The organism is Modestobacter sp. VKM Ac-2985 (assembly GCF_026967925.1).
Lineage (GTDB): Bacteria > Actinomycetota > Actinomycetes > Mycobacteriales > Geodermatophilaceae > Modestobacter.
This window is the reverse complement of the sequence record NZ_JAPVBI010000002.1, coordinates 283,242-513,927: the sequence shown is the minus strand read 5'-3', so window position 1 is coordinate 513,927 and position 230,686 is coordinate 283,242. Positions and strand designations below refer to the sequence as shown.

214 protein-coding genes (2 of these 214 only partly in view) are annotated in these 230,686 nt (G+C 74.0%); 98 read left to right on the top strand and 116 right to left on the bottom strand.

All coding sequences use genetic code 11. The annotated features are described in order from the left end of the window. Positions 1-979, top strand: partial view of a glutathionylspermidine synthase family protein gene (locus tag O2V61_RS11630; RefSeq protein ID WP_269183471.1) — the 3' portion only. It extends 284 nt beyond the left edge of the window; only the last 979 of its 1,263 coding nucleotides appear in the window; the start codon falls outside the window, past its left edge; the stop codon is at positions 977-979. A gap of 63 nt (positions 980-1,042) precedes the next feature. On the opposite strand, the gene O2V61_RS11625 is transcribed toward O2V61_RS11630, so the two are convergent. Beyond that, positions 1,043-2,044: a DUF2332 domain-containing protein gene (locus O2V61_RS11625; RefSeq protein ID WP_269183470.1), complete on the bottom strand. Its 1,002-nt coding sequence runs from the start codon at positions 2,042-2,044 to the stop codon at positions 1,043-1,045. Beyond that, positions 2,041-4,695, bottom strand: coding sequence for a Na+/H+ antiporter NhaA (gene nhaA, locus O2V61_RS11620; RefSeq protein WP_269183469.1), 2,655 nt, complete (start codon positions 4,693-4,695; stop codon positions 2,041-2,043). The genes O2V61_RS11625 and nhaA overlap by 4 nt, the downstream gene beginning before the upstream one ends. Before the next feature lie 108 nt (positions 4,696-4,803). On the opposite strand from nhaA, the gene O2V61_RS11615 reads away from it, so the two are divergent. Further along, on the top strand, positions 4,804-5,568 hold the full coding sequence (locus tag O2V61_RS11615; protein ID WP_269183468.1) for an SDR family NAD(P)-dependent oxidoreductase: 765 nt from the start codon (positions 4,804-4,806) through the stop codon (positions 5,566-5,568). Between the two features lie 140 nt (positions 5,569-5,708). Here the strand turns inward: O2V61_RS11615 and O2V61_RS11610 are convergent, their stop codons facing one another. Beyond that, a complete protein-coding gene (locus O2V61_RS11610) occupies positions 5,709-9,083 on the bottom strand; it encodes a pyruvate carboxylase (protein WP_269183467.1) in 3,375 nt (1,124 codons plus the stop codon). Positions 9,084-9,216: 133 nt separating this feature from the next. On the opposite strand from O2V61_RS11610, the gene O2V61_RS11605 reads away from it, so the two are divergent. Continuing rightward, positions 9,217-10,137, top strand: coding sequence for an SDR family NAD(P)-dependent oxidoreductase (locus O2V61_RS11605; protein WP_269183466.1), 921 nt, complete (start codon positions 9,217-9,219; stop codon positions 10,135-10,137). 102 nt (positions 10,138-10,239) lie between these two features. Further along, on the top strand, positions 10,240-11,499 hold the full coding sequence (gene ilvA / locus O2V61_RS11600) for a threonine ammonia-lyase IlvA (protein ID WP_269183465.1): 1,260 nt from the start codon (positions 10,240-10,242) through the stop codon (positions 11,497-11,499). A gap of 31 nt (positions 11,500-11,530) precedes the next feature. Here the strand turns inward: ilvA and O2V61_RS11595 are convergent, their stop codons facing one another. After that, a complete protein-coding gene (locus tag O2V61_RS11595) occupies positions 11,531-12,589 on the bottom strand; it encodes a zinc-dependent dehydrogenase (RefSeq protein WP_269183464.1) in 1,059 nt (352 codons plus the stop codon). Positions 12,590-12,869: 280 nt separating this feature from the next. On the opposite strand from O2V61_RS11595, the gene O2V61_RS11590 reads away from it, so the two are divergent. Further along, positions 12,870-14,942, top strand: a complete 2,073-nt coding sequence (locus O2V61_RS11590; RefSeq protein ID WP_269183463.1) for a PTS mannitol transporter subunit IICBA — start codon at positions 12,870-12,872, stop codon at positions 14,940-14,942. Between the two features lie 80 nt (positions 14,943-15,022). Here the strand turns inward: O2V61_RS11590 and O2V61_RS11585 are convergent, their stop codons facing one another. Continuing rightward, positions 15,023-15,292 (bottom strand): DUF2277 domain-containing protein, encoded by a 270-nt coding sequence (locus tag O2V61_RS11585; protein WP_269183462.1) that lies wholly within the window; start codon positions 15,290-15,292, stop codon positions 15,023-15,025. A 124-nt stretch (positions 15,293-15,416) separates the two neighbouring features. Beyond that, a complete protein-coding gene (locus O2V61_RS11580; RefSeq protein WP_269183461.1) occupies positions 15,417-16,607 on the bottom strand; it encodes an acyl-CoA dehydrogenase family protein in 1,191 nt (396 codons plus the stop codon). 260 nt (positions 16,608-16,867) lie between these two features. Here O2V61_RS11580 and O2V61_RS11575 point away from each other — a divergent pair, with 260 nt between their 5' ends. Genes O2V61_RS11575 through O2V61_RS11565 form a run of 3 tightly spaced genes read left to right on the top strand, consistent with a single transcriptional unit; the run spans position 16,868 to position 19,865 of the window. Continuing rightward, complete coding sequence (locus O2V61_RS11575; RefSeq protein ID WP_269183460.1) at positions 16,868-17,938, top strand: FecCD family ABC transporter permease; 1,071 nt, start codon at positions 16,868-16,870, stop codon at positions 17,936-17,938. Then, positions 17,935-19,029: a FecCD family ABC transporter permease gene (locus O2V61_RS11570; RefSeq protein ID WP_269183459.1), complete on the top strand. Its 1,095-nt coding sequence runs from the start codon at positions 17,935-17,937 to the stop codon at positions 19,027-19,029. Before O2V61_RS11575 ends, O2V61_RS11570 begins: the two co-directional genes overlap by 4 nt. A 2-nt stretch (positions 19,030-19,031) precedes the next feature. Continuing rightward, complete coding sequence (locus O2V61_RS11565; protein WP_269183458.1) at positions 19,032-19,865, top strand: ABC transporter ATP-binding protein; 834 nt, start codon at positions 19,032-19,034, stop codon at positions 19,863-19,865. Positions 19,866-19,977: 112 nt separating this feature from the next. On the opposite strand, the gene O2V61_RS11560 is transcribed toward O2V61_RS11565, so the two are convergent. Both O2V61_RS11560 and O2V61_RS11555 read right to left on the bottom strand, forming a co-directional pair. Further along, positions 19,978-20,193 (bottom strand): hypothetical protein, encoded by a 216-nt coding sequence (locus O2V61_RS11560; protein ID WP_269183457.1) that lies wholly within the window; start codon positions 20,191-20,193, stop codon positions 19,978-19,980. Between the two features lie 830 nt (positions 20,194-21,023). Continuing rightward, on the bottom strand, positions 21,024-22,964 hold the full coding sequence (locus tag O2V61_RS11555) for a BCCT family transporter (protein ID WP_269183456.1): 1,941 nt from the start codon (positions 22,962-22,964) through the stop codon (positions 21,024-21,026). Between the two features lie 147 nt (positions 22,965-23,111). Here O2V61_RS11555 and O2V61_RS11550 point away from each other — a divergent pair, with 147 nt between their 5' ends. Next, entirely contained in the window at positions 23,112-24,041 is a 930-nt protein-coding gene (locus tag O2V61_RS11550; protein WP_269183455.1) for a mechanosensitive ion channel family protein, read from the top strand. Further along, positions 24,038-24,571 (top strand): hypothetical protein, encoded by a 534-nt coding sequence (locus O2V61_RS11545; RefSeq protein WP_269183454.1) that lies wholly within the window; start codon positions 24,038-24,040, stop codon positions 24,569-24,571. The genes O2V61_RS11550 and O2V61_RS11545 overlap by 4 nt, the downstream gene beginning before the upstream one ends. A gap of 2 nt (positions 24,572-24,573) precedes the next feature. On the opposite strand, the gene O2V61_RS11540 is transcribed toward O2V61_RS11545, so the two are convergent. Then, positions 24,574-25,602 carry a zinc-dependent alcohol dehydrogenase family protein gene (locus tag O2V61_RS11540; RefSeq protein ID WP_269183453.1) on the bottom strand — a complete coding sequence of 343 codons (1,029 nt, stop codon included), beginning with the start codon at positions 25,600-25,602 and terminating at the stop codon, positions 24,574-24,576. Positions 25,603-25,656: 54 nt separating this feature from the next. Continuing rightward, positions 25,657-25,914 (bottom strand): DUF167 domain-containing protein, encoded by a 258-nt coding sequence (locus O2V61_RS11535; RefSeq protein ID WP_269183452.1) that lies wholly within the window; start codon positions 25,912-25,914, stop codon positions 25,657-25,659. 197 nt (positions 25,915-26,111) lie between these two features. Between O2V61_RS11535 and O2V61_RS11530 the strand changes: the two genes are divergently transcribed. Then, a complete protein-coding gene (locus O2V61_RS11530; RefSeq protein WP_269183451.1) occupies positions 26,112-27,218 on the top strand; it encodes a fatty acid desaturase family protein in 1,107 nt (368 codons plus the stop codon). Between the two features lie 36 nt (positions 27,219-27,254). Here the strand turns inward: O2V61_RS11530 and O2V61_RS11525 are convergent, their stop codons facing one another. From O2V61_RS11525 to O2V61_RS11505, 5 genes are all read right to left on the bottom strand, one after another. After that, complete coding sequence (locus O2V61_RS11525) at positions 27,255-27,923, bottom strand: sigma factor-like helix-turn-helix DNA-binding protein (RefSeq protein ID WP_269183450.1); 669 nt, start codon at positions 27,921-27,923, stop codon at positions 27,255-27,257. Continuing rightward, on the bottom strand, positions 27,920-28,417 hold the full coding sequence (locus O2V61_RS11520; RefSeq protein WP_269183449.1) for a hypothetical protein: 498 nt from the start codon (positions 28,415-28,417) through the stop codon (positions 27,920-27,922). Before O2V61_RS11520 ends, O2V61_RS11525 begins: the two co-directional genes overlap by 4 nt. A 4-nt stretch (positions 28,418-28,421) precedes the next feature. Next, a complete protein-coding gene (locus O2V61_RS11515; RefSeq protein ID WP_269183448.1) occupies positions 28,422-28,961 on the bottom strand; it encodes a gamma carbonic anhydrase family protein in 540 nt (179 codons plus the stop codon). Between the two features lie 111 nt (positions 28,962-29,072). After that, positions 29,073-29,963 carry an NAD(P)H-hydrate dehydratase gene (locus O2V61_RS11510; protein WP_269183447.1) on the bottom strand — a complete coding sequence of 297 codons (891 nt, stop codon included), beginning with the start codon at positions 29,961-29,963 and terminating at the stop codon, positions 29,073-29,075. Next, positions 29,944-30,699 (bottom strand): histidine phosphatase family protein, encoded by a 756-nt coding sequence (locus O2V61_RS11505; protein WP_269183446.1) that lies wholly within the window; start codon positions 30,697-30,699, stop codon positions 29,944-29,946. The genes O2V61_RS11510 and O2V61_RS11505 overlap by 20 nt, the downstream gene beginning before the upstream one ends. A gap of 130 nt (positions 30,700-30,829) precedes the next feature. Between O2V61_RS11505 and O2V61_RS11500 the strand changes: the two genes are divergently transcribed. After that, positions 30,830-31,411 (top strand): YdeI/OmpD-associated family protein, encoded by a 582-nt coding sequence (locus O2V61_RS11500; protein ID WP_269183445.1) that lies wholly within the window; start codon positions 30,830-30,832, stop codon positions 31,409-31,411. A gap of 18 nt (positions 31,412-31,429) precedes the next feature. Here O2V61_RS11500 and O2V61_RS11495 read toward each other — a convergent pair whose 3' ends face one another. After that, on the bottom strand, positions 31,430-32,434 hold the full coding sequence (locus O2V61_RS11495) for a C40 family peptidase (protein WP_269183444.1): 1,005 nt from the start codon (positions 32,432-32,434) through the stop codon (positions 31,430-31,432). Between the two features lie 328 nt (positions 32,435-32,762). Then, on the bottom strand, positions 32,763-33,068 hold the full coding sequence (locus O2V61_RS11490) for a hypothetical protein (protein ID WP_269183443.1): 306 nt from the start codon (positions 33,066-33,068) through the stop codon (positions 32,763-32,765). A gap of 323 nt (positions 33,069-33,391) precedes the next feature. Here O2V61_RS11490 and O2V61_RS11485 point away from each other — a divergent pair, with 323 nt between their 5' ends. From O2V61_RS11485 to O2V61_RS11475, 3 genes are all read left to right on the top strand, one after another. Then, positions 33,392-34,399: an ABC transporter substrate-binding protein gene (locus O2V61_RS11485; RefSeq protein WP_269183442.1), complete on the top strand. Its 1,008-nt coding sequence runs from the start codon at positions 33,392-33,394 to the stop codon at positions 34,397-34,399. 61 nt (positions 34,400-34,460) lie between these two features. Then, the gene (locus O2V61_RS11480; protein WP_269183441.1) at positions 34,461-34,685 is read left to right on the top strand and encodes a hypothetical protein; all 225 of its coding nucleotides are present in this window, start codon (positions 34,461-34,463) and stop codon (positions 34,683-34,685) included. A gap of 37 nt (positions 34,686-34,722) precedes the next feature. Next, entirely contained in the window at positions 34,723-34,878 is a 156-nt protein-coding gene (locus tag O2V61_RS11475) for a hypothetical protein (protein ID WP_269183440.1), read from the top strand. 42 nt (positions 34,879-34,920) lie between these two features. Here the strand turns inward: O2V61_RS11475 and O2V61_RS11470 are convergent, their stop codons facing one another. Together O2V61_RS11470 and O2V61_RS11465 are read right to left on the bottom strand one after the other, a co-directional pair. After that, on the bottom strand, positions 34,921-36,309 hold the full coding sequence (locus tag O2V61_RS11470) for a metallopeptidase TldD-related protein (protein WP_269183439.1): 1,389 nt from the start codon (positions 36,307-36,309) through the stop codon (positions 34,921-34,923). Further along, positions 36,306-37,817, bottom strand: a complete 1,512-nt coding sequence (locus tag O2V61_RS11465; RefSeq protein ID WP_269183438.1) for a TldD/PmbA family protein — start codon at positions 37,815-37,817, stop codon at positions 36,306-36,308. Before O2V61_RS11465 ends, O2V61_RS11470 begins: the two co-directional genes overlap by 4 nt. Positions 37,818-37,968: 151 nt before the next feature. Between O2V61_RS11465 and O2V61_RS11460 the strand changes: the two genes are divergently transcribed. Further along, positions 37,969-38,772 (top strand): MBL fold metallo-hydrolase, encoded by an 804-nt coding sequence (locus O2V61_RS11460; RefSeq protein WP_269183437.1) that lies wholly within the window; start codon positions 37,969-37,971, stop codon positions 38,770-38,772. A gap of 12 nt (positions 38,773-38,784) precedes the next feature. Here the strand turns inward: O2V61_RS11460 and O2V61_RS11455 are convergent, their stop codons facing one another. The 3 genes from O2V61_RS11455 to O2V61_RS11445 all read right to left on the bottom strand — a co-directional run bounded on the left by O2V61_RS11455 (position 38,785) and on the right by O2V61_RS11445 (position 41,600). Further along, complete coding sequence (locus O2V61_RS11455) at positions 38,785-39,609, bottom strand: sulfite exporter TauE/SafE family protein (protein ID WP_269183436.1); 825 nt, start codon at positions 39,607-39,609, stop codon at positions 38,785-38,787. Between the two features lie 13 nt (positions 39,610-39,622). Further along, positions 39,623-40,723 carry a flavin-containing monooxygenase gene (locus tag O2V61_RS11450; RefSeq protein WP_269183435.1) on the bottom strand — a complete coding sequence of 367 codons (1,101 nt, stop codon included), beginning with the start codon at positions 40,721-40,723 and terminating at the stop codon, positions 39,623-39,625. A 79-nt stretch (positions 40,724-40,802) separates the two neighbouring features. After that, positions 40,803-41,600: an SDR family NAD(P)-dependent oxidoreductase gene (locus O2V61_RS11445; protein ID WP_269183434.1), complete on the bottom strand. Its 798-nt coding sequence runs from the start codon at positions 41,598-41,600 to the stop codon at positions 40,803-40,805. Positions 41,601-41,702: 102 nt separating this feature from the next. Here O2V61_RS11445 and O2V61_RS11440 point away from each other — a divergent pair, with 102 nt between their 5' ends. Continuing rightward, positions 41,703-42,305: a TetR/AcrR family transcriptional regulator gene (locus tag O2V61_RS11440; RefSeq protein ID WP_269183433.1), complete on the top strand. Its 603-nt coding sequence runs from the start codon at positions 41,703-41,705 to the stop codon at positions 42,303-42,305. 289 nt (positions 42,306-42,594) lie between these two features. Next, complete coding sequence (locus O2V61_RS11435) at positions 42,595-44,037, top strand: dihydrolipoyl dehydrogenase family protein (protein WP_269183432.1); 1,443 nt, start codon at positions 42,595-42,597, stop codon at positions 44,035-44,037. Here the strand turns inward: O2V61_RS11435 and O2V61_RS11430 are convergent. Continuing rightward, entirely contained in the window at positions 44,019-44,642 is a 624-nt protein-coding gene (locus O2V61_RS11430) for a CDP-alcohol phosphatidyltransferase family protein (RefSeq protein ID WP_269183431.1), read from the bottom strand. The two genes, O2V61_RS11435 and O2V61_RS11430, sit on opposite strands and share 19 nt — an antisense overlap. Positions 44,643-44,774: 132 nt before the next feature. Here O2V61_RS11430 and O2V61_RS11425 point away from each other — a divergent pair, with 132 nt between their 5' ends. Genes O2V61_RS11425 through O2V61_RS11410 form a run of 4 tightly spaced genes read left to right on the top strand, consistent with a single transcriptional unit; the run spans position 44,775 to position 48,737 of the window. After that, positions 44,775-46,016, top strand: coding sequence for an ABC transporter substrate-binding protein (locus O2V61_RS11425; protein WP_269183430.1), 1,242 nt, complete (start codon positions 44,775-44,777; stop codon positions 46,014-46,016). Next, positions 46,013-46,867 (top strand): ABC transporter permease subunit, encoded by an 855-nt coding sequence (locus tag O2V61_RS11420; RefSeq protein WP_269183429.1) that lies wholly within the window; start codon positions 46,013-46,015, stop codon positions 46,865-46,867. The genes O2V61_RS11425 and O2V61_RS11420 overlap by 4 nt, the downstream gene beginning before the upstream one ends. Further along, the gene (locus tag O2V61_RS11415) at positions 46,864-47,655 is read left to right on the top strand and encodes an ABC transporter permease (RefSeq protein WP_269183428.1); all 792 of its coding nucleotides are present in this window, start codon (positions 46,864-46,866) and stop codon (positions 47,653-47,655) included. Before O2V61_RS11420 ends, O2V61_RS11415 begins: the two co-directional genes overlap by 4 nt. Beyond that, positions 47,652-48,737, top strand: coding sequence for an ABC transporter ATP-binding protein (locus O2V61_RS11410; RefSeq protein ID WP_269183427.1), 1,086 nt, complete (start codon positions 47,652-47,654; stop codon positions 48,735-48,737). The genes O2V61_RS11415 and O2V61_RS11410 overlap by 4 nt, the downstream gene beginning before the upstream one ends. Here the strand turns inward: O2V61_RS11410 and O2V61_RS11405 are convergent. The 3 genes from O2V61_RS11405 to O2V61_RS11395 form a co-directional block, all read right to left on the bottom strand. After that, positions 48,714-50,114, bottom strand: a complete 1,401-nt coding sequence (locus O2V61_RS11405) for a radical SAM protein (RefSeq protein WP_269183426.1) — start codon at positions 50,112-50,114, stop codon at positions 48,714-48,716. The genes O2V61_RS11410 and O2V61_RS11405 overlap by 24 nt on opposite strands. Positions 50,115-50,311: 197 nt before the next feature. Then, positions 50,312-51,229 (bottom strand): DUF559 domain-containing protein, encoded by a 918-nt coding sequence (locus tag O2V61_RS11400; RefSeq protein ID WP_269183425.1) that lies wholly within the window; start codon positions 51,227-51,229, stop codon positions 50,312-50,314. A gap of 123 nt (positions 51,230-51,352) precedes the next feature. Then, on the bottom strand, positions 51,353-52,645 hold the full coding sequence (locus O2V61_RS11395; RefSeq protein WP_269183424.1) for an amidohydrolase family protein: 1,293 nt from the start codon (positions 52,643-52,645) through the stop codon (positions 51,353-51,355). Between the two features lie 71 nt (positions 52,646-52,716). On the opposite strand from O2V61_RS11395, the gene O2V61_RS11390 reads away from it, so the two are divergent. Genes O2V61_RS11390 through O2V61_RS11380 form a run of 3 tightly spaced genes read left to right on the top strand, consistent with a single transcriptional unit; the run spans position 52,717 to position 54,748 of the window. Next, a complete protein-coding gene (locus O2V61_RS11390) occupies positions 52,717-53,394 on the top strand; it encodes a DedA family protein (protein WP_269183423.1) in 678 nt (225 codons plus the stop codon). After that, on the top strand, positions 53,391-54,071 hold the full coding sequence (locus tag O2V61_RS11385; RefSeq protein ID WP_269183422.1) for an HAD family hydrolase: 681 nt from the start codon (positions 53,391-53,393) through the stop codon (positions 54,069-54,071). Before O2V61_RS11390 ends, O2V61_RS11385 begins: the two co-directional genes overlap by 4 nt. Beyond that, positions 54,068-54,748 (top strand): alpha/beta hydrolase family protein, encoded by a 681-nt coding sequence (locus O2V61_RS11380; RefSeq protein WP_269183421.1) that lies wholly within the window; start codon positions 54,068-54,070, stop codon positions 54,746-54,748. Before O2V61_RS11385 ends, O2V61_RS11380 begins: the two co-directional genes overlap by 4 nt. Positions 54,749-54,862: 114 nt before the next feature. On the opposite strand, the gene O2V61_RS11375 is transcribed toward O2V61_RS11380, so the two are convergent. From O2V61_RS11375 to O2V61_RS11350, 6 genes are all read right to left on the bottom strand, one after another. Then, positions 54,863-56,062, bottom strand: coding sequence for an SRPBCC domain-containing protein (locus tag O2V61_RS11375; protein WP_269183420.1), 1,200 nt, complete (start codon positions 56,060-56,062; stop codon positions 54,863-54,865). A 215-nt stretch (positions 56,063-56,277) separates the two neighbouring features. Further along, positions 56,278-57,135, bottom strand: a complete 858-nt coding sequence (locus O2V61_RS11370; protein WP_269183419.1) for an FAD binding domain-containing protein — start codon at positions 57,133-57,135, stop codon at positions 56,278-56,280. Beyond that, positions 57,132-59,612 (bottom strand): xanthine dehydrogenase family protein molybdopterin-binding subunit, encoded by a 2,481-nt coding sequence (locus tag O2V61_RS11365; protein ID WP_269183418.1) that lies wholly within the window; start codon positions 59,610-59,612, stop codon positions 57,132-57,134. The genes O2V61_RS11370 and O2V61_RS11365 overlap by 4 nt, the downstream gene beginning before the upstream one ends. Next, complete coding sequence (locus O2V61_RS11360; RefSeq protein WP_269183417.1) at positions 59,609-60,163, bottom strand: (2Fe-2S)-binding protein; 555 nt, start codon at positions 60,161-60,163, stop codon at positions 59,609-59,611. Before O2V61_RS11360 ends, O2V61_RS11365 begins: the two co-directional genes overlap by 4 nt. A gap of 220 nt (positions 60,164-60,383) precedes the next feature. Continuing rightward, the gene (locus tag O2V61_RS11355) at positions 60,384-61,727 is read right to left on the bottom strand and encodes a GAF domain-containing protein (RefSeq protein WP_269183416.1); all 1,344 of its coding nucleotides are present in this window, start codon (positions 61,725-61,727) and stop codon (positions 60,384-60,386) included. A 63-nt stretch (positions 61,728-61,790) separates the two neighbouring features. Next, positions 61,791-63,008, bottom strand: a complete 1,218-nt coding sequence (locus O2V61_RS11350) for an MFS transporter (protein WP_269183415.1) — start codon at positions 63,006-63,008, stop codon at positions 61,791-61,793. Positions 63,009-63,131: 123 nt separating this feature from the next. Between O2V61_RS11350 and O2V61_RS11345 the strand changes: the two genes are divergently transcribed. Next, on the top strand, positions 63,132-63,893 hold the full coding sequence (locus O2V61_RS11345) for a hypothetical protein (RefSeq protein ID WP_269183414.1): 762 nt from the start codon (positions 63,132-63,134) through the stop codon (positions 63,891-63,893). A gap of 12 nt (positions 63,894-63,905) precedes the next feature. Here O2V61_RS11345 and O2V61_RS11340 read toward each other — a convergent pair whose 3' ends face one another. From O2V61_RS11340 to O2V61_RS11330, 3 genes are all read right to left on the bottom strand, one after another. Beyond that, positions 63,906-65,255, bottom strand: coding sequence for a multidrug effflux MFS transporter (locus O2V61_RS11340; protein WP_269183413.1), 1,350 nt, complete (start codon positions 65,253-65,255; stop codon positions 63,906-63,908). Positions 65,256-65,387: 132 nt separating this feature from the next. Then, on the bottom strand, positions 65,388-66,839 hold the full coding sequence (mftF, locus tag O2V61_RS11335) for a mycofactocin biosynthesis glycosyltransferase MftF (protein WP_269183412.1): 1,452 nt from the start codon (positions 66,837-66,839) through the stop codon (positions 65,388-65,390). 122 nt (positions 66,840-66,961) lie between these two features. Continuing rightward, positions 66,962-67,213 (bottom strand): type B 50S ribosomal protein L31, encoded by a 252-nt coding sequence (locus O2V61_RS11330; protein WP_269183411.1) that lies wholly within the window; start codon positions 67,211-67,213, stop codon positions 66,962-66,964. A 201-nt stretch (positions 67,214-67,414) separates the two neighbouring features. On the opposite strand from O2V61_RS11330, the gene O2V61_RS11325 reads away from it, so the two are divergent. Continuing rightward, positions 67,415-68,410, top strand: a complete 996-nt coding sequence (locus O2V61_RS11325; RefSeq protein WP_269183410.1) for an iron-siderophore ABC transporter substrate-binding protein — start codon at positions 67,415-67,417, stop codon at positions 68,408-68,410. A gap of 60 nt (positions 68,411-68,470) precedes the next feature. On the opposite strand, the gene mftE is transcribed toward O2V61_RS11325, so the two are convergent. After that, positions 68,471-69,175: a mycofactocin biosynthesis peptidyl-dipeptidase MftE gene (gene mftE / locus O2V61_RS11320; protein ID WP_269183409.1), complete on the bottom strand. Its 705-nt coding sequence runs from the start codon at positions 69,173-69,175 to the stop codon at positions 68,471-68,473. Positions 69,176-69,235: 60 nt separating this feature from the next. On the opposite strand from mftE, the gene O2V61_RS11315 reads away from it, so the two are divergent. Next, positions 69,236-69,745 carry a pyridoxamine 5'-phosphate oxidase family protein gene (locus O2V61_RS11315; RefSeq protein ID WP_269183408.1) on the top strand — a complete coding sequence of 170 codons (510 nt, stop codon included), beginning with the start codon at positions 69,236-69,238 and terminating at the stop codon, positions 69,743-69,745. 207 nt (positions 69,746-69,952) lie between these two features. Here the strand turns inward: O2V61_RS11315 and O2V61_RS11310 are convergent, their stop codons facing one another. From O2V61_RS11310 to mftA, 6 genes are all read right to left on the bottom strand, one after another. Then, positions 69,953-70,714, bottom strand: a complete 762-nt coding sequence (locus O2V61_RS11310) for a vWA domain-containing protein (RefSeq protein ID WP_269183407.1) — start codon at positions 70,712-70,714, stop codon at positions 69,953-69,955. 246 nt (positions 70,715-70,960) lie between these two features. Beyond that, complete coding sequence (locus tag O2V61_RS11305) at positions 70,961-71,947, bottom strand: AAA family ATPase (protein WP_269183406.1); 987 nt, start codon at positions 71,945-71,947, stop codon at positions 70,961-70,963. Between the two features lie 97 nt (positions 71,948-72,044). Beyond that, entirely contained in the window at positions 72,045-72,860 is an 816-nt protein-coding gene (locus O2V61_RS11300; protein ID WP_269183405.1) for a mycofactocin-coupled SDR family oxidoreductase, read from the bottom strand. A gap of 124 nt (positions 72,861-72,984) precedes the next feature. Next, positions 72,985-74,211: a mycofactocin radical SAM maturase gene (mftC, locus tag O2V61_RS11295; protein ID WP_269183404.1), complete on the bottom strand. Its 1,227-nt coding sequence runs from the start codon at positions 74,209-74,211 to the stop codon at positions 72,985-72,987. After that, positions 74,211-74,492: a mycofactocin biosynthesis chaperone MftB gene (gene mftB / locus O2V61_RS11290; protein WP_269183403.1), complete on the bottom strand. Its 282-nt coding sequence runs from the start codon at positions 74,490-74,492 to the stop codon at positions 74,211-74,213. The genes mftC and mftB overlap by 1 nt, the downstream gene beginning before the upstream one ends. A gap of 37 nt (positions 74,493-74,529) precedes the next feature. Next, on the bottom strand, positions 74,530-74,649 hold the full coding sequence (gene mftA, locus O2V61_RS11285; protein WP_269157864.1) for a mycofactocin precursor MftA: 120 nt from the start codon (positions 74,647-74,649) through the stop codon (positions 74,530-74,532). Positions 74,650-74,784: 135 nt separating this feature from the next. Here mftA and mftR point away from each other — a divergent pair, with 135 nt between their 5' ends. After that, positions 74,785-75,387: a mycofactocin system transcriptional regulator gene (gene mftR, locus O2V61_RS11280; protein WP_442929174.1), complete on the top strand. Its 603-nt coding sequence runs from the start codon at positions 74,785-74,787 to the stop codon at positions 75,385-75,387. A 52-nt stretch (positions 75,388-75,439) separates the two neighbouring features. Here mftR and O2V61_RS11275 read toward each other — a convergent pair whose 3' ends face one another. Continuing rightward, on the bottom strand, positions 75,440-75,991 hold the full coding sequence (locus tag O2V61_RS11275) for a hypothetical protein (RefSeq protein ID WP_269183401.1): 552 nt from the start codon (positions 75,989-75,991) through the stop codon (positions 75,440-75,442). A 183-nt stretch (positions 75,992-76,174) separates the two neighbouring features. Between O2V61_RS11275 and O2V61_RS11270 the strand changes: the two genes are divergently transcribed. After that, complete coding sequence (locus O2V61_RS11270; RefSeq protein ID WP_269183400.1) at positions 76,175-76,639, top strand: SRPBCC family protein; 465 nt, start codon at positions 76,175-76,177, stop codon at positions 76,637-76,639. Positions 76,640-76,645: 6 nt separating this feature from the next. On the opposite strand, the gene O2V61_RS11265 is transcribed toward O2V61_RS11270, so the two are convergent. Continuing rightward, positions 76,646-77,848 carry a cysteine desulfurase-like protein gene (locus O2V61_RS11265; protein WP_269183399.1) on the bottom strand — a complete coding sequence of 401 codons (1,203 nt, stop codon included), beginning with the start codon at positions 77,846-77,848 and terminating at the stop codon, positions 76,646-76,648. A 9-nt stretch (positions 77,849-77,857) separates the two neighbouring features. Continuing rightward, positions 77,858-79,261, bottom strand: a complete 1,404-nt coding sequence (locus tag O2V61_RS11260; protein ID WP_269183398.1) for a bifunctional 3-(3-hydroxy-phenyl)propionate/3-hydroxycinnamic acid hydroxylase — start codon at positions 79,259-79,261, stop codon at positions 77,858-77,860. Positions 79,262-79,326: 65 nt separating this feature from the next. Between O2V61_RS11260 and O2V61_RS11255 the strand changes: the two genes are divergently transcribed. After that, on the top strand, positions 79,327-79,722 hold the full coding sequence (locus tag O2V61_RS11255) for a DUF3224 domain-containing protein (RefSeq protein ID WP_269183397.1): 396 nt from the start codon (positions 79,327-79,329) through the stop codon (positions 79,720-79,722). A gap of 34 nt (positions 79,723-79,756) precedes the next feature. On the opposite strand, the gene O2V61_RS11250 is transcribed toward O2V61_RS11255, so the two are convergent. Next, positions 79,757-81,655: an L-lactate permease gene (locus O2V61_RS11250; protein WP_269183396.1), complete on the bottom strand. Its 1,899-nt coding sequence runs from the start codon at positions 81,653-81,655 to the stop codon at positions 79,757-79,759. 499 nt (positions 81,656-82,154) lie between these two features. Between O2V61_RS11250 and O2V61_RS11245 the strand changes: the two genes are divergently transcribed. From O2V61_RS11245 to O2V61_RS11235, 3 genes are all read left to right on the top strand, one after another. Beyond that, positions 82,155-83,285, top strand: a complete 1,131-nt coding sequence (locus O2V61_RS11245) for an NDMA-dependent alcohol dehydrogenase (protein WP_269183395.1) — start codon at positions 82,155-82,157, stop codon at positions 83,283-83,285. Between the two features lie 118 nt (positions 83,286-83,403). After that, on the top strand, positions 83,404-84,255 hold the full coding sequence (locus O2V61_RS11240; RefSeq protein ID WP_269183394.1) for an AAA family ATPase: 852 nt from the start codon (positions 83,404-83,406) through the stop codon (positions 84,253-84,255). 101 nt (positions 84,256-84,356) lie between these two features. Beyond that, a complete protein-coding gene (locus O2V61_RS11235) occupies positions 84,357-85,292 on the top strand; it encodes a vWA domain-containing protein (RefSeq protein WP_269183393.1) in 936 nt (311 codons plus the stop codon). A 124-nt stretch (positions 85,293-85,416) separates the two neighbouring features. Here O2V61_RS11235 and O2V61_RS11230 read toward each other — a convergent pair whose 3' ends face one another. Continuing rightward, positions 85,417-86,007, bottom strand: coding sequence for an MOSC domain-containing protein (locus O2V61_RS11230; RefSeq protein WP_269183392.1), 591 nt, complete (start codon positions 86,005-86,007; stop codon positions 85,417-85,419). Positions 86,008-86,063: 56 nt separating this feature from the next. On the opposite strand from O2V61_RS11230, the gene O2V61_RS11225 reads away from it, so the two are divergent. Next, positions 86,064-87,464 (top strand): M20 family metallopeptidase, encoded by a 1,401-nt coding sequence (locus tag O2V61_RS11225; protein ID WP_269183391.1) that lies wholly within the window; start codon positions 86,064-86,066, stop codon positions 87,462-87,464. Positions 87,465-87,506: 42 nt separating this feature from the next. Here the strand turns inward: O2V61_RS11225 and O2V61_RS11220 are convergent, their stop codons facing one another. The 5 genes from O2V61_RS11220 to O2V61_RS11200 form a co-directional block, all read right to left on the bottom strand. Further along, positions 87,507-88,628 (bottom strand): XdhC family protein, encoded by a 1,122-nt coding sequence (locus O2V61_RS11220; protein WP_269183390.1) that lies wholly within the window; start codon positions 88,626-88,628, stop codon positions 87,507-87,509. Positions 88,629-88,651: 23 nt separating this feature from the next. Continuing rightward, positions 88,652-89,761, bottom strand: coding sequence for a vWA domain-containing protein (locus O2V61_RS11215; RefSeq protein WP_269183389.1), 1,110 nt, complete (start codon positions 89,759-89,761; stop codon positions 88,652-88,654). A 70-nt stretch (positions 89,762-89,831) separates the two neighbouring features. Beyond that, positions 89,832-90,722 (bottom strand): AAA family ATPase, encoded by an 891-nt coding sequence (locus O2V61_RS11210; RefSeq protein ID WP_269183388.1) that lies wholly within the window; start codon positions 90,720-90,722, stop codon positions 89,832-89,834. 34 nt (positions 90,723-90,756) lie between these two features. Then, positions 90,757-91,023 (bottom strand): hypothetical protein, encoded by a 267-nt coding sequence (locus tag O2V61_RS11205; protein ID WP_269183387.1) that lies wholly within the window; start codon positions 91,021-91,023, stop codon positions 90,757-90,759. A gap of 102 nt (positions 91,024-91,125) precedes the next feature. Then, the gene (locus O2V61_RS11200; protein ID WP_269183386.1) at positions 91,126-92,682 is read right to left on the bottom strand and encodes an HNH endonuclease signature motif containing protein; all 1,557 of its coding nucleotides are present in this window, start codon (positions 92,680-92,682) and stop codon (positions 91,126-91,128) included. Positions 92,683-92,845: 163 nt separating this feature from the next. Between O2V61_RS11200 and O2V61_RS11195 the strand changes: the two genes are divergently transcribed. Then, positions 92,846-94,117: a M18 family aminopeptidase gene (locus tag O2V61_RS11195; RefSeq protein ID WP_269183385.1), complete on the top strand. Its 1,272-nt coding sequence runs from the start codon at positions 92,846-92,848 to the stop codon at positions 94,115-94,117. A 16-nt stretch (positions 94,118-94,133) separates the two neighbouring features. Here O2V61_RS11195 and O2V61_RS11190 read toward each other — a convergent pair whose 3' ends face one another. After that, complete coding sequence (locus O2V61_RS11190; RefSeq protein WP_269183384.1) at positions 94,134-94,523, bottom strand: hypothetical protein; 390 nt, start codon at positions 94,521-94,523, stop codon at positions 94,134-94,136. A gap of 30 nt (positions 94,524-94,553) precedes the next feature. Then, complete coding sequence (locus O2V61_RS11185) at positions 94,554-96,179, bottom strand: acyl-CoA dehydrogenase family protein (RefSeq protein ID WP_269183383.1); 1,626 nt, start codon at positions 96,177-96,179, stop codon at positions 94,554-94,556. A 186-nt stretch (positions 96,180-96,365) separates the two neighbouring features. Here O2V61_RS11185 and O2V61_RS11180 point away from each other — a divergent pair, with 186 nt between their 5' ends. After that, entirely contained in the window at positions 96,366-97,724 is a 1,359-nt protein-coding gene (locus O2V61_RS11180; protein ID WP_269183382.1) for a glucose-6-phosphate dehydrogenase, read from the top strand. Positions 97,725-97,730: 6 nt separating this feature from the next. On the opposite strand, the gene O2V61_RS11175 is transcribed toward O2V61_RS11180, so the two are convergent. Further along, positions 97,731-97,922 (bottom strand): hypothetical protein, encoded by a 192-nt coding sequence (locus O2V61_RS11175; RefSeq protein WP_269157842.1) that lies wholly within the window; start codon positions 97,920-97,922, stop codon positions 97,731-97,733. Between the two features lie 150 nt (positions 97,923-98,072). On the opposite strand from O2V61_RS11175, the gene O2V61_RS11170 reads away from it, so the two are divergent. Next, on the top strand, positions 98,073-99,758 hold the full coding sequence (locus O2V61_RS11170) for a ribonuclease J (RefSeq protein ID WP_269183381.1): 1,686 nt from the start codon (positions 98,073-98,075) through the stop codon (positions 99,756-99,758). A gap of 45 nt (positions 99,759-99,803) precedes the next feature. Here the strand turns inward: O2V61_RS11170 and O2V61_RS11165 are convergent, their stop codons facing one another. The 4 genes from O2V61_RS11165 to O2V61_RS11150 form a co-directional block, all read right to left on the bottom strand. Next, entirely contained in the window at positions 99,804-100,547 is a 744-nt protein-coding gene (locus O2V61_RS11165; RefSeq protein ID WP_269183380.1) for a GGDEF domain-containing protein, read from the bottom strand. A gap of 553 nt (positions 100,548-101,100) precedes the next feature. Beyond that, positions 101,101-101,307: a DUF2795 domain-containing protein gene (locus tag O2V61_RS11160; protein WP_269183379.1), complete on the bottom strand. Its 207-nt coding sequence runs from the start codon at positions 101,305-101,307 to the stop codon at positions 101,101-101,103. Positions 101,308-101,338: 31 nt separating this feature from the next. Next, a complete protein-coding gene (locus O2V61_RS11155) occupies positions 101,339-101,677 on the bottom strand; it encodes a hypothetical protein (protein ID WP_269183378.1) in 339 nt (112 codons plus the stop codon). 77 nt (positions 101,678-101,754) lie between these two features. Then, positions 101,755-102,042: a hypothetical protein gene (locus O2V61_RS11150; protein ID WP_269183377.1), complete on the bottom strand. Its 288-nt coding sequence runs from the start codon at positions 102,040-102,042 to the stop codon at positions 101,755-101,757. Between the two features lie 442 nt (positions 102,043-102,484). Between O2V61_RS11150 and O2V61_RS11145 the strand changes: the two genes are divergently transcribed. From O2V61_RS11145 to ppk2, 12 genes are all read left to right on the top strand, one after another. Further along, the gene (locus O2V61_RS11145; protein ID WP_269183376.1) at positions 102,485-103,975 is read left to right on the top strand and encodes a SulP family inorganic anion transporter; all 1,491 of its coding nucleotides are present in this window, start codon (positions 102,485-102,487) and stop codon (positions 103,973-103,975) included. Between the two features lie 244 nt (positions 103,976-104,219). Beyond that, a complete protein-coding gene (locus O2V61_RS11140; RefSeq protein WP_269183375.1) occupies positions 104,220-104,642 on the top strand; it encodes a MerR family transcriptional regulator in 423 nt (140 codons plus the stop codon). Beyond that, on the top strand, positions 104,639-106,282 hold the full coding sequence (locus O2V61_RS11135) for a peptide chain release factor 3 (protein WP_269183374.1): 1,644 nt from the start codon (positions 104,639-104,641) through the stop codon (positions 106,280-106,282). Before O2V61_RS11140 ends, O2V61_RS11135 begins: the two co-directional genes overlap by 4 nt. Positions 106,283-106,474: 192 nt before the next feature. Continuing rightward, entirely contained in the window at positions 106,475-107,821 is a 1,347-nt protein-coding gene (locus tag O2V61_RS11130; RefSeq protein ID WP_269183373.1) for an MFS transporter, read from the top strand. A gap of 251 nt (positions 107,822-108,072) precedes the next feature. After that, complete coding sequence (locus tag O2V61_RS11125) at positions 108,073-109,554, top strand: SulP family inorganic anion transporter (protein ID WP_269183372.1); 1,482 nt, start codon at positions 108,073-108,075, stop codon at positions 109,552-109,554. Between the two features lie 19 nt (positions 109,555-109,573). Further along, positions 109,574-109,945 carry a MerR family transcriptional regulator gene (locus O2V61_RS11120; protein WP_269183371.1) on the top strand — a complete coding sequence of 124 codons (372 nt, stop codon included), beginning with the start codon at positions 109,574-109,576 and terminating at the stop codon, positions 109,943-109,945. Positions 109,946-110,009: 64 nt separating this feature from the next. Continuing rightward, entirely contained in the window at positions 110,010-111,458 is a 1,449-nt protein-coding gene (argG, locus tag O2V61_RS11115) for an argininosuccinate synthase (RefSeq protein ID WP_269183370.1), read from the top strand. Between the two features lie 29 nt (positions 111,459-111,487). After that, positions 111,488-111,874: a YchJ family protein gene (locus O2V61_RS11110; RefSeq protein WP_269183369.1), complete on the top strand. Its 387-nt coding sequence runs from the start codon at positions 111,488-111,490 to the stop codon at positions 111,872-111,874. Between the two features lie 109 nt (positions 111,875-111,983). After that, positions 111,984-112,631 carry an FMN-dependent NADH-azoreductase gene (locus O2V61_RS11105; protein WP_269183368.1) on the top strand — a complete coding sequence of 216 codons (648 nt, stop codon included), beginning with the start codon at positions 111,984-111,986 and terminating at the stop codon, positions 112,629-112,631. A gap of 256 nt (positions 112,632-112,887) precedes the next feature. Then, positions 112,888-113,814 (top strand): lysophospholipid acyltransferase family protein, encoded by a 927-nt coding sequence (locus O2V61_RS11100; protein WP_269183367.1) that lies wholly within the window; start codon positions 112,888-112,890, stop codon positions 113,812-113,814. Then, a complete protein-coding gene (locus O2V61_RS11095) occupies positions 113,804-115,030 on the top strand; it encodes a glycosyltransferase family 4 protein (protein WP_269183366.1) in 1,227 nt (408 codons plus the stop codon). The genes O2V61_RS11100 and O2V61_RS11095 overlap by 11 nt, the downstream gene beginning before the upstream one ends. 92 nt (positions 115,031-115,122) lie before the next feature. Then, a complete protein-coding gene (gene ppk2, locus O2V61_RS11090; protein ID WP_269183365.1) occupies positions 115,123-116,112 on the top strand; it encodes a polyphosphate kinase 2 in 990 nt (329 codons plus the stop codon). 67 nt (positions 116,113-116,179) lie between these two features. Here the strand turns inward: ppk2 and O2V61_RS11085 are convergent, their stop codons facing one another. Continuing rightward, positions 116,180-116,998, bottom strand: coding sequence for a PRC and DUF2382 domain-containing protein (locus O2V61_RS11085; RefSeq protein ID WP_269183364.1), 819 nt, complete (start codon positions 116,996-116,998; stop codon positions 116,180-116,182). A 268-nt stretch (positions 116,999-117,266) separates the two neighbouring features. Here O2V61_RS11085 and O2V61_RS11080 point away from each other — a divergent pair, with 268 nt between their 5' ends. The 3 genes from O2V61_RS11080 to O2V61_RS11070 all read left to right on the top strand — a co-directional run bounded on the left by O2V61_RS11080 (position 117,267) and on the right by O2V61_RS11070 (position 119,505). Beyond that, a complete protein-coding gene (locus tag O2V61_RS11080; RefSeq protein ID WP_269183363.1) occupies positions 117,267-118,076 on the top strand; it encodes a DUF3097 domain-containing protein in 810 nt (269 codons plus the stop codon). A gap of 155 nt (positions 118,077-118,231) precedes the next feature. Next, positions 118,232-119,116 (top strand): hypothetical protein, encoded by an 885-nt coding sequence (locus tag O2V61_RS11075; RefSeq protein WP_269183362.1) that lies wholly within the window; start codon positions 118,232-118,234, stop codon positions 119,114-119,116. Then, positions 119,062-119,505, top strand: a complete 444-nt coding sequence (locus O2V61_RS11070) for a GntR family transcriptional regulator (RefSeq protein ID WP_269183361.1) — start codon at positions 119,062-119,064, stop codon at positions 119,503-119,505. The genes O2V61_RS11075 and O2V61_RS11070 overlap by 55 nt, the downstream gene beginning before the upstream one ends. 208 nt (positions 119,506-119,713) lie before the next feature. On the opposite strand, the gene O2V61_RS11065 is transcribed toward O2V61_RS11070, so the two are convergent. The 4 genes from O2V61_RS11065 to O2V61_RS11050 all read right to left on the bottom strand — a co-directional run bounded on the left by O2V61_RS11065 (position 119,714) and on the right by O2V61_RS11050 (position 124,547). Then, positions 119,714-120,556, bottom strand: coding sequence for an aldo/keto reductase (locus O2V61_RS11065; protein WP_269183360.1), 843 nt, complete (start codon positions 120,554-120,556; stop codon positions 119,714-119,716). Positions 120,557-120,689: 133 nt separating this feature from the next. Then, positions 120,690-121,577 carry a tryptophan 2,3-dioxygenase gene (locus tag O2V61_RS11060; RefSeq protein ID WP_269183359.1) on the bottom strand — a complete coding sequence of 296 codons (888 nt, stop codon included), beginning with the start codon at positions 121,575-121,577 and terminating at the stop codon, positions 120,690-120,692. 33 nt (positions 121,578-121,610) lie between these two features. After that, positions 121,611-123,233 (bottom strand): peptide chain release factor 3, encoded by a 1,623-nt coding sequence (locus O2V61_RS11055; protein ID WP_269183358.1) that lies wholly within the window; start codon positions 123,231-123,233, stop codon positions 121,611-121,613. 72 nt (positions 123,234-123,305) lie between these two features. Then, complete coding sequence (locus O2V61_RS11050) at positions 123,306-124,547, bottom strand: MFS transporter (protein WP_269183357.1); 1,242 nt, start codon at positions 124,545-124,547, stop codon at positions 123,306-123,308. Between the two features lie 146 nt (positions 124,548-124,693). Here O2V61_RS11050 and moaA point away from each other — a divergent pair, with 146 nt between their 5' ends. The 3 genes from moaA to O2V61_RS11035 are packed head-to-tail and all read left to right on the top strand — an operon-like array spanning position 124,694 to position 126,204. After that, the gene (moaA, locus tag O2V61_RS11045) at positions 124,694-125,743 is read left to right on the top strand and encodes a GTP 3',8-cyclase MoaA (protein WP_269183356.1); all 1,050 of its coding nucleotides are present in this window, start codon (positions 124,694-124,696) and stop codon (positions 125,741-125,743) included. A gap of 1 nt (position 125,744) precedes the next feature. Next, positions 125,745-125,996, top strand: a complete 252-nt coding sequence (locus tag O2V61_RS11040) for a MoaD/ThiS family protein (RefSeq protein ID WP_269162445.1) — start codon at positions 125,745-125,747, stop codon at positions 125,994-125,996. 10 nt (positions 125,997-126,006) lie between these two features. Further along, complete coding sequence (locus O2V61_RS11035; RefSeq protein WP_269183355.1) at positions 126,007-126,204, top strand: hypothetical protein; 198 nt, start codon at positions 126,007-126,009, stop codon at positions 126,202-126,204. A gap of 19 nt (positions 126,205-126,223) precedes the next feature. Here O2V61_RS11035 and O2V61_RS11030 read toward each other — a convergent pair whose 3' ends face one another. The 4 genes from O2V61_RS11030 to O2V61_RS11015 all read right to left on the bottom strand — a co-directional run bounded on the left by O2V61_RS11030 (position 126,224) and on the right by O2V61_RS11015 (position 129,524). Next, positions 126,224-127,831, bottom strand: coding sequence for a SpoIIE family protein phosphatase (locus O2V61_RS11030; RefSeq protein ID WP_269183354.1), 1,608 nt, complete (start codon positions 127,829-127,831; stop codon positions 126,224-126,226). Between the two features lie 115 nt (positions 127,832-127,946). Further along, positions 127,947-128,366 (bottom strand): molybdenum cofactor biosynthesis protein MoaE, encoded by a 420-nt coding sequence (locus O2V61_RS11025; RefSeq protein ID WP_269183353.1) that lies wholly within the window; start codon positions 128,364-128,366, stop codon positions 127,947-127,949. A gap of 85 nt (positions 128,367-128,451) precedes the next feature. After that, positions 128,452-129,030, bottom strand: coding sequence for a nucleotidyltransferase family protein (locus O2V61_RS11020; protein WP_269183352.1), 579 nt, complete (start codon positions 129,028-129,030; stop codon positions 128,452-128,454). Next, the gene (locus O2V61_RS11015) at positions 129,027-129,524 is read right to left on the bottom strand and encodes a MarR family winged helix-turn-helix transcriptional regulator (RefSeq protein WP_269183351.1); all 498 of its coding nucleotides are present in this window, start codon (positions 129,522-129,524) and stop codon (positions 129,027-129,029) included. The genes O2V61_RS11020 and O2V61_RS11015 overlap by 4 nt, the downstream gene beginning before the upstream one ends. A gap of 91 nt (positions 129,525-129,615) precedes the next feature. On the opposite strand from O2V61_RS11015, the gene O2V61_RS11010 reads away from it, so the two are divergent. Beyond that, the gene (locus tag O2V61_RS11010) at positions 129,616-130,815 is read left to right on the top strand and encodes an epoxide hydrolase family protein (protein WP_269183350.1); all 1,200 of its coding nucleotides are present in this window, start codon (positions 129,616-129,618) and stop codon (positions 130,813-130,815) included. A gap of 4 nt (positions 130,816-130,819) precedes the next feature. On the opposite strand, the gene O2V61_RS11005 is transcribed toward O2V61_RS11010, so the two are convergent. The 5 genes from O2V61_RS11005 to O2V61_RS10985 form a co-directional block, all read right to left on the bottom strand. After that, positions 130,820-131,869, bottom strand: coding sequence for an ABC transporter ATP-binding protein (locus O2V61_RS11005; protein WP_269183349.1), 1,050 nt, complete (start codon positions 131,867-131,869; stop codon positions 130,820-130,822). Further along, the gene (locus O2V61_RS11000) at positions 131,866-132,645 is read right to left on the bottom strand and encodes an ABC transporter permease (protein ID WP_269183348.1); all 780 of its coding nucleotides are present in this window, start codon (positions 132,643-132,645) and stop codon (positions 131,866-131,868) included. Before O2V61_RS11000 ends, O2V61_RS11005 begins: the two co-directional genes overlap by 4 nt. 62 nt (positions 132,646-132,707) lie before the next feature. After that, positions 132,708-133,466, bottom strand: coding sequence for a molybdate ABC transporter substrate-binding protein (gene modA, locus O2V61_RS10995; protein ID WP_269183347.1), 759 nt, complete (start codon positions 133,464-133,466; stop codon positions 132,708-132,710). A 68-nt stretch (positions 133,467-133,534) separates the two neighbouring features. Further along, the gene (locus tag O2V61_RS10990; protein ID WP_269183346.1) at positions 133,535-133,927 is read right to left on the bottom strand and encodes a TOBE domain-containing protein; all 393 of its coding nucleotides are present in this window, start codon (positions 133,925-133,927) and stop codon (positions 133,535-133,537) included. 66 nt (positions 133,928-133,993) lie between these two features. Continuing rightward, complete coding sequence (locus O2V61_RS10985; RefSeq protein ID WP_269183345.1) at positions 133,994-134,758, bottom strand: polyprenol monophosphomannose synthase; 765 nt, start codon at positions 134,756-134,758, stop codon at positions 133,994-133,996. Positions 134,759-134,983: 225 nt separating this feature from the next. Between O2V61_RS10985 and O2V61_RS10980 the strand changes: the two genes are divergently transcribed. The 3 genes from O2V61_RS10980 to O2V61_RS10970 all read left to right on the top strand — a co-directional run bounded on the left by O2V61_RS10980 (position 134,984) and on the right by O2V61_RS10970 (position 138,564). After that, complete coding sequence (locus tag O2V61_RS10980) at positions 134,984-135,268, top strand: hypothetical protein (protein ID WP_269183344.1); 285 nt, start codon at positions 134,984-134,986, stop codon at positions 135,266-135,268. Positions 135,269-135,404: 136 nt separating this feature from the next. Beyond that, positions 135,405-136,751 carry a phospholipid carrier-dependent glycosyltransferase gene (locus O2V61_RS10975; RefSeq protein ID WP_269183343.1) on the top strand — a complete coding sequence of 449 codons (1,347 nt, stop codon included), beginning with the start codon at positions 135,405-135,407 and terminating at the stop codon, positions 136,749-136,751. A gap of 103 nt (positions 136,752-136,854) precedes the next feature. Further along, entirely contained in the window at positions 136,855-138,564 is a 1,710-nt protein-coding gene (locus O2V61_RS10970) for a RecQ family ATP-dependent DNA helicase (protein ID WP_269183342.1), read from the top strand. Here O2V61_RS10970 and O2V61_RS10965 read toward each other — a convergent pair. After that, a complete protein-coding gene (locus O2V61_RS10965) occupies positions 138,561-141,425 on the bottom strand; it encodes a PAS domain S-box protein (protein WP_269183341.1) in 2,865 nt (954 codons plus the stop codon). The genes O2V61_RS10970 and O2V61_RS10965 overlap by 4 nt on opposite strands. A gap of 63 nt (positions 141,426-141,488) precedes the next feature. Further along, a complete protein-coding gene (locus tag O2V61_RS10960; protein WP_269183340.1) occupies positions 141,489-142,139 on the bottom strand; it encodes a flagellar brake protein in 651 nt (216 codons plus the stop codon). 180 nt (positions 142,140-142,319) lie between these two features. Here O2V61_RS10960 and O2V61_RS10955 point away from each other — a divergent pair, with 180 nt between their 5' ends. The 3 genes from O2V61_RS10955 (at position 142,320) to O2V61_RS10945 (ending at position 145,897) form a co-directional block, all read left to right on the top strand. Beyond that, the gene (locus O2V61_RS10955) at positions 142,320-143,969 is read left to right on the top strand and encodes a carbamoyltransferase family protein (RefSeq protein WP_269183339.1); all 1,650 of its coding nucleotides are present in this window, start codon (positions 142,320-142,322) and stop codon (positions 143,967-143,969) included. A 123-nt stretch (positions 143,970-144,092) separates the two neighbouring features. Further along, positions 144,093-144,554, top strand: a complete 462-nt coding sequence (locus O2V61_RS10950) for a DUF4383 domain-containing protein (protein WP_269183338.1) — start codon at positions 144,093-144,095, stop codon at positions 144,552-144,554. Between the two features lie 131 nt (positions 144,555-144,685). Further along, complete coding sequence (locus O2V61_RS10945) at positions 144,686-145,897, top strand: acyl-CoA dehydrogenase family protein (RefSeq protein ID WP_269183337.1); 1,212 nt, start codon at positions 144,686-144,688, stop codon at positions 145,895-145,897. Between the two features lie 37 nt (positions 145,898-145,934). Here O2V61_RS10945 and O2V61_RS10940 read toward each other — a convergent pair whose 3' ends face one another. The 3 genes from O2V61_RS10940 to O2V61_RS10930 all read right to left on the bottom strand — a co-directional run bounded on the left by O2V61_RS10940 (position 145,935) and on the right by O2V61_RS10930 (position 148,032). Then, on the bottom strand, positions 145,935-146,141 hold the full coding sequence (locus O2V61_RS10940) for a hypothetical protein (protein WP_269183336.1): 207 nt from the start codon (positions 146,139-146,141) through the stop codon (positions 145,935-145,937). Positions 146,142-146,223: 82 nt separating this feature from the next. Then, positions 146,224-146,421 carry a hypothetical protein gene (locus O2V61_RS10935; protein WP_269183335.1) on the bottom strand — a complete coding sequence of 66 codons (198 nt, stop codon included), beginning with the start codon at positions 146,419-146,421 and terminating at the stop codon, positions 146,224-146,226. Between the two features lie 45 nt (positions 146,422-146,466). Beyond that, the gene (locus O2V61_RS10930; RefSeq protein ID WP_269183334.1) at positions 146,467-148,032 is read right to left on the bottom strand and encodes an aldehyde dehydrogenase family protein; all 1,566 of its coding nucleotides are present in this window, start codon (positions 148,030-148,032) and stop codon (positions 146,467-146,469) included. A 172-nt stretch (positions 148,033-148,204) separates the two neighbouring features. On the opposite strand from O2V61_RS10930, the gene O2V61_RS10925 reads away from it, so the two are divergent. After that, entirely contained in the window at positions 148,205-149,209 is a 1,005-nt protein-coding gene (locus tag O2V61_RS10925; RefSeq protein WP_269183333.1) for a tripartite tricarboxylate transporter substrate binding protein, read from the top strand. Between the two features lie 42 nt (positions 149,210-149,251). Here O2V61_RS10925 and O2V61_RS10920 read toward each other — a convergent pair whose 3' ends face one another. Continuing rightward, on the bottom strand, positions 149,252-150,160 hold the full coding sequence (locus tag O2V61_RS10920) for a LysR family transcriptional regulator (protein WP_269183332.1): 909 nt from the start codon (positions 150,158-150,160) through the stop codon (positions 149,252-149,254). A 124-nt stretch (positions 150,161-150,284) separates the two neighbouring features. On the opposite strand from O2V61_RS10920, the gene O2V61_RS10915 reads away from it, so the two are divergent. From O2V61_RS10915 to rhaD, 17 genes are all read left to right on the top strand, one after another. Next, positions 150,285-150,794 (top strand): tripartite tricarboxylate transporter TctB family protein, encoded by a 510-nt coding sequence (locus tag O2V61_RS10915; protein WP_269183331.1) that lies wholly within the window; start codon positions 150,285-150,287, stop codon positions 150,792-150,794. Between the two features lies 1 nt (position 150,795). Then, a complete protein-coding gene (locus O2V61_RS10910) occupies positions 150,796-152,427 on the top strand; it encodes a tripartite tricarboxylate transporter permease (protein WP_269183330.1) in 1,632 nt (543 codons plus the stop codon). After that, positions 152,424-153,407: a Bug family tripartite tricarboxylate transporter substrate binding protein gene (locus O2V61_RS10905; protein ID WP_269183329.1), complete on the top strand. Its 984-nt coding sequence runs from the start codon at positions 152,424-152,426 to the stop codon at positions 153,405-153,407. The genes O2V61_RS10910 and O2V61_RS10905 overlap by 4 nt, the downstream gene beginning before the upstream one ends. Next, positions 153,391-155,076 (top strand): thiamine pyrophosphate-binding protein, encoded by a 1,686-nt coding sequence (locus tag O2V61_RS10900; protein ID WP_269183328.1) that lies wholly within the window; start codon positions 153,391-153,393, stop codon positions 155,074-155,076. The genes O2V61_RS10905 and O2V61_RS10900 overlap by 17 nt, the downstream gene beginning before the upstream one ends. After that, positions 155,073-155,741, top strand: coding sequence for a 3-oxoacid CoA-transferase subunit A (locus O2V61_RS10895; protein WP_269183327.1), 669 nt, complete (start codon positions 155,073-155,075; stop codon positions 155,739-155,741). Before O2V61_RS10900 ends, O2V61_RS10895 begins: the two co-directional genes overlap by 4 nt. Further along, positions 155,738-156,406 (top strand): 3-oxoacid CoA-transferase subunit B, encoded by a 669-nt coding sequence (locus O2V61_RS10890; protein ID WP_269183326.1) that lies wholly within the window; start codon positions 155,738-155,740, stop codon positions 156,404-156,406. Before O2V61_RS10895 ends, O2V61_RS10890 begins: the two co-directional genes overlap by 4 nt. Before the next feature lie 28 nt (positions 156,407-156,434). Further along, positions 156,435-157,427: a Bug family tripartite tricarboxylate transporter substrate binding protein gene (locus O2V61_RS10885; protein ID WP_269183325.1), complete on the top strand. Its 993-nt coding sequence runs from the start codon at positions 156,435-156,437 to the stop codon at positions 157,425-157,427. Between the two features lie 200 nt (positions 157,428-157,627). Then, entirely contained in the window at positions 157,628-158,413 is a 786-nt protein-coding gene (locus O2V61_RS10880) for a DeoR/GlpR family DNA-binding transcription regulator (RefSeq protein WP_269183324.1), read from the top strand. Continuing rightward, positions 158,410-159,921, top strand: coding sequence for a rhamnulokinase (locus tag O2V61_RS10875; protein ID WP_269183323.1), 1,512 nt, complete (start codon positions 158,410-158,412; stop codon positions 159,919-159,921). The genes O2V61_RS10880 and O2V61_RS10875 overlap by 4 nt, the downstream gene beginning before the upstream one ends. Before the next feature lie 107 nt (positions 159,922-160,028). Next, complete coding sequence (locus tag O2V61_RS10870; protein ID WP_269183322.1) at positions 160,029-161,069, top strand: autoinducer 2 ABC transporter substrate-binding protein; 1,041 nt, start codon at positions 160,029-160,031, stop codon at positions 161,067-161,069. An 87-nt stretch (positions 161,070-161,156) separates the two neighbouring features. Further along, positions 161,157-162,707: a sugar ABC transporter ATP-binding protein gene (locus O2V61_RS10865; RefSeq protein ID WP_269183321.1), complete on the top strand. Its 1,551-nt coding sequence runs from the start codon at positions 161,157-161,159 to the stop codon at positions 162,705-162,707. After that, entirely contained in the window at positions 162,704-163,747 is a 1,044-nt protein-coding gene (locus tag O2V61_RS10860) for an ABC transporter permease (RefSeq protein ID WP_269170035.1), read from the top strand. The genes O2V61_RS10865 and O2V61_RS10860 overlap by 4 nt, the downstream gene beginning before the upstream one ends. Then, a complete protein-coding gene (locus tag O2V61_RS10855) occupies positions 163,744-164,859 on the top strand; it encodes an ABC transporter permease (RefSeq protein WP_269183320.1) in 1,116 nt (371 codons plus the stop codon). The genes O2V61_RS10860 and O2V61_RS10855 overlap by 4 nt, the downstream gene beginning before the upstream one ends. Further along, positions 164,856-165,632 carry a class II aldolase/adducin family protein gene (locus O2V61_RS10850; RefSeq protein ID WP_269183319.1) on the top strand — a complete coding sequence of 259 codons (777 nt, stop codon included), beginning with the start codon at positions 164,856-164,858 and terminating at the stop codon, positions 165,630-165,632. The genes O2V61_RS10855 and O2V61_RS10850 overlap by 4 nt, the downstream gene beginning before the upstream one ends. Next, positions 165,629-166,324 carry an HAD family hydrolase gene (locus tag O2V61_RS10845; protein ID WP_269183318.1) on the top strand — a complete coding sequence of 232 codons (696 nt, stop codon included), beginning with the start codon at positions 165,629-165,631 and terminating at the stop codon, positions 166,322-166,324. The genes O2V61_RS10850 and O2V61_RS10845 overlap by 4 nt, the downstream gene beginning before the upstream one ends. 2 nt (positions 166,325-166,326) lie before the next feature. Next, positions 166,327-167,802, top strand: coding sequence for an FGGY-family carbohydrate kinase (locus O2V61_RS10840; protein ID WP_269183317.1), 1,476 nt, complete (start codon positions 166,327-166,329; stop codon positions 167,800-167,802). 55 nt (positions 167,803-167,857) lie between these two features. Continuing rightward, positions 167,858-169,903 (top strand): bifunctional rhamnulose-1-phosphate aldolase/short-chain dehydrogenase, encoded by a 2,046-nt coding sequence (gene rhaD, locus O2V61_RS10835; RefSeq protein WP_269183316.1) that lies wholly within the window; start codon positions 167,858-167,860, stop codon positions 169,901-169,903. Between the two features lie 40 nt (positions 169,904-169,943). On the opposite strand, the gene O2V61_RS10830 is transcribed toward rhaD, so the two are convergent. From O2V61_RS10830 to O2V61_RS10815, 4 genes are read right to left on the bottom strand one after another with little or no spacing between them, the layout of a single operon-like run. Beyond that, the gene (locus O2V61_RS10830; RefSeq protein ID WP_269183315.1) at positions 169,944-171,461 is read right to left on the bottom strand and encodes a rhamnulokinase; all 1,518 of its coding nucleotides are present in this window, start codon (positions 171,459-171,461) and stop codon (positions 169,944-169,946) included. Then, the gene (locus tag O2V61_RS10825; RefSeq protein ID WP_269183314.1) at positions 171,458-173,494 is read right to left on the bottom strand and encodes a bifunctional aldolase/short-chain dehydrogenase; all 2,037 of its coding nucleotides are present in this window, start codon (positions 173,492-173,494) and stop codon (positions 171,458-171,460) included. The genes O2V61_RS10830 and O2V61_RS10825 overlap by 4 nt, the downstream gene beginning before the upstream one ends. A gap of 19 nt (positions 173,495-173,513) precedes the next feature. Continuing rightward, the gene (gene rhaI, locus O2V61_RS10820) at positions 173,514-174,686 is read right to left on the bottom strand and encodes an L-rhamnose isomerase (protein ID WP_269183313.1); all 1,173 of its coding nucleotides are present in this window, start codon (positions 174,684-174,686) and stop codon (positions 173,514-173,516) included. After that, on the bottom strand, positions 174,683-175,042 hold the full coding sequence (locus O2V61_RS10815) for an L-rhamnose mutarotase (RefSeq protein ID WP_269183312.1): 360 nt from the start codon (positions 175,040-175,042) through the stop codon (positions 174,683-174,685). Before O2V61_RS10815 ends, rhaI begins: the two co-directional genes overlap by 4 nt. Positions 175,043-175,141: 99 nt before the next feature. On the opposite strand from O2V61_RS10815, the gene O2V61_RS10810 reads away from it, so the two are divergent. Genes O2V61_RS10810 through O2V61_RS10795 form a run of 4 tightly spaced genes read left to right on the top strand, consistent with a single transcriptional unit; the run spans position 175,142 to position 179,131 of the window. Next, positions 175,142-176,176 (top strand): LacI family DNA-binding transcriptional regulator, encoded by a 1,035-nt coding sequence (locus tag O2V61_RS10810; protein ID WP_269184264.1) that lies wholly within the window; start codon positions 175,142-175,144, stop codon positions 176,174-176,176. A 15-nt stretch (positions 176,177-176,191) separates the two neighbouring features. Further along, complete coding sequence (locus O2V61_RS10805; RefSeq protein ID WP_269183311.1) at positions 176,192-176,965, top strand: (Fe-S)-binding protein; 774 nt, start codon at positions 176,192-176,194, stop codon at positions 176,963-176,965. Beyond that, positions 176,962-178,443: a LutB/LldF family L-lactate oxidation iron-sulfur protein gene (locus tag O2V61_RS10800; protein ID WP_269183310.1), complete on the top strand. Its 1,482-nt coding sequence runs from the start codon at positions 176,962-176,964 to the stop codon at positions 178,441-178,443. Before O2V61_RS10805 ends, O2V61_RS10800 begins: the two co-directional genes overlap by 4 nt. 55 nt (positions 178,444-178,498) lie before the next feature. Beyond that, a complete protein-coding gene (locus O2V61_RS10795) occupies positions 178,499-179,131 on the top strand; it encodes a LutC/YkgG family protein (protein WP_269183309.1) in 633 nt (210 codons plus the stop codon). 5 nt (positions 179,132-179,136) lie between these two features. Here O2V61_RS10795 and O2V61_RS10790 read toward each other — a convergent pair whose 3' ends face one another. Continuing rightward, a complete protein-coding gene (locus O2V61_RS10790; protein WP_269183308.1) occupies positions 179,137-180,726 on the bottom strand; it encodes an LCP family protein in 1,590 nt (529 codons plus the stop codon). A 245-nt stretch (positions 180,727-180,971) separates the two neighbouring features. Between O2V61_RS10790 and O2V61_RS10785 the strand changes: the two genes are divergently transcribed. Together O2V61_RS10785 and O2V61_RS10780 are read left to right on the top strand one after the other, a co-directional pair. Beyond that, positions 180,972-181,934: an acyl-ACP desaturase gene (locus tag O2V61_RS10785; RefSeq protein WP_269183307.1), complete on the top strand. Its 963-nt coding sequence runs from the start codon at positions 180,972-180,974 to the stop codon at positions 181,932-181,934. A gap of 32 nt (positions 181,935-181,966) precedes the next feature. Further along, a complete protein-coding gene (locus O2V61_RS10780; protein WP_269183306.1) occupies positions 181,967-182,770 on the top strand; it encodes an exodeoxyribonuclease III in 804 nt (267 codons plus the stop codon). 6 nt (positions 182,771-182,776) lie between these two features. Here the strand turns inward: O2V61_RS10780 and O2V61_RS10775 are convergent, their stop codons facing one another. After that, complete coding sequence (locus O2V61_RS10775; RefSeq protein ID WP_269183305.1) at positions 182,777-183,160, bottom strand: hypothetical protein; 384 nt, start codon at positions 183,158-183,160, stop codon at positions 182,777-182,779. 150 nt (positions 183,161-183,310) lie between these two features. Between O2V61_RS10775 and O2V61_RS10770 the strand changes: the two genes are divergently transcribed. Further along, entirely contained in the window at positions 183,311-184,771 is a 1,461-nt protein-coding gene (locus tag O2V61_RS10770) for an HNH endonuclease signature motif containing protein (protein ID WP_269183304.1), read from the top strand. 38 nt (positions 184,772-184,809) lie between these two features. Next, positions 184,810-185,955 (top strand): SPL family radical SAM protein, encoded by a 1,146-nt coding sequence (locus tag O2V61_RS10765; protein WP_269183303.1) that lies wholly within the window; start codon positions 184,810-184,812, stop codon positions 185,953-185,955. 16 nt (positions 185,956-185,971) lie between these two features. Here O2V61_RS10765 and O2V61_RS10760 read toward each other — a convergent pair whose 3' ends face one another. Then, the gene (locus O2V61_RS10760; protein ID WP_269183302.1) at positions 185,972-186,823 is read right to left on the bottom strand and encodes a PP2C family protein-serine/threonine phosphatase; all 852 of its coding nucleotides are present in this window, start codon (positions 186,821-186,823) and stop codon (positions 185,972-185,974) included. 123 nt (positions 186,824-186,946) lie between these two features. On the opposite strand from O2V61_RS10760, the gene yaaA reads away from it, so the two are divergent. Together yaaA and O2V61_RS10750 are read left to right on the top strand one after the other, a co-directional pair. Beyond that, positions 186,947-187,711, top strand: coding sequence for a peroxide stress protein YaaA (gene yaaA, locus O2V61_RS10755; protein ID WP_269183301.1), 765 nt, complete (start codon positions 186,947-186,949; stop codon positions 187,709-187,711). A gap of 42 nt (positions 187,712-187,753) precedes the next feature. Continuing rightward, on the top strand, positions 187,754-189,172 hold the full coding sequence (locus O2V61_RS10750) for an amidase (protein ID WP_269183300.1): 1,419 nt from the start codon (positions 187,754-187,756) through the stop codon (positions 189,170-189,172). Between the two features lie 21 nt (positions 189,173-189,193). Here O2V61_RS10750 and O2V61_RS10745 read toward each other — a convergent pair whose 3' ends face one another. From O2V61_RS10745 to O2V61_RS10735, 3 genes are all read right to left on the bottom strand, one after another. Then, positions 189,194-189,646 (bottom strand): PGPGW domain-containing protein, encoded by a 453-nt coding sequence (locus tag O2V61_RS10745; RefSeq protein WP_269183299.1) that lies wholly within the window; start codon positions 189,644-189,646, stop codon positions 189,194-189,196. 71 nt (positions 189,647-189,717) lie between these two features. Then, the gene (locus O2V61_RS10740; RefSeq protein ID WP_269183298.1) at positions 189,718-194,676 is read right to left on the bottom strand and encodes an NAD-glutamate dehydrogenase; all 4,959 of its coding nucleotides are present in this window, start codon (positions 194,674-194,676) and stop codon (positions 189,718-189,720) included. A gap of 11 nt (positions 194,677-194,687) precedes the next feature. Further along, the gene (locus O2V61_RS10735) at positions 194,688-195,077 is read right to left on the bottom strand and encodes a phage holin family protein (protein ID WP_269157770.1); all 390 of its coding nucleotides are present in this window, start codon (positions 195,075-195,077) and stop codon (positions 194,688-194,690) included. Positions 195,078-195,376: 299 nt separating this feature from the next. Between O2V61_RS10735 and O2V61_RS10730 the strand changes: the two genes are divergently transcribed. The 3 genes from O2V61_RS10730 (at position 195,377) to O2V61_RS10720 (ending at position 198,492) form a co-directional block, all read left to right on the top strand. Then, entirely contained in the window at positions 195,377-196,108 is a 732-nt protein-coding gene (locus tag O2V61_RS10730; RefSeq protein ID WP_269183297.1) for a TVP38/TMEM64 family protein, read from the top strand. A gap of 193 nt (positions 196,109-196,301) precedes the next feature. Then, a complete protein-coding gene (locus tag O2V61_RS10725) occupies positions 196,302-197,492 on the top strand; it encodes an ATP-binding protein (RefSeq protein ID WP_269183296.1) in 1,191 nt (396 codons plus the stop codon). A 64-nt stretch (positions 197,493-197,556) separates the two neighbouring features. Beyond that, the gene (locus O2V61_RS10720) at positions 197,557-198,492 is read left to right on the top strand and encodes an alpha/beta fold hydrolase (RefSeq protein WP_269183295.1); all 936 of its coding nucleotides are present in this window, start codon (positions 197,557-197,559) and stop codon (positions 198,490-198,492) included. Between the two features lie 91 nt (positions 198,493-198,583). Here O2V61_RS10720 and O2V61_RS10715 read toward each other — a convergent pair whose 3' ends face one another. From O2V61_RS10715 to ngg, 18 genes are all read right to left on the bottom strand, one after another. After that, complete coding sequence (locus tag O2V61_RS10715) at positions 198,584-199,069, bottom strand: hypothetical protein (protein ID WP_269183294.1); 486 nt, start codon at positions 199,067-199,069, stop codon at positions 198,584-198,586. Beyond that, positions 199,066-199,428, bottom strand: coding sequence for a response regulator (locus O2V61_RS10710; protein WP_269183293.1), 363 nt, complete (start codon positions 199,426-199,428; stop codon positions 199,066-199,068). The genes O2V61_RS10715 and O2V61_RS10710 overlap by 4 nt, the downstream gene beginning before the upstream one ends. Next, on the bottom strand, positions 199,425-199,925 hold the full coding sequence (locus O2V61_RS10705) for a chemotaxis protein CheX (RefSeq protein WP_269183292.1): 501 nt from the start codon (positions 199,923-199,925) through the stop codon (positions 199,425-199,427). Before O2V61_RS10705 ends, O2V61_RS10710 begins: the two co-directional genes overlap by 4 nt. After that, complete coding sequence (locus O2V61_RS10700) at positions 199,922-200,305, bottom strand: response regulator (RefSeq protein ID WP_269183291.1); 384 nt, start codon at positions 200,303-200,305, stop codon at positions 199,922-199,924. Before O2V61_RS10700 ends, O2V61_RS10705 begins: the two co-directional genes overlap by 4 nt. 14 nt (positions 200,306-200,319) lie before the next feature. Continuing rightward, positions 200,320-201,144 (bottom strand): CheR family methyltransferase, encoded by an 825-nt coding sequence (locus tag O2V61_RS10695; RefSeq protein WP_269183290.1) that lies wholly within the window; start codon positions 201,142-201,144, stop codon positions 200,320-200,322. After that, entirely contained in the window at positions 201,141-202,280 is a 1,140-nt protein-coding gene (locus O2V61_RS10690) for a protein-glutamate methylesterase/protein-glutamine glutaminase (protein ID WP_269183289.1), read from the bottom strand. The genes O2V61_RS10695 and O2V61_RS10690 overlap by 4 nt, the downstream gene beginning before the upstream one ends. Positions 202,281-202,389: 109 nt before the next feature. Next, positions 202,390-203,298 (bottom strand): hypothetical protein, encoded by a 909-nt coding sequence (locus O2V61_RS10685; RefSeq protein ID WP_269183288.1) that lies wholly within the window; start codon positions 203,296-203,298, stop codon positions 202,390-202,392. A 153-nt stretch (positions 203,299-203,451) separates the two neighbouring features. After that, positions 203,452-205,011: a HAMP domain-containing methyl-accepting chemotaxis protein gene (locus tag O2V61_RS10680; protein ID WP_269184263.1), complete on the bottom strand. Its 1,560-nt coding sequence runs from the start codon at positions 205,009-205,011 to the stop codon at positions 203,452-203,454. A gap of 341 nt (positions 205,012-205,352) precedes the next feature. After that, on the bottom strand, positions 205,353-206,960 hold the full coding sequence (locus O2V61_RS10675; RefSeq protein WP_269183287.1) for a methyl-accepting chemotaxis protein: 1,608 nt from the start codon (positions 206,958-206,960) through the stop codon (positions 205,353-205,355). Between the two features lie 268 nt (positions 206,961-207,228). Then, the gene (locus O2V61_RS10670; protein WP_269183286.1) at positions 207,229-208,824 is read right to left on the bottom strand and encodes a methyl-accepting chemotaxis protein; all 1,596 of its coding nucleotides are present in this window, start codon (positions 208,822-208,824) and stop codon (positions 207,229-207,231) included. Between the two features lie 485 nt (positions 208,825-209,309). After that, positions 209,310-210,917, bottom strand: coding sequence for a methyl-accepting chemotaxis protein (locus O2V61_RS10665; protein ID WP_269183285.1), 1,608 nt, complete (start codon positions 210,915-210,917; stop codon positions 209,310-209,312). A 64-nt stretch (positions 210,918-210,981) separates the two neighbouring features. Then, a complete protein-coding gene (locus tag O2V61_RS10660; RefSeq protein WP_052090872.1) occupies positions 210,982-211,434 on the bottom strand; it encodes a chemotaxis protein CheW in 453 nt (150 codons plus the stop codon). 1 nt (position 211,435) lies between these two features. After that, the gene (locus tag O2V61_RS10655; RefSeq protein WP_269183284.1) at positions 211,436-213,943 is read right to left on the bottom strand and encodes a chemotaxis protein CheA; all 2,508 of its coding nucleotides are present in this window, start codon (positions 213,941-213,943) and stop codon (positions 211,436-211,438) included. Between the two features lie 326 nt (positions 213,944-214,269). Then, on the bottom strand, positions 214,270-215,025 hold the full coding sequence (gene otsB, locus O2V61_RS10650; RefSeq protein ID WP_269183283.1) for a trehalose-phosphatase: 756 nt from the start codon (positions 215,023-215,025) through the stop codon (positions 214,270-214,272). Then, entirely contained in the window at positions 215,022-216,413 is a 1,392-nt protein-coding gene (locus O2V61_RS10645) for an alpha,alpha-trehalose-phosphate synthase (UDP-forming) (RefSeq protein WP_269183282.1), read from the bottom strand. The genes otsB and O2V61_RS10645 overlap by 4 nt, the downstream gene beginning before the upstream one ends. A 79-nt stretch (positions 216,414-216,492) precedes the next feature. Continuing rightward, complete coding sequence (locus O2V61_RS10640; RefSeq protein ID WP_269183281.1) at positions 216,493-216,846, bottom strand: fluoride efflux transporter FluC; 354 nt, start codon at positions 216,844-216,846, stop codon at positions 216,493-216,495. Further along, positions 216,843-217,226, bottom strand: a complete 384-nt coding sequence (gene crcB / locus O2V61_RS10635; protein ID WP_269184262.1) for a fluoride efflux transporter CrcB — start codon at positions 217,224-217,226, stop codon at positions 216,843-216,845. The genes O2V61_RS10640 and crcB overlap by 4 nt, the downstream gene beginning before the upstream one ends. Next, on the bottom strand, positions 217,223-218,989 hold the full coding sequence (gene ngg / locus O2V61_RS10630; protein ID WP_269183280.1) for an N-acetylglutaminylglutamine synthetase: 1,767 nt from the start codon (positions 218,987-218,989) through the stop codon (positions 217,223-217,225). Before ngg ends, crcB begins: the two co-directional genes overlap by 4 nt. A gap of 107 nt (positions 218,990-219,096) precedes the next feature. Between ngg and O2V61_RS10625 the strand changes: the two genes are divergently transcribed. From O2V61_RS10625 to O2V61_RS10610, 4 genes are all read left to right on the top strand, one after another. Next, positions 219,097-220,089: an aldo/keto reductase gene (locus O2V61_RS10625; protein WP_269183279.1), complete on the top strand. Its 993-nt coding sequence runs from the start codon at positions 219,097-219,099 to the stop codon at positions 220,087-220,089. 54 nt (positions 220,090-220,143) lie between these two features. Then, the gene (locus tag O2V61_RS10620) at positions 220,144-220,509 is read left to right on the top strand and encodes a hypothetical protein (RefSeq protein ID WP_269183278.1); all 366 of its coding nucleotides are present in this window, start codon (positions 220,144-220,146) and stop codon (positions 220,507-220,509) included. Then, a complete protein-coding gene (locus tag O2V61_RS10615) occupies positions 220,502-220,984 on the top strand; it encodes a hypothetical protein (RefSeq protein ID WP_269183277.1) in 483 nt (160 codons plus the stop codon). The genes O2V61_RS10620 and O2V61_RS10615 overlap by 8 nt, the downstream gene beginning before the upstream one ends. A gap of 76 nt (positions 220,985-221,060) precedes the next feature. After that, positions 221,061-223,418: a SpoIIE family protein phosphatase gene (locus tag O2V61_RS10610; RefSeq protein WP_269183276.1), complete on the top strand. Its 2,358-nt coding sequence runs from the start codon at positions 221,061-221,063 to the stop codon at positions 223,416-223,418. Between the two features lie 22 nt (positions 223,419-223,440). Here O2V61_RS10610 and O2V61_RS10605 read toward each other — a convergent pair whose 3' ends face one another. The 9 genes from O2V61_RS10605 to O2V61_RS10565 all read right to left on the bottom strand — a co-directional run. Next, positions 223,441-223,965, bottom strand: a complete 525-nt coding sequence (locus tag O2V61_RS10605; RefSeq protein ID WP_269183275.1) for a flavin reductase family protein — start codon at positions 223,963-223,965, stop codon at positions 223,441-223,443. Positions 223,966-224,022: 57 nt separating this feature from the next. Further along, positions 224,023-224,961, bottom strand: a complete 939-nt coding sequence (locus tag O2V61_RS10600) for a hydroxymethylglutaryl-CoA lyase (RefSeq protein WP_269183274.1) — start codon at positions 224,959-224,961, stop codon at positions 224,023-224,025. A gap of 69 nt (positions 224,962-225,030) precedes the next feature. Then, positions 225,031-225,666, bottom strand: a complete 636-nt coding sequence (locus O2V61_RS10595) for a TenA family protein (RefSeq protein WP_269183273.1) — start codon at positions 225,664-225,666, stop codon at positions 225,031-225,033. After that, positions 225,663-226,412 (bottom strand): glutamine amidotransferase, encoded by a 750-nt coding sequence (locus tag O2V61_RS10590; RefSeq protein ID WP_269183272.1) that lies wholly within the window; start codon positions 226,410-226,412, stop codon positions 225,663-225,665. Before O2V61_RS10590 ends, O2V61_RS10595 begins: the two co-directional genes overlap by 4 nt. A gap of 3 nt (positions 226,413-226,415) precedes the next feature. Further along, entirely contained in the window at positions 226,416-227,453 is a 1,038-nt protein-coding gene (locus O2V61_RS10585; RefSeq protein ID WP_269183271.1) for a phosphotriesterase family protein, read from the bottom strand. Continuing rightward, positions 227,450-228,481 (bottom strand): ABC transporter permease, encoded by a 1,032-nt coding sequence (locus tag O2V61_RS10580; protein WP_269183270.1) that lies wholly within the window; start codon positions 228,479-228,481, stop codon positions 227,450-227,452. Before O2V61_RS10580 ends, O2V61_RS10585 begins: the two co-directional genes overlap by 4 nt. Further along, entirely contained in the window at positions 228,478-229,239 is a 762-nt protein-coding gene (locus tag O2V61_RS10575) for an ATP-binding cassette domain-containing protein (RefSeq protein ID WP_269183269.1), read from the bottom strand. Before O2V61_RS10575 ends, O2V61_RS10580 begins: the two co-directional genes overlap by 4 nt. Before the next feature lie 3 nt (positions 229,240-229,242). Beyond that, the gene (locus O2V61_RS10570; protein WP_269183268.1) at positions 229,243-230,259 is read right to left on the bottom strand and encodes a substrate-binding domain-containing protein; all 1,017 of its coding nucleotides are present in this window, start codon (positions 230,257-230,259) and stop codon (positions 229,243-229,245) included. Positions 230,260-230,329: 70 nt separating this feature from the next. Continuing rightward, on the bottom strand, positions 230,330-230,686 hold the 3' end of the coding sequence (locus O2V61_RS10565) for a carbohydrate kinase family protein (RefSeq protein ID WP_269183267.1). 591 nt of this gene lie beyond the right edge of the window; the window shows 357 of its 948 coding nt (coding positions 592-948); the start codon falls outside the window, past its right edge; its stop codon occupies positions 230,330-230,332.

Below are 230,686 nucleotides of genomic sequence, written 5' to 3'. Positions count from 1 at the left end.
GGAGTCCGAGCCGCCCAGCGTCTACGGCCGCTTCGACCTGTGGTGGGACGGCGAGGGCGCCGTCCGGCTGCTGGAGTTCAACGCCGACACCCCGACCTCGCTGGTCGAGGCCGCGGTCGTGCAGTGGGCCTGGCACCTGGAGACCGGCCAGGGCCGCGACCAGTGGAACCAGCTGGACGACCGGCTGGTCGAGGCCTGGCGGCGCAACCTGTCCCGCTGGGAGGCCGAGCACGGCCGCCGTCCCCGGGTCCACCTCGCCTGGACCAACGGCGACCGCAGCGGTGAGGACTGGATGACGGTGGCCTACCTGGCCGACACCGTGCAGCGGGCCGGCTACGAGACGGTGGTGCTCACCACCGAGGAGCTCGCCCTGGACACCGGTGACGCCCGGTTCTACGACCCCAAGGGCAACCTGATCGACGTCCTCTTCAAGCTCTACCCCTGGGAGTGGCTGCTCGAGGACGCGTACGGCCCCTCGGTGATCGCCGACCTGTGGACCCCCGACGGCACCACCTGGATCGAGCCGATCTGGAAGATGCTGTGGTCGAACAAGGGCCTGCTGCCGGTGTTGTGGCAGCGCTACGCCGACGACCCGGTGATCGGCAAGCACCTGCTCCGCGCCTACTTCGCCGACGACCCCCGGGCGGCGGAGCTGGAGCAGACCGGCTACGCCCGCAAGCCGCTGTTCGGCCGGGAGGGCAACAACGTCGAGCTGTTCGCCCCCGGCGGCGAGCCGCTGGCCTCGCTCGGCGGGAAGTACGGCGCGGAGGGCTGGGTCGTGCAGCAGCTCTGCGCGCTCCCGGACTTCGCCGGCCCCGACGGCCCGCACCACCCGGTGCTCGGCACCTGGGTCGTCGACGGCGAGGCCGCCGGCCTGGGCATCCGGGAGTCCGACGGGCTGATCACCGACGACCTGTCCTTCTTCGTGCCCCACACCATCGACCACCGCCGCCCCGCGAACACCACCTGGTCGGCCTGATCACCGTTGATCATCGGCGATCGGTGGGGCCGACCGGCGTGTCGGACCGCCAGGTGCCGATGATCAACGCCTGAGGGCGGCGGTGGGTAGCCAGTCGATGCGGCCGCCGTGGGCGGCGGTCCAGGCCAGCGGCTCGCCGTCCAGGGCCAGCAGGAACCGGGCCTCGTCGGCCGCCGGTGGCTCGGGCAGCCGGTCGCGGACGGCGGGCAGCACGCCTGCCCCCTCCTGGGAGACCCAGCGCACCGGGAGCCCGGCGACCAGCTCGGTGAACGCCTCCTTCGCCGCCGCCGGCAGGTAGGCCAGCACCGCGGTGTGGAAGACGACGACGGTGGCCTCGGCCGGCATCGCGGCGACCAGGCCGGGCAGTTCGGCCACCAGATCACCGCGGACGATCGACACGGGTTCCCGGGCGGCGATGGCGGCCGCGGCGGTGAGCCGGTCGCGCCGCTCCTCCATCCCCGGCCAGATCAACGCCCGCAGCCAGGCGACGTCGTCGGGGGCCGCGGGATCGAGCGGGTTCAGGTCGATGCCCGCCCGCCGCACCACCTGCGGCACCCCGCTCGGCACCGGCCCCCGGCCGGTCACCTCGCACCGCAGCTGCACCGGACTCGACGCGGGCCCGACCCGTACTCCGTCGTCGTACTCGTAGCCGTACCGGTCCGGGTACAGGCACAGCCCGGCCGACGCGCCCACCTCGATCAGCGCCAGCGGCCCCGGCAGGCCGGCCAGCACCGGCAGCAGAGCCGCGCAGCGGGCGGCCTCGTTGGTCTGGGTGGCCCGGGTGAGCATCGTCGCCCGCAGCCGCTCGGCGTCGCCCAGCACCCGGTCGCGCAGCTCCGCACCGTCCGCCGGCGGGCCGCCGTGCAGGTACTGGAGCGCGCCCAGCAGCAGGTTGGCCTGCCGCTTCGGGGGCGGCAGGGTGCCGAGGAAGGCCAGCACGTCGGCGTCCTCCGCCACCGCGGCGGCCAGCTCGGCGTACCGCGGCGAGAGCGGCGCGGCCTCCACCTGGGCGAACCACCGGTAGTGGTCGGCCAGGTCGTCGAGCTCCTCGTCGAGTGACCTCATGTGGTCGTCAGGTCGCGCGAGGCGCCGGCTGCGCGGGCCAGCTCCTCGCGGGTCGGCTCGACCAGCACCCGACCGTCGGGGGTGAGCACGACCGGCGAGGTCGCCTCCTCGCCGCCGATCTCGGCGAGCAGCCGGGCGGCCGCGGCGTCCTCGGCCGGGTCCAGCCAGGTGTGCGGCACGCCGTCCTCGGCCAGCTGAGCGCGCAGCTCGGCGCTGGCCGGCCAGCGCCGGTCGCCGACCACCCGCAGCCCGCTCGCCTGCCCGATGAGCATCGCCCGGCGCAGCAGGAACGACCGGGTGATGACGTCGGCCAGCCCGCGGTCGCGGGTGAACACGGCGCGCAGCTGCTCCAGGCTGAGCACCAGCACCTCGCCGTCCTCGGCCGCCACCAGCGAACGCACCGGCCGCTGCCCGGCCAGCATGTTCAGCCCGCCCAGGAACCGGCCCGGCCCGTGGACGGCCACGACCCGCTTGCCGCCGTCCGGCCCGCCGTCCAGCGGCCCCTCGACCACCGCCACGGTGCCGGAGAGGACGGCGAAGAAGTCGAACTCCGCCTGCCCCGAGCGCAGCAGCACCTGCCCGCGGACGGTGCGCTGCCGGCGCCCCACCCGCCGCAGCACGGCGACGTGCTCCTCGGACAGCCGCGGGGAGGAGCCGTCGTCCGGGGTCTCGGCGAGGCGTTCGCCGGGCAGCACGCTGATCGCCGGCAGCTCGGCGGCCGGGGAGAGGGCGACCGACGACCGTGCCGGCGCGACCAGCTCGGCCGCCGGCAGCAGGCTGCCGTGGCCCGGACCGCGCGGGTCGGAGGCGACCAGGGCGGCGGCGAGCGACTCGGTGGTGGTCGGGCCGTCGTGGCCGACGCCGTTGACGAAGAACGTCGGGGTGCCCCGCGCGCCGCTGGCCTCGGCGCCGACGACGTCGGCGCGCACCCGGGCCGCGTGCGCGCCGCTGCCCAGCTCCGCGGCGAACCGGCCGAGGTCCAGCCCGAGCGCGGCGGCGTGGTCGAGCAGCTGGTCGGCCTCCAGCTGGTCCTGGTGGGCGAACAGCCGGTCGTGCATCGTCCAGAAGGCGCCCTGCGCGCCGGCGGCCTCGGTGGCCTCGGCGGCGAGCTCGGCGTGCGGGTGGACGTCGGGCAGCGGCAGGTGCCGGAAGACGTAGCGCAGGTCGTCGCCGAACCGGTGCCGCAGCTCCTCGACCACCCCGGTCGCCCGGCCGCAGAACGGGCACTCGACGTCGCCGTACTCCACCAGGGTCAGCGGTGCGTCGACCCGGCCGCGCAGGTGGTCGAGCGCCGGGTCGACCGGCGGGTCCAGCTGCCGGGGGCCGGTCCGGGCCACCTGGGGCGAGCGCCGTCCGAGCGCCCAGAACCAGACCGCGCCCAGCACCGCGGCGACGACGCCGGCAGCCAGGACGCCGACCATCGCCTCCTCGCGCAGCGCCGGGTCGTCGAAGGCCAGGTCGGCGACGAACAGCGAGACGGTGAAGCCCAGGCCGGACAGCGCCGCCCCGCCCCACACGGCGGCCAGCGTCACCCCGGGCGGCAGCGACCCCATCCCGAAGCGGACGGCGAGGGTCGAGGCCAGCCCGATGCCGAGGAACTTGCCGACGACCAGGCCGACGAAGACGCCGACGGTGATCGGGGAGGTGAGCGCCCGGTCCAGCAGCTCGGTGTCGAACTGGACGCCCGCGTTGGCCAGCGCGAACACCGGGACGACGACGTACCCGCTCCACGGCACCAGCAGCGCGCCGATCCGCTCGTTCGGCGAGATGGCCCGCTCCACCGACAGCTTCGCCCGCCGGGCCAGCGCGACGTCGGGGGCCTGCCGGAAGGCGCGGGCCAGCGTGCCCGCGGACTCCACCTCCTGCCGCCGCGGCGTGTAGGCGCTGACCAGCAGGCCCAGCACCACTCCGCCGATGGTGGCGTGCACCCCGGACGCGTGCATCGCCAGCCACATCACTACGCCGACGGCGAAGTAGGCCGGCCCGCGCCACACCTGCAGCCGGGTGAGCAGTGCGAAGGCGACCACGCACAGCACCGCGACGCCGAGGGCGAGGAGGTCGATGTCGTCGGAGTAGAAGACCGCGATCACGGTGAGCGCGCCGATGTCGTCGACGACCGACAGCGACAACAGGAAGACCCGCAGCTGGGTGGGGCACCGGGAGCCCACGATCGCGAGCGCGCCGAGGACGAAGGCGGTGTCGGTGGCCATCGGGATGCCCCAGCCGTGCGCACCCGGGCCGCCGGCGTTGATCGCGAGGTAGAGGCCGGCGGGCACCGCCAGCCCGGCGATCGCGGCGAGGGCCGGCACCGAGAGCCGGCTGCGCTCGGTCAGCTCCCCCATCGACAGCTCGCGGCGCACCTCCATGCCGATGAGGAAGAAGAAGAACACCATGAGGCCGTCGTTGACCCAGTGCCGCAGGTCCATGGCGACGCCGGCCGAGCCGACCTCGAAGGAGAGCTCGGTGTGCCAGAAGGCCTCGTAGCTGTCGCCCCACGGCGAGTTCGCCCAGACCAGCGCCAGCGCCGTCGCCGCGACGAGCAGGCCGGCGCTGGCCGACTCGGTCTGCAGCATGCGCCGGGCCTGCGCCGACAGCTGGGCGAGGAGGTGACCGGACCCCGACCGTGCGGTGGTCCGTGCCGGTGCGCTCACCCGGTCTTCCTACCCTGCCCGTGTGACGCCGCGGAATCCGTCAGACGACTGCATGCGGCGCCGTCCTCCAGGTGACCGCCTGGTGGACGACCGACCGGGAGGACGACGATGACGGACAGCAGTGCCCTCGCGGGTCAGGTCGCGGTGGTCACCGGGGCGGCGCGCGGCCTCGGCCGGGCGATCGCCCTGGAGCTCGCGGCCGCCGGCGCCGACATCGGTCTGGGCCTCCGGGACGTCACCTCCGACGGCGGGCTCACCGGGGAGATCGCCGCGCTCGGACGCCGGGTGGTCGCCGTCCCGATGGACGTCACCGACCTGGCCCAGAGCCGGGCGGCGATCGACCGGGTGGCCGACGAGCTCGGGTCGGTCGACGTGCTGGTCAACAACGCGGGCGGCGGGGTGATGGCCTCGGCGCTGGAGCTGACCGAGGCGGACTTCGACGCCGTGTGGTCGCGCAACACCCGCTCGACGTTCTTCCTCGCCCAGCACGCCGCCCGGCACATGGCCCGGACCGGTGGCGGGGCGATCGTCAACGTCGCCTCCCAGGCCGGGCTGGTCGCACTGCCCGGCGAGTCCGCCTACTGCACCGCCAAGGCCGCGGTCATCCACCTGACCCGGTGCCTGGCCGTCGAGTGGGGAGAGCTGGGCATCCGGGTCAACGCGGTGGCGCCCACCTTCATCGAGACGCCGGGCACCGAGCCGGCGCTGTCGGACCCGGCCTTCCGGGCCGACGTCGTCGACCGGATCGCCGCGCTGCACCGGATCGGCCGGCCGGCGGAGGTCGCCACCGCGGTCGCCTTCCTCGCCTCCCCGGCCGCCAGCCTGGTCACCGGCCACACCCTGACCGTGGACGGCGGCTGGACCGCCCGCTGACCCCGCACTCCCCCGCCGCCGCCGCCGCCGCCACCACGACGATCATGGAGCTGCAGTGGCGACACCCCGGCCGTGCTCGGCGTGCCGCCACCGCCAGCCCATGATCGTCGGCGAGCGCTGGGTGGGAAGGCGGCTGGGGCCTAGCCCAGGACGACGAGCAGGTCGCCGCCCTCGACCTGCTGGACGGCGCTGATCGCCACCCTGGAGACGGTGCCGGCCCGGGGCGCGGTGATCGCGGCCTCCATCTTCATCGCCTCGATGGTGGCCAGCTGCGCGCCCGCTTCCACCGTGTCGCCCTCGGTGACCGACAGGCTGACCACCCCGGCGAACGGCGCGGCCACCTGGCCAGGGTCGCTGCGGTCGGCCTTCTCGGTGGGCTGGACGTCGGACGTGACGGACCGGTCCCGCACCGACACCGGGCGGAGCTGGCCGTTCATCGTGCACATCACCGTGCGCATCCCCCGCTCGTCGGCGTCGGAGATCGCCTCGATCGCGATGAGCAGCCGCACCCCGGGCTCCAGGTCGACCGAGTGCTCCACCCCCTGCCGCAGCCCGTAGAGGAACTCCTTGCTGGGCAGCACCGAGGTGTCCCCGTACGCCTCCCGGTGGGCCTGGAACTCCTTCGTCGGGCCGGGGAACAGCAGCCGGTTCAGCGTCGACCGCGGCTCCTTCGCCAGGCCGGCCAGGTCCTCCTCCGCCAGCTCCGCCGGCGGCTCGGCCGGGCGCCGGCCCTCCAGGGCACGCGAGCGGAACGGCTCCGGCCAGCCGCCGGGCGGGTCACCCAGCTCGCCGCGGAGGAACCCGACCACCGAGTCGGGCAGGTCGTGCTTCCCGGGGTCGGCGGCGAAGTCCTCGACGTCCACCCCGGCGCCCACCAGCTGCAGCGCCAGGTCCCCGACCACCTTCGACGACGGCGTGACCTTGACCAGCCGGCCGAGCAGCCGGTCGGCCGCGGCGTACATCGCCTCGACCTCCTCGAACCGCTGCCCCAGCCCCAGGGCGATCGCCTGCTGGCGCAGGTTGGACAGCTGCCCGCCGGGGATCTCGTGGGTGTAGACCCGCCCGGTCGGGGCCGGCAGCCCGGACTCGAAGGGCGCGTAGACCCGGCGGACGGACTCCCAGTAGGGCTCCAGGTCGTTGACCCGCGTCAGGTCCAGGCCGGTGGCCCGCTCGGTGTGGTCGGTGGCGGCGACGATGCTGCTCAGCGCCGGCTGCGACGTCGTCCCGGCCAGTGCCGCGCTGGCGCCGTCCACGGCGTCGACCCCGGCCTGCCAGGCCGCCATCAGGGTGGCCAGCTGCCCGCCGGGGGTGTCGTGGGTGTGCAGGTGCACCGGCAGGTCGAACCGCTCGCGCAGCGCGGTGACCAGGGTGGCCGCCGCCGGTGGGCGGAGCAGCCCGGCCATGTCCTTGATCGCCAGCACGTGTGCCCCGGCCTCGACGATCTGCTCGGCCAGCCGGAGGTAGTAGTCGAGGTCGTACAGCTGCTCGGCCGGGTCGGAGAGGTCGGCGGTGTAGCAGAGGGCGACCTCGGCGACCGCCGTCCCGGTCTCCCGGACGGCGTCGATCGCCGGGCGCATCTGGCCGACGTCGTTGAGCGCGTCGAACACCCGGAAGACGTCGATCCCGGTGCGCACGGCCTCGGCGACGAACGCCGTCGTCACCTGCTCCGGGTAGGGGGTGTAGCCCACCGTGTTGCGCCCGCGCAGCAGCATCTGCAGGCAGATGTTGGGCACCGCCTCGCGCAGCGCGGCCAGCCGCTCCCACGGGTCCTCGTGCAGGAACCGCAGCGCGACGTCGTAGGTCGCCCCGCCCCAGGCCTCGATGCTGAGCAGCTGCGGGGTCGCCCGCGCCACGTGCCCGGCCACGGCCAGCAGGTCCTTGGTGCGCACCCGGGTGGCCAGCAGCGACTGGTGCGCGTCCCGGAAGGTGGTGTCGGTGACCGCAAGGGCCTTCTGCGCGCGCAGGTCGGCGGCGAACCGCTCCGGCCCCAGCTCGCGCAGCCGGTCCCGGGAGCCGTCGAGCGGGTGCAGCGCGAGGTCCAGCCGCGGGAGCTTCTCGACCGGGTCGACCAGGTGCGGGCGCTCACCGTGCGGGGCGTTGACCGTGACGTCGGCCAGGTAGGTGAGCATCTTGGTGCCGCGGTCGGCGGAGCTGCGGGCGGTGAGCAGCTCGGGGCGCTCCTCGATGAACGACGTCGTCACCCGGCCGGCCCGGAAGTCCGGGTCGTCCAGCACCGCCTGCAGGAACGGGATGTTCGTCGACACCCCGCGGATCCGGAACTCGGCCACCGCCCGGCGGGCCCGGGCCACCGCGATGTCCCAGGTGCGGCCGCGGCAGGTGAGCTTGACCAGCATCGAGTCGAAGTGCGCGCCCACCTCGGCGCCCAGCGTGGCCGCGCCGTCCAGCCGCACCCCGGCGCCGCCGGGCGAGCGGTAGGCGGTGATCCGGCCGGTGTCCGGGCGGAAGCCGTTGGCCGGGTCCTCGGTGGTGATCCGGGTCTGCAGCGCCGCCCCGCGGAGCACGATCGACTCCTGGGTCAACCCCAGGTCGGCCAGCGTCTCCCCCGCCGCGATCCGCAGCTGGCTGCCCACCAGGTCGACGTCGGTGACCTCCTCGGTCACCGTGTGCTCCACCTGGATCCGCGGGTTCATCTCGATGAAGACGTGCCGGCCCTCGCGGTCGACCAGGAACTCCACCGTGCCCGCGCAGCTGTAGCCGATCTGCCGGGCGAAGGCGACGGCGTCGGCGCAGATCCGCTCGCGCAGGGCCGGGTCCAGGTTCGGCGCCGGGGCGATCTCGATGACCTTCTGGTGCCGGCGCTGCACCGAGCAGTCCCGCTCGTAGAGGTGGATGACGTCGCCGGTGCTGTCGGCCAGGATCTGCACCTCGATGTGCCGGGGGTCGATCACCGCCTGCTCGAGGAAGACCGTCGCGTCCCCGAACGCCGACTCCGCCTCCCGCATCGCCGCCTCGATCGCGCCGCGCAGCTGGTCGCGCTGCTCGACCCGGCGCATGCCCCGCCCGCCACCCCCGGCGACCGCCTTGACGAAGACCGGGCCCGCGATCGCGTCCGCCGCGGCCAGCAGGGTGTCGACGTCGTCGCTCGGCTCGGTGCCCTGGAGCACCGGCAGGCCGGCCTCGCGGGCCGCGGCGATCGCCCGGGACTTGTCCCCGGTCAGCGTCAGGACCTCCGCCGACGGGCCGACGAAGGTGATCCCGGCCTGCGCGCAGGCCTCGGCGAGGTCGGGGTTCTCCGACAGGAAGCCGTAGCCGGGGTACACCGCGTCGGCACCGGCGCGCTGGGCGGCCCGGACGATCTCGGCGACGTCCAGGTAGGCCCGCACCGGGTGGCCGGGTTCGCCGATCTCGTAGCTCTCGTCGGCCTTCAGGCGGTGCACGGAGTTGCGGTCCTCGTGCGGGAAGACGGCGACCGTCCCGGCACCCAGCTCGTAGGCCGCGCGGAAGGCGCGGACGGCGATCTCACCGCGGTTGGCGACCAGGACCTTCTCGAACACGGGTGCCCCTCTCGTGACGGGGGGCGCCGGCACGCACGCCCTCGGGGGCCGACGCTAGCGGCGCACCCGGCTGCCCGGTGTTCCTGTTGCGCACAACGTGCGTGCCGGACGCTGCCCCGGGTAGAGCCGGGAGGTGACCGCCCAGACCACGGCTGACGACGTCTCCTCCGCCCGCGCGCTGAAGGAGGTCGTGCTCGTCACCGGCGCGTCCAGCGGCATCGGCCGGGCCAGCGCCATCGGGTTCGCCCGGCGCGGCGCCGCCCTCGTGCTGGTGTCCCGCAGCGCCACCGCGCTCGCCGACGCCGCCGCCGACTGCCGGGCCGCCGGTGCCGCGGCGGTCGAGTGCGTGCCGGCCGACGTCCTGGACGCCGCGGCCGTGCAGTCCGCCGTCGACCGCGCGACCGGCATCTTCGGCCGGCTGGACGTCGTCGTCCACTCCGCCACCGTGATGGCCTACGGCCGGGTCGAGGACCTCGACGCCGCCGTCTTCCAGCGGGTCGTCGACACCGCCGTCCAGGGCACCTTCCACGTCTTCCAGGCCGCCCTGCCGGTGCTGCGGGCCCAGCGGCGCGGGCACGTCGTCGTCGTCAGCTCGCTGCTCGCCTCGATCACCGCACCGACGATGGGCGCCTACGTGGCCGCCAAGTGGGGCCAGCTCGGGCTGATCCGCACCCTGCAGCAGGAGCTGCGCGAGCTGCCCGACGTGCACGTCTCCGCTGTCGCCCCAGGCGGGACGACGACGCCGATCTACGGCCAGGCCGCCACCGTGCTGGGCAACACCGGGCACCCGCCACCGCCGGTCTACACCCCCGAGCGGGTCGCCCGGGCGGTGCTGGCACAGGTGTCGAAGCCGCGCCGGCTCCAGCAGTCCGGGATCGCCAACCCGGTGATCATCGCCGGGTTCCGGCTCTTCCCGCCGGTGTTCGACGCGCTGGTCGGCCCGCTGCTCAAGGTCTTCGGCATGGCCCGCGACCAGGTGGGGCCGACGACCGGCAACGTGTTCGAGCCGGTGCCGGAGAAGGAGTCGACCCGAGGCCGCTTCCGCGGCATCTGAGTCAGGCACAGGAGGCTTTCCACCCGGTCTGACGCCCAGGAGTGGGTGAAGAGCCTCCTGTGCCTGAGTGGGTGGGCCCGCTGGGTCGGGGAGGATGGGGCGGTGACCGCACTCCGCACCTCCTTCTCCGCCGAGGTCACCGCCGCCGCCGCCCGGCTGGCCGGCGTCGCCGAACGGACGCCGCTGCAGCGCAACGCCCGGCTGTCGGAGCTGACCGGCGCCGCCGTCTGGGTCAAGCGCGAGGACCTGCAGGTCGGCCGGTCGTACAAGGTGCGCGGCGCCTACAACACGATCAGCCAGCTGGACGCCGCCGGGCGGGCCGCCGGCGCGGTGACCGCCAGCGCCGGCAACCACGGCCAGGGCGTCGCCTACGCCTGCCGGGTGCTCGGCGTCCGGGGCCGGGTGTTCGTCCCCGGGACGACGCCGCGGCAGAAGCGGCAGCGGATCGCCGCGCTCGGCGGGGACATGGTCGAGCTCGTCGTCCACGGCGACACCTACGACGACGCGGCCGCCGCAGCTGCCGAGCACGCCACGATGACCGGGGCCACGCTGGTGCCCGCCTTCGACGCACGGTCGACGGTCGCCGGTCAGGCCACCGTGGCGATGGAGCTGCTCAGCCAGCTGGACACCCCGCCGGACGTCGTCGTCCTGCCGGTCGGTGGCGGCGGGCTGCTGGCCGGCTGCGGCACCTGGCTGCGCGAGCAGGTCCCCGGCGTCCGGCTGGTGGGGGTGGAGCCGGCGGGTGCGGCGAACATGGCCGCGGCGCTGGCTGCGGGCCGACCGGTGGAGCTGGCCGAGATCGACACCTTCGTCGACGGCGCGTCGGTGCGCCGGGCCGGCGACGTGACCTTCCCACTGGTCCGCGACTCGGGCGCAGAGCTGGTGACCGTGCCCGAGGGGCAGGTCTGCACCGAGATGCTCGACCTCTACCAGGTCGACGGGGTGATCGCCGAGCCCGCCGGCGCCCTGGCCAGCGCCGCGCTCACCGGCGGCTCGGTCCTCGTCGAGCCCGGCCAGACCGTCGTCACCCTGCTGTCGGGCGGCAACAACGACGTCAGCCGGTACGCCGAGGTCGTCGAGCGCTCCCTGGTGCACCAGGGCCTCAAGCACTACTTCCTGGTCGAGTTCCCCCAGGAGCCCGGGGCGCTGCGCCGGTTCCTGGACGAGGTGCTCGGCCCGGACGACGACATCGTGCTGTTCGAGTACGTCAAGCGGGACAACCGGGAGACCGGGGCGGCGCTGACCGGCATCGAGCTGGGCAGCGTCGACGGCCTGGCACCGCTGCTGGCCCGGATCGAGGCGGGCCCGCTGAAGATCCAGCTCCTCGCCCCGGGCACGACCGCCTACCGCTTCCTGGTGTAGCGCAGCCCCCGGCGGGGGCTGCGCCGCCAGGTCACGGCTCGACGGTGACCTTGATCGCCTCGCCCTTCTGCACGATGGAGAAGGCGTCGAGGACGCGGTCCAGCGGCAGGTGCTCGGTGATCAGGTCCTTGACCGGCACCTGACCGGTGGAGATGTACTCCAGCGCCCGCTTGTTGTGCTCGGGCGCGGACCCGTTGGCGCCGTGGATGTGCAGCTGCCGGTAGTGCACGACGTTGGAGTCGCAGGTGATCGTGGGGTTGGTCTTGGGCAGGCCGCCGAAGAAGGAGATCCGGCCGTTGCGGGCCGCCATGGCGATCGCCTGCTCCTGGGTGACGTTCGCCGCCGTCGCCGTGATGATGACGTCGGCGCCGCGGCCCTCGGTGAGCTCCATGACCCGGGTGACGACGTCGACCTCGGCGCCGTTGATGACCTCGTCGGGCTGGACGGCCTTCGCCGACATCTCCAGCCGGTCGGCGTTGACGTCGACCAGGATGACCTTCCCGACCTTGTGCACGCCGCGGGCGATGCGGATGTGCATGCAGCCGATCGGCCCGGCGCCGAACACGACGAGGGTGTCGCCCTCCTCGATGCCGAGCAGCTCCTGGGCGTTGATCGCGCAGGCGAACGGCTCGGCGGCCGAGGCCTCGTCGTAGCCGACGTTGTCCGGGATCCGGTTCAGCCCGTCGACCTTCAGCACCTGCTGCGGGACGATCATGTACTCGGCGAACCCGCCGTCGTACTGGTAGCCCACCGAGGTCTGGTTCTGGCACACCGCCATCCAGCCCTTGCGGCACTCGTGGCAGTGCCCGCACGGCACCGCGGCGATCACCTGCGCGCGGTCGCCCGGGGCCCAGCTGCTGCCGTAGGTCGCGTTGACGTTCGCGCCGACCTCGACGACCTCACCGGCGACCTCGTGCCCGATGGTGCGCGGCGGGGAGAGGTTCTGGTGGCCGTTGTGGAAGATCTTGACGTCGGTGCCGCAGGTCGAGGTGTTCTTGACCTTGATCTTGATCTCGTCCGGACCGCACTCGGGCTCCGGGACGTCCTCGAGCCGCACGTCCTCAGGGGCGTAGAACCGCAGGGCCTTCATGTCGTCCTCCGAGTGCTGTGTCGACGGTGACGCCGTCCGGCGCCGCGGGGCTGGCCACTGACCGGGTGTCGCCGATCACTGTAGGACGGAAGCGTCACACCCGGATGAGTGGGTCTCTCTGCGTTCATGTGGGTTTGTCCGCGCTTGACCCACGTCACAAGGCCCTATATACAGACATACACAGATTCGGGTGATAGCCGTCACACGATCGACCGCTCAGTCCGACGCCCGAACGACCCCTGTCGATCGCGGTTGCAGATCCAGCTCAGGAGGGTCCTTCATGGCCACGACCACCCAGCCCGAAGCGCGTTCGGGAGGGATGCGGCTGCACGTCCAGCGGTTCGGCACCTTCCTGTCGAACATGGTGCTGCCCAACATCGGCGCGTTCATCGCCTGGGGCCTGATCACCGCCCTGTTCATCGAGACCGGCTGGATCACCCTGATCGGCGACGCGCTCGGCTACGAGGGCGGCTACGGCTTCGTCGAGGACCTCGGCGCCTGGGGATCCGGGGCCGAGGGCACCGGGATCGTCGGCCCGATGATCACGTACCTCCTGCCGCTGCTGATCGGCTACACCGGCGGCCGGATGATGTACGACGACAACCTGCGCGGCGGCGTCGTCGGCGCCATCGCCACCATCGGCGCCATCACCGGCTCCACGGTGCCGATGTTCCTGGGCGCCATGGTGATGGGCCCGCTCGCCGGCTGGTCGATGAAGAAGCTCGACGCGCTGTGGGCGCACAAGATCCGCCCCGGCTTCGAGATGCTGATCAACAACTTCTCCGCCGGCATCTGGGGCGGGTTCCTGGCCGTCGTCGGCTTCGTGGTCGCCGGCCCGTTCGTGCAGGCCTTCAGCGACCTGGCCTCCAACCTCGTCGACGTCCTGGTCGAGAACGGCCTGCTGCCGCTGACCTCGATCTTCATCGAGCCGGCCAAGATCCTGTTCCTGAACAACGCGATCAACCAGGGCATCCTCACCCCGCTGGGCACCACCGAGGCGGCCCAGGCCGGCCAGTCCATCCTGTTCCTGCTCGAGGCCAACCCCGGCCCGGGCCTGGGCCTGCTGCTCGCCTTCGCCCTGTTCGGCCGCGGCGTGGCCAAGGCCTCGGCACCCGGCGCGATCCTCATCCAGTTCGTCGGCGGCATCCACGAGATCTACTTCCCCTACGTGCTGGCCAAGCCGAAGCTGATCGTCGCGGTCATCCTCGGCGGCATGGCCGGCGTGGCCACGAACGTGCTCTTCGGCTCGGGCCTGCGCTCGCCGGCGTCCCCCGGCTCGATCATCGCGGTCTGGGCGGCCTCCCCGCCCAGCAGCCTGCTCGGCGTCACCGCCTCGGTGGTGATCGCGGCCGGTGTCACGTTCGTGGTCGCCGCCTTCCTGCTGAAGCTGGACAAGGACGACGACGGCGACCTGACCGCGGCCACCGCGGCGATGGAGGCGAACAAGGGCAAGAAGTCCTCGGTCTCCTCGGCCCTGAGCGGTGCCCGCACCGGCCGCAGCGAGGGCCCGATCCGCTCCATCGTGTTCGCCTGCGACGCGGGCATGGGCTCCTCCGCCATGGGCGCCTCGGTGCTCCGCAAGAAGGTGCACGGCGCCGGCTTCGACGACGTGACCGTGGTCAACAAGGCCATCTCCAACCTGACCGACGACTACGACCTCGTCGTCACCCACGAGGACCTGACGGACCGGGCCGAGAAGAAGACCGGGTCGGCGGTGCACGTGTCGGTGTCGGACTTCATGTCCAGTCCGCGCTACGACGAGATCGTCGAGATGCTGAAGCGGACCAACGCCGCGCCCTCGGCCGAGGAGGCCACCGCGGCCGCAGCGCCCGACGGCGCCGCCGTCCCCGGCCGCGAGGCCACCGCCCCCGCCGCGGCCGGCGGCCTCTCCCGGCTGACCGACGACGGCGACGACGGCACCGACGTGCTGGCCGCGGAGAGCATCGTCCTGGGCGGCTCGGCCACCACCCGCGACGAGGCGATCACCGAGGCCGGCCAGCTGCTGGTCGCTGCCGACGCCGTCGACGCCTCCTACGTGCAGGCCATGCACGAGCGGGAGACCTCGGTGTCGACCTACATGGGCAACCGGCTGGCGCTGCCGCACGGCACGAACGAGGCCAAGCCCGCCATCCGGCGGACCGCGATCTCCTTCGTCCGCTACGCCGACGGCATCGACTGGAACGGCAAGGAGGTCTCCTTCGTCATCGGCATCGCCGGCGCGGGCGACGACCACCTGAAGCTGCTCGGCCGGATCGCGGAGGTCTTCGTCGACCCGGCGCAGGTCGCCCGGCTGGAGACGGCGCAGAGCCCGGCCGACGTCCTGGCCGTGCTCGGTTCGCTGCAGCCCGCGTAGGCCAGGCGTCCACGACGGCCCCGGCCGACCCACCCGGGTCGGCCGGGGCCGTCGTGCGTCAGCGGGAGCAGTCGTGCGTCTCAGCCGGCGTAGCGGACGGCGGCGCGGGCGCGGGCCTGGGCCGCCAGCACCTCGCGGTCCTTGGGCGGCGCGGTGGTGACCAGGTCGGCGAGCAGGTGCTCGGTGGCGTGCGCGATCTCCTCGACCGCCCGGTCGAACGCCGCCTGGTTCGCCTGCGACGGCTTGGTCGACCCGCTCACCTTGCGCACGTACTGCAGCGCCGCCGCGCGCACCTCATCGGAGGTGGTGGCCGGCTCCAGGTTGTGCAGGACGTGGATGTTCCGACACATGCCGCGCAGCCTAGGCCCGCCCCCCGACCACCGAAATGGCCATTTCGGTGGTCCCTCAAGGGCCCCGCTCGACGGCGAGTGGCAGCTGAGCCGGCTTCCCGGCGGGCCGATGCCCGCTGGACTGTCACTCGACGAGGCGAGGCCCCTGGGGGACGACGGTGGTGGTGGGGGTGCCGCCGCGGGCCAGGGCGCGGCTGATCACCAGGCGCTGGATCTGGTTGGTGCCCTCGAAGATCTGCATGACCTTCGCCTCGCGCATGTACCGCTCGACGGGGAAGTCTCGGGTGTAGCCGTACCCGCCGAGCACCTGGACGGCGTCGGTGGTCACCTTCATCGCGTTGTCGGTGGCCACCAGCTTGGCGATCGAGGCCTGCTGGCCGTAGGGCTGGCCGGCGTCGCGCAGCCGGGCCGCGGACAGGTAGGTCGCCCGGGCGGTCTCGACGGCCGCGGCCATGTCGGCGAGCAGGAAGCCCAGCCCCTGGTGCTCGATGATCGGCTTGCCGAAGGTCTCCCGCTCACTTGCGTAGGCGACCGCGTCGTCCAGCGCGCCCTGGGCCAGGCCGGTGGCGACGGCGGCGATCCCGAGCCGCCCGGCGTCCAGCCCGGCGAGGGCGATCGACAGCCCCTCGCCCTCCTCGCCCAGCCGCCGGTCGGCGTCGATCCGCACGCCGTCGAACCGCATGGTCGCGGTGGTCGAGCCGGTCAGCCCCATCTTGCGCTCGGCGGTGTCGGCGGACAGCCCCGCGCTGTCGGCGGGCACGAGGAAGCAGGAGATGCCGCGGGCGCCGTCGTCGGAGGTGCGGGCCATGACCTTGTAGAAGTCCGCGTGCCCGCCGTGGGTGGTCCAGGCCTTCTCCCCGGTGAGGACGTACGAGTCGCCGTCCCGCACGGCCCGGGTGCGCATCGCCGCCGGGTCGGAGCCGGCGTGCGGCTCGGAGAGGCAGTAGGCGCCCAGCTGCTCACCGCCGAGCATCTCCGGCAGCCACTGCTGTTGCGCGGGCGTGCCCCGGGTGGCGAGCCCGAAGCAGGACAGCCCGTGCACGCTCACCCCGACAGCGACGCTGGCCCACGCAGCGGCGATCTCCTCGAGCACCTGCAGGTACACCTCGTAGGGCTGCCCGCCGCCGCCCAGCTCCTCGGCGTACGGCAGCCCCAGCAGCCCGGCCCGGCCCAGGGTGCGGAAGACGTCACACGGGAACTCCTCGGCCGCCTCCGCCGCGGCGGCCCGGGGCGCGAGCTCGTCCCGGGCCAGCTGCCGGGTGAGGTCGAGCAGGTCGGCGGCCTCCTGCGTGGGGACCAGGCGACGGACGGGCACGGTGCACCTCCAGGGGAGTCGAGACGGCGCCGTCCCGACCGGGTTGCGGTACTCAGGGACGGTACGCAGTGCTCCCGCCCGTCCGCCCGCGACGAGCTGGCCGCGAGCGACGCCGCCGCCGCACCGGGAGCTCGCCCCGCACCCTCGGGCAGAAATGGCCATTTCTGCCCCGGGACGGGGGTCGGAGCGGGACAGCTGGGTAAGGTGAGCCTCACCTGCCGGCCGGGGACCCGGCCCGACCCCGTCCCCAGGAGCCGCTCGTGGCGCAACGCACGGCCACCCGGCCCGCTCCGGAGGCGACCCCGCAGCCACCGCGCCGAGGACTGCTCCAGGGCATGGCCCCGCGGGTGCTGGGGCTGTGGCTGCTGCTGGCCGTCGTCGTGGCGGTGTGCGTGCTCAGCATCGCCGTCGGGACGAGGCCGATCGGCCTCGGCACCGTGTGGCAGGCCCTGCTCGACCCGAGCACCCCTGGGGACGAGACGGTCATCATCCGCGAACTGCGGGTGCCCCGGACCCTGCTGGGCGTCCTGGCCGGCTCCGCACTCGCCGTCTCCGGGGCGCTGATGCAGGGCCACACCCGCAACCCGCTGGGCGATCCCGGCCTCCTCGGCGTCACCGCGGGTGCGTCGTTCGCCGTCGTCCTCTCGATCTGGCTGCTCGGCATCACCACGGCCGGCGGGTACGTCTGGTTCGCCTTCGCCGGCGCGATGCTGGGCAGCGTGGCGGTCTTCCTGATCGCCTCGGCGGGCCGCGGAGCGCCCAGCCCGGTGAGCCTGGCGCTCGCGGGGGCGGCCATCAGCTACCTGCTCTACGCCCTGGTGCAGGCGGTCACGATCCGCGAGACGACCGCGCTGGACGCCTACCGGTTCTGGGTGGTGGGTGCGCTGGCCGGGCGGGACGCCGAGGTCCTCACCCAGATCGCCCCCTTCATCGTGGTGGGCCTGCTGCTCGCCATGGTGAACGCGCCGGCGCTGAACCTGCTGGGCCTCGGGGAGGACGTCGCCCGGGGCCTGGGCCAGCGGATCTGGCTGGCCCGCGTGGTCGGGCTGGGCGCGATCACGCTGCTCACCGGGGCCGCCACCGCCGCCTGCGGGCCGATCGCCTTCGTCGGGCTGGTGGTGCCGCACGTCGCCCGGGCGATCACCGGCCCCGACCACCGCTGGCTGGTCCCGTACTCCGCGCTGCTCGGCGTGGTGTTCCTGCTGCTGGCCGACGTGCTGGGCCGGGTCCTGGCCCGGCCGGGTGAGCTGCAGGTCGGGATCGTGCTGGCCGTCGTCGGTGCCCCCTTCTTCATCGCGCTGATCCGCCGCCGCCGGCTGGTGCAGCTGTGAGCACCACGGCGCCCGCCCGGGCCACCGCGCCCCCGTCCCGGCCCCGCCGGGCGCTGCGGATCGGCCGCGTCTCCACCACCTACCGGGTGCGCGACGTGCTGGTGCCGATCGCGGTCCTCCTGGTCCTGGTGCTGGCCGCCGCGGCCAGTCTCGGTCGCGGCGACTACCCGATCGGCGTGCCCGACGTGCTCGGCACCCTGGTCGGGCTGGGCGACGAGACCCAGCGGCTGATCGTGCTGGAGCTGCGCGCGCCCCGGATCGCGGTGGCCGTGCTCGTCGGGGTGGCCCTCGGCCTGTCCGGCGCGCTCATCCAGACCTTCGCCCGCAACCCGCTCGCCAGCCCGGACATCCTGGGCGTCACCGGCGGGGCCGCGATCGGCGCGGTGAGCGTGATCGTGCTGGGCGGCACCGGCACCACCGCCGCCGGCGTGCTGGGCGGGATCGGCGTCCCCGCCGCGGCCCTGCTCGGCGGCATGGTGGTGGCCTTCCTGGTCTTCGGGCTGGCCTGGCGGCAGGGGGTCGACGGCTACCGGCTGGTCCTCATCGGCATCGCGCTGTCCGCGATGGCCCACGCGATCGTCAACTACCTGCTCACCCGCAGCGCCATCTGGGACGCCGCCGCCGCCAACGTGTGGATCACCGGGTCGCTGAACGGCCGTGGCTGGGACCAGGCGCTGCCCCTGGCCCTGGCGCTCCTGGTGCTCCTCCCGGCAGCCCTCGCGCTCAGCCGGGTGCTCGGCGTCCTGCAGTACGGGGACGAGACGGCGCGGGCGCTCGGCGTGCGCGTCCCGCTGGCCCAGGGCGTCGTCGTGGTGGTCGCGGTCTGCCTGGCCGCCTTCGCCGTCTCGGCGGCCGGGCCGATCCAGTTCGTCGCCCTCGTCGTCCCGCAGATCGCCGTCCGGCTGACCGCCGGCTCACGCCCGCCGCTGATCACCTCCGCCCTGCTGGGCGCACTGTTGCTGGTCAGCAGCGACCTGGTCGCCCGCACCGTGCTGCCCGAGTCCTTCCCCGTCGGCGTGATCACCGCGATCGTCGGCGCCCCGTACCTGCTCTGGCTCCTCGTCCGCGGAAGGCGGCGATCGACCCTGTGACCGTGACCGACTCCCGCACCCACTCCCCCGCCGGCCTCGGCCAGCCCCCGGCCGTCCGGCTGGCCGCCGAGGGCGTCCGGCTCGCCTACGGCGACAACGTGGTCGTCGACGACCTGGACCTCCAGCTCCTCGACGGGTCGTTCACCGCGATCATCGGCCCCAACGGCTGCGGCAAGTCCACGCTGCTGAAGGCGCTGGGGAGGCTGCTGCGCCCCACCTCGGGCACCGTGCTGCTCGACGGCCGGGCGATCACCGCCACGCCGACCCGCGAGGTCGCCAAGGTGCTGGGCCTGCTGCCGCAGACGCCGTTGGCGCCGGAGGGGCTCACCGTCGCCGACCTGGTCGCCCGGGGGCGGCACCCGCACCAGAGCTGGCTGCGGCAGTGGTCCTCCGACGACGAGGCCGTGGTCACCGAGGCGCTGAGCTGGACCGACATGGCCGAGCTCGCCGACTCCCCGGTCGACGCGCTGTCGGGCGGGCAACGACAGCGGGCCTGGATCTCCATGGCGCTGGCCCAGGGCACCGACCTGCTGCTGCTCGACGAGCCGACGACCTACCTCGACCTCGCCCACCAGGTCGACGTGCTGGAGCTGGTGAGCCGGCTGCACGGGGAGAAGGGCCGGACGGTCGTCGTCGTGCTGCACGACCTGAACCTGGCCGCCCGGTACGCCGAGCGGCTGGTCGCGATGAAGGACGGCGTCCTGGTCGCCTCGGGCACCCCGCAGGAGGTGCTCACCGAGCAGCTGCTGGCCGACGTCTTCGAGCTGGAGGCCCGGGTGGTCCCCGACCCGGTGACCGGCACCCCGATGGTGGTCCCGATCCGCCGCCTCCGCTAGCTCCCCACCCCTCCCAACCCCCCACCTCCCGCCCCGGGCGGGAACGATCATGGAGCTGGCGGGGCGACACACCGTCGGCGATCGGAGTGTCGCCCCGCTGGCCCCATGATCGTCACCGGTGGTGCAGCCCGAAGGCCCGCGTCACGGTGATCACCATCTCGGCGGGACGGCGGTAGACGTCGTGGTCGGTGACGTGCAGCAGGGTCCACCGGGTCCCGGTGAGCTGGTTGGCGCGGCGGCGGTCGGAGCGGAGCTGCTCCCGGCTGCCGTGGGCGATGAGGCCGTCGTACTCGGCGCCCACCCGCCACTGCCGCCACCCGGTGTCCACCGAGGCGGCGCATCCCGTCGACCGGCACCTCGATCTGCAGCTCCGGGGCGGGCAGCCCAGCGTCGATGAACCGCCACCGCATCCGGGACTCCATCGGCGACTCGGCCCGGGGGTCGGCCAGCGGCACGAGGTCACGCAGTCGCGCCACCCCGCGGAGTCCGGCCTGCACTGCGCCGGCGGGGGCCAGCTCCTCGCGGGTGCAGGCCCCGGCGCGCAGCGCTGCGTCGAGGGTCGCCAGCCCGTGGACCGGCGCGGTCAGCCGGACGACGTCGCAGGCCGTGCGCGCCGCCGGGGTCACCCAGACGCCGTCCAGGAGCACCGCGTCGTCCGTGCCGAGGCGGGAGGGGTGGACCCGGATGCCCGGCCGGCTGCGGTTCGCCAGGTCCGGCGGGCCGAGGAAGTGCAGCGTCGCCGGACCGAGGACGTCGAACCCCCACAGTGCGGCCGCGGTGCTGTGGCAGGCGACCAGGTCGGGTCCGACCGCCAGCGCCGCAGCCCGGAGGTGCAGCGCCGGGGAGTCGGGCAGGTCGCCGTCCACCAGCACGCCCCGCCACGGCGACCGCCGCCATCGCCCCGCAGCCACCAGCCCCCGGATCTCCCACTCGGAGTGGCTCTCCCGGGCCTGGGCGGTGGTGAAGACGCCCTGTTGCGCGGCGATCGTGCGGTAGAGCGCGAAGTCCATCCCCGCAGCGTCCGAGCCGAGACCCCGCCACCGAGACCGCAGAGGAGATCTGTGGACAGACCCTCAGCCGGTGGATGCGCGAACGATCATGGAACTGCGGTGGCGACCCGCCGGAGTGCACCGGCGGGTCGCCACGCCAGCTCCATGATCACCGCTGAGTGGGACCCGGGGGCTGGGTGGGGCCAGGGGGCTGGGTGGGCTCGGGGTGTGCTTCGGGGTGGCCGTTGGGGGTGTGGCGGACGACCAGCTCGAAGTCGTCGCCGTGCCGGGTGATCCCGTCGACGACCGCGGCCTCGACGGCGTCGCTGGCGTAGGCCCGGCGCAGGACCATCGGGTCCGAGCGCAGGTCCTTGGTCAGCGCGATCGCCAGCCCGATCATCACGACCGCGAAGGGCAGCGCGGCGATGATCGTCAGGTTCCGCAGCCCCTGCAGCGCCTCGTCACCGCCGACGAGCAGCATCACGGCGGCCACGCCACCGGTCAGCAGCCCCCAGAAGACGACCATCTTCGAGGTCGGTTCGCGGGTGCCGCGCTCGGACAGCGAGGCCATCACGATCGAGGCGGAGTCCGCGCCGGTGACGAAGAAGATCCCGACCAGCAGCATCACGATCACGCTGGTGACCGTGGCGATCGGCAGCTCCTGCAGCAGCCCGAACAGCTGGCCCTCGGCCGTCGCCTGCCCGGCGAGGTCCTGCCCCTCCCGCTGGGCGTCGATGCCGGCACCGCCGAAGACGGCGAACCAGAACAGCGTCACGACACTGGGCACCAGGAGCACGCCGGTGATGAACTCCCGGATGGTGCGGCCCCGGCTGATCCGGGCGAGGAAGACGCCGACGAACGGCGTCCAGGAGATCCACCAGGCCCAGTAGAAGACCGTCCAGCCGGACAGCCACTCGGCCACTGCGTCCCCGCCCGAGGCGTTCGTGCGGGCGGCGAGCTCGGGGAGGTCGGCCAGGTACGAGCCCAGCGCGGTCGGCACCAGGTTGAGGATGAACACCGTCGGACCGACCACGAAGACGAACAGCGCCAGCACGAACGCCAGGACGACGTTGATGTTGGACAGCCACTGGATGCCGCGGGCGACGCCGGAGAAGGCGGAGGCGACGAACGCCGCGGTCAGCACCGCGATGATGCCGACGGTGGCCGCGTTCCCGACCGGGCCGAGCCAGCCGAGGATCTCCAGCCCGCTGCCGATCTGCAGGGCGCCGAGCCCGAGGGAGGCGGCCGTGCCGAAGAGCGTGGCGAAGATGGCCAGGACGTCGATCACCTTGCCGGCCGGGCCCTCGACGACGCCACGGCCGAACAGTGAGGTGAACGCGGAGGAGAGCAGCTGGCCACGGCCCCGGCGGTAGGTGCCGTACGCGACCGCCAGCCCGACCAGGGCGTACAGCGCCCACGGGTGCAGCGTCCAGTGGAACAGCGTGGTGGCCATCGCCGTCGTGACGGCTTCATCGGTCTCACCGGCGACGGTGCCCGGCGGCGGGGCGACGAAGTGCGACAGCGGCTCGGCGACACCGAAGAACATCAGCCCGATGCCCATCCCGGCGCTGAACATCATCGCGATCCAGCTGATCGTCCGGAACTCCGGCCGTTCGTCGTCCCCGCCGAGCGGGATGCGGCCGTAGGCGCTCGCGGCGATCCACAGGATGAAGATCACCACGGCGGAGGCCAGCAGCACGAAGAACCAGCCGAGGTTCCCCTCGATCCAGCCGAGGGCGCTGCCGCTGGCCGAGCCGAGGCCGGTGGGGCTGAGGAAGCCCCAGGCGAGGAAGGCCAGCGAGAGGACGGCCGCGACCCCGAAGACCGTCCGGTCCAGCTGCGGACGGCGGTCGTGCTCCTGGGTCGGCGGCTGGGCGATCGCCGGGTGGGTGTCGCTGGCGACGTCGGGGTCGAGCACGTCGTCGATCGTCTGCCCGGACGGCGTGGCGTCGGGGTCCGCGGTCTCGTCGTGACCTTGGGTCACAGCGGCGCTGGTCGAGCCGGGAAGCGGCTGACCGGGCGGGTCGTTCGGTGGCTTCGTCACGTGGTGCGGCGCCTGCTCGGCGCCCCTCCCCTCCAGGTCGGTGCGCAGGTCCAGCGCGGTTCTCACGGCGTGGACAGCTGGTTGCAGAGATCCACGTTCGGCGCAGTCGGGCCAGGATGCAAATCCTGCACCCTCGTGCTCTGCTGTCCCACCCGGCCCGCACGCACCACCCAGGCGGTCGACGCACAGCTCGACCGGCCACACTGGACGTCGATGAACGTGCTCGCCGCAGGACCGGTCACCGACTTCTTCTACTGGCTGCGCGGACCCGCCCTCGATGCGCTCCTGATCGTGCTGGGCGCCCTGCTGCTCGCCCGGCTGATCAGCTGGGCGGGCACCACGATCACCGACCGGATCGACGCCGCCGCGACCGACTCCGACGCCCTGGTGCGCTCCGAGGCGGCCAAGCACCGGCACTCGCTGACCCAGGTGCTGACCTGGGCGGCGATCGTGCTGATCTGGTCGATCGCGGTCATCTTCGCCCTCGACCGGCTGGGGCTGCCGGTCACCGGCCTGGTCGCCCCGGCCACCGTGCTCGGCGTCGGGCTGGGCTTCGGCGCCCAGCGGGTCGTCGGCGACGTGCTGGCCGGCTTCTTCCTGATCACCGAGCGGCAGTACGGCTTCGGCGACGTCGTCTCCATCCAGGTGGTCGGCGGCATGGAGCCCGCCGAGGGCACCGTCGAGGACGTCACCCTGCGGATCACCCGGGTGCGCTCGGTCGACGGCGAGGTGGTGATCGTGCCCAACGGTCAGATCGTCAAGGTCACCAACCTCTCCCGCGACTGGGCCCGGGCCGTCGTCGACGTGCCGGTGCCCGCGACCGCGGACGTCACCCGGGTGCAGGAGGTGCTGCGGGAGGTCGGTCAGCGGGCCTTCGCCGACCCGCGACTGCACAAGCTGCTGCTCGACGAGCCCAGCGTGATGGGCGTGGAGAGCCTCTCCCTGGACGAGGTCAACCTCCGGGTCGTCGCCCGCACCCTGCCGGGCAAGCAGTTCGACGTGGGCCGCGACCTGCGGGCCCGGGTGGCGCTGGCGCTGTCCCGGGAGGGCGTGTCGGTGCGGGCCACCACCGTGCAGGACGGCGTGAGCATCCAGGACGAGGCGCTGGCCGAGGACCGGGCACGGAGTGGGAGCACCGCATGAGCACCTCATCGGACGACCAGCCCACGAAGGTGCTGCCGCAGTCGAACGAGCCGCCGGCGCACGCCGCGCCGGCCACCCGGCGCACGCCGGGCTGGCCGAGCTCGGTGCCCGCGCACATCGGGCGGTTCCGCACCTCGAGCGTGGTGCTCGGGGTCCTGTTCGTGGTGCTGTTCCTGCTGAACCTCCTCCTGCCCCAGCCGGACAGCGGGACCACGGACGTCGTCCTCCCCAGCGGGGAGACGGTCCAGGTGCCCAACTCGCTGCTGCCCAGCGACGTCCGGACCACGACGACCCCGACGCCGACGAGCACCCCGACGGCGCCGAGCAGCGAGGTGCCCACGGACGACGAGGAGCCGGTGACCACACCGTCCCGCGCCACCACCCGCGCACCGGCGTCGACCCCGACGCCGACCCGGGCGCCGACGCCCACCACCGCGACGACCGAGGACGAGCAGACCGACGACGAGACGACGGAGGCCGAGCCGACCCCCACCACCGCGGACGAGACGACGGCCGACCCGACCGACTGAGCTCAGAACGAGGTGACGACGGCGATCCCCGGGTCCCGCCCCACGGCGACCAGCGCCGCCCCGGCGTCGTCCAGCCCGAGCTCGCGCGTGACCAGCAGCTCCGGGCGCAGCCGGCCGGCCGTGATGAGCGAGAGCATCGCCGGGTAGTCGGCCGCGGCCATGCCGTGGCTGCCCAGCAGGGCCAGCTCACCGGCGATCACCCGGTCCATCGGGATCTCCGGGCGGCCGAGCGCGGGCGGCAGCAGCCCGACCTGGACGTGCCGGCCCCGCGGGCGCAGGCTGCGGATCGAGTTGAGGCAGGTCACCGCGGCGCCGAGGGCGTCCAGCGAGACGTGCGCACCGCCACCGGTCAGCTGGGCGACCGCGGCCGGCACGTCGCCGGCGCCGTCCACCGTGTGCTCGGCGCCGCAGGCGCGGGCCAGCTCGAGTGCCCCGGGTGCGACGTCGACGGCCACCACCCGGGCCCCGGCGGCCACCGCCACCTGCACCGCGGACAGCCCGACACCGCCGCAGCCGTGCACCGCCACCCACTCGCCGGGCCGCACCCGCCCGACGCCGGTGACGGCCCGGAACGCGGTGGCGAACCGGCAGCCCAGCCCGGCCGCGGTGGCGAACGGCATGTCGTCGGGCAGTGCGACCAGGTTGACGTCGGCGGCGTCCAGGGCGACCAACTCGGCGAGTGAGCCCCAGTGCGTGAACCCGGGCTGGGTCTGGTTCTCACACACCTGCCCGGCGCCGTCCCGGCACGGCCCGCAGTGCCCGCACGCGCAGACGAACGGCACGGTCACCCGGTCGCCCACCGACCAGGTCTGCACCCGGCTCCCCACCGCGGCCACGGTGCCGGCCAGTTCGTGGCCGGGCACGTGCGGCAGGACGACGTCGGGGTCGTGGCCGGACCAGCCGTGCCAGTCGCTGCGGCAGATCCCGCTGGCGCCCACCCGGACGACGACGCCGTCCCGACCGGGCGCCGGGTCGGGCAGCGTCCGGACCGTCAGGGGACCACCGAACTCCTTGAACACCAGCGCGCGCACCCCGACAGCCTCCCCCGCCGGGCCGGGGGCGCGACATCGGCCCCGGGGGAGGGGTCAGCGGGCCAGCAGCCCTTGGAGTGCGTCGTCGGTCCCGCCGTCGACGTCGACCACCTTCGAACGGGCGGTCGCGCCGGTGACCAGGGTGACCGCGGACCGGCGGACGCCGAAGGCGTCGGCGACCGCGGCCAGCGCCGCCTCGGTGGCCTTGCCGTCCACGGCGCGCGCCGACACCCGGACGACGAGGGCGCCGTCGTGCTCCCCGCCCACCGCGGTCCGCCCCGCGCCCGGCCGCACCCTGATCGCCACCCGCACGCCGGCGAGTCTGCCCGTCGCCCGGCGTGTCCGGGCTCCCCTCGCGTAGCACCTCGCACGACCGGCGTGGCGGGGGCCTGCTCCGTCGCCTACCGTCGGCGGCACGCGGTGCTCCATCCAGACGTAGCGCGGTCCCCTGTCGTCGCCGGTCGCCCGGCACCACCCGGAGCAGCCCGGGACCCACTCTGAGAGAGCAGATGACCGCAACCACCCTGGAGGGCTCCACGCCTCCCCCCGCTCGGCAGCCCCGCTCCGAGCGCCCCCGCGACCGCCAGGTCAGCGTCTACGCCGCGCTCTCCCAGCAGGTGAAGGACGCCGGGCTGCTGAACCGCCGCCGCCCGTACTACGTGGTCGCCATCGCGCTGACCGTGGCCGCCTTCGCCGGGGTCTGGGTCGCGATCGTGGCGCTGGGCGACTCCTGGTGGCAGCTGGGCCTGGCCGTCGTCCTCTCGCTGGTGTGCACCCAGTTCGGCTTCCTGGGCCACGACACCGCACACCGGCAGGCCTTCGGCTCGCACCGGGCCAACGAGTGGAGCTCCCGGGTGCTCTCCTGCGGCTTCGCCGGCATCGGCTACGGCTGGTGGATGCAGAAGCACAACCGGCACCACAACGCCCCGAACCAGATGGGCAAGGACCCCGACATCGAGTCCGCGGTCCTGGCCTTCACGCCGGACGACGCCGAGGACCGGATGACCGGCCTGCGCGGCTGGTGGACCCGGCACCAGGGCTGGGCGTTCTTCCCGCTGCTCTGCTTCGAGGGCGCGGCCCTGCACGCCAACAGCGTCGCGACGCTGGCCCGGGAGAAGACGATGCCGCACCGCCGGCTGGAGATCGCGATCATCGCGGCCCGGCTCGGGCTCTTCGTCGCCGCGGTCTTCCTGATCATGCCGCCGCTGCTGGCCGTCGCCTTCATCCTGGTCCAGCAGGCGGTGTTCGGTCTGCTCCTGGGCGGTTCGTTCGCGCCCAACCACAAGGGCATGCCGATCGTCCCGAAGAACGCCAAGGTCGACTTCCTGCGCCGCCAGGTGCTCATGTCGCGCAACATCAAGGGCGGCCGGGTCACCGACTTCATGATGGGCGGCCTGAACTACCAGATCGAGCACCACCTGTTCCCGAGCATGCCGCGGCCGAACCTCAAGAAGGTCCAGCCGATGGTGCGCGCGCACTGCGCCGAGCACGGGATCAGCTACACCGAGACGTCGCTGGTGGGCTCCTACCGGATCGTCGTCCAGTACCTCAACCGCGTCGGGCTCGGCGAGCGTGACCCGTTCGTCTGCCCGCTGACGGCGTCGACCCGCAACTGACGCCGGGCCCCGCTGCTCTCCAGCAGCGGGGCCCGATCACACGGTGAGCAGCACCAGCACGGCGACGAGGACCAGGAACCCCGCCAGGGCGATCAGCCCGGCCCGGTGACGCTGCTGCGACCGCTCACCGTCCAGCACCCGGGTGTGGACGCCGTCGGGGTCGGCGGGCGTCCGAGCGGCCAGCTCGCGCACCCGTGCCGCGGCCTGGACGCCGTCCACCCCGAGCACCTCGCCGAGCCGGCCCAGCGCCCGCTCGGTCAGCACCCGGACGTCGTCCACCGGGGCACCGAGCGCGTCAGCGGCCTGCTCCTCCAGGAGCCCCGTGCCGTGCCGGAGCGCGACGGCCGCCCGCTCCACCGGGGGCAGCTGCGCCAACGCGGCGGCGGTCTCGTCCTGCGGGACGGGCGCCGGTCTCGCCGCGCCGAAGCCGGGGACACCGCCGGCGCCGGCGACCAGCGGGGAGTGGGCGAACGACTCCCCCACCCGGCTCCACCGCCAGTCCACGTGCGCGGCCACCAGCTCCCGCCGGACGGCGGCCAGCGCCTCCGTCCGGTCGGCGAACCGGTCCCAGCGGCGGTGGACGGCGATCAACGCCTCCTGCTGCAGGTCCTCGGCGGCCCGGCGGTCACCGGTGAGCAGATGGGCCGTGTGGAAGGACGCCGCCGACACCGCGGCGACGAACTCCTCGAACGACCCGGCGCTCATCCGTGGCCGGGGGACGCCACCGGCTCGGACCAGCCGGCCAGGTGCCCGATCCAGGCGAGGGCGAGCCAGGCACCGGTCAGCTGACCCCGGTCCGACCCGTCGCTCAGGACCAGCCGCCACTCCGCCTCCGGGTGGCGGGGCGAGCGCGAGCCGGTGCCCGGCACCGCCGCCACCACCCGCCACGCCTCCACCGGCAGCCGTCGCGCCAGCCTCCCCGCCGGGGTCGCCCAGACCCCGGTCCGGGTCGCCTGCACCGGCTCGGACGGGCCGGACTCGGGCAGCCGCAGGGTCAGCGGACCGAGGTCCAGGTAGTCGTCCGGGTCGGCCGGCACGGTCCACCCGGGTCGACGAGCCCCGATCCCGGCGTCCGCGCCCAGGGTCGCCAGCGCGGAGACCAGGTGGACGACCCCGCCGAGGAACCGGCCGGCCCGGAGGGCCGCTGAGGTGTCATCGACGGTCCAGGAGACCTGACGGCGCAGCTCCTCGGCGCTCACCGGCTCAGCCCGCCTCGTGCACCCGCCGGACGGCGCGGTGCTGGTCGAGCCGGTCGGTGTAGCTCTTGGCGTTGAGCGCGATCGCCGTCCGGTCGTCCTCGGTGGTCTCCCGCCGCACCTTCGCCGGCACCCCGGCCACCAGGGAGTTCGGCGGGATCTGCGCGCCCTGCATGACCACCGCGCCGGCGGCCACGATCGACCCGGAGCCGATGTGCGCACCGTTGAGCACGGTGCTGCCCATGCCCACCAGCACGTCGTCGTCGACCCGGGCGCCGTGCAGCACCACGTTGTGGCCGACGGTCACGCCACGGCCGATCACCAGCGGGTGCCCGGGGTCGCTGTGCAGGGTGGAACCGTCCTGCACGTTGGAGTCCGCACCGATCTCGATGACCTCCGAGTCGGCGCGGGCGATGGCGCCGTACCAGATGCTGGCGCGCGGGCCCATGATCACCTTGCCGACGACGACGGCCGTGGGAGCGATGAACGCCTGCTCGTCGATCTCCGGGGCACCGAAGTCGAGGGCTCCGATGTAGCTGTCAGCCACGTTGCTGCACTCCTCACCGAGGTCGCGGGCGGTTCCCGCTGCTGGGCGCAGCAGATCACACCGGGTCGTCGGCGCCCCACTCGGCGAGGAAGGCCGCCGGGGAGAGCCCGGTCAGAGGTCGACCTCGGCCATCACCCGCGGGATCTCCGGCGGCAGCTCCCGGGCCAGGAAGCCCAACCGCCCGACCGTCGCGGCCAGCCGCTCACCGGCCCGGCCGTGCACGTGCGCGGCCCACACGGCGGCCTGGGCGGGCTCCGCACCGCGGGCCAGCAGCCCGGCGACCACCCCGGCGCGCACGTCCCCGGAGCCGGAGACGCCGAGCCCGGCGCCGCCGTTCTCGTCCGCCCAGAGCCGGCCGTCCGGTGTGGCGATCCAGCTGGTCGCCCCGCCCAGCCCGACCACGGCCTCGGCCTGCTCGGCCAGCCGCCGGGCAGCTCCGGCCAGGTCGTCCTCGACCTCGTCCTGTCCCACGTGCAACGCGATCGCCAGCTCGGTGGGGTTCGGGGTGAGCACCACGTTGCCGCCCAGGTGGTGCACGCACGCCGGGTCGGCGGTGACGGCGGCCAGCCCCAGCGCGTCCAGGGCGACCGGCCCCGGCAGCTCGGGCAGCAGCTCCTCGACGAGGCGCCGGGTCTCCGGCTCGTCGGCCATGCCCGGCCCGATCAGCACCGCGGACGCCTCCGCGGCCAGGTCGAGGAGGAACTGGGCCGAGGAGCCCCGGATGGCACCGGCATCGGTCGACGGCACGCCGCGGACCAGCGCCTCGGGCAGTGAGATCGACACGTGGGGGGCGACCTTCGAGGGCACGACGACCTGGAGCTTGCCGGCGCCGGAGCGCAGCGCGGCCTCGGCCGCCAGCAGCACCGCGCCCACGGTCTCGGTGCTCCCGCCGACGACCAGGATCGAGCCGCGGGCCTCCTTGCCGCCGGTCGGCTCGGGCAGCCGCCAGTCGCGGAGCACCTGGGGGCTGACCAGGGTGTGGTCAGGCCGGGGTCGGGACATCGGTCTCCTCGGTGACGGGCGCGCCGTCCGCCGGGTCGGCGTCGGCCAGGTGGTCGACGTCGTTGAACCCGGCCAGCCGGAACTGCCCGCCGTCGGCGGACTCGTAGCGGGTCACGGAGGTGTTGGCGACCTGCTCGGCCCCGTCGATGTCCAGCAGCTCCTGCTCGGAGAGCTCCTCCAGCACGTACCGGAACACCATGATCACGGCCTGGTGCGAGACGCAGAGCAGCCGCTCGCCGTCGTGCCGCAGCGCCTCGGTGGCCAGCAGGCTGCGCACCCGCAGGGCGACGTCGGCCCAGCTCTCCCCGCCCGGGGGCCGGTAGTAGAACTTGCCGAGCAGCTCACGGCGGCCGGCCTCGTCGGGGTGCTCCTCGCGGATCCCGTGCCGGGTCATCCCGTCGAAGACGCCGAAGTCCCGTTCCCGCAACCGCTCGTCGTACCGGACGGTCAGGTCCAGTCCGCTGGCGGCCACCGCCCGCCGGGCGGTCTCGGCCGCGCGGGTGAACGGCGAGCTGAGCACCGTGGTCGGGCGCTCGTCCGCCGGCAGTCCGGCCAGCCACGCACCGAGGGCGTCGGCCTGGCGCTCGCCGGTGTCCGACAGCGGGACGTCGGGGTCGCGGACGTCGAGCTCCAGCCGGCCCGACCCGGTCTCGTGTGCCTGCGCGTCGGCGAGGTTGCCCACGCTCTCGCCGTGCCGCACCAGCCACAGGGCGGTGGGACCAGGTGCCCGTGCCATCGGTCGTCCCGTCGTCGTCGCGGCGCCCCTGCTGAGCGCCGTCCGCCCTGCGGTAGCCGACCGGCCGCCCGGACAAACCGCACGCCCGATCCCCTGGACGACGCCGGCGCGGCTGCGGACGATGACCGGCGTGGCCGACGAGAGCACGTTCCAGAGCCGGGCGTTCGCCACCGCCGCCGACTTCGACGCCTGGCTGGCCGCCGAGCACGACCGGGCCCCGGGGCTGTTCCTCAGGATCGCCAAGAAGTCGGCGGGCATCCCGTCGCTGACCGCGGCCGAGGCGGTCGAGGTGGCGCTGTGCCACGGCTGGATCGACGGCCGGGCCAACCGGGTGGACGACGACTGGTTCACCGTCCGGTACACGCCGCGGCGGGCGAAGAGCGTCTGGTCGCAGAAGAACGTGGCGACCGTGGCCCGGCTGGTCGCCGAGGGCCGGATGCGCCCGGCGGGGCTGGCCGCGGTGGAGGCCGCGCAGGCCGACGGCCGCTGGGACCGCGCCTACGCCGGCCCCGCCACGATCACCGTGCCCGAGGACCTGACCGCGGCGCTGGCCGCCGCGCCCGGGGCCGCCGAGGCGTTCGCCGGGCTCGACGGGGCGAACCGGTACGCCGTGCTGTGGCGGGTGCACACCGCCGCGACCCCGCAGACCCGGGCGAAGCGGATCGCGGCCTGCGTCCAGCTGCTCGCCGAGGGCCGCCTCCTCCACGAGTGAGCCCAGCGCGGTCCTTCCTCAGCCGGTGACGCGGCGGGCGCTGACGTAGCCGCCCTTGTCCACGCTGGTGACCGCGACCGGCCGGCCGGAGACGCTGGCGTGCACCATCTGGCCGTTGCCGATGTACATGCCGACGTGGCTGATCGGCGAGTAGAAGAAGACCAGGTCGCCGGGCTGCAGGTCCGCCCGCGAGACGGCGACGCCCAGCTGTGACTGGGCGCGGCTGGAGTGCGGCAGCGAGATGCCTGCCGCGGCGTAGGCGTACTGGGTGAGTCCGGAGCAGTCGAAGGAGTCCGGGCCCTCGGCGCCGATGCCGTACATGTCGCCGATCTGGGCGAGCGCGGTCTGCACGGCGACCCCGGCGGCCGCGGTGGGGGCCGGTGCGGGGGCGGGGGCGGCGACCTCGGGACCGGAGATGACGTTGTGCACCCGCACCTGGTCGGCGGCCGACAGCCGGGCGAGGTCGGCCTGGTAGCCGGCGAGCTCGCCCTCCAGCTGCTCCATCTGCGCCCGCAGCTCCGCCTCCGCCGCCGTCGCGGCCGCCGCGGCCGCGGTGGCCTGCTGCTGCGCCTGCTCGGCGGCCGACCGGGCGGTGGCGGCCGTGGCGACGATGGCGTCCGCGTGCGTGGCCAGCTGGTCCAGGGTGTTCATCTGCTGGATCAGGTCGTCGGCCGAGCCGCTGGTCAGGAAGGCGGCGAGCCGGCCGCGGGTGGTGCCGACGTAGCCGGTCTGGGCGATCGCCCGCAGCTGCGGCTCCAGCGCCACGAGCTGCTCCTGCGCCTGGGCGGCCGTCGCAGCGGCGGCGTCCGCGGTGGCCTGGTGCTCCTCCGCGGCGGCCTCGGCCTCGTGCACCTGCTCGTCCAGGGCGGTGATCGCCAGCCCGGCGTCGGTGACGGCCTTCCGGGCCTCGCCCGCGGTGCTCGGGGCGGCGGCGCCGACCGACGGGGTCAGGACGACGGCCGCGCCGACGGTCAGCGCGAGAGCGGCAGCGCGCGTCCACCGCCGGTTGGTCGATCGGTTCACTGGACCTCCGTCTGCGCACGTTCCGCCCGGGGAGGGGCGAGGGACTCCGTGCACGTCTCGACGGACGGTAGGGAGATCGCGTTCTTGTCAAGAGGCGCGGCGCGCCGGGACCGATCGGTCCACAGTGGCCCCCTGTCCCACCAGCCTCGCGCGCCCCTCCTGTCCCCGGGTGGGCGGCACGAGGCGATCAGCGACGGCGCCGCACAGCGCGCCGACGGCCACGCAGGTCCCCCGTCCACGACATGGGCGACCCGGGCCGTGGGCCGGAGAACGACGACGAGCCGCCCACCGGTTTCCCGGTGGGCGGCTCGGTCGGAGCAGGTGGAGCTCAGCCGGCGGCCGGCTCCGAGGCGTCCAGGGCCTCGACCGCGGCCACGTCGCGCAGGATCGCGGCCAGCTCTGCCGACGTCCACGCCTCGCAGCAGTCGCAGTCGCCGGTCTCGGTGAAGCTGCGCAGGCCGAGGCTGCCGCCGGCCTGGTCCTCGGCGAGGGAGAGCTGACCGTCCTCCGGGTTGCGGTGGCATCGGCACGACGAGGCGCACATGCCCAGGCCCCAGCCGGACACGATCACGGCCGGGCCGTTGTCGTGGACCTTGCCCACCTGGAAGATCGAGGGCTTCTGGCGGTACGTCATGTCGGGCTCCCCTCGCCGTCCTGCCGGGAGGCAGGGGGTAGTCGTCGGCGTTCGTGGGGAAGTAGACACGAGCTGCGTTTCATGTCCGTGACAACGGGGCATGAAACGCGGTTTGTCGGTCGAGTTCAGCTCAGCTGCCACAACCGACGCGCCGACCCCAGCCGTCCCGCTGGTCCGCTGGCGTCCCGGGCGCCCCTGGGGTCAGCGCCACGGTCGGGCGCCCACCGCACTGACCTGGAGAGACGTACGGCAGCCGAGTGGGCTCGTCCAGGTCAGGTAAGGCTAACCTGTGTCGATCCTGCCGACCGACCGAGGAGCCCCTCGTGACCCGCCGTCCCGCCCCGTTCGCCGCCCTCACCGCCGGCCTCGTCCTCCTCACACTGTCCGGGTGCGGGAGCGAGGACACCGCCGCAGCCCCCAGCGAGGCCGGTACGGCAGCCGCCGACGCGTTCCCGGTGACCATCGACCACCTCTGGGGCAGCACGACGATCGAGGAGGAGCCGGAGCGGGTCGTCGTCCTCGGGGTGACCGACTCCGACCCGGTGCTCGCGCTGGGCACCGTCCCGGTGGCCGTCCAGCCCTACACCTTCTACAGCGAGACCGGCGTCGGCCCGTGGGCCGAGGAGCTCCTCCAGGGGCAGGAGCTGGAGGTCATCCCGTCGACCGGCGACGTGAACGTCGAGCAGATCGCCGCCTACGCCCCCGACCTGATCGTGGGTGTCTCGGCCGGGTTCGACGAGGTCGTCTACGACCAGCTGTCCCAGATCGCCCCGACCCTGGTCCGGCCGGCCGGGACCCGCGCCTACGGCGTCCCGCGCGACGAGGCGACGCGGATGATCGCCCGGGCACTCGGCCAGAAGGAGCGGGCCGAGGAGCTCATCGCCGAGGCCGACGCGGCCTTCGCCGACGCGGTCGCCGAGAACCCGCAGTTCCAGGGCGCCACCGCCACGGTCATGCTGCCGTTCAGCGGCGTGTACGGCGCCTATCTCCCCGCCGACGCCCGCGGTCAGGTGATGGACGAGCTCGGGTTCGAGGTGCCGGCCCCCATCCTGGCCGAGGACACCGGGGAGAGCTTCTACGTGGAGCTGTCCCAGGAGCGGCTCGACCTCGCCGACGGTGACGTGCTCGTCGTCCTCACCGACGACGCCAGCCGGGCGGTGGTCGAGGGCGACGCCGTCCTGCAGGACCTGCCGGTCGTGCGGGAGGGCGGACTCGTCCTGCCGGACCTGGACCTGCGGGGCGCGATGACCTACAACACGGTGCTCTCCGCCCCCTACGCCGTCGCGGAGCTCACCCCGCTGCTGCAGGAAGCGCTCGCCGCCACCCGGTGAGCCGCGCGTGGTCGCCGGTGCATCCGCCGGCGACCGGCGGGGTAGGGGCCCGGCCATGTCGATGAGCACACCGTTCGAGCCGAACCTGCCCGACCGCGACGACGGGATCCCGGCGGCCGATCCCGGAGCCGGTGCTCCCCCGCCGGCCGCGGGCTTCGGCATCGAGGGCGAGGAGCCGGCCGCCCCCGAGGAGGGATCGGACGACGCCGAGGCGACGCCGCCGACCGAGACGGCCTTCCCCACCCCGGACCCGGACGACGTCGGCCGCGGACCCGTCACCCCCTGACCGTTCCGGCCGGCCCGCACGGGGGTACCGGGCGGGCATGACCGAACCCGCCGGCTCCGACCCGGCCACCGAACCCACCTCCACGGACGCCGCCGCGCAGGGCCCCGAGCCGACCGGCGGACCCGTCGACCCGGCGGTCGCCACCTCGAGCCCGGACCCCGGCCAGACCGGCCGCGACCGCCGCGAGGACTGACCCCGTCCGGGCGGCACACCGGCCGCCCGGACGGGTCGCCCGTCAGCTGGCCGGGCTGACCGAGCTCATGTTGAAGTCGGGGACCCGGAGCATCGGCATCGAGGCCCGGGTGAACCAGTCGTTCCACTCCCGCGGCAGGGTCCGCACGCTGCGGCTGGCCTCGGTGGCCCGGCCCAGCAGGTCGACCGGCGACTCGTTGAACCGGAAGTTGTTCACCGCACCGGTCACCTCGCCGTCCTCCACGAGGAAGACGCCGTCCCGGGTCAGGCCGGTGACCAGCAGCGTCTGCGGGTCGACCTCCCGGATGTACCAGAGCGTGGTCAGCAACAGCCCGCGCTCGGTGCGGGCGATCATCTCCGCCTGCGTGGCGGTGGCCTCGGGGTCCTCCAGGACCAGGTTGTCCACCGCCGCGGTCGCCGGTGCCGTCGTCGTCAGCGCCCAGGCCCGGGGCCGGATCAGGTTGGTCAGCACGCCACCCGCGATCCAGTCGACGGCCGGCGTCGCCATGCCGTTGTCGAAGACCGAGGCGCTGCCCGACGAGCCGCCGACCACCTGGAACGGTGCGGTCTCCAGCCCGGGCGCGGACGGGTCGCTGCGCAGGGTCAGCGGGAGCTGCGCCAGCCGGTCGCCGATGCGGTTGCCGCCCCCGGTGCGGGCGTACACGCTGCGACCCTCGTCGGCGTCCCGGGCCTCCATCGCCCAGTAGGTCGGGATCATCAGGTCGCTGACCGTGGACGGCGGCAGCAGCGTCTCGTACCGCCCGGCCGGCAGCTCGACCCGCCGCTGCGACCAGGCCATCTTCTGCTGGACCTCGGCGGCGAGGTCGGCCACCGAGACGTCGGTGAAGTCGCGGGTGCCGACGCCGGCCCACACCGACCGGCCGAAGTCGGTGCTCTTCCCGTTCAGCTCGACCCGCCCGGTCGGCTGGTCGTGCCGCAGGCGCAGGCCGGTGGAGGAGCCCAGGTAGGTGGTGGACAGCTGGTGCTCGGCGAACCCGAAGAGCAGCTCCTCGCGGCCGCGCGCGGCACCGAAGGCCTCGCCCAGCGCCGGGGCGAACTCGGCGAAGACGTCGATCGAGGTCGTGGCGGCCTCGGCGTCCCAGTCGCCGGCGCCCGGGGGCGCCTCGCTGATCAGCGGCATCGCGTCCTCGGCAGGCCCGGCGTCCCGCGCGGCCTGCTCGCTCATCCGCACCAGCTCGGCGACGTCCGGCGTGCCGGTGCGGGCCACCGTGCCGGTGGCCATGCCGGCGCCGCCGTCGACGAAGGAGATGACGACGACCTGCCGGGAGCGCATCGCGCCGTTGGTGGTCAGGCTGTTGCTCGCCCAGCGGAGGTTGGCCTCCGAGCTGTCGGTGACGTAGGTGACCTGCCCGTCCGCGGTCGAGGCGGCCAGCGCCCGCTCGACGAGCTCCTGCGGTGAGACGGCGCTCATCGCCCACCCTCCTGCTTCGTGTTGAGGATGGTCGTGTTCTCGAACAGCGCGGTCGGGCAGCCGTGGCTGACCGGGGCGACCTGGCCGGGCTGGGCCTTGCCGCAGTTGAAGGCGCCGCCGAGCACGTGGGTCTGCGGCCCGCCGACCGCCGTCATCGAGCCCCAGAACTCCGTCGTCGTCGCCTGGTAGGCGACGTCCCGGAGCTGGCCGGCCAGCCGGCCGCCCTCGATCTTGTAGAACCGCTGGCCGGTGAACTGGAAGTTGTACCGCTGCATGTCGATCGACCAGCTGTTGTCCCCGACGACGTAGACGCCGCGCTCGACCCCGCCGATGATCTCCTCGGTGGAGGGGCCGTCCGGGGCGGGCTGCAGCGACACGTTCGCCATCCGCTGCACCGGCACGTGGGCGGCGGAGTCGGCGAAGGCGCAGCCGTTGGAGCGCTCCATCCCGCGCAGCCGTGCCATGTTGCGGTCGACCTGGTAGCCGACGAGCACGCCGTCGCGGACCAGGTCCCACTGCTGCCCGGCGACGCCCTCGTCGTCCCACCCGACGGTGGACAGGCCGTGCTCGGTGGTGCGGTCGCCGGTGACGTGCATCAGCGGCGAGCCGTACTGCAGGCTGCCGAGCTTGTCGACGGTCGCGAAGGACGTGCCGGCGTAGGCGGCCTCGTAGCCGAGCGCGCGGTCCAGCTCGGTGGCGTGGCCGATCGACTCGTGGATGGTCAGCCACAGGTTGGACGGGTCGACGACCAGGTCGTAGCGGCCCGGGTCGACCGAGGGCGCCTTGACCTTCTCCCGGAGCAGCTCGGGGAGCTCGGCCAGCTCACCGCGCCAGTCCCAGCCGGTGCCGGTGAGGTACTCCCAGCCGCGCCCCACCGGCGGGGCCAGCGTGCGCATCGACTCGAAGGTGCCGGTCGCGCGGTCGACGGTGAGCGCGGTGAACTCCGGGTTCACCCGGACCCGCTGCTGGTGGGTGCGCGTGCCGGCCGTGTCGGCGTAGAACTTCTGCTCCTTGACCTGCGAGACGCTGCTCTGCACGTGCTCGACGCCGTCGGCGGCCAGCAGCCCCTCGGAGAGCTCGACCAGCAGGGCGGTCTTCTCCGCGTCCGGGACGGCGAACGGGTCGACGTCGTAGGCCGACACCCACTCCCCGTCGTAGCTGGGCTCGGGGGCCAGCTCGACGCGGTCGGTGTTCATCGCCGCGGAGACCTGGGCGACCGCGACGGCCTCCTCGGCCAGCCGGACCGCCTCGGCGGCGGTGAGCACGACGCCGGCGGCGAAGCCCCAGGTGCCCTCGTGCACGACGCGCACCGCCAGGCCGAGGTCCTCGCCGTCGGCGAGCGCCTCCAGCCGGGCGTCGCGCAGCCGGACGGCCTGGGTGCGGATCCGCTCGACCCGCAGGTCGGCGTGCTCGCAGCCCAGGTCGACCGCGCGGGTCAGCGCCGCATCGGCCAGCGCGGACAAGGGGAGGGCGAGGAAGGACTCGTCGACGGAACGGGGCTGTGCCACGCCCCGTGTCTACCAGCCAGGAGGCGAGTTGGTGAGCCCCGCTACCGATCCGGCCGACGCCGTTGGTCATCCACCGCACCCACTCAGGGCGGGAGAGAGCATCCGGCGACCAACGGCGCATCCTCGGCGGGGGGCGGGGTACCCGCCCGCCATGACCGCACCCGGGGATGACGTCACGCTCACCTTCGGTGGCACGGCCACGACGCTGCTGCGGATCGGGCCGTTCACGCTGCTGACCGACCCGAACTTCCTGCACCGGGGCCAGTGGGCGCACCTGGGCTACGGCCTGCGCAGCCGGCGGCTGACCGACCCGGCGCTCGTCCCCGCCCAGCTGCCGGCGCTGGACGCCGTCCTGCTCAGCCACATGCACGGCGACCACTGGGACCGGGTGGCCACCCGGTCGCTGCCCAGGGAGACCCCGGTGGTGACCACCCCGGAGGCGGCCGACTGCCTGGCGAAGCGGGGCTTCACCCAGACCTCCGACCTGCGGCCCTGGCAGACCCACGAGCTCACCCGCGGGGACGCCGTCCTGCGGGTCACCAGCGTGCCCGGCGTGCACGGCCCCGGGCCGCTCGCCCGGCTGCTGCCGCAGGTGATGGGCAGCGTGCTCGAGCTGGTCCGCGACGGTGCCGTCAGCTGGCGTGGCTACGTCAGCGGCGACACCCTGTACCGGCCGTTCCTCGGCGAGGTGCTGCAGCGGTGCGGCCCGCTGGACGCGATGGTCCCGCACCTGGGCGGCACCAAGGTCGCCGGCATCACGGTGACGATGGACGCCCGCCAGGGTGCGGACCTGGTCGAGCTGCTCACGCCCCCGGTCACCGTGCCGGTGCACTACGACGACTACGGCCTGTTCAAGGACCCGCTGGGGAACTTCGTCGCCGAGGTGGCCGCCCGCCGGGCACCGGGCGAGATCCGCACCGTGGGCCGCGGTCAGACGGTCTCGCTGCGCGCCTGACCGCCCAGGGCCTCAGCCCAGGATCGGGCGCACGTTCTCCGTCCAGACGTCCCAGCCGACCCGGCCGATCAACGCGGTGACGACGACCAGGAAGACGACCCGGATGAAGCGGCTGCCCCGGGCGGTCGCCGTCCGCGCGCCGAGGTAGGCCCCGAGCGTGTTGGCCGCGCCGAGCAGCAGCCCCAGGCCCCAGAAGACCGCGCCGTAGGGGACGAAGAAGAGCAACGCCCCCAGGTTGGTGGCGACGTTGACGATCTTCGCCTTCGCGCTGGCGTGGAGGAAGTCGTACCCCAGCAGCGACACCAGGGCGAACACGAGGAACGACCCGGTGCCCGGTCCCAGGATGCCGTCGTAGAAGCCGATCGCGGCGCCCGTCGCCGCGGCGACGCCGTGGTGGCGACGTCCGCTGTGCCGCAGCGCGGTCACCTCACCCAGGGCGGGGCGCAGCACGGTGAACGCCGCGATCGCGACGAGCGCGACCACGATGACCGGTTTGAACACACTGGCGGGCAACGCCGCGGCCACCGAGGCCCCCGCGAAGCTGCACGCCAGGGCGATCCCCGCCATCGGGAGGGCGGTCCGCAGGTCCGGGTGCACGCGGCGGTGGTAGGTGACGGCGCTCGTCGTGGTGCCGAAGATCGACGCCAGCTTGTTCGTCGCGAGGGCCTGGACCGGGCTGATCCCCGGGACCAGCAGCAGCGCGGGCAGCTGGAGGAGGCCGCCGCCACCGACGACGGCGTCGATCCACCCGGCGGCCAGCGCGGCGAGCAGCACGAGCGCGAGCACCTCGGGGGTCAGGCCCTCGGGGAGCAGACCGCCCGGGACCACGTCGATCATCCCGGGCAGGATCTCATCCCCCCGGCCGGTCTCCGTCCCGCTGCCGGGACCGGCCGCTGCTCCGGGCGATCCGGCGGGCGGTGCGCCGGGCGTCCCGGTCGACGCCGTCGATGATCGAGGAGTTGACCCGGGTCTGCCACGGCAGCCCCATCCAGTGCAGCCCGGCCACCGGCGAGGCCCCGCGGTCGTGCACCGGCTGCCCATCGGCGTCCAGGGCGCCCGGCACGTCGATCCAGCCGGTCTCCGGCAGGAAGCCGGTGCACCACAGCACGGCGGACACCTGCTCGGTCCGCCCGTCGTCCAGGTGCACCCGGTCGCCTCCCGCGCCGACCACCCGCCCGGTCCGCCAGCCGATGACGCCGTCGTCCCGGAGCCGGCGCAGCTCCCGGCCGATGATCGCGTCGCCGCGCCGGCGGATGCCCCGGGCGACCCAGCTGTCGCCGCCGGCGTTGAGCACCCCGGACAGCAGCAGCCACCAGTAGACGCTCACGCCGAGCACCCGCTCCGGCAGGAACCGGGGTTCCCGCGGGCTGAGCACGGTCACCTCGTGGGTGGCCGACAGCTCGACGGCCAGCTGCGCGGCGGAGTTGCCGCCGCCGACGACGAGCACCGGACCCGCGGGGAGGTCGGCGGGCCGGCAGTAGTCCGCGGAGTGCAGCTGGGCGACCGCCGGGTCCAGCTCCTGGGCCGCGGCCGGCACCCGCGGCCGGGCGAACGGGCCGGTGGCCAGCACCACGTGCCGGGCCAGCACCGGCCCCTCCCGGGTCTCGGCGCAGAAGCCCACCGGGTGCGGCGTCAGCCGGGTCACCGGGGTCCAGGACCGCACGGGGACGTCGAGTCGGCGGGCGTAGCGCTGCAGGTGGTCCGCCATCTCGACCCGGTCCGGCGTCGGCGTCGGCCCGGCCGGGAACGCCATCCCCGGCAGGCTGCTGAACCGGCGGGGCGTGAACAGCTGCAGGCTCTCCCAGCGGCGCAACCAGCTGCCCCCGACCTCGGCGGCGTCGACCACCACCACATCGCGGACGCCCTTCCGGGCCAGCCACCAGGCCGTGCCCAGCCCGGCCTGGCCCGCACCGACCACCAGCACGTCGTACACGGACGCCGGAGAGATCACCTGCTGGATCATCCCCGCCCGGTCCGCACCCCACTCCAGGAGGGGAGAGGGCGACCGACCCGACGGCCGCGTGCGTCGCTCACGGGACGGGAGCCGCGGAGACCCTGTCGGCGAAGCGGGGACCGAGCACGCGCAAGAACGGTCCTCTGGGGGTGAGGTGGGCTGCGGCGGCGAGGACTTCGTTGCGTCGGCCGTCCACGACGACGGGACGGTCGGCGTCCAGGGTGTCGAAGAAGGTGGCGACCACCTGGTCCACGCTGCGCCGGCGCAGCCCTGCACCTGCGCTCTCCCCGGCGACGTCGAAGAAGCCGGTGTCGGTCACCGTCGGGGACAGGGCTGCCACCCGGACCCCGGTGCCACGGGTCTCGGCCCACAGCGCCTGCGTCAGGGACAGGACGAACGCCTTGGATGCGGCGTAGGCGGCGAAGCCGGGCGCAGGCATGTACGCGGCCATGCTGGCGATGTTGACCACGGCTCCGTGACCCCGCTCGATCATGGCGGGCAGGAAGCGGGCGGTGAGGTCGGTCAGCGTGGTGCAGTTCAGGGTGATCATGGCGCTCAGCCGGGACAGGTCCTCGGTCTCGGCCAGTCGGCCGCTGAGCCCGAAACCGGCGTTGTTGACCAGGATGTCGACGTGCCGCGCAGCCAACGCCTCCTGTACCCGGGGGCCGGCGTCAGGGGTGGAGAGGTCGACCGGGACGACGAGGACGTCACGACCGCGGTGGGCTCGGATGTCGCCCGCCAGGGCTTCGAGCTTGTCCGCGCTGCGGGCGACGAGCACGACGTCGGCGCCACGGGCGGCCAGGGCCTTCGCGATGCCGGCGCCGATGCCGCCGGAGGCGCCGGTGATCAGTGCGGTGGAACCGGTGACGTCCATGGGGAGCTCCTGTCGGGTCGGGTTTCAGTCCCAATGTGACTAGTTGGCACGATGTGTCATCTTGACCGAGATTGTCAAGGTGCCGTGTGCTGCAATGGGGTCGTGGAGCGACTCACCCCCCGCGAACGGCGGCAGGCCGCCACCCGGCGTTCGCTGGCCGAGCACGCCCTGCGGTTGTTCGCCGCGCGCGGATACGAGGCGACGACGGTCGCCGACATCGCTGATGCCGCGGACATGTCCACGCGCACCTTCTTCCGCCACGTGCGCGACAAGGACGAGGCGATGTTCGCCGCCGACGAAGACGTGTTCGCCGACGTCGTGGAGGCGGCCGCCACCGCCGACCCCGACGTCCCACCCCTGGCCCAGCTCCTGCAAGGGGTACGCGCCCTGGCCGGGTCGGCGGAGAAGGACCCTGAGGTCAAGTGCGCCCGAGAGCGGGTCCTGGACGACAACCCTGCTCTGCGGGCCCGCGACCTCGCTCAGCAGTTGCGTTGGCAGCAGCAGGTCCAGCGCTTCCTGCAGGAGCGAGGTGTCACTGCCGACGAGGCGAGCCTGGCGGCAGGGCTGGTGCTGACGATCTGGCGGGAGTCCTACCGGCGCTGGATCGCGGCCTCGGCCGAGCCCGGGTCGCTGGGGACGTTCCTCGACGCCGTCGTCGCCGAACTCCCTGACCACATCCTGACGTCGGCTGTTCCCGACCGGTAGGTCATCGAGCCATTGCCATGTGATCGCTGACGGGTGGCCGAGCATCAGGCCAGGTCATCTCCTCGCCCTGATCCAGGTCAGGGCGCGGCGCAGCTGAGCAGGCACTCGCTGGATCGCGACGGCCAGTGCGGGGTGGACCTGCTCGGCCTTCCTGCCCGCGGACGACGCCAGCAGCGCCACCAAGCGGCTGGTCCGCTCGACCAGGGTGGTGGCCGCGGCGGGCCCGGACGCGCCTAGCGTTGTCCGACGTGAGCACACCTGCGAAGCCGTTGTCGGCTCCGAGCGCCCGATGAACCGGGAGCCCGCGGTCTGGGACCTGCTCGTCGTCGGTGGCGGCACCGCCGGCATCGTCGCCTCGACCACTGCAGCCTCGCTGGGCGCCCGGGTGCTGCTGGTCGAGCGGGAGCGCACCGGGGGCGACTGCCTGTACACCGGCTGCGTGCCGTCGAAGGCGCTGTTGGCCTCGGCGACGGCGGCGGCCGACGCCCGGGGCGCCGCCCGGCTGGGGGTGGACGTCTCCGGTGTGGAGGTCGACTTCGGCCAGGTCATGATCCACGTGAAACAGGCCATCGCCACGATCGAGCCGGTCGACTCCCCGGCGACCCTGCGCCGCAAGGGCGTGACCGTGCTGACCGGCGACGCCGTGCTCACCGGGCCCGGCCGGGCCACCGTCGACGGCCGGGAGACCAGGTTCCGGGCCGCGGTCATCGCCACCGGCTCCAGTCCGGCGCTCCCGCCCGTCCCCGGCCTCGCCGGCGTCGACCCGCTCACCAACGAGACGGTGTGGGGCCTGACGACGCTGCCGTCCCGGCTGGCGGTGCTCGGTGGCGGGCCGATCGGCTGCGAGCTCGGGCAGGCGTTCGCCCGGCTCGGCGCGCAGGTCACGGTGGTCAACTCCGCCGACCGGCTGCTGGCCGTGGAGAGCGAGGAGGCCTCCGAGCTGGTCACCGCCGCGCTGGTCCGTGACGGCGTCGACGTGCGCAACGGCGCCCGGGCGGTCGCGGTCACCGGTGACCGGGACGGCGGTGCGCTCCAGCTGGCCGACGGCGGCACCGTGCCCTTCGACCGACTGCTGGTGGCCGTGGGGCGCCGGGCCCGCACTGAGAACCTGGGCTGCGCCGCGGCCGGGGTGGAGCTGGCCGAGGACGGCAGCGTGGTCGTCGACGACGCCCTGCGCACCAGCAACCCGCGGGTCTGGGCGGCCGGCGACGTCACCGGTGGCCCGCGGTTCACCCACGTCGCCGGCGTGCGCGGCAGCCTGGCCGCGAGCAACGCGGTGCTCGGACTGCGCCGCCGGGTCGACCCCGTCGTCCCCCGGGTCACCTACACCTCCCCCGAGGTCGCCTCGGTCGGCCTGAGCCCGGCCGAGGGAGCGGCCGCCGGGCTGACCGTGCGGCGCCTCCCGCACACCGAGATCGACCGGGCCATCGCCGAGGACCTCACCGCCGGCTCCGCGACGCTGGTGCACGACCGGCGCGGGCGACTGCGCGGGGCGACCCTGATCGGTCCGCGGGCCGGGGAGAGCCTCGGCGAGCTGACCCTCGCCGTCCGGCAGGGGCTGCGGGTGCAGGACCTCGCCGGCACCACGCACCCCTACCCGACCTACAACGACGCGGCGTGGAACGCCGCCCTCGCCGACGTGCGCGCCCGGCTGCGCGCCCCGGCGGTCCGGCTGGCGCTGCGCGGCCTGGTCCGGTTGCGCGCGGGGCTGGATCAGCGCAGCGCGCGGTGACCCGCCCACATCCGGTGGACGGCGCTGATGCCGACCACCCCGGCCCAGACCCAGGCCAGCTGCCAGGCGAACGCCGGCAGCAGCAGCCACAGCGCGTGCACCACGATCGTCTCGGTGCCCTCGGCCAGGCCGCCGAGGAAGGACAGCGAACGGCCGTCGTCCAGCTGCCGGCCGGCCCGCTCGGCGAGCGAGGAGAAGGCCAGGAACGCCGCGCCGTTGACGTAGTAGGCCAGCAGCACGGCGGCGAACGGCTCCCACGGGTCACCACTGGCAGCCACGCCGAGCGCGACGCCCAGCACGCCGGCGCCGTAGACACCGAAGTCCGCGGTGATGTCGAAGAACCCGCCCGCGCCGGCGTCCCCGGGGGCACCCGCCGCGTGCCGCCGCCGGGCCAGCGGGCCGTCCAGCCCGTCGGCCAGCCGGGACACCAGCCAGAGGGCCAGCGCCGGCCACCACAGGGTCGCCGCCGCGGCGGCGGCGCTGCCCAGGCCCAGCACCAGGCCGGCGGCGGTCAGCCGGTCCGGGCTCACCCAGGAGCGGTCCAGCACGCCGGCGACCCGGGCGAGCGGCCGGTCGAGCACCCGCCGCGCGGCAGCGTCGAGCACCCGGTCTCCGATCCTCGCCCAGCACGTGGACCCGGTGGCGGGGCACCATCGGGTAGGGCACGATCTTGGCGCAGCCCCGGGGCCGCGGCCACCCCGCCGGCCGGGCGGACCGACGCCAGGGAGGCACCACCCGTGACCGTGCTCCACCGCTGGTACGGCCGTGCGCTGGTCGCAGCGTGCGCCCCGGTCGTCGTCCTGACCGGGTGCGCCGCGCCGGACGCGGCGGCGCCGGTGGCGGAGGACCGCTCCTGGGACGACGTCCTCGCCGAGGCCGACGGGCAGACGGTCGACCTGTGGATGTACGGCGGCGACGTGCAGGGCAACGCCTACGTCGACGACGTGCTGGCTCCCGCGGCGGTCGAGCTGGGCGTGACCCTGCGCCGGGTGCCGATCGCCGACACCGGCGATGCGGTCAACCGCGTCCTCTCCGAGCGGCAGGCCGGCGTCACCGAGGGCGAGGTGGACCTGGTCTGGGTGAACGGCGACAACTTCGCCACCGGGCGCCAGGCGGGCGCCTGGCTGTGCGACTGGACGTCGATGCTGCCCGCCATGGCCGGCACCGACCCCGACGACCCGCTGCTGACCAGCGACTTCGGCACCCCGGTCGACGGCTGCGAGGCGCCCTGGCACAAGGCCCAGTTCAGCCTGGTGTACGACGCCGCACGGGTGCCCGACCCGCCGACGACGCTGGCCGGGGTGCTCGACTGGGCGGAGGCCAACCCGGGCCGGTTCACCTACCCGGCCCCGCCGGACTTCACCGGCTCGGCGTTCCTGCGCCAGGTGCTCTACAGCGTGTCCGGCGGCGTCGACGAGGTGCCGCTGGAGCACTCGGCCGAGGCCTACGACGAGCTGAGCCCGGCGCTCTACGACCGGCTGGCCGAGCTGGCGCCCGCGCTGTGGCGCGGCGGGGACACCTACCCGCAGACCCAGCAGGAGCTCGACCGGTTGTTCGCCGACGGCCAGGTGGACATGACCATGACCTACGGCCCGGCGACGCTGGACGACCTGGTCGCCGACGGCACCTTCCCGGAGACGACCCGGGTGCTCACGCTGGAGGAGGGCACGCTGGGCAACGCCAGCTTCCTGGCGATCCCGTCCACCTCCGGCGACCAGGCCGGCGCGATGGTCGTCGCCGACCTGGCGCTCTCACCGGAGCAGCAGCTGGCCAAGGCCCGCCCGGAGGTCTGGGGGCAGTTCACCGTGCTGGACCTGGACCGGCTCGACGACGACGCGCGGGCCGGGTTCGAGGCGTTGCCCGAGTCACCGGTGGTGCCCAGCTACGAGGAGCTCTCCGCCGGCGCGGACCCGGAGCTCTCGGCCGACTGGGTGACGCCGCTGGACGACGGCTGGCGGCGCGAGGTCGCGGCCGGGTGACCGCAGCCGGCCGGTCCGGCGCCGGGTCCCGCCGCGCGACCCTGCTGGTGCTGCCCGCTGTGGTGCCGGTGGTGGTCGTCGTCGGTGCCGCCCTGACCTCCGCCGTCCTGCTGAGCCTGGGCCTGACCCCGCTGGTCGGCCGGCCGGAGCTGTCCCTGGACGCCTGGCGGGCCACGGAGCTGGGCACCTCGATCCGGCTGTCGCTGGCGATCGCGGCCGGGGCGACGGCGGTGGCCACCGTGGTCGGGCTCTGCCTGGCGCTGGCCGTGACCGCCGGGGCGCGGCGGAGCCGGCTGCTGGCCACGCTCAGCTCGCTGACCATCCCCGTCCCGCACCTCGTGGGCGCAGCGGCGATGGGGCTGCTGCTGGCCGACGCCGGGTTCCTGCCCCGACTGCTGGGCATCGCCCCCGCGGACTGGCCGGCGCTGGTGGGCGGCCGCTGGTGGATCGCGGTCGGTGCCGAGTACGCCTGGAAGGAGTCGGCGTTCATCGCCCTGGTGGTCGCCGGGGCGCTCAGCAGCCGGGTGGCCTCCTACACCGAGACCGCCGCGCTGCTGGGCGCCGGCCGGTGGGCCCGCTTCCGGCACGTCACCCTCCCGCTGGCCGCCCCGGCGCTGGCCGCCTCCGCGGCGGTGAGCTTCGTCTACACGCTGGGCTCCTACGAGGTCGCCGCCCTGCTGGGCCGCCCCGCACCGGAGCCGCTGCCGGTGCTCGCCGTCCGGCTGTTCACCTCCATCGACCTCGCCGCCCGGCCCCAGGCCGCCGCGGTCGCGGTCACCACGTCGGCGCTGGGGCTGGTGGCCGTGCTGGTCGCGCTCCGGTCGCTGCGCCGGCTGGCGGCCGAGCAGTGAGCGCACCGGTGCTCGTCTCCCGGCTCGGCTCCCGACTGGGGCGCGGCGCGCTCGCCGTCTGGCTGGTGCTCCCGTTGGTACCGCTGCTGCTGTGGGCCGCCGCCGACCGCTGGTCGGCGCCGGCCCTGCTGCCCCAGGCCTGGGGGACGACCGGGCTGGCCGAGGCCCGGGCCGCCGGCGCCGGTCCCGCCGCCGTCCGGTCGGCGGTGCTCGGGACGGCGGTGGCCCTGCTGGCCACCCCGCTGGGCGCGCTGGCCGGCCGGGCGCTGACCTCGGGCGCCCTGCGCGCGCCCGGGCTGGTGTTCGGGGTGCTGCTCTCCCCGCTGGTGCTGCCGCCCTTCGCCGTCGCGCTCGGGCTGGACGTGCTGCTGCTGCGGCTCCGGGTGCCTGCCGAGGTCGGGCTGGTGCTGCTGCTGACCGTGGCGGCGATCCCGTACACGACCGTGGTGATGCGGGCCGCGTACGCCGCCCACGACCGGCACCACGACGAGGAGGCCCGGCTGCTCGGCGCCTCCGCCTGGCGGGTGGTGCGCTCGGTGCAGCTGCCGCTGCTGGCCCCGGCGATCGCGGGCGCGGCGTTCCTGGCGTTCCTGGTCGGGTGGAGCGACTACGTCGTGACCCTGCTCGTCGGCGGTGGCCGGCTGGTCACCCTGCCGCTGCTGGTCGGCGCCGCCGCCTCGGCCACCGGCAACGACGCCCAGGTGGCGGTGCTGGCGCTGTCGGCGGTGCTGCCCCCGGTCGCACTGCTCGTCGTGATCGGCTCGATCGGCCGGCGGGCCCGGCGGTGAGCGGCTCGCTGCAGCTGACCGGGCTCACCCGGGTGCACACCGCCGGGGCCGCACCGGCCCTGGACGACCTGACCCTCGCCGTCCCGGCCGGGTCGTGCGTGGCGGTGCTGGGCCCGTCCGGTTCGGGGAAGAGCACGGTGCTGCGGCTGACCGCCGGGCTGGACACCCCGACCCGGGGCAGCGTGCACCTCGACGGCCGGGACCTGGCCGGCGTCGTCCCGGAGCGGCGCGGGATGGCGATGGTCTTCCAGCGCCCGCTGCTGTTCCCCCACCTGTCGGTGCGGGACAACGTCGGCTTCGCCGACCGGGTGCGCGGCCTGCCCCGGCGGCAGGTGCGGGAGAGCGCCGAGCGGTACCTCGAGCTGGTCCAGCTGGGCGGGTTCGGCCACCGGCCGGCGCGGGCGCTGTCCGGCGGCCAGGCGCAGCGGGTGGCGCTGGCCCGGGCGCTCGCGGCCGAGCCTCGGGTGCTGCTGCTGGACGAGCCGTTCAGCGCGCTGGACACCGGGCTGCGCCAGGAGATGCACGAGCTGCTGGCCGACCTCCGGCTGCGGCTCGCCCCCACGGTGCTGCTGGTCACCCACGACCCGGCGGAGGCCGACGCGCTGGCCGACACCGTCGCGGTGCTCGACGCCGGCCGGCTGCAGCAGCTGGGGCCGATGCGGGAGCTGTACACGCGGCCCCGGTCGCTGGCGGTCAGCCGCCTGCTCGGCGGGCGCACCGAGGTGCCCGGGACCGTCGCCGGCGGCCGGCACCGCTCCGCACTCGGCGACCTCGAGCTCCCGGCACCTGCCGCGGAGGGCCGGGGGGTGCTCGTCGTCCGCCCGGAGGCGGTCACCCTCGTCGCCGCCGCGGACGCCGACGCCCGCGGCACCGTGGTGCAGGTCCGCCGGCGGGGGCTGCGGTCCCTGGTCACCGTCGAGGTGGCCGGAGCCGAGCCGGCCGCCGTGGACGCCGAGCTGCCGCCGGGCCAGGAGGCCGTCGTCGGCGCGGAGGTCGGGCTGCGGATCCCGCTCGGTGCCCGCTGCGTCGTCCCCCTGGCCGACCCGCGGGAGGTCGCCTCAGCCCACGACGGTCAGCGGTAGCAGCGTGCGCAGCTGCGCGTTCTCCGCCAGGTCGAGCACCGAGTGCTGCGCGCAGGCCGGCACCAGCTCGCCGGTCTCCGGGTGGGCCATCGAGTAGGTGCAGGCGGCGAGCCGCTCCTGGGTGGCGCGCAGCTGCGGGTCGGTGGCCTGCTCCCCGCGCTGCATCAGCTCCCAGGCCGGGCCGACCTGCGCGGCGTCCATGAAGCTGTGCACCTCGAACGTCATGAGGCCCAGGGCACCGCTCCGGGCGGCCCGCACCAGCGCGCGGGCCCCACCGGCCCGGCGCGCCGTGCGCCGCGCCCAGCCCAGCGCGACCGGCAGGTCGGCGGGGTGCCGGCGCAGCACCCGGAGCAGCTTGCCGACCAGCGGCAGCGGGGCCGTGCCGCCGAAGGCCACGCCGCCGAAGTGCGCGAAGAAGCGGTCGCGGGCCGCGCGGTCGTGGGCGTCGTCCGGGTCGATCACCCCGTGCCAGCGACCGGCGACCAGGAAGCCGAACGCGACCCGGTTGCAGCGCGGGTCGCCGAACTCGATCCCCTCGTGCGGCACCCGGTGGCCCAGCGCCTGCTCCAGCTGCGCCCAGACCGCGTCGACGTCGACCGCGGTGTAGGACTCCTTCCACCGACGGTCGTCCCCGACGTGCGCGGCCGGCTGGAAGCTCATCATCGAGAAGCCCATCGGCAGCACCGCGCGCACCGTCTCGGCCACCTGGTCCAGGTTGGCCGGGGTGACCGTCATGTTGTGCGCCAGGTAGTACTGCAGGCCCGTCTCGGCGCGCAGGTCGCGGAACATCTGCACGAACCGCTCGCGGAACGGGTGCAGCTCGGCCTCCGACCGGGGCTTGACCGCGCCGCGGCGGCCGCGCATCAGCATGTCGAAGTGCGCCGCGAAGCTCACCCGGTCGAACCGCAGCCGCCCGTCGCCGTCGGTGACCAGCGCGCGCAGGTACTCGGGGTCGAAGTCACCGTGGGTCATCGACATCGGCGACCGCCCGTGCGCCCGCATGGCCTGCAGCGCCGCGGCGTGGTCGTCCGGCGGCAGCAGGCTCACCTCGCCGCCGATCAGCTGGGCGTGGGCGTAGGGGCCGCGCCGCTGCTTCAGGTAGGCCATCTGCTGCTCGACCTGGTCGACGGTGTGCTGCCCGTCGACCCGCACCTTGTTGGCGTCGGCGGAGTGGTAGCAGGGCGTGCAGGTCAGGTTGCACTTCGGGAACACGCCGTGGGTGCCCTCGCAGCCGACCGCGTGCCGGCCCAGGCTCTGCGCCGGCGTCTGCACGTGCGCCGGCAGCGCCGCCCAGCGTTCGGCCAGCGCCCGCGCCGTCTCCGGGTGCACCGGCCGGGTGCGGGCGGCGATGCCCCGCAGTCGTCCGAGCAGCGTCATCGCAGCCTCCCCTCACGCGCGCCGTCGGCGCCTCGCCGGCCAACGGTAGCCGGGACACGACGGGCCCACCGGCCGCTCCACCGGCCGCTCCGGGCGGCCGCTACGGGCGGCCGCTACGGGCGGGCACTGTGCGGCTGCTGCCCGGTTCGGCACCCGACCGGGCACGGGGCGCACAGTGCTCCCGGGCACGTCTCGGGTCAGCGGCGGAACAGGTCTCGGCGGCACGCGTGGGCGGCGGCGATCTCCCGTTGGCAGGCAGCCGGCTCGCGGGTCAGCCGCGCGTAGCTGAAGCGCAGCACCAGCCAGCCGAGCGCGGCCAGTGCCGCGTCCCGCCGCAGGTCGCGTTCCCGCGCCTCCCGGCTGCCGTGGAACGCCGCACCGTCGAGCTCCACCGCGAGCATCAGCTCCGGCCAGGCGGCGTCCAGGAACACCACGCCCCGGGGCAGCTGCACGCGGTGCTGCTGCACGCACGGTGGGAGTCCGGGGACGTCGAGCACGTGGGCCATGCCCCAGATCTCCAGCTCGCTGTGCGACCCGCCGGCCACCTGCCCGACCAGCTCGACCAGCGCCGCCCGACCGGGCAGCTGCGGCCGACGGGCCAGCTGCCCGTGCAGCACCGGCGCCGTGACCCGCCGCTCACGGACCGCGGTGATCACCCCCGCCCGGGCGACGTCCCGGTCCCGTGCGCCTCGCCGTCCGCCGTGTGCCTGACCCCAGGCGTCCACCAGCGCCCGGGCCAGGGGGCTGACCGGCAGCCCGTCGACCCGGAGGGCGGACAGCCCGGTCACCCGGTGCACCGTCAGCAGGCGCGTCCGGGCGGGGGCCCGGCGCCGCGCGTCGATCGACACGTGCACCCGGTCGACCTCCGGCGCCAGCCCGTGCGCCGTCAGCGCTGACGCGTGGCTGAGCACCCCGCCGGTGGACAGGGTCGCGGCCAGCGCCCGGGTGCGCCAGCGCCCCGCGCACTCCGGCAGGACGACGACGTGCGGCAGCGGCCGCAGCAGCCGTCCGCCGGCGATCCACCGGGAGACGCTGGTCGAGCCGCTGCGCCCGGCCAGGTCGGCGATGCACGCGACGCCGTCGGGTCCGAGGAGCGCACGCAGGTCGACCACCACGGAGCGTGAGCGTGCCGCGGCCACGCCGGCGCCGCCGACGCCCTGTGGACGGCGCCGGGCACTGTGCGCTCCGTGCCCGTTCCGCCGCTGGAACGGGCAGTCAGCGCACAGTGCCCCGCGGCATCAGCGCCCCGCGAGGCGCATCGCGCGGGTCTGGACGTCGGCGCGCAGCTCGGCTTCGTCGACCGTCGTGGACACGCCGTCGGCCAGCACCTGGCGGCCGGCGACCCAGGTGTCGCGCACGTGCCGGGAGCCCACCGACCAGACCAGGTGGGTCAGCAGGTCGGTGATCTCGCCGACCGGCACGAAGGCGATGTCCTCGGTGTCCACGTGCACCAGGTCCGCGCGCCGTCCGGCGGTCAGCTGGCCGAGGTCGTCGCGGCCGATCGCCGCGGCCGCCCCACCGGTGGCCAGCCAGAACGCCTCCGGGGCGGTGAGCGCGGTGGCGTCCCCCTCGCGCAGCCGGGCCAGCTGGGCAGCGAGCCGGAGGTCCTCGAACAGGTCGAGGTTGTCGTTGGACGCCGGGCCGTCGGTGCCCATGCCCACCCGGATGCCGAGATCGAGCATGTCCCGCAGCCGGGCGGTGCCGCTGGCCAGCTTGGTGTTGCTGCTCGGGCAGTGCGCGACGGCGACGTCGTACTCCCGCCAGAGCTCCAGGTCGCCGTCGTCCATGTGCACGCAGTGGGCGGCCAGCACCCGGCCACCGAGCACGTCGTGCGCGGCGAGCAGCTGCGGCACGCTCAGGCCGTGCTGGGCCAGCAGGCCCGCGCCCTCGGTGGCGGTCTCGGCGACGTGGGTGGTCAGCAGCAGGCCGTGCTCGCGTGCCACCTCGGCCGCCTGGGTGAGCACCGGCAGCGGCACCGTGTAGGCCGAGTGCGGGCCGATGCCCCACTCGACCTGCTCGTCCCCGGTGCCGGCGGAGTCCGTGGCGCGGGCGAGCTGCGCGTCGAACGTGCCGAACCCGGGCAGCCCGATCAGCGGGTGGGTGATGACGCCACGGGCGCCGGTGCGCCGCACCGCCGCGGCCATCCGGTCGGGGTGGAAGTACATCTCCACGCTGGTGGTCACCCCGTGCCGCAGCATCTCCGCCGACGCGGCGGTCATCGCCACCTCGACGTCCTCGGGGGTGAGCCGGGCCTCGCGCGGCCACATCACCTCGTTCAGCCACCGGTCCAGCGGCAGCCCCTCGCCCTGGCCGCGGAACAGCACCATCGGCGCGTGCGAGTGGGTGTTGACCATGCCGGGCGTGAGCACGCCGCGCAGCGCGGTGACCTCGGCGTCCCCGGCCGGCGGGGCCTCGGCCGCCGGCCCGACCCAGCTGATCAGACCGTCCTCGACGTCCAGCACGGCATCCGGGACGACGGTGCCGGCGCGGTCCCCGACCACGACGGCGCGAGCGGTGAAGCGGTGCACCATGAGCGCAGACCCTACGGTCGCCCCGGCCCGGCAGCAGGGCGGCGCACAGGCGCCGCCGATACCGTGGAGCCATGTCCGTCCTCGCCGCCGCTGCATCCGACGAAGGCGGTATCACCGGCTTCCTGCTCGACCTCATCGACCGGCTCGGGGCGGTGGGCGTCGGCCTGACCATCCTGATCGAGACGGTCGTCCCGCCGATCCCCAGCGAGGTCGTGCTCGGGGCCGCGGGGGTGCTGATCAACGACGGGCGGATGTCCCTCGTGCCGGTCATCATCTGGGCCACCGTCGGCTCGGTGCTCGGGGCGCTGGTCCTCTACTGGGTGGGCCGGCTGTTCGGTCCCCGCCGGTCGCACGCCTTCCTCGACCGGCTGCCGCTGGTCGAGACCGCCGACGTGGACCGGTCCTTCGAGTGGTTCGCCCGGCACGGCCGCGCCGCGGTCTTCTTCGGCCGGATGGTGCCGATCGTGCGCAGCTTCGTCTCGGTCCCGGCCGGCGTCGTCAAGATGCCGATGCCGCAGTTCCTGCTCTTCACCGCCGCCGGCAGCCTGCTGTGGAACAGCCTGCTCATCGGCCTGGGCGTCGCCGCGGGCGACTTCGTGCAGGCCAACCTCCAGTACCTGGACTACGTCGTGGTCGTGGCGGTCGTCGCCGCAGTGGCCTGGTTCGTCTACAAGAAGGTGACCGGGCAGTTCCGGCGACCACCCACGGCCGGTGCCGACCTGCCCGTCGACGAGCGGGACCAGGCGTGAGCACCCCGCGCACCCGGCCGGACGTCGTCGCCTTCGACGTCAACGAGACCCTGCTCGACATCAGCCCCCTCGGGGCGGCCCTGGCCGAACAGGGCCAGTCGGCCGACCTGCTCTCCGCCGTCTTCTCCCGCGCCCTGCTGACCGGGTTCGCCGCCACCACAGCCGGCACCTGGTTCCCCTTCCGGGCCGCCTTCGAGACCTCGGTCGCCCAGGTGACCGGGTTGCCGGCCGACGCCTGCGCCGCGGTGGCCGGCTCCTTCATGGAGCTGTCCCCCCACCCGGACGTCGAACCCGCTCTCCGCCTGCTCACCGCGGCCGGGGTCCGGGTGGTGACGCTGAGCCACGGGTCGCCCGGGGTGGCCGAGGCGGGCCTGACCCGCGGCGGGGTGTCCGCGCTGGTCGAACGGACACTGACCTCGGAGTCGATCCGCGCGTGGAAGCCCAACCGGGAGGCCTACCTGTGGGCGGCCGGCGTCTGCGGCGTGGCACCGGAACGGATGGCGCTCGTCGCGGCGCACTCCTGGGACGTGCTCGGCGCCGGGCGGGCCGGGCTCACCACCGGCTTCACCTCCGGCCGGTCGGAGAAGGTGTTCGCCGACGTCTACGCGCCGCCGCACGTGCAGGGCGGGTCGCTGGTCGAGGTGGTCGAGGGGCTGCTCGCCCTGCCCCCGGCGTGACCACCGGGGAGGTCCCCACCCCGTTCGGCCCGGCCCATGTGCACCGCGCGGAGCCCGCGGGCGACGCTCGCGGCACCCTGGTGCTGGGTCACGGCGCCGGCGGCGGGTCCGGCTCCACCGACCTGCTGGCCGTCACCGCCGCCGCCGGTGCGGCCGGCTGGCGGGTGCTCCGCGTCGACCAGCCCTGGGTGGTGGCCGGCAAGCGGATCGCCCCGGCCCCGGCCCGGCTGGACGAGGGCTGGACGGCGGTGCTCGGCACCCTGCGCGCCGACGGCCTGCTGACCGGCCCGCTGGTGCTGGGCGGACGCAGCGCCGGCGCCCGGGTGGCCTGCCGGACGGCGACGGCGCAGGGGGCCGCCGCCGTGCTGGCCCTGGCCTTCCCGCTGCACCCGCCGGGCAGGCCGGAGAAGAGCCGCGCGGCGGAGCTGCACCAGGTCGCCGTCCCGCTGCTGGTGGTGCAGGGCGCCACCGACGCGTTCGGCCGCCCCGCGGAGGTGGTCACGGCGCTGGCCGGCCACCCGGGGGAGGTCCGGGCCGTTCCGGGCGACCACGCGCTGAGGAAGGACCCTGACCTGGTCGCTGCTGCCGTCGCGGACTGGCTGACCGGGCAGCCGTGGGACCACTCCCGCCAGACGCCCTCTCCACACGGTCCCGTCAGCTCGGACCCGGTCAGCTGACGCCTGCCCGGCCGGGAGGGAAGCACCCCGAGCGCTTGTGCTCTGCTCACCAGGAGTGAGCAGAGCACAAGCGGCCGCAGCGTGCTCCCCGTCCGGGCTCACGCCCGGGTGCGGTCAGCGCCGGCGGCGGCGCACCAGCAGGGCGATCAGCAGCGCCAGGACCGTCACCCCGGCCGCCGGTGCGGCGTACCGGGTGAACGCCGCGCCACCGGCCACCTCGAGCAGGTCGATCGGCTCCGGCTCGGCCGGGGTCAGCGTCCGCTGCGGTGCGCTCGGGGTGCTGCGCGCGGGGCCCCCGCCGGCCGGGCGGTTCGGCGGGGCGGTGGTGCCGGCCGGGGGCTTGCTCGGCGCCTTGCGCGGGCCACCGACGGCGGCGTCGGACGCCGTAGTCGAGGCGGGCTCGGCGTCGGGCGCCTGGTCCTCGACCGTCCCGGTACCGGAGAACGGCGCTGCGTCTCCGGTGGCCGGGGTGGTGTCGCCGGCAGCCGGGGCCGAGTCACCGGCCGCTGGGGCGGTGTCGGCAGCAGTCGGGGTGCTCTTCGCCGGCGGGGCCAGCGGGTCGGGCACCGGCGCCTTGGCCGGCGCGCTCGCGGCGGGAGCGGCCTTCTTCGCCGGCGTGGCTGACTGCTCTGCAGAGGCTGCCTTGTCCGCCGCCGCGGCGGCGGTCTTCTTCGCCGCGGCGCCGGCCTTCTTGGCCGCGCCGGCCGCCGGGGTGTCGCCGGCGACGCCCTCGACGCTCGCCGCGGCCTCCTCCACCACGCCCGCGGTGGTCGCAGCACCCTTGGCCGCAGCGGCGGTGGCCTTCCCCGCGACGGTCGGCTCCTGCGAGCCCACGGCGGCCGCGGCCCGGGTGGCGTCGCCCTCGGCGTCGCCACTGGCCAGCTGGGCCGAGAGCTTGTCGGCGAACTGGCCGAGCAGCTTGTTGCCGACGTCGGTCATGACACCGCGGCCAAACTGGGCGGGCCGGCCGGTGATGTTCAGGTCGGTCAGGACGTCGACGCGGGTGGTGTCGCCCTCGGCCGCGAGGGTGGCGGTGATGACGGCCGCCGCGGTGCCGTTGCCGCGCTGGTCCTTGCCGCGGGCGTCGATGACCGCACGGTGGGCCTCGTCGTCCTTCTCCACGAAGGACGCCTTGCCCTGGTAGGTGAGGTTGATCGGCCCGAGCTTGACCTTGACCCGGCCGGTGAAGTCGTCACCGGTCACCGAGTCCAGGGCGGCGCCCGGCATGCAGGGGGCGATGCGCTCGATGTCCAGCAGCACCCGCCACGCTTCGTCGATCGGCACCGGCACGGTGAACGCGTTCTCGAGCTGCACTGCAGGACCTCCGGGTGTGGGCAGCCCGGGCGGGAGGCGACGAGTCGGCGACAGCCCGTCCGGGTCGTGCGGTGATCGAGGCGAGACGGCGACGCTACCGCGCCCCCGCTGCCCCCTGACATCCGATCACGATGGCGACGTCCCCGCAGGTGGGACGCCGACGGCGCGCCGGACCAGCTCCGCCAGCGATGTGACGGAGCGGTCCGGCACCACCGTCAGAGGCCGACCGCGGCCGCCACCGCCCGCCGGGTGAGCACCTGGGCCAGGTGCTGCCGGTAGTCGGCCTGGGCGTTGAGGTCGTTGCTGGGGCTGGTGCCCTCGGCGGCCTGCGCCGCCGCTGCGGTCACCGTCTCCATGCTCACGTCCACCCCGACCAGCGCCGCCTCGGTGGCCGACGCCCGTAGCGGGGTCGGCCCCATGTTGGTCAGCCCGATCCGGGCCTCGGCGATCCGGCCGTCCTCCCGCCGGACGGCCGCGGCCACCGCGACGATCGACCAGGCCTGGGCCACCCGGTTGAACTTCTCGTACCGCACGCCCCAGCCCTCGCCGAGCTTCGGCACCCGGATCTCGACCAGCAGCTCCCCCTCCTCGAGGGTGGTGGTGAGGTAGTCGACGAAGAACTCCGCCGCGGGCACGGTGCGCCGCCCGCCCGGCCCGGCGAGGACGAACTCCGCGTCCAGGGCGAGCGCCACCGCCGGGAGGTCCCCGGCCGGGTCGGCGTGCGCGAGCGCGCCGCCGAACGTGCCGCGCCGGCGCACCTGCCGGTCGGCCACGGTCTCGGTGGCCTGCACGATCAGCTGGCCGTACTGCGCCAGCAGCGGGTCGGTGAGGACGTCGGCGTGCGTGGTCATCGCCCCGATGACCAGTTCGTCGCCCTCCTCGCGGACGCCGCGCAGCTCGGCCACCCGGGTCAGGTCGACGAGCGTCTCCGGTGCGGCTAGCCGCAGCCGCATGACCGGGATCAGCGACTGCCCACCGGCCAGGACCTTGACGTCCTCCCCGCCGTCGGCGATCGCCTGCAGGGCCTCCTCGACCGTCGTCGGGCGGGCGTAGGCAAAAGGTGCGGGTATCACTGCGCTGCCTCCTGGATGCCGGACTCGGTCGTGCGGGCACCGCCGTAGGCGTTGCTGCCCTGCGCGGCGCGGTCGCCGCCGTCCCCACCGGCGTGGATCGCCCGCCACACCCGTTCCGGGGTGAGCGGCATCCGGATGTCGGTGACGCCGAGGTGCCGGACGGCGTCCAGCGCGGCGTTGACCACCGCCGGGGTGCTCGCGATGCAGCCGGCCTCCCCGACGCCCTTGGCGCCCAGCGGGTTGCTGGTCGCCACGTGCACGGTGTTGCCGGTGTCGAAGTGCGGGAGGTCCGAGGCGGCCGGCACCAGGTAGTCCACGAAGCTGCCGGTGGTCAGGTTGCCCTCCGCGTCGTAGATCGCCTCCTCGTACATCGCCTGGGCGATCCCCTGGGCCAGGCCGCCGTGCACCTGTCCCTCCACGATGAGCGGGTTGACGATCGTGCCGACGTCGTCGACGCAGGCGTACTTGCGGATCTTGGCGAACCCGGTCTCGGTGTCGATCTCCATCGCGCAGATGTGCGTGCCGTGCGGGAAGGAGAAGTTCTCCGGGTCGAAGGTGGCCTCGGCGTCGATGGAGGGCTCGATGCCCTCCGGGTAGTCGTGCGCGGCGAAGATCGCCAGGGCGACCTCCTGGATGCCGACCCCGGCGCCCGGCGTCCCCCGGACGGTGAACTTCCCGCCGGTGAACTCCAGGTCGTCGGCGTTGGCCTCCAGCAGGTGGGCGGCGATCACCCGGGCCTTCTCCACCACCTTCTCCGCGGCCTTCACCACCGCGGTGCCCCCGACGACCAGCGACCGCGAGCCGTAGGTGTCCAGGCCGCGGGAGGAGATCGCGGTGTCGCCGTGCAGCACCTCGACGTCCTCGAACGGCACGCCCAGCTCGTCGGCGACGATCTGGCTCCACGCCGTCTCGTGCCCCTGGCCGTGCGGTGTGGAGCCGGTGACCACCTCGACCTTGCCGGTGGGCAGCATCCGGATCGACGCCTGCTCCCAGCCACCCGCACCGAAGGCGAGCGAGCCGAGCACCCGGGAGGGGGCCAGGCCGCACATCTCGGTGAAGGTGGAGAAGCCGATGCCCAGCTGGACCGGGTCGTTCGACTCCCGGCGGCGCTTCTGCTCGGCCCGCAGCTCGTCGTAGCCGAGCAGCTCCAGCGCCTGCTCGGTGGCCTGGTGGTAGTCACCGGAGTCGTACTCCAGGCCGGCGACGGTGGTGAACGGGAACTCCTCGGTGTTGATCCAGTTCTTCCGGCGCAGCTCCAGCGGGTCCATGCCGAGCTCGACGGCGAGCTCGTCCATGATCCGCTCGATCGCGAACGTCGCCTCGGGCCGGCCGGCGCCGCGGTAGGCGTCGGTGGGCACCTTGTTGGTGAAGACGCCGTCGCACTCGAACCGGTAGGCCGGGAACTTGTAGATGCCCGGGAACATGAACGCGCCCAGCGCCGGGACGCCGGGGGTGATCAGCCGCAGGTAGGCGCCCATGTCGGCCAGCAGCCGCACCCGCAGGCCGCGCACCGTGCCGTCGCGGTCCGCGGCGACGTCGATGAACTGCACCTGGTCACGGCCGTGGTGGGCGGTCATCAGCGACTCACCGCGGGTCTCGGTCCACTTCACCGGCTTGCCCAGCCGCCGCGCGATCAGCAGGCAGAGGATCTCTTCCGGGTTGACCTGCAGCTTGCCGCCGAACCCGCCCCCGACGTCGGGGGCGATCACCCGCAGCTTGTGCTCCGGGATGCCGGTGACCATCGCGGCCATCACCCGCAGGATGTGCGGGATCTGGGTGGCCGACCACATCGTGTAGCTGTCGCCGGAGGGCTGGACGACGACCGAGCGGGGCTCCATGAACGCCGGGATGAGCCGCTGCTGGACGAACCGGCGGCTCACCGTGACCTCGGCGTCGGCGAACGCCTGCTCGGTGTCCCCGCCGGTGCCGGCGTCCCCGGCGTCGAAGACGAAGTGGTAGCTGGTGTTCGACGTGGTGTGGTCGTGCACCAGGGGCGAGCCGTCCTGCACGGCCTGCTCCATGTCCAGCACGACCGGCAGCGGCTCGTAGTCGACGTCGATCGCCTCGAGGGCGTCGGCGGCGGCGGTGCGGCTGCGGGCCACCACGATCGCGACCGCCTCGCCCACGTGGTTGACCTGCTCGACCGCGATCGACGGGTGCCCCGGGTTGACCATCTCCGGGGTGACCGGCCAGGCGCAGGGCAGCGAGCCCTGCTCCTCGGCGAAGTCTGCCCCGGTGTAGACGGCGACGACGTTCGGCCGCTCCTTGGCGGCGCTGACGTCCAGGTGGGTGATCCGGCCGTGCGCCACCGGGCTGCGCAGCACCGCCAGGTGCAGCATCCCGGGCAGCACCATGTTGTCGGTCCAGGTGGTCTTGCCGGTGATCAGCCGGGCGTCCTCCTTGCGGCGACGCGCCTGGCCGACCTCCTTCGCCGCCGGCAGGTCGACCGCGGAGGTCGGGTCCTCGACGGCGGTCATGCCTGGGCCGCCACGTGCTCGGTGGCGGCCGTGTCCACGGCGGCCGGCTGGGCCTGCGGGTCGTCAGCGGCCGTGCCCGACATCTCGGCCGCCGCCTGCCGGACCGCCCGGACGATGTTCTGGTAGCCCGTGCAGCGGCAGAGGTTGCCCTCGATGCCCTCCCGGACCTCCTCGTCGCTGGGGTCGGGGTTCTCCTTCAGCAGGTCGATCGAGGCCATGATCATCCCCGGCGTGCAGAAGCCGCACTGGAGGCCGTGCATCTCGTGGAAGGCCCGCTGCACCGGGTGCAGGGTCGCGCTCTCACCCTCGCCGGTCGCGACGCCCTCGATCGTGGTGACCTGGCAGCCGTCGGCCTGCACGGCGAACACCGTGCAGGACTTCACCGCCTGCCCGTCCAGGTGCACGGTGCAGGCGCCGCAGTTGCTGGTGTCGCACCCGACGACCGTGCCGACCTTGCCGAGCTGTTCCCTCAGGTAGTGGACCAACAGGGTCCGTGGCTCGACGTCGTCCGTGTAGGACGCCCCGTCGACCCGCACGTTGATCTGGGTCACGTGTCCTCCGCATCGTTGCTTCGGCTGTGCACCGCGGTCGTCCCGCGGGTCCGTCGGCAGTGTGACAACCGACACGTGAGTTAGGCCACACTCACTTCGCCGCACGGGACCCGCCGGGACGCGGTCGGCGGCGCCAGAGCGCCAGCACAGGCGGATGTGGGGCCACCGGCCGCCGTCCGGCAACGTTGCACCTCGTTGCAGCCGCCGACGCCGCGGGGGCTCAGCGGCGGGCGGCGCTGCGCACGCCCGCGCGCAGCCGCTGCACCTGGACGGCGGCAGCGCTCCGCCGTCCCCCGGGCGGCAGGAGCGCCAGGCAGGCCTGCCAGACCGCCAGGTCCTCGGCTGCCTCGGGCCGTTCGCTGTACCGCAGGAGGAGGTCCGGTCGGCCGGCGGCCAGCACGGCGCCCCGCAGGTCGTCGGCCAACCGGGCGCGGGCCACCTGCACGCCCGGAGCCCGGGAACCGGGGAGCAGCGGGCCGCGGTACCGGTCCAGCGCGGCGGCCGGAGCGCCGAGGGCGAGCTGGGTGCGCACCTCCTCGACGTCGGTGCGCACCGGTCCGAGCAGCCGGTACGGCCGGGACCCGACCACGTCACCGCCCACGAGCCGGCGCAGCCGGGAGAGCTCGGCCCGCACGGTGACCGTCGCCGCGGCACCGTCGTGGCACTCCGCGGCCAGCTGCTCGGCCGTCCGCCCCTCGCCCCGGGCGGCCGCCTCGGCGAGCAGCACCAGGAGCTCCGAGTGCCGCAGCGACAGCTCCTGCGCGGTCGTCGACGTGGTCAACCGGGCCCGGTCCCGGCCCAGCACCTCCAGCCGCACGGTCGCGGGCCGGGGGCCGGCCGCCGCGGGGTGGTGCCGGGCCAGCCACCGGAGCTCGGCCTCGGCCGCCGCCGCGGTGGCCCGGACGAGGGTGAGCACGTGCGGGCTCGCCACGTGGTCGCCACCGGTGACGTCGATGGCCCCGAGCAGGGCGCCGGTGTTCGGGTCGTGCACCGGCGCCGCCGAGCAGCTCCAGGGCTGGACCGGTCGTCGGAAGTGCTCGCCCCCGTAGATCTGCACGGCGTGGTCCAGCGCCAGCGCCGTGCCCGGGGCGTTGGTGCCGGCGACGTCCTCGCCCCACGAGGCACCCTCGACGAAGTGCATGCCGGCGGCCCGGTCCCGCAGCCGCGCGTCGCCCTCGACCCACAGCATCCGGCCGGCGGCATCGGTGACCGCCACGATCATCCGGTCGACCTCGGCGTCGGCCACCAGCAGCCGGCGGATCACCGGCATGACCGCCGCCAGCGGGTGGGCGGCCCGGTAGGAGAGCAGGTCGTCGTCCAGCAGGTCGACCGGCGGGGCCGCCCCGTCGGGGTCGACGCCGCTGTCCTGTGACCGTCGCCAGGAGTCCCACACCACCGAGCGCACGTGGCCGGCGGTCGGCGCGTCGCCGGGGACCTGGCTGACCAGCGACTCGTGCGCGGCCCGCAGTCGCCGGGCCAGCACCGGGCTGGGCCCTCCGTCGGGGAGCGCCAGCCACGGGTTCTCCGGCCGGCACGGCTCGGGGTCCCCGGGGCTGAGGGTCATGGTCACCCCATCGTGACCGCTGTCACGGGATGGCGCCAGCAGGTCGGCCACGGCTCGGCCGGATCAGGGTGCGCGCAGCTCCCGGCGCCGCAGCAGGGCCGACGCGGCCAGGAAGCCCAGCCCCAGGACGGCGAGGCCGGCACCGACCACGCTCGGTGCCCGGTAGCCCAGGCCGGCGGCGATGACCAGACCACCCAGCCAGGCGCCCAGGGCGTTGGCGGCGTTGAGCGCCGAGTGGTTCAGCGCGGCGCCGAGCATCTGCGCCTCACCGGCTACCTCCATCAGCCGCAGCTGGAGGAGCACGACCATCGTGGAGGCGGCCGCGGCGATGGTGAACACCGTGACGATCAGCGCCAGGGCGTTGCCTGCGGCCACGGCCATGACGCCGAGCAGCACGCCGGTGGCGACCGTCGCCCCGACCAGCGAGCGGAACAGCGCCCGGTCGGCGAGCCGCCCGCCCAGCACCGTCCCGAGGACGCCCCCCACCCCGAAGGCCAGCAGCACGACCGGCACGAAGCCGGCCGACCTCCCGGCCACCTCGGTGACGATCGGCGCGATGTAGCTGTACATGGCGAACATGCCGCCGAACCCGACGGTGGCGACCAGCAGGGTCAGGATCACCTGGGGACGGCGCAGGGCACCCAGCTCGGTGCGGATCGTCGCCTCCGAGCGCCCAGGCACCGAGGGGACGACGGTGAGCACGGCCAGCAACGTCAGCGCGCCGATGACCACGACCGCCCAGTAGGCCGAGCGCCAGCCCAGCTGCTGGCCCAGCCAGGTCGCGGCGGGCACCCCGGCGACGTTGGCGGCCGCCAGCCCGAGCATCACCGAGCTGACCGCGCGGCCGCGCAGGTGGGCCGGCACCAAGGACGCGGCGATCAGCGAGGCGACGCCGAAGTAGGCGCCGTGCGGCAGGCCGGCGACGAAGCGGGAGAGCACCAGGGAGCCGTAGCCGGGGGCCAGCGCGCTGAGGGTGTTGCCGACGACGAACGCCACCATCAGCCCCATCGCCAGGCGCCGGCGTGGCAGCCGGGCACCCAGCGCGGCGAGCACCGGGGCGCCGACGACGACCCCGAGGGCGTAGGCGGAGATGACGTGCCCGGCCTCGGGGATGGTCGCGTCCACGCCGCGGGCGATCTCCGGGAGCAGCCCCATGGTCACGAACTCGGTGGTGCCGATGGCGAACCCGCCGAGCGCGAGGGCGACGATCGCCAGCACCGCCGTGCGGGTGGAGGGTGCGGTGGGGGCCGGCGTCGTCGAGACGGCGGGGGGTGCGCTCACAGCTGCCCCAAGACGTCGCCCACCGCCACCATTCCCGCCGTCGTCGCGACCCGTTCGGGTGGTTCGGCGCGAGCCGGGGCCCCTCCGTGCCGATGCTCCCCTGAGCACCGGGAGGGAGCTGTCATGGCCGAGCAGAGACGACGCACCACGGGCAGCCGTCCCGTGGCCCGGCGGCGCGCCCCTGTCCGGCGGCGCCGGGACCACACCCGCTGGCTGGTCCCGCTGTTGGCGGTGACCGTCGGCGCGGTCGTGCTCGCCCCGCAGCTCACCCCGGTGGTGGTCGACCTCACCGCGACGGACTCACGAGTGGTCCAGGTGCCCGCCGCCGTCCCTGCCCCAGCGCCCGTGGAGGCGCCGGTCCTCGCGGAGGCGCAGGGCGTGGGCACCCTCGCCGACGTCGCCGCCACCCGCGCCGAGGCCGCCTCCCGCGCCGGCGTCGCGACCGACGGCGGGCTGGTGGTCCCCCAGCCGCCGCGGCCGGGGCGGATCTCGATCATGCCGAACGCGTCGATCGGCAGAGCGCCGGTGTACAAGTTGCAGCCCGACGGTTGCGGTGGCGCCGGCACCACGCCCCGCCGGATCGTGCCCGGCGTCGTCCCCGGGCCCGGGTCGGCGACGCTGGACTGGATGTCGGACGACCGGCCCGAGGTGGTCGGCTACCGGGTGCAGGCGGTCAGCCAGCGCATGGTCGGTGGGCAGCAGCCCCCGCCGGTGGTGCAGGCCGTCGCCCAGGTCGAGGGCTGCCAGCCGATGACCGTCACGGTCGACGGGCTGACCCCCGGCGAGCCCTACGTCTTCTGGTTCGAGGAGCAGGTGACCAGCGCCAGCACCGGGGTGACCCGACTGGTGCAGGTGGGCACGACCGGCGCCGTCGTCATCGGCTGACCGGGTCGCCGCTCAGTGCGCGGCGACGGCGGCCAGCTCGGGGTCGGGCTCCTCGAGCTCCCACGGCCGGACGACGACCACCAGGACGACGATCGCCAGCGACAGCGACCCCACGATCACCGCGCCCATCGCCACCGCGTCGTTGCCCAGCAGGCCGACCAGCGGCGAGACCGCGGCACCGACGCCGAACTGCACGGCACCGAGCAGCGCGGCTGCGGTGCCCGCTGCCTCGCCGTGCCGGGAGAGGGCGAGCGCCGGGGCGTTGGGCAACGCTAGACCGCAGGCGAACAGCACTCCCCAGAGCGGGATCGCGACGGCGAACAGACCACCGGTCTCGGTGGCCGCGAGCACCGTGAGGGTCAGCCCGGAGACCGCGCCCGCGATGGTGCCGGCGACCAGCACCTGCGCCGGGGAGAACCAGCGCAGCAGCAGCGGGTTGAGCTGGGTGGCGGCGATCAGCCAGACCGCGCCGGCACCGAAGAGCAGCCCGAACTGCTGCTCGTCGAGGCCGAACTGGCGCTGGTAGACGAAGGAGGAGCCGGAGACGTAGGCGAACAGGCCCGCCATGGTCAGGCCGGCGACCAGCACCAGGCCGACGTAGGCGCGGTCACCGAACAGCGACCGGTAGCCGCGCAGGGTGCCGCCGACCCCCTCGGTGCTGCGCCGCTCGGGCGGCAGGGTCTCCCGGATGAGGAACCAGCCGATGGCCAGCAGCGCCACGCCGTAGAGGGCGAGGATCAGGAAGACCCCGCGCCAGGAGGTGAAGCGCAGCACCTCCCCACCGATGGTGGGCGCCAGCACCGGCGCAGCCCCGAGCACCAGGAACAGCCGGGACAGCATGGTCGCCGCCGCCCGGCCGACGAACAGGTCGCGGACGACGGCGATCGCGATCACCGCCCCCGCCGCGGTGCCCATGCCCTGCAGCACCCGCAAGGCACCCAGGACGGCGATGTTCGGCGCGAGCAGCACGAGCAGCGAGGCGACCACGTGCACCGCGGTGCCGGCCAGCAGCGGACGGCGACGGCCGAACCGGTCGGACAGCGGGCCGAGCACGAGCTGGCCGAGCGCGAGGCCGATCAGCGTGCCGGTGAGCGTGAGCTGCACGGCCGCGGACGTGGTCTCCAGGTCGGTGGCGATCGTCGGCAGGGCCGGCAGGTACATGTCGATGGTCAGCGGGCCGAGGGCGACGAACGCGCCCAGGGTCAGCGCGAGCCGGGCGGTCTTCGGCTTCTCCACCCGCGGGTCGGGCTGCCCGGGGACGTCGACCGGGGCGCCGGCGGCCCGGTCGGGCGCGGCCCGGTCGGGCGCGGTCCGGTCGGGCGCGGTGAGGCCCGCTGGTGCGGAGTGCTGTGTGGCGGTCATGGGGTCCCCCCGGTCGGTGCTGTGCTCCCGCGGGACCGACGCTGGCCACGTTCGCAGTTCCTCGGCGACAAGGCTGCACGATGCAACTGCATTCCTTCCGGAGGCAGTGTTCAGTCGCACGTCACCCCGCTGTCACCCCCGCGGGGGGACCGGCGCCGGCGCGGCCGGCAGCAGCGCACGGACGTCGCGGGCCCGCAGCACCCCCCACCAGAGCCCGGCCCCGTAGGCCAGGTCCTCCAGCCGGCGGCCGGCCGCGAAGGCGGGCAGGTCGATCTCCCGGCGGCGCGGCCACCAGCCGACCACCGCGTCGGCGACCGCGACCGCGGCGACCGTCCGCCGGGCCCGGCGGGAGACGACCGCCGCGGCCACGGTCAGCGGCCAGTGGTGCCGGGTCACGGTGCGGGCCAGCGCCCGGCCGGAGGACGCCGTCCCGCGCAGCACCAGGCCGGCCGCCCAGCCGATCGGCGGCGGCTGGCCGGGTGCGGCCACCCGCCGGGCGAGCAGCACGCTGGCCCGGCCCAGCACGCCGACGCTGCCCAGCAGCCCCAGCCGGCCACCGAGCACCGGGAGCACCCAGGCCGCCAGTGACCAGGGCGAGATCACCAGCGGGGCGACCGCGGCGCCGTGCCGCTGGGCGAGCAGCGCCGCGCCGGTGCCGTAGAAGGCCCGGCGCCGCAGCCAGTCGCGCAGCTCGACCCGGTGGTCGTGGGCGACCCGGGCGGCCGGCTCGTAGCGCACCCGCCAGCCCGCCCCGGTCAGCCGCCACACCAGGTCGACGTCCTCGGCGACCGGCATCGCCTCGTCGAAGCCCGCGCCCAGCGCCGTCCGCCGGGCCAGCAGCGCCGCGCTGGGCACGTAGGAGACCCCGGCGCCCGGGGCGACCGCGGCCGCGGCCGGGCCCATGTCCAGTGCGCTGGCCAGCTCCTCGTACCGGGCCACCCAGCCGGGCTGCGCGGGGTCCAGCGCGGTGATCCGCGGCGCGACCAGGGCCAGCCGCGGATCGGCCAGGTGCCCGGCGAGCGTGCCCAGCCAGCCGGGCTCGGGCACGCAGTCGGAGTCGACGAACGCCACCGCCTCCGTGCCGGCCACCCGCAGGCCGGCGTTGCGGGCGGCGGCCGGGCCGCGGGGGCGCTCGTGCCGGATCAGCCGCGTCCCGGCGACCGCCGCGGCCACCGCAGCGGGGTCGGCCGAGCCGTCGTCCACGACGACCACCGGGCACCCCGCCGTGCCGGGGTCGGCGCGCAGGGCGGCCAGCAACCGGGCCAGCCCCCCGGTCCGGTCCTTGACCGGGACGACCACCGTGACGTCGGGCAGCGGCACCGCCGGCACCTCGAGCGCGGCCACCACCTCGGGCGCCGCGATGCCCGCGTCGAGCAGCCGGGCCGCCAGTGCGGCGCTGCGGGCGTCGGTGACCTCCAGCCGGTCGCCGGTCAGCAGCGCCCGCGCGGCGGGGGCCAGCCGGAGCAGCCGGGCCGGGGAACCGCCGAGCAGCGCCGCCCCACCCTCCCGTCGCTCGACGCCCGGGCCGAGCACGACGGTGAAGCCGTCGGGCAACCGGGCCGGGGGCGGCGGGGGCAGGTTCATCGGCCGGACCCTAACGGCGGGCACCGACACCCTGGCCCCGTTGCCGGCGCTCCTGGCCCGATGACACGACGACGCCCCCGCCGGCCCGGGTGGGCCGACGAGGGCGTCGGGGGAGCGGTGCGTCAGCTGCGGGCGCGCGCGCCGTACCGCTGGTTGAACTTCTCGACCCGGCCGGCGGTGTCCAGCACCCGCTGGTTGCCGGTCCAGAACGGGTGCGAGGAGGCGCTGATCTCGACCGGGACGACCGGCAGCGTCTCGCCGTCCAGCTCGATGGTCCGGCTGGTCTGCACGGTGCTGCGGGTGCGGAAGGTGGCCCCGGTCGCGGTGTCCTGGAAGACGACGGTGCGGTACTCGGGGTGGATGCCGTGCTGCATGGCTGGTCCTCTCGGTCTGCGCGGGACGTCCACCCCCGGTGGGGCGGGCTGATCGCGACTGTCCTGGTCAACCACCTCCGGGTGCCGGGTGTTCCAGGGTCAGCACGTCCCGATGACCCGCCGCGGTCTCGGCCAACGGTGACCGGACCGTGACCTCGATGTGCTTAGGTCAGCCTCACCTGACCCACCGAAGGAGCTCGCATGTCCCGTTCCACCCTCCGCGGCACCGCCCTGCTGGCCGCCGCGCTCGTCATCACCAGCTGCGGCTCCGACTCCGGCGATGACACCACCGCCGAGGGCACGGCACCTGCGACCGGTTCGTCGGACGCCTTCCCCGTCACCGTCGAGACCGCCTTCGGCGACGTGACCGTCGAGGAGGAGCCGACCCGGGTCGTCGCCCTCGGTTGGGGCGACGCCGAGACGGCGCTGGCGCTCGGCGTCCAGCCGGTCGGCGCGAGCGACTGGCTCGGCTTCGGCGGCGAGGGCGTGGGCCCGTGGGCCGAGGGGCTGTACGACGAGGCCCCGGAGATCATCGAGACGCTGGAGCCCAGCATCGAGGCGATCGCCGCGCTGGACCCCGACCTGATCCTGGACACCCGGTCCGACGCCACGCAGGAGCGCTACGACGCGCTCAGCCAGATCGCGCCGACCATCGGCCAGCCCGAGGGCGTCGAGCAGTACCAGACCTCCTGGCAGCAGCAGCTCGAGCTGGTCGGCCAGGCGCTGGGCCGGGAGGAGGAGGCCGACGAGCTCGAGGCCGAGGTCGACCAGGCCTTCACCGACGCCGCCGCCGCGAACCCCGAGTTCGACGGCACCGAGGTGGCCGTGGCCGCCTACACCTCCGAGGGCTTCGGCGCCTACGTCCGCGGCGACTCGCGGGTCGACTTCATGGAGCAGCTCGGCTTCGTGAACAAGCCGGCCATCGAGGAGCTGGCCACCGACAGCTTCTACGTGCCGGTCAGCGACGAGCAGCTCCCGCTGCTGGACGCCGGCCTCACCGTCGCGTTCCCGATCTTCGTCGAGGCCAGCGAGATCACCGACAACCCGCTGTGGCAGGCGATCCCGTCCGTGCAGGCCGGCAACGCCGTGGTGCTCGACGACGAGACGCTGACCAGCGCCTTCTCCAGCGGCACGGCCCCGGGCATCCAGTACGCCCTGGAGAACGCCGTCCCGCAGTTCGCCGACGCACTCGGCTGATCCCGCACCACCCGACCGCAGCACCACCTGATCGCACCGGCGCCGCCGGGCGGCCCTGGCTCAGCCCAGGAGCCGCCCGGCGGCGTCGGCGTCCCAGGCCCGGACGGCGGTCACCAGCCGCCCGGCGAGCGAGCGCACCAGCTCCGCCCCCTCGGCCGCCGACGCACCGGCGGGGTCGCCGAGGACGCCGTCCGGGCTCACCGCGCGCACGCCCTCCGCCCGCAGCCGGGGCAGCAGCTCCGCGATCGGCGCGGTCTCCCCCGCGGCGGCGAGCTCCACCCGGACCCCGGCAGGTTCCACGTGCAACATCAGTGACGTCTCGGTGCGCCCGGCGTGGGCATCGCCCCCGGCCACGCCGCACGGGAACCAGACGACGTCCCGGCCCTCGGCCCGCAGCTGCGGCACCGCCGCCCGCAGGGCGTCGAGGTTGCCGCCGTGCCCGTTGACCACGAGCAGCCGACCCGCCCAGCGGCCGGCCGAACGGCCGTACTCCACCAGCACGGTGGTCAGCGCCGCGGTGCCGATCGAGATCGTGCCGGGGAACCCCTCGTGCTCACCGCTGGCGCCGTAGGCGAGGGGAGGAGCAAGCACCGCGCCGTCCAGCTCCGCGACGGCGGCCTCCGCCACCGCCTGCGCGACCGCGGTGTCGGTGGTGAGCGGCAGGTGCCGGCCGTGCTGCTCGACCGACCCGAGCGGGACCACGAGCAGGGGGTGACCCTCCAGGTCGGGCCAGGTCGCCTCGGTCAGCCGCACGCCGTCGCCCACGGCTGGGCACCCTGCCAGACCGCAGGTGTCACCGGCCGCCCCAGCGGGCAGGGCAGCCGCATGACCACTGAGGACACCCGCGCTGAGGACACGCGCGCTGCCGACACCCGCAAGGTCGCGGAGCTGCTGAAGGACGAGCGGATCGCCGTGTTCACCACGATCACCCCCGACGGCACGCTGATGAGCCGGCCGATGTCCATGCAGCAGGTCGAGTTCGACGGCGACCTGTGGTTCTTCGCCAGCCGGAGCTCCCGCAAGGTCGCCCAGGTCACCGCCAACCCGCAGGTCAACGTGGCCACCTCCGGCAGCGACAGCTGGGTCTCGCTGACCGGGCACGCCGTGGTGTTCGACGACCTGGCGAGGAAGCAGCAGCTGTGGAACCCCGTGGTCGAGGCCTGGTTCCCGAACGGCCCCGAGGACCCCGACGTGGTGCTGCTCCGGGTGGACGCCGCCTCCGCCGAGTACTGGGACTCCCCCGGCGGCCGGCTGGCCAGCGTCTTCAGCTTCGCCAAGGCCAAGGTCACCGGGCAGCCCTACTCCGGCGGGGAGAACGAGACCGTCGCGCTCTGACCGGGCCTGCCAGCAGGCGCACAGCGAGCGCACCGCCGGCGTCCAGGGGCCGGGCGGACCGTGGAGGTCCGCCCACCCCTGGAGGTCCTGATGCTCACCGTCGCCGTCCTCGCCGCGTTCTTCGCCCTGCTCACCGTCGCCGACCTGCTGCCGTACCAGGCCGACGCCCCGGGCCTGGTCGCCCCGGTCCGCTGAACCCGGCGCCGCTCAGTCCCGGAAGAAGGCGCTGAGCGCGGCCGCCGCGTCGCGGTGGTCGCGGACCAGCCGCAGCCGGCCCCGACCGGCTCGGACCAGGTCACGGCCGAGCTCCACGTCGACCTCTCCGGAGGTGTCCAGCAGGACGTCCAGCCGGGGCAGCCGGGCGGCGACGAGCCGCGGGTCGGGGCCGGCGTTGTGCACGCAGTCGCTGAGCAGCAGGACCCGCGCATCCCGCTGCGGCACCCCGGCCAGTTGCCGCGCCGCCGTCTCCAGCGCGAAGGTCACGTTGGTCAGCCCCTGGGTGGGCACCCGCAACAACAGGTCGAGGACGGCGAGCGGTGCGACCGGCTCACCCCGCCGCACCAGGACGGCCGCATCGGACCAGAAGGCGACCACGGCCAGGGCGTCCCGGGACAGCTCCCCGGCCAGGGCGCCGACCGTGGCCGCGGCCGTCCGGACCCGTTCACCCCGCATCGACCCGGACACGTCGACCACCAGCACCACCGAGCGTCGCTGCCGGACCCGCTCCCGGACGACGATGTCGGTCGCCTCCGGGTACGGGTCCCCGGCGATCGCCTCGAGCGTGCGCTCGAGGTCCAGCTCGTCGGACCCGGCGCGCCACGGGGTGCTGGCCAGCTCCCCGGCCCCACGTCTCGTCCGGCGGTCCCGCGGCGGGAGCGGCACGGCCAGGCGCCGGGCGATCTGCCGCGCGCGCCGGCGGGTCAGCTGGTCGATGCCCCCCGCGGTCCCCTCGGCAGCCAGGTCCGCCAACGCGATCAGCTCGGCCGGCTCGTCGGTGGTGCCCGACGCCGTGCCCCCCGCCCCGGACGGACCGGTCCGGTACCGCCGCCGGTCGCCGGAGGAGAGCGCCAGCCCTCCCCCGCCGCGCGCCGGCTCGTACAGCGACGGCTGCTCGATGAGCTGCTTGGGCTTGCGGCGCAGCGGCTGCGCGGCTCGCCGGCCGCCCGCTCCCGGACGGTCCCGACGGGTGACCGGCGAGTCGGCCTCGACGGCTCTTCAACCCGGGTCGGCGGCGGCCGGCTGCAGCAGGAAGTGGTCCTCCCAGATCTCCCGGAGCACCGCCTCGGGGGTGGTCTCCAGCGTCTCGTCGAGGAAGATCCGCCCGGACAGCGCCAGCAGGACCGCGTCCAGGACGACGGCGGTGTACTCCTCCGACAGCCACCGGGGCGGCGCGACCGACGGCTCGTCGGGCAGCGGCACCCCGCGCATCGCGGCCAGCTGCGCGGCGACCAGTGCGGTGTCGATGGCACCGCGGACGCTGCTGCCCTGGCGCACGTCCTCCCGTTCGCGCGTCGACCGGGTCAGCGCCACCGCGTCGGCGACCAGTCGCGGGGACTCGAGCCCGGTACGCCGGCCGACGATCCCGCGCTCGGCCTCGGCGTCCTGGTAGTCCACCGCGAGTCGGCACAGCCGGTCGTGCACCGACGTCGACAGCCGGGTCGTGCCCACGTTGTCGTAGGGGTTCATCGAGGCGATCACCCGGAAGCTGGGCAGCGCCTCGATGACACCCACCCGCGGGACGGCGAGGCGGCGCTCGGCCATGGCGGTGAGCAGGGTGTTGAGGGTGTCCTCGGGGGCGCGGTTGAACTCCTCCAGGTAGAGGAAGCCGCCGGTCCGCATGGCATCGACCAGCGGGCCGGGGACGAAGTTGTCGGGGGAGTAGTCCTCCCGCAGCACCCGGGCCGGGTCGTGGTGCCCGACCAGCCGCGTGGGTGTCAGGTCGGCGTTGCCCTCGACGAAGACGAGCGGGATGCCCCACTCCGCCGTGATCGCGCGCAACAGCGTGGACTTCGAGGTGCCGGGTGGCCCCTCGAGCAGGACGTCACGCCCGGCGGCCACCGCGGCCAGCAGCAGGTCCAGCTCGCGCGCCCGGCCGACCAGGTGCCGGGCGACCCGCGCCCGCACCGCCCGGACCGAGGCGCCGTCGTCCCCGGTGACCCGGCGGCCGGTGACGAACCGGTCGTCGTCCTCGTGCGTGGCCATGCGCCCTCCCGTTCCGGGGTCGCCGGGCGGCGGTGCCGCCGCCCGGCGACGACTCACTCGACGGTGCAGCCGGCGTCGCCCGGTCCCTCGTCGCCGGTCACTTGGCGAGGATCCCGGCATCGACGGGCAGGGTCACCCCGGTGACGTAGCGGCCGTCGTCGGACACCAGGAACAGGATCGCGTTGGAGATGTCGACCGCCTCGATCATCTCCACCGGCAGCAGGTTGGAGAGGGCGCCGGCGATCGAGGGGTCCTCGGCCAGCCACTTCTCCATCACCGGGTTGACGACCATCGGGGTGTTGACCCCGGTCGGGTGCACGGTGTTCACCCGGATCCGGTGCTGGGCCAGGGTGTTGGCGAAGGTGCGCATCAGCCCGACCACGCCGTGCTTGGCCGCCGTGTAGCCCTGCCCACCCGGGCTGTCCCCGCCGATCCCCTTGAGCCCCGCGGTGGAGCTGGTGATCACGATCGCCCCGCCGTCCCCCTGCTCGATCATCGTCGGGACGGCCGCCTGCACGGTGTTCCAGACCCCGGTGAGGTTGACGTCGATGACGTCCTGCCAGGCCTGGGGAGTCTCGCTGCCCTCGCCCATCGGCGCGATGCCCGCGTTCGCCAGCACGATGTCCACCCGCCCCAGCTGGGCGACCCCGTCACGGACCGCCGCGTCCAGCGCACCCCGGTCGCGGACGTCGGCTCGGCTGGCGACGATCCGCCGGTCGAGCGCCTCCACCTCCTTGACCGTCTGCTGGAGGTCCTCCGGCGTCGCCATGTCGTAGGCCACCGAGTCGATCTGCTCGCACAGGTCGACGGCGATCACGTCAGCGCCCTCCTGCGCCAGCCGGATGGCGTGGCTGCGGCCCTGGCCGCGCGCCGCACCGGTGATGAAGGCGACCTTTCCCTCGAGCTTTCCCATCGTCCTTCTCCTCAGACGTCGTCGTCTCGGATCCGGTCTCTCGCCGCATCGGGCGGGGGATCGATCCCCGGCCCCGGAACGGGGTCGAGTTCGTGGGGCCCGGCGCGGTCGCCGGATCGTGCGGTCAGCCGAGCTGCAGCCCGGCCAGCGGGGACTCGTCGCAGATCTTGGCGGGCGGGATCGCGGGCATGCCCAGCAGCGTGGGCTGACCGCGCACCGGGCCGGTGTGGGAGTGGTCGAGGTGGCTCCTGGGCGTGACCAGCTCGGTGTCGCGGGCGGCCAGCGCGCTCTCCCCGTAGCCCTGCACGCACTCGGGGTCGGGCCCGTCCAGCGGCAGGCCGGTGAAGAACTTCGCCGCCATGCAGCCGCCGCGGCAGGAGTCGAAGTGCTGGCACTTGGTGCAGGCGCCGCCGGTCTGCGGGCTGCGCAGGTCGGCGAAGAGCTCCGACTGCTGCCAGACCTGCTGGAACCCGCCGGGGGAGCGCACGTTGCCGGCCAGGAAGTCCTCGTGGATGGCGAACGGGCAGGCGTAGACGTCACCGACCGGGTCGATCAGGCAGACGACCCGGCCCGCGCCGCACAGGTTCAGCCCCGGCAGGGCCTCACCGAACGCGGACAGGTGGAAGAACGAGTCGCCGGTGAGCACGTTGTCGCCGTTGGCCAGGAGCCAGGAGTACAGGTCCTTCTGCTGGGCCATCGTGGGGTGCAGCTGCTCCCAGACGTCGGCCCCGCGGCCTGAGGGCCGCAGCCGGGTGATCCGCAGCTGGGCGCCGAAGGAGTCGGTGAGCGCCTTGAACTCGTCCAGCTGCCCGGCGTTCTCCCGGGTGACGACGACGGAGACCTTGAAGTCCTTCATCCCCGCCTCGGCCAGGTTCTCCAGCGCCTTCGTGGCGGTGGCGAACGAGCCGGCGCCGCGGACCCGGTCGTTGACCTCCGCGGTGGCGCCGTCCAGGGAGATCTGCACGTCGACGTAGTCGGTGCGGGCCAGCTGCGCGGCCCGGGCCTTGTCCAGCTTCACGCCGTTGGTGGAGAACTTCACCCCGACGTCGTGCCCGATCGCGTAGTCCAGCAGGTGCCAGAAGTCCGGCCGCACCGTGGGCTCGCCGCCGCCGACGTTGACGTAGAAGACCTGCATCCGCTGCAGCTCGTCGATCACCGCCTCCGCCTCGGCGGTGGACAGCTCCCGGGGGTCCCGGCGCCCGGAGGAGGACAGGCAGTGCACGCACGCCAGGTTGCAGGCGTAGGTGAGCTCCCAGGTCAGGCAGATCGGGGCGTCCAGGCCGTACTCGAACTGGTCGATCAACCGCCCACCGGTCGGGCGGGCCGGGCGCTCGGGCAGGACGGCGGTCATCAGGTCCTCGTCTCGATCATCTGCGACCGGGCCAGGTCGCCCAGCGCCTTCACGTAGCTGGCGCGCTGGGACTCCGGCACCTCGCAGGCGAGGAGCGCGGCCGTGGCGGTGGGGTGGTCGGCGAGGGTCTCCACGACCCGGACCAGCGTCTTCGACTTCAGGAAGGACAGCTTCCGGGTGCCGAAGTGGTACACCAGCGCCCCGAAGGGCTCCGGCCGCAGCGCCACCGACCGGGCACGCTGCCAGGGCAGCTCCGGGTCGAACACCACTGGGTCGGTCACGGCGGGGACCGGAGCCGGCGAGGTCATCGGGCGGGGATCAGTAGACGCCGCACATGCCGTCGATGGAGACCTCTTCCACGAGGGACTCCTCGACGAGCACCTCCTCGGCGGCCGCGGGGGTCTCGACGGTGAGCTCGTCCTGCGTCGTCTCGGGCACGGTTCCTCCGGGTGAGCTGGGTCACGGACCTGACTCGGCAGACCGTAGGTGACACCCAGTGCCACCGGCAAGGGCTGCGGCCGGCGAGCGCGGCGCCGGGCGGTCACCGCGCCGCAGAGGGGCAGGATGGAGGCCGTGACCGAGACGATGGTCGCGGCCGACGCCCGCGAGGAGACCCGCGCCCGGATCGAACAGGCCGCCCTCGACCTGTTCACCGCCCAGGGGTTCGAGGCGGTCACCATCGACGAGGTGGCCGACGCCGCCGGCATCAGCCGGCGCACCTTCTTCCGGTACTGCAGCACCAAGGCCGACGCGGTCTGGGGCCAGTTCGACGGCCACGTCGTCCGGCTGGAGGGGATGCTCGCCGCCGCTGCGGCCGACCAGCCGGTGCTCGCCTCCGTCTACGCCGCGTACGTCGAGGTCAACGACTACGCCGCGGCCGACCTGCCGATGCTCCGCCAGCGGATGCGGCTGATCCTGACCGAGCCGGCGCTGCTGGCGCACTCGCAGCTGCGCTACGCCGACGTCGACCGGGTCGTCGCCGCCCACGTGGCGCGACGGACCGGGGTCGCGCCGGACACGCTGGTGCCGCGGCTCGTCGCGACCAGCACCCGGGCCGCGGCGACGACGGCGTTCGAGCTGTGGCTGGCCGACGGCGAGATCACCCTGGGCGCCGCGCTGCACCAGGCCTTCGACGAGCTGGCCGCCGGCTTCCCGTCCCTGCGCCTGCCCGGCTGACCGGGCGGCCGGGGGCGTGGGGCAGCCGAGCTGCTCCCGCCCCCGGCTCGACTCAGACGGTCGCGGGCTCCACGGTGACGCCGCGCAGCACCTCGGACGGGCGCTGCTGCTCCCCCGCGTAGGAGCTGACGACGACGAGCGCCCCGGTGATGGCCGGGATCACCCACTGCAGCTGGTCCAGTCGCAGCTGCGCGGCCGCGACCTCGCCGCGGGCCCGCTTGGAGGGCCTGGTGGCGCGCTTGGACGGGGTGGCGCCACCCTGGTCGACGATCTTGCCGAGCAGCCGGCTGTAGGCGGTGACGCCGAGCGCAGCCGCCGTCAGCGCCGTCTTGGCCGCCGACATGGCCTTCACACCCTGCTGCTGGGCGACGCGCTGCTTGTTCGCCTGCAGCTGGCCGATGCTGCCGATCAGGTGCGCCCCGATGGCCGCGGCGTTGACCGGCGTCCACCGGTCCCAGCCGGCGTTGGCGACGGCGCCGGTGCCGCGGGCGCTGCCCGCCTCGCCGGAGGCCGGGTTCAGCGCGACGGCGTTGGCCAGCGTGCCGCCGAACCAGGCGGCGAGGCCGACGTCGTGCAGGGAACGGGACAGGGTGTTGCGGGCCATCGTGGGGCTCCTCGGATCGGCAGCGTGCGGACGCGGTCGGTGACCGAGGAGGGCGACCACCCCGGTCTGCGTGGTCCCCCGGTACCCGCCGGTTCCGGATGCACCCGTCCGTTCGCCGACGGGTCTGTGTCCCCTCGGCCGACCGGCGTCGTCCCGCCGGCCGCCCGCTGCGAGGATGCCCGGATGGACAGCCTCACCCACGCCGGCTCCGTCGTCGTCCGCTCGTCCCCGGAGGCGCTCTACGACCTCGTGTCCGACGTGACCCGGACCGGCGAGTGGAGCCCCATCTGCACCTCCTGCTGGTGGGACGAGGGGCATTCCGCGGAGGTGGGCGCCTGGTTCACCGGGCACAACGAGGTGCCCGGGCGCACCTGGGAGACCCGCAGCCAGGTGGTGGCCGCCGAGCCGGGCCGGGAGTTCGCGTTCCTGGTCGGCGGGAAGCTGGTGCGGTGGGGCTTCACCATGGAGCCGGTCGAGGGTGGCACCCGGCTGACCGAGTCCTGGGAGTTCCTCCCCGCCGGGCAGCAGTTCTTCGCCGAGCGGTACGGCGCCGACGCGCAGGCGCAGATCGAGGACCGCACCCGGTCCGCGCACGAGAGCATCCCGGCGACCTTGGCCGCGATCAAGCGGATCGCCGAGGCCCGCTGACGCGACTCAGCCCGCGGTGAACTCCCGCAGCCCGGCGAGCAGCCGGTCGACGTCGGCGTCGTCGCTGTAGGGGGCGAGCCCGACCCGCAGACCACCGGTGTCGCCCAGCCCCAGGTGACGGCTCGCCTCGAGCGCGTAGAACGAGCCGGCCGGGGCGTTGACACCGCGCTCGGCCAGGAAGCGGTACGCCTCGGCTGCCTCGCGGTCGGCGAAGGTCAGCAGCAGGGTGGGGGTGCGCCGGGCCGCCCGGGACCACAGCGTCACCCCGGGCAGCGCCCGGACGCCGTCCTCGATCCGGTCCCGCAGCCGGTCCTCGTGCTGCTCGACAGCGGCCATCGCGGCCACCAGCCGGCTGCGGCGGTCGCCCTCGGGGCCGGCCTGGGCGGCGAGCAGGTCGATCGCCGCCGTGGTGCCGGCGAGCAGCTCGTAGGGGAGCGTGCCCAGCTCGAACCGCTCCGGGACGGCGTTGCTGGAGGGCAGCAGCTTGTCCGGGTGCAGCGTCTCCAGCAGCTCCGGTGCGGCGACCAGGCAGCCGCAGTGCGGGCCGAGGAACTTGTACGGCGAGCAGACGAGGAAGTCCGCCCCCAGCGCGGTGACGTCGACCGGCGCGTGCGCGGTCAGGTGCACGCCGTCCACCCAGGTCAGCGCGCCGATCTCGTGCGCCAGCGCGGCGATCGCGGCGACGTCGGGCCGGGTGCCGATCAGGTTGGAGGCGCCGGTGACGGCGATCAGCCGGGTGCGGTCGGACAGCAGGGCCCCGACGGTCGCGGGGTCGAGCTCGCCGGTGGCCGGGTCGAAGTCAGCCCAGCGCACGGTGGCGCCCCGGGCCTCGGCGGCCTGCACCCAGGGGCGGATGTTGGCGTCGTGGTCCAGCCGGGTCACCACGACCTCGTCGCCGGGCACCCAGCCGGCGGACAGCACCCGGGACAGGTCGTAGGTCAGCGCGGTGGCGCTGCGCCCGAAGACCACGCCGCCCGGATCGCCGCCGGTCAGGTCGGCGACCGCCTGCCGAGCCTCCCGCACCACCGCGTCGGCGTTGCGCTCCGCCTGGGTGACCGAGCCGCGGTTGGCCATCGGCTGGGTCATCGTGGCGGCGACCGCCTGCGCGACGACGTCGGGGGTCTGCGAGCCGCCGGGGCCGTCGAAGTGCGCGGCGCCGTCGGTCAGGGCGGGGAAGTGGGCGCGGAGTGCTGCGACGTCGAAGCTCACCCGGCCACGCTAGCCGCGGGAGGCGGCAGCCACGATCCGGTCCGGGCGCACCAGGACCGACCGCCCACCGAGCCAGCGGACCAGCTCCGGCGAGCCGAGCCGGTCGGCCCGCAGCACGGGGCCCGGCCAGTCCATGGGCACCGGACCGCCGGCGCTGAGCACCGCCCAGCCGGGGCCGAACAGGTCGTCCAGCCGCTGGGCGCCCGCGACCGGGGGCTGCGGTAGGAGCGATCCGACCGGCGAGCCCGGCGCGAGAAGCGGCCGGCGCACCAGCGGGCCACGACGCAGCGGCGGCGTCCGGCTGGCGGCGGCGAAGGCGGCCAGCCGCGGCAGCCGGCGCACCCCGGTCAGCACCGCCCGGCGCACCAGTGCCGCCCGGTCGCCCCCGCCGGTCATCAGCCGGCCGAGCAGCACCGCGACCCGGATCAGCGCCCGCGCGTGCGGTGCCCGCTCGGCCTGGTGGGTGTCCAGCAGCGCGTCGTCCGCGCCGTCCAGCACCGCCGCCAGCTTCCAGGTCAGCTGGTGCACGTCTCGCAGCCCCAGCCCGAGGCCTTGGCCGATGAACGGCGGGGTCAGGTGGGCGGCGTCGCCGCAGAGCAGCACCCGGCGGTCCCGCCAGCGGTCGGCCACCTGCGCGGCATAGGTGTACTCCGCGGTGCGGACGACGGCGCACCCCTGCGCGCCGAAGCGGGCGAGCAGCGCCGGCAGGTCGAGGTCGGCAGCCGACTCCCCCGCGGCGAGCCGGAACTCCGCGCGGTAGCGATCACCGGCGATCGGCATGAACGTGGCCGGGCGGACCGGGTCGCAGACCTGGTGCACGCCGGGCCAGACGTCCAGCGGGGCGTCGGCGGCCAGGTCGACCACCAGCCAGCGCTCGGCAGGGCCGAGGTCGTGCATCCACGCCCCGATCAGCCGGCGCACCGCGCTGTTCGCCCCGTCGCAGCCCAGCACGGCGTCGGCGACCAGCTCCTCCTCGACACCGGTGGCCCGGTCGCGGACGGTGAGACGGACCGGTCCGGGTTGTTCCACGTGCAACACCTCGACCCCGCCGCGCAGCTGGGCCCGGGGCTCGGCGGCCAGGGCGTCGCGCAGCACCGCCTCCAGGTCGGGCTGGCTGAACATCGACGCCTGCGGCCAGCCGTGCTCGCCGTTCCCGCGCCCGAACTCCACGAGCGTGCGGTGCTCGCCGTCCAGCAGGCGCAGCCCGGCCATCGGCCGGCTGACCGCGGCGAACGCCTCGGCGACGCCGGCCGCCTGCAGCACCCGCAGCGACTCGTCGTCCAAGTGCACCGCCCGCGGCTGCGGGTAGGCGGCCGAGTGCCGGTCCAGCACCAGGACGTCGACGCCCCGGCGGGCCAGCAGCAGCGCCGCCGTCACCCCGACCGGCCCGGCACCGACCACCACGACCGTCACGGGGATGAGTCTGCCCGTGGCCCGATCCTGGGACAGCCGGCGGGCCGCGGGCCAGGATGCACGGCATGGACCTGCACCTGACCGCGCCGTTCACCATCGACACCTGGGACGCGGTCGGTGACCCGGAGCCCGCCGAGCCCGGTGCGCCGGCCACCGGGAGGGTCGTGCTCGCGAAGACCTATGAGGGCGAGGACCTCACCGGCTCGGCCACCGGCCACGTGCTCACCACCCAGGGCGAGCGCGGCGCCTCCTACGTCGCGCAGGAGCGGATCACCGGCGCGCTGGCCGGCCGGCGGGGCAGCTTCGTGCTCGAGCACGGCGCCGAGATGGGCGAAGGCGTGGCCACCACCCCGTGGGCCCGGGTGGTCGCCGGTTCCGGCACCGCCGCGCTGGCCGGGCTCAGCGGCACGGGCACGGTCGCCCACGAGCTGCTCACCCTGGACGTCGTCCTGCCCGACTGACACCCCGCCCCGGCGAGGGCGGGGTGTCCGTCGATCAGCGGTCGTCGCGGGTGGCGTTGGGGTCCGGGACCATGTCCGTCTGGTCCCGGCCGTCGCCGGGCGCCCCACCGGTCGTGGGACTGTCCGCGGGCGACCCGGCCGTGTCGACGAGCTCGTTGTTCGGCTTCCCGGGCGACCGCCGCATCGCGATGATCAGCGCCGCGAGCGCGACCAGCAGCACGGCGAGCCACAGCGTGCTCAGGTTGGCCCCGAACCCGTAGATCAGCACCAGCGAGATCCCACCGGCCATCAGGCAGTAGTAGATCGTCGGCAGGACGGTCTTGCGGATCAGGTCGCCCTCCCGCCCGATCAGGCCGACGGTGGCCGACGCCGCCACGATGTTGTGCACCGTGATCATGTTCCCGGCCGCGCCGCCGACTGCCTGGGTGGCGACGACGGTCTCCGGGGTCACCCCGATCTGCTCGGCGGTGGAGAACTGGAAGAGCGAGAACATCAGGTTGCTGACCGTGTTGCTGCCGGCGACGAACGCACCCAGCGCGCCGATCCACGGCGCGAACGCGGGCCACGCCCCACCGGCGATCGACGCCGCCCCCTCGGCCAGGGTCAGCGGCATCGACGCCAGCCCGGAGTCGTTGAAGTCGGCCCCGGAGTTGATGAACACCCGGACCAGCGGCAGCGCGAACAGCAGCGCCACCGCCGCACCGGCCAGCTGGCTGCCGGCCACCTTCCACGACGCGGCGATGTCGGCCGGCCGCATCCGGTGGATGGCGTAGGTGATCAGGCAGGTGAGGATGAACAGGAAGCCCGGCAGGTAGACGACCTGCAGCGCCTGGGCGATGCCGGTGCCGAAGATGTCGTCGACGGTGACGACCCGCCAGCCGGTGGTCAGGAACTCGGTGATCGGGTCGATGGTCCGGCTCAGCACCAGCAGGACGGCGACGATGACGTACGGCGTCCAGGCCAGCCCGATGCTCATCTTCTTGCCGGCGACGTCCTTCTCGTCCTCCGGGGAGAGGCTGCCCATCCAGTTGGTCGCCCACCGCTGCCGGGGCGGGAAGTCCCAGATCTTCTTCGGCATCAGGAAGCCGCGGCTGGACGCGAACATCACGACGACCAGGCCGATCAGGCCACCGAGCAGGGACGGGAACTCCGGGCCGAGCACCGCGGCGACGGTCACCGACGGGATGGTCATGGCGAAGGCGGCGAACAGCGCGAACGGCCAGATCGCCAGGCCGTCGGCGAACCGCTTCCGCTCGCCGAAGAAGCCGCACAGCATGCAGGCGAGGATCAGCGGGATGAGCGTGCCGATGGTGCCGTGGATGGCGGCGACCTGGAAGCCGATCCGGTCGAGGAACTCGGGGAACTGGATGCCCAGCACCGACGTCCGCTCGTCCACGGCGTCCGCCCCGCTCAGCCCACCGCTGACGCCGACCAGGATCGGCGTGCCGACGGCGCCGAAGCTCACCGGCGTGCTCTGGATGATCAGGCCCACCATGACCGCGGCCATGGCCGGGAAGCCCAGCGCCAGCAGCAGCGGGGCGACGACGGCGGCGGGGGTGCCGAACCCGGACGCGCCCTCGATGAAGCTGCCGAACAGCCAGCCGATGATGATCGCCTGGACCCGGCGGTCGGGGCTGATGCTGGTGAACCCGGCGCGGATGGTCGCCATCGCGCCGCTCTTGGTGAGCGTCTCCAGCAGCAGCAGCGCGCCGAAGACGATGTAGAGCAGCGTCAGGGCCAGCAGCAGCCCCTGCACCGCTGACGCGGCGACCGCGGTGGGGCTCATCTCCCAGACGAACAGGGCAACGAGGACCACCACCACGAAGCCGATCGGCATGGCCCGCTTGGCGGGCCACCGCAGCCCGGCCAGCAGCACGCCCACCACCACGATCGGCAGCAGCGCCAGCAGGCTGAGCACAGCGAGGTTGTCCACGTTGACGCCTCTCGTCGGCAGAGTCCGCACCAACGGGTGCCGTGCGGATGCTGCTGCACTGTGACGCACAGCATGGTCGCCCGCCACCCCTGCGGTCCGCGGTCCCGACGCCCCGACCTCGACGGGCGGCGGCGTAGGACCACCCAGTGGGCCCGGTCGGTCGCCGGTTCGGGCACCGCCGCCCTGGTCGGGCACACCTGGGCGCCGGTGGCGAGCCGGCGGGCCGCAAGAGGGCGGCGGGCGCGGCGACCAGGGCCGCCCCGTAGCCGGCCGTCGCGGCACCGACGGGGGAGGGCACGGGAGCTCCTTGAGCGCCGGGGGAGGGCGGTGCTCATCCGAGCAGCGCCCGCCCACCCGCCACGCGGGACCGTTGCACGGACGACCGGCAACGTTGCACTGGTCTTCCGCCAGCTGTGATCTGTGCCATAGCGTGCGATCGGACTGCGCAGCTGCGCACGCCACCAAGGCCCTCATCGTCGAGGGCGACGAGGAGGACCCTGTGCCTGTCAACACCCGCGGCGCGATCATGCGTTCCGCCCCCGGCAAGTGGGAGGTCACCGACCTGGTCGTCGATGACCCGCAGGCCGGCGAGCTCCAGGTCAAGCTGGCCGCCTCCGGGCTGTGCCACTCCGACGACCACATCGCCACCGGCGACATGCAGGTGGGCAAGTACCCCTTCCTCGGCGGCCACGAGGGCGCAGGCGTGGTCACCAAGGTCGGCCCGGGCGTGAAGGACTACGAGGAGGGCGACCACGTCGTCTTCTCGTTCCTGCCCGGCTGCGGCCGGTGCCGCTACTGCGCCAACGGTCAGCAGTACATCTGCGACTCCGGCGCCAACCTGCTCGTCGGCTCGCGGTGGGACGACGCGTCGAGCTTCCGGGTCAAGACCTCCGACGGCGAGGACGTCGGGCAGATGTGCGGGCTGGGCACCTTCGCCGAGATCACCACGGTGGACATCCGTTCGACCGTCAAGATCGACAAGAGCATCCCGCTCGACGTCGCCTGCCTCGTCGGGTGCGGCGTCGGCACCGGCTGGGGCACCGCCGTCCAGGCCGGCGAGGTCCGGGCCGGCGACACGGTCATCGTGATGGGCGTCGGCGGGATCGGCATCAACGCCGTCCAGGGCGCAGCACACGCCGGGGCCAGCCACGTCATCGCCGTCGACCCGGTGCCCTTCAAGCTGGAGAAGGCCCGCGAGCTCGGCGCGACCGAGACGTTCGCGAGCATCGAGGAGGCCGCTGACTTCGCGCGCAGCGTCACCAACGGGCAGGGCGCGGACAAGGCGCTGGTGACCGTCGGCGTGCTGAAGGGCGAGCACATCGCCCAGGCGTTCGAGGCGATCGGCAAGGGCGGGCGGGTCGTCGTGACCGGACTCGGCGACCTCACCGACGTCGGCATCCCGATCAACCCCAGCATGCTGGCGCTGTTCACCAAAGAGATCCGCGGCGCCCTGTTCGGGGACCAGAACCCCAGCTCCGACATGCAGAAGATGCTGCGGCTCTACCAGGAGGGCAACATCAAGCTCGACGAGCTGATCACCAAGCGGTACAAGCTGGACGACATCAACCAGGGCTACGAGGACCTGCACGAGGGCAAGAACATCCGCGGCGTCATCGTCTACGACTCCTGACGCCTCGCTGTCCGGCCCCGGGGACCGTCAGGTCCCCGGGGCGTCCCGCCCGCTCGACGAGGAGCCCGTCATCACCGCGCCTGCCCGCCACGACGCTGCCCGGCTGGACGCGGTGGGGATGGTCCGCAGCGCCCAGGAACGGGTCGTCGCCCGGGTCCGGGAGGCGGAGGTGGTCGCCGCGGCGCTGTCGGCCGGGCGGAACGTCGTCCTCGAGGGCCCACCGGGCACCGGGAAGACGACGCTGCTGCGCGCGCTCGCCAGCGGCACCGGCGTGCCGCTCGTCCTGGTCGAGGGCAACGCCGAGCTGACCCCGACCCGGCTGGTCGGCCACCACGACGCTTCCCGGGTGCTCAGCGAGGACTACCGCCCGGAGAACTTCGTGCCCGGCCCGCTCACCCGGGCGATGACCGAGGGCGCGCTCCTCTACGTCGAGGAGTTCAACCGGGTGCCCGAGGAGACGATGAACGTGCTGCTCGGTGTGCTCTCCGAGCGCGAGATGCACGTGCCGCGGTTCGGCCGGGTGCCGGCCCGCCCGACCTTCCGGCTGGTCGCGGCCATGAACCCGTTCGACGCCGTCGGCACCGCACGCATCACCCCGGCGCTGTACGACCGGTCCTGCCGGGTGGCGATGGGCTACCAGGACGAGGACGCCGAGCGCGCCGTCGTCGCCGCGGCCACCGGCAGCCCTGACACGCTGGTGAACCGCGCCGTGCGGGCCGTCCGGATCACCCGCGACCACCCCGAACTGCGCATCGGGTCCTCGGTGCGCGGCGCGATCGACACCGTGCTGATCGCCACGGAGCTCGCCGTCGTCCGCGGCAGCACCGAGGTGGACGAGCGCACCGGCGCGGACGCCGCCCTGGCCGCGCTCACCGGCAAGGTCACCGTCTCGGACGGGCTGACCCGGCCGGTCGAGGACGTCGTCTCCGACATCTGGCGACAGGCCGGTGAGGAGCTGGGAAAACCCTGACCCCCGAGGCGGACGAGCCCCGGGGGGACGAGCCGGGGCCGGGGTCGCCGCCACCGCCCGGCACTGCACCCCCGGGTGCCCGCCCGGGGCCGCCGTCAGTGGTGGAGGACCCCGACCAGGTCGCCGAGCTGCTCCGCCGGCAGGGCGCCCGGGGCGCCAGCCGCGACCAGCTGGCCCGCACGCACGCCGAGTTCACCCAGGTCAGCCCGGAGGCCGGCCAGCTGGACGAGGAGGCGCTGGCCGACCTGACCGGCCGGGACCCCGACGCGGCGGCCCGGCTGGTGGCCGCCCTGGGCCGGGCCTTCGACCCCCGGTTGCGCGCTGCCGCCCGCACGCTGGCCGCGCGGTTGCCGGTCACGGTCCCGCGCACCGGCGTACCCGACCGGGCAGGCAGCCGGCGGGTGGTCACCCGCCGCGACCCGACCGGCGCCGACATCGACCTGGACGCCACCCTGGCCGCCCGAGGCGCGGAGCCGCACTGGCGGGCCGAGCACCTGCACACCCGCAGCTGGCGGGCGACCGGCCGGGCCTGCGTGCTCGTCGTCGACGCGTCGGGCTCCGTCGCCGGGGACGAGCTGGCGGCCGCCGTCCTGACGGCCTCGGCGCTGGCCCAGCGGATGCGGCCGGGTGACGAGCTGGCGGTGGTGGCGTTCTGGTCCACCGTGGTGGTGCTCCAGCCGCTGACGGCGGCAGCGCGCCCGGAGGTCGTGGTCGACCGGCTGTTCGACCTGCGCGGCGGCGGGACGACGGACCTGGACCTGGCGCTCCGGACGGCCGGCCAGCAGCTGGCCCGGACCCGCACCGCCGCCCGCGACGTGCTGCTGCTGTCCGACGGGATGCCCACCGACAGCCCCGACCCGGTCCCGGCAGCGGCGGCCCTGGCCCGCGCCGGGGCCCGGCTGCACGTGCTCGCGCTGTCGGCTGAGCCGGGCTCGGCGGAGGCGTGCGCGGTGCTGGCCGCGGCCGGTGGCGGCCGGTCCGCGGAGCTGCACCGCCCCTCCCAGGCACCTGCGGCGGTGCGCGCCCTGCTCGACTGACGAAGGACCTCGATGCCCCCCACGACTCGCGAGCTCGCCGCGGGCCCCTGCATCGAGGCCTTGCTCCGAGTGACCACCTCCCCCGCATCGCCTACCGCCGCCCGGCAGGCCGCCTACGACCGGGTCATCGACCTCTGCGGTCCCTCGCTGTCGAGTTGACCGGGCGGACGGCGACCCCGGCGCGCGCCCGGTCGAGCGGGACGGCGGAGCGCAACACCGCCGGGCCGAGCACCAGGACGCCATCGCTGCGGGCCGCGCAGCGGATCCCGGCGCGGCCCCGCAGGCCGCGGTGCGCGCCCGGGGCCAGCGCCAGGTCCAGCCACGCGCACGGGTTCGCCGGGCGACCGCCGGCGAGCAGGACGCCGTCCAGGCTGAACGGCTGCCCGCGCAGCGCCTCGACCTCCGCGCCGCGCAGCACGACGTTGCGCCGGGTGGCGAGCGGGTCCAGCGGGCCGCTGCCCAGCTCGCCGGCCAGCGCCTCCAGGGCCTCCAGGGCCTCGACGGCGATCACGGTGACCGAGGCGTCCCGGTGCGCGAGCCGGCCGGCGTAGCGGTCCCCCACGATCCCGTGCCCGGCGCGCACCTCCAGCCGGTCGCGCCGGTCGACCGCGCCGTCGGCCAGGGCCGCGTCGGGCCGGCCGTCCCAGCGGTGCGCGGGCGAGGCGAGCAGGTCGACCACCTCGACGTCGTACCGGTACCCCAGCTCCTCGCCCACGCGGCGATCCTGCCGTGCGCTTGCCGTGCGGCCACCCGGGACACACGGTGGAGGGCGTGGACCGCCAGACCGCCCTCGACGCCGCGACCGCCTCCTTCGACTCCGGCGCCTTTCTCGAGACCCTGGAGCGCCGGGTCGCGTTCCGCACCGAGAGCGCCGATCCCGGGCGGGCCGACGACCTGCGGGCCTACCTCACCGACGAGCTGGCGCCCGACGTCGAGCGGCTGGGCTTCACCGCGCGGATCGTGGAGAACCCGGTCTCCCCCCGCCACCCGTTCCTGGTCGCGCGACGGGTCGAGGACCCCGGGCTGCCGACCGTGCTCACCTACGGCCACGGCGACGTGCAGCCCGCCCACCCGGAGCAGTGGCGCGCGGGGCTGGACCCGTGGCAGGTCGTGGTCGAGGGAGACCGCTGGTACGGCCGCGGGGTCGCCGACAACAAGGGCCAGCACAGCGTCAACCTGGTCGCGCTGGAGCAGGTGCTCGCCGTGCGCGACGGCCGGCTGGGCTACAACGTCACGCTGCTGCTGGACATGGGCGAGGAGTTCGGCTCCCCCGGCCTGGACGAGATCTGCGACCAGCTGCGCGACGAGCTCGCCGCCGACCTGCTGATCGGCTCGGACGGCCCGCGGGTCGCCGCCGACCGGCCCACCGTCTTCCTCGGCACCCGCGGCGCGGTGAACCTGACGCTGTCCGTGCGGGCCCGGGCCGCGGCGCACCACTCCGGCAACTGGGGCGGGGTGTTGAGCAACCCGGCCACGGTGCTGGCCAACGCGCTGGCCAGCCTGGTCGACGGCCGGGGCCGGCTGCTGGTCGAGACCCTGCGGCCGGCGGAGGTGCCCCCGTCGGTGCGAGCCGCCCTGGCCGACGTCCCGGTCGACCAGGGGCCGGACGCCCCCACGCTCGACCCGGAGTGGGGGGAGCCGGGCCTGACGCCGAGCGAGCGGCTGTTCGGCTGGAACACCCTCGAGGTGCTGGCGATGACTGCGGGCGACCCGGAGGCCCCGGTCGGCGCGATCCCGCCGTCGGCCCGGGCGCACTGCCAGCTGCGGTTCGTGGTCGGCACGGACGGCGGCTCGGTGGCCGACGAGGTGCGCGCCCACCTGGCCGCGGCCGGCTTCGGTGCGGTCGAGGTCAGACAGGACCTCGCGATGGCCGCCACCCGCCTCGACCCCGACGACCCCTGGGTGGCCTGGACGCTGGCCTCGCTGGAGCGCACCACCGGCGTCCGGCCGGCGCTGCTGCCCAACCTGGGCGGGTCGCTCCCCAACGGCGCGTTCGCCGACGTGCTCGGGCTGCCGACGGTCTGGGTGCCGCACTCCTACCCGGGCTGCGCCCAGCACGCCCCGGACGAGCACCTGCCGATCTGGCTGGTCCGGGAGTCGCTGCAGGTGATGGCCGGCCTGTGGTGGGACCTCGCCGAGCTCGCCCCCGCCTGGCCGCCGTCCCACCCCTGACCCGCTGACCGGACCACCGACATGGCCGTCGTGGTGGTCCGGTCAGCGGTCGGCGGTGCGGTGGATGGGGCCGGCGACCTCGGCCAGCCGCTCGCCGGTGCCGCCCCAGCGGCCGGCGATGATCTCCGCGGCGATCGAGACGGCGGTCTCCTCCGGGGTGCGGGCGCCCAGGTCCAGCCCGATCGGTGAGGCGAGACGGACCAGTTCGTCCTCGGTCAGCCCCGCTTCGGACAGCCGCGCGAGTCGTTCGGTGTGCGTCCGTCGCGATCCCATTGCGCCGACGTAGGCCACCGGCAGCCGGAGCGCGACCTCCAGCAGCGGGACGTCGAACTTCGGGTCGTGGGTGAGCACGCACAGCACCGTGCGCTCGTCGATCGCCCCGGCGTCCACCTGCGCCTGCAGGTACTTGTGCGGCCACTCCACGACCACCTCGTCGGCGTCCGGGAAGCGGCGGGCGGTGGCGAACACCGGCCGGGCGTCGCAGACGGTGACCCGGTAGCCGAGGAAGGACCCCACCCGGGCGACGGCGGCGGCGAAGTCGATCGCACCGAAGACGACCATCCGGGCCGGCGGGGCGAAGGAGGAGACGAACAGGGTCAGCTCGTCGCCGCGCCGCTCACCGTCGTGGCCGTAGGTGAGGGTCGCCGTCCGGCCGGCGGCGAGCATGCCGCGGGCGTCGTCGGCGACGGCGTCGTCCAGCCGCTGGAGGCCGAGCGTGCCCGAGGCGCGGTCGGGCCAGAGCACCAGCCGCTTGCCCAGCCGGTCGACCGGGCCCTTGACGCAGGTGACGACGGCGACCGGCTCGTGCGCGCCCACCGACGCGGCCACGTCACCGAGCTCGGGGAAGGACTCCCGGGAGATCGCCTCCACGTAGACGTCGAGGATCCCGCCGCAGGTCAGCCCGACGGCGAAGGCGTCGTCGTCGCTCACCCCGTACCGCTCCAGGGTGGGTTCCCCGCTGGCCAGGACGTCCTGCGCCTCGGCGTAGACCGCGCCCTCGACGCAGCCACCGGAGACGCTGCCGACCGCCGTCCCGTCCGGGCCGACCAGCATCGACGCGCCCGCCGGCCGCGGCGCGGACCGCCAGGTCCCCACCACGGTGCCCACGCCGACGGTCTCCCCCGCCTGCCACCACCCGACCAGGTCATCGAGAACGTCGCGCATCGGGTCCTCCTCCTCGCAGTGCTCTAGGCACGCGTGATCACCCCGGCCAGTTCCTCGAAGGCGGCCAGGCTGTGTCCGGCGACGAAGCAGTCGATCGACGGCAGCGCGGCCACCATCCCACCGGTCAGCGGCTCGTAGCCGGCCCGGCCCTTGTGCGGGTTCACCCAGACGACGGCGTGCGCGAGCCGGGACAGCCGGGCCATCTGCTCGCCGAGCAGCTCCGGGCCCCCGCGCTCCCAGCCGTCGCTGCAGACCACCACGATCGCGCCGCGGGCGGTGCCGCGCTGGCCCCAGCGGTCCAGGAAGGCCTTGAGCACCTCGCCGATCCGGGTGCCGCCGGACCAGTCGGGGATCGCCGAGCCGCTGGCGGCCAGCGCCTTGTCCGGGTCGCGCAGCCGCAGCTCCCGGGTGACCCGGGTCAGCCGGGTGCCGATGGTGAACACCTCGGTGCTGGCCGGTCGGGCCCGGACGGCGGCGTGCGCGAACCGCAGCAGCGCGTCGGCGTACGGGCTCATCGAGCCGGAGACGTCGATCAGCAGCACCACCCGGCGCGGGCGCGGACGGGCCCGGTGGTGCACCAGCCGGGTGATCTCCCCGCCGTCACGCAACGCCCGCCGCACCGTGCGCGCCTGGTGGATGGAGCCGTGCGCCGACGGGCTGCGGCGCCGCGACGCGCGCATCGGGGTGGCCGGGGCGAGCAGGGCGAACAGCCGGCGCAGCTGGTCGCGTTCGGCGACGGTCAGCTCGGCGACGTCCCGGTGCCGGAGCACCTCCTCGCCGCTGGCCTGGGTGGCGAGCTCGGTGGGCTCCCCGCCCTCCTGACTGCCCTCGCCGGTCTGCAGCGGCGCGGACTGGGCCACCCGCTGCTCCTCCGCCCCGGACGGTCGCCGCGCCCGCGGCGCCTCGCCCCCGAAGTACGCGGCGAACCCGGCGTCGTAGCGCTCGAGGTCGTCGGGGCTCGCGCAGAGCGTCAGCCGGCCGGACCAGTAGACGGAGGTGGCGTCCAGGACGTCGAGGTGCGCCACCGCGGCCAACATCGCCTCCACCCGGTCGGGGGAGGCGTCGACGCCGGCGTGCCGCAGCGTGCGGGCGAACCCGAGCACGGTCGTGACGACGTCCCGCGTGCCAGGCATAGGAGGCTTTTCACCCGGTTTCTGCACCGGGAGTGGGTGCACAGCTTCCTTTGCCTGGGGCGGGCCGGGATCAGCCGCCACCGAAGAGCGCTCCCCGGGCGAGGGCGTGCACGCGGTCGGTGTCCTCCCGGTACTTCAGCACCGCGCCCAGCGTGCGGGCCGCGGTGTCCGGGTCGAGCTCGCGGGCGCCGAGGGCGTGCAGTGCGGTCGCCCAGTCCATCGCCTCGGCGACCCCGGGCGGCTTGAGCAGGTCGAGCTCGCGGAGCCGGGCCGTGGCGCGGGCGACCTGGCGGGTCAGCTCCTCGGTGACGTCGGGCAGCCGGCTGCGCAGGATCGCCACCTCGCGCTCGAAGTCGGGGTGCTCCAGCCAGTGGTAGAGGCAGCGGCGCTTGAGCGCGTCGTGCACCTCGCGGGTCCGGTTGGAGGTGAGGACGACGAGCGGCGGCGTCTGCGCGCGGATCGTCCCGAGCTCCGGGATGGAGATGGTGAAGTCGCTGAGCACCTCGAGCAGGAACGCCTCGAACTCGTCGTCGGCCCGGTCGACCTCGTCGATGAGCAGCACCGACGGGGAGTCCTCCAGCGCCTGCAGCAGCGGGCGGGCCAGCAGGAACCGCCGGTCGTAGAGGGAGGCCTCCAGCTCCTCGGCGCGCTCGGCGGCCCCGGCGGCCTCGGCGGCGCGCAGGTGCAGCAGCTGACGGCCGAAGTCCCAGTCGTAGAGGGCGTGACTGGCCTCCAGGCCCTCGTAGCACTGCAGCCGGTAGATCGGCCTCTTCGTCACCTCGGCGAGCGCACGGGCCAGCGCCGTCTTGCCGACCCCGGCCTCGCCCTCGAGGAAGAGCGGTCGGTGCATCACCAGCGCCAGGTAGGCCGCCGTCGCCAGGCCCTCGTCGGGCAGGTAGCCGGTGGCCTCGAGCGACGCAGCCAGCGCGGCGGGGTCGGCGGGCAGGGTGGGCTCGGTCACAGGTCGCAGCATCCCACCTCTGCTCCGGCCGCGATCAGTCCGCCGTCATCACCGTCAGGTAGTCGTCGTAGCCGGCGATGACGTCCTCGAGGTCGAGGGTCTCCGGGAAGTCGGCCACGTCCTGGTGCTTGCGCAGGAACTGCACCGTGCGCAGCACCACGTCCTCCTCGTCGTCGGCGCCGAGCTGGTCCATCACCTCGGGCGTCACCGTGAACCAGGTGCGCACGTCCTCCAGCTCGCTGAGTTGGGTCACGAGGTAGCCGTGCTCACCCTGGGCATCGATCTCGATGTCGTCGGCCATGCACTCCGACCTACCCGCGCGTCGGCGGCCAAACGCCCGGACTGCGGTGAGCGCGGGCACCGACACAGGCCGAGACGGCAGGCAGGCACGAGGAACGAGGGCTCAGAACGGCGGCGGGTCGTCCGGCGGGTCCGGCGGTGGTGGCGCGCCGGGTGGTGGTCCGGGCTCCGGGTTCGGGGGGTGCGATCGGGAGCCGGGTGATCGCTGGCCTGGCGGGCGAGTGATGCGGGTGACCCCGGAAGGTGTCGTGACGTGCAGAGTGCCGTCTCTGTCCATCCGGTACTGCCAGCCGGAGGCGAAGGTCTTGAGCCGGTGGTGGCTGCGGCACAGGCAGCAGAGGTTGGCGCAGTCGGTGGCCCCGCCGCAGGCGTGGGCGGTGACGTGGTCCAGGTCTGTCCAGCCGACCCGTTGCCCGCAGTCGGGGAACCGGCAGCGCCGGTCGCGGGTGGTGACGAAGGCCCGTTGCCGGTCGGTGGGCCGGTAGGCAGCGGTCACCGGCGGCGGCCCGAGGACCACACAGTCGCAGGGCTCGCTGGCATCCCGGCCGACGGTGTCCCCGGTCCTCTCGGCGGCGCCGGTGCTGCCACTGTCGGGGTGCCGGGGGCAGCCGCGGCGGGCCAGCCGGGCCAGCTCGGCGGGCGTCACCGTGGCCAGCAGCTCCCCGTCCGGTCCCGTGAGGGCGTAGGTGAGGGTCCCGCTGTCGGGGGCGGTGAGGCCGAGGGCGCCGACCCGGGCCAGGAGCTCGCGGAGGTGGCTGGCGGTGATCGGCAGCCCGTTGACCTCACCCGGGGCACTGCTGCTCCCGGCCAGCGCGGCCAGGTCGGCGGTGACCGTGAGGTTCGCGGCCACCACGGGCAGACCGGAGTCGGCGGGGCGGCGGATCAGCAGGGACAGCACGTGCGCCCGCAGCGCCCCGATCGGGCGGGGATCGCCGTCGGACTTGAGCATCAGGGCCAGTTGGTCGAGCAGGTCGTGGCACTCCAGGGCCTCATCGGTGGGCAGGTCCGCGGCCAGCGTCGACCGCCCGTCGGTGGGCGAGGGGTACACCCGTACGTCGGCGGCCTTCTCCGCCTCGGCCCGGCGCTCCTCGGACGCGGCGGCGTCCAGCCGGAGCAGCTCCTCGGTGGCGCGCCTCTCCAGCCGGGCCACCGACAGACCGGTCGCCTCCCCGAGCAGTGCGTCCTCGACCTGCCCGGCGATGTGCGCCGGGGTGTGTTCCAGGACGTCGGCCAGCACGTGGGCCCGCCGCTCGTCCAGCTCCCCGGCCGCCAGATCGGCGAAGGTGCCCGGGAGCTTCTGCGACCAGGTCCGTGCCCGCCGCAGCCGCACCGCCGCGGTCCCGCGACCCAGGTTCAGCACCGCGGACAGCTCGGCGAGGAAGAACTCGCTGATCTCGGCGCCACCGGACTCACTGGCCCAGCCCGGCCGTCGGGCACCCGGCCCATCCGGGTCCGGCGCGGCAGGCCGCCGACCGGCCAGCTCCACGATCAGCTCTGCCTCCTCCGCGGCCTCCATCGCCCGCCGCCGCTGCACGCCCTGCAACCGGGCCGCCACCCGCTCATCGGAGGACAGCCCCGCCAGGTCGCGGTGCGACTCGCCGGTGAAGAAGACGTCGACCACCGCGCCCAGCGGGCCGGAGAACGGAACCGTCGTCGTCATGGGTCGAACATACGTTCGAGGTCCGACAGTTCCGGTGAGGACCGGGGTCACCGGCGGGTCGAGCCGCCTCGCCGACCGTTGAGCCGTGTCGGTGCCCGGCCCCACGGTCGGTCCGGCGGCTCAGGGTCGGCCGGGCCCGGGGCCGTCGAGCAAGATGGGGCCCATGCCGGACCTCTCCCTCGGTGACGACCTGCGGGCCTTCGTCGACGCATCTCCCTCCCCGTCGCACGCCGTCGCGGAGCTGGCCCGGCGGCTGGGCACGGCCGGCTTCACCGAGCTGGCCGAGGCCGACCGGTGGGAGCTGGCCCCCGGCGGGCAGCACTTCGTCGTCCGGCACGGCAGCCTGATCGCCTTCCGGGTGGGCAGCGCATCGCCGGCCGAGGCGGGGCTGCGACTGGTCGGCGCGCACACGGACTCCCCCACGTTCAAGGTGCGGCCGCGCGAGGACGTCCGGCAGGCCGGGTACCGGCTGGTCGGGGTCGAGCCCTACGGCGGCGGTCTGTGGCACACCTGGCTGGACCGGGAGCTGACCGTGGCCGGCCGGGTCGCGTTGCGCGGCGGCGCGACCGCCCTGGTCCGGCTGCCAGGTGCGCCGCTGCGACTGCCGTCCCTGGCGATCCACCTGGACCGCGGCGTCCGCGACGGCCTGAAGCTCGACCCGCAGCGCGAGCTGGTGCCGGTGTGGTGCCAGGACCTGGGCACCGAGCCGGGGCTGCGGGAGGCGCTGGCCGCCGCGGTCGGCGCGGCCGTGCAGGACGTCGTCGGGCACGACCTCGTGCTCACCGACACCCAGCCGGCCGCCCGCACCGGCGCCGACGGCAGCTGGGTCGCCGCCCCGCGGCTGGACAACCTGGCCAGCTGCCACGCCGGTGCGACGGCGCTGATCGCCGCGGCGGCCACCCGCCGCACCCAGCTGCTGGTCGCCAACGACCACGAGGAGGTGGGCAGCGGCTCGATGTCCGGGGCCCGCGGCAGCTTCCTGGAGGACGTCGTCCGCCGGCTGGTGGCGGTCCTGGACGCCGGTGACCCGCAGGCGCTCCCCCGGGCCCTGGCGCAGTCCCGGCTGGTGTCGGCGGACATGGCCCACGCACTGCACCCCACCCGCTCCGACCGGCACGAGCCGGGCCACCAGCCGCAGCTGGGCGGCGGGCCGGTGCTGAAGGTGAACGCGAACCAGGCCTACGCCACCGACGCGGTCACCAGCGGTTGGTTCGCCGATCGCTGCGCGGAGGCCTCGGTGCCGGTGCAGTGGTTCGTCACCCGGGCCGACCTGCCCTGCGGGAGCACGATCGGCCCGCTGACGGCGACCCGGCTGGGCGTCGCGACGGTCGACGTCGGCGCCCCGATGCTGGCCATGCACTCGGTCCGGGAGCTGGCCTCGGCCCTCGACGTCCCGCTGATGGTCGGCGCGCTGACCGCCTGCTTCACCGACTGATCACGCCGGGGGAGGGTCAGGCGTCGATGCGACGGCGACCCGGGGCCCGGCCGATCCCGACCGCGACGAGGAACGAGCCGAGGAACAGGCCCACGGCGATCAGCAGGGCGCCCACCATGAACAGCCCGGTCTCGTCCTGGAGGGCTGCGTCGACCGTCCAGCACAGGGTGAACGGCACGGTCACCACCAGCGCCGCGACCAGTGGCCGGAGCACCCATCCGGCCAGCACCGCGGCGGCCAGCAGCGTCAGCAGGCAACCGACGACCTGCCACGTCTCGTAGGGACCCGAGGTCGTGCTGGTCTCCGGGTCGAACTGGTACTCCCGGTCCCAGGCCAACCACGCGACCCAGGCGAGCACGCTGAGCCCGGCCGCGCCGGCGGTCAGGGGAGTTCGACGTCCGGTCATGCGCCGGAGGATAGGGCGGATCGAGCCCGGTCAGGCGCGCGCCGCGATCGCGGCGAGGTCCAGGCCGGGGTCCAGGGCGCCGTACTCGAGGCTGCGGTCGGGCCCGAGCCGGGCGGAGACGAAGGCGTCGGCGACGGCGGCGGGCGCCTCGCGGATCAGCACGGCGCCCTGCAGGGCGAGCGCCAGCGCCTCCACGACCCGGCGGGCGTGCGGCGGCGCACTCGCCGGGTCGGCCTGCACCCGTCCGATGAGGGCCCGGGTCGCCTGCACGTGGGCGTCGAAGGCCCGGTGCTGCCCCAGCGCCGAGGAGACCTCCCGGTCGACGGCGGCCACCGACTCCGGCTCGCGGGCCATCGCCCGGAGGACGTCGAGGGCGATCACGTTCCCCGAGCCCTCCCAGACGGCCATCACCGGCTGCTCCCGGTAGCGGCGGGCCAGCGGGAACGCCTCGGTGTAGCCGTTGCCGCCCAGGCACTCCAGCGCCTCGTAGGCGTGGTGCGGCCCCCGCTTGCAGACCCAGTACTTGGCGACCGCGGTGGCCAGCCGGCGGAACGCGACCGACTCGGCGTCCTCACGGTCGTAGGCCGCGGCCACCCGGAGCGCCGTCCAGGTGGCGGCCTCGGCCTCCAGCTGCAGGTCGGCGACGACGGCGGTCATCGCCGGCTGGTCGATCAGGGTGGCGCCGAAGGCGCTGCGGTGCCGGGTGTGCCAGGCGGCCTCGGCGACGGCCTGCCGCATGCCGGCGGCGCTGCCCAGGACGCAGTCCAGCCGGGTCTGCCCGACCATCTCGATGATGGCGCGGACGCCGCGGCCCTCCTCCCCGACCAGCCAGCCGACGGTGTCCTCCAGCTCGATCTCCGAGGAGGCGTTCGACCGGTTGCCCAGCTTGTCCTTGAGCCGCTGGATGCGGAACACGTTGCGGTCACCGCCCGGCAGCACGCGGGGCACCAGGAAGCAGGAGAGGCCGGCGGTGGTCTGGGCGAGCACCAGGAAGGCGTCGGACTGCGGGGCCGAGCAGAACCACTTGTGCCCGGTCAGCCGCCAGGTGCCGTCGCCGGCGTCGAGCGCCCGGGTGGTGTTCGCCCGCACGTCCGAGCCGCCCTGCTTCTCGGTCATCGCCATGCCGAAGACCGCCGAGGTCTTGGTGGCCGGGTCGCGCAGCTCGGGGTCGTAGTCCCGGGAGAACACCCGGGGGAGCCACTCGTCGGCCAGCTCCGGTGTCGTCCGCAGCGAGGGGACGACGGCGTGGGTCATGCTCACCGGGCACGCGTGCCCGGGCTCGACCTGGGCGAAGAGCATGAAGACCGCCGCCCGGGCGACGTGCGCGCCGGGCCGCGGTCCGGACCAGCAGCTGGTGTGCGCGCCGTGCGCGACCGCCGCGGCGGTGATCCGGTGGTAGGCGGGGTGGAAGTCGACCGCGTCGACCCGGTTGCCCCAGCGGTCGTGGCCGGCGAACACCGGCGGGTGGGTGTTGGCGAGCTCGGCGTCCCGCTGGACGTCGGCCTGCCCGACGAGCGACCCGACCTCGGCGAGGTGGGTCTCCGCCCAGCCGGCGTCGTAGCGCGCGACCGCCTCGGTCAGCGCCGGGTTGGTGGAGTACTCGTCCAGGCCGACCCGTGGGGGCGCCTGGTTGAGCACCTCGTGCGTGCTGCCCACTGCGCCTCCTCGCCGACGTGCTCCCGGTCACCTCGAGTGCACCACGACCCGGTGCGCCGAGGAGACCCGGGCCACGTCGCCCGGCCGGCCGGTCCGGCAGCTCGGGGTTCAGCACCGGCGGCCCTGGGCAGGGCGCGAGGGTGGGGCCGCGAACGGCGGCCCGGCTCGACGACGGACGGGGTGACGATGCAGGCGACCTTCGTGGTGCTCGGGGGGACGGGTGACCTCACCGGGCGCCTGCTGCTCCCGGGGCTGGCCCAGCTGGTCCAGGCCGACGCGCTCGGCGACGGCGTCGACGTGCTCGCGGTGGGCCGGGACGACTGGTCGGAGCAGGAGTACCGGGAGTGGGCGGGCGACCGGCTCGCCGAGCACGGCGCGCACGTGCCCGAGCAGGCCCGCGACCAGCTGGTCAGCCGACTCGGCTTCCAACGCGGTGACGTCACCTCACCCGAGGACCTCCGGCAGGTGCTGGCCCGGGTGCCGGGCCGCCCGGTGCTGTACCTGGCCCTGCCGAACACCGTCTTCCTCCCCACCCTGGAGGCGCTCACCGAGGTCGAGCTCCCCGAGGGGACGACGATCGCCGTCGAGAAGCCCTTCGGCCGCGACGAGGCCGACGCCCGCCAGCTCAACGACGTCCTGCACCGGCTGGTCCCGGAGACGCAGGCGTTCCGCACCGACCACTTCCTGGCCAAGCAGACCGTGCTCAACGTGCTCGGGCTGCGCTTCGCCAACCGGCTGTTCGAGCCGGTCTGGAACGCCTCGCACATCGACCGGGTCGAGATCGTCTTCGACGAGACGCTGGGCCTGGAAGGGCGCGCCGGCTACTACGACACGGCGGGGGCGCTGCGGGACATGCTGCAGAACCACCTGCTCCAGCAGCTGGCCGTCGTCGCGATGGAGCCGCCGAACGCGGTCGACGGCCCGAGCCTGGCCGCGCGCAAGGCCGACGTCCTGCGGGCGGTCCGGCCCCCGGCCGACATGGCCCGGGACACCGTCCGCGGGCGCTACACCGCCGGGACCGTGCAGGGCCGGGAGCTGCCCGACTACACCAGCGAGGAGGGCGTCGACCCGGCGCGGGAGACCGAGACGCACGCCGAGCTCACCGTGACGATCGACAACTGGCGCTGGGCGGGCGTCCCGTTCCGGCTGCGCAGCGGCAAGGCGCTCGGCGCCGGCCGGCGGGAGATCGCCGTCTGGTTCAAGCCGGTCCCGCACCTGGCCTTCGGTGACCAGCAGCTCGAGCCCGACGTGCTGCGGCTGGGGCTCGACCCGGACCACGTGACGCTGGAGCTCAACCTGAACGGGCCGGGCGAGCCGTTCGACCTCGAGCGCCGCGCCCTGGACATCGACCTGGCCCCGAACGACCTGTCGGCCTACGGGCTGCTGCTCCGGGAGGTGCTGGCCGGGGACGCCACCCTGTCGATCAGCGACGTGGAGGCCGAGCAGTCCTGGCGGATCGTCGAGCCGGTCCTCGCCGCCTGGGCGGAGGGCGAGGTGCCGTTGCAGGAGTACCCGGCCGGGTCGGCCGGCCCCGCGCCGGGCTGAGACCCGCTACGTCGGGGGCTCCAGCTGGAACAGCCGGTGGACCACCTCCACCCAGGCGCTCCGGACCTCCGCAGGCCGGTCCGCGACGAGGTCCCGGATGCAGGCCAGCACCCCGCGCCCCTCGCCGACGACGCCCTGGAAGGCCAGGCCGAAGACCAGCGACCGGATCTCCTCGAGTTGCAGACCGGCATCGATCAACGGCTGGACGACCCACTGGTGTTGGTCCCTCGCGAGCGACTCCACATCACAGGTTCGCCGGGAAGGGCCGGCTCGGATGCAGACGGCTGGATGCAGACACGACGGGGACCGGCAGCAGGTCCCCGGTCCCGCGCACGTAGCGTGAAGGGCATGAGCCGTTCCCGCCGCGACCCCGGCACGCTCCCCGCACTGGCGCCCAACGGCCTGCGGATCGTCGCCCTGGGTGGTCTGGGTGAGATCGGCCGCAACATGACGGTGTTCGAGCACGCCGGCAAGCTGCTGATCGTCGACTGCGGCGTGCTCTTCCCTGAGGAGCACCAGCCCGGGATCGACGTGATCCTCCCCGACTTCACCTCGATCCGGGACCGGCTGGACGACGTGGTGGCGGTCGTGCTGACCCACGGGCACGAGGACCACATCGGCGGCGTCCCCTACCTGCTGCGGGAGCGGCGGGACATCCCCGTCATCGGGTCGAAGCTGACGCTGGCCTTCATCGAGGCCAAGCTCAAGGAACACAAGATCACCCCGGTGACCGAGCAGGTCGCGGAGGGCGACGAGCTGCGGCTGGGCCCCTTCGACCTGGAGTTCCTGGCGGTCAACCACTCCATCCCCGACGCGCTCGCCGTGGCGATCCGCACCGCGGCCGGCCTGGTCTTGCACACCGGCGACTTCAAGATGGACCAGTTCCCGCTGGACCAGCGGATCACCGACCTGCGCGGGTTCGCCCGGCTCGGCGAGGAGGGGGTCGACCTCTTCCTCACCGACTCCACCAACGCCGACGTGCCCGGCTTCACCACGTCCGAGGGCGAGCTCACCCCGGCGATCGACACGGTCTTCCGGACCGCCCCCAAGCGGGTCATCGTCTCCAGCTTCGCCAGCCACGTGCACCGCATCCAGCAGGTGCTGGACGCCGCGCACGAGCACGGCCGCAAGGTCGCCTTCGTCGGCCGGTCGATGGTCCGGAACATGGGGATCGCCCGCGACCTGGGCTACCTGCGGGTGCCCAAGGGCCTGGTCGTGGACATGAAGGTGCTGGAGAAGCTGCCCGCCGACCAGGTGTGCCTGATCTGCACCGGCTCCCAGGGCGAGCCGATGGCGGCGCTGTCCCGGATGGCCAACCGGGACCACGTCATCCGGATCTCCGAGGGCGACACCGTGCTGCTGGCCAGCTCGCTGATCCCGGGCAACGAGAACGCCATCTACCGGATCATCAACGAGTTCACCAAGATCGGCGCCAACGTCGTCCACAAGGGCAACGCCAAGGTGCACGTCTCGGGGCACGCCAGCGCCGGCGAGCTCGTGTACTGCTACAACCTCGTCAAGCCGCGCAACGTCATGCCGGTGCACGGGGAGTGGCGGCACCTGCGGGCCAACGCCGACCTGGCGATCCGCACCGGGGTCCACCCGAACGGGGTGGTCATCGCCGAGGACGGCTCCGTGGTCGACCTGGTCGACGGCCGGGTCTCCATCACCGGCAAGGTGCCCGCGGGCAACGTCTACGTCGACGGCTCGACCGTCGGCGGGGCGACCGAGGCCTCGCTCAAGGACCGGCGCACCCTGGCGGAGGAGGGCGTCATCACCGTCGTGGCGATCGTCGACGCCACCACCGGCCAGCTCGTCGAGGCACCCGACTTCCTCGCCCGCGGGTTCGTCCACGAGGCGGAGTCCTTCGACGCGGCGGTGCCGCTGATCGAGCGGGAGCTGGCTCGTGCGGCGGCCGACGGCGTCAAGGACGCCGCCCAGCTGGAGCAGCTGATCGCCAAGGCCGTCAGCAACTGGGCGAACCGGTCCCACCGCCGCACGCCGATGATCATCCCGGTGGTCATCGACGCCTGAGTCGCCGCCCGGCCCGACCTCCTCGCGCACCGGGCCGCCGCGACCTCAGCGGGTGGGCGCGACCAGCCCTGGGTGCGGTCCGCGATGGCTCTCGATGCGGTTCCGGCCGCGGGACTTGGCCCGGTAGAGAGCGCGGTCGGCCTGGCCGATGAGGGCCTCGACGTCGTCGTGCTGGGCGGTGGCCACGCCGATGGAGACGGTGAGCCGGTCGTCGGTGCACGCGGACACGAACTGCCGGATCCGGTCGGCGATCAGCAGGCTGCTGGCGTGATCGGCGTCCAGGACGACGGCGAACTCCTCCCCACCGATCCGGTGCACGCCGTCCCCGCTCCGGCAGGCCTGCTGCAGCGCGCGGGCGACTCGGACGAGGGCGCGGTCCCCGGCGGGATGACCGTGCCGGTCGTTGTAGGACTTGAAGTGGTCGATGTCGGCCAGCACCAGGGTGACCCCGACCGGGTCCGCGTGACGACGCCGTCCGACGATCCCCTGCAGGCGGTCGCGCAGGTCGTCGTCGAAGGCCCCCCGGTTGCCCAGTCCGGTCAGTGCGTCGGTGCGACAGCGCCGCTCCAGCTCCTCGATGACCCTCCGGGAGCGCCGGGTGTGCCGGTGGAGCAGCACCAGGGCCGCCGTCCCGGGCAGCACTGCGGCCAGCCGACCCGGGGCGGCCCCCGTCGACCACCGCGCCGCGCCCCGGCCCTTCGAGCGGGGCGAGGCGAGCAGCGGGAGTGTCGTCAGCGCCGTGATCTGCCAGGCGGTGTGCACCGCCCTGCGGGAGGAGTGCGCGCTCACCTGGACTGGTCGGCCGGCGGCAGTGTGCCCATCGGCCGGCCCAGCGCCACGGCCCGGCCGATGGCCGTTCCGCGCGCGAGGGCGGTGCCGTCGGGCTGTGGCCCCATCGGCGGCGGCGTGCGGGCGACGAGCGGCACCCCCGCCGCGTCGGCGAGGGCGCGTGCGGCGCGCTGCGGGGTCTGACTGACGTCGACGACCAGGGAGAGGTCGTCGAGGTGCTGGGCGTCGGGGATGGTCTCGTCGTCGACACCCGACCGCGCGGGCCAGCGGCTGCTGAGCGGCGTGAGGGTCCGACAGGAGGTGGGGGCCAGCAGCGCGCGCAGTCGGCTCGCCGCCAGTCGGCTCGTGCGGCCGAAGGGGCGGTAGACGCCGACGACTGCGTCCTCGGGGGCCCCGGGCAGGTCACGCAGGTGGGCGGCGGCCCGGTCGGCGAGGTCCGCGAGGCCGTCGAGCTCGGGGCTCGGCGCCGGGGCCGACGTGGTCGTGTCGATGTCGAGGTGGAGAGAGATGGTCGTGCTCCGGTCTGGTCGGACGGGTTCGGTCGGGTGCGGGATCAGCCGCCGACGGGCAGGTCGGGCAGGTGCGGCCAGATCTCCCGTGGACTGCTGAACTGCCGATCCGGCAGGCCGTCGAGCAGGAACAGCACGTCCGGGTCGGCACCGGTCGTCAGTGCTGCCTCGCGCATCTCGTCACTGGTGACCGGACCGTGGCCGAATGCGGCCTCGATGTGGTCGAGGACCTGGGTGCGGGTCGTCGTCATGGCGTCTCCCTCGGTGTGTGTGCGGGTGGGTTCAGGTGTGAGACCGAGGGCGGACCGCACGAGGGCGGTACTCGGCCGGCAGGGGTGCATTGGCACGCTCGGACCGCAGCAGCGCCTCGGCGTCGCACGCCGTGCAGCAGTGGGTCTCGGTCCAGCCGACGACGGACAGCTGGGTCCCTCGGGAGAACTGGGTGAGCACCTGCGGCCGCAGCACCAGGTCCGTGCCGGCGCAGGTGGCGCACCGCAACTGGCGATCACGCAGGAACCGGCGCCCGCAGGTGCCGCAGGTGATGCCGATGCCCTCGACACCGCGGTCGCCGACGAGGTCGTCGGTCTCGCCACAGTGGGGGCACTCGATGTGCAGGGGCATGGACGTCCTCCTCCGTCGAGGGCTGCGCGTCGGCGCCCTGGGCGTAACCCTACTCTGACGTGAGTGTTGGGTGTACGTCAATCAGGACCGCGCTCGTTCCCAGCCGACTCGTCGAACAGCGAGGGCAACAGCCGGTCGAACTCCAGGACCAGCGGGATCGTGCGCTGCGCGAACTCCCGGTAGAGCTCGGCACCGCGGTGGTCCAGCCGGATGGCGGTCGGCCACCCCGACGCCACGAGTGCCCGGAGCTCTGCGGATGTGCGGTCGGCCGGCATGTCCAGCAGGGCGAGCACCCGTGCCAGTTCGCCGACCAGGACCTCTGGCGCGGTCGTGGCCCGGGTGGCCAGGTGCCGGAGCGTCCGCAACGTGGTCTGGTGCGTGACGTGCAGGGGGAGCCAGCACCTCCCGCCGCAGCTGTGCGCCCATCTCGGCCGGCAGGTCCTCGAACGCCGACTGGTCCATGCCGCCTCCACTGACCCGCTCGCGCCTTGCCGAACCTCCGGACCGGACCAACCCTACTCTCACGAGAGGGTAGAGGGACGGAATCGGACACCTGGCGCGACAGGCCGGTGACCGACCCCACTGCACACTTCCCTGACGTGAGGGTTATGTTCTTCCCGACGAAGACGGGCACAGCGGCCCGTCGATTCCGGACCACCGACGTTCCGGGCCCCGCCTCCGGCGGCTCAGCGCTCCCGATGTCGGACCGATGACGCGCACGTCCCCGGACGCCGCGCGACCCCAGCTCTCCTGGCGCCCTACGGCGCCTTCCCAGCGCCTGCGGGCGCACGACCCGAAGACGGTGGCATGTCCTCTGCACTGCTGTCGCGGCCCAAGCCGCGCCTGACCCGACCCACCTGGCTGTCGCCGCGCGTCGCGCGCACCGAGGTCCTCGCCGGGATCGTCGTGGCCCTGGCCTTGATCCCCGAGGCGATCAGCTTCTCCATCCTGGCCGGGGTCGATCCCCGCGTCGGCCTCTTCTCCTCCTTCGTGATGGCCGTGGTGATCTCCTTCACCGGCGGTCGTCCGGCGATGATCACCGCCGCCACCGGGGCCATCGCCCTCGTGGTCGCGCCCCTGGCACTGCAGTACGGGGTCGAGTACCTGCTCGCGGCCATCGTGCTCGGCGGCGTCTTCCAGGTGCTCCTGGGCCTGTCCGGGTTCGCCCGGCTGATGCGGTTCATCCCGCGCAGCGTCATGGTCGGCTTCGTCAACGCGCTGGCCATCCTGATCTTCACCGCGCAGCTGCCGTACCTGGTCGACGTCTCCTGGCTGGTCTACCCGATGGTCGCCGCCGGGCTGGCGATCATCTTCCTGCTCCCGCGGTTCACGACCGCGATCCCGGCCCCGCTGGTGTCGATCGTGGTGCTCACCGGCCTCACCGTCGCCGCCGCCCTCACCGTGCCGAACGTGGGCGACCAGGGCGAGCTGCCCGACAGCCTGCCGTTCTTCGGCATCCCGGACCTGCCGTTCACCTGGGAGACGCTGACGATCATCGCCCCCTACGCCCTCGGCGTCGCCTTCGTCGGGCTGATGGAGTCGCTGATGACGGCGAAGCTCGTCGACGACCTCACCGACACCCCGTCGAACAAGACCCGCGAGTCCTGGGGCCAGGGCGTCGCGAACGTCGCCTCCGGCTTCTTCGGCGGCATGGGCGGCTGCGCCATGATCGGCCAGACGATGATCAACGTGAAGTCCGGTGCCCGGACCCGGCTGTCGACCTTCCTGTCCGGCGTCTTCCTGCTGGTCATGGTCGTCGTCCTCGGCGACATCGTCGCGCTCATCCCGATGGCCGCCCTCGTCGCCGTGATGATCTTCGTGGCGGTCGCGACGTTCGACTGGCACAGCCTGCGGACCATCCACACGATGCCCCGCAGCGAGACGATCGTGATGCTCTCCACCGTCGCGGTCACCCTGATCACCCACAACCTCGCCATCGGCGTCGGCACCGGCGTGCTGGTCGCCTGTGTGCTCTTCGCCCGCCGGGTCGCCCACCTCGTCGAGGTCACCAGCGTCACCGACCCCGACGGCGGCACCCGGGTGTACGCGGTGCGCGGCGCGCTCTTCTTCGCCTCGAGCAACGACCTCTACACCCAGTTCGACTACGCCGGCGACCCGGAGAAGGTCGTGATCGACCTCTCCGACGCCCACGTCTGGGACGCCTCCACGGTCGCCGCCCTGGACGCCATCACCCACAAGTACGCCACCCGCGGCAAGCAGGTCGAGGTCATCGGCCTCAACGGGCACTCGGCCTCCCGCTACGAGCGGCACAGCGGGCAGCTGGCCGGCGCGCACTGACCCACACCGCCGGCCCGCGCACCGCGGGTCGGCCGGACGACCTCCGGGGCGGTCGGCTGCTGGCCGCCCGGCCGCCTCGGAGCTCCACACCTGAGAACTGGGGCAGCACGATGCACCTCCGGCGAGGGCGGCCCCGAGTGGGTCGACGGGGCCACGGCGAACGGCCGTCACCGACTCTGCTTTCACGTTAGAGTTGATTCCGGGTCGGGCCCCTGTCGCGGCACCACCTGGATCGGAGGCACCCATGGGTGATCGACACATGCAGATCGGCGAGGTCGCCGAGCGCACCGGGCTCAGCGTCCGCACCATCCGCTTCTACGAGGAGAGCGGCCTGGTCACCCCGACGACGCGCAGCAGCGGCGGTTTCCGGCTCTACACCGACGGCGACATCGAGCGCCTGATGGTGATCCGCCGGATGAAGCCGTTGGACTTCACCATCGAGGAGATCCGGGACGTGCTGCAGCTCCTGGACCGGCTGCGCCACCGGGAACCGGGGACGACCACCCCACCGGACCCGGAGCTCGTCGAGAGGCTCGCCATGTACCGGGAGCTGGCCGACCAGCGGGTCGCCACGCTGCACACCCAGTGGTCGTCCGCCGCGGCGTTCGCGACCAGCCTGCGTCTCGAGGTCGAGCAGGTGCACGCGTCCCAGGGCAGGCGGCGATGACCACCACCGCCACCCGGGGGGCGACGTCGGCCCCGGCGGGGGACGCAGCCCCGGCCGACCCCGGTGAGGTGCTGGCGCAGGCTGCCCGGCGGCGGACGTTCGCGGTGATCAGCCACCCCGATGCGGGGAAGTCGACGTTGACCGAGGCCCTGGCGCTGCACGCGCGGGTGATCGGGCAGGCCGGTGCGGTGCACGGCAAGGCCGGGCGGCGGGGCACGGTGTCGGACTGGATGGACATGGAGAAGGCCCGCGGCATCTCCATCACCTCCGCCGCCCTGCAGTTCGAGTACCGCGATGCGGTGGTCAACCTGCTGGACACCCCCGGGCACGCGGACTTCTCCGAGGACACCTACCGGGTGCTGACCGCCGTGGACGCGGCGGTGATGCTCATCGACGCCGCCAAGGGCCTGGAGGCCCAGACGATGAAGCTGTTCGCCGTCTGCCGGCACCGCGGCATCCCGGTGATCACCGTGGTCAACAAGTGGGACCGCCCCGGCAAGGACGCCCTGGAGCTGATGGACGAGGTCGCCCAGCGCACCGGGCTGGTGCCGACCCCGCTGACCTGGCCGGTGGGCATCTCCGGGGACTTCCGCGGCGTGCTGGACCGCCGCGACGGCACCTACCGCCGGTTCACCCGCACCGCCGGCGGGGCCACCATCGCCCCCGAGGAGACCCTCACCGCCGCCGAGGCACTGGCGCGGGAAGGCGTCGACTGGACCCGCGCCCAGGAGGAGGTCGAGCTGCTGACCGCCAGCGGCGCCGACCACGACCAGGAGACCTTCCTGGCCGGTTACAGCACCCCGGTGCTGTTCGCCTCGGCCGTGTCGAACTTCGGCGTCGCCGCCCTGCTGGACACGCTCGTCGACCTCGCACCCGCACCGGCGGACCGCCCCGACGCCGAGGGCCGGCCGCGACCCCTGACCGAGCCCTTCAGCGCCTTCGTGTTCAAGGTCCAGTCCGGCATGGACGCCGCCCACCGCGACCGGCTGGCCTACATCCGGATCTGCTCGGGCGTCTTCGAACGCGGCATGGTCGTCACCAACGCCACCACCGGCCGCCCCTTCGCCACCAAGTACGCCCAGCACGTGTTCGGCCGGGAACGGGAGAGCATCGACACCGCCCACCCCGGGGACGTCGTCGGCCTGGTCAACGCCGCGGCCCTGGGCGTCGGGGACACCCTGTTCACGACCCACCCGGTCACCTACCCCCCGCTGTCGACGTTCGCCCCGGAGCACTTCGCGGTGGCCCGGGCGATGGACACCGGCCGGCACAAGCAGTTCCGGCGGGGGATCGACCAGCTGGAGTCCGAGGGGGTGGTGCAGGTGCTGCGCTCGGACCGCCGCGGCGACCAGGCGCCCGTGCTCGCCGTCGTCGGTCCCATGCAGTTCGAGGTCGCCACCCACCGGATGGAGCACGAGTTCTCGTCTCCGATCGCCCTGGAGCAGCTGCCCTACCAGGTCGCGGTCCGCACCGACGCCGAGTCCGCCGCCGCGGTCGCCGCCACGCGCGGCGCGGAGGTGCTGGCGCGCGGCAACGGGGAACTGCTGGCACTGTTCCGGGACAAGTGGGACCTGCGCTCGCTCCAGCAGCGCAGCCCCGAGCTCACGCTCGAGCCCATGGTGGCCGCACAGCTCGACTGAGCTGCTCGACCGCGACACACCGGACCGCGACACCCGACCACGAGCAGCCGACGACGCCTGCCCCGTCTGCACCGCAGACCCATCAGGAGAGGCACGACCACGTCCCGCTCGGCTCCCGACCGCCCGTCCTCCCCCACCCGCAGCCCACGCCGGGACGGCCCCCGCGGACCCGAGGGCTTCTACGGCTGGCACATGGTGGGCGTCTCGGCGGTGGCGCTGGCGGCCACGGCGCCCGGGCAGACCGCGGCGATCTCGGCGTTCATCGACCCGATGACCGAGGAGCTGGGGATCAGCCGCTCGGCCATCTCCACCGCCTACCTGATCGGCACGCTGATCGGTGCTGCGGCGATGCCCCTGGTCGGGCGGGCACTCGACCGGTTCGGCACCCGGGTCACCATGGCCGTCATCGGGGCGGTCTTCGGCGGTGTGCTGATCAGCCTGTCGCTCGTCTCCGGTCTGGTCGGGCTGACCGCGGGCTTCGTCGGGGTCCGGATGGCCGGCCAGGGTGCCCTCGGGCTGACCGCGACAACGGCGGTCGCCGTCTGGTTCATCCGGCGTCGCGGCCTGGCTCTCGGTCTCGTCTCCGCGAGCGGCGCCGCGTGCATCTCCCTGGCGCCGATCGGCCTGGAGGCGCTGATCTCGGCCACCAGCTGGCGGACCGCGTGGGCGGTCGAGGGGGTGGTCGTGTGGCTGCTCGTCGTCCCGCTGGCGTTGTTCGGGGTCCGCAACGACCCGGCGGAGCTCGGCCAGCGTCCCGACGGCGAGCAGGTCACCGAGGGCCACCCACCGGCTGCCCCGGTGGGCCGGACGCTCGGCGAGGCGGTCCGGACGCCGTTCTTCTGGGTGGTCGTCTCCGGGGTCGCCGTCTCGGGGATGCTGTCCACCGGCGTCGCCTTCCACCAGATCGACCTGCTGGGCGAGCGGGGGCTGAGCGCCGGCGCGGCCGCCGCGAACTTCCTGCCGCAGACCGTGGCGTCCCTGCTGGCCACCCTGGCCGTCGGCGCCCTCGTCGACCGGGTCAACAGCCGCTGGCTCACCAGCGCCTGCATGCTGGCGCTCGCCGCCGCACTGCTCTGGGGGACGTCGGTCGACCCGGGCTGGTCGGCGATCGGGTTCGGCGCGCTCCTCGGCGCGTCCGCCGGCGCCATCCGCACCCTGGAGGCAGGCTCCTTCCCGCGCTACTACGGCACCACCCACCTGGGCACCATCCGCGGGGTCGTCGCCGCGGTGAGCGTCGGCTCGACGGCCTTCGGGCCGGTCGCGTTCGCCGTGGTGCACGACGCCACCGGCGGGTACGGCCCGGCGCTCGTCGCCGGAGCGGCCCTCCCACTGCTCGTCGCGCTTGCGGCCCTGGTGTTCCCCACGCCGGCGCTGCCCGAGCCCGCGCCGGCCGATCCGACGCCGGAGGACAGCCCTCCTCCGGTGGACGCCGCGCCCACGGTCGACCCCCTCCCCCCGGTCGAGGACCCGACCGCCGCACCCGAGGACACCGGGTCTGCGGCCACCGCCGCGGGCCGGCCACAGGCCGACCCGGGCTGAACCCGGCCCCACCCGGCCTCGCCGGATGGTCGCTGTGACCAACCACCCGTCGTGGTGACGGAACAACTACCTGACGTCAGGGTTAGATTGTCCCGGGCGCTCGCGCGGAGGAGCCCACGCTCGGGTCCGTGACGGCCTGCAGCCGACGTCCTCCTGATGGCCGACCCCGGTGCACCGTCGCACCACCCCTCGTAGGCACGCGCTCGCGCGGACTCCCCGCGCCTGACGGCGCACGACCCGAAGACGGTGGCATGTCCTCCTCGACCACGCTCCCCGCACCGCGCCGGCCCGCCTGGCTCGCCCCGAAGGTGGCCCGCACGGAGGTGCTCGCCGGCCTCGTGGTGGCCCTGGCGCTGATCCCCGAGGCGATCAGCTTCTCCATCATCGCCGGCGTCGACCCCCGGGTCGGGCTCTTCGCCTCGTTCACGATGGCGGTGGTGATCGCCTTCACGGGTGGCCGTCCGGCGATGATCAGCGCCGCCACCGGGGCGATCGCGCTGGTCGTCGCCCCGCTGGTGCGTGACCACGGCCTGGAGTACCTGCTGGCCGCGGTCGTCCTCGGCGGGGTGTTCCAGGTGCTGCTGGGGCTGGCCGGCTTCGCCCGGTTGATGCGCTTCGTCCCGCGCAGCGTGATGATCGGCTTCGTCAACGCGCTGGCCATCCTGATCTTCACCGCGCAGCTGCCGTACCTGGTCGACGTCTCCTGGCTGGTCTACCCGATGGTGGCCGCGGGCCTGGCGATCATCTTCCTGCTCCCCCGGCTGAGCTCCGCCGTCCCTGCTCCGCTGGTGTCGATCGTGGTGCTCACCGGGCTCACCGTCGCGGTCGGCCTGACCGTGCCGAACGTGGGCGACCAGGGCGAGCTGCCCGACAGCCTGCCGTTCTTCGGCATCCCCGACCTGCCGTTCACCTGGGAGACGCTGAGCATCATCGCCCCCTACGCCCTCGGCGTGGCGTTCGTCGGGTTGATGGAGTCGCTGCTGACGGCCAAGCTGGTCGACGACCTGACCGACACCCACTCGGACAAGACCCGCGAGTCCTGGGGCCAGGGGGTGGCCAACATCGTCACGGGGTTCTTCGGCGGGATGGGCGGCTGCGCCATGATCGGCCAGACGATGATCAACATCAGGTCCGGTGCCCGGACCCGGCTGTCGACCTTCCTGTCCGGGGTGTTCCTGCTGATCCTGGTCGTCGTCCTGGGCGACATCGTCGCGATCATCCCGATGGCCGCCCTGGTCGCCGTGATGATCTTCGTGGCGATCGCGACCTTCGACTGGCACAGCCTGCGCACCATCAACCGGATGCCCCGCAGCGAGACGATCGTGATGCTCTCCACCGTCGCGGTCACCCTGTGGACCCACAACCTCGCCATCGGGGTCGGCACCGGCGTGCTGGTCGCCTGTGTGCTCTTCGCCCGCCGGGTCGCCCACCTCGTCGAGGTCACCAGCACGACCAGCCCGGACGGGACGACGCGCCACTACGCCGTCCACGGGGCGCTGTTCTTCGCCTCCAGCAACGACCTGTACCAGCAGTTCGACTACGCCGACGACCCCGCGCACGTGGTCATCGACCTGTCCGGCGCGCAGGTCTGGGACGCCTCCACCGTCGCCACCCTGGACGCGATCACCCACAAGTACGAGACGCGCGGCAAGAGCGTGCAGATCGTGGGCCTGAGCGAGCACTCGGCCGACCGCTTCGCGCGGCACACCGGCCAGCTCGCCGGGGGGCACTGAGGTGGGGCGCGGCGAGCTGATGCAGATCGGCCAGGTCGCCGAGCGGATCGGGCTGAGCCTGCGCACCATCCGGTTCTACGAGGAGAACGGGCTCGTCGTCCCCACGAGCCGGACCGAGGGGGGCTTCCGGCTCTACAGCGAGGCCGACGTCGCCCGCTTCGAGGTGATCAAGCGGATGAAGCCACTGGGGTTCTCGCTGGAGGAGATGCAGGAGCTGCTCACCCTGCTGCACGACCTGGAGCAGGCCACCGGCGACCGCGGGCAGCTGCTGGCCCGGCTGCAGGAGTTCCACGAGGCAGCGGTGGCCCGGGTCGCCGCGCTGCGCGACCAGCTGGTCGTCGCCGAGGGGTTCGCCGGCACGCTGGCCGACCGGCTGGAGTCCCACCGCTAGGACGGGAGCAGGGTCACCCGACCCGGCTTTGCATGGTCATACATCCGAATGCATACTTGTGTCCATGTCCAAGGTGCTCACGTCCCTGCCCGTCGGCGAACGCGTCGGCATCGCCTTCTCCGGCGGCCTCGACACCTCGGTCGCGGTGGCCTGGATGCGCGACAAGGGCGCCGTGCCCTGCACCTACACCGCCGACATCGGCCAGGCCGACGAACCCGACATCGGCTCGGTGCCCGGCCGCGCCAGCGCCTACGGCGCCGAGCTGGCCCGGCTCGTCGACTGCCGGTCCGCCCTGGTGGAGGAGGGGCTCGCGGCACTGACCTGCGGGGCCTTCCACATCCGCTCCGGCGGTCGCAGCTACTTCAACACCACCCCGCTCGGCCGGGCCGTCACCGGCACGCTGCTGGTGCGGGCGATGCTGGCCGACGGCGTCCAGATCTGGGGCGACGGGTCGACCTACAAGGGCAATGACATCGAGCGGTTCTACCGCTACGGCCTGCTGGCCAACCCCTCGCTGCGGATCTACAAGCCGTGGCTGGACGCCGACTTCGTCACCGAGCTGGGCGGCCGCAAGGAGATGTCGGAGTGGCTGGTCGCGCACGGCCTGCCCTACCGGGACAGCGCGGAGAAGGCCTACTCCACCGACGCCAACATCTGGGGCGCGACGCACGAGGCGAAGACCCTCGAGCACCTGGACACCGGCATCGAGACCGTCGAGCCGATCATGGGCGTGAAGTTCTGGGACCCGGCGGTCGAGATCGCCACCGAGGACGTCACGCTCGGCTTCGAGTACGGCCGGCCGGTGACGATCAACGGCAAGGAGTTCGCCACCCCGGTCGACCTGGTGCTGGAGGCCAACGCGATCGGTGGTCGGCACGGCCTGGGGATGTCCGACCAGATCGAGAACCGGATCATCGAGGCCAAGAGCCGGGGCATCTACGAGGCGCCGGGCATGGCCCTGCTGCACATCGCCTACGAGCGGCTGGTCAACGCCATCCACAACGAGGACACCCTGGCCAACTACCACAGCGAGGGCCGCCGGTTGGGGCGGCTGATGTACGAGGGCCGCTGGCTGGACCCGCAGGCGATGATGCTGCGTGAGTCGCTGCAGCGCTGGGTGGGCATGGCCGTCAGCGGCGAGGTCACCCTGCGGCTGCGGCGCGGCGAGGACTACTCGGTGCTGGACACCTCCGGCCCGGCCTTCAGCTACCACCCGGACAAGCTGTCCATGGAGCGCACCCAGGACTCCGCCTTCGGGCCGGTCGACCGGATCGGCCAGCTGACCATGCGCAACCTGGACATCGCCGACTCGCGCGCCAAGCTGGAGCAGTACGCCCGGATGGGCATGGTCGGTGGCGCCACCCCGACGTCCATCGGCGCAGCGCAGGCCGCCGCGACCGGGCTGATCGACGCCAGCGAGCAGGGCGGCGCGGAGGCCATCGCGTCCCGCGGCCAGGTCTCCGAGCACGACGAGCTGCTGGACCGCGCGGCGATGGAGGCCGGCACCGACTGAGCGAGCCCGCCCCCTGGGACACTCGGCCCGTGCCCTCCCACCGCTGCCCGTGCAGCACCGGCCTGTCCTATGCCGAGTGCTGCGGTCGGCTGCACGCGGAGGCGGCGACCGCGGCGACGCCGGAGCAGCTGATGCGATCCCGCTACAGCGCCTTCGCCGTCGGCGACGCCGGGTACCTGCTGCGCACCTGGCACTCCACCACCCGGCCCGACGACCTGGAGCTCGACCCCGCGGTGCGCTGGACCGGGCTGGAGGTGCTGGCCGCGAGCGGCGGTGCCCTGCTGGCCCCGGAGGGCACGGTGGAGTTCCGGGCCCACCACCGCACCGGCGGGGTGCCCGGGGTGCAGCACGAGCTGAGCCGGTTCGCCCGCGAGAACGGGCAGTGGCGGTACGTCGACGGGGTCTCGCTGGACTGAGCGCGCGGATGCTCCACGTGGAACACCCGCCCCGACCGGCGTCCCGGCGGCCGGCACTGCTTGGCTGGGCTCCGGCGACCCCGCCCATCCCCAGCCCCGGGAGGCCCCGATGCCGCACCTGCTGCACCTCGACTCGTCCGCCGATCCGCGCAGCTCCGCCTCGCGTGGCGTCACCGCCGCCTTCGTCCAGGGCTGGCGGGCCCGTGGCGCGGAGTTCACCGTGACCTCCCGCGACCTGCAGGCCGACCCGCCGCCGCACCTGCCCGACGCCGCCCTGCACTGGGCCCCCCGGCTGCGCACGGCCGAGGAGGTGGTCGAACCGGCCGCCGAGGCGCAGCAGCAGGTCTACCTCGACGAGCTGCTGGCCGCCGACGTCCTGCTGGTCGGTGCCCCGATGTACAACTGGTCGCTGCCGTCCACGCTCAAGGCCTGGGTCGACCACGTGCACGTGCTCGGCGCGACCGTGCCGTTCGGCGACTTCGAGGCCCGTCCGCTGGCCGGGCGGCACGCCGTCATCGTCTCCAGCCGGGGGGCGAGCTACGACGCCGGCGGTGAACAGGCCAGCTGGGACCACACGGTGCCACCCCTGGAGCTGGTGCTCGGGCGCTCGTTCGGGATGACCGTCTCGGTCATCACCCTGCAGCTGACCCTGGCCGACCGGGTGCCCGCGATGGCGGACCTGCGCGACCGCGCCGCCGCCGAGGCCGACGCGGCCCGGAGCTTCGCCGAGGAGCTCGCCGAGCGGATCACCCCCTGATCGGTCACCCGATCGAGGGACACCCGCGCCGGGTTTCGCCCGTCCGACGGGGGCAGGCCAGTCACCGGCCACCCGCTGGACACCTCCGCCGCTGACGCTGGTCGCGTCCGGGCCTCGTCCAGGGGCCTCCCGACACCCGAGGTGTCGCCGTGACCGCAGCTGGGAACCCAGCGTCGAGCACGCCGCTGCCGGCATCCCGCCGCAGCTGCACCACCCACCGCGCCGGTGTCGCCGCCGGACTGTCCGGCAGCGACCGATGAGCTGGGTGCCCGTCTCCGGCTGCACGGCCGCCTGCGCGGCCGACCCGGTGCCCACCGTGGACGCCGCGACCCGGCGGCGCCGGTGGCTCCGGTTGAGCGGTGCGCTGGCCGGCACCGGGGTCGCCGCCCTGCGCGCGCCGTGGACCGGTGCGCGGAGACGGCGGCGACTGGTCGTCTGCGCCGCGGCGCGGCTCCTCACCGCCGCCGGGGTGCGGGTCGAGGTCACCGCGCCGGCGGTGGCCTGGCCGCGGGCCGGTGCCGGGCGCGGCCCGGGACCCCTCGTGGTCGGGAACCACGTCTCCTGGATCGACGACCTGGCGATGCTGACCGTGGTTCCGGGGGTGCCCGTCGCCCGGCGCGAGGTGGGCGACTGGCCGGTCCTCGGCGGCCTGGCCCGGCGGGCCGGTGTCGTGCTGGTCGACCGGGCACGCATCCGGGCCCTGCCGGGCACGGTCGCCCAGGCCGCCGGCCTGCTGCGGTCCGGGACGGCGGTGACCGTCCACCCCGAGGGGACGACGGCGTGCGGGGTCGAGCTCGGTCGCTTCCGCCCGGCCTTCTTCCAGGCCGCCGTGGACGCCGCCGCCCCGGTCTGCCCGGTCGCCGTCCGGTACCGGGTCCACGGGCAGGCCTCCACCGCGGTCGCCGGCTTCCTGGGCGACGAGCCGTTGTGGCGCAGCATCGCCCGGGTGGTCGCCGTCCGCGGCCTGGTGGTGGAGGTGCACCTGCTGCCGGCGCTGGACCCGGCCGGCGCCGACCGCCGGGAGCTGGCCGCACTCGCCGAGTACGCCGTCGCGGCCGTCACCGAGGCCCGGCCCCCCGTGGTGGCCGCCCACCCCCGCCGGCCCCGGGTGCCCGCCCGCCGGAAGCCGGTCCGCCGCCCCACCACCATCCCGACCCACCCTGGAGCAGCCCGTGTTGCGTGAGGACACCGCCCTGATGCGCGAGAACACCGCCCTGATCCGTGAGCACCCCGCCCTGTCGGAGCCGGTCGCGGCCCTGCCGTCGCCCGGCGGCGTGGGCATGCGGGTCGCCGTCGTCGCCGAGACGTTCCTCCCCGCCGTCAACGGAGTGGTCAACTCGGTGCTGCGGCTGGTCGACCACCTGGCCGTCCGCGGCCACGACCCGGTGGTGGTGGCGCCGTCCGGCTCGGGCTACGAGTCCCGCTGCGGCGCCTGGGTCGACGTCGCCACCGTGCCGTCGATGCGCCTGCCCGGCTACCGAGAGCTCTCCGTCGCCCGCCCGGCCGGCGACCTGACCGAGGTGCTGGCCGAGCTGGCCCCCGACGTGGTCCACCTGGCCTCTCCCGCCGTGCTCGGCCTGGCCGCGGCCCGTGCCGCACGCACGCTCGGGGTGCCGTCGGTCGCCGTGTTCCAGACCGACCTGGCCGCCTACGCCGAGCGCTACCGGCTGCTCGGCGGCCCGGGGGCGGCCTGGCGGTACCTGCGGTCGGTGCACGAGACGGCCGACCTGACCCTGGCGCCGTCCACCACGACCCTGGCGATGCTCGCGCGGCACGGGATCGGCCCGGTCACGCTCTGGCCGCGCGGCGTCGACCTCGACCAGTTCGCTCCCTGGCACTGCGACCCCCGCCTCCGTCGCGAACTGGCCCCGAACGGGGAGCTGCTGGTGGGCGTGGTCGCCCGGCTGGCGGTGGAGAAGCGCCTGGAGCTGCTGGCCCCGCTCAGCGAGCTGCCCGGCGTCCGGCTGGTCGTGGTGGGCGACGGCCCGCAGCGCCGGCAGCTGGCCCGCCGGCTGCCGCGCGCCCGCTTCCTCGGCCGGCTCGGTGGCGCCGAGCTCGGCGCGGTCGTCGCCTCGCTGGACCTGTTCGTCCACCCGGGCGCCGACGAGACCTTCTGCCAGGCGGTGCAGGAGGGGCTGGCCGCAGGCGTCCCCGCACTCGTCGCCGCCTCGGGCGGTCCGCTGGACCTGGTGCGGCACGGGCAGAACGGCTGGCTCTGGGCCGGGGACGACCCCCACCTGCTGGCCGCGATGGTCGCCGGGCTGCGGGACGACCCGGCGTCGCTCCGCGCTGCGGCCGCGCGGGCCCGCCCCTCCGTCGAGGAGCGGACCTGGGGCCGGATCGGCGATGAGCTGATCGGCCACCTGCAGCACGTGCGCACGAGGGCACACACCCACTGACCGGTCGAACAGGCAGCCCCGGGAACAGGCGGGGCGGGTCGTACCCGGGCAGGATCGGGACCAGCCCCTGGACCCATCAGACCGGAGACGACGTGAGCCAGCAGATCCGTGACCGCGCCCCCGAGGGCACGCCGTCGCCCGTCCCCGACCTGTCCCGGTGGCGGCTGAACGCGCTGCCGGACACCCACTCCGACGACGACTGGGACGACGACCGCGAGCTCTTCGACCCGGAGGGCAACCGGGTCGACACCTGGCGCGAGGGATACCCGTACAGCGAGCGCATGGTGCGCCGGGAGTACGAGATCGAGAAGCGGAAGCTGCAGATCGAGCTGCTCAAGCTGCAGGGCTGGGTGAAGCACACCGGCCAGAAGATGGTCCTGGTCTTCGAGGGCCGCGACGCCGCCGGCAAGGGCGGCACCATCAAGCGGTTCACCGAGCACCTCAACCCGCGCGGGTCGACGGTGATCGCCCTGGACAAGCCGTCGGAGCGCGAGAAGACGCAGTGGTACTTCCAGCGCTACGTGCAGCACCTGCCCGCGGCCGCCGAGATCGTGATGTTCGACCGCTCCTGGTACAACCGCGCCGGCGTGGAGCGGGTGATGGGCTACTGCACCGCCGAGGAGTACCTGCGCTTCATGCGCCAGGCCCCGGAGTTCGAGCAGATGCTCGTGGAGAGCGGCATCCACCTGGTGAAGTTCTGGTTCTCGGTGACCCGGGGCGAGCAGCGCAGCCGGTTCATCGTGCGGCAGATCGACCCGGTGCGGCAGTGGAAGCTCTCCCCCACCGACCTGGCCTCGCTGGACAAGTGGGAGGCCTACACCGAGGCCAAGGAGGCGATGTTCCTGCACACCGACACCGGGCACGCCCCGTGGACGGTGATCAAGAGCAACGACAAGAAGCGGGCCCGCCTGGAGGCGATGCGGCACGTGCTGGCCCGGTTCGACTACACCGGCAAGGACCCGGCCGCCGTCGGCACGCCGGACCCGCTGATCGTGGGCTCGGCCGCCGAGGTGCTGGAGGAGGAGGCCGGCGCACCGGTCATGCCCCGCCCCGGCGAGACCCTGCCGCCACAGCACGACTGACCCCGGCCCCCGGACAGCAGAGCGCCCGCCCCGGCGGACCGGGGCGGGCGCTGTGGAACTGCGGGGATCAGCGACGGTTGGTGTCGGTGACCTCGTCGGTGTCGACCTGCTCCTTGCGGACGGTCTCGCTCACCTGCTGCTGCTCGGTGACCGTCTCCTTGTCCAGGCGCACGCGCTCGACCGGGACGGCCTCCTTCTCCACGACGGGACGCTCGGCGTGCAGCGTCACCTCGTGCTCCTCCTCGGAGATCGCCGGGCCGTCCAGGGCGTTGCCGCGGTTGGCGTCGGTGATGGGCTCACGCTCGACCCGGACCTCCTCGTGGGACACGGGAACGGTCTCGGAGACGTTCTCGGTCACGACGTACTTGCGCAGCCGGGCGCGGCCGGTCTCGACGTTCTGGGTGCCGACGTTGACGCGCTCCTCGGAGAGCGTCATGGCGTCGTCGGTCGTGGGGCCGGAGGTGTCGTGGCCCACGGTGCCGTGCCGGTTGGCGTCCGTGTCCGTGGTGCCCGCGGCCACGCCGGTGGTCGTCTCGGTGCGGGTCACGTCGGTCTCGGTACGCGCGACCGAGTTCTCGGTCATGTTGTAGTGCCGGTACAGCTGGCTCTCCTCGTCCGGGGAGAGGTGGCCGTCGGAGTCGATGCGCGGGGCGTCCTTCACCGCGTCCTTGCTCACCGGTACGCGCAGGCCGTCACCGGTCAGGTCCGCGTCCCGGATCGGGACGAACGACTCCTTGGTGCCGAACATCCCGGTCTTCACGGTGACCCACTCGGGGTTGCCGGACTGGTCGTCGAGGAACACCTCGGAGGCCGTACCGATCTTGTTGCCATCGGCGTCGATGACGTCTGCGCCGATGACGCGGTCGAGGGTCTCGGTGCCGATCATGTGTTCCGCTCCTTCGTTCGGGGGCGTGCTGTCTCGCTCTCTGCACTGCCCGCCACGAGCCCGGCAAAACGGCGATCACAAGATCGGCTGAGCGGCGTGGTAGTGCGTGTCGCCGCTGCACCGCCCGCTCCGATCCGCGTCTTCGCAGGTCGATGCGGGGTCCCCCGGGCGACGCGGCACGGATCCGACACGCCCACGAGCTGCAGGAACCGCACACGCCGGGCGTGTCGCACCCGGATCGGGCGATGAGCGCGCCGAGCATGGGCGGGTGCCTCCACGTTCGCCCTACGACAACCTGGTCCACCCACGCACCCAGAAGAAGCCCTCGCCCCAGGTCGAGGCGCTCAAGGACGTCGTCGTCGAGGACCCCAGCAGCGGGTTCGTCGGCGCCGTCGTGCGGTGCGAGAAGGACGTCGTCCACCTCGAGGACCGCTTCGGCAAGGTCCGCGCCTACCCCCTCGGCCCCGGCTTCTGGGTCGACGGGCGACCGGTCGTGCTGGTCCGGCCGAAGCAGAACGCACCCTCCGGCCCGCAGCGCAGCGCGTCCGGCTCGACCTACGTGGTCGGCGCCCGGGCACGGGTGGCCCGCGAAGGGCGGATCTACGTCGAGGGCAAGCACGACGCCGAGCTGGTGGAGAAGGTCTGGGGCCACGACCTGCGGATCGAGGGCGTCGTCGTCGAGCCGCTGCACGGCGTCGACGACCTGCCGGGGATCGTCAAGGAGTTCCGCCCCTCGTCGGGACGGCGGCTGGGCGTGCTGGTCGACCACCTGGTGACCGGCTCCAAGGAGTCCCGGATCGCCGCCCAGATCACCGGCTCGCACGCCCTGGTGGTGGGCCATCCGTTCATCGACATCTGGCAGGCGGTGAAGCCCTCCGTCGTCGGGATCGAGGCCTGGCCGACGGTGCCTCGGGGCGAGGACTGGAAGACCGGCGTCTGCCGGCGGCTGGGCTGGGAGGACGACACCGGATACGTCTGGGCGCAGCGCATCCTGGCCCGGGTGAAGGTGTGGACCGACCTGGAGCCGACGCTGATCGGCCGGGTCGAGGAGCTCATCGACTTCGTCACCACCGACTGAGCGCCGCCGCTCCCGCCGGTCACTGCCGGCACTGTGCGGCCAGTGCCCGATCCAGCGACGGAACGGGCACCGGACGCACAGTGCCCGCCGCTGCCACCACCTTGCGGGGCGGGTGTCGGGGCGTCATTGTGTCAATCAGTTGACTCAATGACTGAGTGGAGGACGTCGTGGCCGTGGTGCCGTTGTTGACCGTGCTGGTGCTGGCCGCGACGGTCGCCCTCGTCCTCGGCGTCCTACGCCGGTCCCCGCCCAGCCGGGAAGCGTCCGTGCACGCCGCCCGGCGGCACGCCCGGCTCGCCGCCACGGCCGCGGTGGCCCTGGGAGCCACGGCGGCCCTGCTGGTCGCGGTCCGGGAGGTCGGCAACAGCGCACCCGGGGGCCTGGGCGTCACGGGGCTGCTGGTGCCGATCGTCTTCGGGGTGGCGCACACCGTCGTCCTGGCCGCCGGTGAGCTGACCTGGCCCCGCCCGCAGGGTGAGGTGCGCCGGGCCCGGCTGGTGCACCGCGGCCTGCTGGACGCCGCGCCTCGGTGGCTGGTCCGGACGGCGGCCGTCGCGACCGCGCTGGCGGTCGCCGTGCTGGCCGTCGGCGCGCTGATGGCTGACGAGACCGGGCGGGCGGTGACCCACGGGTCCACCGCCGGCGGCGACCTGTCCTGGTCGACGGCGAGCCCGTTCCCCGGTCTCTTCTACGGCCGCCCGGCCGCGATCGGCCTGCTCACCCTCGCGGCGGTCACCCTCGCCGCCCTGTGGGTCGTCGCCAACCGGCCTGCCGTCGCCACCGAGGACGAGCGGATCGAGACGGCGCTGCGCCGCGCCTCGGCCCACCGGGTGCTCCGAGCCGCCGTCGCGGCCACCCTCGTGGCGATCGGTGGCCTGCTGCTGGTCGGCGGGATGGCGATGTCGAACGTCGGCGCGCTGCCGCTGCCCGGGTGGGCCGGGGCGCTGCCGGGCCTGCTGACGATGCTCGCCGGCCTGGTCGTGCTGTGCCTGCGCGCACCCGGCGTGCCCGCGGACTCGCCGACCGTGCCGGCGCGCTGACCGTCGTGGCCCTCGACCTCACCATCGACGTACGCGCGGCGACCCCGCCGTACGAGCAGATCCGCAGCCAGATCGCCACGTACGTGCACAGCGGGGTGCTCGCCGAAGGGGCCCGGTTGCCCACCATGCGGGCGCTCGCCGCCGACCTCGGGGTGGCCACGGGCACGGTGGCCCGGGCGTACGCCGAGCTGGAGGCCGCCGGGCTGGTGGCCAGCCGTCGGCGCACCGGCACCGTGGTCACCGGTGGAGCGGCGGCGCCCGCGCCGGCGGAGCAGCGGGTGCGCGCGCTGGCGGCCGAGCTGGCCCGCACCGCCCAGGAGGACGGCGTGGACCCCGAGGCCGTGCTGGCCGCCGTCCGGGCCGCGCTGCTCACCGCCGCCCCCCGCTGACCGCCGCCTCACCGCCGCCCGACCGCCGCCCGACCGCCGCATTGCACGCGTCCTGCACGCGTTGCTCGGGCTGCAGCGCGTGCGATCCGTGCAGAACGCGTGCGATGTCCCGGACGACAACGCCCGCGGACACAGCAGCGGCCGCCGTCCCGGTGGGGACGACGGCCGCTGGAACGGCCCCCTCGCAGGCGGGCGAGGGGGCCCTTCCTCAGCTGGGGATGTAGTTGAACTCGTCCGGGTTCGGGCCGTTGCGGCCGTCCGCGCGGTCGAGGCCGTCGATCTCCGCCATCTCGGCCTGGGAGAGCTCGAAGTCGAAGAGGTCGAAGTTCTGCTCGACCCGGCTGCGGGTGACCGACTTCGGGAAGATGATGTCGCCGCGCTGGACGTGCCACCGCAGGGCGGCCTGGGCCGCGGTCTTGCCGTGGGCCTCGCCGATCCGGGTGAGGACCTGGTCGTCGAGCACCTTGCCCTGCGCGATCGGGGCCCACGCCTCGGTGCGGATCTCGTGGTCGCCGTTGAACGCGCGCACGTCGTTCTGCGCGAAGTACGGGTGCACCTCGATCTGGTTCACCACCGGGCGCACCTCGCTGTCGGCGAAGAGCTTGCGCAGGTGGTGCGGGTTGAAGTTCGAGACGCCGATCGACTTGGCCCGGCCGGAGCGGTAGATCTCCTCCATGGCCTTCCAGGTCTCGACGTAGTCGACCTCGATGCCCGGCAGCGGCCAGTGGATCAGGAACAGGTCCAGGTAGTCGAACTGCAGCTCCGCCAGCGTCTGGTCGAACGCCTTGAGCGCGTCCTCGCGGGCGTGGAAGCCGTTGTTGAGCTTGGAGGTCACGAAGACCTCCTCGCGCGGGATGCCGGACTGCCGCACGGCCTCGCCGACCTCGGCCTCGTTGCCGTACATCTCGGCGGTGTCGATGTGCCGGTAGCCGACCTCGAGGGCCGTGCGGGTGGCCTCGACGGTGTCCTCGGGCTTGATCTGGAAGACGCCGAAGCCCAGCTGCGGGATCTGCACGCCGTTGTTCAGGGTGATCGTGGGCACGGTGGCCATGGGGGTCCTCCAAGCGTCGGACGGTCTGGGTGGCGGCGCGCGACCTCATGGGGCGCGACCGGCCTGCAACACCCTTACCCGGGCTCACGGTCGCTACCCGCGACTGATCTCACCGATGAACCGGGAATGCGGCTCAGACCACGGTGCGCGCCGCCCACAGATCGGGGAAGACCACCCGCGCGGCGCTGCGCTCCAGCCAGGCCAGCCCGGCCGAGCCGCCGCTGCCGGGCTTGGCGCCCATCGCCCGGCGGACGGCGGTGACGTGCCGCTGCCGCCAGGTGGTGAACACCTCGGCGACGTCGGTGAGCGCCTCGCCCAGGGTGAACAGCTCGTTGCCCGGCCGCGGGTCGGTGTAGACCTCGGCCCACAGCGCCGTGACGGCGGGATCGGGCTCGTGGGTGACCGTCCGGTCCCGCTCCAGCACGGCGGCCGGCACCGGCAGGCCACGGCGGGCCAGGTACGCCAGGACGTCGTCCTCCAGCGACGGCGCGACCAGCGCCCGCTGCAGGTCCGCGTGCACCACCGGCAGGCCGCGGTGCGGCCGGACGACGGACTCCGCCTTGAGCCCGAGCAGGAACTCCACGTGCCGGTACTCGTAGGACTGGAAGCCCGACGCCTCCCCGAGCTCGTCGCGGAACCCGTTGAACTCAGCCGGGGTCAGCCAGAGCAGCGAGCCCCAGCTGGCGTCCAGCGACCGCAGGTGGTGCACCGACCGGCGGATCGAGCCGATCGCGGCGTCCAGGTCGTCGTCCCGCAGCTGCCGCTGGGCCAGCTCCCACTCCCGGCGCAGCAGCGTGAACCACAGCTCCATCACCTGGGTGACCACCAGGAAGGCGGGCTCGGCCGGGTGCTCGGTCACCGGCCGGACCAGCGCCTGCAGCTGGCGCACGCCCACGTACTGCTCGTAGGGGGTCGCCTCGGCGAACTCGACGGTGGGCTGGCCGGCGTTGCCGGCGGCCCGGGCGGCCCGGGTGCCGGCGTCCAGCGGAGCCGGGCGGCTGGGGGACTGTCGCGTGGTCACCGCGCCAGTCTCCCGCCTCGGCCCTGCCGTCGATCAACTCAGCTGCGCGGCCACCATCGGTTCCAGCGTCAGTTCCGGGCTGCGCTGCTGGAGCGAGCGCAGGTCCCACTTGTCCATGAACAGCGCCAGCAGCTCGCCGTCCTCGCGCTCGAAGACCTCGACCCCGCGGGCCGCGGCGACCGCCGGGGCGGAGGCGGCGTCGGTGCGCACCGCGACCTGGTACGGCAGGTGGTCCAGTTCGACCGGCGCGCCGAACTCCTGCGCCATCCGGTGCGCGGCCACCTCGAACTGCATGGGGCCGACGACGGCGAGCACGGGCGCCTGGTCGCCGCGCCGGTCCGAGCGCAGCACCTGGGCCACGCCCTCGGAACCGAGCTGGCCGACGCCGCGACGGAACTGCTTGAACTTGGCGGTGTCCTTGCCGCGCATCACCGCGAAGTGCTCCGGGGCGAAGGTGGTCAGCGGCGGGAAGGTGACCTTCGTGCCGGCGTACAGGGTGTCGCCGACGTGCAGCGCGTTGGCGTTGACCAGGCCGACGACGTCCCCGGGGTAGGCGGTGTCGACGCTCTCCCGCTCCCGGCCGAACACGTGCTGGGCGTACTTGGTGGCGAACGGGCGGCCGGTGGTCGCGTGGGTGACGACCATGCCGCGCTCGAACACACCGGAGGCGATCCGGATGTAGGCCAGCCGGTCGCGGTGCGCGGCGTCCATGCCGGACTGGACCTTGAACACGAAGGCGCTGAAGGAGGCCTCGATCGGCCGGGGGGCGCCGTCGGCGTCCGGTCGCGCGGGCGGCGGGGGAGCCAGGTCGACCAGGACGTCCAGCAGGGCACCGACGCCGAAGTTGGAGACCGCGGAGGCGAAGATGACCGGCGTCGTCTCGCCGGCCAGGAACCGCTGCTGGTCGTGGTCGGCCTCGGTGGCGTCGAGCAGCTCGCACTCCTCGACCGCACGGGTCCAGTCGACGCCCTCGCGGGCCTCGGCGGCGGCGGGGGTGAGCGTCTCCTCGGGGGCGATGGTGGCCCCGCCGGCGGTGCGGGTGAACCGGCGGTAGGTGCCGTCGCGGCGGTCCAGCACGCCGCGGAAGTCACCGGAGATGCCCACCGGCCAGGTCAGCGGGGTCGGCACCAGCCCCGTGCGCTGGGCGACCTCGTCCATCAGCTCCAGGGCGTCCTTGCCCGGGCGGTCCCACTTGTTGACCACGGTGATCACCGGGATGCCGCGGTGCCGGCACACGGCGAACAGCTTCATCGTCTGGGCCTCCAGGCCCTTGGCGGCGTCGATGAGCATCACCGCCGCGTCCACGGCCGTGAGCACCCGGTAGGTGTCCTCGGAGAAGTCCGCGTGCCCGGGGGTGTCCAGCAGGTTGACCACCGCATCGCGGTACTCGAACTGCAGTGCCGCAGAGGTGATGGAGATGCCGCGGGCCTTCTCCATGTCCATCCAGTCCGACACCGTGCCCCGCCGCCCGGCCTTGCCGTGCACCGCACCGGCCTGCCCGATCACCCGCGCGTGCAGCGCCAGGGCCTCGGTCAACGTCGACTTCCCCGCATCGGGGTGGCTGATCACCGCGAACGTCCGCCGCCGGGCAGCCTGCGTCAGCACCTCACCGGTGGCGGCGTCGGGACGGAGCTCCGTGCTCGGGACGGTGCTCATCGTGGTGCCGGGTCTCCTCGGGTGGCGCGGACGGTCTGTCCAATGTACGGCGGCGGGCCAGGGCCGGTGTGGTCAGTGCGAGGTGGCCGGGGCCACCTCGGCGACCACCTGGTCCGGACGGCGGAGCACCGCCCAGGCGGCCACCCCGAGCACCCCGGTGAGCGCGGCGCCCAGGGCCGGGACGGCGAAGGCCGCCTCCGCCCCCCACCGGTCGACCGCCGTGCCGGCCAGCGCCGAGCCTGCGGTGACCCCCACGGTGAGGCCTGTCGAGGTCCAGGTCAGGCTCTCGGTGAGCGCCGCCCGCGGCACCCGCGACTCCACCAGCGACATCCCGGCGACCAGCACCGGGGCGATCGTCAGGCCGGCCAGGAACGCCAGCCCGATCAGCAGCGTCAGGGAGCTGACCAGGTACAGGGTCTGCGCGGCGACGGCGAACAGCAGCGCGCAGCCGAGGAACCGGGTGACCAGCGTGCCGGGCAGCCGGACCACCCCGTAGGCCAGCCCGGCCACCAGGCTGCCGCCCGCGTAGGCCGACAGCGCCAGCCCGGCGATCGCGGGCCGGCCCTCCGCATCGGCGAAGCCCACCACCACGACGTCCATCGCCCCGAAGACGGCGCCCATCGCCAGGTACGTGACGGCGATGGCGACCAGCCCCGCGGTGAGCACCCGGATCCGCACGTGCCGCTGGCCGGCCACCCGCGGGGTCACCGGTGGCGCGGTCGCCTCCAGCCGGGACATCACCAGGCCGCCGATGACGCCGACCAGCAGCCCGGTCAGGAACCCGGCGGGCGGGGAGACCAGCGCGGCCAGGAAGGTGACCAGCGGCGGCGCGGTGACGAACACGACCTCGTCGGCGACCGACTCGAAGGCGAAGGCGGTCTGCCGCTGAGCGGGGTCCTCCAGCGCGTGCGCCCAGCGGCTGCGCACCACCGAGCCGATGCTGGTGCCGCTCGCCCCCGCCAGCACGGCGAGGGCGAACCACGTCCACACCGGGGCGCCGGCCAGCACCACCGCGACGAACGACAGCCCCAGCACGAGGTAGGCCAGCGCCGTCCAGCGCAGCACGAGGCTCTGCCCGTACCGGTCCATCACCCGGGCCCACTGCGGGCTGGCGACGGCGAAGGCGAGCGACAGCGTGCCGGCGATGGCCCCGGCGAGGGCGTAGCTGCCCGACTCCGCCTGGACGAGCAGCACCGAGCCGAGGCCCACGGTGGCCATCGGCACCCGGGCGAACCAGCCGGCGAGGGAGAAGGCCCGGGCACCGGGGACGGTGAACAGCCGGGCGTAGGGGCTGAGGACGGTGCTGGGGGACACAGCTGCTCGCGCTTCCTGGCCACAGGCGAGTGCGGGGATGCCCGCCGGACCCTCGGGTGGCCCCGCGAACGTAGCAGCCGTCCGCCGGTCACGAACGCGTTCACCGCAACCGCGCCAGCGTGCCGTTCCCGCACTACATTCGGGCCGTGACGACTCCCAGCCCCCTCCCCGACCCGCGGGTGCGCCCGACGGTGACCCCGGGCAGTGGCGGGCTCGTCGACCGGCACGGGCGCACCGCCACCGACCTGCGGGTCTCCCTGACCGACCGGTGCAACCTGCGCTGCAGCTACTGCATGCCCCCCGAGGGCCTCCAGTGGCTGCCCAAGGTCGAGCAGCTGACCGACGACGAGGTCGCCCGGCTGGTCCGGATCGGCGTCGAGCACCTGGGCATCGAGGAGGTCCGGTTCACCGGTGGCGAGCCGCTGCTGCGCCCCGGGCTGCCCGGCATCGTCGCGGCGACCACGGCGCTGCGCCCCCGCCCGGAGGTCAGCCTGACCACCAACGCGATCGGGCTGTCCCGGATGGCGCCGGCGCTCGCGGCCGCCGGCCTGGACCGGATCAACGTCAGCCTGGACACCCTGGACCGCGAGCGCTTCAAGCAGATCACCCACCGCGACCGGCTGCCCGACGTCCTCGCCGGGATGCGGGCGGCCCGGGACGCCGGCCTGACGCCGGTGAAGGTCAACGCCGTCCTGATGCGCGGCATCAACGAGGACGACGCCGTCCCGCTGCTGGAGTACTGCCTGGAGCACGGCTACGAGCTGCGCTTCATCGAGCAGATGCCGCTGGACGCCCACCACGCCTGGACCCGCGCGGAGATGGTGACCGCGGAGGACATCCTGGCCCGGCTCACCGCCACGCACACGCTGACGCCGGACGTCGAGGAGCGGGGTGCCGCCCCGGCCGAGCGGTGGCTGGTCGACGACACCGGGCTGACCGTCGGCGTCATCGCCTCGGTCACCCGCTCGTTCTGCGGTGCCTGCGACCGGACCCGGCTCACCGCGGACGGGCAGATCCGCAACTGCCTGTTCGCCCGTGAGGAGTCCGACCTGCGCAGCGCCCTGCGCGCCGGCGCCGACGACGCCGAGATCGCCGACCGCTGGCGGATCGCGACGCTGTCCAAGCTCCCCGGGCACGGCATCGACGACCCGAGCTTCCTGCAGCCCTCCCGTCCCATGTCCGCGATCGGGGGCTGAGGTGAGCGCACCCACCGTCACCGTGCGCTACTTCGCCGGCGCCCGCGCCGCGGTCGGCGTCGACACCGAGACCCGGCAGGCCGGCACGTTGGCCGAGCTCGTCGGCCAGCTCGCCGACGCGCACGGCGAGCGGCTGGAGCGGGTGCTGACCGCCTGCTCCTTCCTGGTCGACGGAACCTCCACCCGGGACCGCGCGTTGGTGCTCACGCCCGGCACGGTGGTGGACGTCCTGCCCCCGTTCGCCGGCGGATGAGGAGTACCCGATGAGCGTGTTCGACAAGGCGAAGGCGAAGGCCGAGGAGCTGCTGGGCCGCGCCGAGCAGGTCTACGGCGAGTCCCACGGCGACGCCGCGGCCACCATCGACGGCGAGGCCCGCCGCCTGGAGGCCGAGGCCGAGGAGGAGCGCGCCGACCGCGACCGCCGGGACGACGACGGACTGGCCGGCGCCGGCGCGCACTGACGCCATCGGCCCACCGGGGTCACCCGCGCAGGCGGATGGCGACCAGGGCGACGTCGTCCTCGGGCTGACCGTGCACGAGCCGGTCGAGCAGCTCGTCGCAGAGCTCGTCCAGTGACCGCCCGGCGAGCTCCGCGGCGGCCGCCCGCAGCCGGGCCATCCCCTGGTCCAGGTCGCCGCCGCGGCTCTCGATGAGCCCGTCGGTGAACAGCAGCACCGTCGTCCCGCCGTCCAGCGTGACCACCGACTCCCCGCGGGGGGTCTCGGCGTCGACGCCGAGCAGCAGCTCGCCCCGCCAGTCGGCCAGGGCCGCCAGGGTGCCGTCGGGGTTGATCACCAGCGGCGGCAGGTGCCCGGCGTTGCTCCACCGCATCCGGGTGACGCCGCGGGCCAGCTCGTCGGGGGTCTGCTCGAACCGGGCCACCGCCGCGGTGGCGTAGGTGCCGACCTCCAGCTGGGCCATCGACGCGTCGAGGCCGCGCAGCACCTCCCCCGGGCCGGCGTCGCTGTAGGTCGCGATGCCGCGCAGCAGCGAGCGCAGCTGGCCCATCGCCGCGGCCGCCGCGGTGTCGTGCCCGACGACGTCGCCGATCACCAGCATCGTCGCCCCGCAGGGCTGCAGGAAGGCGTCGTACCAGTCGCCGCCCACCCGGGCCGCCTCGGCCGCCGGGGTGTACCGGACGACCACCTCGGCCTGGTCGTGGGTGAAGGCCCCGGTGAGCAGGCTGCGCTGCAGCTCCTCGGCCAGCTGGCGCTGCTGGGAGAACAGCCGCACGTTGTCCAGCGCGAGGCCGGCCCGGTCGGCGACCTCCTGCGCGGTGGCGAGGTCGGAGTCGTCCATCACCCGGTCGCCGTCGAAGTACAGCGTCAGCGCGCCCAGCGTCCGCCCCCGGCCGCGCAGCGGCAGCGTCACCCCGGAGTGCGGCCCGAGCAGCCCCAGCAGGTCCCGGGCCTGGCCCTCGGGCATCAGGGCGGCCACGTCACCGGCGGCGGCGATCACGGTCTCCCCGAGCAGCGCACGCACCACGGGGGAGGTCACCGGCATCGAGCTCAGCCGCACGGCGGTGTACCGCTCCACCAGCGGACGGCGGGCCGGGTCGACGTGCCACCAGCCGACGTCCCGGGGGCGGCCGTCGTCGTCCAGCACGGTCAGCACGCACCAGTCGCCCAGCACCGGGACGATCAGCCGCGGGATGCGGGTCGCCGCGGAGTCGACGTCCAGGGTGCCGGCCAGCTCGGCGCTCACCCGGGCCAGCATCGCCAGCCGCTCTCGGCTGGCACGACGGTCGGTGATGTCGGAGAAGTAGCAGAGCAGGCCGTCCTCGGCCGGGATCGCCTGCACCTCGAACCAGCGGTTCAGCGGCTGCGGGTAGAAGCCCTCCACGCTGACCGGTTCACCGGTGGCGACCGCACGCCGGTAGGCCCGGCCGAACTCGTTGTCCCGGTTGGCCGGGAAGGCCTCCCAGAAGTCGGCGCCGATCAGCTCGTCGCGGGGGAGGCCGAGGATCGTCACGCCGGCCTGGTTCACGTAGGTGATCCGCCAGTCGCCGTCCAGGGACAGGAAGCCCGAGGGCATCGCCTCGACGATCAGTTCGCCGGCCCGCCAGGGCATGTGGGACCTCCCGGTCATTCCGCCACCCGCGGTACACCGGAGGAGCACTCGCCCCGGGGCTGGAGTCGAGTCGGTGCGTTTATGCCATGCAGACGGGCCCACGGGCAAGGCGCCGTCCCAGGCAGCCCACCCGTCACGGGCAGGCGACCCACTCCTCCGCGCCGTCGGAGAAGACCTGCCGCTTCCAGATCGGCAGCCGGGCCTTCACCTCGTCGACGAGCTCCGCGCACGCCGTGAACGCCTGCCCCCGGTGCGCGGCACTGACCGCGCAGGCCAGCGCGACGTCGCCGATGCCCAGCAGCCCGATCCGGTGGGAGACGGCCACGGCCTGCACCTCGGGACGGGCGGCGAACTCGGCGGCGATCTCGGCGATGAGCTCAGCGGCGGTCGGGTGCCCGGTGTACTCCAGCTCGGTGACCGAGCGGCCACCGTCGTGGTCGCGGACCACACCGGCGAACGAGACCACCGCACCGGCCGCCTCGTCCGCCACCGCCGCCTCGTGCTCGGCGACCGACAGCGGCTCCTCGGTCACCCGGGCCAGGATCGTCTCCACGGCGGCGAAGGTACCCGCGGATCCACTGCCCAGGCACAGGAGGCTTTCCACCCGGCATCGGGCGCAGAACCGGGTGTGGAGCTTCCTATGCCTGGGTCGGCGGGTGGTCCAGGTCGGTGGGGTCGGCGAGGCCGGTGCAGTCGACCTCGGTGACGTCGTGGGCGGCCAGGTAGGCGCGGGCGCCCTCGTCGCCGGTCGCCGTCTCGGCCACCCCCGCCCAGTGCTCGCGGCCCAGCAGCACCGGGTGCCCGCGGACGCCGTCGTAGCTGGCGACGGCGAGGGCGTCGGGTGCCGCGTGCTCGGCCAGCCGGGCCAGCGCGGCGGGCGTCATCCCCGGCATGTCGACCAGTTGCACCAGCACCGCGTCGACCCGGCCCGGCCAGCCGCGCAGCCCGTCCAGGCCGGTGCGCAGGCTGGAGGCCATGCCGCTCTCCCAGTCGCGGTTGGCCAGCACGGTGGCGCCGGTCAGGTCGGCGGTGCGCCAGACGTCGACCGCCTGGGCGCCGAGCACGACGAGGACGGGGTCGCAGACCGCAGCCGCCGTCCGGACCGCCCGCTCGACCAGCAGGCTGCCCTCGTGCTCGACCAGCGCCTTCGGGATGCCGTACCGGCGACCGCCGCCGGCGGCGAGCACGAGCCCGGCCACGGGTGCGTCGGCGGTCATCCGGTCACCGCCGAGCGGACCTGCTCGCTGGTCAGGCAGGGCTCCACCTGGTCGCTGGCGTGCGCCACCCGGGCCAGCAGGCGCCGCAGCTGCGCGCTCTCGTCCGCGTCGAGGTCGCCGAGGAGCCGCCCTTCCACCGCCCGGAGCGCGGACCGGGACCGCTCCAGCGCCGCCCGCCCCTCGGGGGTGACCACGACCTGGCGCACCCGCCGGTCGGCGGCGTCGGGCCGGCGGGTGACCAGCCCGGCGTCCTGCAGCTCGTCGACCAGGTAGGTCATCGCCGTCTTGTCGATGGCCAGCCGCTGGGCCAGCGCGAGCTGGGAGGACGGCGGCCCGGCGTGCACCGCGACCAGCACCTGGTAGCCGCGCGGGCCGCCGGGCAGGTCGTCGACCGCGGTGAGGGCGGTCTGCCGGAAGGCCGTGGACACCCGGTGCAGCGACCACCCCAGCTCGTCCTCCAGCCCGGGGACGTCCTGCTCTCGGCTGCTCGTCACCGGTACATCGTACGGGGGTGCTACCGTCCGGCGAACGGATCGTCTGACTGGCAGACGATCTGACCGGACGACGACCGTGAGGCAGCCGAGCATGAGCACGACGACGCACCCCAGCTCCGACACGACGACCACCGACGCGGTCCGCCCGTTCACCATCGACGTGCCGCAGACCCAGCTCGACGACCTGCAGCAGCGGCTGGCCGCCACCCGGTGGCCGGACGCCGAGACCGTCCCGGACACCAGCCAGGGCCCGCAGCTGGCCAGGGTCCAGGCCCTGGTCGAGCGCTGGCGCACCGGCTACGACTGGCGGGCCACCGAGGCGCTGCTCAACGGCTGGGACCAGTTCGTGACCACCATCGACGGGCTGGACGTGCACTTCCTGCACATCCGCTCCCCCGAGCCGGACGCGATGCCGATGGTCATGACCCACGGCTGGCCCGGCTCGGTGCTGGAGTTCCGGAAGGTCATCGGCCCGCTGACCGACCCGGTGGCACACGGCGGCCGCGCCGAGGACGCCTTCTCCCTGGTGATCCCGAGCCTGCCCGGCTTCGGCTTCTCCGAGCGGCCCACCACCACCGGCTGGGACCTGCCGCGCACGGCCCGCGCCTGGGTCACGCTGATGGCCCGGCTGGGCTACGACCGCTTCGTCGCCCAGGGCGGTGACCTCGGCGCCGGCGTCACCGAGGAGATGGCCGCGCTGACGGCAACCACGCCCACCGGGCTGGCCGGCATGCACCTGAACATGGCCATGTTCTGGCCCACCCCGCAGGAGATGGCCGAGGCGACGCCGGAGGAGCAGCAGATGCTCACCGAGGCCCGCTACTACGACGAGGTGCTCTCCGGCTACGCCAAGCAGATGTCCACCCGGCCGCAGACGATCGGCTACGCCCTGTCGGACTCCCCGGTCGGGCTCGCCTCCTGGATCTACGCGATGTTCCAAGACGTCGGCGGGGCGCACGGGGACGCCGAGGCGGTCTTCGACGTCGACGAGATGATCGACGACGTCATGCTGTACTGGCTGACCGGCACCGCGACGTCCTCGGCCCGGATGTACTGGGAGCTGAGCCAGGGGCACTGGGGGCCGCCCGCGGGCGCGGCGCCCATCGACCTCCCGACCGGGATCACGATCATGCCGGGGGAGTACGTGCGCAAGTCCCGCCGCTGGGTCGAGCGCCGCTACACCGACCTGCTGCACTTCGACCAGGTCACCGCCGGGGGGCACTTCGCCGCGCTCGAGCAGCCGGAGCTGCTGGTCGAGGAGATCCGGACGACGTTCCGGCGGCTGCGCTGACCGGTCACCGGGGGTAGACGGCGACCTCGGAGGCCTTGACCGAGGCCCAGACCTCGGCGCCGCGCGCCAGCCCGAGCTCGGCGAAGGAGGTGGCGGTGACGTCGGCGGTCAGCGCCACCTCCCCGGCCAGGTCGCAGCGCACCACCGAACCGTGCGGCGTGGCCGCGACCAGCCGCAGCGGCCACACGTTGCGTGGGCTGCCGGCCGGGCGGGACAGGTAGAGCGCCACCGACTCGGGCCGGACGGCGACGAAGACCGGGCCGGCGACGTCCTCCGCCACCGCGACCGTGCCGCCGCCGTCCAGCTCGACCGTCGTCCCCGCAGCCGTGCCGGCCAGCAGGACCAGACCGACCAGCCGGGCCACGTAGTCGGTGCGCGGACGCCGGGCGACCTCCGCCGGGGTGCCGGCCTGCACCACCCGACCGTCCTCGACCACCACCACCCGGGTGGCCAGCGCCATCGCGTCGACCGGGTCGTGGGTGACCAGGACGGCGCTGCCGGCGTAGTCGGTGAGGTGCCGGTGCAGCTCGGCCCGCACGGTGAGCCGAGTGCGGGCGTCCAGCGCCGACAGCGGCTCGTCCAGCAGCAGCACGCGCGGCTCCCCCACCAGCGCCCGGGCCAGCGCGGCCCGCTGGGCCTGCCCCCCGGACAGCTGCCCGGGCCGCCGGTCCCCGAGCCCGGTCAGGCTGACCCGGGCCAGCCAGTCGCCGGCGGTCGCCCGGGCGTCGGCCCGCCGGACGCCGCGGGTGCGCAGCCCGAAGGCGACGTTGTCGGTGACGGAGAGGTGCGGGAACAGCAGGTGGTCCTGGAAGACCATGCCCAGCGACCGCTCGTGCGCGGGCCGGTGCTCCTCGGGGGAGTCCCAGACCTGGTCGCCGTCGACGACGACCCGGCCGCCGTCGGGAGGGAGCAGCCCGGCGAGCACCCGCAGGACGGTGGACTTCCCGGCCCCGTTCGGCCCCAGGACGGCGAGCACCTCGCCGTCGGCCACGGTCAGCTCCACGTCCAGCTGGAGCGACCCGCGCCGGACGACGACCCGTGCGGCCAGGCTCACCTGACCGCCCCTCGCCCCAGCCAGCGGTCGCGCAGCAGCAGCAGGGTCGCCAGGGAGACGCCCAGCAGCACCAGGCTCAGCACGATCGCCGCCTCCGGGTCGCGCTGCAGGGTCAGGTAGACCGCCAGCGGCATGGTCTGCGTCGTCCCCGGGAAGTTGCCGGCGAAGGTGATCGTGGCGCCGAACTCCCCCAGGGCCCGCGCCCAGCAGAGGACCGCCCCGGCGGCGACCCCCGGGGCGACCAGGGGGAGGGTGACCCGGCGGAACGTCGTCCAGCGGTCGGCGCCCAGCGTGGCGGCGGCGTCCTCGAACCGGGCGTCGGCGGCGCGCAGCGCGCCCTCCACGCTGATCACCAGGAACGGCATCGCCACGAACGCCTCGGCGATCACGACCGCGGCGGTGGTGAACGGCAGCGAGAAGCCGGTGGCCTCGTACAGCCACCCGCCCACGATCCCCTGCCGGCCCAGCACCAGGAACAGCGCGACCCCGCCGACCACCGGCGGGAGGACCAGCGGCACGGTCACCAGCGCCCGCAGCACCGACCGGCCCCGCAGCTGCGACCGGGCCAGCACCCAGGCCAGCGGGACGCCGAGCACCAGGGAGACGGCGGTGGCCAGCGTGGCCGAGACCAGCGACAGCCGCAGCGCCTCGCCGACGCCCGGGCGGGCGAGCTGCGGGCCGATCTCCGACCACGGCGCGCGGACCAGCAGCCCGAGCAGCGGCAGCACCAGGAACGCCACCCCGAGCAGCGCCGGCACCAGCAGCGGCGCCGGCACCCCGCCGTCCCGCCCTGCTCTCGCCGAGGGCAGAAATGGCCATTTCTGCCCCGGTCGGTGGGTCACGGGAGGCGGAAGCCGGCGTCGGCGAGGGCCCGGCGGCCGGCGTCGGAGCGCACCAGGTCGACGAAGGCCTCCGCCGCCTGCGGGTTCGGGGCGGCCTCGAGCACCATCAGCGGGTACCGGTTGACCACGTCGGCGGCCTCGGCGACGTCGATGCCCTCCACCGTGGAGCCGGCCGCAGCGACGTCGGTGGCGTAGACCAGCGCCGCGTCGACCTCACCGAGCTGCACCTTCGTCAGCGCCGCACGCACGTCCTGCTCCAGGGTGTCCGGCGCCGGCGTCAGGCCGGCGGCGTCGAACACCCGCGCGGCGGCCGCGCCACACGGCACCTCGGTGGCGCACAGGGCGATGGTCCGTCCCGGGTCGGCGAGGTCGGCCAGGCCGGTCACGTCGGCCGGGTTGCCCGCCGGGACGGCGATGACCAGGGTGTTCTCCGCGAAGACGGCGGGGTCCCCGGCACCGAGGTCGGCGACCGCGGCCAGCAGCTCCTCGTCGGCGGAGGCGAGGACGTCGGCCGGTGCACCCTGGGCCACCTGGGTCGCCAGCGCGGAGCTGCCGGCGAAGGTGAACTGCACGTCCAGGCCGGGGTGGTCGGACTCCAGCTGGTCGCCGAGGTCGGTGAAGACGTCGGTCAGCGAGGCCGCCGCGAGGACGGTGAGGGTGCCACCCAGCTCGCCGTCCGTCTCGGTCGCCTGCCCGCTGTCGACCCCGCAACCAGCGAGGACCAGCAGCAGGGCACCGGCCACCGACCGCCTCACGGCACCAGGTCCTCGGCGGTGCACGCTCGCTCCGCTCCTCACTCGCTGGCGCTCGCTGCGATGCTCACTCACGGCACGTCCACGCTGACCTGGGTCGCCTTCACCGTGGCCACCGCCCGGACGCCGGGCTCCAGGCCCAGCTCGTCGGCGGCCTCCCGGGACATGAGCGACACCACCCGGAACGGCCCGGCCTGGATCTCCACCTGCGCCATCACGGTGTCCCGGACCACCCGGGTGACGATCCCGGTGAGCCGGTTGCGGGCCGAGGACGAGCGGGTCGCGCCCGGCTGGGGCGCCTCGTGCAGCTCGGCCGCCACCCGGGCCAGCGCGACGCCGTCGACCTGCGCCGGGCCCCCGCCGCGGGTGGCAGGCAGCCGGTCGCTGTCGATCCAGCGCCGGACCGTGTCGTCACTGACGCCGAGCAGCGCAGCGGCCTCGGCGATCCGGTAGGAGGTGGGCACAGCAGGACCCTAGTTCCGCAGCTGCGGGTGGACAACGGGCGGATGGTCCGCATCCGCGGACCGCAGTCAGGCGGCGATGCGGTGGACCAGCCGCTCGCCACGGCTGGTCGCCGGCCGCGGCGGCGCGGCCACGGGCCGGCGGGAGGTCAGCGACCAGGCGGTGACCCGGACCAGCGCCTCGCGGATGATCCGCGAGCTCATCTTGCTCTCGCCGAACTCCCGGTTCACGAACAGGATCGGCACCTCGACGAGGCGCAGGCCGCGGGCCCACACCTGGCGGGTCATGTCGATCTGGAAGCAGTAGCCGTGGCTCTGCACGGCGTCGAGGTCCAGGCGTTCCAGGGTGTGCCGGCGGAACGCCCGGAACCCCCCGGTCGCGTCGCCCACCGGCAGACGCAGCGCGGCCCGCACGTAGCGGTTCGCGGTGCGGCTCAGCAGCTCCCGGCTGTGCGGCCAGTCGGCGACGGCGCCGCCGGGCACCCACCGGGAGCCCAGCACCGCGTCGGCTCCGCTCAGTGCCGCCAGCAACCGGGGCAGGTCCTGCGGGCGGTGCGACCCGTCGGCGTCCATCTGGGCCACCACGTCGAAGCCCTCGGCCAGGGCCCAGCGGAAGCCGGCGATGTAGGCCGGCCCGATGCCCTCCTTGCCGGGGCGGTGCAGCACGTGCACCCGCGGGTCCTCGGCGGCCAGCCGGTCGGCGAGCTCGCCGGTGCCGTCGGGGCTGTTGTCGTCGATCACCAGGACGTGGACGTCCGGGGCCGCGCGCAGCACGCCGTCGAGCGTGCGGGGGAGGCTCTCCCGCTCCTGGTAGGTGGGGATGCAGACGCACACGGACCGAGGGTTCACGGTCCCGCCATTACCAGTGCCGACCTCTCGAACACCCGTTCTTCAACATCATCTGGGCGACACTCGCCGTTACCGGATCGTTGTGCGATTCATGTGCAGCGGGACAATTCGCCTGCTGTGACCTGATCGTTATGCGCTTTCGGTGTGTGAGGGCGGCGATATGCGGACATGCCTTTGCCCGACCGCTTCCCCCGAACACAGGAGCACCCCATGAACAAGCTCGTCCGCGGCGTCTCTGCCGCCACATTCTCCGGCCTCCTCATCTTCGGCGCCGCCGGCTGCGCCGGGGAGAACGAGGACGACGACGGCACCGTCCAGGTCACCGAGACCGAGGAGCTCACCGAGACCGAGGAGCTCGAGACCGAGGTCACCGAGACCCTCGAGCCCACCGAGACCGAGACCGAGGTCGAGGAAGAGGTCGTCGAGACCGAGACCGAGATCGACACCGAGACCGAGACCGAGTTCGACGTCGACGTCACCGAGACCGAGGGCTGAGTCCCCGACCGACCACTGGGGCACGCGACCAGTGAGCGCAACCGCATCCACGGTCGCGCAGCGAGAGACGGGCGGCGCCTCCGGGCGCCGCCCGTCGTCGGTCCGACGTCTCCCACCGGGGGTCGTGCGGTGGGGCGTGCCGCTGGCGCTGCTGGCCCTGGCCGCCGCCATCCGGTTCTGGGACCTCGGCGACCCGGACCGCCTCTACTTCGACGAGAAGTACTACGCCGTCGACGCCTCCGACTACCTGACCCAGGGTGTCGAGGAGGGCCGCCCGGCCCACCCGCCGATGGGCAAGTGGGTGATCGCCGCAGGCATCGAGCTGTTCGGCGCCACCCCCTTCGGCTGGCGGGCCGGCATGGCCACCGCCGGCTCGCTGACGGTGCTGCTCACCTACCTGAGCGGGCTCCGGCTGTTCCGCCGCACCGCCCCGGCCGCGCTCGCCGCCGTGCTCGTCGCCCTGGACGGCCTGGCGGTGACGTCCAGCCGGATCGCCATGCTCGACGCGGCCCTGGGCCTGTTCGTCGTCGCCACGTTCTGGCTGGTCCTGCTGGACCGGGATGCGCGCACCCGGACCCGCGCGGCCGGTGAGACGCTGCGCCGGTCCTTCCTGGGCTCCCGGTACCGCTGGCTGGCCGGGCTCACGCTCGGGCTCGCGGTGGCCACCAAGTGGACCGGCCTGATCGCCGTCGGCGTCGCCGGTGTGCTGCTGCTCGGCACCGAGCTCAGCGGCCGGGGCGAGACCTTCCGCGCGGCCGCGCGCCGCGCCGGTGCGGTCACCGGCGGGGCGGTGCTGAGCCTGCTGCTGGTCCCCGCCGCCGTCTACGTCGCCAGCTTCGCGGGCTGGTTCGCCAACTACCCCGAGAGCCACGCCGCCCAGCAGGCCTGCGAGGCCGGGGACTGCGGCACCTCACCGGGTGACCGGCTGCAGACGTGGGCGCAGAGCCAGGTCGACCTGGTCGACTACCACCTCGGCCTGGAGGCCAGCCACCCGTACCGGTCGAGCCCGCTCGGCTGGCCCTGGCTGGAGCGGCCGGTGCTGGTCTACGCCGAGAGCTGCACCTCCGCGCAGCAGGAGGCCGAGGAGTGCGAGGTGCCGCCGGACACCCGGGCGCGCATCGTCATGCTCGGCAACCCCGGCCTGTGGTGGCCGGCGCTGCTGGCCTACCCGGTGTTGATCTGGCGCGCGGTCGCCCGCCGGGATCGCGTCGCGGCCACCGTCGGAGTCCCGCTGCTGCTGCTGTGGGCTCCCTGGCTGGCCGCGAACAAGCCCGGCTACTTCTTCTACCTGGTGCCGGTGGTGCCGTTCATCGCCCTGGGCCTGGTCCGTGCGGTGCAGGCGACCCGCCGACCGCGGCTGGCCGGCGGTGTGGTGCTCGCCCTCTCCGTCGCCGGGTTCGCCTTCTTCGCCCCGGTCTGGCTGGGGATCCCACTGGAGTCCGACAGCCTGGACCTGCGCTTCTGGCTCGACTCCTGGAACTGAGCTCGACCCGGGGGAGGTGACGATGCCGAGCCGTCCACGGCAGCGGCCCCGGGCCCGGCCTGCGGGTCGTTTGTCGATCTCGGGCGTCGGGAAGTCGCGGTCGGTGACCCAGACCGCCCGGCGCGCCGCCGACCCGAGGACCACCGCCGGGGGCTCCGCCTCCGTGCGCACCCGCCGGATCCGGGAGACCGCCCGCGAGGTGCTCGGGTTCGAGGAGTTCCGGCCCGGCCAGGAGGACGCCATGAAGGCGGTCGCGGCCGGCCGCGACACGCTCGCCGTGCTGCCCTCGGGGGCGGGCAAGTCCGCGGTCTACACCGTCACCGGGCTGCTGCTCGACGGCCCGGTCGTGATCGTCTCGCCGCTCATCGCGCTGCAGCGCGACCAGGTGCAGCGGCTGGCGGGGCTCGGCGAGGAGCGGGTCGGCCGGGCGGCGGTGCTCAACTCCGGCCTGCCCGCGCTGGAGCACCAGGCGGTGCTGGACGGCGTGCGTGACGGAACGGTCCGCTACTGCTTCCTCGCCCCGGAGCAGCTGGCCAAGCCGGAGGTGGTCGCGGCGCTCCGCACGTCGGCCCCGGCGCTGTTCGTCGTCGACGAGGCGCACTGCGTCTCCGCCTGGGGTCACGACTTCCGCCCGGACTACCTGCGGCTGGGCGGGGTCGTCCAGCAGCTGGGGCACCCGACCGTGCTGGCCCTGACCGCGACCGCCGCGCCACCCGTGCGGGCCGAGATCGTCGAGCGGCTGGAGATGACCGAACCGGAGGTCGTCGTCGCCGGCTTCGACCGGCCGGAGATCCGGCTGGAGGTCGAGCAGCGGGCCGACGCGCACGCCAAGCACACCGCCGTCCTGGACCGGGTGGTCGAGCTGACCGGGCGAGGGAGCGGGATCGTCTACAGCGCCACCCGCCGGAGCACCGAGGAGCTCGCCGACGCCCTCGCCGAGCGCGGGGTCCGTGCCCGGGCGTACCACGCCGGGCTGCGGAAGAGCGACCGCGAGGAGGTGCAGCGGCAGTTCATGGCCGACGAGCTGGACGTCGTCGTCGCGACCACCGCCTTCGGCATGGGCATCGACAAGCCGGAGACCCGGTTCGTCGTGCACGCCGAGCCGGCCGACTCGGTCGACAGCTACTACCAGGAGATCGGCCGGGCCGGGCGCGACGGGGAACCGGCGGTGGCGGTGCTGGTGTACCGCCAGGAGGACCTGGGTCTGCGCCGGTTCTTCGCCGCCGGCGCCCCGGCCGAGGAGGAGCTGCAGCAGGTCGCCGGGCTGGTGCGGGCGGGGGAGGCGGCGGGGATGGACGGCGTCGACGTCCGCGATCTGCGGGAGGAGACCGGCCGCGCCGCGACCCCGCTGGTGCGCGACCTCAACCTGCTGGAGCAGGCGGGCGCCGTCGTCGTGGACGAGGAGGGCACGGCGTCACCGGCTCCGGACGCCCCGCCGGCCGGAGAGGCCGCGGCTGCTGCCCGGGAGCTCGCCGAGCACCACGTCCGGGTGGACGAGAGCCGGGTGGAGATGATGCGCGGCTACGCCGAGACCACCGGTTGCCGGCGGCAGTTCCTGCTCGGCTACTTCGGTGAGCAGCTCGACTCCCCCTGCGGCAACTGCGACAACTGCAGCGCCGGGCTCTCCCAGCAGCAGACCGCCGACGCCGACCACCCGTTCCCGGTGGACCTGCACGTCGAGCACACCGAGTGGGGCCCCGGCGTGGTCATGCGGCACGAGGACGACCGCGTCGTCGTCCTGTTCGAGGAGGTCGGCTACAAGACCCTCGCCCTCCAGACCGTCCTGGACAACCAGCTGCTCGCCCGGGCCTAGTCCGCAGTCGCCTCCGCCAGCAGCCGGCGGAAGTCCGCCAGCCGCACCGGCTTCGTCAGGAAGCCCTGGACTCCTGCCGCGGCGAACGCGGCACGCTGGTCCTCGCCGGTGCTCGCGGTCAGCGCCACGAGCCGGGTGGCACCAGCCGGGCCGGGCAGCGCACGGATGGCCGAAGCTGCCTCCACACCGGACATCCGCGGCATCTGGTTGTCCAGCAGGACCAGGTCGAAGCGCTCCCGCTGGACGGCCGCGACGGCCTCGTCGCCGTCCTCGACGGTGACCACCTCGGCCCCGGCACTGCCCAGCAGGGCAGCGGCGACCATGAGGTTGACCTCGCTGTCGTCTGCGATCAGCACCCTGGGTGGCCGCGCCCCACCCGGCCGTCCCTCGTCGGCAGGGGGCGGCACCGCACCTGCCGCGGACGTCTCCGCCGTCGGCGCGGGCACGGTCCGGGCGAGGGGCAGGTCGACCACGACGACGAACAGCGACCCGCTGCCGGGCGTGCTCTGCACGTCGACCCGGCCGCCCATGAGCTCGACCAGCTGCTGGCTGAGGGCCAGCCCCAGCCCGGTGCCGCCGTAGCGCTGACCCTGGGCGCCCTGGGAGAACGGCTGGAACAGACCGGCCAGCTCCTCGGCGCACATGCCCGCGCCGGTGTCGCGCACCGAGAGACGGAGCTGCACGAGCCCCGCACCGGCCGCGCTGAACTCGACCGCCACGACGACCTGTCCGTGGGCAGTGAACTTGACCGCGTTCCCGACCAGGTTCATGAGCACCTGACGCAGTCGGCCCGGGTCACCCACGAGGAGCTGGTCGGTGGGCGCGTCCAGGACGACCGACAGCCCCTTTCGGGCGGCCACCGGGGTCATCGCCGCGGTCACGTCACGGGCCACGGCGGCGGGGCTGAAGTCCTCACTGGCCAGGTCGACGGCGGTGGTCTCGGCCTTGGACAGGTCCAGGACGTCGTTGAGCAGCCGCAACAGCGCCTCGCCGGAGCGGCGTGCCACGGCCACGTACTCGGCCTGCCTGGCCGTCAGCGGCTCCAGCTCGAGCAGCTCCACGGTGCCCAGCACGCCGTTGAGCGGGGTGCGGATCTCGTGGCTCGCCGCAGCGAGGAAGGCGGTCTTGGCCCGCGTGCTGGCCAGTGCCAGGTCGCGCGCCTCGGTCAGCTCCTGGGCGTGCGCACGCGCCTGGGTGACGTCCTTCAGCGCCACGACCGCGCCGAGCAGTCGCCCACCGCTGTCGTGCATGACCCGGCCGTCCACCGACACGGTGCGCGGCGCCATGCCCTCCGGGGCGATGACCATGGGGACGTCGCGCACCTCCTCCCCGGCCAGTGCCCGGTTCAACGGCACCTGGTCCACGGCGAGCACCGTCTCGCCGTCCTCGGCCCGCAGGTCGTGGCGGGCAGCCCACTCCGCGGGGTCGACACCGGGCTCCTCGGTCCGGCCGTGCAGCTGGTGCGCGGCGCGGTTGAAGGCGGTCAGCCGGCCCTGGGCGTCACAGGCGACGACGCCCACGTCGATGGTCTGCAGGATCGCCGTGGTCAGCGCCGCTCGCCGCTCGGCGTCGTCCCGGGCCGCGCTGAGCGCCGCCTCGCCCGCGACCCGGTCGGTGACGTCCCGCAGGAACGCGTTGTAGCGCCAGCCGTCCCGCCCGCGGCTGCGCCACAGCGTCAGCTCGACGGGCAACTGGCTGCCGTCCCGCCGCTGGCCGGTCACCTGCACCTGCTGACCGAGGATCCGGGCCTCCCCGCCCTCGCGCAGCCGGGCCATGCCGGCGCGGTGCTGCGGACGCAGCTCGGCCGGGACGATGAGGTCGGACAGGTCCCGGCCGATGGCCTCCTCGCGCGACCAGCCGAACGTCGCTGCGGCCGCGGGGTTCCAGTCGACCACGGTGTCGTGCTCGTCGACGGAGACCAGCGCATCGGCGCAGGTCTCCACGAGTCCTGCTGCCTGCTCGGCGACCTGGGCGAGCTCCTGGGCCGCGCGCACCCGCTCGGTGACGTCCCGGGCGGCCGAGTGCACCTCGAGCACGGTGCCGTGGTCGTCCAGGATCGGCGCCAGCCGCGCCTCCAGCCAGCGCACCGACCGGTCCGCGTGCCTGGCCCGGAAGAGCACGGCGGAGCTGCGCCCCCCGGCCAGGACACGCCGGGCGGCGTCCTGCACGTCCGGCAGGTCGTCGGGCTCGATGCGCAGGAGGTCGGCGACACGACCACCGGCGACCGGCTCGTGCCCGAGCACGTTCCGCAGCGACGGCGACACGTAGTGGACGGTGCCGTCCGGCGAGTGGCGGCACAGCACGTCGGCCGACCCCTCGGCCACGAGCCGGAAGAGCGCTGCCTGCCCGGCCGACTCCCGCGCCTGGTGCGCCTGTTCGATGAGGACGGCGGCCTGTCGGGCGAGGTCGGCCAGCGCGTCCAGCTGGGCCGGGCGCAGGTACCCGGGCTCGTCGGCGAAGACGCAGAGCGAACCGATGACCCCGCCCCCGGTGAGCACGATCGGCGCCGAGGCGTAGAAGCGGATGTCCGCGATCCGGCCGTCGACCCACGGGTTGCCGGCGAAGGCCGGCTCCTGGGTCGCGTCCGGGATGTGGCGCAGGCCCGGCCGGCGGAGGCCGACGGCGCACATCGAGTCGGCGACGTCGGTGGACCTGCCGGCGAAGCCGACCTCACCGACCTGGTGCTGGAAGTTCTCGTCGAGCAGGTTCACCACGGCCACGGGCGTGCCGCACAGCGCTGCGGCCACCCGGGTGAGGGCCTGCAGCTGCTCGACCGGGGCGTGCTCGGGCAGGCCGTGGGCCTTCAGCAGGTCCGCGCCGCCGGGGACGAGCGGAGCCGAGGGGACCGGAGAGAGAGGCACCCGGTCTCCATCGGCGCGGCAGGGGTGTTCCTGGAGCGCTGGCCCCGAGGACCCCGCCCCTGGTCAAGGGAGGCCGCGACGGCGCCGCTCGCGCAGCTCGGCGAAGACCAGCGCCCGGATGCGGTCCTCGTGCCGTTCGCCGAGCCCGATGAACCGCAGGGACAGCTGGGTGCGCTCGCCGGCCAGCGGCAGCGTGCGCACGACCTCGGCCTCGGTCCGGATCAGCTCCCCGCCCAGCTCCAGGCCCACCGTCACGACGGAGCCCACCGCGATCCGCACACCGGCGCGCGAGGCGACGGCGCAGCGGCAGCCGCCCTCGCTCACGTCGAGGGTCGCGCCGGTGAGCTCTCCCCCGGGGAGGGTCACGCACACCGGGAGGACCAGCGGACTGCGCACCGCGTCGCGGCGCTGGGCCCGCACGGTGGGCCCTGTCGGCCGGACCTCCCACAGCGGTTCGGGACCGCCCAGCCGGACCGCCAGGAACTCCACCGGCAGCGCCCGGAGCCCGTCCGGCCCCTTCCAGACGACGGTCAGCGCCTCGTCCGCGGCCGGCCGCACCGGTCGCCGTTCGTCGTCCTGGCCGGCGACCAGCACCAGCTGCTCCGGGCTGCTCTCCCGGACCCAGCTGATGAGGGGGGCCGCGTGCGCCGCCACCTCCAGGTCCACGACCGTGTTGACCTCCGGGAGGTCGCTCCCCGAGCCAGCTGCCGTCATCGCCTCTCCCCCGCGCTCCGGAGGCCGTCCGCTCAGGCCTCGGCCAGCACATCGGCAGGTCGCCGCCCCACCTCGACCACCGGGGACGTGATCCGGGCGGCTCACCGTGCGGCGACCGGCCCCCGGCGTGATCATCGACGTGGACCGGGCCGCTGGAACCCGGCCGGGAGGAGTGCGCACGTGAAGGTCCTGGGCATCAACGCGATCTACCACGACCCGTCGGCGGCGCTGGTCGTCGACGGGCGGGTCGTCGCTGCGGCGGAGGAGGAGCGGTTCAGCCGGCGCAAGCACGGCAAGCGCCCGCTCCCCTGGAGCGCCTGGGAGCTGCCCGAGCTGTCCGCGGCCTGGTGCCTGCGGGAGGCCGGCGTCCGCCCCGAAGAGCTGGACGCGGTCGCCTACTCCTTCGACCCGGCGCTGATGGGCACCCCGGAGGAGTCCGGGCTGTTCGACGACGGCGACGTGATGCGCAAGAAGTACGCCGAGATGGCCCCGGACTTCCTGGCGCACGCCCTGCCCGGGCTCGACCCGGCCAAGGTCCGCTTCGTGAAGCACCACGTGGCGCACGCGGCCTCGGCCGGCCTGGGCGCCCCGCAGCGGGACAACGCGGTGCTGGTGCTCGACGGCCGAGGTGAGGCGCACAGCCACCTGGCGGGCCGCTACGTCGACGGCCAGCTCGAGGTGCTCGCCGGTCAGGCGCTGCCGCACTCCCTCGGTCTGATGTACGAGGACCTCACCGACCACCTGGGCTTCCTGCGCAGCTCCGACGAGTTCAAGGTCATGGCGATGGCCAGCTACGGCAAGCCGCGGTTCGTCGGCGACCTGACCGAGCTGATCCGGGCGACCGACGACGGCGGCTTCCGCACCGAGCCGATCGACTACAGCGAGTTCGCCCCGCGCCTGGGCAAGGGCGACGCCTGGACCTCCGACCACGCCGACCTGGCCGCCAGCGTCCAGCAGCGGCTGGAGGAGGTGCTGATCGACCTGGCCCGCTGGGTGCACGAGCAGACCGGCGAGAAGACGCTCACCCTGGCCGGCGGCACCGCGCTGAACTGCGTGGCCAACACCCGCATCCTGGCCGAGAGCCCGTTCGAGCAGGTCTGGGTGCAGCCGGCCGCCGGGGACTCCGGGACGGCGCTGGGTGCCGCCCTGCACGTGGCCCGCGAGCTCGGCGAGGACACCCAGCCGATGCCCGGCGCCGCGCTCGGGCGGGGCTGGTCCGACGACGAGATCGAGCAGGTGCTGATCACCGCGGCCATCGACTACGAGCGCCCGGACGACGTGGCCGAGGCCGTGGCCGAGGTGCTGGCCGACAACGGCATCGTCGCCTGGTTCCAGGGCCGCAGCGAGTACGGCCCGCGGGCGCTGGGCCACCGGTCGCTCATCGCCCACCCCGGCTTCGAGGCCAACCTGGAGCGGATGAACGACGTCAAGGGCCGGGAGCAGTTCCGCCCGGTGGCCCCCATGGTCCTGCTGGAGCGGGCGCCGGAGATCTTCAGCCGCGGGCCGATCCCCTCGCCGTACATGCTCTTCGTGCACGACGTGGCCCCCGAGTGGCGGGAGCGCATCCCCACGGTCACCCACGTCGACGGGACGGCGCGGATCCAGACGATCGACCCGGCGGAGTCCCCGCTGGTGCACCGGATGATCTCGGCGTTCGAGCGGCGCACCGGGCTGCCGGTGGTGGTCAACACCAGCCTGAACACCGCCGGCCGGCCGATGGTCGACGACCCGCGGGACGCGCTGGAGTGCTTCGGCTCGGCCCCGGTCGATCTGCTCGCGATCGGCCCCTTCGTCGTCCGGCGGCCGAAGGCGACACCCCGCCCGGCCTGAGATGACAGTTCGGCAACGGCCGCCACCCGATCGGGTGGCGGCCGTTTTCGTGCCGGGAACCTGGGAACCGGCTGTGCAGGCCCGCTGAGCACCTGGCGGGCGCAAGCACAGAGGGAGGCACCCATGTCCACTGCAGACCTGCCCGGCGCCGGCCGCCGAGGCATGACCTGGCCGCAGATGCTCGCCCTGGCGATCGGTGTCGTCTACACGCTCGTCGGGATCGTCGGCTTCTTCATCACCGGCTTCGACGACTTCGCCGCGCGCACCGACGAGACGATCCTCGGGTTCGGCATCAACCCGCTGCACAACATCGTGCACCTGGTCATCGGCCTGGCCGGCATCGCGCTGGCCAGCAAGCTGAGCACCGCCCGCGTGTACGGCTGGCTGCTGGCCGTCGGTTACGGGGCGGCTTTCGTCTACGGCCTGTTCGCCGCAGGCGAGGACGAGCCGCTGAACTTCCTCAGCATCAACTGGGCGGACAACTGGCTGCACCTGGCCAGCGTCATCGCCGGCCTGGCCATCGCGCTGGGCCCGGTGAAGACCGTGGACACCGCCCGCGGCTCGGACCAGTCCCTGCGTCGCTGACGTCGGGCGAGCCGCACACCGGCGCGACCACGACCGCCCGGACACCGCCCGGTGTCCGGGCGGTCGTGCGTCTGGCACCGGGTGCCAGACCCCGGTGCGTCGTACGTCACGTCCGGCGCTAACGTCCGTCCATGGACTTCACCCTCTCCGCCAAGGCCGAGGACGTCAGTGGCCGGATGTGGGACTTCATGCGGGAGCAGGTCTTCCCCGCTGAGCCCGTGTACGAGGAGTGGCGCGCCGCGCGCGGCCACGACGACCACGCCCACCCACCCGTCCTGGAGGACCTCAAGGCCGAGGCCCGCACGCGCGGCCTGTGGAACCTCTTCCACCACGAGCTCGGGGGCATGACCAACCTCGAGTACGCCTCGATCGCCGAGATCATGGGCTGGTCGCCGACCATCGCGCCGGAGGTGACCAACTGCGGGGCCCCGGACACCGGGAACATGGAGACCCTCATGCTCTTCGGCACCGAGGAGCAGAAGGCCCGCTGGCTCACCCCGCTGCTGGAGGGCGAGATCCGCTCCGGCTTCGCCATGACCGAACCGGACGTCGCCAGCTCCGACGCCCGCAACATCCAGACCTCGATCGTCCGCGACGGCGACGAGTACGTCATCAACGGCCGCAAGTGGTGGACCAGCGGCGCCGCCGACGAGCGCTGCGAGATCTTCATCCTGATGGGCAAGACCGACCCGGACGGGCCGGCGCACCGCCAGCAGTCGATGGTGCTGGTGCCGCGCGACACCCCTGGCCTGGAGATCGTCCGGCACCTGCCGGTGTTCGGGTACCAGGACCAGCACGGCCACTCGGAGCTGCGGTTCACCGACGTCCGGGTACCGGTGGGCAACATCCTCTCCGGCGAGGGCGACGGCTTCATGATCGCCCAGGCCCGGCTCGGCCCCGGCCGCATCCACCACTGCATGCGCGCCATCGGCATGGCCGAACGGGCGCTGGCGCTGATGGTGGAGCGGGCGAAGTCCCGGGTCGCCTTCGGCCGGCCGCTGGCCGAGCAGGGCACCGTGCGGGAGTCGATCGCGCTCTCCCGGATCGAGATCGACCAGGCCCGGCTCTACGTGCTGCAGACCGCCGACCTCATCGACCGGTTCGGGGCCAAGGGCGCCCGCACCGAGATCTCCGCGATCAAGGTCGCCGCACCGCGGGTGGCCCTCGACGTCATCGACCGGGCGATCCAGATCCACGGGGGTGCCGGGGTCAGCGGCGACACCGTGCTGGCCCGGTTCTACGCCAGCGCGCGCACCCTGCGGATCGTCGACGGCCCCGACGCCGTCCACATCCGTGGCGTCGCCAAGGAGGAACTGGCCCGCGAGCGCCCCTTCGCCGGCTGAGGCCGGTGGGCCCGCCGCTCGCCGGCGGGCCCCCCGGTCACGGGGCCAGCGTGCCCCCGAACGAGCCGCCGGCCAGCTTGGCCATCAGCTGGGTCCGGTCGAGCCCCGCCGCGGCCAGCGCGTCGCCGTCCCGGTCGGTGTCGATCTGCTCCGGCAGGTCTGACTCCACCGTGTCCGCGGTGTCGTTGTCCCCCTCGGTGCGCAGCACCTGGACCAACTGTTCCCGGCTGATCTGCACGGCCACCTCCACTGCTCGACGTGTCGTGAGTCACAGTGCCGGGTGCCGGCCGAGAACGCCAGACGATCGGCGCCTGCCGCGGTGCGGGTCAGCGCTGCTGCGCCCTGCGTACCAGGAGGCCGCCCACCGCCGCCACCACCAGGCCCACCACCACCTGGGCGATGCCGATCCCGCCGCGGTCGCTGCCGAACCAGGTGACACTGGAGACCAGCAGGACGGCGGCGACCGCCAGCAGGAACAGGCCGATCAGCCGCTCTCGGGGGGCCCGCGGCTCCGGTGACGTCATGCCCCCGACCCTCTCAGACCCGGTCGGGGAGCTGCGCGAGGCGGCTCAGATGGCGGCGGGGTACCGGGAGTGCTCGGGGAAGTTGCCGTAGAGCAGCTCGTTCTCCGCACCCTGGGTGACGGCCTGCACCAACAGCTCCCCGCCGACGAAGCAGCCCAGCCAGGACGCGCCCCGGCCACCGAACGGCTCGGCCCGGTCGCCACGGGAACGGGGCTTGTTGATCCCCACCTTGAACGCCTGCACCTCCCGGGCCAGCCGGCGGGCCTTGTCCTCGTCGTCGCAGGCCAGGCTGGCGACCAGGGCGCCGTTGGAGGCGTTCATCTGGGCCAGCAGCTCCGCCTCGGAGTCGACGACGACGATCGTGTCGATCGGCCCGAACGGCTCGGCGTGCATGAGGGAGCTGGCGCCGGCGGGGGAGAGCAGCGCTGCGGGGGCCACGTAGGCCGAGGTGTCCTGCCCGGTGATGAACCGGCCGTCGGCGACGCTGCCCCGGTACAGCGGGACGGCGCCGCGGTGCATCGCGTCGTCCACCTGGCGGCCCAGCTCCTGGGCCTTGGCCGCGCTGATCACCGGGCCGAAGTCCAGCGTCGGGAGGTCGTCGCCGTCGGCCGCGACGGCCAGCGGGTGGCCGAACCGCAGCGACTGCACCAGCGGCAGGTAGGTGGCGAGGAACTGGTCGACCAGCTCCCGCTGGACGACGTAGCGCGGGTACGCGGTGCACCGCTGCTTGCCGTACTCGAAGCCCTTCTTCAGGTGGGCGGCCAGCCCGGCCCAGTCGGAGAACTCCCAGATCCCCCAGGCGTTGAGGCCCTCCTGCTCGAGCATGTGCCGCTTCCCGGTGTCCAGCAGGTCGGCGGCGACCTTGCCGCCGTTCGAGCGGCCGCCCACGAACGCCAGCGCGCCGATCTCCGGGGAGCGCACCAGCACCGACGACAGCTCGGCCCCGCCGCCGGAGAGCAGGGTGACCGGCAGCCCCGCGCGGGCCATCAGCGCGTGGGCCAGGGTCAGGCAGGCGGCGCCGCCCTGGGACGGCGTCTTGGCCAGCACCGCGTTGCCGGCCAGCAGCTGCACCAGCTCGGCGTGCACCAGCACCGACATCGGGTAGTTCCAGCTGGCGATGTTGGACACCGGGCCGGCCAGCGGGGCGCGGTCGCCGAGCATGGTGTCGATCTCCTCGACGTACCAGCGCACGCCGTCCAGCGCCCGGTCGACGTCGGCGCAGGCCAGCTTCCACGGCTTGCCGATCTCCCAGGCCAGCAGCAGGGCCAGCTCGTCGCGGGCCGCGGCCATCGCGTCGACGGCCGCGGTGACCCGGGCCTTGCGCTCGGCCAGCGGGGTCTGCGCCCACTCGCGGTGGGCAGCGGCCGCGGCCAGCACGGCGTGCTGCGCCTCGCCGGCCGACAGTCGGGGGAGACCGATGAGCTTGGTGCCGTCGACCGGGGTGACCAGCGGCTCAGGGTTGCCGATCGGCCGCCAGGCGCCGTCCACCAGGTTGTGCAGCCGGTCGGTGCCGAACGCCTCGGGGGCCAGCTCCGCGGCGCGGCCGAGGACCGCGGCCCACTCCGTGCCGGGCTTGACGTGCAGGGCGGGGGGCGACGACGCGGCGGCCATGTCGGCACTCTGCCAGTCGTCTTGGACGTCTGGCGAGTGAACTGGCTCACAACGCCGCCGGGATCGTTGCCCGACCGTGATCCAGCAGCTGGGCGACCACACGTGCGGCGGGGCACAGTGATCGACGCCACTGCCTTCGCAGGCAATCCCGCGCACACGACGGAGGTAACCGATGCAACGACGCCGGCTCACCCTTCCCGCACTCCTCGCCGCTTCCGCGCTCACCCTGGCCGGGTGCGGCGGCACCGAGGACGAGCCCGCGACGGGAGGTGGCGGGGACGATGCCGCGGCGGCGGACTACCCGACGGACGACATCACCCTCTACGTGCCCTACGCCGCGGGCGGCCCGACCGACCTGGCCGCGCGGACGATCGGCGACTGCCTGGGCACGGAGTTCGGGCAGACCGTCGTGGTGGAGAACCGTCCCGGCGCGTCCGGGTCCCTCGGCATGCAGGCGATGCTGGCCGGTGGCAACGACGGCTACAGCCTGTCGCTGATCGCCGTCCCGGCCACCGCGACCAACCCGCTCCAGCAGGACGTCGGCTACACCAACGAGGACTACGTCCCGATCGCCGCCGTGACCGAGATCCCCTCCGTCCTCGCGGTTGGCGCGGACTCCGAGTACGCCGACGCCGAGGCGTTCTTCGCGGCCGCCGAGGCGAACCCCGGCCAGCTCAACGTGGGCGTCCCCGGGGCGACTACGTCCCAGGCGATGGAGCTGCAGCGGCTGGCCGAGGAGTACGACGTCCAGGTGACCGCGGTGCCGTTCACCGGGAACGCCGAGATGACCACGGCCCTGCTCGGCGGCAACGTGGACGCCATCTTCATCAACGCCTCGGAGGACGTGCTGGCGAACATCGACGCCGGCGAGTTCGTGCCGCTGGCGGTGAGCCCCGCCGAGCAGGTCGACTACCTGGAGGGCGTGCCCACGCTCGCCGAGTCCGGCTATGAGGAGCTGACCAACAGCGTGTCGGTGTTCGGTCTCGCGGCCCCGGCCGGCACGCCCGAGGACGTGGTCCAGACGCTGGAGACGACGGTGAGCGACTGCCTGGAGCAGCCCGAGGTGTCCGACCAGCTCGGCGAGGAGTACGTGCCCGACGAGTTCATCGGCACGGACGCCTTCGCCGACCGGATCGACGAGATCGTCGAGACGTACGGCCCCATCCTGCAGGAGTGAGCCCTGGTGGCCGGCGCCGTCCGCAGCTGGGGACGGCGTCGGTCACCGATCACCGGGTGGCGGGCTGGGCAGGACGTCCTCGGCGGTGGCCAGGAAACCGGCCAGCACCGGGGAGGGGTCCTCCCGCCGCCAGGCCAGCGCGATCGGCACCCGCACGTCGACCCCGCCGGCGATCGGGCGGAAGACCACGCCCTCCAGCTGGAGCCGCTCGGCCGAGGCGGGCATCAGCGTCACGCCGACCGCGGCGCCGACCAGGGCGACCACGGTGTGCGTGTCCGGGGCCTCCTGCACCACCCGCGGGGTGAACCCGGCGGAGAAGCAGGCGTGCACCGCTGCGTCGCGCAGCGCCGAGCCGTGCCGTGAGGGGTAGGTGACGAAGGGCTCGCCGGACAGGTCCGCCAGGTCCACGGCGTCCGCGCCGGCGAGGGGGTGGTCCAGCGGCAGCACCGCCATCAGCGGCTCGTTGAGGATGACCCGGCTGGCCAGCGGTCCGTCGGGCACGGGTGCCCGGAGGAAGCCGACGTCGATCCGCCCGTCCAGCAGCGAGCTGACCTGGGTGCCGCTGAACACCGCCGGGTGCAGGTCCAGCCGCACCAGCGGGTAACGCAGCCGGTAGGCACGGGCCATCCGCGGGAGCAGCCGCCAGGTGATCGCGCCGGTCACCCCGACCCGGATCTCGCCACGCGCACCCCGCTCCGTCGCCAGCACCGACTCCCGCGCCCGGTCGACCTCGGCCAGCACCCGGTGCACGTGCTCCAGGAAGACCACGCCCGCCGCGGTCAGCCGCACCTGCCGGGTGGTCCGTTCCAGCAGCAGCGTGCCGACGTCCTGCTCGAGGTGCTTGATCTGCTGGCTGAGCGCCGGCTGGGCGGTGTGCAGCCGCAGCGCCGCCCGCCCGAAGTGCAGCTCCTCGGCCACGGCGGCGAACGCGCGCAGGTGTCGCAGCTCCATCGGACTCCTCCACCACTCATGCACCGCCGCTCTGGATCAGCGGGTCATTCCGTATTGGACCACTCTCAAAGCCGGCTCTAGTGTCCTGGCTCACACGCGGCGTCAACGAGGACGAGGTGAGCACGTGCCCGGCTCGACATCGGCGTCCGGCGCCCCCACCGAGGGGACGGCGGACCGGGGGCACCGGTGGCGGCAGCTGCACCGGGTCGCGCCACTGCTGCTCCTCGCCCTCGGGGTCGTCGCGATCATCGGCTCCCGCGGGCTCGGCCTGGGCGAGCTGACCGCACCGGGGCCGGGACTGTGGCCCTTCATCGTCTCGCTGCTGCTGACCGGCACCGCGGCCGTGCTGGTCCTCCTCGACCCGGCCGAGGACTACGAGCCGTGGACCCGCGGCACGGTGCGGATCATCGCCGGGCTGGTCAGCCTCGGGGTCTTCATCCTGCTGTTCCAGGCCTTCGGGTTCGTCGTCTCGGCGTTCCTGATGCTGGTGCTGTGGCTGAAGGTCTTCGGGGGTGAGTCCTGGCGGCTGACCCTGGTCCTCGCCGCCAGCGGCACCACCGTCATGTACCTGCTGTTCGTGGAGCTGCTCGGGGTGCCCTTCCCCGACGGCCTCGTCGACGTGATCGGGGGCTGACGTGGACAGCTGGAGCGGCATCCTCCAGGGCTTCTCCGTGGCCCTGACCCCCACCAACCTGCTGTACGTCTTCATCGGCGTGCTCATCGGCACCGTCATCGGGGTGCTGCCGGGCCTGGGTCCGACGGCCACGATCGCCCTGCTGCTGCCGATCACGTACACGGTCGAGCCGGTGACCGCGGTGATCCTGCTGGCCGGCATCTACTACGGCTCGATGTACGGCGGCACGATCACCTCGGTGCTGCTGCGGCTGCCCGGCGAGGCGGCGTCGGTGGTGACCACGTTCGACGGCTACCAGATGGCCAAGCAGGGACGGGCCGGGCCGGCGCTGGGCATCGCCGCCGTCGGGTCCTACATCGGCGGCACGGTCTCGGTGCTCGGGATGATCCTGCTGGCGCCACCGCTGGCCCAGCTGGCGGTCTCCTTCGGGCCGCCGGAGTACGTCGCGCTGACCGTGCTGGGCATCCTGCTGGTGACCTACCTGGGCACCGGCTCGGTGCTGAAGAGCATGTCCATGGCCGCCCTGGGGCTGCTGCTGGCCACGATCGGCCTGGACCCGATCACCGGCACCGCGCGCTTCACCTTCGGAGAGGTCGCGCTCTTCAACGGCCTGGACTTCGTCGCGGTGGCGATGGGCCTGTTCGGCGTCGGGGAGATCCTGCACAGCCTGGAGCGCACCGACAAGGTCCAGGCCGTCACGTCGAAGATCAAGAACATCTGGCCGACCCGGAAGGACTTCCGCGACTCCTCCGGCGCGATCGGCCGGGGCTCGCTGCTCGGCTTCGCGATCGGGGTGCTGCCCGGCGGTGGCGGGGTGGTCTCCTCGCTGGCCTCCTACGCCATGGAGAAGCGCCGGGCCAAGGACCCCAGCCGCTTCGGCAAGGGCGCCATCGAGGGGGTCGCCGGCCCGGAGACGGCGAACAACGCCTCCTCCACCTCGGCGTTCATCCCGCTGCTCACCCTGGGCATCCCGCCCAACGTGGTGCTGGCGCTGATCTTCGGTGCCCTGCTGGTGCAGGACATCACCCCGGGGCCGCAGCTGATCGAGCAGGAGCCGGAGATCTTCTGGGGCGTCATCGCCTCGATGGTCATCGGCAACCTGATGCTGCTGGCACTGAACATCCCGCTGGTCGGGATCTTCGTCCAGATGCTCCGGGTGCGGGCCGGCATCCTCGCCGCCTTCGCCCTGCTGGTCACCATGGCCGGTGTCTTCTCGGTCAACAACAGCGTCTTCGACATGTGGGTCGTGCTGGGCTTCGGCGTCATCGGCTGGCTGATGAAGAAGACCGGCTTCGAGCCGGGGCCGCTGGTGCTGGCCTTCGTGCTCGGGTCGATCCTCGAGCGGGCCTTCCGGCAGTCGATGCTGCTCTCCGGTGGCAGCTTCGACATCTTCGTCACCCGCCCGATCTCCGGCGGCATGTTCGCCTTCATGGCGCTGATCATCATCGTCAGCGCGATCACCAGCCGACGGCGCAAGGCGGTCTTCGGCCGGGTCGACCCCGCCGACGTCGACGAGACCGACGAGCCCGACCGGGACGCCGACCGGCAGGTCTCCGCCGAGGGCAGCCCCGGCGCCGACTCGACCACCGACGAGCCCACGGGCTCCACCTCCACCACCCCAGGAGAACGATGACCACGCGCCGCACCCTCGCCGTCCTGCTCGTCACCGGCGTCGCCCTGACCGGCTGCGGCGGTACGGAGGAGGAGACCACCGAGGCCGCCGGGGCGGCGGAGGACTACCCGACCGAGGACATCCGGTTGCTGGTGCCCTACACGGCCGGCGGCCCGACCGACATCGCCGCCCGGGCGCTGGCGGCGCACATGGAGAGCGAGCTCGACCAGCCCGTCGTGGTGGAGAACGCACCCGGGGCCTCCGGCGCCACCGCCTACCAGCAGCTGATCAACGCCGAGGCCGATGGCTACACGCTGTCGATGACGGCGCTGCCCACGGCGGTGCTGAACTACCTGTCCAACGAGGTCGGTTACACCCGGGAGGACTTCGCGCCGGTCGGCGTGGTCACCCAGGTGCCCTCGGGGATCCTCGTCCCGGCCGACTCGCCGTACCAGTCGCTGGAGGACCTCTTCGAGGCCGCCCGGGAGGACCCGCAGGCCGTCACCGTCGGCACGCCGGGGGCGACGAACACCCACGCCGCGGAGACCCAGCGGATCACCGCGCTCTACGACGTCCCGCTCACCGTCGTCCCGTTCAACGGCAACGCGGAGGTGCAGACCGCGCTGCTGGGGGAGAACATCACCGCCGGCTTCGCCAACCTGTCCCAGGACATCCTGCCCGCGATCGAGTCCGGCGACCTCCGGGTGCTGGCCGTCGGCAGCCCGGAACCGCTGCCCTACGTGGACGCCCCCACCTTCGTCGAGCTCGGCTACCCCGAGCTGGTGCAGAGCACGACGACGTTCGGGGTCATCGCCCCGGCCGGGACGCCGGAGGCGGTGGTGCAGACGCTGGAGGACACGCTGCGCAGCGCAACGGAGGACCCGCAGGTCGTCGGGACGCTGGACGAGCGGTACGTGCCGGCGGAGTTCATCGGCGCCGACGGCCTGGGCGAGCTGTTCGTCGAGACGGAGGAGACCTTCGGCGATGTCCTCGGCGACTGAGGCCACCGCGACCGCGACCGCGACCGGCGTGCGGACCGGCGCCGACGACCTGGTCGCCGCCCTGCAGGAGCTGGGCGTGGAGATCGCCTTCGGCCTGCCCGGGGTGCACAACCTGGCCCTCTGGGAGGCAGCGGCCGCGGCGGGGCTGCGGCTGGTGGGCGTGCGGCACGAGCAGACCGCGGTCTACGCCGCCGACGGCTACGCCCGGGCCACCGGCCGGCTGGGCGTCGCCGTCGTCACGACCGGCCCCGGGGCGGCCAACACACTGGGCGCCACCGGCGAGGCGATGGCGTCGGGGGCGCCGGTGCTGGTGGTGGCCACCGACATCCCCACCACCCTGCGCCGCCCGGGCGTGCACCGCGGGGTGCTGCACGAGACCCGGGACCAGGGCGCGATGTTCGCCCCGGTCACCAAGGCGGCGGTGACCTGCCAGGAGTCCGGGCAGCTGGGCGCGGAGACGCTGCGGTGCGGGGTGCTCGCGCTGACCGCCGCGACCGGGCCGGTCTACCTCGGGGTGCCGACCGACCTGCTCACCGACCCCGTGGACGGCACCCGGCCGACCGCCCCGGAGCCGCTGCCTCCGGCCACCGCGCCACAACCGGACGTCGCCCGCGCGGTGGAGCTGCTGACCGCGGCCCGGCGCCCGCTGATCTGGGCCGGCGGTGGCGCACTGCGCAGCGGCGCCGGGGAGGTGCTGGGCCGGCTCGCCGAGCAGCTCGCGGCGCCGGTGGTCACCACCTACAACGGCCGTGGGGTGCTCCCACCCGACCACCCGTGCCTGGTCCCCGGGCCGGCGCACGTGCCCGAGATCGGGGCGCTGTGGGACGACGCCGACCTGGTGATCGCCGTCGGCAGCGACCTCGACGGGATGACCACGCAGAACTGGGCGATGCCCCAGCCGCCAACCCTGCTCGCGGTGAACGTCGACGCCGCCGACGCGAACAAGAACTACCCGGCCGACCTGACCCTGGTCGGGGACGCCACCGCGGTGGTCGGCCAGCTCCTCGCCGGCACCCCGCCGCGCGACGGCCTCCCCGAGCTGCGGGAGCGGCTGGCCGGCCTCGGTCAGCGGGTCCGCGCACTGGTGGCGGCCGAGGACCCGCAGGCCGCCCAGCTGCTCGACGTGCTGGCCCGGGTGGCACCGGACGGCCTGCTGCTGGCCGACATGTGCATCGCCGGCTACTGGGTCGCGGCGTTCGGCCGGGTCCCCGGGCCGCGCCGGTTCGCCTTCCCGATGGGCTGGGGCACGCTCGGCTACGCCTTCCCTGCGGCGCTCGGCGCTGCGCTGGCCGGGCAGGGCCGCGCCCTGGCCCTGGTCGGCGACGGCGGTTTCCTCTTCGCGTGCGGCGAGCTGGCCGCGGTCGCGCAGGAGCAGCCGCCGCTGACCGTGGTGATCGTCGACGACGGCGGCTACGGGATGCTCCGCTTCGACCAGGTGCACAGCGGCGCCCCGACCCGCGGCGTCGACCTGGCCACCCCCGACTTCGTCGCCCTGGCCCGCTCCTTCGGCGTCCCGGCGGACGCCGTCGACGGCTTCGGGTCGGAGTTCGAGGACCGGCTGACCGCCGCGCTGGGCGCCACCGGCCCCAACGTGCTGGTGGTGCAGGCGGCCCTCACCCCGCCGCCGTCGACCTCACCGCGCTGGTACCGCCGGCAGGCGCAGCGGTGATCGACAAGCGGGTGGCGACCCTCGCCGACGCGGTCGCCGGGATCTCCGACGGCGCCACCGTGCTGATCGGGGGCTTCGGGGACTCCGGCGTCCCGGTGGAGCTGGTGCACGCCCTGCTCGACCACGGGGCCCGCGACCTGACCGTGGTCACCAACAACGCCGGGGCGGGGGAGAGCGACGTCGCCGCGCTGATCCGGGAGCGCCGGGTGCGGACGGTCGTCTGCTCCTACCCCCGGTCGATGGGCTCGGTCTGGTTCGAGGAGCGGTGGCGGGCCGGGGAGATCGGCCTGGAGCTGGTGCCGCAGGGGACGCTGAGCGAGCGGATGCGCGCCGCCGGCGCCGGGCTGGGCGGGTTCTTCACCCCGACCGGCGCGGACACCCTGCTGGCCGAGGGCAAGGAGGTGCGCGTCATCGACGGCCGCCCGCACGTGTTCGAGCACCCGCTGCCCGGCGACGTCGCGCTGATCAAGGCCCACCGGGCCGACCGGTGGGGCAACCTCGTCTACCGGACGGCGGCGCGCAACTACGGCCCCACGATGGCCACCGCGGCGGCGCTCACGGTGGTGCAGGTCGAGGAGTTCGTCGAGCTGGGCGACCTGGACCCGGAGGCGGTGGTCACCCCCGGCGTCTTCGTCGACCGGGTGGTCCGGGTGGCGGCGTCGTGATCAGCCCGCTGAGCGACGTGGCCGTGGCCCGGCGGGTGGCCCGGGACATCCCGGACGGCTCCTACGTCAACCTGGGCATCGGCATGCCGATCCTGGTCGGCGAGGTGGTCGGCCCGGACAAGGAGATCGTCTACCACAGCGAGAACGGGATCCTCGGGATGGGACCGGCCCCGGCACCCGGCGAGGAGGACCGGGAGCTGATCAACGCCGGCAAGCAGCCGGTGACGCTGCTGCCCGGGGGCTCCTACTTCCACCACACCGACGCCTTCGTGATGATGCGCGGCGGGCACATCGACATCTCCGTGCTCGGCGCCTTCCAGGTCTCCGAGACCGGCGACCTGGCCAACTGGATCACCGACCTGGCCACCATGCCGCCCGCCGTCGGCGGGGCGATGGACCTGGCCGTGGGCGCCAAGCGGGTGCTGGTGATGACGACGCACACCACCCGGGACGGCCGCCCCAAGCTGCTCCCCCGGTGCACGTACCCGCTCACCGCCGCCGGGGTGGTGGACCGGGTCTACACCGACCTGGCGGTCCTCGACGTCGGCCCCGACGGGCTGGTCGTCCAGGAGATGGCCCCGGGGCTCACCCGCGCGGAGCTGCAGTCGGTGACCGCCGCCCGGCTCACCTTCGCCGACGACGTCGGCGAGCTCGACCCGCACTGACCGGTCCCACCCGACCCCGGAGGCAACGATGCCCCTGTCCCGCACCGCCCGCGCCCTCACCGCCTGCGCCACCCTCGGCCTGCTGGCCGCCTGCGGCGGGGCGGAGGAGACGACGTCCGGATCGGCCGACGCGGCCGCCGAGTACCCGACCGAGGAGATCCGACTGCTCGTGCCGTACGGGGCCGGCGGGCCCACGGACCTGGCCGCCCGCGCCTACGGCGCCTCCCTGGAGGAGCAGCTGGGGCAGACCGTGGTGGTGGAGAACCTGCCCGGCGGCTCAGGTGCGCTCGCCACCCAGGAGCTGATCGGCGCCGACCCCGACGGCCACACCCTCTCCCTGGCCACCGCCGGCACGCTGGTGGTCACGCCGCTGGCCAACGAGGTCGGCTACACCAAGGACGACGTGACGCCGATCGGGGTGATGACCGAGGTGCCGTCGGTGCTCGCCGTGGGCGCCGACTCCCCGTACTCCACCGCCGAGGACTTCTTCACCGCGGCGCAGGAGCAGCCCGGCACGCTGAACGTGGGCACCCCGGGCGCCTCCACACCGCAGGCGATCGAGCTGCAACGGCTGGCCGACGAGTACGACGTCGAGGTCACCGCCGTGCCGTTCAACGGCAACGCCGAGATGACCACCGCCCTGCTCGGCGGCAACGTCGACGCGGTGCTGATCAACGCCTCCTCCGACGTCACCAGCAACATCGACGCCGGCCAGTTCCGGCCGCTGGCGGTCTCCTCCGCCGAGCCGCTGCCCTGGCTGCCGGACACCCCCACCCTGGCCGAGTCCGGCTTCCCGGAGCTGACGCTGTCCGGGTCGACGTTCGGCCTGATCGGGCCCGGTGAGCTGCCCGAGGAGATCGTCACCGAGCTGGAGGAGGCGCTGCGGACGGCCTCGGAGGACCCGGCGGTCGTGCAGCAGATCGGCGAGGAGTACGTGCCGGAGGAGTTCCAGGGCGCAGAGGAGTTCCAGGAGCTGCTCGACCGCACCCAGGAGGTGTACGAGCCGATCCTCGGCGGCTGACGGTCGGCCTCTCCCGGGGCCGACCCCGACGGCCGGACCCGACATGATCGTGCACCGCCGTGCTCGCCTGCTTTCGTTCGACGCGATCACGGTTTCGGACGAGCTTCACTTGTTGACGTTCAGTTTCGTTCTCCTTAGCTTTGCGGCCTGCATCACAACGAACCACCCACTCGCCGCTGACGCCGAGGAAGGAACGACCCGTGACCGCACTCGACGAGTTCGCCCGTTCCCGGGCGATCCTCGAGCAGCTCGACAGCCACGGCCGGGTGCTCGTGGCCAGCCTGGCCGACCAGCTGGGCGTGTCGACGGTCACCATCCGCAAGGACCTCGAGGCGCTGGAGCAGCGGTCGGTGCTGCGCCGGGTGCGCGGTGGGGCGGTCCCGGCCGCGGTCTCCGACGAGGGCTCGTTCGAGAGCCGGCTGCGGCACCGGCGGGCCGAGAAGGAGGCGATCGCCGACGCGGTCGCCCCGCTGGTCCGCGACGGCGACGTGATCGCCCTCGACTCCTCCAGCACCTGTCACTACCTGGCCCAGCAGCTGCTCGACCGGCGCGGGCTCGTCGTCGTGACCAACAGCCTGCCCACGGCCACCCTGCTGTCCGAGCGCACCGACGCGAACGTGCTGCTCCCCGGCGGCGTCGTCCGCCGCTCCGCCCGCTCGCTGGTCGGGCTGGTCGGCGACGTGCTGGCCGGCCGCGGCCGGATCGACCGCGGCTTCCTGGGCGGCCACGGGATCTCCGTCGAACACGGGCTGCTGGACCTGGCGAACGAGGAGGCCCAGGCCAAGCGCTACCTGGCCGATGCCTGCGCCGAGGTCTACGGGCTCGTCGACTCCGCGAAGTTCGGCGGCTTCTCCATCCACCCGTGCGTGCCGATCGGCCGGCTGACCGCCGTCTACACCGATGACGGCGTGGACCCGGCCCAGGCCGCCGCGATCACGGCCGCCGGCGTCCCCGTGCACGCCGTGGCGATGGAGCGTCGGCCGTGAGCGGCCGGCCGGGCACCGGCCAGACCGTCGCCGCCGTCGACCTGGGCGCCGAGAGCGGTCGGGTCGTCGCGGCCACCTTCGACGGACAGCGGCTGGACCTCGACGTCGTCGGCCGGTTCCCCAACGGGGCCCGCCCGGTGGACGGGGTGCTCCGCTGGGAGTTCGAGCGGTTGTGGGGACACGTCGAGGAGCAGCTGGCCGCACTCGGGCGGGACCGGCCGATCGCCTCGGTCGGCGTGGACACCTGGGGCGTGGACTACGGCCTGCTGCGCGCCGACGGCACGCTGCTGGACGAGCCGACCTGCTACCGCGACCCCCGGCAGGTCCGGGCGATGGCCGAGGCCATCGGCATGGTCGGGCAGGAGGCCCTCTACGCCGCCACCGGCTGCCAGACCATGGAGATCAACGGGGTCTTCGCCCTGCTGGACGACGCCCACCACACCGACCGGCTGGCCGGAGCGGCGACGCTGCTGATGGTCCCGGACCTCTTCCACCACCGGCTCTCCGGGCTCCGCGCCACCGAGCACACCGCCGCCTCCACCTCCGGCATGTACGACACCGCGACCGGCACCTGGGCGACCGGGCTGCTCGACGCCCTCCAGGTCCCCACCCACCTGCTGCCGGAGGTCGTGGCGCCGGGCACCGACGTCGGCCCCGTGGTCGGCCCGCTCGGCGCGGGGCCACTGGCCGGCACCCGGGTCGTCGTCCCGACCGGCCACGACACGGCGGCGGCGGTGGTCGGCACCCCGTTCGGCGGCCCCGGTGGGCTGTTCATCTCCTCGGGCACCTGGTCCCTGATGGGGGTCGAGCGGGACGACGCCCTGGTGACACCGGCGACGTCGGCCGCCAACCTCACCAACGAGGGCGGCTACGCCGGCACCGTCCGGCTGCTGCGCAACGTGATGGGGCTGTGGCTCCTGCAGGAGTGCCGCCGGCAGTGGGCACGCGAGGGGGCCGACCTCAGCTACACCGACCTGGTCGAGCTGGCCACCGCCGAGCCGCCGCTGCGCAGCATCGTGAACCCCAACGCCACCGACTTCCTGGCCCCGGGCGACATGCCCAGCCGGCTGCGCGCCTACTGCGCGCGGCACGGTGACCCGGTGCCGGAGACGGTCGGCGCGGTCGTCCGCTGCGTGATCGACAGCCTGGCCCTCACCTACCGGGCCACGGCGGAGGACCTGGTGGCGGCGACCGGGGACCCGGCGACCTCGATCAACGTCACCGGGGGCGGCTCGCAGAACGCCCTGCTGGCCCAGGCGACGGCCGACGCGACCGGCCTGCCCGTGCACTGCGGGCCCGTCGAGGCCACCGCGCTGGGCAACGCCGGCGTGCAGCTGATCGCCCTGGGGGAGCTCGCCGACCTGGCCGACCTCCGCCGGGTCGTCGCCGCCTCGGGCCGGCTGCGCACGTACGAGCCACGGTCGTCCTCCGCGTGGGACGACGCCGCGGCCCGGCTGCGTCAGCTGATGACCGCCGACGACCAGGCCCGCGGCCTCCGCGGCGGCTGATCCACCCCACGAAGGAACACGGACTCCCGGGCAGGTGCCCGGTCCCCGCCGCTCTCCCGAGCGGCGGGCTCACCGCGGGGAATCCCCCGCATCACGATGGAGTGAAGATGAGCGCAAGGCGTAACAGGGCCACGGTCGCCGTGGTCGGTGTCGGGATGGCCCTCACCCTTGCCGGGTGTGGCGAGGGCAGCGGCGGGTCCGCCGGCGGCAGCGGCGGCGGATCCGGTGGTGGGGACGACATGCCCACGATCGCCTTCGTCCCGAAGCTGCAGGGCATCCCCTACTTCGAGGCGATGAACGCCGGCGGCGAGGCCGCCTGCGAGGAACTGGGCTGCGAGTGGCTCTACCAGGGGCCGGTCGAGGCGGACGCCGCTGCGCAGGCAGACATCGTCCGTTCCTTCATCCAGCAGGACGTCGACGTCCTCTTCGTCGCGCCCAACGACCCCGACTCCATGGCCCCCCTGCTGCAGGAGGCCGCCGACGCCGGCATCGCGGTGGGCACCACCGACACCGACGCCCCGAACTCGGTCCGCGAGGTCTTCGTCAGCCAGGCCTCCACCGAGGGCATCGGCCAGACCCTGACCGACCAGATCATGGAGGCCATGGGCGGGCAGGGCCGCTACGCCATCGTGTCCTGCGGCGAGACGGCGGAGAACCTGAACAGCTGGATCGAGGTCCAGCGCGAGTACACCGCCTCGGAGTACCCCGATGCCGAGATCACCGAGGTCGTCTACGCCGGTGAGGACCAGGCTGCAGCCACCCAGATGGCCACCGACCTGATGAACTCCGACCCGACGCTGACCGGGCTGGTCGGCGAGTGCACCTCGTCGGCACCGGGCGTCGCCCAGGCGGTCCGGGACGCCGGCCGGATCGGCCAGGTCTCCACCGTCGGCCTCGGGACCCCCAACTCGATCGCCCCGTACCTGGAGGACGGCTCGGCCTCCTCCAGCGTGCTGTGGGACGTCGAGGCGCTGGGCTACCTGACCGTCTGGGCCGGCATGCAGCTGGCCGAGGGCACCGAGTTCGAGGCCACCAACGACGTCAACCCCGACCTGTCCGCGGTCGAGTACGACGAGGCGACCCAGACCCTGCTGCTCGGCCCGCCGCTGGTCCTGACCACCGAGAACGTCGGCGACTTCGACTACTGAGCCACCGCTGCGGGCGGGCCGGCCCACCGGCCCGCCCGCAGCACCCCTCACCGCCACACCCACCTCGATCGTGGAGGCCGGAAGGTCATGACCACCCCCCAGCCCAGCACCCCGAGCACGGACCGGGCCAGGCCCGCCCGCCTCTCGGTGTCCGGCGTCTCGAAGCGCTTCGGCGCGGTCCGGGCCATCCGGCACGCCGACATGGCCGTCCAGCCCGGCACGGTGCACGCCCTGGTCGGGGAGAACGGCGCCGGCAAGTCCACCCTGATCAAGATCCTCTCGGGCGCCGAGACCGCCGACGCCGGGACGATCACCTTCGACGGCGCACCGGTCTCCATCACCTCGACGCACGACGCGATGGCCCTCGGGATCGCGACCGTCTACCAGGAACCCCAGCTGTTCGCCGAGCTGACCGTGTCCGAGAACGTCTTCACCGGCCGCGAGCTCACCCGCGGCGGCCGGGTCGACTGGGCCGCCCAGAACGCCAAGGTCGTCGAGCTGCTCGACCTGCTCGGCCTCCCTGCCCGGTACGCCACCGCCACCGTCGGCGGGCTCTCCATCGCCGAGCAGCAGCAGGTCTCGATCGCCAAGGCGCTGGCCGGTGACGCCAAGGTGCTGATCCTGGACGAGCCGTCCGCCATCCTGACCGACCGCGAGGTCGAGGTCCTGTTCAGCGTGGTGCGCCGGCTGACCGCCGCCGGCGTCTCGATCATCTACATCTCGCACCGCCTCGACGAGCTGTTCGTCATCGCCGACGAGGTCACCGTCATGCGGGACGGGCAGACCATCGGCACCCACCCGATCGCCGACCTCGACGTCCGCCAGATCGTCGAGCTGATGGTCGGCGGCATCCTGGACGACGCCCGCCCCGACCGCGCCGTCCCCCCGGGAGACCCGCGGCTGGAGCTGCGCGGCCTCGGGCTGGCCGGGCAGTTCCACGACGTCGACGTCAGCATCCGGCCCGGCGAGATCGTCGCCCTCTACGGCCTGATCGGCTCCGGGGTGGCCGAGATCGGCGCCACCGTCTACGGGATGGCCCGGGCGACCGCCGGGACGATCCTCGTCGACGGGGAACCCGTGCGGCCGCGCTCACCGCGGGAGGCGAAGGACCTCGGCATCGCCCTGCTCCCGGCCAACCGCAAGGAGCAGGGGCTGTTCAGCTTCCAGCCCATCTCGTTCAACATCTCCGCCGGCCACCTGCCACTGCTGTCCCGGCTGCGGGTCTGGGTCGACCGGCGCCGCGAACGCGAGGTCGCCCGGTCGATGATCAGCCGGTTGTCGGTCAAGACGCCGCACGAGCGGCAGGCAGTGTCCGCCCTCTCCGGCGGCAACGCGCAGAAGGTCGTGCTGGCACGCCAGCTGGTCGACCGGCCCCGGGTCCTGGTGCTCGCCGAGCCCACCCAGGGCGTGGACGTGGGGGCCAAGGAGGAGATCCACCGGATCATCACCCAGCTCGCCGACGAGGGGACCGCCGTGCTGATCGTCACCTCCGACCTCGCCGAGGCGATCCGGATCGCCGACCGCCTGCAGGTCGTCCGAGCCGGCACCACCACGACCGAGTTCGGCCCGGGCGCCACCCAGGTCGACGTGCTGGCCGCCGCGGCCGGCGCCGAGGACGAGCAGGAGGTCACGGCATGAGCAGCTCGATCCTCACCCCCGCCGGACGGCCGGACGGCGAGCCGGCCGCTGTCGCGCCGCAGGACGGGGGCAGGCAGCGCCTCCTCCCGTCCCCGGTCACCGGGCAGGAGATGGTGCTCATCGTCGTCATCGCCCTGCTGTGGCTGGCGCTGAGCCTGGCCACCCCGGCGTTCTTCACCTCGGGTTCGATCGTCCCGCTGCTGGTCGGGATGACGCCGATCGCGCTGATCGGCGTGGGCATGACGATCGTGATCATCACCGGCGGCATCGACGTGTCGGTGGGCAGCATCGTGATGGTCTGCTCGGTGATCGTCGCCCAGACGATGGTCGGCAGCGGGCTCCCGCTGCCGCTGGCGGTGCTGCTGGCCGTCGCCATCGGCGGCGTCCTCGGCCTGGTCAACGGCGTGCTGATCGCCTACGGCCGGGTGCACGCGATCATCATCACCTTCGGCACGCTGAACCTCTTCCGGTTCATCGGGCTGCAGGTCTTCGGCTCCTCCACCGTCGAGGGCATCCCCCGCACGCTGAACTTCTTCGGCCGCGGCGAAGCCGGGCGCACGCTCGGCATCCCGCACAGCTTCGTGATCATGCTGGTGATCGCCGCACTGGCCTGGTGGTACCTGCGGCACACCGCCGGCGGGCGGCACTTCTACGCGATCGGCGGTGACTCCCAGGCCGCCCGGCTGGCCGGGATCTCGGTGCGCACCCGGGTGCTGATGGCCTACGTCGTCACCGGGCTGCTCGCCGGACTCGCCTCCTGCTTCGTGCTCGCCCAGGGCACCTCGAGCCTGGCGGCGAACGTCGGATCCGGGCTGGAGCTCGCCGTCATCGCCGCCGTCGTGATCGGCGGGACCTCGATCATCGGCGGCCGCGGCTCGGTGCTGGGCACCGTGCTCGGTGCGCTGCTGGTGCAGACGGTGGCCACCGGCGTCACCCAGCTCGGCTGGCGCTCGCAGCTGTCCGACCTCTTCGTCGGCCTCTTCATCCTCATCGCCGTCGGCGCCGACCTGATCCGCCAGCGCACCCGGAGGGCCTCGTGAGCACCCAGACCACGCCCGGAACAGAGCCCGCCGCGGACTCCGGCAGCACCGCCGCAGAGGTCGCCGGCCGCGGGGAGAGCCTGCCCGGCAAGGTGCTGCGCATCCTGCTCACCCAGCGGATCGCCCTGCTGGTGCTGCTGCTGGCCACCGTGCTGATCACCATGAGCCAGCTCAGCGCCAACAACTACCTGAGCGCGCCGTACAGCACCTCCTACCTGGCGGCGACGCTGATCAACGCCGTGCCCCTGGTGATGCTCGGGCTCGCCGAGCTCCTGGTGATCACCTCCGGCCGCGGCGGGATCGACCTCTCGGTCGGGGCGATCGTCTCGCTGACCGGCATGGTCTTCGGCTTCGCCTACGGCGAGTGGGGGTGGTCGCTGCCCGCGGCCCTGGTGCTCGCCGTCGTCTTCGGTGGCCTGTGCGGGGCGGTCAACGGCGGCCTGATCGCCTACCTCGGCTTCCCCGCCCTGATCACCACGCTGGCCACCTACTACGGCTTCAGCTCGCTGGCCCTCGTGGTCAACGACCAGCGACCGATCAACAGCCAGCCGGTCCAGGACCTGTACTCCACCGCCTCGGCGGTCTCCCTGCCCTTCCTGCCCGACGCGTTCCCGCGCATCCCGCTGGGGGTGTTCACCTTCCTGATCCCGACCGCCCTGGTGGTGTGGCTCGTCCTGGCGCGCACCACCTACGGGCGACGGCTGTACGCGATCGGCACCAACGACGTCGCCGCCGAGTGGACCGGCATCAACGTCGCCCGCACCCGGTTCACCGCCTACGTCGCCGCGGGCGCCATCTCCGGCCTGGTCGCGGTGGTCACCGTCGCGCAGTTCGCCTCCGCCCGCCCCGACTCCGGGGTGGCCGGCAACGGCATGGCGCTGCCGGCCATCACCATCGCCGTCCTCGGCGGGGTCGCCATCACCGGCGGCATCGGCCGGGTCGCCGGCGTGGTGCTGGCCACGCTGCTGATCGTCTGGCTGAACGCCGGGATCCTGCTGGCCGTCCCGGGCAACGCCGGCAGCCAGCTCCAGCTCTTCGCCCTCGGCGTCGTGCTCATCTTCGCCGCCCTGCTGAACGGCTTCTCGAACCGACGCTACGGAGGAACATCATGACCGCCACCTGGGACCCGACCCTGGTCAGCACCGAGCTCGTGCAGCTCACCCGGGCCCTGGGCGAGCCGGGCCGGGACCTGGCGATCCTCGCCGAGGGCAACACCTCCCAGCTGCTCGACGACGGCCGGGTGGTCGTGAAGGCCTCCGGCTCGGGCATGCGGGACGTCGACGCAGCGGACTTCGTCGTCGTGGACGTCGACCCGCTGGTCGAGCTGATCCGCGACCCGCGGAGCACCCAGGCCGACCTCACCGCGGCGCTGGACGCCGGGGAGCACGAGGGCCGGCGCCGGCGGGCCTCCATCGAGACGCTGGTGCACGTGGCCGCCCAGGCGTTCACGCCCACGCCGTTCGTCGGCCACACCCACCCCACGGCGGTGGTGGCCCTGCTGGCCAGCGTGCACGCCGCCACCGCGTACGACACCTACGTCTACTCCGACGAGGCCGTCGTCATCGGCCGGCCGCTGTTCGTGCCGTACGCCCAGCCGGGCGTCGAGCTCGGCCGGGTCTACCTCGAGGGCCTCACCCGGCACTGGGAGACCCACGGCGAGCTGCCGCAGCTGGTGCTGCTGGGCAACCACGGGATCGTGGTCAACGCGCCCAGCGCCGCCGGCATCGAGGGCGTCTCGCAGATGGCCGTCAAGGGCGCGCAGGTGCGCTCGGCGGCCTACGCCATGGGCGGGGTGGTGCCGCTCCCGGCCGCGTCGGTGGAGTCCTTCTTCGCCCGCGCCGACATCGAGGAGCGGCGCCGCACGCTGGCCGGCGGCCCCCGATGACCCTCCCGCAGGACCTGAAGGCGGTCTTCCTGGACGTCGGCGGGCCCGTCTACGACGACGAGAACTTCGTCGCGGCCGTGCTGGTCGCCCTCGACGAGCTGCGCGCCGACCAGGGCCACGACCCGGTCGACCGCAGCGCCTTCCGCGCCGTCTACGACCGGATCCGGGCCGAGCAGGGCGGGTCGCTGCGCCGGGCCCTGGCCACCGAGCTGCTCGGCGACCCGGGGCTGCGCGACGCCCTGCACGAGCGGACCCGGGCGCACTGGCACCACCCCGCGGGCACCCTGTACGCCGACGTGCTGCCGTTCCTGGCCCAGCTGCGCGGCCGCGTGACCGTCGGCGTGCTGGCCAACCAGGAGCGCGCCGTCGTCGACGCGCTCACCCGGGACGGGGTGGCCGACTCCGTCGACGTCTGGGGCGTCTCGGCCATCGTCGGGCACGAGAAGCCCAGCCCCGAGCTGTTCACCTGGTGCCTGACCCGGGCCGGCGCCCGCCCGGAGCAGGCCGTGCACATCGGCAACCGGCTGGACACCGACGTCCGGCCCGCCGCCGCGCTGGGCCTGGGCACCGTCTGGGTGCTGCGCGGCGAGGCCCCCGACGAGCCGACGCGAGAGCAGCTGGCCGAGCCGGACCTCGCGGTCCGCAGCCTGGACGGCCTGGCGGCCCGGCTGCTGACGGGCACGGCGGTCTGACCGTGGGCACCGACCCGATCGTCCTCGGCGTCGACCTGGCCACCGCCGCGGTGCGGGTGGTCGCCGTGGACGCCGGCACCGGCCAGGTGCTGGCCACGGCCGACACCCCGCTGCCCGCGCCGGAGACCCCGCGGCCCGGCTGGGTCGAGCAGCGTCCCGACCACGCCGCGGCCGCGCTGCGGTCGACGGCCGAGGTCGTGGCCGCCCTGGGCCCGCGGGCCGCCGCCGTGTGCGCGCTGTCGGTCACCGGCACCTCCGGCACGGTGGTGGCCGCGGACGCCGCCGGCCGGCCGGTCGGCCCCGCGCTGCTCTACTCCGACGACCGGGGCCGGGCGCTGACCGCGGCGCTGGCCGAGCGCACCGGCGCCCGCATCGGCTCGGCCGGCACGATCGGCCGGCTGCTGTGGCTCGCCGGCCAGCCGGAGACGGCACCGACCCCGGGCCGGCGCTACCTGCACAGCGCCGACCTCGTGGTCGCCGCACTGACCGGGGAGGTCGTCAGCGACACCTCCCACGCCCTCAAGGCCGGCATCGACCCCGCCGCCGCCCGCTGGCCGGCACTGCTGGCCGACGGCGGCGTCCCGGCCGGGACGCTGCCCGCCCTGGTGCACCCGGGCGCGCTGATCGGCACCGTGCTGCCCGACGTCGCCGCCGGGCTGGGGCTGCCCGCCGGGGTGCTCGTGGTGGCCGGGATGACCGACGGCTGCACCGCCCAGGTCGCCGCCGGGGCGGTGCGCCCGGGCCAGACGATGGGCGTCCTCGGCACCACCCTGGTGCTCAAGGGCGTCAGCGACCACCGGATCGACGCCGGCCCCGTCTACTCCCACCTCGCGCCCGGGGGCCGGTGGTGGCCCGGCGGCGCCTCGAACTCCGGCGCCGGCGTGCTCACCGCGACCGATGACCTGCCCGGGCTGGACGCGGCGGCCCTGGCCGACGGCCCGTCACCGCTGACCGCCTACCCGCTGCCCCCGCCCCCGCGCACCGGCGAGCGCTTCCCCTTCGCCGACCCCGACGCCGTCGGCTTCCTGGTCGACCCCCGGCGGCCACCGGGTCCGCCCCCGTCGCCGGTCCAGCGCCACCGCGCGGAGCTGGACGGCGTCGCCTTCGTCGAGCGGCTCGGCCTGGACCGGCTCGCCGAGCTGGGGGTCGCCTCGACCGACCACCGGGTGGCCGGCGGCGGCAGCCGCTCCCTCCCCTGGCTGCAGGTCCGCGCCAGCACCCTGGCCCGCCCGGTGGCCCGCCCCCGCGACCCCAGCAGCGGCGTCGGCGCCGCACTCCTGGCCGCCACCGGCTGGACGGCGACCACCCGCGCCGGTGACCTGGGCGACCTGCTGGCCGAGGTCGTCGACCGCGCCGTCCACCCCGACCTCGTCGTCGACCCCGACCCGGCCGAGGTGCCGCAGCTGGAGGAGGGCTACCAGCGCTTCCTCGCCGAGCTGCGCCGCCGCGACCACCTGCCCGCCTCCGGCGCGGCCTGACCACCCCCGACCAGCCCCCGCGGCAGCGCAGCTGCCAGAACGGAGAACCCATCCCATGAGCGCGCCCGACCTGCCCGAGGGCGTCCGCGAGCTGCTCGCCCGGTCTCACCGGTACGGCAGCGACCCGACGGTCACCAACTACGGCGGCGGCAACACCTCGGTGACGGTCACGGTCACCAGCCCGGCCACCGGCCAGGACGTCGAGCTGGTCTACGTGAAGGGCTCCGGCGGCGACCTGGGCACCCTGCGACCGGAGGGGCTCGCCGTCCTGCGGCGCGAGCCCTTCCTGGCCCTGGACGACGTCTACCGCGGTGTCGAGCACGAGGACGAGATGGTCGGCCTCTTCCCGCACGCCGCCTTCGGCACCGGTGGGGCGACCCCGTCGATCGACACCCCGATGCACGGCCTGGTCGACTGCCCACACGTCGACCACCTGCACCCGGACTCGGTGACCGCGCTGGCCTGCGCGGCCGACGGCCCGGCCCTGGTGCAGGAGCTGTGGGGCGGCGCCGTCGCCTGGGTGCCGTGGAAGCGGCCCGGGTGGGAGCTCGGCCGGCAGGTCGCCGAGCTGGCGGAGGACCCGCAGGTGATCGGCGCCGTGCTGGGCGGGCACGGGCTGACCAGCTGGGGCGCCACGTCCGACGAGGCGCAGGAGCGGGCGCTGCGGATCATCGACGAGGCGGCTGAGTTCCTGACCCGCCGGTCGGTGCCCGAGCCGTTCGGTGCCGTGGTGCCCGACCGGGTGGCGCTGCCCGAGGAGCAGCGGCGGGCCCGGGCGGCCGAGCTGTTCCCGTCGCTGCGCCGGGTCGCCTCGGCGAGCAGCCGGCAGGTCGGGCACTTCACCGACTCCGACGTCGTCCTGGACTTCCTGTCCCGGGAGAAGCTGGCCGACCTGGTCGCGCTGGGCACCTCCTGCCCCGACCACTTCCTGCGCACCAAGATCCGGCCGATGGTGCTCGACGTCCCCGTCGACGCCCCGCTGGCCGACGTCGACGCGCGGCTCGCCGAGCTGCTGGCGGAGTACCAGGCGGAGTACAGCGCCTACTACTCCCGGCACGCGCGCCCGGAGTCGCCGGCGATGCGCGGTTCTGCCCCCGCGATCGTGCTGGTGCCCGGCGTCGGCATGTTCTCCTTCGGCGCCGACCACCAGACCGCCCGGGTGGCCGGGGAGTACTACGTCAACGCGATCAACGTGATGCGCGGCGCCGAGGGCGTCTCCTCCTACGCCCCGATCAGCGAGGCGGAGAAGTTCGCCGTCGAGTACTGGCAGCTGGAGGAGGACAAGCTCCAGCGCCGGCCCAAGCCGAAGGCGCTGTCCGGCCGGGTCGCGCTGGTCACCGGTGGTGCGTCGGGCATCGGCCTGGCCACCGCCCGGCTGCTGCACGAGCACGGCGCCGACATCGTCATCGCCGATCTGGACCTGGCCCGCAGTGAGGAGGTCGCCACCGAGCTCGGTGGCCCGGACCGGGCCGTCGCGGTGCAGATGGACGTCTCCGATCCAGCAGCGGTTGCGGCCGCGGTGCAGGAGGCGGTGCTGGCGCTGGGCGGCCTCGACATCGTGGTGAACAACGCCGGGTTCGTGAAGCCGGGGTCGCTGGAGGACACCACCCTCGGCGACTGGGACGCCCAGTTCGCGGTCATGACCCGCGGCAGCTTCGTGGTCACCCAGGCCGCGGCGCGGGTGCTCCGCGGCCAGGGGCTGGGTGGCGACGTGATCAACATCTGCTCGAAGAACGCGGTGTTCGCCGGGCCGAACAACCTGGCGTACTCCTCGGCCAAGGCCGCGCAGGCCCACCTGGTGCGGCTGCTGGCCACCGAGCTGGGGGAGGACGGCATCCGGGTCAACGGCATCAACCCCGACGGCGTGGTCCGCGGCTCGGGCATCTTCGCCGGCGGCTGGGGGGCCTCCCGGGCGGCGACCTACGGCGTCGAGGAGGAGGACCTGGGCAAGTTCTACGCCCAGCGCACCGTGCTCAAGGAGGAGGTCCTCCCCGAGCACGTGGCCGGCGCCGTCCTCGCGCTGACCAACGGCACCCTCGCGGTGACCACCGGCCTGCTCATCCCGGTCGACTCCGGGGTGGCCGCGGCGTTCCTGCGCTGACCGCGGGAGCCCGGCTCCCCCGGGCCGGGCTCCTGTCAGGTCAGCGGCTGTGCCGGACCCGGTCCTCCGCGGCCTGCCAGGCGGCCTCCTGGGACGGGCGGGGGTCGTGCCGGACGACCTGCTGGGTCGCCCGCAGCAGCGTCCGCATCTCGGCCAGCCCGCCGCCGATCGCGCCCCCGGCGCGGGCCTGGACCAGCACGTTGCCCAGCGCCGCCGCCTCCACCGGCCCGGCGAGCACCGGGAGCCCGCAGGCGTCGGCGGTGAGCTGGCAGAGCAGCGTGTTGCGAGCGCCGCCACCGACGAGGTGGACGACGTCCGTGGACCGCCCGGAGAGGTCGGCCGCCTGGCGCACCGTGCGCCGGTAGGCCAGCGCCAGGCTGTCCAGGATGCAGCGCACGGTGGCGGCCTGGCTCTGCGGCGGCGTCTGCCCGGTCTCCCGGCAGACCTCCGCGATCCGGGCCGGCATGTCGCCGGGCGGCAGGAAGCGCTCGTCGTCGCTGTCGACGACCGCGCCGAAGGCCGGCTCCCGGGCCGCGGCGTGCAGCAGTTCGGTGAGGTCGGCCGGCAGCCCGGCCGACTGCCAGGTGCGCAACGACTCCTGCAGCAGCCACAGCCCCATCACGTTCCGCAGGTGACGGACCGTTCCGTCCACCCCGAGCTCGTTGGTGAACCCGGCCTCCCGGCTGGCCTCGGTGAGCACCGGGGCGTCGAGTTCGACACCGACCAGCGACCAGGTGCCGCAGGAGACGTAGGCGAACCGCTCGGACGCCGCCGGCACCCCGACCACCGCCGAGGCGGTGTCGTGCGACCCGACGGCGGTCACCGGGACCGGTCCGGTCAGCCCGGTCTCGGCGAGCACGTCGGCGGTCAGCTCACCCAGCCGGTCGCCGGGCTGGGTGAGCGGTGGGAGGAGGTGGCGCGGCAGGCCCAGGCGGTCGATCAGCTCCCACGCCCACTGACGGCTGGTGGCGTCCAGCAGGCCGGTGGTGGAGGCGTTGGTGACCTCGGCGCCGACCGCCCCGGTCAGCCAGTGCGCCAGCAGGTCCGGGATCAGCAGCGCCCGGTCGGCGGTCCGGAACGCCGCCGTCCCGCGCATCGCGGCGAGCTGGAAGACGGTGTTGAACGGCAGGTGCTGCAGGCCGTTGACCCGGTAGAGCTCGGCCGGTGGCACCAGCTCGTGCACCTCGGGGACGGCGGTGGCGTGCCGGGCGTCCCGGTAGTGCACCGGGTTGCCCAGCAGCGCGCCGTCGGCGTCCAGCAGCCCGACGTCGACCGCCCAGCTGTCGATGCCGACGCCGTCCAGTCCCCCGACGTCCCGCCCGGCGGCCCGCAGGCCGTCGAGCACCCCGGCGTAGAGCGCAAGCACGTCCCAGTGCAACGTGCCGGCGACCCGGACCGGCCGGTTGGCGAACCGGTTGACCTCGTGCAGCTCCAACCGCCCGGGGCCGACCCGCCCCACCATCACCCGCCCACTGGAGGCCCCCAGGTCGACAGCGGCGAGCGTGAGCTCCCGACCCCCCTGACCACCAAAATGGCCATTTTGGTGGTCGTCGGTCATCGGAGGAAGGCGGCGGCGACGCCGGAGTCGACCGGGACGTGCAGCCCGGTCGTGCGGGTGAGCTCGCCGCCGGTCAGCGCGAAGACGGCGTCGGCGACGTGCTCGGGCAGCACCTCGCGCTTGAGCAGGGTGCGCTGGGCGTAGAACTGGCCCAGCTCCTCCTCCGGGACGCCGTAGACCGCGGCCCGCTTGGCGCCCCAGCCCCCGGCGAAGATCCCCGAGCCGCGGACGACGCCGTCGGGGTTGATGCCGTTCACCCGGATCTGGTGCTCACCGAGCTCGGCGGCCAGCAGTCGGACCTGGTGCGCCTGGTCGGCCTTGGTCGAGGAGTAGGCGATGTTGCTCGGGCCGGCGAAGACCGCGTTCTTGCTGGAGATGTAGACGACGTCGCCGCCCATCCCCTGCTCGATCATGATCCGGGCCGCCTCGCGGGAGACCAGGAACGATCCCTTGGCCATCACGTCGTGCTGCAGGTCCCAGTCGGCCTCGGTGGTCTCCAGCAGCGGCTTGGAGATCGACAGCCCGGCGTTGTTGACGACCAGGTCGACCCCGCCGAAGGCCAGCACGGCCGAGCGGAACGCCGCGGCCACCGCCGCGGCGTCGCTGACGTCGGCCGCCACGCCCACCGCGACGTCGGCCGAGCCGATCTCCGCCGCGGCCTCGGTCGCCTTGGCCAGGTCCAGGTCGGCGACGACGACGCACGCGCCCTCGGCGGCCAGCCGCTGGGCGATCGCCTTGCCGATCCCGCTCGCCGCGCCGGTGACCAGCGCGACCCGGGTGGCCAGCGGCTTGGGCTTCGGCATCCGGGCGAGCTTGGCCTCCTCCAGCGCCCAGTACTCGATCCGGAACTTCTCGCTCTCGTCGATCGGCGCGTAGGTGGAGACCGACTCCGCGCCGCGCATCACGTTGATCGCGTTGACGTAGAACTCACCGGCGACCCGGGCGGTCTGCTTGTTCGCCCCGAAGCTGAACATGCCGACGCCGGGCACCAGCACGATCGCCGGGTCCGCCCCGCGCATCGCGGGGGAGTCCGGGCCCGCGTGCCGCTCGTAGTAGGCCGCGTAGTCGGCGCGGTAGGCCTCGTGCAGCTCCTCGAGCCGGGCCACGACGTCCTCCACGGGGGCGGACGCCGGCAGGTCGACCACCAGCGGGCGCACCTTGGTGCGCAGGAAGTGGTCGGGGCAGGAGGTGCCCAGTGCCGCCAGTCGCGGGTGCTCGGCCGACGCCAGGAAGTCCAGCACGACGTCGGAGTCGGTGAGGTGCCCGACCTGCGGCTTGTCGGTGCTCGCCAGCCCGCGGACCACCGGGAAGAGGGCAGCCGCCCTGACCCGGCGCTCGGCCTCCGGCAGCGCCTCGTACCCGGGGAGCGGCGCACCGAAGGGCTGCGGCCGGCCGCGCTCGGCGAGGAACCGCTCCGCCGTCCGGATGATCTCCAGCGAGTTGGCCTCGCACTGCTCGCTGGTGTCGGCCCAGGCGGTGATGCCGTGGCCGCCCAGGACGGCACCGATGGCCTGCGGGTTCTTCTCGGCGATCTCGGCGATGTCCAGCCCCAGCTGGAACCCGGGACGGCGCCACGGCACCCACACGACGCGGTCGCCGAAGCACTCGGCCGTCAGCGCCTCGCCGTCCGCGGCGGTGGCCAGGGCGATGCCGGAGTCGGGGTGCAGGTGGTCGACGTGCGCCGCGCGGACCAGCCCGTGCATGGCGGTGTCGATCGACGGCGCCGCCCGGCCCCGGCCGAACGCGCAGTGGTCGAACGCGGCGACCATCTCGTCCTCGCGGTCCACCCCGGGGTAGACGTCGACCAGCGAGCGCAGCCGGTCCAGCCGGAGCACGGCCAGGCCGGGCTCGGTGAGGGTGCCGAGGTCGCCGCCGGAGCCCTTCACCCAGAGCAGCTCGACCGGCTGCCCGGTGACCGGGTCGGTGTCGGTGCCGGCGGCGGAGGTGTTGCCACCGGCGTAGTTGGTGTTCCGCGGGTCCGCGCCGAGGCGGTTGCTGCGGGCGAGCAGGTCACTGACCACGGGGTTCGTCATCTCGTCGTCCTCCAGTTCCTCAGGCGCCCCAGGAGGCCTGCTGGCCTCCGACGCGCTCGGTGGCGATCTGCTCCTGGTGCCCGGAGGCGGCGTAGGCCCGGTAGGGGTCGCCGGCCAGGCCCTTCGACTCGCGCAGCTCGGCGAGCAGCGGGCGGACGTCGGTGTTGTAGGCGTCCATCAGCGCGCCGTTCGCGCCGAGCACGTCACCGGACTGCTGGGCGGCCCGCAGCGCCTCGCGATCGACCAGCAGCGCCTTGGCGGTGGCCTCCTGCACGTTCATCACCGAGCGGATCTGACCGGGGATCTTCGGCTCGATGTTGTGGCACTGGTCGAGCATGAAGTTCACGCCGGAGTCCGGGCGGAGCGCGTCGGCCCGGACGATCTCGTTCATGATCCGGAACAGCTGGAACGGGTCGGCCGCGCCCACGATCAGGTCGTCGTCGCCGTAGAAGCGGGAGTTGAAGTCGAAGGCCCCGAGCCGGCCCACCCGCAGCAGTTGGGCGACGATGAACTCGATGTTGGTGTTCGGCGCGTGGTGGCCGGTGTCCAGCACGACCTTCGCCTGCTCGCCCAGGGCCAGGCAGTGCAGCAGCGAGGTGCCCCAGTCGGGGATGTCCATCGTGTAGAAGTACGGCTCGTAGAACTTGTACTCGAGGATCAGCCGGTGCTCGGGGTCGAGCTCGGCGTAGATCTGCTGCAGCGACTCGGCCAGCCGGTCCTGCCGGTCGCGGATGTCGTCCTGGCCCGGGTAGTTGGTGCCGTCCGGCAGCCAGATCTTCAGGTCGGTGGAGCCGGTGGCCCGCATGACGTCGATGCACTGCACGTGGTGGGCCACGGCCTTGGCCCGCACCGCCGGGTCGGCGTGGGTGAGCGACCCGAGCTTGTACTCGTCGGCCTGGAACAGGTTCGAGTTGATCGCGCCGATGGAGACGCCCTCGTCGGTGGCGTGCTGGGCGAGTTCGGCGAAGTCGTCGACCAGGTCCCACGGGATGTGCAGCGAGACCCTGGGGGCGGCGCCGGTGTGCCGGTGCACCTGGGCGGCGTCGCTGATCTTCTCGAACGGGTCGCGCGGGACGCCGGGGGTGCTGAAGACCTTGAAGCGGGTGCCGGCGTTGCCGAACGCCCAGGAGGGCAGCTCGATCGTCTGCTCGGCCAACGCGGCGAGGGCGTTGGCGCGGAGGTCGGTGGTCACGGGGTCTCTCCGTTCGTGGTGGGGTGCTCCCCGGCGGCCCGCAGCTGGGCGTCGAGGTCGAAGACGAGGTCGAGCGAGGACTTGCCCCGGCCGTCCCCGGTCTCGAAGAAGGGGGCCATCTCGGCCTCCCAGCGGGCGCTCACCTCGGCGGTGTCCACGGCGGCCTGGGCGGCGTCGAGGTCGTCGGTGACGACGGTGCCGACGAGCAGCCCGTCCGGGCGCAGGAAGAGCTGGTAGTCGCGCCAGCCGGCGTCGCGGAGTGCGCGAAGCATCTCCGGCCAGACGGCGGCGTGCCGCTCGCGGTACTCGTCGAGCCGGTCGGGCCGGACCTGGAGGGTGAAGCAGACGCGGGGCACGAGCCCTCCTCGCTGAAACGATTCACAAGGTGCTGTGCGCCACAGTAGGATGCTGCGTGCGAGCGGTCAACGGGCCGACCGGGAACCGAGGGGGCAGCGCTGACCGCCAGCATCCGGGACGTCGCCGTCCACGCCGGCGTCTCGGTCGGCACGGTCAGCAACGTGCTCAACCGGCCCGACACGGTCAGCCCCGGGACCCGGGAACGGGTGCTGAGCGCCATCTCCGCGCTGGGCTTCGTGCGCAACGAGTCGGCCCGCCACCTCCGGGCCGGCCGCAGCCGCACCATCGGGCTGGTGGTGCTGGACATCGCCAACCCGTTCTTCACCGACGTCGCCCGCGGGGTCGAGGAGGTGGCCAACGCGCAGGGGCTGTCGGTGATCCTCTGCAACTCCGACGGCCGACCGGAGAAGGAGGCCGCCCACCTGGACGTGCTCACCGAGCAGCGGGTGCGGGGCGTCGTCCTCACCCCGACCGCGGAGCTGTCCCCGCAGATCGAGACGCTCCGGCAGCGCGGCGTGCCGGTCGTGCTGCTCGACCGCCGTGCCCCCGGCCCCGACCAGTGCGCCGTCGCCGTCGACGACGTCCTCGGCGGCCGGCTGGCCGCCGACCACCTGCTCGAGCGCGGGCACCGCCGGATCGCCTTCATCGGCGGCCCGGGCGGCCTGCCCCAGCTGCAGGAGCGCTACCGGGGGGTCGTCGCCGCCGTCCGCGAGGGCACCGGCTCCGACGACGCGCTCACCGTGATCACCCCGGACACGCTGACCGTGGCCGGTGGCCGCGAGGCGGCGTCCCACGTCCTCGGACTGCCCGCCGGCCTGCGCCCCACCGCCGCGGTCTGCGCCAACGACCTGCTGGCGATGGGCGTGCTGCAGGAGATGGTGCGCCAGGGGGTCCGGGTGCCCGACGACGTCGCCATCGTCGGCTACGACGACATCGACTACGCCGCAGCCGCCGCCGTCCCGCTGACCTCGGTCCGCAAGCCCCGCCAGGAACTGGGTCGCCGCGCGGCGGAGCTGTTGCTGGACGAGGCTGCGGCCGAGGGGCACCAGCACGACCAACCCGTCTTCGAGCCGATGCTCGTCGTCCGCGAGTCCAGCATGGTCCGGCGCCCGCGCCCGACCGTCGCGAGCTGAGAGGAGGAGCCGCCCGTGAAGGTCGCGCTCTTCGCCACCTGCCTGGTGGACACCCTGACCCCCTCGGTGGCCCGGGCCACCGCCACGCTGCTGCAACGGCTGGGGCACGAGGTCGTCGTGCCGCCGGGTCAGTCCTGTTGCGGGCAGATGCACGTCAACACCGGCTACCGCCGGGAAGCGGTGCCGATCGTCGCCAACCACGTGCGCGCCTTCGCCGGCGCGGAGGCGATCGTGGCGCCGTCGGGGTCCTGCGTGGCCTCCATCCACCACCAGCAGGCCGAGGTCGCCCGCCGGGCCGGTGAGCACCGGCTGGCCGACGAGGCCGAGGAGCTGGCCGGGCGCACCTACGAGCTGTCCCAGTTCCTGGTCGACGTGCTGGGGGTGACCGACGTCGGCGCCTACTACCCGCACCGGGTCACCTACCACCCGACCTGCCACTCGCTGCGGCTGCTGAAGGTGGGCGACCGGCCCTACCAGCTGCTGCGGGCGGTGCGCGGGCTGGAGCTGGTCGAGCTCCCCGGCGCCGAGCAGTGCTGCGGGTTCGGCGGCACGTTCGCGGTGAAGAACGCCGACACCTCCACCGCGATGCTCACCGACAAGATGGCCAACGTCCTCGGCACGCACGCCGAGGTCTGCACCGCCGGGGACGCCTCCTGCCTGATGCACATCGGCGGCGGCCTCTCCCGGCTCCGGGCCGGCACCCGCACGGTGCACCTGGCCGAGATCCTCGCCTCGACGGAGGAAGCCGTGACCCCCGATCAGCAGACCCGTCCGGCGGTGTCGGCATGACCGCCACCGTGCCCCCGAAGGCGCCCACGTTCCTCGGCCTGCCCACCGCCCCCCGCGGCGTCGGCCACCTGCGCGGCGACCAGTCCTTCCCGGACGCCGCCCGTGGCGCGCTGCGGGACGGGCAGCTGCGGGCCAACCTCGGCCACGCCACCAGCACGATCCGCGGCAAGCGGGCCGGCGTGGTGGCCGAGCTGCCGGACTGGGGGCAGCTGCGCGAGGCCGGCCGGGCGCTCAAGGCCGCCACCATGGCCCGCCTCGACGACCACCTGGAGGAGCTCGAGCGCCAGGTCACCGCACGCGGCGGCGTCGTCCACTGGGCCCGGGACGCGAACGAGGCCAACGAGATCGTCACCCGGCTGGTGCAGGCCACCGGCACGTCCGAGGTGGTCAAGGTCAAGTCGATGGCCACCCAGGAGATCGGCCTGAACGAGGCGCTGGAGGCGGCCGGGCTCGACGTCTTCGAGACCGACCTGGCCGAGCTGATCGTGCAGCTGGGGGAGGACAAGCCCTCACACATCCTGGTGCCGGCGATCCACAAGAACCGCGCCGAGATCCGGGAGATCTTCGCCCGCACCATCCCCGGCGTCGACCCCGACCTCACCGACGACCCCCGGCAGCTGGCGATGGCCGCCCGCACCCACCTGCGGGAGCGGTTCCTGCGCGCCCGGGTGGCGGTGAGCGGGGCGAACTTCGCCGTCGCCGAGACCGGCACGCTCACCGTGGTGGAGAGCGAGGGCAACGGGCGGATGTGCCTGACCCTGCCGGAGACGCTGATCACCGTCATGGGCATCGAGAAGGTGGTGCCCACCTGGCGCGACCTCGAGGTGTTCCTGCAGCTGCTGCCGCGCTCCTCCACCGGCGAGCGGATGAACCCCTACACCTCGACCTGGGCCGGCGTGACCCCCGGCGACGGGCCGCAGGAGTTCCACCTGGTGCTGCTGGACAACGGCCGCACCGCGGTCCTCGCCGACGAGGTGGGCCGCGAGGCGCTGCACTGCATCCGCTGCTCGGCCTGCCTGAACGTCTGCCCGGTCTACGAGCGGGCCGGCGGGCACTCCTACGGCTCGGTGTACCCGGGGCCGATCGGTGCGGTGCTCTCCCCGATGCTGACCGGGGTGGAGGACAACGCCTCCCTGCCGTTCGCCTCCTCGCTCTGCGGCGCCTGCTACGACGTCTGCCCGGTGGCGATCGACATCCCGTCGATCCTGGTGCACCTGCGCGCCGAGCACGTCGAGGCGCAGGAACGGCCGACGGCGGAGGCGGTCGCCTTCCGCGGCCTGGCGAAGGTCATGTCGCACCCCCGGCTGTGGCACCTGGCCCAGCGGGCGTCCCGGCTCGGCCGGCTGATCGCCCGCGGGAAGCCCACGTTGCCCAACGCGCTGCCGCCGCCGGTCTCCAGCTGGACCCGCAGCCGCGACCTGCCCACCCCGCCGAAGGAGACCTTCGTGGAGTCGTGGGTCCGGGAGCACGGGTCGTGACCGGGCAGGGCGCCACGGGCCGACGTTCCACGTGCAACACGACAGGAGGACGACGGTGAGCGCACGCGAGGAGGTGCTGTCCCGGGTGCGCCAGGCCCTGGGGGCGGACCGGACGCCGCCGGAGGAGGTGGTGCGCGACTACCGGCTCACCGATGGCCGCCCGGCCGGCGCCCCGGCGCTGCTGGAGCTGCTGGTCGACCGGGTGGAGGACTACCGGGCCACGGTGCTGCGCTGCGCCCCGGCCGAGGTGGGCGCCACCGTCCGGGCCGCCCTGGACCAGGGGCTGGGCAGCGGGTGGTCGGCCGGCGACGTCGTCGTCGCCCCGGGACTGGCCGAGGACTGGCGGCCGGCCGGCTGCGACGTCGACGACGACCGGCCGGCGGTGCAGCTCGCCGACCGGGCCGCCTCGGTCACCGCCGTGGCGGTGGCGGTCGCCGAGACCGGCACCCTGGTGCTGGACGGCTCCCCGGCCTGCGGCCGGCGGGCGCTGTCCCTGCTGCCGGACTGCCTGGTCTGCGTGGTGACCGCCGACCAGGTGGTGGGCAGCGTGCCCGAGGGGCTGGCCCGGCTGGACCCGCTGCGCCCGCTGACGATGGTCAGCGGCCCCTCGGCGACCAGCGACATCGAGCTGCAGCGGGTCGAGGGCGTGCACGGCCCGCGCACGCTCCTGGTCGTGCTGGCGGGCTGACGGCGTCAGCCGTTGCGGGTGGGGGGCTCCCCCTCCGCGCGGGCGGCCTGCGCCTGTGCCGGGTCGTAGGCGCAGGCGTCACCGACCTCGGCGGCCGGGTCCGGCTCTGGTGGCGCGGCGCTGGTCGCGCCAGGCGACGAGGTCGCGGACGCGTCGTCCGCCGGCTCGCTCTCGGCGGGCTCGTCCGCGGGCTCGTCCGCGGGCGAGGAGGTGTCCGCGGACGGGGTGTCCGACGGGCCGTCCAGCGCCTGCTGCACCAACGCGCGGATCCGGTCGTAGTCCGGGTAGGCCGGGTCGATCACCGTGTCGTCGAAGACGACGCTCCGGATCTCGGCGTCCTTGACCTCGAACGCCAGGTCGACGAGCTCGTCCAGGCGGGACTGGGGCACGTCGGTGGACACGATGTCCTGGGTGGTCGCGGCCAGCTGCTGGAACCGGGTGAGCAGGGTGACCGGGTTGGCGGCGTCGACGATCGCGCCGATCACGCACCGCTGGCGGTCCATGCGCTGGTAGTCGGAGAGGCCGAACCGGCCGCGCGCGTAGTCCAGGGCCCGGGTGCCGTCCATGTGCTGGTCCGGGCCGGGCGCGATGTAGTCGTCCGGCAGGATCCCGAGCGTCGGCTCGCCACCGATCGGCACGTAGTAGTTGACGTTCACGTCGATGCCCCCGAGCGCGTCGACCAGCCGGCTGAAGCCGTCCAGGTTGACCAGCACGAAGTAGTCGATCTCCAGGCCGAGGGCCTCGCCGACGCCGAGCTTCAGGAAGTCCGCGCCGGGGTCATCGGTCGGGCCGAGGACGTCGGGGTACCAGGCCGGGCCGTTGCGGTAGACGGCGTTCAGGATGGACTCGGCCTCGGACCCGGCGTCGAAGCCGTCGGGGTAGACCTCGCCCAGCGGACTGTCCTCGGGGAAGGGGAGCTCCTGCAGGTTGCGGGGCAGGCTGAACAGCGTGGTGGCGCCGGTGTCGGTCTGCACGTTGGCGACGATCACCGTGTCGGTGCGCACGCCCTCGCGGCCCTCGCCGCCGTCCCCGCCCAGCAGCAGGAAGTTGACCTCCTCCCGGTCACCGAAGGGGTCGGGGTCGTCGGAGGAGTCGGTGACCGTGGCGCTCTCCCGGTCGGCGAACACGTTGTCGAGCAGCTGGGCCTGGGCATCGGCGATCCGCACGGCCCACACGGCGGGCATGACCACCCCCGCGCACAGGGTCAGGACGACGACCGCGCCGAGCACGTGTTGCCATGCTCGCGTACGGCGCGGCAACAGCAGGGCGTAACCGATCAGCACGACGAGCAGCCAGGCCACCGCGAGAGCGACGATGCCGCCGATCACCCACCGCAGGGCCGTCGAGTCGACGGCCACCGCGATCACGTCGCGCAGACCCGTGGTGGCCAGGTAGGCCACCCCACCGAGCAGGACCATGAACACGACGACGACCACCGCACCGAGCCGGCGCCGCCCGGTGGCCAGGAAGGCGGAGCCGGGGACCAGGGCACCGACCACGGTGAACAGCAGGGCCGGGCCGAAGCCACGGACGGTGTGGGGACCTCTCCGCCTGCCGTGCCGACCGCCCTGCCGGGTCGCTGGTTCGTCGCTCACGCGGCAGCCCCGTGCATCGCGGATCCGGTCATCCGGCCATGATCGCACCGTTTCGGCCTCGGATCACGGGCTCGGCGGACGGCCTCACCCCCGGGAGCGCAGGCCGTGTGCCCGGTCACACCTCGATGTCTGGTGCGGTCACCCCCGGGTACGGAAGGGTCAGACGCGACCGCAGTCGGCCACCGCACGTCGGCACGGTCCGCGTGGATCACCACATCGCAAGTACCGGACCGAGGAGGTCGATCGTGTCCCACACGTCGCGCGAGGCAGCACTGCTCAGCGAGCTCGAGCCGGTGGTGGAGGAGAACCTGAACCGCCACATCGGGCTGGCGCAGGAATGGCACCCCCACGACTACGTCCCGTGGTCGCAGGGACGGGACTTCGCCTTCCTCGGCGGCGAGGACTGGTCGCCGGAGCAGTCCCGGCTGGACGAGACCGCCAAGGCGGCGATGTTCACCAACCTGCTCACCGAGGACAACCTCCCCAGCTACCACCGGGAGATCGCCACCCGCTTCGGCCGCGACGGCGCCTGGGGCACGTGGGTCGGCCGCTGGACGGCGGAGGAGAACCGGCACGGCGTCGCGCTGCGCGACTACCTCGTCGTCACCCGCGGGGTCGACCCCGTCGAGCTCGAGCGGGCCCGGATGGACTACATGACCTCGGGCTACGACTCCGGCGACAAGACCCCCCTCGAGGCGGTCGCCTACGTCTCGTTCCAGGAGCTCGCCACGCGGGTGAGCCACCGCAACACCGGCAAGGCCACCGGCGACCCGATCGCCGACCAGCTCCTCGCCCGGATCGCCAAGGACGAGAACCTGCACATGGTCTTCTACCGGAACATCGTCTCCGCGGCCTTCGAGATCGAGCCGGACAAGACCATGCGGGCGGTCGCCGACGAGGTGATGCGCTTCGAGATGCCCGGCGCCACCATGGCCGGTTTCCGGAAGAACTCCGTGCTCATCGCCAAGGCCGGCATCTACGACCTGCGTCTGCACCACGACGAGGTCATCCAGCCCGTGCTGCGCGCGTGGAAGGTGTTCGAGCGCACCAACCTCGGCCCCGAGGGCGAGCAGGCCCGCGAGGAGCTCGCCCGGTTCCTGGTCGGCCTCGACGCCCAGGCCACCAAGTTCGTGGAGAGCCGGGACCGGATGCGCGCCCGCGTGCAGGCCCGCCAGGACACCCCGCTCACCCCCCTGCCCCAGGCCTGACGGGGAGCGAGCCTCACCTAGGCTCGGCACCCGTGCGCCTGGCCACCTGGAACGTCAACTCCATCCGCAGCCGAGTCGACCGGGTGGAGGCCTGGCTGCAGCGCAGTGACTGCGACGTCCTGGCGCTGCAGGAGACCAAGTGCAAGGACGAGCAGTTCCCGGAAGACCGGTTCCGGGCGCTGGGCTACGACGTCGCCCACGTCGGCCACTCGCAGTGGAACGGCGTCGCGCTGCTCTCCCGAGTCGGGATCAGCGACGTCCAGGTCGGCTTCCCCAGCATGCCCTCGTGGTCGTCGAAGGAGGGCGTGGAGCCCGCCCAGGAGGCCCGTGCACTCGGTGCGGTCTGCGGCGGGGTCCGGGTGTGGAGCCTGTACGTGCCCAACGGCCGCACGCTGACCGACCCGCACCTGCAGTACAAGCTCGAGTGGCTGGAGGCGCTGCGGGTGCACGCCGGCGGATGGCTCACCGAGGACGCCGAGGCGCAGGTGGCGCTGGTCGGCGACTGGAACATCGCCCCGCAGGACGACGACGTCTGGGACATCTCGGTGTTCAGCTCCTCCACGCACGTGTCCGAGCCCGAGCGGGCCGCGTTCCGGGGCGTGGTCGAGGCCGGCTTCACCGATGTCGTCCGGCCGTACACGCCCGGGCCGGGGGTCTACACCTACTGGGACTACACCCAGCTCCGCTTCCCCCGCCGCGAGGGCATGCGGATCGACTTCGTGCTCGGCTCGCCGGCGCTGGCGCAGCGGGTCACCGGAGGCAGGATCGACCGCGAGGAGCGCAAGGGCAAGGGCGCCAGCGACCACGCCCCGGTCGTCGTCGACCTGGCCGACTGAGCCAGCTCAGTCCCGATCGGGCGCCGACACCAGGTGCACGATGCTGGCCGGACTGGTGATCCAGAAGGCTGCCGTGGTGCCCAGTGGCTCGATCTCGTCGCAGCGGGCCACTCCGTGGGCCGCCAGGCGGTCGGCCGCGGCTGCGGTGTCCTCGGTCGTCACCTGCAGCCAGAGTTCCGCCTGGCTCACGCCGGGGACCCGGTCGATCCACAGCCGGTTGGCGCCGAACTCGAAGCCCACCGACTCCGGACCGGTGTCGAACGGGTTGGCCAGCTCCCGCAGCCCGAGGGTCTCCCGGTAGAACCGGACGGTCTCTTCCCACTGGTGGGGCGGCACCTTCATGGCGATGTTGCGGCCACCCCTGAAGTCCGGGCCAGCTGATGCGGCCATGACACCCCCTCGGTTCGGTCGGTGGCGTCATCCTCGCTGACCGCGCTGCACCACTGCATCCTCGGACCATGTCCGCCGTGACGGTTCCGCGGAACCGTCACGCGCGACCGAGCTGCACTTCTGTCAGCGGTCTCCCCTACGTTCGAACACATGATCGAGAAGCTGATCACTCCGCTGCCGCTGCCCGTCGCCCCCCTCGTCACCACCGACTCGATCGAGCCGATGGAGCCGATCGAAGCGCTCGGTGATCGGATCTGCGCCGGCGCGGTGCAGCTGGCGGCGGCGTCGGCCTCCTGGTTGCGGCTGGTCGCCGAGTTCGACGAGCGGGAGGGCTGGGGAGGCGTCGGCATCACCTCGTGCGCGCACTGGCTGGCCTGGAAGTGCGCGCTGACGCCGGGGACGGCCCGGCAACACGTCCGCGTGGCGCGGGCACTGCGTGCGCTGCCACTCACCAGCGCCGCCTTCTCCGCCGGTGAGCTCTCCTACTCGAAGGTGCGCGCACTGACCCGGGTCGCCGAACCGGGCACCGAGGCCGAGCTCGTCGAGTTCGCCCGGCACGCCACCGCCTCCCAGGTGGAGCGCACCGTGCGGGCCTGGCGCCGGGCCGACGACGTCGACGCGGGCCGGGTCGCCGACCGGCGACGGTTCTCCTGGTGGACCGAGGACGACGGGATGGTCTCGGTGCAGGTGCGGATGGAGGCCGAGCAGGGCGCCGAGTTCCTCGCCGCGATCGAGTCGCTCGCCGAACGGGACGCCCGCCGGGAGCGGGCCGCCCGTCGCCGCGCCCGGGCCGCCCTGGCCGGCGGTCCCGAACCGGCTGGGGACGGTCAGGCGGCCTCCACCGGCGTCCCCGCCGCGGGAGGACGTGCCACCGGCGATCCCCCGGCCGAGGACGAGGCGGAGCCGCTGGCCGTGACCACCGAGCGCCGCTGCCGAGCGATGACCCAGCTGGCCGCGGCGGCGGCCGACGCCGACCGCCGCGCCGGGGACCCGCCCCGTCGCGAGGTGGTCGTCGTCGTGGACGCCGCGGTGCTCGCCGACGACGAGGCCGCCGGGCGGGCCGCGCTGGAAGGCGGTCCGGCCCTCACGCCTGCGCAGGCGCGTCGGCTGGCCTGCGACGCGGCCGTCACCGCGATCGTCACCGACGGCCCCGAGGTGCTGGCCCAGGGCCGGTCGCGGCGATACGCCACCCGCGCCCAGCGCCGCGCACTGCTGCTGCGCGACGGCGGCTGTGCGCGACCGGGCTGCGAGGAGACGCGGCCGGAACGTCTGCACGCCCACCACCTGCGACACTGGCTGCACGGCGGCCGCACCGACGTCTCCAACCTCGTCCTGCTCTGCGACGTCGACCACGGGCTCGTCCACGACCACGACCTGGCGCTCAGCCGGCGCGGCGGCCGGCTGGTCGCCGTCACCCCGGACGGCGGGCGCCCGTGGTCCGACACCGGGGAGCGGTTCCGCGGGACCGCCCCGGACGGGCTGACGTCACTGCTCCCGTCCGCGCACCTGCTGCCCTCGGCCCTCCCCTCCGACGGCGAGCGGATGGACCTGCGGCACGTCGTCTGGGCGCTGATGGCACATCGCGACCTCGTCCGGCGACGCGCCGCCTGAGCGGAAGGACGGCCGTCCGGGGGCCGTTGCACCAGGCGATGCCCACCGCGCGCACCGCTCCCACCAGCTCCCCGCTCCCCGCCGCCCCGCTCGCCGTTCGACCTGTCACGGCTCCCACGCCGACCCGGCTGTGGACGCCGTCCCGGGTCCTCGTCACCCGTTCCGCGGCCGAACGCCCGTACGGGCAGCGGGTGCTGGCCCAGCTGGAGGCCGCGGGGGTCAGCGACATCGAACTGCTGCGCGGCGACCGGCTGCCCGCCCTGCGCGGCGACGGCGACCGGGCGGCGTTCATGGCGGCCAAGCAGACGTTGGCACTGGTGGTGCCGCCGCCCTCGCTGCGCCGGCTGCAGCCGATCGCCCCCTCGGCCGACTGGCGGTTCGACCTCGCGCAGGGCTGCCCGGCGCACTGCCAGTACTGCTACCTGGCCGGCTCGCTGTCCGGGCCGCCGATCACCCGGGTGTACGCCGACCTCGACGAGGCCCTGGCGGGCCTGGACGGCTGTGTCGGGCACGGCACCGTCACCTCCGGGTCCGCTGCCCGCGCCGGCGAGGGGACGACATTTGAGGCCTCGTGCTACACCGACCCCCTGGCGCTGGAGCACCTGACCGGCGGGCTGGCCACGGCGATCAGGCACTTCGGCACCCACGACTGGGCCGGGCCGGTGCAGCTGCGGGCCACCACCAAGTTCGACGACGTCGCCGGCCTGCTCGACCTGCCGCACGGCGGCCGGACCCGGCTGCGCTTCTCGCTGAACGCCGCCTCGGTGGCCCGCCGCTTCGAAGGGGCGACCTCGCCGGTCGCCGGCCGCATCGCCGCCCTGGGCGCGGTGGCCGCCGCCGGCTACCCCGTCGGCCTGACCATCGCCCCGATCATGCCCGGCGAGGGCTGGCGAGAGGAGTACGGCCAGCTGCTGGACGACGTCGCCGCGGCGCTCCCCACCGGTACCGATCTCACCGTCGAGTGCATCACCCACCGGTTCACGCCGGGCAGCAAGGCCACGCTGACCGACTGGTACCCGCGCACGAAGCTGGAGATGGACGAGGACGTCCGGACCACCAAGCGCGGCAAGTTCGGGGCCGTGAAGCACGTCTACCCGCGGGACACCATGACCGAGCTGCGGAGCTGGTTCACCGACGCGATCGCCGACCGGCTGCCCGCCGCCCGGTTGCTCTACTGGACGTGAGGCAGGGACGAGGCGCTCAGCGGGGGCGGTGCTGGACCAGACCGACCGGCACCGGGCCGGGCCAGACGGCCTCCAGCGCCTCGGCGGTCTCCTCGCGGAGCTCGGTGGCGGCGCCGAACGTGCACACCCGGACCGGGCCGCCGTCCGACACCGCCTCCAGGACGTCGGCGACGACGACGGTGATGTTGTCGGTGGGCGGCCCGGCCAGCGCGGCGTCCCGCAGGCGTGCGGCGGCCTCGGCGGGCGTGCCCTCGGCGGCCAGCAGGTCGCACAGCACCGCCGGCGGGACGACGTCGGACAGCCCGTCGGAGCAGACCATCACCCGGTCACCGGCGCGCGCGTCCAGCCGCAGCACGTCGACCGCGGCCACGTCGTCGTCCGCGCCGTGCAGCGCCGCGTAGACCGCCGACCGCTGGGGGTGCACCTTCGCCTCGGCCGGCGTGAGCGAGCCGGCGTCGATCAGCGCCTGCACCAGGGTGTGGTCGGTGCTGACCTGCTGCAGCTCGCCGTCCTGGAGCAGGTAACCGCGGGAGTCGCCGATGTGCAGCAGGGCCAGCCCCTCGGCGTCGACGTGCAGCACGGTCATCGTGGTCGCCATCGTCCGCAGCCGCGGGCGCTCGGTGTAGGCGGCCCGGATCCGCTCGTTCGCGCTGGCCACGATCCGCACCGGGTCGTCCGCACCCTCGCCAGTGCTGCCGTTGGCCAGTGGGGCCAGCCAGTTGACCACCAGCGAGGAGGCGACCGCACCACCGACGTTGCCGCCCACCCCGTCGGCGATGCCGATCAACTGGGGGCCGGCGACCGCGGAGTCCTGGTTGTCCGGGCGGGGGCCGCGGGTGGAGACGGCAGCGCTGTCGAGCACGAGCACCTGCCGTCACCTCCTGTCCTCACCGACCGACCGGCCTGCACTGCGAACGCAGCAGTCGCCGAACGGTAGATCACGCGACCCAGGGGCGCCCACGAACACGGCGGGCGCGGTCCCCTACCGTTCGTGCTCGTGCTCGTCCTGCTGCCGCCGTCGGAGACCAAGCACCCCGGCGGGGACGGCGCCCCGCTGGACCTGAGTGCCCTGGGCACCCCGGAGCTGAACCCCCTGCGCGAACAACTGGTGACCGCGGTGGTGTCGCTCGCCGGCGACGTCCCGGCCGCCCGGGCCGCGCTCGGCCTCTCCCCCGCCCAGGACGGCGAGATCGCCCGCAACGCCGCACTGCGCACCAGCCCGACGATGCCGGCGATCGAGCGCTACACCGGCGTCCTGTACGACGCCCTGGACGTGCGGTCCCTCGCCCGGGCCCAACGCCGCCGGGCCGCGGGGCGGCTGGCGGTGGGCTCCGCGCTGTTCGGGCTGCTGCGCGCCGACGACCCCGTCCCCGCCTACCGGCTGTCCGCGGGCAGCTCCCTGCCCGGGCTGCCGACGCTGCGGTCGCTCTGGAAGCCGGTGCTCACCGACGTGCTGATCGGCGTCGACGACCTGGTGGTCGACCTGCGCTCCGGGGCGTACGCCGAGCTGGCCCCCGTCCCGAACGCGGTCACCGTGCAGGTGCTCAGCGAGCGCCCCGACGGCACCCGGGCGGTGGTCAGCCACTTCAACAAGGCGCACAAGGGCCGGCTGGCGCGGCTGCTGGCGACCACCACGGCCGAGCCGGACTCCGTCGTCCGGTTGCGGGCGCTGCTGCGCCGGTCGGGGTTGCACGTGGAACACGACGGCCACACCGAGCTGACCCTCGTCGTCCCAGCAGCAGCGGTCACCCGCTGACCGAGGTTCCTCAGCGCTGAGACACCCAGTACGGTCGCCAGGGTGAGCGACCTCGACGAGCTGTGCACCCGTCCGGCGACCGAGCTGGTCGCGCTGGTCCGCGACCGGGAGGTCTCCGCGCGGGAGCTGATGGACGCCCACCTCGACCGGATCGAGCGGCTGAACCCGGAGCTCAACGCGATCGTCACGCTGGACGCCGAGGGCGCCCGGGCCGCGGCCGACGCCGCCGACGCCCGGCTGGCCGCCGGTGAGCCGGTCGGTCCGCTGCACGGCCTGCCGGTCGCGCACAAGGACACCCACGCCACCGGGGGCATGCGCACCACCTGGGGCTCACCGCTGCACGCCGAGACGGTGCCGGACCGCGACGAGCTCGTCGTCGCCCGGCTGAAGGCGGCCGGGGCGATCCGGGTCGGCAAGACGAACGTGCCCGAGTTCGCGGCCGGCTCGCACACCTTCAACACCCTGTTCGGCGCCACCCACAACCCCTACCGGCACGGGCTGTCCGCCGGCGGGTCCTCCGGCGGCGCGGCCGCGGCGCTGGCCGCCGGGCTGGTGCCGATCGCCGAGGGCAGCGACATGGGCGGCTCGCTGCGCAACCCGGCGGCGTTCTGCAACGTCGTAGGCCTGCGCCCCACGCCCGGCCGGGTGCCCAGCCACCCGACGGCGATCGGCTGGTCCCAGCTGTCGGTACAGGGGCCGATGGGCCGCACCGTCGGCGACGTCGCGCTGGGGCTGTCCGCACTGGCCGGCCCCGACCCGCGGGTGCCGATCTCGCTGACCGACCCCGGCGCCCCGTTCGCCGCGCCGCTGCCGACCGAGCTGACCGGCCTGCGGGTGGCCTGGGCACCCGACCTGGGCGGCCAGGTCCCGGTCGACCCGGCGATCACCGCCGTGCTGATGGAGCAGCTCGGGGTGTTCCGTGACCTCGGCGCCACCGTCGAGGAGGACTGCCCGGACCTGGCCGGCGCCGACGAGGCGTTCGGGGTGCTGCGGGCCTGGCTGTTCGAGGCGAGCTTCGGCGCCCTGGTGCGTGAGCACCCGGACCAGGTGAAGGAGACGATCCGCTGGAACGCCGCCCGGGGTGCGGCGCTGACCGGCGCCGACGTCGGCCGCGCGGAGGTCGCGCACACGGCCCTCTTCGAGCGGGTCGTCGCGTTCTTCGAGCGCTTCGACGTGCTGCTGGCCCCGACCACGCAGGTGCTGCCGTTCCCGGTCGAGCAGGAGTACCCGACCGAGGTCGCCGGCGTCCCGCAGGAGGACTACCTGGGCTGGATGCGCTCCTGCACGCTGATCTCGGCGACCGGGTGCCCCGCCCTGTCGGTGCCCGGTGGCTTCACCCCGGACGGGCTGCCGGTGGGCCTGCAGGTCATCGGTGCGCCGCGGGCCGACCGGCGGGTGCTGGAGGTCGGCCACGCGTTCGAGCAGGCCACCGGCTTCGGCCGGCGCCGTCCGGAGCTCTGACCCGCCGGGTCGAGCCGGAGCTCAGTCCAGGTTCGACGGGGCCACGCGGTAGGCACCGTCGGTGCCGGCGACCCCGGCCGGGCGGTGCGCCCGGGCCACCATGACCTTCTCGTGCCGGCGGGCGAAGACCACCGTGCCGACGAGGAACACCCCGGAGAGCACCAGGACGAGGGCGGTGAAGGCGTTGGTGAACGGCAGCTCCACCCCGGCGAGCACGAGCGCCCCGACGACGACCAGGGCCAGGGCGGCGAGGACGGCAACGGCTGCCCGCCAGGGGCTGCGACCGACCTCCTCGACGCCGGCCACGGCCTTGTCCTGGGCGTAGTCCAGCGGCTTCTTCGCCCAGGCGAACCGGGTGGCCAGCACCGCGAGCCCGGCAGCGACGAGCACGAACCCCGGGCCGGGCAGCACCAGCAGCGCGATGCCGGCGAGGGTCAGCAGGCCACCGAGGGTGGCGATCACAGCGGTCTTCACGAGTCCGGTTGTGCCCCATCCATCCGCTGTGTACTCCGCGTCGTCGGCGTGTCGCCCGGATCCGGTGGGGTTCAGCGGCGCCGGCGCAGCCCCCGCAGCGTGCGGACGGCGACCAGCAGCTCGGCCAGCTCGTGCCGATCACCACCGGCCAGGTCGGCGAGCTGGGCCGCAGCCCGCTGCTGGGCGACGTCCCAGGCGTCGACCCACCGCTCGACCAGGTCGGCCGCGGCGTCGCCGTCGGAACGCCGCAGGCCCAGCACGTCACCGGTGAGCGTCGCCTGCTCGGTGGCCAGGTCGTCGCGCAGGCTCGCCCGGGCCATCGACGGCCAGCGCCGGTCCCGGGGCAGCTCGATCACCAGTTCGCGCAGCGGCACGAGCCCCAGGCGCTCGGCCAGGCACTGGGACACCTGCGCGGCCAGCGCGATGGGGGCGCCGGTCTCCTCGGACACCACCGCGAGGTCCAGCGCGGTCGGCAGCAGCGGCGCTGCGGCGACCTCGGCGGCCAGCTCCGGCGCGACGCCGGCGGCCCGGAGCTCCGCAGCGCGCTCCGCGTAGGCCTCGGCGTCGGCCCCCAGCAGCCAACCGGGCAGGCCGGCGCACACCTCGGCGACCGGCCCGGCGAACCGTTCGATCACCGGGGTCAGGGTGGCCGCCGGCTCGGCGGTGAGCTCGGGGATCCGCAGCAGCCAGCGGGTGGTCCGCTCGGCCAGCCGGGTCGCCTCGGTGCGCAGCCGCACCTGGGTGGCGGCCGGCACCCGGTTGTCCAGGTCGCGCGGGGCGTCCCACAGCCGGTCGACGTCGAACACCGCCCGGGCGACGGTGTGCGCCCGCACCACGGCCGCGACCGGGGCACCGGTCTCCTCGCCCAGCCGGAACAGCCCGGTGACCCCGGCGGTGTTGACCGCCCGGTTGCTCAGCACCGTGGCGACGATCTCCCGGCGCAGCGGGTGACTGTCCAGCGCGGCGGGGAAACGGGCGCGCAGCTCGGTGGGGAAGTAGTCCTGGAGCAGGTCGGCCAGCGCCGGGTCGTCGGGCAGCCCGGAGTCCAGCACCGCGTCGCCCGCCTCGATCTTGGCGTAGGCCAGCAGCACGGAGAGCTCGGGCCCGGTCAGTCCCTGACCGTCGCGGCGCCGCTCGGCGATCGCCCGGTCGTCGGGCAGCGCCTCCACCGCGCGGTCGAGCCGGCCCGTGCGCTCCAGCGCGCGCAGGTAGCGCTGGTGGGCGTCGAGCAGGCCCCGGCTCGCGGCGCTCTCGGAGGCCAGCGCGGCGTTCTGCGCGTAGTTGTCCCCGATGACGGTCGCCGCGACCTCGTCGGTCATCGCCGCCAGCAGCCGGGCCCGGCCGTCCGGGTCCAGCCGCCCGTCGTCCACCACCCGGTTCAGCGCGATCTTGATGTTGACCTCGTGGTCGGAGGTGTCGACACCGGCGGAGTTGTCGATCGCATCGGTGTTGACCCGCCCACCGGCCAGCGCGTACTCGATCCGTCCCCGCTGGGTCAGCCCCAGGTTGCCGCCCTCACCGACCACCCGGACCCGCAGCTGACCGCCGTCGACCCGCACCGCGTCGTTGGCCTTGTCGCCCACGTCCAGCGCGCTCTCCCCGGCGGCCTTCACGTAGGTGCCGATCCCGCCGTTGAACAGCAGGTCGACCGGGGCCAGCAGCACCGCGCGCACCAGCTCGGGCGGGCTGAGCGCGTCCACGTCGTCGGCCAGCCCCAGCGCCGTGCGCATCGGCGCGGACACCGGCACCGACTTCGCCGTCCGCGGCCACACGCCCCCGCCGGGGCTGATCAGCGAGCGGTCGTAGTCGGCCCAGGAGGAGCGCGGCAGCTCGAACAGCCGCCGGCGCTCGGCGGAGGACACCGCGGCGTCCGGGGTCGGGTCGACGAAGACGTGCCGGTGGTCGAAGGCGGCCACCAGCTGGAGGTGCTCGGACAGCAGCATGCCGTTGCCGAAGACGTCACCGGACATGTCGCCGATCCCGACGACGGTGACCTCCTGGTTCTGCACGTCCACGCCGAGCTCGCGGAAGTGCCGGGTGACCGACTCCCACGCGCCGCGGGCGGTGATGCCCATCGCCTTGTGGTCGTAGCCGACCGAGCCGCCGGAGGCGAACGCGTCGCCCAGCCAGAACCCGCGCTCGATCGCCACCGAGTTGGCCAGGTCGGAGAAGGTCGCCGTCCCCTTGTCGGCGGCGACCACCAGGTAGGTGTCGTCACCGTCGTGCCGGACGACCCGTTCCGGTGGGACGACGGCGCCGGCCTCGAGGTTGTCGGTGAGGGCCAGCAGCGCGCCGATGAACTGGGTGTAGCGGGCCTTGCCCTCGGCGAGGACCTCGTCGCGGGTGGCGCCCTCACCGGGGCCGCGCAGCACCACGAAGCCGCCCTTGGCCCCGGTCGGGACGATCACGGTGTTCTTCACCGTCTGCGCCTTGACCAGGCCCAGCACCTCGGTGCGCAGGTCCTCGCGCCGGTCGCTCCAGCGCAGCCCCCCGCGGGCGACCGCACCGAACCGCAGGTGCACGCCGATCACCTGCGGCGAGCTGACCCACACCTCCCGCGCCGGGCGGGGCTCGGGCAGGTCGGGGACGGCGGAGGGGTCGAGCTTGAGCGCCAGCGGGGCGCCGTCGGTGAAGACGCCGGCCGTGTACGCCGTCGTCCGCAGGGTCGCCCGGACGGCGGCCAGCAGCGAGGACAGCACCCGGTCGGCGTCCAGTGAGGCCACCTCGCCGATCGCCGCGGTCAGCGACTCGACCAGGGCGGTGGTGCGCGCCTCGCGGCCGGCCGAGCGGTCGGGGTGGAACCGGGTCTCGAACAGCGCGATCAGCCGGGCCACGATCCCCGGGTGCGCGGCGAGGGTCTCCTGCACGTAGGACTGGCCGAAGGGCAGCCCCACCTGACGCAGCCACTGCACGTAGGCGCGCAGCACGGCGACCTGCCGCCAGGTCAGCCCGGCCAGCAGGACGAGGGAGTTCAGTGCGTCGTCCTCGGCCCGGCCGGCCCAGACGGCGGTGATCGCGTCGGTGAACCGCTCGGGCAGCGTGCCGGCGAAGGGCACCTCGGTGGTCGGCGACGCCAGGCCGAAGTCGTACACCCAGGCCATCGGGGCGCCGATCCGGTCGACCTCGTACGGCCGCTCGTCGAGCACGTCGACGCCCATGTGCTGCAGCACCGGCAGCACGTCGGACAGCAGCAGCCGCTCCCCCACCCGGTACACGGTCAGCCGGCGTTCCCCCTCCGGCCCGGCCGGGGCCCGCAGCCGCAGGTCCAGCCCGCCGGGGGCCAGCCGGTCCAGCCGGGCCAGGTCCTCCACGGCCACCTGGGCCGGGAACTCCTCCTGGTAGGCCGCGGGGAAGGCGTCGGCGACCCGGGCCAGCAGCCGGGGGGCGTCGTCGCCGTACCGGGCGACGAGGGCGGCGGCCAGGTCGTCGGTCCAGCTGCGGGCGGCCGCCGCCAGGGCCTGCTCCAGCGCCGGGACGTCGACGTCGGGCAGCGACGGACCACCCCGCCGGCTCACCGGCACCCGGACGATGAAGTGCAGGCGGGTGAGCACCGACTCGCTGGACCGGACGGTGAACTCCACGTGGGTGCCGCCCAGGTGCTCCAGCAGCAGCCGCTGCATGGTCAGCCGCACCTGCGTCGTGTACCGGTCCCGCGGCAGGTAGACGAGGGCGGAGAAGAACCGGCCGAACGGGTCGCGGCGCAGGAACAGCCGGGTCTGCCGGCGTTCGCGCAGGTGCAGCACGGCCAGCGCCACCGGCAGCAGCTCGTCGACGTCGACCTGCAGCAGCTCGTCGCGCGGGTAGGTCTCCAGGACGTCGAGCAGCTGCTTGCCCGAGTGGCTGTCGGCCGGCACCCCCGAGCGCGCCAGGACGGCGTCGGCGGTCCGCCGGACCACGGGCACGTCCCGGACGCTGCTGGTGTACGCCTCGTTCGGGAAGAGGCCCACGAGCAGGTGCTGGCGGCCACGGCTGCCCGGTGAGTCGCTGGGCAGGTCGACGACGACCAGGTCCAGCCAGGCCGGGCGCTGGACCGTGGAGCGGGCGTCCCCCTTGGTGATCCGGACGCAGCGCGCGGCCCCCGCTCCCGGCGCGGCCAGCCCGGCCGGCGCCACCGAGGTGGCGCGCTCGGCGGAGCTGCGCAGCACGCCGAGCTCGGAGCTGGCGACCACGTCGACGGCCGGCTCGGCGGGGTCACCGACCAGCTCGACGGTGCGGGCGCCGAGGAAGAGGAAGTTGCCGCCGGCCAGCCAGCGGAGCAGCGCCGCGGCCTCGGCCGGGTCGTCGGCGGGGTGCCCGTCGTCCGCGGGGGACGGCAACCGGTCCAGCGCGTCGGCGATCTCCCCGGCCCGCCCGGCCAGAGCCGCGGCGTCGGCGTGTGCCCGGCGTACGTCGTCCAGCACGGCACCGATCCCGGCCAGCAGGTCGTCGGCAGCCTCCTCGTCGACCTGCCCGGACAGCACGACGGACATCCAGGACTCGGCGATCGCGTCGGCCCCGCAGGTGACGGCATCGGCGCTGTCGCAGAAGTCGACCAGCCCCCCGTCGGCGTCGCGGCGGACGACCACGACCGGGTGCACGACGTGGTCGGGGGCGATGCCCTGCCGGGTCACCTCGGCGCTGACGGAGTCGACGAGGAACGGCATGTCGTCGACGACCACCCGGAGCACGGCCTGCCCGCCGTCGGTCCGGTGGACGTCGACGACCGGGGTGCCCGGCCGGCGGGAGGCCGCCAGCCGGAGGTGCCCGAGCGCGAGGCCGGCCAACTCGACGGGGTCGTGGCCGACCACCTCGGCGGCCGGTTCACCGGCGTAGAAACGGTGCAGCAGGACGGGGGTGTCGGCCGGTCCGACGCCGGCCGGCAGGGCGCCCTGGGTGGTCAACAGCTCGCAGGCGGCGGTGGCTGCCTGGTCCAGCAGCCGGCGCTTCTCCTCCTGCGCCGCCTCCAGCGAGGCCATGTCGACCTGGCTGTCCACCAGGCCGTCGACGGGGGTGCGTGCGGACCGATCGGACTCCGAACCGAGACGAGCCATGCTCGCCGACGCTAGTGGCCGCGCACCTTCAAGGGCAGCACCAGCTCGGCGATCCAGCTGAAGAGGGCGATGAGGAACCCGCCGAACAGGGCGGCGAGGAAGCCGTCCACGGTGAACCGGTCGGACAGCACCGCGGTGAGGCCGAGCATCGCCGCGTTGATGACCAGCAGGAACAGGCCGAGGGTGAGGATCACGAACGGCAGCGCCAGCAGCCGGACGATCGGCCCGATGATGGAGTTGACCAGCGCGAACAGCAGCGCGACCCACAGGTAGGTGCCGGTCTCGCCGAAGAACCCGGTCGGGTTGCCGATCACCTCGATCCCGTCGACGAGCCGCGTCACGGCGTAGATGATCGCCGCCAGCACGACGACGCGGACGGCGAACTTCCCGATCGTGGCCACGGCGGCACGGTAGCGCCCAGCGATCACCTTCCGTGGGACTCGGGCCGTGTGACCGACTCTCGTGCCGCGGCCAGACACCCGTGGACGATCCTGACAGCGGTACATGTCACGCGATCCGGTGGGGAACAATCGAGCACCCCGGGCGTTGTGGTGGGTGCCGGTCCGGTCGGAGCCCCGGGCTCCACCCCCCCTCGTCGCCTCGTGCGACCACTCGCCGAGAGGCGCCCGCCCGGACCGGTCATCGCGCGCCCCGTCGGGAGTCGGCTCCCGGCGGGGCGCTGCGCTGGGAGACTGCAGCGGTGACCAGTGCGCCGACGCAGGACCCAGCCCCGGCGCCCCGCCGGCCGGACGCCGAGCCGCGCCGCCTGCCCGCCCGGACCGTGCGCCGCGCCCTGCTGCTGGTCGCCCTGATCGCCGCCGGCTGCACCGTCGCCCTCACGGCCGACCTCCCCGAGGTCGCCACGCTCCGCGACTGGCTCGGCGACGTCGGCCCCCTCGGCTGGGCCGTCCTCGTCGTCGGCCTGGCGCTGGCCACGCTCGCGCCGGTGCCCCGCACGGCGCTCTCCCTGCTGGCCGGCGTCCTCGCCGGGTTCTGGGGCGGGCTCGCGCTGGCGCTGACCAGCGGCGTCCTCGGCGCCGCCGCCGGGTTCCTGGTGGCCCGCCGGCTCGGCCGGGAGGCGGTCACCCGGTTGGCCGGGCCGCGGCTGGCCCGGGTCGACGCCCGGCTGTCCGAGCGCGGGTTCCTCGCGGTGCTGGTCGGCCGGCTGACGCCGATCGCGCCGTTCACCGTGGTCAGCTACGCCGCCGGACTGTCCGGCATGCGGTGGCGGGACCATCTGGCCGGCAGCGCCCTGGGGCTGGTGCCGGGCACCGTGCTGCACGTGAGCATCGGGGCGACCGTGGGCGCGGCCGACGGGGACGGCGGCGTCCCGCTGCTGGTCAGCGTGGTGCCGCTCACCCTGGCCCTCGTCGTGCTCGGCGTGTCCCGAGGCCGCCGACGGGCGGCAGGTGCCCGACAGCCCGAGGCCTGACGCCGGTCCTCCGATTCGAACGCACGTTCGAACGACGTGGTAGCGTGACGTCCATCGCGGAGGCCCTCTGACGCTGTATGTGCTCGTCTACCGCTGACACTAGACAGCGCCAGACGGGTATCGAGACGGCGGTCGATGCCGTCGTCTAACGGTTTCTACCGCTGCGGCAAGACAACGACATAGGGTGCTCGACATGGACCCCGTGCGGAACCCGTACGCCCCCGGCGCCGGGCAGCGCCCGCCCGAGCTGGCCGGCCGGGACACGGAGCTGTCGGCCTTCGACGTCGTCCTCGAACGGATCGCCCGCGGCCGGCCGGAGCGCTCGCTGGTGCTCACCGGGCTGCGTGGCGTCGGCAAGACCGTGCTGCTCAACCAGCTGCGCTCCGCGGCCATCACCCGCGGCTGGGGCACCGGCAAGATCGAGGCCCGCCCGGACCAGTCGCTGCGCCGGCCGCTGTCGGCCGCCCTGCACATGGCACTGCGCGAGCTGCGCCACCCCGACCAGGAGTCCACCGACGCCGTCCTGGGCACCCTCAAGGCGTTCGCCCAGCGCCAGGCACCCGCCGATGCGAAGGTGCGCGACCGCTGGCAGCCGGGCATCGACGTCCCGGCCAGCACCGGGCGCGCCGACTCCGGGGACATGGAGATCGACCTGGTCGAGCTGCTCAGCGACGTGGCCGGCCTCGCCGCCGACGTCGGCAAGGGCGTGGCGCTGTTCATCGACGAGATGCAGGACGTGCAGACCGACGACGTCTCGGCGATCTGCGCGGCGTGCCACGAGCTCTCCCAGCAGGGCTCGCCGTTGATCGTCGTCGGTGCCGGGCTCCCCCACCTGCCCGCGGTGCTGAGCGCCTCCAAGAGCTACTCGGAGCGGCTCTTCCGCTACCTGCGGATCGACCGGCTGGACCGGGACGCCGCCGACCGGGCACTGCTGGCCCCCGCCGAGCGGGAGGACGTCGCGTTCGACACCGAGGCGCTGGACGCCCTCTATGCCGCCGCCGACGGCTACCCCTACTTCGTGCAGGCCTACGGCAAGGTCACCTGGGACGTCGCCGCGGCCTCCCCCATCACCGCCGACGACGTCGCGATGGCCGCACCGGCCGCCGAGGCCGAGCTCGCGGTCGGCTTCTTCGGGTCCCGCTACGACCGGGCCACCCCGGCCGAGCGGGAGTACATGCACGCCATGGCCGATCTGGGCGGGCCGAGCGGCGCCGCGGTGGGCACCTCGGACGTCGCGGTGACGCTGGGCCGCAAGCCGGCTTCCCTCTCCCCCGCCCGGGACTCGCTGATCAAGAAGGGCCTGGTCTACTCCGCCGAACGCGGCCAGATCGCCTTCACCGTCCCGCACTTCGGCCGCTACCTGCTCCGCCACGCCCCGGAGTAGTCCGGCACCCGTTCGGGTCGTGTTCCACGTGCAACCTCGCCGTCGGGACGGCAGGGTGGCCGGGGTGAGCACCCCTGCCGACGCCCGCTCCCCCGAGGAGATCACCGTCCCCGTCGAGGGCGGCGAGCTCGCCGCCCTGTACTGGGCCGCCGACGCCCCCGGAGCACCGCTGGTCGTGCTGGTGCACGGGATCACCGGCAACGCCGCGGTCTGGGGCCCGGTCGCCGCCGCCCTGGCCGGCGAGTGCGAGGTGGTCGCACCCGACCTGCGGGGCCGCGCCGGCAGCGCAGACCTCCCCGGCCCCTACGGCCTCTCGGTCCACGCCGCGGACATCGCCGCACTGTTGGACCGGTTCGGTGCCGACGCCGAGGCCGGTGCCGACGCCGCGGTGCTGGTCGGCCACTCGATGGGCGGCTTCGTGGCCGCGCTGGCCACCGCCGGGGTGGCCCGGGACATGGTGCACGGGCTGGTGCTGGTCGACGGCGGCCTCCCCTTCGCCGTCCCGCCGGCCGCGGACACCGACTCGATGCTCGGCGCGTTCCTCGGGGCCAGCCTGGACCGACTGGACCAGACCTTCCCCGACCTGCCGGCCGTCCGGGAGTTCTGGTCCGAGCACCCGACGATCGGCCGGTGGGTCGACCACCCGCCGGCATCGGCGTTCTTCGTCCGCGACCTCACCGGCACCCCGCCGGAGCTGCGCAGCGCGGTGGCGCACGAGGCGGTCCGGGTCGACGGCGCGGACATGCTCCGCAACCAGGTGGTGCTCGAGGCCACCACCGACCTCCCGGTGCCAGCGATCCTGCTCTGGGCCACCCGCGGCATGCAGGGCGAGGTGCCCGGCCTCTACGACGAGGTGCGGCTGGAGCCGATGCAGCTCGGCGAGGCCCACGTCACCGCCCGCGAGGTCCCCGACACCGACCACGACTCGGTGCTGTGGGCCGAGGAGGGCGTCCGGGCGATCACCGACGCGGTCCGCGAGGCGGCCGCGCGCGGCCGCTGACCGTCCCCGGACACGACCAGGGGAGCGGGTCCGGGCCTCTCGCCCGGTCCCGCTCCCCTGGTCGCTGGGTCCTGCTGGTCGGTCGTGGGCGTCAGTGCGCCATCACGATGGACATGTTCCCCGAGCCGTAGCCGGCCACGTCGACCTTGAGGTCGATCCGGTTGAACGCCGCGGCCAGGCCGGCGATGTCCCCCGGGATCGACTCCCCCGGAGCGTGCAGCTTGTGCAGCTTCGAGTGGTTGACGCCCCCGCCGTTGAACAGCGCGGCGGCCACGTTCACCACCTCGTAGACGACCTCCAGGTGCATGTCGGAGAGCTCGCCCTCGTCGATGGCGTCCTCGAGCCCGCCCTTGGGAAGCAGGGCCAGCGCCCCGGCGAGCCAGGCGGCGAGCCGGATGTCGACCAGGCAGAGGGCGGTGGTGGCCATCGTCGGGTCCACGTAGACGGCGACGGCCGGCTTGTCGTTGAGCGACACCGGGTCGCCCGGGGAGACCGACACGTCCTTGCCGAACAGCCCCTCGAGCAGGTCGCGGACGTCCTTGGGGTTGGGCAGGACGGCCGGGGCCGGTGCGGTCATGCGATCACCCCGTCCAGGGCGTCCTTGAAGGTGTCCTCGTTGAACGGCTTGGCGATGAGGAAGAGGGCGCCGGCGTTGGCCGCCTTCTCCCGCATCTCCGGGGAGCCCTCCGAGGTCACGAAGCCGAAGGCCACCTGCGAGCCGGCGGCGCGCAGCGCCTCCAGGCACTCGATGCCGGACATCTCGGGCATGTTCCAGTCCGAGAGGACCAGGTCGGGCTTCTCCGACCCGACCTTCTCGAACGCGTCGCGTCCGTCGACGGCCTCGACGATGTCGTGGTCGTCGTAGCCCGCCTGACGGAGGGTGCGGATCACGATCTGCCGCATGACACGGCTGTCGTCGGTCACCAGGATCTTCACTGCGGCACCTCAGTTCCGCTCGGGTGCAGCGCCTCGGTGGCGCCCTGCACGGTGATGGTCAGGGACTGTCCGCGCCACTGACCGTTGACGCGGCAGACGTCGTCCAGCCGCCCGGTGGCGGGCGCGGAACCGATCTGGGGGAGGCCGAGGCTGGAGGGCCCCGGCAGGACGGACTTGATGTTGCCGCCCAGTACGTTGGCGAGTTCGCCGAGCGCGTCGGCGACGTCCTCGTCGTCCACGACCGTGGGTGGGCGGGTCATCAGCACGCTCTCGGCGAGCGCCCCGGCGGTCGCCGGGGCGCAGGTGAGGACGACGGCGCCGTTCCACGGGCCGGTGATCGTCACCCACGCGCTGACCACCTCGGCCGGCGGTGCGACCGGGACGGGGACGAACGCCTCACCGTCACCGACCAGGGTCGGCCAGATCTCGTCGGCGATGCTCTGCACCGTCTCCGGGTCCAGCAGCGCGGTGATCGGCTGGGCTTCCTGCAGGGTCACGCGGACACCTCCTCGGGGAGCAGGCCGAGCAGCGCCAGCTTGTCGCGGAGCGCGTCGGCGGTGAACGGCTTGATCAGGTACTCGTGGGCGCCGGCGGCCAGCGCCTTGACGATCCGGCCCGTCTCGCTCTCCGTGGTGACCATCATCAGCGTCACCTGGCGGAGCTCGGGGTTGGCGCGGACGGCGACGACGAACTGGAGCCCGTCCATCACCGGCATGTTCCAGTCGATGCAGCAGAGGTCGGGGACCCAGCCCTCGGCCTTCCCCTCCTGCAGCGCGTCGAGGGCCTGCTGGCCGTCTCCGGCCTCACGCACCTCGAAACCGAAGTCCTTGAGGATGCTGCCGACGATGCGGCGCATGGCGCGGGAATCGTCGATCACCAGAGCTCGCACGGTCAGGTTCCCTTTCGCGGACGGTAGGCGGAGCCGCGGCCGAGGACGACCCGCTCCCAGTTCTCGTCGACACCGAGCGTGGTCTCCGCCGCACCCAGGAACAGCCACCCGTCAGGGCGCATGAGCTGGCGGACTCGGGTCAAGATCGCCTGCTTGGTGGGCAGGTCGAAGTAGATGAGGACGTTGCGCAGGTAGACCACGTCGAACGGGCCCATCCTGGGCAGCGGGGCGGCGAGGTTGCACTCGCTCGCGGTGATCATCCGGCGCAGCGCCGGGGCGATCTCCCACTCGTTCCCACTGCGGGTGAAGTGCCGCACCAGCATCGTGGCGGGCAGACCCCGGTTGACCTCCAGCTGGCTGAACCGGCCGGCACGGGTGCGTTCCACCATCTTCTGGGACAGGTCGGTCGCGGTGATCGACACCCGGGTGGGGGCGTTGGGCAGCGCGTCGGCCAGCAGCATGGCGATCGTGTAGGCCTCCTGCCCGCTGGAGCAGGCCGCCGACCAGATCTGCAGCCGCTCGTCGGGCCGGCGGGCGGCCAGCAGCTGCGGCAGCACCGTGCCGGTGAAGGAGGTGAACGGGTCGCCGTCCCGGAACCACGACGTCTCGTTCGTGGTCAGGGCCTCCACGATCCGCCGGGTGACCGCCGGGTCGGGGGTCTTGCGGACAGACTCGACGAGCTCGCTCACCCCGGCCATGCCGCGCTGCTGGGCCATCGGCAGCAGCCGGGCCTCGACCAGGTACTCCTTGCCGGGCTGCAGGACGATCGCGCTCTCGCGGTGCACCAGCTGGCGCACCCAGTCGAAGCTCGTGGCGGTGAGGGTCATCGTCGGCCTCCCATCGGGGCAGCGGCCCGGGCAGCGGCGAAGCTGGCGGCCGGACGTGGGGTCGGGAGGAGCCGGACGATCGCCTCGGCGACGCGGTCCAGGGGCAGCACCTCGTCGGCGAAGCCGGCCTGGGCGACCGCACCGGGCATGCCCCAGACCACCGAGGTGGCCTGGTCCTGGACGACGACCGTGCCGCCGGCGTCCCGGATCTGTCCGGCGCCGATGCGCCCGTCCGAGCCCATGCCGGTGAGCACGACGCCGAGCACGGCGCCGTCGAAGGCGGCCACGGCCGAGCGGAAGAGGACGTCGACGGCCGGCCGGCAGAAGTTCTCCGGCGGTGCCTGGTTCAGCGCCGTCCGCTTGTTGGCCCCGCTGGTGCCCACGGTCAGGTGGAAGTCACCGGGGGCGATGTGCACGGTGCCGGGCACGAGCGGGCTGCCGTCGGTGGCCTCGACCACCGTGAGCGGGCAGAGCCGGTCCAGCCGCTGGGCGAACTGGCGGGTGAAGACGGGGGGCATGTGCTGCACCAGCAGCACCGGCACCGGGAGGGACGCCGGCAGCAGCGGCAGCACCTTGGTCAGCGCCTCGGGGCCACCGGTGGAGGAGCCGATCACGAGCACGGCCGGCTCCTTGGGAGCGCGGGTGCGCGCCGCCGGCGGGCGGACGGCGACCGGCGCGGCGACCGGGGCGGCCGCAGGGCCGCTGGTCATCGGCCGGCCGGTGAGGGCCTTGATCTTGGGGATGAGCTGCTGGCGCACGCTCTCCATCGACTGGGCGACGCTGCCGACGTTGGCCGGCTTGGTCACGTACTCGTTGGCACCGGCGGACAGCGCGTCCAGGGTCGCGGAGGCACCCCGCTCGGTCAGCGTGCTGAACATGATGATCGGCACCCGGCTGTACGTCTGACCGCCGGCCCGGCTGCGGATCGCGCGCACCGCCTCGATGCCGTTCATCTCCGGCATCTCGATGTCCATCGTGACCAGGTCGGGCTTGAGCTGCTCGAGCTTGGCCACGGCCAGCCGGCCGTTCGGTGCCGTGCCGACGACCGTGATCATCGGGTCCTCGGACAGCACGTCCGTCACGATCTTGCGGACGACGACGGAGTCGTCGACGACCATCACCCTGATCTGTTCCACGCGTTCCCCCGCAGCCGATGTGCCGGCCGGTGGGCCGCTCCAGACCTGTATCGGCATCCCGTGCCGGGCCTTGAGCGGATTCGGACGTGTCCTGCAGATCGAGCGCGATTCACCCCTCGAGAGGGAGGGACCTCCCGGTCACCGCGGCCCAGGGGCCACCCAGCACGGCGAGGGACTCCTCGTCCAGCAGGTCGGCCATCGCCAGGCCCTGCACGCAGCCGGCCAGTGCGTTCCAGACGCCCTCGGCGCCGTCCCGGGGGGAGAAGCCGGCCTCGGCGAAGACCCCGACGGTCATCAGCTGGACGGCGGCCAGGGTGCGGGTGCGACCGGAGACGTGCGCGGCCCAGGAGGCGCCGTGCATCGCCGCAGCCCAGGGACGTCGCTGGGCCCGCCCGGCGTCGACGGCCAGCCGCCACCGCCGGCGCCCGGGCTCGTCCAGCCCGCGCAGCTCCTCGAAGAAGGCAGCGACACCCGGGGCCGCGGGGCCGAGGTCCGGTCGCGGACCGGGCTCCCAGGCGGTCGCGGTCGCGAAGGGGCTGGTGAGCTCCTGCCGGGTCGGTCCGTCGAGTGCGTCCGAGGCCCACCACCCAGTGGCCGCATCGGCGAGCACATCAGCGGCCTGGGTCGTCACCGCCGGGTCGAGGTCGGCCACGACGGGGTGGTCCGGGCCGAGGACGTCGTCGCGCACCAGCCGTTCCAGGGCGGGGGTGTTGCCGATCGTGCCGCGTTCCAGCAGGGCGACCAGGCGGGCGGACCGGTCCTCGCCGGCCGGGGCGGTCAGGTCGCGCAGCTGCGGGACGCCGCCGGCGGCCAGTTCGTGGGCCCGGCGGGCGCGGACGGCGAGGGCCGCGCGCTCGTCGTCGGGGCGGCCGGCGGCGGGGTGCGCGGCAGCGATCCGGTGCAGGGTGGCGGCATCGGCACCGATGCCGGTCACCAGGACGTCGGCGACCTGGCCACCAGCGGGCAGACGGACGAGGTCGAAGCCGAGCGTCGCAGCGCTGACCAGGGAGTAGGGCACGTCGCCTCCAGGGAAGTGGTCAGGCCATCGTGCTGGCAGCCCGGGCCGCAGCGCCACGCGGAGGTCACCCGCTCGCAGGACAGCGAGCAGGCGACCTCGGCGCGTTGCTGCCGGACGGTCAGTGCCCCGTCACGATCTGTTCAAACGCGTTCCTCAGTACGTGAAGCGGGCCACACTCCCCCGCAGATCGCTGGCCATCCGGGACAGCTCGTCCACGGCCTGCCGGGTCTGCCCCAGCGCCTGCGTCGTCGAGCTGGCCGCCGCCGAGACCCCGGTGATGTTGGTGGCGATCTCCGTCGACCCGCCTGCGGCCTCCTGCACCGACCGCGACATCTCGTTCGTCGTGGCGGTCTGCTCCTCCACCGCTGAGGCGATGGTCAGCTGGAAGTCGTTGATCGACCCGATCACCGCACTGATCCCGCCGATGGCCTCGATCGCCTTGCCGGTGTCGCCCTGGATCGCCTCCACCCGACGGGCGATGTCCTCCGTCGCCCGCGCCGTCTCCTGCGCCAGCTCCTTCACCTCGTTGGCCACCACCGCGAACCCCTTGCCCGCCTCACCGGCCCGGGCGGCCTCGATCGTGGCGTTCAGCGCCAGCAGGTTCGTCTGCTCCGCGATGGACGTGATCGTCTTGACCACCGCACCGATCTCCTTGGAGGAGATCCCCAGCTGCGTGATCGTCGCCGTCGTCGCCTCCGCCTCGCTCACCGCCGACGCCGCCACCCGCGCCGCGTCGTTCGCGTTCTGGCTGATCTCCCGGATCGACGCACCCATCTCCTCCGCACCCGCCGCCACCGTCGCCACGTTCCGCGACACCTCCGCCGCCGCCGCCGACACCACCCCGGACTGCGCCGAGGTCTCCTCCGCCGAGGACGAGATCTGCGCCGACGAGGCAGACAGCTCCTCCGACGACGCGGCCACCGCATCCGCCGACGCGACCACCGAGGCCATCACCGACCGCAGTTGGGTCATCGCGCCGTCCAGCGCCACCGCCGTCCGGCCCACCTCGTCCCCGGAGGCCACGGCGGCGGTGCGGGTCAGGTCGCCGGCGGCGAGGCCCTCGGCGGCGTGCTGCACCCGGCGCAGCCCGGTCGTGATCCGGCGGGCCACCAGCACGCCGATCGCCAGCGCTGCGGCGGCTCCGGCCACGATCACCCCGATCAGCACCCAGCGCGTCTCCTGGAAGGACGCCCGCGCATCGGCCGCGCTCGCTGCTGCGTTGTCCTGGCGCAGCGTCGCGAGCTCGTCCAGGTCGGCCAGGATCGACTCGGCGATCGGGTCGGCCTGGGTGGAGCGGGCCTGCGACCACGCGGCCAGGTCCCCTGCGTCGGCCAGGTCGTCGAGACCGGGCATCACGGCCTTGAACTCGTTCACCTCGGCCAGCGCGTGGTCGATCAGCTCGCGGCTCCGCGCGGTCGGCTGGGTCGCCAGGTAGTGCGAGGCCGCCCGCGCCAGGCCCTGGTAGGCGGCCTGCCGATCGCCCATGTAGCCCTGCTTCTCCATCGGGTCGGTCGCGACGGCGTAGTTCACGGCCGACAGCCGCAGCGCGTAGACCTCGCCCCGCACGGCCTCGACGTCGACCGTGCCGACCAGTTCGTCCTGGTACATGGCCTCGGTGGTGTCCGCCGACTCCCCCAGGCTGCCCAGCCCGACCAGGCCGACCCCGACGGCCACGACGACGGCCAGCCCCACAGCGGCGACGATCTTGGCCATGATCCCGCGCAGCCGGAACCGGGCGAGGACGGATGGTGCGCTCACGAAGGGGCCTCCTGGGCTCGAGCCGGCCCGACCGGTCCGTCGGTCGGTGGCGTGGCGGCCGGTCACGCGTGGGCCCCGTGGGGCGCATGTGACTCGGTCTCGTCCGGCAGATCGTCGGGCACCAGGCCGGCCCAGTCGCTGACCCTCTGGGCGTGTCGCGGCGCTGACCAGCAGAAAGGTCGAAGACCATCGGCCAGGGACGACGAGTCGACATGCCCCACGGGTGACCGGGTGGGGAACGCAGCAGGGCCGCACGGACCTGAGGTCCGTGCGGCCCTGCTGTTCGGTGGAGCGGATCAGAAGCTGAAGCGGGACACGCTCCCCCGCAGGTCGCTCGCCATCCGGGACAGCTCGTCCACGGCCTGCCGGGTCTGCCCCAGCGCCTCGGTGGTCGAGGTGGCTGCCGCCGAGACGCCGGTGATGTTCGTGGCGATCTCGGTGGAACCGCCGGCGGCCTCCTGCACCGACCGGGACATCTCGTTCGTGGTGGCGGTCTGCTCCTCCACCGCCGAGGCGATGGTCAGCTGGAAGTCGTTGATCGACCCGATGATCTCGCTGATCCGACCGATCGCCGACACCGCACCGGAGGTGTCACCCTGGATCGCCTCCACCCGACGGGCGATGTCCTCCGTCGCCCGCGCCGTCTCCTGCGCCAGCTCCTTGACCTCGTTGGCGACGACGGCGAAGCCCTTGCCGGCCTCACCGGCCCGGGCTGCCTCGATCGTGGCGTTCAGCGCCAGCAGGTTCGTCTGCTCCGCGATCGAGGTGATCACCTTGATCACGTTCCCGATCTCCCGCGAGGAGTCACCCAGCTTCATCACCGTCGCGTTCGTCGTCTCCGCCTCCGCGACCGCCTGCGCCGCCACCCGCGCCGCCTCGTTCGCGTTCTGGGAGATCTCCCGGATCGACGCCCCCATCTCCTCCGCACCCGCAGCCACCGTCGCCACGTTCCGCGACACCTCCTCGGCAGCAGCCGAGACGACCCCGGACTGCGCCGAGGTCTCCTCCGCCGAAGAGGAGATCTGCGCCGAGGACGCCGACAGCTCCTCCGAGGCAGCCGCCACCGCATCCGAGGACGCCACCACCGAGGCCATCACCCCGCGCAGGCTGTCGATCGCGGCGTCCAGTGCCTGACCCATCTGGCCCAGCTCGTCGCGGGTGGTCAGCCCGCTGGTCCGGGTCAGGTCGCCCTGGGCGAGACCCTCCACGACGTACTTGACCTTCCCGGTGGCCCGGGCGACCCCGGTGGCGACGACCCAGCCGAGAGCGAGGGCGATGCCGATGCCGACGACCATGAAGACGATGTCGACGGTGCGCTGGGACTCGTAGTCGGCCCGGACGTCCGCGGCGGCCTGCTTCGCCTCCGCCGACTCCAGGTCGCGGAGCTCACGGATCTCCGCCTCGGCCGCCGTGACGAGCGGGGTGCCCTCGGTGGCGTTGCGGCTCATCCAGCCCGCGAAGTCCTGAGCCTGGGCGAGCGGGACCAGGACGTCCTGCTGGAAGGCGACGTACGCATCGATCTCTTCGGTCACCTCATCGAGGAGGGCCAGCTTCTCCGGGCTCGCCGTCACCTCCCGGTAGGCGTCCGCAGCGGACTGGAAGTCGGCACCCAGCGTCTCGATCGCGGCGATGTTCTCCGCCGGGTCGGCCCCCAGGATGGTGTCGCGGAGATTGACCCGCATGTCGCCCACCAGGGCGTCCAGGTCGGCGGCGCGGGCGACGCCGAGCGTGTTGTCCGTGTACAGCTGCTCGGCGGACGCCGCCGAGGCGCTGAGCGCCGTCATCCCCATGATGCCGATGCCGGCGGCGACCACGCCGGCGAAGCCCGCCGAGGCGAGCACCTTGGTCTTGACGGTGCGGTCGCCCCACAACGAACGGGAGCGGGCCAGCGGGCTGACGGACATGTGTTTCTCCTGAGGGTGCGTGCACTGTGCGGTGGGAAGGGTCGGCCCGGTGACCTGACCGCTCGCTCCACCGATTCGCATTCGTCCGCGATCGGCGAGTGAGGACCATGGTGATCGATCCGGTAATGCAAGGTGTCGTTTTCTTTGCGTGTCGCATCGGGTGCGACACAAAAGTGCATCAACCGGTTGTCGGTGCGCCTTTGTCGACATCTCGGAATGGTCGCCGCGGGTCACCACGACACCCCGGGACGATGACGGCCGAGTGTTGTCACCAGGTGAAGCGGGACACGCTCCCCCGCAGGTCGCTGGCCATCCGGGACAGCTCGTCCACGGCCTGCCGGGTCTGCCCCAGCGCCTCGGTGGTCGAGGTGGCTGCCGCCGAGACGCCGGTGATGTTCGTGGCGATCTCGGTGGAACCGCCGGCGGCCTCCTGCACCGACCGCGACATCTCGTTGGTCGTGGCGGTCTGCTCCTCCACCGCGCTGGCGATGGTCAGCTGGAAGTCGTTGATCGACCCGATGATCTCGCTGATCCGACCGATCGCCGACACCGCACCGGAGGTGTCACCCTGGATCGCCTCCACCCGACGGGCGATGTCCTCCGTCGCCCGCGCCGTCTCCTGCGCCAGCTCCTTGACCTCGTTGGCGACGACGGCGAAGCCCTTGCCGGCCTCACCGGCCCGGGCTGCCTCGATCGTGGCGTTCAGCGCCAGCAGGTTCGTCTGCTCCGCGATCGAGGTGATCGCCTTCACCACCGCACCGATCTCCTGCGACGACGTGCCGAGCTTGGTGATGGTCTGCGTGGTGGTCTCCGCCTCGCCCACGGCCTGGGCGGCGACCCGGGTGGCCTCGTTCACGCTCTGACTGATCTCCCGGATCGCCGAGCTCATCTCGTCGGCACCCGCCGCCACCGTCGCCACGCTGCGGGAGACCTCCTCCGCCGCCGCCGAGACGACCCCGGACTGCGCCGAGGTCTCCTCCGCCGAGGCGGAGATCTGCGCCGAGGACGCCGACAGCTCCTCCGAGGCAGCCGCCACCGCATCCGAGGACGCGGCGACCGAGGCGATCACCGCACGCAGGTGCTCCTGCGCGGTGCCCAGCGCGACCGCCATCTGGCCGACCTCGTCCCGGGACGAGACGCCGGCGTCCACGGTCAGGTCACCGGTCGCCATGGCCTCCAGTGATGCCTGGACCTGCCGCAACGGACGGGCCAGCGAACGCTGGGTGAGCAGGCAGATCACCAGGATCACCACCAGCCCCAGGGCTGCGGCGATCTCCGTGGTGCGGGCCCCCTGGGTGATCGCGGCGTCCAGCTCGGCCTGGGCGACCGCGGACTCCGCGGCCAGCGCGTCCTTGGCCTCGCCGACAGCCCCGTCCGTCAGGTCGTTGGCGACCTGGATCTCCTCGAAGCGGGCCCGCATGCCGACCTGGTCGGCCACGGCCGCCTGCACGAAGGCCCTGAGCCCCTCCTGGTAGTCGCCGAAGGTCGACTGCACGGCAGCTGCCGCCGCGGCGCTGGCCCCGGTCAGCGGGACGCCCCGGAGCTCGTCCAGCAGCGCGTCCGCCGTCGCGACGTCGTCGGTCACGTCGACCATCTGGTCGGCGGGAGTGGGGCTCACCAGGGCCTTGAGGCCGTCCACCTTCAGCTCACTGGCCCGGGTGTCCAGCTGCAGCACCAGCTCGGCCGCCTCGTCCAGCTCCGCCAGGCGCGCGCTGGCGTCCCGGACGGTGGCGTTCGAGGACAGCGTCGCGGTCACCAGCACACCGAAGGCCAGGACGACGACGCCGATCATGAGGCCGAACTTCACGGCGAGCCGGCGGTCGGCGAACCAATTCGACGGGCCGGTCGGGGCGGGGGAGCGCATGGCGGGTCTCCTGATCTGGAACGGGCAAGGCGGGATCGAGATGGATGGGACCGATTGCACCCGTTCCAGAGAGAGGTGTTGCGTTCTCCGGATCGGCGGGGGAGTGGAACACCTCGGATCGGTTCGGACGGCGTCGTCCTGACATTCCCCGAGGGTCGTTCGTGGGCCATGGTGGAGGATCCGGTAATGCGCGGTACCGATGCATGCGGCGTGTTGCGGAAAGGCGTGGAGAATGGTCGATGACCGACACCCCGCGGCCCTTTGTCGACTCGGACGCCAGCCCACGGCCGCGCTCCGTCGAGTGACAGCTGAGCGGGCATCAATCCGCTGGGAAGCCCGCTCAGCTGTCACTCGATGCGCCCCCCCGGGGGCTCGTGTGGGGGCGGGGTGCCGGGACATGACCGCAGCCGCTGCCTCGCCCGGGGAAGGGGGCGAGACAGCGGCCGCGGAAGTCGTGCGGTTCGGGCCTCTCGGCGGGAGAGTCGTCAGTAGGAGAAGCGGGCCACCGTCGTGCGGAGGTCGCTGGCCATGCGGGAGAGCTCGTCCACGGCCTGCCGGGTCTGCCCCAGCGCCTGCGTGGTCGAGGACGCCGCCGTGGAGACGCCGGTGATGTTCGTGGCGATCTCGGTGGAACCGCCGGCGGCCTCCTGCACCGACCGGGACATCTCGTTGGTCGTGGCCGTCTGCTCCTCCACCGCGCTGGCGATGGTCAGCTGGAAGTCGTTGATCGACCCGATGATCTCGCTGATCCGACCGATCGCCGACACCGCACCGGAGGTGTCACCCTGGATCGCCTCCACCCGACGGGCGATGTCCTCCGTCGCCCGCGCCGTCTCCTGCGCCAGCTCCTTCACCTCGTTCGCGACGACGGCGAACCCCTTGCCGGCCTCACCGGCCCGGGCGGCCTCGATCGTGGCGTTGAGCGCCAGCAGGTTCGTCTGCTCCGCGATCGAGGTGATCACCTTGATCACGTTCCCGATCTCCCGCGAGGAGTCACCCAGCTTCATCACCGTCGCGTTCGTCGTCTCCGCCTCCGCCACCGCCTGCGCCGCCACCCGCGCCGCCTCGTTCGCGTTCTGGGAGATCTCCCGGATCGACGCCCCCATCTCCTCCGCACCCGCAGCCACCGTCGCCACGTTCCGGCTGACCTCCTCGGCAGCAGCCGAGACGACCCCGGACTGCGCCGACGTCTCCTCCGCCGAGGCGGAGATCTGCGCCGAGGACGCCGACAGCTCCTCCGAGGCGGCCGCGACCGCATCGGACGAGGCGACCACGGAGGCCATCACCGAACGCAGGTTGGTCTGGGCGGCGGCGAGCGACTCGGCCATCTGGCCGATCTCGTCCCGGTCGCGCACCTCGGGCAGCACGGTCAGGTCACCGTCGGCCATGGCCTGGACGGAGGTCTGCACGGAGCGGACGGTCGCCAGGATCCGGCGGACGACCAGGACTCCGAGGCCGCCGGCGACCAGGATGCCGATCAGTGCCACCACGAGCAGGTTCGTGATCGCACGATCGGCGGCGGCGGCGGCTTCGGCGTTGCGGGCGGCGGCCACCTCCGACTGGGCCACGCCCTCGTCCTCCATCGCCTGGGAGAAGTCGATGACGATCTGGGCGGCGGTGTTCTGGTAGACCAGGCCGAACCTCGCCAGGTCACCGGCGTCGGCGGCCGGTACCAGCTGGGTCTCGTTGAGCTGGACGAACTGACCGAAGGACGCCTCGAAGGTGTCGAGAGCAGCCTGGTTCACGGCGTGGGGGGTGTACGCGTCCGAGGCGGCCCGCAGGTCGGCCAGCTTCCCCTGTGCCTGTTCGGTGATCTTCGGGCGGTCCGCGACGGAGTAGACGGGGTACTGCAGGACGCGGGAGCGGTAGGCCGCCACGGCCCGCTGGATGGCCGCCAGCTCGTTCAACGGCTTGAGGTTCTCGGTGTAGATCGCCTCCTGGCCGGCGCGCATGTCGTTGATCCGGCCGATCGCCAGCGCGTTCGTGCCGAGGACGACGACGGCGAGCAGGGTGATGACCGCACCGATCTTGACGCCGATCGGTCGGTCGGCGAACCACCCGAGCCGCCGAGGGGGAAGAGCTGTGGTGCTCATGGACTGTCTCCAGGTAGGGGAGGGGATCGGGTGGCGGTGCGATGCGGTGCGGTGGTGCGGTCGTTCAGGTGCCGACGGCGCGGTTCACGTCGAGGGCGAGGAGGAGCTGGCCGGAGAGCTTGTAGGCGCCCCGGATCAGCTCGCGGGCCGCACCGTCGAGCGTGTCCGGCGGGGCCTCGAAGTCGCGGACGTCGACGTCCACGACGTCGGCGATGCTGTCGACCAGCAGGCTGACCGCCTCGCCGTGCAGCCGGACCACGATCACGACGGGCTGCTCACCCTCGGGGCGGGCCGGCCTGCCGAGCCGCTCCCGCAGCTCGATCGCGGTGACGACCTGGCCGCGCAGGTTGATCAGCCCGGCGACGGCCGGCGGTGCCAGCGGCACCCGGGTGATGCTCTGGCTGCGCAGCACCTCCTGGACGTGTTCGACCTCGACGCCGTAGAGGTCGCCGTCCAGCCAGAAGGTGGCGAGCTGACTGGTCGCCGGCACGGTCCAGGCCTCGGTCGCGGTGCTCATGTCAGACCTCCATCAGGGGGGCGGGGAACCCGGCGCCGTCGACGGCGAACGCATCGGGGGAGGGCAAGGCGGCCGGGGCCGTGGTGTAGAACGCCGGGTCGGCGGCGAGGATGGCCGCCCGGACGTCGAGCAGCTCGGTGACGCGGTCGCCGATGACGGCCGAGCCGAGCAGTCCGAGGTCGTCGATGTCGCTGTGCACCGAGGCCTCGCCGTCGACGATGTCGAGGATCTCCTCGACCACGATCGCCACGCTGCGCCCGTGGTCGGCGTAGACGATGACCTCCAGCGTCTCCCGCTCGTTGTCGCCGAACGCGCCCAGGTGCCGGTCGAGCCGGACGATCGGCAGGATCGCGCCGCGGTACTGGACCACCTCACGGGAGCCCACCCGCTCGACGGTCTCGCTGCGCACCTGCTCCAGCCGGGTGACGGTGTCCAGCGGGATGGCGACCCGCCGGCCGCCGCCGATGGCCGCGAGCAGCATCCGCTGGCGCTCCTGGACGGCGATGGTGACGCTGGCGGCCACGCGGGCCTCCTGGCGCTCGGCGGTCTCGGCGCGCAGCGCCCGGCGGGCGAGCGCCTGGACGTCGAGGATGAGCGCGACGGCGCCGTCCCCGAGCACGGTGGCCCCGGAGTACAGCCCGATGGCCTTCATCTGGCCGCCGACCGCCTTGACGACGATCTCCTCGGTGTTGATGACCCGGTCGACGACCAGCCCGAACCGGCGTCCCTCCGAGCGGAGCACCGCGATGACCACGTGGCCGTCGTGCCGGTCGGAGGGCAGGCCCAGGACGTCGGCGAGGTGCACCAGGGGGAGCAGCTCGCCACGGAGCCGGTAGACCGACGCCCCACCGACCTCCTCGACGGCGGCTGCGGCCTTCTCGGCGTCCAGGGCGACGAGCTCCTGCAGGCTGATCTGCGGGATGGCGTAGCGGTCGCCCGCGCACTCGATGGTCAGTGCCGGGACGATCGCCAGGGTCAGCGGGATCCGGAGCCGGGTGCAGGTGCCGCGCCCGGGCACCGACTCGACCTCGATCGTGCCGCCGATGGACTCGATGTTGGTCTTGACCACGTCCATCCCGACGCCGCGGCCGGAGACGTTGGTGACCGCAGCGGCAGTGGAGAAACCGGGCAGGAAGACCAGCTGCAGGATGTCGGCGGGGCTCATCCGGGACAGCGCGTCCGGCGTGAGCAGCCCGCGCTCGACGGCCTTGGCGCCGATCTTCACCGGGTCGATACCGGCGCCGTCGTCGGCGACCTCGACCACGACCTGGCCGCTCTCGTGCCGGGCCCGCAGGGTCAGCACGCCCTCGGCCGGCTTCCCGGCGGCCGTGCGGACCCCGGCCGGCTCGACGCCGTGGTCGACGGAGTTGCGGACCAGGTGGGTCAGCGGGTCCTTGACCGCCTCGAGCAGGGTCTTGTCCAGCTCGGTCTCCCGGCCCTCCATCTCCAGGCGGACCGACTTGCCGCACTGCAGACCGAGGTCGCGGACGACGCGGGGGAGCTTGCTCCAGATGTGGTCGATCGGCTGCATGCGCGTCTTCATGACGCCCTCCTGCAGCTCGCTGGCGATCAGGTTCAGCCGCTGGGAGGCCCGGACCAGGTCCTGGTCGGTCTGCCGGCCGACGTACTGGACGATCTGGTTGCGGGTGAGCACGAGCTCACCGACGAGCAGCATCAGGGCGTCGAGCAGGTCGACGTCGACCCGGATGGTGCTGTCGGCCACGGCCCGCCGGCCGGGCTGGGCGCCGGCGCGCTCCTCGCCGGGCTCCGGGACGGCCTCGGCCGCGGTCGGGGGCAGGGCGGGGGCCTCGGCCACCGGGACCTCCATGGGGACCTCCTTCGGGACGTCGACGGCCGGAGCCGGCGCGGACGGTGCGGCCGGGAGCATCTCGGCGGCCGGCACGGGAGCCGGCTTCGGGACGGCCGGTGCGGCGGCCTTGGGCACACGGGGGGTCTTCGGCGCGGCCTTCTTGACCGGCGCCTTCTTGGCGGCGGCGCGCTTGGCGGGAGCGGGCTCGGCCGGGGCCGCCAGGGCCTCGACCGGCACCTCGACCGGCACCTCGACCGGCACCTCGGCCGTGGCCGGTGCGGGCTCCGGCTCGGGCGCGGCGACCGGGGCGGGGGCGTCCTCGAGGACGGCGCTGAGCGTGGCGACGGTGTCCGCGACCACGACGGAGCCCTCCCCACCGGAGGCCTCGATGGCGGCGAGCAGGGCCCGGATGGTGTCGACCATCTGCAGCAGTGCGTCGGTGCGGACCGGGGTCAGCTCCAGGGCGCCGTCCCGCAGCCGGGAGAGCAGGTTCTCCCCGACGTGCGCGACCTCCTCCAGCCGGTTGAAGGCCAGGAAGCCGCTGGTGCCCTTGATCGTGTGGATGGTCCGGAAGATGCTCGAGAGCCGGTCCCGCGAACGGGGGTCCTGCTCCAGTGCGACCAGATCCTGGTCCAGCTGATCGAGGTTCTCGTGGCTCTCCACGAGGAACTCCTCGACGATGTCGTCCAGACCTTCCACGCCTGCCTCTTCCCGTTGGTGCGCCGTGGGGCGTGCCCCGCACAGCGATGGCTTCATCGGCGCCCGCCGGACCACCTGAAGGTGAACTCCATGCGAGCACTCGCCTTTTCTTGATTGCCATTTCATGGGTCAGAAATGGTGTTTCATGCCCATGTCGACAATGGCCGCGGATCAGCGTCCGACCAGGTCAGACGGCGAGACCACGGCGTGATGTGACGAATCGGCAGCACCGGGAACGACTGTGACCGCCGACCCGGGGGGCCGACGGTCACAGTGGGGGAGAAGGGAACGGAAAGGGCCTGGTGAGGCCGGTGAGACGGTTGCGTTCAGGCGTGCAGGGCGGTGACCAGCCACTCGAGGACGGCGCGCACACCGTCCAGATCGGGCACCCGGTGGGCCGCGGCGGTGTCACCGTCACCGACCTTGACCGTGACGCCGTCGGGGGCCAGGGCGCGGAAGCCGTCCTCGTCGGTCACGTCGTCCCCGAGGTACAGCACCCCCTGGGCACCCAGCTCCGCACGCAGCCGGACCAGGGCCGAGCCCTTGTCGGCGTCGGTGACCGCCAGCTCCAGGACGTCCTTGCCCGGCTTGGCGGTGAGCGCCGGGTCGGCACCGGGGCCGGCGGCGACCTCGGCGAGCAGCCGGGAGGCTGCGGCACGGTCGGCGACGGTGCGCACGTGCACCGCGGCACTGGCCGGCTTGTGCTCCAGCCGGGCGCCGGGGACGGCCTCGACCAGCGGGGCGAGCGCCGCGGCCAGCTCGTCACGGCGGACGGCGAGGTCACCGGTGAGCGGCCCGTCGAACTCCGCGCCGTGGCTGCCCACCCAGCGGAACGGTCCGGTCAGCCCGCTGGTGGCCTGCAGGTCAGCGACCCCTCGTCCGCTCACCAGGGCGACGGTCGCCCCGTCGACGGCGGCCAGCCGGGCCAGCAGGTCGCCGACGCCCGGCTCGGGCACCGCCGCCGCCGGGTCGTCCCGCAGCCGGGCCAGCACGCCGTCGTAGTCGCTGGCCAGCAGCAGCGGCCGGGACGAGGCCAGGTGGTCCAGTGCCTGCGCCAGGGCGGCGTCCAGGGACGGACTCACGCCTGGGCCTGCAACGACTCGAAGAAGGAGCTGGCCCAGTGGTCGAGGTCGTGCTTGGTGATGTGCCGGCGCATCGCCTTCATCCGCTTGGCGCTCTCCGCCGGCTCCATCCGCAGCGCGCGCAGCAGCTGGGCCTTCACCCCCGCGATGTCGTGCGGGTTCACCAGCAGTGCCTGCTTGAGCTCGGCGGCGGCCCCGGCGAACTCGCTGAGCACCAGCACGCCACCGTCGTCACCGCGGGCGGCGACGTACTCCTTGGCGACCAGGTTCATGCCGTCGCGATAAGGGGTGACGAGCATGACGTCGGCCGCCCGGTACATCGCGGCCAGCTCCTCGCGGGGCATCGACTGGTTGAAGTAGTGCACGGCCGGCCCGGCCATCGAGCCGTAGACGCCGTTGATGTGCCCGACCTGCTGCTCGATCGTCTCGCGCATCGTCACGTAGTGCTCGACCCGCTCGCGGCTGGGGGTGGCCACCTGCACCAGGACCGTCGAGGGGGCCTCCAGGGCGCCGTCCTCGAGCAGCTCCTCGAACGCCTCCAGGCGCACCCCGATGCCCTTGGTGTAGTCGAGCCGGTCGACGCCGAGCACGATCTTGTCCGGCTGGCCCAGCTCCTCGCGGATCTCCGCGGCCCGGGCCAGCACCTCCGGGCTGCGGGCGAGGTCGTCGAAGGCGGACACGTCGATGGAGATCGGGAACGCCTTGGCGGTGACCGTGCGGCCCTCGTAGGAGATGGCGTTGCCCTTGTACGGCAGGTCGTGCAGCCGCCGGGCCAGGTTGATGAAGTTGCTGGCCGCCGACGGCTGCTGGAAGCCGATCAGGTCGGCACCGAGCAGCCCCTCGATGATGGCCGAGCGCCACGGCAGCTGGGTGAACAGCTCGTAGGGCGGGAAGGGGATGTGCAGGAAGAAGCCGATGGTCAGGTCGGGGCGCTGCTGCCGCAGCATGGCCGGGACCAGCTGCAACTGGTAGTCGTGCACCCAGACGATCGCGCCCTCGGCGGCCACCTCGGCGGCCCGGTCGGCGAACCGCTTGTTGACCTGGACGTAGGCGTCCCACCACTTGCGGTGGTACTCCGGCTTCTCGACGACGTCGTGGTAGAGCGGCCACAGCGAGGCGTTGGAGAACCCCTCGTAGTAGCGGTCCACCTCCTCCTCGGTGAGCGGCACCGGCACCAGCGACATGCCACCGGACTCGAAGGGGTCCGGGGCGTCGCCCGCAGCGCCGGACCAACCGACCCAGGCGCCGCCGCGGCCGGCGACGAACGGCTCGAGGGCGGTGACCAGGCCGCCGGGGCTGCGCTGGTACCGCGTCGTCCCGTCGGGGTCGGTCACCTGATCGACGGGCAGGCGGTTGGCGACCACCACCACCGGGCTGTCGGCCTCCACCTGATCTCCTCCGGTGCGCGTTGATCCACTCATCCGCCCAGACCCTAGGTGACGGAGCCCACCTGGTGCGCACCGCGGCTCAGCGGGAGAGCAGGAACCCGGTCGCCGCGGCGCCCAGCCCGAGCAGCAAGGACGCCGTGACGTAGCCCAGCGCCCGCAGCACGGCGCGCTCCTCCACCAGCCGGACGACGTCCCAGCCGAAGGTGGAGAAGGTGGTGAGCGTGCCGCAGAAGCCGGTGCCCACCAGGGCGAGGACAGCGGGGGAGACGTCGGACCGGCCCAGCAGCACCCCGAGGACGGCGCTGCCCAGCACGTTGACGGTCAGGGTCCCCAGCACGCTGCCCCGGCCCCGGCGGGCGGTGGCCACCCGGTCGGCGAACAGCCGCAGCGGTGCCCCGGCCAGCGCCCCCAGCGCCACCCACAGCGCCGTCACGACCGGCTCACCACCGCGCGGCCGGCGGTCAGCCCGACGACCACCGCCAGCACGCCCCCGATCACCGACACCAGCACGTAGCCGCCGGCCAGGAGGACGGCGCCGTCCTCGACCAGCTGCACGGTCTCGACCGCGAAGGTGGAGAACGTCGTGTACCCACCGAGCACCCCGGTGACCAGGAACGGCCGCAGCCAGGGGGAGTCCGGGTGCCGGGCCAGCAGGACGGCCAGCAGGGCGCCGATCAGCGCACACCCGGTGAGGTTGACCAGCAGCGTGGCCCACGGCCAGCCGCCCGCGGGGGAGGGGAGCACCTCGGCCAGGCCCCAGCGGGCCAGCGCACCGAGCACCCCGCCGAGGGCGGCGGCGACGTAGCCGGTCAGCGGCCCACCCCACGGGTCTCGGGGAACAGCAGGTCGACGAAGCGCGCCACGGTCGGCTGGGGCTCGTGGTTGGCCAGCCCGGGCCGCTCGTTGGCCTCGATGAACACGTGCTCGGGCCCGGCGACGTCCGGGACCATGAAGTCCAGCCCGGTGACGGGGATGCCGATGGCCCGGCTGGCCCGCACGGCCGACGCCGCGATGTCGGGGTGCAGCCGGTCGGTGACGTCGTCGATCGTGCCGCCGGTGTGCAGGTTCGCCGTGCGCCGCACCCGCAGCCGCTCGCCCCGCGGGAGGACGTCGTCCATGGCGTGCCCGGCGTCGGCGACCACCTCGGCGGTGGCGTCGTCCAGCGGGATGCTCGACTCCCCGCCGGTGGCCCGCTGCCGGCGGCGGCTGGTCTCCCGGACCAGGGCGGCCACGTCCTGCCGGCCGTCGCCGACCACCTCGGCCGGCCGGCGGAGTGCGGCGGCGACCACCCGGTGGTCGATCACCACGACCCGCAGGTCGTCCCCGGCGACCAGCTCCTCGACCAGGACGTCAGGGCAGTACTGCACCGCCAGCGCCAGGGCCCGCTCCAGCGACGGTTCGTCGCGGACGCCGACGGTGATGCCCTTGCCCTGCTCCCCGCGGGCCGGCTTGACCACCACGGCACCGCAGTCGGCCAGCAGCTGCCGGGCAGCGGCGTCCGCGCCGTCGGACACCACGGCACCCCGCGGCACCCGGACGCCGGCACGGTCCATGATCCGGCGGGTCACCCGCTTGTCGTCGCACCGGCTCATCGCCACCGCCGAGGTGAACTCCGACAGCGACTCCCGGGTGAGCACCGAGCGCCCGCCCAGCGCCAGCCGCAGCTCGCCGAACTCGGCGTCGGTGACCTCCACCCGGATCCCGCGGCGCAGCGCCTCGTCGGCGATGATCCGCGCGTAGGGGTTGAGCTCGTTCAGGCCGGGCGGGGGAGCGGCGAACAGCGGGGTGTTGATCGGGTTCTTCCGCTTGACGCAGACCGCGGAGATCCGGGAGAAGCCCAGCTTCAGGTAGAGCGCGATCGCCGCGCGGTTGTCGTGCATGACCGACAGGTCCAGGTGCGCCCGGCCGCGGGCCGCGTACCGCTCGGCGAGCACCCGCACCAGCGCCTCGCCGGCGCCGGCCGGTGCGTCCTGCGCGTCGACGGCCAGGCACCACAGACTCGCGCCGCCGTCGGGGTCGCCGAACGCCAGCTGGTGGTCGACGCCGGTGACCGTGCCGATCACCTGTCCGGTGCGCGTGTCCTCGGCGACCAGGTAGGTGAAGGTGCGGGTGCGGTGGTTGCGCCACATCGTGGCGGCGTCGCCGGTGACCATGCCGGCGCGGGCGTACAGCTCGTTGATCCGGTCCATCTCGGCCGCGGAGGTCACCGTGCGCACGAAGACGCCGCGGATGACCTCCTCACGGGGCCGGTAGCGGTGCAGCGGCAGCCGGTAGACGAAGGAGGGGTCGATGAACAGCTCGTCGGGGGCCATGCCCACGAGCACCTGCGGGTCCCACGGATAGACGCAGATGTCCCGGCGTCCGGACTCCTCCGCCCGGAGCGCGGTGAGCACACCGGAGAGGTCGGCGAACGTCTGCCCGAACACCAGCCGGCCCCAGCCCATGTCCAGGACGACGTCGCCCTGCATCCCCTGCCGCTCGTGCGCCGCGGGCTGTTGCCACGACCGGCTGGTGAGCGACGCGGGTGTCGCCTTACGGGTGCGGTGGCCGGCCAACCTCCGGGGTGCGCTGGTCACCCGCCCACCGTAGGTGACCGCCGTTTCCGGCGCGTTCCACGTGGAACCAGGCGCTGGTCACCACCCTGCCCGGGTTGCGCACGCTCGCCGGCGGGCAGGGTGGGGCCATGCAGACACGCATGCTCCGCGACCTGACCGTCTCCGCCCAGGGTCTGGGCTGCATGGGGATGAGCGAGTTCTACGGCACCGGGGACCAGTCGGAGGCCGAGCGCACCATCGGCCGGGCCCTCGACCTCGGCGTCACGTTCCTCGACACCGCCGACATGTACGGCCCCTTCACCAACGAACGCCTCGTCGGCCAGGCCATCGCCGGCCGCCGCGACGAGGTGGTGCTGGCCACCAAGTTCGGCAACGAGCGCGGCGAGGACGGCTCCTTCCTCCGGATCAACGGCCGCGCCGAGTACGTGCACCGCGCCTGCGACGCCTCGCTGCAGCGGCTGGGCGTCGACGTCATCGACCTCTACTACCAGCACCGGGTCGACACGACCGTGCCGATCGAGGAGACCTGGGGCGCGCTGGCCGAGCTGGTGGAGGCCGGGAAGATCCGGCACGCGGGGATCTCCGAGGCCGCGCCCGACACCATCCGCCGGGCGCACGCCGTGCTGCCGGTCACCGCGCTGCAGACCGAGTACTCGCTGTGGACCCGCGACCCGGAGGAGGACGGCGTGCTGGCCACCTGCGCCGAGCTGGGCATCGGCTTCGTCGCCTACTCGCCGATCGGCCGCGGCTTCCTCTCCGGGCAGATCCGCAGCATCGACGACCTCGATCCCGACGACTTCCGCCGGCGCAACCCCCGTTTCCAGGGGGCGGCGTTCATCCGGAACCTGGAGCTCGTCGACCGGGTCCGCGAGCTCGCCGAGGCCAAGGGCGTCACCGCCACCCAGCTGGCGCTGGCCTGGGTGATGGCCCAGTCGGGCCGGGCCGGCGCCCCGGCGGTCGTGCCGATCCCGGGCACCAAGCGGGTGCGGTACCTGGAGGAGAACGCGGCCGCCGCCGACGTCGTCCTCACCGAGGAGGACCTGCGGGCGCTGGACGAGGCCGCCCCGGCCGGGGCCGCGGCCGGTGACCGGTACCCGGACATGTCCACCGTGCACCGCTGATCCGGCCGCCGGGCAGGATGGGGGCGTGCCACCCATCCTGACCGGCCGCCACCGGTGAGCACACCGCTCGTCGTCGCCGCGACCGTCGTCGCCGTCGTGCTGGCCGCCCTCGGTGGGCTCAGCACGGCGCTGCGGCGCCGGATCGGCACCGCACACCTGGCCGGGACCGGGCTGCTGGAGCTGCTGTTGCTGGTGCAGCTCGGCGTGGCGGTGGCCGCGCTCGCGGGCGGGGACCGGCCCGAGGACCTGCCCACGTTCCTCGCCTACCTGCTCAGCGTGGTGCTGCTGCCGATCGCCGGGCTGCTCTGGGCCCGATCCGATCCGACCCGCTGGGCGGGGACGGTGCTCGGGGTCGCCGCGCTGGCCGTCGCCGTGATGCTCTGGCGACTGCTGGACCTGTGGGAGGTCACCGGTGGCTGACGGCGGTGCGCTGGGCCGGCCGGCCGCGGAGGGGACGTCCGCCGAGCCGGGCACGATCCGCGGCCCGGGGCGGGTGCTGGTCGCGCTCTACGGGGTGTTCGCCCTCGCCGCGGGTGCACGAGCGGCGGTCCAGCTGTCGACGCAGTTCGACGAGGCGCCGCTGGCGTACCTGCTGTCGGCCGTCGCCGCGGTGGTCTACGTGATCGCCACGGTCGGACTGGCCCGCGGTGGTCGCGGTGGCCGGCGCACCGCTGTGGTCGCCTGCTCGATCGAACTGGCCGGCGTGCTGGTGGTGGGCACGCTCTCGCTGCTGGACCCGGCGGCGTTCCCGGACGCCACCGTGTGGTCGGGCTACGGGCAGGGCTACGGGTACGTCCCGCTGCTGCTCCCGGTGCTCGGCCTGCTGTGGCTGCGCCAGCGGTCCCGGGTCGCCGACGCACCGGCCGAGACCGGCGGGACCGACCACACCGGATGACCCGCGCGGGTGACACCGGCCCGACCGGGCGGTACTCCGTGGTGCGCAACCGATGACCATCTCCTAAAATCACTCGGTGCCGTCAGACAGACGACCCGGGGGCCCGGGCACCCGTCAGGTGCCACCCGAGGCCGCCGCAGCGTTGACCGAGGTCCTCCCGGCCTCGTCCGGCCAGGACGAGCGGAGCCGCCAGCAGGCAGACGAGCGGAGCCGCCAGCAGGCATCGGTCGTCGGGGCCGCCGAGGCGATCGTCGCGGGCACTGACACCCAGCGCGGCGCCCAGGCGGCGCTGCCCGGTGTCCTCTCCGACGTCCCGGTCGCCGTGCTGGTCATCGACCAGGCCGCCGGCACGGTGACCTACGCCAACACCGCGGCGATCGAGCTGGCCGGGAACGTGCGCCTGCCGGTCGGCGTCGACACCTGGGGGGCCTCGGCCGGCCTCACCGACCTGTCCGGTGCACCACTGGCGCGGTCGGCCGGACCGCTGTCCGACGTCGCTGCCGGCCGGCTGGTCGCCGGCGAGGCCGTCCGGCTCAACCCCCGGCGCAGTTCGGACGAACGGCGGGCCGCCGACGAGGAGCTCGACGGCGACCAGGTGCTGTGGGTGAGCGGCTTCCCGCTGTCCCGGGACGACAGCGAGCAGCGGATGTCGCTGGTGGTCTTCCTGCAGCTCGACGGGCCCACCGATGCGGCCGACCCCGAGGCCCAGTTGCAGGCGCTGCGGGAGCGCGCCGTCGTCGCCACCGACATCGCCTTCACCATCACCGACCCCCGGCAGGAGGACGACCCGTTGGTGTGGGTCAACCCCTCCTTCACGCGGATCAGCGGCTACACCTACGAGGAGAGCGTCGGGCGCAACTGCCGCTTCCTGCAGGGCCCGGCGACCGAGGAGAAGGCCATCGCCGACCTGCGCCAGGCGCTGCGCGACGAGCAGCCGGTCACCACCACGCTGCTCAACTACCGCAAGGACGGCACGGCCTTCTGGAACCAGCTGTCGATCAGCCCGGTGTTCGACGGCGAGGGCGAGCTGGTGAGCTTCGTCGGCGTCCAGACCGACGTGACCGAACGGGTGCGGGTCGAGGACGACCGCAAGGCCGCGTTCGCCGCAGAGCAGGCCGCCCGCCGCGACGCCGAGGAGGCCCACGCCGCCGCCGACGCCGCCCGGGTCGAGGCCGAGCGGGCGCAGAGCCGGCTGGCGCTGATGGCCGAGGCCACCAGCACCCTCAGCGCGACGCTGGACATGGACGACCTGCTCGACCGGCTGGCCTCGCTGTGCGTACCGCTGCTGGCCGACTGGGTCTTCCTCACCCTGGTCGACGAGCACGGCGCGGTCACCGGCACCTCCTCCGCCCACCGGCGGGGCATGACCGAGGAGCTGCGACGCTTCGCCGCGCTGCGGATCGCCGACCTGCCCGACGCCGCCCCCATCCGCCGGGTCCTCCGGTCCAGTGAGCCGGTGCTCGTCCCGGAGATCACCGACGAGATCCTGCTCAGGGCCGCGCCCGACCCGGCGCTGCGCGCGGTGATGGCCGAGCTGGGCACCTCCTCCCAGCTCACCGTCCCCCTGGTGGCCCGTCGCCGCACGCTCGGCGCGCTCACCCTGGTCGCCGAGACCCAGGACCGGCGGTTCGGCACCGACGACGTCGACCTGGCCCGGGACCTCTCCCGCCGGGCGGCCATGGCGATGGACAACGTGCGGCTCTACCAGCAGGAGCACAGCGTCGCCGAGACGCTGCAGCGCTCCCTGCTGCCGGAGCTGCCGGAGATCCCCGGCGTCGTGGCTGCCGCGCACTACCTCAGCGCGTCCAGCGCCGCCGACGTCGGCGGCGACTTCTACGACCTGCTGCACCTGCCCGACGGCAGTGTGGGGCTGGCCGTGGGCGACGTCGTCGGGCACGACATCGCCGCAGCCGCGGCGATGGGGCACCTGCGCGGTCTGCTGCGGGCCTGCGCCTGGGACGCCGGCGAGGGCGACCCGGGAGAGATCCTCGGCCGGGTCGACCGGCTGGTGCAGGGCCTGCACGTGGCCCGGATGGCGACGATGATCTACGGCCGGGTCGAGCGGCCCAGCGCCGAGGGCGAGCCCTGGCGGCTGCAACTGGCCAACGCCGGGCACCCGCCGCTGCTGCTGCGCCACGTCGACGGCACGGTCGAGATGCTCGACGGGATCACCGGGATGCTGATCGGTGTCGACGTCCTGCACCGGCGGAGGTCCCGCGCGGTGAGCATCCCGCGTGGGGCGACGCTGGTGGCCTACACCGACGGGCTGATCGAACGGCCCGGGGAGGACCTGGACCAGGGGATCGCCGCCCTGGTACAGCGGCTGCGCGACGCCCCGGTCGACGACGACCCGGCCGCGCTGTGCCTGCACGCGGTCGGCGCGGACCCGGACCGCCGGGACGACGTCGCCGTGCTCGCCCTGCGTTTCGACTAGCGGGGCCGGCGCTCCGCCGGGATCAGTGCTCGTCGGTCTCCAGCCGGGCCTGCTGGAGACCGTAGGCGCCGCGGTGGAACAGCAGCGGGGAACGGGAGGCATCGGCGCCGAGGTCCAGCACCCGGGCGACGACGATGGTGTGGTCACCGCCGTCGTACTCGGCCCACAGCTCGCTGTCGATCCAGGCGACGACGTCGGCGAGCACGGGGGCACCGTGCGGGCTCGGCGCCCACTGCACCCCGGCGTACTTGTCGGTGCCGGAGCGGGCGAACTGCCGGGAGAGGCCGCTCTGGGAGTCGGCGAGGACGTTGACGCAGAAGCTGCCGGCCGCGCGGAGCAGCGGCCAGGTGCGTGAGGTGCGGGCCGGGGCGAAGGCGACCAGCGGCGGGTCCAGGGACAGCGAGCTGAACGACTGGCAGGTGAAGCCCACCGGGCCGTCGACGGTCATCGCCGTCACCACGGTGACGCCGGAGACGAAGTGCCCGAGCACGTCGCGCATCACGGCGGGGTCGACCACTGCCGGGGGGACGTCCGCACCTGGGTTCACAGCGTCGATCCCATCACGCGCGACCCGGTGGGGCACCGTGCGACCGGTCACCCATGGTCAGGCCGGCAGGAACGCGCCACGGGGCTGGTTGCGCCCGCCGGCCCGGTACAGGGAGCTGGGCAGTTCGTGGCCGACGGCCCGCTCGGTGACCGCGGCCGCGGCCAGGACGGCGGCCAGGTCGATGCCGGTCGCCACGTCGGCGTCGGCCAGCCAGTAGACGAGCTCCTCGGTGGCGATGTTGCCGCTGGCGCCCGGGGCGAACGGGCACCCGCCCAGGCCACCGACCGAGGCGTCGAGCTGGGTGATGCCGGCCTGCAGGGCCGCCAGGGCGTTGGCCTGGCCGGTGCCGCGGGTGTCGTGGAAGTGCACGCCCAGCGGCACCCCCGGGCAGGCCCGGCGGACCTCGTCGAGCAGCCGGACGACGCGGGCCGGGGTGGTCGTGCCGATCGTGTCGCCCAGGCAGAGCTGGTCGGCGCCGGCGGTGACCGCGGCCCGGGTGACGTCCACGGTGCGGGCCACCGGCGTCCGCCCGTCGAACGGGCAGTCCCAGGCTGTGGCGACGATGACCTCCAGGGAGCCGCCGGCGCCGTGGGCGAGCTCGGCGATCTCCCCGACCGCGGCGACCGCCTCGGCGGTGGAGCGGCCGGCGTTGGCGCGGCTGTGCGAGTCGGCGGCGGAGACGACGTACTCCAGGTGTGCGATGCCGGCGTCCACCGCGCGGACGGCGCCGCGCGGGTTGGCCACCAGGGCGGAGAAGTGCACGCCGTCGAAGCGGTGCAGCTCGGCCGCGACCTGGTCGGCGTCGGCCAGGGCGGGCACCGCCTTCGGCGAGACGAAGGAGGTCACCTCGATCCGCCGGACGCCGGTGGCCACCAGCGCCTCGAGCATGGCGAGCTTGCCGGCCAGGGGGACCGGGTCCTCCAGCTGGAGCCCGTCCCGCATCCCGACCTCGCGGACGTCGACCGCCGTCGGCAGCACCAGATCGAACTCGTTCACGTCGGGCCTCCTCGCCGTCGGCCCCATCCTGCCCCCGGGTCCCGGTTCCACGTGGAACCGGGACCCGGGTCAGCCGTGGACGGCGTCGTGGAAGGCGATCTCCGCTTCCAGCACCGCGACGAACCAGCGGTCCAGGGCGGTGTCGTCGGCAAGCTCCGGCGGCAGCGCGTCGACGTCGTCACGCAGCGCCGCCACCTGCCCGAGGAAGGCCGGCTCGGCGTGCAGCTCGATCCACGCCTGCAGGTCCGGGTGCCGGTCGGCCGGCTGCGCGGCGGCCGCGGTGCACCAGCGGGCGTACATCGTCTCGGCGGCGAGCATCCCGGCGAGCGCGGCGGGCCGCCCGGCCTCGGTCACCTGCCGCAGCACCACCTCCGACAGCACCGCCGCACGCGCCAGCGTCGCCGGTGCGTCCTCGACCGGCCAGCGGTGGCGCAGGCCGGCGAAGTAGTCGCGCTGCTCGGTGACGAGGTTGGTGAGCGACCGGGCGGACGGCAGCAGCTCCGCCCAGCCGTCCGACTCCCACACGACCCGGCCGAGGACCCGGGCCGCGGTCAGCACGAACGCCTCCTCGACGAGCAGGTACCTGGCGAAGTCGGGGGCGGGGAGCGTGCCCGCCGTCGCCTCCCGGACGAACCGGACGTCACAGGCCCGGTCCAGCAGGCCGGCGTGCCGCTCGACCAGCCGCGCCGAGCGGCTGCCGGTCACCCGCGGACCAGCCAGCGCGCCAGGCCGTCGAAGAGGTCCGCGTAGCCCGGCCACTCCTCGCAGAAGGCCGGCGGCGCCCAGTGCGGCGAGCAGTCGGAGGTGAAGACCCCGGCCCGGCCTGCGCCGAAGGGGGCCAGCGCGACCAGCGGGTCCTGACCCACCCGGGCGGGCACCTCGGCGCCGTCCTTGGCGACCGTCCGGTTGTACCCGAGCAGTCCGGGCCAGTCGGCGCCCGCGCCGCCCAGTGCGGCGTGGCCGGGGTCGCCGACGGTGGGGACGATGCCGGCCGGGCTCTCCACCCGGTCGTCCTCGGGGAGCATCGTCACCGGGAGCACCTCGGCGATGGCCGTCTGCCGGAACGCCGCCCGCGCCTGGAAACCGCTGAAGGACAGGTAGCCGCCGATCATCAGCAGCGCACCGCCCTCGCCGACCCAGTCGCGCAGCGCGGCGAGGCGGTCCTGCCCGGGCTCGAACCGCTCGAAGACCTGGGGCGCCAGCTGGATGGAGTTGGCGCCGATGTCGGAGAGCACCACGAGGTCGTAGGCGGACAGCGCTGCGGCGTCCCCCGGGAACCGGGTCGGCACGAGGTGCGCCGGGAGGTGCTCCACCACGTGGCCGCGACCGGTGAGCGCGTCCCGCAGCGGGCCGACGCCCTCCACGTAGGAGTGCACGGAGAACTCGTCCACCCCCTTGACGTGTGTCGAGGTGGTCATCCAGCTCTCACCGGCGATCAGGATCCGGGCCATCGGTCAGCGTTCCTTCCGTGCGGCGCCGTCGAACAACGTCCGCGGGTTGTCGGTCATCAGTGCGGCCACCACGTCGTCGGCGAGGCCGGCAGCGCGCAGCCGGTCGGCGAAGACGACGGGGACGTAGGCCAGCCCGTTGCCGCCGAAGCGGCGCAGCATCGCCTTGAGGAAGAGGTCGTGCGAGAGCAGGACCTGGGAGCCGTGCCCGGCCTGGACCAGCGCCACGACGGCGGCAGTGGTCTCCGCCGGTGACGGCGACCGCCCCTCCCCGGGGAAGTCGAACGGCATGCCGACCATGTCGAACTCCAGGAACGTCCCCCGGGCGGCGACCGACCGCTGGTGGTCGGGGTCCCCGCCGGAGGGGTCCATGTGGCACAGGACGACGGCGGCCGGGTCGACCCCCTCCTCGTCGAGCACGACGTCGAGCACCTCGTGGGCGCGCCGCAGCCAGCCGGGCAGGTGCACGAACAGCGGCACCCCGACCTCGCGCTGGGCCCGGCAGGCGGCCCGCAGTGCGGTCCGCTCGTCGTCGGTGAAGGCGGGGGAGACCCCGATCTCGCCGATCACCCCGGGGCGGAGGTCGTGTGCGGGGTCGAACTCGGCCACCAGCTCGGCGGCCAGCTGATCCGGCGTGGACGTCGCGAGGTGCGCCGGGTGGCTGGCCTGGAGGTACCAGCCCGAGCCCATGACCACCTGCACACCGGTGCGCTCGGACAGTGCGCGCAGCCGCTCCGGGTCGCGGCCGATCCCCGGTGGGGTCAGGTCGACGACGGTCCGCCCACCGACGGCGGCGAACACCTGCAGGTCCGCGGCGATCGCGTCGAGGTCGTCCAGCCGGCAGTTGTCGGCGTTCTCGTACGGGTGGTCGGCCAGCAGCCAGGCCAGGTCCGCCGACACCGGGGCGTCCAGCAGGCGGCGCAGCCGCTGGTCGGCCGCCGGGCGGAAGGCCACGGCGTTGTCGTTGACCAGGTGCTCGTGGGGGAGCACCAGCCCGAGGTCGGCCGAGTCGACGTCGCCTGAGACGGTGCGGACCGTGCTCACCGGCCGCCCACCAGGCCACGCAGTGCCCCGCCGATGTCCTTGCCGCGCAGGTTCACCCAGATCACGGCGAGCAGCACCGTCCCGGTGATGATCGGCGTCAGGAACGGGCTGACGCCCATCAGGGTGAGCCCGTTGGCGATGACGCCGGTCAGGATCGCCCCGATCAGCGTGCCCACCACCGTGCCCCGCCCGCCGAACAGGCTGGTCCCGCCGATGACGACCGCGGCGATGACCGTGAGCTCGAAGCCCTGGGCGGCGTTCGCCGAGCCGGAGCCGAGCCGGGCGGCGATGAGGAGGCCGGCGACCCCGGCGGCGAGCCCGCTCAGGCAGAGCGCCAGCATCTTGATCCGCCGCACGTTCACGCCGGCCCGGCGGACGGACTCCTCGGCCGAGCCGATGCCGATGACGTACTGACCGAAGCGGGTCCGGTGCAGCACCACGATCCCCAGGACGACGCACACCAGCGCGATCCAGGCGCTGCTGGAGAAGCCGAGCCACCGCGCCGTCCCCAGCTGCGCGACGAACGTCGAGCGTTCGATCGGCACCGAGAAGCCCTCGGTGGTCAGCAGCGCGATGCCCCGGATCACCGACAGGGTCGCCAGCGTCACGATGAACGCCGGGATCCCGGCGTAGGCGGTGAACCACCCGTTCACCAGGCCCCACCCGGCGCCCAGCAGCACCCCGGCGATCAGGACGAGCGAGGAGTCCCAGCCGGTCTGCAGCAGCTGGGCGGAGACCGCGGACACGAAGGCGACGATCGAGCCGACCGACAGGTCGATCTGGCCGGAGGTGATGACGAAGGTCATCGCCACCCCGATGATCACCACCGGCGCCACCTGGGTGGCCACGTTGGAGATGTTCGCGAAGGTCAGGAAGGCGTCCGAGACGACGGCGAAGAAGACGCAGACGGCCAGGGTGACCCCGGCCATGACCAGGGTCGCCTTGTTCACCCGCTCCCACCAGGACTGCTGCTGGGCCAGCCGGGTGGCCGACTCCCCGGGCGGTGCGGTGGTGGTCGTGGTGGTCACGCGGCTTCCTCCTGCCCGGGGGCGGAACGGGTGATCAGACCGACGAGCTTCTCGATGTCGAGGTCCTTGATGAGCGCGTCGTCGACGCTCTGCCCCTCGTACATCACGGTGATCCGGTCGCAGACGCGGAAGAGGTCCTGCAGGCGGTGGGTGATCAGGATGACCCCGACCCCCCGGCGCGCGACGTCGGTGATCAGCTTCAGGACCGACTCGACCTCGGCGACGGCGAGCGCGGCGGTCGGCTCGTCGAGGATGAGCACGTCGGGGGCGAAGGACACCGCGCGGGCGATGGCCACCGTCTGCCGCTGACCGCCGGAGAGGGTGCCGATCTCCTGGTGGGTGCTGGTGACCTTGACGTGCAGGTCGGCCAGGATCTGCGCGGCCCGCTCGTGCATCGTCTTCCGGTCGAGGAACGGGCCCGTGCGGGGTTCCCGGCCGAGGAACAGGTTGCTGGCGACGTCGAGGGTGTCGCAGAGCGCCAGGTCCTGGTAGACGATGCCGATCTTCTCGTCCTGCGCCGCCGAGGGGTTGCTGAAGCGCACCGGCCGTCCGTGCACCCGGATCTCCCCGGCATCGTGCTGCACGGCCCCGGCCAGCACCTTCATCAGCGTGGACTTGCCGGCACCGTTGTCGCCGACGAGGCCGAGGACCTCTCCGCGACGCAGGGTGAGGTCGACCCCGCGCAGTGACTTCACCGGCCCGTAGGACTTGGTGATGCCCTCGAGTTCGACGAGGAGGTCCCCGGTCTCGTCAGCCATGCGTCAGCCCTCCAGGTAGTACAGGTACTCGGAGACGTTCTCCGGCGTCACGATCTGGATGTCGACCGGGTTCTCCCGCTCCACCGGGTTGCCGCACGCCAGGTCGATCGCCGCGGCCATCGCCTGGTAGCCGAACTCGAAGGTGTTCTGCTGGACGACGCCGGCGATCCAGCCCTCCTCCAGGCCCTCGACGGCAGGGTCGGAGAGGTCCCAGCCGACGGCGGTCACCCGGTCCTGGGCGCCCTGGCTGCGCACCCCGGCGGCCAGGCCGATGAGCGCCGGCTCGCCGGTGGCGTACACGTACTGCAGGTCCGGGTTGCCGGTGAGCAGGTTCTCCGCGGCCGCCTGGGCGTTCTCCTGGATGTTGCGGCCGTCGACCACGGTGCCGATGGTCATCCCGCCGGCGGTGACGGTCTCCTCGAAGCCCTGCTGACGCTCCAGCTGGATGGTGCTGTTCAGCGCACTGACGATGCCGACCTCGCCCTCGCCACCGGAGAGCTCCAGCAGCTCCTCGCCGATCAGCTGCCCGCCCTCGGCGTTGGCCGTACCGACCTGGGCGTCCACCGCCGGGTCGTCGACGATGGCGTCGACCGCCACGACCGGGACGCCGGCCTCGTCGGCCGCCCGGATGGCCGGCTTGATGCCCTCGGTGTCGACCGCGGCCACGATCACCGCGTCCACGCCGTCGGCGACCAGCGTGTTGATCGCGTTCGCCTGCGTCACCGAGTCGTCGTTGCCGCTGATGATCTGCAGGTCGACGTCGTACTCGTCGGCCATCGCCTGCGCGGCCTCGTTGATCTGGTTGAAGAACAGCGCCTGGAGGTTGATCGTCACCAGCCCGATCTCCAGGGGCTCGTCGGTCTCGCAGCCGACCGGCTGGGCGCTGGGCTCCGGCAGCGAGGCGGTCGACGTGCCGCCGCCGGCCTCGGTCTCGGCGTCGGACGACGGCGCGGGAGCGCTGTCGCACGCGGCCAGCGCGAGCAGGCACGCGCCTGCGGCTAGGGCGAGGGGTCGCTTCATGGGTCCTCCTGGGTGCGGTGCCGGATGCTGCGGGATCGCGGTGCGGGGGAGCGGTGGTGCGGGCGGTGCGTCAGGTGGCGGACGAGCTGACCGGGGACCCGGCCAGAGCGGCGTCGACGAGTGCCGGGGAGGGCGCGGCACGCGCGCCCGGGACGGTGCAGGACAGGCTCGCCGCGACCCCGGCGCGGGTCGCCGCGGTGAGCGGGGAGGCGCCGGCCGCCAGTGCGGCCAGGTACGTGCCGGTGAAGCAGTCACCCGCCCCGGTGTCGTCGACGACCTCGACGTCCAGCGCGGGCCGGGCCGCCACCGAGCCGTCGGGCTCGTGCAGCGACCAGCCCCGGGCCCCGTCGGTGACGACGAGGGTCACGCCCGCGGCGCGGGCGAGCGCCGCCCACTCGGCAGCGGGAACCGCCAGGACCTCGGTGAG

Bases quoted from the DNA above. Each gene is read 5' to 3' on its own strand.
- O2V61_RS11625 (WP_269183470.1), bottom strand. From the start codon at position 2,044: ATGAGGTCACTCGACGAGGAGCTCGACGACCTGGCCGACCACTACCGG.
- O2V61_RS11615 (WP_269183468.1), top strand. From the start codon at position 4,804: ATGACGGACAGCAGTGCCCTCGCGGGTCAGGTCGCGGTGGTCACCGGG.
- O2V61_RS11595 (WP_269183464.1), bottom strand. From the start codon at position 12,589: ATGAAGGCCCTGCGGTTCTACGCCCCTGAGGACGTGCGGCTCGAGGAC.
- O2V61_RS11590 (WP_269183463.1), top strand. From the start codon at position 12,870: ATGGCCACGACCACCCAGCCCGAAGCGCGTTCGGGAGGGATGCGGCTG.
- O2V61_RS11585 (WP_269183462.1), bottom strand. From the start codon at position 15,292: ATGTGTCGGAACATCCACGTCCTGCACAACCTGGAGCCGGCCACCACC.
- O2V61_RS11550 (WP_269183455.1), top strand. From the start codon at position 23,112: ATGAACGTGCTCGCCGCAGGACCGGTCACCGACTTCTTCTACTGGCTG.
- O2V61_RS11545 (WP_269183454.1), top strand. From the start codon at position 24,038: ATGAGCACCTCATCGGACGACCAGCCCACGAAGGTGCTGCCGCAGTCG.
- O2V61_RS11530 (WP_269183451.1), top strand. From the start codon at position 26,112: ATGACCGCAACCACCCTGGAGGGCTCCACGCCTCCCCCCGCTCGGCAG.
- O2V61_RS11525 (WP_269183450.1), bottom strand. From the start codon at position 27,923: ATGAGCGCCGGGTCGTTCGAGGAGTTCGTCGCCGCGGTGTCGGCGGCG.
- O2V61_RS11510 (WP_269183447.1), bottom strand. From the start codon at position 29,963: ATGTCCCGACCCCGGCCTGACCACACCCTGGTCAGCCCCCAGGTGCTC.
- O2V61_RS11505 (WP_269183446.1), bottom strand. From the start codon at position 30,699: ATGGCACGGGCACCTGGTCCCACCGCCCTGTGGCTGGTGCGGCACGGC.
- O2V61_RS11490 (WP_269183443.1), bottom strand. From the start codon at position 33,068: ATGACGTACCGCCAGAAGCCCTCGATCTTCCAGGTGGGCAAGGTCCAC.
- O2V61_RS11480 (WP_269183441.1), top strand. From the start codon at position 34,461: ATGAGCACACCGTTCGAGCCGAACCTGCCCGACCGCGACGACGGGATC.
- O2V61_RS11475 (WP_269183440.1), top strand. From the start codon at position 34,723: ATGACCGAACCCGCCGGCTCCGACCCGGCCACCGAACCCACCTCCACG.
- O2V61_RS11470 (WP_269183439.1), bottom strand. From the start codon at position 36,309: ATGAGCGCCGTCTCACCGCAGGAGCTCGTCGAGCGGGCGCTGGCCGCC.
- O2V61_RS11460 (WP_269183437.1), top strand. From the start codon at position 37,969: ATGACCGCACCCGGGGATGACGTCACGCTCACCTTCGGTGGCACGGCC.
- O2V61_RS11455 (WP_269183436.1), bottom strand. From the start codon at position 39,609: ATGATCGACGTGGTCCCGGGCGGTCTGCTCCCCGAGGGCCTGACCCCC.
- O2V61_RS11445 (WP_269183434.1), bottom strand. From the start codon at position 41,600: ATGGACGTCACCGGTTCCACCGCACTGATCACCGGCGCCTCCGGCGGC.
- O2V61_RS11435 (WP_269183432.1), top strand. From the start codon at position 42,595: ATGAACCGGGAGCCCGCGGTCTGGGACCTGCTCGTCGTCGGTGGCGGC.
- O2V61_RS11405 (WP_269183426.1), bottom strand. From the start codon at position 50,114: ATGACGCTGCTCGGACGACTGCGGGGCATCGCCGCCCGCACCCGGCCG.
- O2V61_RS11395 (WP_269183424.1), bottom strand. From the start codon at position 52,645: ATGGTGCACCGCTTCACCGCTCGCGCCGTCGTGGTCGGGGACCGCGCC.
- O2V61_RS11390 (WP_269183423.1), top strand. From the start codon at position 52,717: ATGTCCGTCCTCGCCGCCGCTGCATCCGACGAAGGCGGTATCACCGGC.
- O2V61_RS11365 (WP_269183418.1), bottom strand. From the start codon at position 59,612: ATGACCGCCGTCGAGGACCCGACCTCCGCGGTCGACCTGCCGGCGGCG.
- O2V61_RS11355 (WP_269183416.1), bottom strand. From the start codon at position 61,727: ATGACCCTCAGCCCCGGGGACCCCGAGCCGTGCCGGCCGGAGAACCCG.
- O2V61_RS11345 (WP_269183414.1), top strand. From the start codon at position 63,132: ATGGCCGAGCAGAGACGACGCACCACGGGCAGCCGTCCCGTGGCCCGG.
- O2V61_RS11340 (WP_269183413.1), bottom strand. From the start codon at position 65,255: ATGACCGCCACACAGCACTCCGCACCAGCGGGCCTCACCGCGCCCGAC.
- mftF (WP_269183412.1), bottom strand. From the start codon at position 66,839: ATGAACCTGCCCCCGCCGCCCCCGGCCCGGTTGCCCGACGGCTTCACC.
- O2V61_RS11330 (WP_269183411.1), bottom strand. From the start codon at position 67,213: ATGCAGCACGGCATCCACCCCGAGTACCGCACCGTCGTCTTCCAGGAC.
- O2V61_RS11325 (WP_269183410.1), top strand. From the start codon at position 67,415: ATGTCCCGTTCCACCCTCCGCGGCACCGCCCTGCTGGCCGCCGCGCTC.
- O2V61_RS11315 (WP_269183408.1), top strand. From the start codon at position 69,236: ATGACCACTGAGGACACCCGCGCTGAGGACACGCGCGCTGCCGACACC.
- O2V61_RS11305 (WP_269183406.1), bottom strand. From the start codon at position 71,947: ATGGCCACGCACGAGGACGACGACCGGTTCGTCACCGGCCGCCGGGTC.
- O2V61_RS11300 (WP_269183405.1), bottom strand. From the start codon at position 72,860: ATGGGAAAGCTCGAGGGAAAGGTCGCCTTCATCACCGGTGCGGCGCGC.
- mftC (WP_269183404.1), bottom strand. From the start codon at position 74,211: ATGACCGCCGTCCTGCCCGAGCGCCCGGCCCGCCCGACCGGTGGGCGG.
- O2V61_RS11275 (WP_269183401.1), bottom strand. From the start codon at position 75,991: ATGGCCCGCAACACCCTGTCCCGTTCCCTGCACGACGTCGGCCTCGCC.
- O2V61_RS11270 (WP_269183400.1), top strand. From the start codon at position 76,175: ATGGACAGCCTCACCCACGCCGGCTCCGTCGTCGTCCGCTCGTCCCCG.
- O2V61_RS11255 (WP_269183397.1), top strand. From the start codon at position 79,327: ATGGACCTGCACCTGACCGCGCCGTTCACCATCGACACCTGGGACGCG.
- O2V61_RS11240 (WP_269183394.1), top strand. From the start codon at position 83,404: ATGGTCCGCAGCGCCCAGGAACGGGTCGTCGCCCGGGTCCGGGAGGCG.
- O2V61_RS11220 (WP_269183390.1), bottom strand. From the start codon at position 88,628: ATGCGCGACGTTCTCGATGACCTGGTCGGGTGGTGGCAGGCGGGGGAG.
- O2V61_RS11215 (WP_269183389.1), bottom strand. From the start codon at position 89,761: ATGCCTGGCACGCGGGACGTCGTCACGACCGTGCTCGGGTTCGCCCGC.
- O2V61_RS11205 (WP_269183387.1), bottom strand. From the start codon at position 91,023: ATGGCCGACGACATCGAGATCGATGCCCAGGGTGAGCACGGCTACCTC.
- O2V61_RS11200 (WP_269183386.1), bottom strand. From the start codon at position 92,682: ATGACGACGACGGTTCCGTTCTCCGGCCCGCTGGGCGCGGTGGTCGAC.
- O2V61_RS11195 (WP_269183385.1), top strand. From the start codon at position 92,846: ATGCCGGACCTCTCCCTCGGTGACGACCTGCGGGCCTTCGTCGACGCA.
- O2V61_RS11190 (WP_269183384.1), bottom strand. From the start codon at position 94,523: ATGACCGGACGTCGAACTCCCCTGACCGCCGGCGCGGCCGGGCTCAGC.
- O2V61_RS11180 (WP_269183382.1), top strand. From the start codon at position 96,366: ATGCAGGCGACCTTCGTGGTGCTCGGGGGGACGGGTGACCTCACCGGG.
- O2V61_RS11170 (WP_269183381.1), top strand. From the start codon at position 98,073: ATGAGCCGTTCCCGCCGCGACCCCGGCACGCTCCCCGCACTGGCGCCC.
- O2V61_RS11160 (WP_269183379.1), bottom strand. From the start codon at position 101,307: ATGACGACGACCCGCACCCAGGTCCTCGACCACATCGAGGCCGCATTC.
- O2V61_RS11155 (WP_269183378.1), bottom strand. From the start codon at position 101,677: ATGCCCCTGCACATCGAGTGCCCCCACTGTGGCGAGACCGACGACCTC.
- O2V61_RS11145 (WP_269183376.1), top strand. From the start codon at position 102,485: ATGTCCTCTGCACTGCTGTCGCGGCCCAAGCCGCGCCTGACCCGACCC.
- O2V61_RS11140 (WP_269183375.1), top strand. From the start codon at position 104,220: ATGGGTGATCGACACATGCAGATCGGCGAGGTCGCCGAGCGCACCGGG.
- O2V61_RS11135 (WP_269183374.1), top strand. From the start codon at position 104,639: ATGACCACCACCGCCACCCGGGGGGCGACGTCGGCCCCGGCGGGGGAC.
- O2V61_RS11130 (WP_269183373.1), top strand. From the start codon at position 106,475: ATGGTGGGCGTCTCGGCGGTGGCGCTGGCGGCCACGGCGCCCGGGCAG.
- O2V61_RS11125 (WP_269183372.1), top strand. From the start codon at position 108,073: ATGTCCTCCTCGACCACGCTCCCCGCACCGCGCCGGCCCGCCTGGCTC.
- O2V61_RS11120 (WP_269183371.1), top strand. From the start codon at position 109,574: ATGCAGATCGGCCAGGTCGCCGAGCGGATCGGGCTGAGCCTGCGCACC.
- argG (WP_269183370.1), top strand. From the start codon at position 110,010: ATGTCCAAGGTGCTCACGTCCCTGCCCGTCGGCGAACGCGTCGGCATC.
- O2V61_RS11105 (WP_269183368.1), top strand. From the start codon at position 111,984: ATGCCGCACCTGCTGCACCTCGACTCGTCCGCCGATCCGCGCAGCTCC.
- O2V61_RS11100 (WP_269183367.1), top strand. From the start codon at position 112,888: ATGAGCTGGGTGCCCGTCTCCGGCTGCACGGCCGCCTGCGCGGCCGAC.
- O2V61_RS11085 (WP_269183364.1), bottom strand. From the start codon at position 116,998: ATGATCGGCACCGAGACCCTCGACCGCGTCATCGGCGCAGACGTCATC.
- O2V61_RS11065 (WP_269183360.1), bottom strand. From the start codon at position 120,556: ATGGCCACCGTGCCCACGATCACCCTGAACAACGGCGTGCAGATCCCG.
- O2V61_RS11055 (WP_269183358.1), bottom strand. From the start codon at position 123,233: ATGAGCACCGTCCCGAGCACGGAGCTCCGTCCCGACGCCGCCACCGGT.
- O2V61_RS11035 (WP_269183355.1), top strand. From the start codon at position 126,007: ATGAGCGTGTTCGACAAGGCGAAGGCGAAGGCCGAGGAGCTGCTGGGC.
- O2V61_RS11030 (WP_269183354.1), bottom strand. From the start codon at position 127,831: ATGACCGGGAGGTCCCACATGCCCTGGCGGGCCGGCGAACTGATCGTC.
- O2V61_RS11020 (WP_269183352.1), bottom strand. From the start codon at position 129,030: ATGACCGCCGACGCACCCGTGGCCGGGCTCGTGCTCGCCGCCGGCGGC.
- O2V61_RS11010 (WP_269183350.1), top strand. From the start codon at position 129,616: ATGAGCACGACGACGCACCCCAGCTCCGACACGACGACCACCGACGCG.
- O2V61_RS10980 (WP_269183344.1), top strand. From the start codon at position 134,984: ATGAACAAGCTCGTCCGCGGCGTCTCTGCCGCCACATTCTCCGGCCTC.
- O2V61_RS10960 (WP_269183340.1), bottom strand. From the start codon at position 142,139: ATGACGGCAGCTGGCTCGGGGAGCGACCTCCCGGAGGTCAACACGGTC.
- O2V61_RS10950 (WP_269183338.1), top strand. From the start codon at position 144,093: ATGTCCACTGCAGACCTGCCCGGCGCCGGCCGCCGAGGCATGACCTGG.
- O2V61_RS10945 (WP_269183337.1), top strand. From the start codon at position 144,686: ATGGACTTCACCCTCTCCGCCAAGGCCGAGGACGTCAGTGGCCGGATG.
- O2V61_RS10935 (WP_269183335.1), bottom strand. From the start codon at position 146,421: ATGACGTCACCGGAGCCGCGGGCCCCCCGAGAGCGGCTGATCGGCCTG.
- O2V61_RS10930 (WP_269183334.1), bottom strand. From the start codon at position 148,032: ATGGCCGCCGCGTCGTCGCCCCCCGCCCTGCACGTCAAGCCCGGCACG.
- O2V61_RS10925 (WP_269183333.1), top strand. From the start codon at position 148,205: ATGCAACGACGCCGGCTCACCCTTCCCGCACTCCTCGCCGCTTCCGCG.
- O2V61_RS10920 (WP_269183332.1), bottom strand. From the start codon at position 150,160: ATGGAGCTGCGACACCTGCGCGCGTTCGCCGCCGTGGCCGAGGAGCTG.
- O2V61_RS10905 (WP_269183329.1), top strand. From the start codon at position 152,424: ATGACCACGCGCCGCACCCTCGCCGTCCTGCTCGTCACCGGCGTCGCC.
- O2V61_RS10900 (WP_269183328.1), top strand. From the start codon at position 153,391: ATGTCCTCGGCGACTGAGGCCACCGCGACCGCGACCGCGACCGGCGTG.
- O2V61_RS10885 (WP_269183325.1), top strand. From the start codon at position 156,435: ATGCCCCTGTCCCGCACCGCCCGCGCCCTCACCGCCTGCGCCACCCTC.
- O2V61_RS10870 (WP_269183322.1), top strand. From the start codon at position 160,029: ATGAGCGCAAGGCGTAACAGGGCCACGGTCGCCGTGGTCGGTGTCGGG.
- O2V61_RS10865 (WP_269183321.1), top strand. From the start codon at position 161,157: ATGACCACCCCCCAGCCCAGCACCCCGAGCACGGACCGGGCCAGGCCC.
- O2V61_RS10860 (WP_269170035.1), top strand. From the start codon at position 162,704: ATGAGCAGCTCGATCCTCACCCCCGCCGGACGGCCGGACGGCGAGCCG.
- O2V61_RS10850 (WP_269183319.1), top strand. From the start codon at position 164,856: ATGACCGCCACCTGGGACCCGACCCTGGTCAGCACCGAGCTCGTGCAG.
- O2V61_RS10845 (WP_269183318.1), top strand. From the start codon at position 165,629: ATGACCCTCCCGCAGGACCTGAAGGCGGTCTTCCTGGACGTCGGCGGG.
- rhaD (WP_269183316.1), top strand. From the start codon at position 167,858: ATGAGCGCGCCCGACCTGCCCGAGGGCGTCCGCGAGCTGCTCGCCCGG.
- O2V61_RS10830 (WP_269183315.1), bottom strand. From the start codon at position 171,461: ATGACCGACGACCACCAAAATGGCCATTTTGGTGGTCAGGGGGGTCGG.
- O2V61_RS10825 (WP_269183314.1), bottom strand. From the start codon at position 173,494: ATGACGAACCCCGTGGTCAGTGACCTGCTCGCCCGCAGCAACCGCCTC.
- O2V61_RS10800 (WP_269183310.1), top strand. From the start codon at position 176,962: ATGACCGCCACCGTGCCCCCGAAGGCGCCCACGTTCCTCGGCCTGCCC.
- O2V61_RS10775 (WP_269183305.1), bottom strand. From the start codon at position 183,160: ATGGCCGCATCAGCTGGCCCGGACTTCAGGGGTGGCCGCAACATCGCC.
- O2V61_RS10770 (WP_269183304.1), top strand. From the start codon at position 183,311: ATGATCGAGAAGCTGATCACTCCGCTGCCGCTGCCCGTCGCCCCCCTC.
- O2V61_RS10765 (WP_269183303.1), top strand. From the start codon at position 184,810: ATGCCCACCGCGCGCACCGCTCCCACCAGCTCCCCGCTCCCCGCCGCC.
- O2V61_RS10740 (WP_269183298.1), bottom strand. From the start codon at position 194,676: ATGGCTCGTCTCGGTTCGGAGTCCGATCGGTCCGCACGCACCCCCGTC.
- O2V61_RS10725 (WP_269183296.1), top strand. From the start codon at position 196,302: ATGGACCCCGTGCGGAACCCGTACGCCCCCGGCGCCGGGCAGCGCCCG.
- O2V61_RS10715 (WP_269183294.1), bottom strand. From the start codon at position 199,069: ATGACCGCACCGGCCCCGGCCGTCCTGCCCAACCCCAAGGACGTCCGC.
- O2V61_RS10695 (WP_269183290.1), bottom strand. From the start codon at position 201,144: ATGACCCTCACCGCCACGAGCTTCGACTGGGTGCGCCAGCTGGTGCAC.
- O2V61_RS10680 (WP_269184263.1), bottom strand. From the start codon at position 205,011: ATGGCCAAGATCGTCGCCGCTGTGGGGCTGGCCGTCGTCGTGGCCGTC.
- O2V61_RS10675 (WP_269183287.1), bottom strand. From the start codon at position 206,960: ATGTCCGTCAGCCCGCTGGCCCGCTCCCGTTCGTTGTGGGGCGACCGC.
- O2V61_RS10670 (WP_269183286.1), bottom strand. From the start codon at position 208,824: ATGCGCTCCCCCGCCCCGACCGGCCCGTCGAATTGGTTCGCCGACCGC.
- O2V61_RS10665 (WP_269183285.1), bottom strand. From the start codon at position 210,917: ATGAGCACCACAGCTCTTCCCCCTCGGCGGCTCGGGTGGTTCGCCGAC.
- O2V61_RS10660 (WP_052090872.1), bottom strand. From the start codon at position 211,434: ATGAGCACCGCGACCGAGGCCTGGACCGTGCCGGCGACCAGTCAGCTC.
- O2V61_RS10625 (WP_269183279.1), top strand. From the start codon at position 219,097: ATGCAGACACGCATGCTCCGCGACCTGACCGTCTCCGCCCAGGGTCTG.
- O2V61_RS10590 (WP_269183272.1), bottom strand. From the start codon at position 226,412: ATGGCCCGGATCCTGATCGCCGGTGAGAGCTGGATGACCACCTCGACA.
- O2V61_RS10575 (WP_269183269.1), bottom strand. From the start codon at position 229,239: ATGGCTGACGAGACCGGGGACCTCCTCGTCGAACTCGAGGGCATCACC.
- O2V61_RS10570 (WP_269183268.1), bottom strand. From the start codon at position 230,259: ATGAAGCGACCCCTCGCCCTAGCCGCAGGCGCGTGCCTGCTCGCGCTG.